This window comes from Pseudomonadales bacterium, assembly GCA_024234615.1.
In the GTDB taxonomy this organism is placed as follows: domain Bacteria; phylum Pseudomonadota; class Gammaproteobacteria; order Pseudomonadales; family IMCC2047; genus JAJFKB01.
The window spans coordinates 288,358-519,043 of sequence record JACKNY010000002.1 but is presented as its reverse complement, the minus strand read 5'-3'; the positions used below and the strand labels follow the sequence as shown (position 1 = coordinate 519,043).

215 protein-coding genes, 2 tRNA genes, 1 other RNA gene and 3 pseudogenes (2 of these 221 running past the window's edge) are annotated in these 230,686 nt (G+C 46.7%); 126 read left to right on the top strand and 95 right to left on the bottom strand.

The features are described 5' to 3' along the window. The 5 genes and pseudogenes from H6995_11610 to H6995_11590 all read left to right on the top strand — a co-directional run. Window positions 1-217: the 3' portion of a hypothetical protein gene (locus H6995_11610; GenBank protein MCP5215642.1), read on the top strand. Its footprint begins 206 nt before the window's first position; only the last 217 of its 423 coding nucleotides appear in the window; its start codon lies beyond the left edge, outside the window; the stop codon is at window positions 215-217. After that, on the top strand, window positions 211-960 hold the full coding sequence (locus tag H6995_11605; GenBank protein MCP5215641.1) for a hypothetical protein: 750 nt from the start codon (window positions 211-213) through the stop codon (window positions 958-960). Before H6995_11610 ends, H6995_11605 begins: the two co-directional genes overlap by 7 nt. Next, window positions 960-1,118 carry a hypothetical protein gene (locus H6995_11600; protein MCP5215640.1) on the top strand — a complete coding sequence of 53 codons (159 nt, stop codon included), beginning with the start codon at window positions 960-962 and terminating at the stop codon, window positions 1,116-1,118. Before H6995_11605 ends, H6995_11600 begins: the two co-directional genes overlap by 1 nt. 149 nt (window positions 1,119-1,267) lie before the next feature. Continuing rightward, the gene (gene sbcB, locus H6995_11595) at window positions 1,268-2,698 is read left to right on the top strand and encodes an exodeoxyribonuclease I (GenBank protein ID MCP5215639.1); all 1,431 of its coding nucleotides are present in this window, start codon (window positions 1,268-1,270) and stop codon (window positions 2,696-2,698) included. A gap of 172 nt (window positions 2,699-2,870) precedes the next feature. Beyond that, window positions 2,871-3,106, top strand: a pseudogene (locus tag H6995_11590) (ferritin). 44 nt (window positions 3,107-3,150) lie between these two features. On the opposite strand, the gene H6995_11585 reads toward H6995_11590, so the two are convergent. After that, window positions 3,151-6,027: an insulinase family protein gene (locus H6995_11585; GenBank protein ID MCP5215638.1), complete on the bottom strand. Its 2,877-nt coding sequence runs from the start codon at window positions 6,025-6,027 to the stop codon at window positions 3,151-3,153. 336 nt (window positions 6,028-6,363) lie between these two features. Here H6995_11585 and H6995_11580 point away from each other — a divergent pair, with 336 nt between their 5' ends. The 3 genes from H6995_11580 to H6995_11570 all read left to right on the top strand — a co-directional run bounded on the left by H6995_11580 (window position 6,364) and on the right by H6995_11570 (window position 8,440). Next, complete coding sequence (locus H6995_11580) at window positions 6,364-6,783, top strand: VOC family protein (GenBank protein ID MCP5215637.1); 420 nt, start codon at window positions 6,364-6,366, stop codon at window positions 6,781-6,783. 164 nt (window positions 6,784-6,947) lie between these two features. Continuing rightward, window positions 6,948-7,793: a lysophospholipid acyltransferase family protein gene (locus tag H6995_11575; protein MCP5215636.1), complete on the top strand. Its 846-nt coding sequence runs from the start codon at window positions 6,948-6,950 to the stop codon at window positions 7,791-7,793. Between the two features lie 182 nt (window positions 7,794-7,975). Then, window positions 7,976-8,440 carry an Hsp20 family protein gene (locus H6995_11570; GenBank protein MCP5215635.1) on the top strand — a complete coding sequence of 155 codons (465 nt, stop codon included), beginning with the start codon at window positions 7,976-7,978 and terminating at the stop codon, window positions 8,438-8,440. A 73-nt stretch (window positions 8,441-8,513) separates the two neighbouring features. Here the strand turns inward: H6995_11570 and can are convergent, their stop codons facing one another. The 3 genes from can to H6995_11555 all read right to left on the bottom strand — a co-directional run bounded on the left by can (window position 8,514) and on the right by H6995_11555 (window position 9,652). Then, window positions 8,514-9,110: a carbonate dehydratase gene (can, locus tag H6995_11565; GenBank protein MCP5215634.1), complete on the bottom strand. Its 597-nt coding sequence runs from the start codon at window positions 9,108-9,110 to the stop codon at window positions 8,514-8,516. A 57-nt stretch (window positions 9,111-9,167) separates the two neighbouring features. Then, window positions 9,168-9,329, bottom strand: coding sequence for a YqaE/Pmp3 family membrane protein (locus H6995_11560; protein MCP5215633.1), 162 nt, complete (start codon window positions 9,327-9,329; stop codon window positions 9,168-9,170). A 134-nt stretch (window positions 9,330-9,463) separates the two neighbouring features. Then, complete coding sequence (locus H6995_11555; GenBank protein ID MCP5215632.1) at window positions 9,464-9,652, bottom strand: CPXCG motif-containing cysteine-rich protein; 189 nt, start codon at window positions 9,650-9,652, stop codon at window positions 9,464-9,466. 219 nt (window positions 9,653-9,871) lie between these two features. On the opposite strand from H6995_11555, the gene H6995_11550 reads away from it, so the two are divergent. After that, a complete protein-coding gene (locus tag H6995_11550) occupies window positions 9,872-10,195 on the top strand; it encodes a hypothetical protein (GenBank protein ID MCP5215631.1) in 324 nt (107 codons plus the stop codon). 98 nt (window positions 10,196-10,293) lie between these two features. Here H6995_11550 and H6995_11545 read toward each other — a convergent pair whose 3' ends face one another. After that, window positions 10,294-11,445: a pyridoxal phosphate-dependent aminotransferase gene (locus H6995_11545; protein ID MCP5215630.1), complete on the bottom strand. Its 1,152-nt coding sequence runs from the start codon at window positions 11,443-11,445 to the stop codon at window positions 10,294-10,296. A gap of 206 nt (window positions 11,446-11,651) precedes the next feature. Between H6995_11545 and H6995_11540 the strand changes: the two genes are divergently transcribed. The 3 genes from H6995_11540 (at window position 11,652) to H6995_11530 (ending at window position 15,492) form a co-directional block, all read left to right on the top strand. Beyond that, the gene (locus tag H6995_11540) at window positions 11,652-12,821 is read left to right on the top strand and encodes a phosphoglycerate dehydrogenase (protein MCP5215629.1); all 1,170 of its coding nucleotides are present in this window, start codon (window positions 11,652-11,654) and stop codon (window positions 12,819-12,821) included. 60 nt (window positions 12,822-12,881) lie between these two features. Further along, window positions 12,882-13,973: a 3-phosphoserine/phosphohydroxythreonine transaminase gene (gene serC, locus H6995_11535; GenBank protein MCP5215628.1), complete on the top strand. Its 1,092-nt coding sequence runs from the start codon at window positions 12,882-12,884 to the stop codon at window positions 13,971-13,973. Between the two features lie 220 nt (window positions 13,974-14,193). Then, the gene (locus H6995_11530) at window positions 14,194-15,492 is read left to right on the top strand and encodes an MFS transporter (protein ID MCP5215627.1); all 1,299 of its coding nucleotides are present in this window, start codon (window positions 14,194-14,196) and stop codon (window positions 15,490-15,492) included. On the opposite strand, the gene H6995_11525 is transcribed toward H6995_11530, so the two are convergent. Continuing rightward, window positions 15,463-15,678, bottom strand: coding sequence for a hypothetical protein (locus tag H6995_11525; GenBank protein ID MCP5215626.1), 216 nt, complete (start codon window positions 15,676-15,678; stop codon window positions 15,463-15,465). The two genes, H6995_11530 and H6995_11525, sit on opposite strands and share 30 nt — an antisense overlap. Before the next feature lie 237 nt (window positions 15,679-15,915). Between H6995_11525 and H6995_11520 the strand changes: the two genes are divergently transcribed. From H6995_11520 to H6995_11500, 5 genes are all read left to right on the top strand, one after another. Continuing rightward, window positions 15,916-16,512 carry a LemA family protein gene (locus H6995_11520; GenBank protein ID MCP5215625.1) on the top strand — a complete coding sequence of 199 codons (597 nt, stop codon included), beginning with the start codon at window positions 15,916-15,918 and terminating at the stop codon, window positions 16,510-16,512. 18 nt (window positions 16,513-16,530) lie between these two features. Next, entirely contained in the window at window positions 16,531-18,474 is a 1,944-nt protein-coding gene (locus H6995_11515) for a M48 family metallopeptidase (GenBank protein MCP5215624.1), read from the top strand. Between the two features lie 103 nt (window positions 18,475-18,577). After that, a complete protein-coding gene (locus H6995_11510) occupies window positions 18,578-19,825 on the top strand; it encodes a TonB family protein (GenBank protein MCP5215623.1) in 1,248 nt (415 codons plus the stop codon). A 190-nt stretch (window positions 19,826-20,015) separates the two neighbouring features. Further along, window positions 20,016-20,405, top strand: coding sequence for an energy transducer TonB (locus H6995_11505; protein ID MCP5215622.1), 390 nt, complete (start codon window positions 20,016-20,018; stop codon window positions 20,403-20,405). Between the two features lie 275 nt (window positions 20,406-20,680). Then, complete coding sequence (locus tag H6995_11500) at window positions 20,681-21,067, top strand: energy transducer TonB (protein MCP5215621.1); 387 nt, start codon at window positions 20,681-20,683, stop codon at window positions 21,065-21,067. A 95-nt stretch (window positions 21,068-21,162) separates the two neighbouring features. Here the strand turns inward: H6995_11500 and yaaA are convergent, their stop codons facing one another. Continuing rightward, window positions 21,163-21,936, bottom strand: coding sequence for a peroxide stress protein YaaA (gene yaaA / locus H6995_11495; protein ID MCP5215620.1), 774 nt, complete (start codon window positions 21,934-21,936; stop codon window positions 21,163-21,165). A 118-nt stretch (window positions 21,937-22,054) separates the two neighbouring features. On the opposite strand from yaaA, the gene H6995_11490 reads away from it, so the two are divergent. Next, window positions 22,055-23,953, top strand: coding sequence for an MFS transporter (locus H6995_11490; protein ID MCP5215619.1), 1,899 nt, complete (start codon window positions 22,055-22,057; stop codon window positions 23,951-23,953). Next, on the top strand, window positions 23,953-24,279 hold the full coding sequence (locus H6995_11485) for an NGG1p interacting factor NIF3 (protein MCP5215618.1): 327 nt from the start codon (window positions 23,953-23,955) through the stop codon (window positions 24,277-24,279). The genes H6995_11490 and H6995_11485 overlap by 1 nt, the downstream gene beginning before the upstream one ends. Window positions 24,280-24,363: 84 nt before the next feature. On the opposite strand, the gene H6995_11480 is transcribed toward H6995_11485, so the two are convergent. Continuing rightward, window positions 24,364-24,906, bottom strand: coding sequence for an NUDIX hydrolase (locus H6995_11480; GenBank protein ID MCP5215617.1), 543 nt, complete (start codon window positions 24,904-24,906; stop codon window positions 24,364-24,366). Window positions 24,907-25,002: 96 nt separating this feature from the next. On the opposite strand from H6995_11480, the gene H6995_11475 reads away from it, so the two are divergent. Continuing rightward, window positions 25,003-25,209 (top strand): DUF1289 domain-containing protein, encoded by a 207-nt coding sequence (locus H6995_11475; protein MCP5215616.1) that lies wholly within the window; start codon window positions 25,003-25,005, stop codon window positions 25,207-25,209. Between the two features lie 88 nt (window positions 25,210-25,297). On the opposite strand, the gene H6995_11470 is transcribed toward H6995_11475, so the two are convergent. The 3 genes from H6995_11470 to ccsA all read right to left on the bottom strand — a co-directional run bounded on the left by H6995_11470 (window position 25,298) and on the right by ccsA (window position 28,180). After that, the gene (locus tag H6995_11470; GenBank protein MCP5215615.1) at window positions 25,298-25,903 is read right to left on the bottom strand and encodes a DUF1282 family protein; all 606 of its coding nucleotides are present in this window, start codon (window positions 25,901-25,903) and stop codon (window positions 25,298-25,300) included. Window positions 25,904-26,002: 99 nt separating this feature from the next. Beyond that, the gene (locus H6995_11465) at window positions 26,003-27,298 is read right to left on the bottom strand and encodes an HlyC/CorC family transporter (protein ID MCP5215614.1); all 1,296 of its coding nucleotides are present in this window, start codon (window positions 27,296-27,298) and stop codon (window positions 26,003-26,005) included. Window positions 27,299-27,379: 81 nt separating this feature from the next. Continuing rightward, entirely contained in the window at window positions 27,380-28,180 is an 801-nt protein-coding gene (ccsA, locus tag H6995_11460) for a cytochrome c biogenesis protein CcsA (protein ID MCP5215613.1), read from the bottom strand. A gap of 118 nt (window positions 28,181-28,298) precedes the next feature. Here ccsA and ffh point away from each other — a divergent pair, with 118 nt between their 5' ends. The 10 genes from ffh to recJ all read left to right on the top strand — a co-directional run bounded on the left by ffh (window position 28,299) and on the right by recJ (window position 38,729). Next, a complete protein-coding gene (gene ffh / locus H6995_11455; GenBank protein MCP5215612.1) occupies window positions 28,299-29,666 on the top strand; it encodes a signal recognition particle protein in 1,368 nt (455 codons plus the stop codon). A gap of 140 nt (window positions 29,667-29,806) precedes the next feature. Beyond that, window positions 29,807-30,052 carry a 30S ribosomal protein S16 gene (rpsP, locus tag H6995_11450; protein ID MCP5215611.1) on the top strand — a complete coding sequence of 82 codons (246 nt, stop codon included), beginning with the start codon at window positions 29,807-29,809 and terminating at the stop codon, window positions 30,050-30,052. Window positions 30,053-30,070: 18 nt separating this feature from the next. Next, window positions 30,071-30,619 carry a ribosome maturation factor RimM gene (gene rimM / locus H6995_11445; protein ID MCP5215610.1) on the top strand — a complete coding sequence of 183 codons (549 nt, stop codon included), beginning with the start codon at window positions 30,071-30,073 and terminating at the stop codon, window positions 30,617-30,619. Window positions 30,620-30,621: 2 nt separating this feature from the next. Continuing rightward, window positions 30,622-31,374, top strand: a complete 753-nt coding sequence (gene trmD, locus H6995_11440) for a tRNA (guanosine(37)-N1)-methyltransferase TrmD (protein ID MCP5215609.1) — start codon at window positions 30,622-30,624, stop codon at window positions 31,372-31,374. 33 nt (window positions 31,375-31,407) lie between these two features. Next, the gene (gene rplS, locus H6995_11435; protein MCP5215608.1) at window positions 31,408-31,764 is read left to right on the top strand and encodes a 50S ribosomal protein L19; all 357 of its coding nucleotides are present in this window, start codon (window positions 31,408-31,410) and stop codon (window positions 31,762-31,764) included. A 226-nt stretch (window positions 31,765-31,990) separates the two neighbouring features. Then, entirely contained in the window at window positions 31,991-32,725 is a 735-nt protein-coding gene (locus H6995_11430; protein ID MCP5215607.1) for a DsbC family protein, read from the top strand. A 216-nt stretch (window positions 32,726-32,941) separates the two neighbouring features. After that, window positions 32,942-34,138 (top strand): alanine transaminase, encoded by a 1,197-nt coding sequence (gene alaC / locus H6995_11425; protein MCP5215606.1) that lies wholly within the window; start codon window positions 32,942-32,944, stop codon window positions 34,136-34,138. Window positions 34,139-34,208: 70 nt separating this feature from the next. Then, window positions 34,209-35,516, top strand: coding sequence for a homoserine dehydrogenase (locus H6995_11420; GenBank protein ID MCP5215605.1), 1,308 nt, complete (start codon window positions 34,209-34,211; stop codon window positions 35,514-35,516). 61 nt (window positions 35,517-35,577) lie between these two features. Further along, window positions 35,578-36,963: a threonine synthase gene (locus H6995_11415; GenBank protein MCP5215604.1), complete on the top strand. Its 1,386-nt coding sequence runs from the start codon at window positions 35,578-35,580 to the stop codon at window positions 36,961-36,963. 35 nt (window positions 36,964-36,998) lie between these two features. Further along, on the top strand, window positions 36,999-38,729 hold the full coding sequence (gene recJ, locus H6995_11410; protein ID MCP5215603.1) for a single-stranded-DNA-specific exonuclease RecJ: 1,731 nt from the start codon (window positions 36,999-37,001) through the stop codon (window positions 38,727-38,729). Between the two features lie 17 nt (window positions 38,730-38,746). On the opposite strand, the gene H6995_11405 is transcribed toward recJ, so the two are convergent. Next, complete coding sequence (locus H6995_11405) at window positions 38,747-39,733, bottom strand: GGDEF domain-containing protein (protein MCP5215602.1); 987 nt, start codon at window positions 39,731-39,733, stop codon at window positions 38,747-38,749. 310 nt (window positions 39,734-40,043) lie between these two features. On the opposite strand from H6995_11405, the gene prfB reads away from it, so the two are divergent. The 5 genes from prfB (at window position 40,044) to H6995_11380 (ending at window position 45,549) form a co-directional block, all read left to right on the top strand. Beyond that, a protein-coding gene (gene prfB / locus H6995_11400; GenBank protein MCP5215601.1) for a peptide chain release factor 2 occupies window positions 40,044-41,142 on the top strand; the annotation gives its coding sequence in 2 pieces (ribosomal slippage) (window positions 40,044-40,118 and window positions 40,120-41,142; 1,098 coding nt in all). Between the two features lie 31 nt (window positions 41,143-41,173). Further along, the gene (gene lysS, locus H6995_11395) at window positions 41,174-42,676 is read left to right on the top strand and encodes a lysine--tRNA ligase (GenBank protein MCP5215600.1); all 1,503 of its coding nucleotides are present in this window, start codon (window positions 41,174-41,176) and stop codon (window positions 42,674-42,676) included. A 45-nt stretch (window positions 42,677-42,721) separates the two neighbouring features. Then, a complete protein-coding gene (ung, locus tag H6995_11390) occupies window positions 42,722-43,411 on the top strand; it encodes a uracil-DNA glycosylase (protein ID MCP5215599.1) in 690 nt (229 codons plus the stop codon). A gap of 194 nt (window positions 43,412-43,605) precedes the next feature. Continuing rightward, window positions 43,606-45,189 carry a diguanylate cyclase gene (locus H6995_11385; protein ID MCP5215598.1) on the top strand — a complete coding sequence of 528 codons (1,584 nt, stop codon included), beginning with the start codon at window positions 43,606-43,608 and terminating at the stop codon, window positions 45,187-45,189. Next, window positions 45,190-45,549, top strand: a complete 360-nt coding sequence (locus H6995_11380; GenBank protein MCP5215597.1) for a Rieske (2Fe-2S) protein — start codon at window positions 45,190-45,192, stop codon at window positions 45,547-45,549. A gap of 7 nt (window positions 45,550-45,556) precedes the next feature. On the opposite strand, the gene H6995_11375 is transcribed toward H6995_11380, so the two are convergent. Beyond that, window positions 45,557-46,183 carry an NTP transferase domain-containing protein gene (locus H6995_11375; GenBank protein MCP5215596.1) on the bottom strand — a complete coding sequence of 209 codons (627 nt, stop codon included), beginning with the start codon at window positions 46,181-46,183 and terminating at the stop codon, window positions 45,557-45,559. 372 nt (window positions 46,184-46,555) lie between these two features. Between H6995_11375 and H6995_11370 the strand changes: the two genes are divergently transcribed. Further along, entirely contained in the window at window positions 46,556-47,587 is a 1,032-nt protein-coding gene (locus H6995_11370) for a cobalamin-binding protein (GenBank protein MCP5215595.1), read from the top strand. On the opposite strand, the gene H6995_11365 is transcribed toward H6995_11370, so the two are convergent. Together H6995_11365 and H6995_11360 are read right to left on the bottom strand one after the other, a co-directional pair. Beyond that, window positions 47,550-48,317: an ABC transporter ATP-binding protein gene (locus H6995_11365; protein ID MCP5215594.1), complete on the bottom strand. Its 768-nt coding sequence runs from the start codon at window positions 48,315-48,317 to the stop codon at window positions 47,550-47,552. The two genes, H6995_11370 and H6995_11365, sit on opposite strands and share 38 nt — an antisense overlap. A 4-nt stretch (window positions 48,318-48,321) precedes the next feature. After that, on the bottom strand, window positions 48,322-49,299 hold the full coding sequence (locus tag H6995_11360) for an iron ABC transporter permease (GenBank protein MCP5215593.1): 978 nt from the start codon (window positions 49,297-49,299) through the stop codon (window positions 48,322-48,324). Between the two features lie 199 nt (window positions 49,300-49,498). On the opposite strand from H6995_11360, the gene H6995_11355 reads away from it, so the two are divergent. Together H6995_11355 and folD are read left to right on the top strand one after the other, a co-directional pair. Continuing rightward, a complete protein-coding gene (locus H6995_11355; GenBank protein MCP5215592.1) occupies window positions 49,499-50,275 on the top strand; it encodes an enoyl-CoA hydratase in 777 nt (258 codons plus the stop codon). A 9-nt stretch (window positions 50,276-50,284) separates the two neighbouring features. After that, on the top strand, window positions 50,285-51,163 hold the full coding sequence (gene folD, locus H6995_11350; GenBank protein ID MCP5215591.1) for a bifunctional methylenetetrahydrofolate dehydrogenase/methenyltetrahydrofolate cyclohydrolase FolD: 879 nt from the start codon (window positions 50,285-50,287) through the stop codon (window positions 51,161-51,163). A gap of 83 nt (window positions 51,164-51,246) precedes the next feature. Here the strand turns inward: folD and H6995_11345 are convergent, their stop codons facing one another. After that, window positions 51,247-52,083 carry an HDOD domain-containing protein gene (locus tag H6995_11345; protein ID MCP5215590.1) on the bottom strand — a complete coding sequence of 279 codons (837 nt, stop codon included), beginning with the start codon at window positions 52,081-52,083 and terminating at the stop codon, window positions 51,247-51,249. A gap of 94 nt (window positions 52,084-52,177) precedes the next feature. Beyond that, on the bottom strand, window positions 52,178-53,239 hold the full coding sequence (locus H6995_11340; protein MCP5215589.1) for a folate-binding protein YgfZ: 1,062 nt from the start codon (window positions 53,237-53,239) through the stop codon (window positions 52,178-52,180). A gap of 168 nt (window positions 53,240-53,407) precedes the next feature. On the opposite strand from H6995_11340, the gene H6995_11335 reads away from it, so the two are divergent. Then, window positions 53,408-53,668: a succinate dehydrogenase assembly factor 2 gene (locus H6995_11335; GenBank protein ID MCP5215588.1), complete on the top strand. Its 261-nt coding sequence runs from the start codon at window positions 53,408-53,410 to the stop codon at window positions 53,666-53,668. A 445-nt stretch (window positions 53,669-54,113) separates the two neighbouring features. On the opposite strand, the pseudogene H6995_11330 reads toward H6995_11335, so the two are convergent. Together H6995_11330 and nadB are read right to left on the bottom strand one after the other, a co-directional pair. Beyond that, window positions 54,114-54,464: pseudogene (locus H6995_11330) on the bottom strand (L-aspartate oxidase). 208 nt (window positions 54,465-54,672) lie between these two features. Further along, complete coding sequence (gene nadB, locus H6995_11325; GenBank protein ID MCP5215587.1) at window positions 54,673-56,274, bottom strand: L-aspartate oxidase; 1,602 nt, start codon at window positions 56,272-56,274, stop codon at window positions 54,673-54,675. A 372-nt stretch (window positions 56,275-56,646) separates the two neighbouring features. Here nadB and rpoE point away from each other — a divergent pair, with 372 nt between their 5' ends. The 4 genes from rpoE to H6995_11305 are packed head-to-tail and all read left to right on the top strand — an operon-like array spanning window position 56,647 to window position 59,371. Next, complete coding sequence (gene rpoE / locus H6995_11320; GenBank protein MCP5215586.1) at window positions 56,647-57,225, top strand: RNA polymerase sigma factor RpoE; 579 nt, start codon at window positions 56,647-56,649, stop codon at window positions 57,223-57,225. Window positions 57,226-57,285: 60 nt separating this feature from the next. Then, a complete protein-coding gene (locus tag H6995_11315; protein MCP5215585.1) occupies window positions 57,286-57,870 on the top strand; it encodes a sigma-E factor negative regulatory protein in 585 nt (194 codons plus the stop codon). A gap of 2 nt (window positions 57,871-57,872) precedes the next feature. Then, on the top strand, window positions 57,873-58,895 hold the full coding sequence (locus H6995_11310) for a MucB/RseB C-terminal domain-containing protein (GenBank protein MCP5215584.1): 1,023 nt from the start codon (window positions 57,873-57,875) through the stop codon (window positions 58,893-58,895). Beyond that, window positions 58,892-59,371 (top strand): SoxR reducing system RseC family protein, encoded by a 480-nt coding sequence (locus H6995_11305; protein ID MCP5215583.1) that lies wholly within the window; start codon window positions 58,892-58,894, stop codon window positions 59,369-59,371. Before H6995_11310 ends, H6995_11305 begins: the two co-directional genes overlap by 4 nt. On the opposite strand, the gene H6995_11300 is transcribed toward H6995_11305, so the two are convergent. Further along, window positions 59,368-59,835: a peroxiredoxin gene (locus H6995_11300; protein MCP5215582.1), complete on the bottom strand. Its 468-nt coding sequence runs from the start codon at window positions 59,833-59,835 to the stop codon at window positions 59,368-59,370. The genes H6995_11305 and H6995_11300 overlap by 4 nt on opposite strands. Window positions 59,836-59,954: 119 nt before the next feature. On the opposite strand from H6995_11300, the gene H6995_11295 reads away from it, so the two are divergent. The 5 genes and pseudogenes from H6995_11295 (at window position 59,955) to H6995_11275 (ending at window position 65,079) form a co-directional block, all read left to right on the top strand. Beyond that, on the top strand, window positions 59,955-60,830 hold the full coding sequence (locus tag H6995_11295) for a 4-hydroxy-tetrahydrodipicolinate synthase (protein MCP5215581.1): 876 nt from the start codon (window positions 59,955-59,957) through the stop codon (window positions 60,828-60,830). 65 nt (window positions 60,831-60,895) lie between these two features. After that, entirely contained in the window at window positions 60,896-61,975 is a 1,080-nt protein-coding gene (gene bamC / locus H6995_11290; protein ID MCP5215580.1) for an outer membrane protein assembly factor BamC, read from the top strand. A gap of 35 nt (window positions 61,976-62,010) precedes the next feature. Further along, window positions 62,011-62,778: pseudogene (locus H6995_11285) on the top strand (MBL fold metallo-hydrolase). A gap of 12 nt (window positions 62,779-62,790) precedes the next feature. Then, a complete protein-coding gene (gene purC, locus H6995_11280) occupies window positions 62,791-63,504 on the top strand; it encodes a phosphoribosylaminoimidazolesuccinocarboxamide synthase (GenBank protein ID MCP5215579.1) in 714 nt (237 codons plus the stop codon). A gap of 144 nt (window positions 63,505-63,648) precedes the next feature. After that, complete coding sequence (locus tag H6995_11275) at window positions 63,649-65,079, top strand: hypothetical protein (GenBank protein ID MCP5215578.1); 1,431 nt, start codon at window positions 63,649-63,651, stop codon at window positions 65,077-65,079. Here H6995_11275 and H6995_11270 read toward each other — a convergent pair. Both H6995_11270 and H6995_11265 read right to left on the bottom strand, forming a co-directional pair. Next, on the bottom strand, window positions 65,066-66,241 hold the full coding sequence (locus H6995_11270; protein MCP5215577.1) for an FAD-dependent oxidoreductase: 1,176 nt from the start codon (window positions 66,239-66,241) through the stop codon (window positions 65,066-65,068). The two genes, H6995_11275 and H6995_11270, sit on opposite strands and share 14 nt — an antisense overlap. Window positions 66,242-66,243: 2 nt before the next feature. After that, window positions 66,244-66,987, bottom strand: a complete 744-nt coding sequence (locus H6995_11265; protein MCP5215576.1) for a glycerophosphodiester phosphodiesterase — start codon at window positions 66,985-66,987, stop codon at window positions 66,244-66,246. 167 nt (window positions 66,988-67,154) lie between these two features. On the opposite strand from H6995_11265, the gene H6995_11260 reads away from it, so the two are divergent. Further along, window positions 67,155-68,042 carry a B12-binding domain-containing radical SAM protein gene (locus tag H6995_11260; protein MCP5215575.1) on the top strand — a complete coding sequence of 296 codons (888 nt, stop codon included), beginning with the start codon at window positions 67,155-67,157 and terminating at the stop codon, window positions 68,040-68,042. Between the two features lie 50 nt (window positions 68,043-68,092). Here the strand turns inward: H6995_11260 and H6995_11255 are convergent, their stop codons facing one another. Then, window positions 68,093-68,749 (bottom strand): hypothetical protein, encoded by a 657-nt coding sequence (locus H6995_11255; GenBank protein MCP5215574.1) that lies wholly within the window; start codon window positions 68,747-68,749, stop codon window positions 68,093-68,095. An 86-nt stretch (window positions 68,750-68,835) separates the two neighbouring features. After that, entirely contained in the window at window positions 68,836-69,267 is a 432-nt protein-coding gene (locus tag H6995_11250; protein MCP5215573.1) for a hypothetical protein, read from the bottom strand. Window positions 69,268-69,579: 312 nt separating this feature from the next. On the opposite strand from H6995_11250, the gene H6995_11245 reads away from it, so the two are divergent. After that, entirely contained in the window at window positions 69,580-70,734 is a 1,155-nt protein-coding gene (locus H6995_11245; protein ID MCP5215572.1) for a glycerate kinase, read from the top strand. Between the two features lie 196 nt (window positions 70,735-70,930). On the opposite strand, the gene H6995_11240 is transcribed toward H6995_11245, so the two are convergent. Then, a complete protein-coding gene (locus tag H6995_11240) occupies window positions 70,931-72,091 on the bottom strand; it encodes a permease (GenBank protein MCP5215571.1) in 1,161 nt (386 codons plus the stop codon). A gap of 1 nt (window position 72,092) precedes the next feature. Continuing rightward, window positions 72,093-72,485 (bottom strand): Cu(I)-responsive transcriptional regulator, encoded by a 393-nt coding sequence (cueR, locus tag H6995_11235; GenBank protein ID MCP5215570.1) that lies wholly within the window; start codon window positions 72,483-72,485, stop codon window positions 72,093-72,095. Between the two features lie 188 nt (window positions 72,486-72,673). Between cueR and H6995_11230 the strand changes: the two genes are divergently transcribed. Then, window positions 72,674-73,057, top strand: coding sequence for a DUF3775 domain-containing protein (locus H6995_11230; GenBank protein MCP5215569.1), 384 nt, complete (start codon window positions 72,674-72,676; stop codon window positions 73,055-73,057). 18 nt (window positions 73,058-73,075) lie between these two features. Here H6995_11230 and H6995_11225 read toward each other — a convergent pair whose 3' ends face one another. Both H6995_11225 and H6995_11220 read right to left on the bottom strand, forming a co-directional pair. Then, window positions 73,076-74,002 (bottom strand): rhomboid family intramembrane serine protease, encoded by a 927-nt coding sequence (locus H6995_11225; protein ID MCP5215568.1) that lies wholly within the window; start codon window positions 74,000-74,002, stop codon window positions 73,076-73,078. 28 nt (window positions 74,003-74,030) lie between these two features. After that, a complete protein-coding gene (locus tag H6995_11220) occupies window positions 74,031-74,801 on the bottom strand; it encodes a DUF364 domain-containing protein (protein MCP5215567.1) in 771 nt (256 codons plus the stop codon). Between the two features lie 96 nt (window positions 74,802-74,897). On the opposite strand from H6995_11220, the gene H6995_11215 reads away from it, so the two are divergent. The 3 genes from H6995_11215 to H6995_11205 all read left to right on the top strand — a co-directional run bounded on the left by H6995_11215 (window position 74,898) and on the right by H6995_11205 (window position 79,646). Beyond that, window positions 74,898-75,287: a hypothetical protein gene (locus H6995_11215; protein MCP5215566.1), complete on the top strand. Its 390-nt coding sequence runs from the start codon at window positions 74,898-74,900 to the stop codon at window positions 75,285-75,287. Window positions 75,288-75,424: 137 nt separating this feature from the next. Next, window positions 75,425-76,453: an efflux RND transporter periplasmic adaptor subunit gene (locus tag H6995_11210; protein ID MCP5215565.1), complete on the top strand. Its 1,029-nt coding sequence runs from the start codon at window positions 75,425-75,427 to the stop codon at window positions 76,451-76,453. A gap of 49 nt (window positions 76,454-76,502) precedes the next feature. After that, window positions 76,503-79,646 (top strand): efflux RND transporter permease subunit, encoded by a 3,144-nt coding sequence (locus H6995_11205; protein MCP5215564.1) that lies wholly within the window; start codon window positions 76,503-76,505, stop codon window positions 79,644-79,646. Window positions 79,647-79,650: 4 nt separating this feature from the next. Here the strand turns inward: H6995_11205 and H6995_11200 are convergent, their stop codons facing one another. Both H6995_11200 and H6995_11195 read right to left on the bottom strand, forming a co-directional pair. Continuing rightward, window positions 79,651-79,869 carry a hypothetical protein gene (locus H6995_11200; protein MCP5215563.1) on the bottom strand — a complete coding sequence of 73 codons (219 nt, stop codon included), beginning with the start codon at window positions 79,867-79,869 and terminating at the stop codon, window positions 79,651-79,653. Between the two features lie 150 nt (window positions 79,870-80,019). After that, window positions 80,020-80,301: a pyrimidine/purine nucleoside phosphorylase gene (locus H6995_11195; GenBank protein ID MCP5215562.1), complete on the bottom strand. Its 282-nt coding sequence runs from the start codon at window positions 80,299-80,301 to the stop codon at window positions 80,020-80,022. Window positions 80,302-80,419: 118 nt separating this feature from the next. Here H6995_11195 and H6995_11190 point away from each other — a divergent pair, with 118 nt between their 5' ends. After that, on the top strand, window positions 80,420-80,734 hold the full coding sequence (locus tag H6995_11190; GenBank protein MCP5215561.1) for a DUF2288 domain-containing protein: 315 nt from the start codon (window positions 80,420-80,422) through the stop codon (window positions 80,732-80,734). Between the two features lie 38 nt (window positions 80,735-80,772). Here H6995_11190 and H6995_11185 read toward each other — a convergent pair whose 3' ends face one another. Then, window positions 80,773-81,090 carry a DUF3301 domain-containing protein gene (locus H6995_11185; protein ID MCP5215560.1) on the bottom strand — a complete coding sequence of 106 codons (318 nt, stop codon included), beginning with the start codon at window positions 81,088-81,090 and terminating at the stop codon, window positions 80,773-80,775. 362 nt (window positions 81,091-81,452) lie between these two features. Here H6995_11185 and H6995_11180 point away from each other — a divergent pair, with 362 nt between their 5' ends. Continuing rightward, on the top strand, window positions 81,453-83,729 hold the full coding sequence (locus H6995_11180; GenBank protein ID MCP5215559.1) for a serine/threonine protein kinase: 2,277 nt from the start codon (window positions 81,453-81,455) through the stop codon (window positions 83,727-83,729). 147 nt (window positions 83,730-83,876) lie between these two features. Continuing rightward, window positions 83,877-84,050 (top strand): hypothetical protein, encoded by a 174-nt coding sequence (locus H6995_11175; GenBank protein MCP5215558.1) that lies wholly within the window; start codon window positions 83,877-83,879, stop codon window positions 84,048-84,050. Window positions 84,051-84,133: 83 nt separating this feature from the next. Here H6995_11175 and H6995_11170 read toward each other — a convergent pair whose 3' ends face one another. Continuing rightward, window positions 84,134-85,372 carry an MFS transporter gene (locus H6995_11170; protein MCP5215557.1) on the bottom strand — a complete coding sequence of 413 codons (1,239 nt, stop codon included), beginning with the start codon at window positions 85,370-85,372 and terminating at the stop codon, window positions 84,134-84,136. Between the two features lie 499 nt (window positions 85,373-85,871). On the opposite strand from H6995_11170, the gene H6995_11165 reads away from it, so the two are divergent. From H6995_11165 to H6995_11140, 6 genes are all read left to right on the top strand, one after another. Further along, on the top strand, window positions 85,872-86,066 hold the full coding sequence (locus H6995_11165) for a DUF1289 domain-containing protein (protein MCP5215556.1): 195 nt from the start codon (window positions 85,872-85,874) through the stop codon (window positions 86,064-86,066). 2 nt (window positions 86,067-86,068) lie between these two features. Next, window positions 86,069-87,043: a tRNA-dihydrouridine synthase gene (locus tag H6995_11160; GenBank protein MCP5215555.1), complete on the top strand. Its 975-nt coding sequence runs from the start codon at window positions 86,069-86,071 to the stop codon at window positions 87,041-87,043. Window position 87,044: 1 nt separating this feature from the next. Further along, window positions 87,045-87,884 (top strand): zinc-dependent peptidase, encoded by an 840-nt coding sequence (locus tag H6995_11155; protein MCP5215554.1) that lies wholly within the window; start codon window positions 87,045-87,047, stop codon window positions 87,882-87,884. A gap of 147 nt (window positions 87,885-88,031) precedes the next feature. Beyond that, on the top strand, window positions 88,032-88,463 hold the full coding sequence (locus tag H6995_11150; protein ID MCP5215553.1) for a helix-turn-helix transcriptional regulator: 432 nt from the start codon (window positions 88,032-88,034) through the stop codon (window positions 88,461-88,463). A 70-nt stretch (window positions 88,464-88,533) separates the two neighbouring features. Then, entirely contained in the window at window positions 88,534-89,169 is a 636-nt protein-coding gene (locus H6995_11145; protein ID MCP5215552.1) for a glutathione S-transferase family protein, read from the top strand. Between the two features lie 140 nt (window positions 89,170-89,309). Then, complete coding sequence (locus H6995_11140; GenBank protein ID MCP5215551.1) at window positions 89,310-89,771, top strand: cytochrome C; 462 nt, start codon at window positions 89,310-89,312, stop codon at window positions 89,769-89,771. Window positions 89,772-89,805: 34 nt separating this feature from the next. Here H6995_11140 and H6995_11135 read toward each other — a convergent pair whose 3' ends face one another. Further along, window positions 89,806-90,201, bottom strand: coding sequence for a ribonucleotide reductase subunit alpha (locus H6995_11135; protein MCP5215550.1), 396 nt, complete (start codon window positions 90,199-90,201; stop codon window positions 89,806-89,808). Between the two features lie 217 nt (window positions 90,202-90,418). On the opposite strand from H6995_11135, the gene H6995_11130 reads away from it, so the two are divergent. After that, window positions 90,419-91,039, top strand: a complete 621-nt coding sequence (locus tag H6995_11130; protein ID MCP5215549.1) for an FKBP-type peptidyl-prolyl cis-trans isomerase — start codon at window positions 90,419-90,421, stop codon at window positions 91,037-91,039. A 234-nt stretch (window positions 91,040-91,273) separates the two neighbouring features. Then, window positions 91,274-92,050: a DUF4197 domain-containing protein gene (locus H6995_11125; GenBank protein ID MCP5215548.1), complete on the top strand. Its 777-nt coding sequence runs from the start codon at window positions 91,274-91,276 to the stop codon at window positions 92,048-92,050. A gap of 35 nt (window positions 92,051-92,085) precedes the next feature. On the opposite strand, the gene H6995_11120 is transcribed toward H6995_11125, so the two are convergent. Next, window positions 92,086-92,619: a YaeQ family protein gene (locus H6995_11120; GenBank protein MCP5215547.1), complete on the bottom strand. Its 534-nt coding sequence runs from the start codon at window positions 92,617-92,619 to the stop codon at window positions 92,086-92,088. A gap of 109 nt (window positions 92,620-92,728) precedes the next feature. On the opposite strand from H6995_11120, the gene rapA reads away from it, so the two are divergent. From rapA to H6995_11105, 3 genes are all read left to right on the top strand, one after another. Then, entirely contained in the window at window positions 92,729-95,617 is a 2,889-nt protein-coding gene (gene rapA, locus H6995_11115; GenBank protein MCP5215546.1) for an RNA polymerase-associated protein RapA, read from the top strand. Window positions 95,618-95,703: 86 nt separating this feature from the next. Beyond that, entirely contained in the window at window positions 95,704-95,988 is a 285-nt protein-coding gene (locus H6995_11110; GenBank protein MCP5215545.1) for a hypothetical protein, read from the top strand. Between the two features lie 226 nt (window positions 95,989-96,214). After that, complete coding sequence (locus H6995_11105) at window positions 96,215-99,658, top strand: EAL domain-containing protein (GenBank protein MCP5215544.1); 3,444 nt, start codon at window positions 96,215-96,217, stop codon at window positions 99,656-99,658. Here H6995_11105 and H6995_11100 read toward each other — a convergent pair. The 7 genes from H6995_11100 to H6995_11070 all read right to left on the bottom strand — a co-directional run bounded on the left by H6995_11100 (window position 99,655) and on the right by H6995_11070 (window position 106,335). Beyond that, entirely contained in the window at window positions 99,655-101,829 is a 2,175-nt protein-coding gene (locus tag H6995_11100; GenBank protein MCP5215543.1) for a xanthine dehydrogenase family protein molybdopterin-binding subunit, read from the bottom strand. The two genes, H6995_11105 and H6995_11100, sit on opposite strands and share 4 nt — an antisense overlap. Before the next feature lie 12 nt (window positions 101,830-101,841). Then, window positions 101,842-102,285: a (2Fe-2S)-binding protein gene (locus tag H6995_11095; protein ID MCP5215542.1), complete on the bottom strand. Its 444-nt coding sequence runs from the start codon at window positions 102,283-102,285 to the stop codon at window positions 101,842-101,844. Between the two features lie 119 nt (window positions 102,286-102,404). Continuing rightward, the gene (locus tag H6995_11090; protein MCP5215541.1) at window positions 102,405-102,803 is read right to left on the bottom strand and encodes a Dabb family protein; all 399 of its coding nucleotides are present in this window, start codon (window positions 102,801-102,803) and stop codon (window positions 102,405-102,407) included. A gap of 9 nt (window positions 102,804-102,812) precedes the next feature. Then, window positions 102,813-103,277 (bottom strand): YaiI/YqxD family protein, encoded by a 465-nt coding sequence (locus tag H6995_11085; GenBank protein MCP5215540.1) that lies wholly within the window; start codon window positions 103,275-103,277, stop codon window positions 102,813-102,815. 32 nt (window positions 103,278-103,309) lie between these two features. Further along, complete coding sequence (locus H6995_11080) at window positions 103,310-103,723, bottom strand: hypothetical protein (protein MCP5215539.1); 414 nt, start codon at window positions 103,721-103,723, stop codon at window positions 103,310-103,312. Window positions 103,724-103,826: 103 nt separating this feature from the next. Continuing rightward, on the bottom strand, window positions 103,827-105,788 hold the full coding sequence (locus tag H6995_11075; protein ID MCP5215538.1) for a DEAD/DEAH box helicase: 1,962 nt from the start codon (window positions 105,786-105,788) through the stop codon (window positions 103,827-103,829). A 142-nt stretch (window positions 105,789-105,930) separates the two neighbouring features. Beyond that, entirely contained in the window at window positions 105,931-106,335 is a 405-nt protein-coding gene (locus H6995_11070; protein ID MCP5215537.1) for a hypothetical protein, read from the bottom strand. Between the two features lie 321 nt (window positions 106,336-106,656). Between H6995_11070 and H6995_11065 the strand changes: the two genes are divergently transcribed. Next, entirely contained in the window at window positions 106,657-108,390 is a 1,734-nt protein-coding gene (locus tag H6995_11065) for a dipeptidase (GenBank protein MCP5215536.1), read from the top strand. Between the two features lie 171 nt (window positions 108,391-108,561). On the opposite strand, the gene H6995_11060 is transcribed toward H6995_11065, so the two are convergent. The 12 genes from H6995_11060 to H6995_11005 form a co-directional block, all read right to left on the bottom strand. Continuing rightward, on the bottom strand, window positions 108,562-109,104 hold the full coding sequence (locus H6995_11060) for a hypothetical protein (GenBank protein MCP5215535.1): 543 nt from the start codon (window positions 109,102-109,104) through the stop codon (window positions 108,562-108,564). After that, window positions 109,091-109,348 carry a hypothetical protein gene (locus tag H6995_11055; GenBank protein MCP5215534.1) on the bottom strand — a complete coding sequence of 86 codons (258 nt, stop codon included), beginning with the start codon at window positions 109,346-109,348 and terminating at the stop codon, window positions 109,091-109,093. Before H6995_11055 ends, H6995_11060 begins: the two co-directional genes overlap by 14 nt. Before the next feature lie 246 nt (window positions 109,349-109,594). Further along, on the bottom strand, window positions 109,595-110,749 hold the full coding sequence (locus H6995_11050) for a hypothetical protein (GenBank protein ID MCP5215533.1): 1,155 nt from the start codon (window positions 110,747-110,749) through the stop codon (window positions 109,595-109,597). A 119-nt stretch (window positions 110,750-110,868) separates the two neighbouring features. After that, on the bottom strand, window positions 110,869-112,233 hold the full coding sequence (gene nhaA / locus H6995_11045) for a Na+/H+ antiporter NhaA (GenBank protein ID MCP5215532.1): 1,365 nt from the start codon (window positions 112,231-112,233) through the stop codon (window positions 110,869-110,871). A gap of 395 nt (window positions 112,234-112,628) precedes the next feature. Next, a complete protein-coding gene (locus tag H6995_11040) occupies window positions 112,629-113,348 on the bottom strand; it encodes an SIMPL domain-containing protein (GenBank protein MCP5215531.1) in 720 nt (239 codons plus the stop codon). A 189-nt stretch (window positions 113,349-113,537) separates the two neighbouring features. Continuing rightward, on the bottom strand, window positions 113,538-113,969 hold the full coding sequence (locus tag H6995_11035; GenBank protein ID MCP5215530.1) for an ester cyclase: 432 nt from the start codon (window positions 113,967-113,969) through the stop codon (window positions 113,538-113,540). A gap of 120 nt (window positions 113,970-114,089) precedes the next feature. Next, window positions 114,090-115,097, bottom strand: coding sequence for an LLM class flavin-dependent oxidoreductase (locus H6995_11030; protein MCP5215529.1), 1,008 nt, complete (start codon window positions 115,095-115,097; stop codon window positions 114,090-114,092). Window positions 115,098-115,143: 46 nt separating this feature from the next. After that, window positions 115,144-117,486 carry a TonB-dependent receptor gene (locus H6995_11025; GenBank protein MCP5215528.1) on the bottom strand — a complete coding sequence of 781 codons (2,343 nt, stop codon included), beginning with the start codon at window positions 117,484-117,486 and terminating at the stop codon, window positions 115,144-115,146. A 312-nt stretch (window positions 117,487-117,798) separates the two neighbouring features. Beyond that, complete coding sequence (locus tag H6995_11020) at window positions 117,799-118,845, bottom strand: helix-turn-helix domain-containing protein (protein ID MCP5215527.1); 1,047 nt, start codon at window positions 118,843-118,845, stop codon at window positions 117,799-117,801. A 414-nt stretch (window positions 118,846-119,259) separates the two neighbouring features. Beyond that, on the bottom strand, window positions 119,260-120,564 hold the full coding sequence (locus H6995_11015; protein MCP5215526.1) for an MFS transporter: 1,305 nt from the start codon (window positions 120,562-120,564) through the stop codon (window positions 119,260-119,262). Window positions 120,565-120,831: 267 nt separating this feature from the next. Beyond that, window positions 120,832-121,140, bottom strand: a complete 309-nt coding sequence (locus H6995_11010) for a hypothetical protein (GenBank protein MCP5215525.1) — start codon at window positions 121,138-121,140, stop codon at window positions 120,832-120,834. Window positions 121,141-121,211: 71 nt separating this feature from the next. Next, window positions 121,212-121,667 carry a hypothetical protein gene (locus H6995_11005; GenBank protein MCP5215524.1) on the bottom strand — a complete coding sequence of 152 codons (456 nt, stop codon included), beginning with the start codon at window positions 121,665-121,667 and terminating at the stop codon, window positions 121,212-121,214. A gap of 173 nt (window positions 121,668-121,840) precedes the next feature. Here H6995_11005 and H6995_11000 point away from each other — a divergent pair, with 173 nt between their 5' ends. Then, window positions 121,841-123,124 carry an NAD(P)/FAD-dependent oxidoreductase gene (locus tag H6995_11000; GenBank protein ID MCP5215523.1) on the top strand — a complete coding sequence of 428 codons (1,284 nt, stop codon included), beginning with the start codon at window positions 121,841-121,843 and terminating at the stop codon, window positions 123,122-123,124. Window positions 123,125-123,344: 220 nt separating this feature from the next. Here H6995_11000 and H6995_10995 read toward each other — a convergent pair whose 3' ends face one another. Continuing rightward, window positions 123,345-124,601 (bottom strand): serine hydrolase, encoded by a 1,257-nt coding sequence (locus H6995_10995; GenBank protein ID MCP5215522.1) that lies wholly within the window; start codon window positions 124,599-124,601, stop codon window positions 123,345-123,347. A gap of 70 nt (window positions 124,602-124,671) precedes the next feature. Next, window positions 124,672-127,041, bottom strand: a complete 2,370-nt coding sequence (locus tag H6995_10990; protein MCP5215521.1) for a TonB-dependent receptor — start codon at window positions 127,039-127,041, stop codon at window positions 124,672-124,674. 157 nt (window positions 127,042-127,198) lie between these two features. On the opposite strand from H6995_10990, the gene H6995_10985 reads away from it, so the two are divergent. The 4 genes from H6995_10985 to H6995_10970 all read left to right on the top strand — a co-directional run bounded on the left by H6995_10985 (window position 127,199) and on the right by H6995_10970 (window position 131,741). Continuing rightward, window positions 127,199-127,834 carry a TetR/AcrR family transcriptional regulator gene (locus tag H6995_10985; GenBank protein MCP5215520.1) on the top strand — a complete coding sequence of 212 codons (636 nt, stop codon included), beginning with the start codon at window positions 127,199-127,201 and terminating at the stop codon, window positions 127,832-127,834. A 515-nt stretch (window positions 127,835-128,349) separates the two neighbouring features. Then, window positions 128,350-128,640 (top strand): hypothetical protein, encoded by a 291-nt coding sequence (locus tag H6995_10980; protein MCP5215519.1) that lies wholly within the window; start codon window positions 128,350-128,352, stop codon window positions 128,638-128,640. A 77-nt stretch (window positions 128,641-128,717) separates the two neighbouring features. Then, complete coding sequence (locus H6995_10975; GenBank protein MCP5215518.1) at window positions 128,718-130,844, top strand: TonB-dependent receptor; 2,127 nt, start codon at window positions 128,718-128,720, stop codon at window positions 130,842-130,844. 144 nt (window positions 130,845-130,988) lie between these two features. Continuing rightward, the gene (locus H6995_10970) at window positions 130,989-131,741 is read left to right on the top strand and encodes a tyrosine-type recombinase/integrase (GenBank protein ID MCP5215517.1); all 753 of its coding nucleotides are present in this window, start codon (window positions 130,989-130,991) and stop codon (window positions 131,739-131,741) included. Window positions 131,742-132,000: 259 nt separating this feature from the next. Here H6995_10970 and H6995_10965 read toward each other — a convergent pair whose 3' ends face one another. Then, the gene (locus tag H6995_10965; GenBank protein MCP5215516.1) at window positions 132,001-132,660 is read right to left on the bottom strand and encodes an SOS response-associated peptidase family protein; all 660 of its coding nucleotides are present in this window, start codon (window positions 132,658-132,660) and stop codon (window positions 132,001-132,003) included. A 30-nt stretch (window positions 132,661-132,690) separates the two neighbouring features. Between H6995_10965 and umuD the strand changes: the two genes are divergently transcribed. Together umuD and H6995_10955 are read left to right on the top strand one after the other, a co-directional pair. Continuing rightward, on the top strand, window positions 132,691-133,122 hold the full coding sequence (umuD, locus tag H6995_10960; GenBank protein ID MCP5215515.1) for a translesion error-prone DNA polymerase V autoproteolytic subunit: 432 nt from the start codon (window positions 132,691-132,693) through the stop codon (window positions 133,120-133,122). Continuing rightward, entirely contained in the window at window positions 133,110-134,363 is a 1,254-nt protein-coding gene (locus tag H6995_10955; protein MCP5215514.1) for a Y-family DNA polymerase, read from the top strand. The genes umuD and H6995_10955 overlap by 13 nt, the downstream gene beginning before the upstream one ends. Before the next feature lie 306 nt (window positions 134,364-134,669). On the opposite strand, the gene H6995_10950 is transcribed toward H6995_10955, so the two are convergent. Then, entirely contained in the window at window positions 134,670-135,314 is a 645-nt protein-coding gene (locus H6995_10950) for an outer membrane beta-barrel protein (protein MCP5215513.1), read from the bottom strand. 601 nt (window positions 135,315-135,915) lie between these two features. On the opposite strand from H6995_10950, the gene H6995_10945 reads away from it, so the two are divergent. After that, on the top strand, window positions 135,916-136,746 hold the full coding sequence (locus tag H6995_10945) for a M48 family metalloprotease (protein MCP5215512.1): 831 nt from the start codon (window positions 135,916-135,918) through the stop codon (window positions 136,744-136,746). A gap of 295 nt (window positions 136,747-137,041) precedes the next feature. Here the strand turns inward: H6995_10945 and H6995_10940 are convergent. From H6995_10940 to H6995_10880, 13 genes are all read right to left on the bottom strand, one after another. After that, window positions 137,042-137,118, bottom strand: a tRNA-Met gene (locus tag H6995_10940). 71 nt (window positions 137,119-137,189) lie between these two features. After that, a complete protein-coding gene (gene ychF, locus H6995_10935; GenBank protein MCP5215511.1) occupies window positions 137,190-138,281 on the bottom strand; it encodes a redox-regulated ATPase YchF in 1,092 nt (363 codons plus the stop codon). 60 nt (window positions 138,282-138,341) lie between these two features. After that, window positions 138,342-138,929, bottom strand: coding sequence for an aminoacyl-tRNA hydrolase (gene pth, locus H6995_10930; protein MCP5215510.1), 588 nt, complete (start codon window positions 138,927-138,929; stop codon window positions 138,342-138,344). Window positions 138,930-138,989: 60 nt separating this feature from the next. Next, on the bottom strand, window positions 138,990-139,670 hold the full coding sequence (locus tag H6995_10925) for a 50S ribosomal protein L25/general stress protein Ctc (protein ID MCP5215509.1): 681 nt from the start codon (window positions 139,668-139,670) through the stop codon (window positions 138,990-138,992). A gap of 105 nt (window positions 139,671-139,775) precedes the next feature. Continuing rightward, window positions 139,776-140,723, bottom strand: coding sequence for a ribose-phosphate pyrophosphokinase (locus H6995_10920; protein ID MCP5215508.1), 948 nt, complete (start codon window positions 140,721-140,723; stop codon window positions 139,776-139,778). Window positions 140,724-140,781: 58 nt separating this feature from the next. Continuing rightward, a tRNA-Gln gene (locus tag H6995_10915) sits at window positions 140,782-140,856 on the bottom strand. Window positions 140,857-140,870: 14 nt separating this feature from the next. Beyond that, window positions 140,871-141,728, bottom strand: coding sequence for a 4-(cytidine 5'-diphospho)-2-C-methyl-D-erythritol kinase (ispE, locus tag H6995_10910; GenBank protein ID MCP5215507.1), 858 nt, complete (start codon window positions 141,726-141,728; stop codon window positions 140,871-140,873). Between the two features lie 6 nt (window positions 141,729-141,734). Then, window positions 141,735-142,379 carry an outer membrane lipoprotein LolB gene (gene lolB / locus H6995_10905; GenBank protein MCP5215506.1) on the bottom strand — a complete coding sequence of 215 codons (645 nt, stop codon included), beginning with the start codon at window positions 142,377-142,379 and terminating at the stop codon, window positions 141,735-141,737. Window position 142,380: 1 nt separating this feature from the next. Beyond that, a complete protein-coding gene (locus H6995_10900) occupies window positions 142,381-144,141 on the bottom strand; it encodes a tetratricopeptide repeat protein (GenBank protein MCP5215505.1) in 1,761 nt (586 codons plus the stop codon). 73 nt (window positions 144,142-144,214) lie between these two features. After that, complete coding sequence (locus tag H6995_10895) at window positions 144,215-145,495, bottom strand: TRAP transporter large permease subunit (GenBank protein ID MCP5215504.1); 1,281 nt, start codon at window positions 145,493-145,495, stop codon at window positions 144,215-144,217. After that, complete coding sequence (locus tag H6995_10890; GenBank protein MCP5215503.1) at window positions 145,492-145,998, bottom strand: TRAP transporter small permease subunit; 507 nt, start codon at window positions 145,996-145,998, stop codon at window positions 145,492-145,494. Before H6995_10890 ends, H6995_10895 begins: the two co-directional genes overlap by 4 nt. Continuing rightward, window positions 145,995-146,996: a TRAP transporter substrate-binding protein DctP gene (gene dctP / locus H6995_10885; protein MCP5215502.1), complete on the bottom strand. Its 1,002-nt coding sequence runs from the start codon at window positions 146,994-146,996 to the stop codon at window positions 145,995-145,997. The genes H6995_10890 and dctP overlap by 4 nt, the downstream gene beginning before the upstream one ends. Before the next feature lie 48 nt (window positions 146,997-147,044). Continuing rightward, window positions 147,045-147,872 (bottom strand): hypothetical protein, encoded by an 828-nt coding sequence (locus H6995_10880; protein ID MCP5215501.1) that lies wholly within the window; start codon window positions 147,870-147,872, stop codon window positions 147,045-147,047. Between the two features lie 238 nt (window positions 147,873-148,110). On the opposite strand from H6995_10880, the gene H6995_10875 reads away from it, so the two are divergent. The 4 genes from H6995_10875 (at window position 148,111) to H6995_10860 (ending at window position 152,132) form a co-directional block, all read left to right on the top strand. Beyond that, on the top strand, window positions 148,111-149,385 hold the full coding sequence (locus tag H6995_10875; protein ID MCP5215500.1) for a glutamyl-tRNA reductase: 1,275 nt from the start codon (window positions 148,111-148,113) through the stop codon (window positions 149,383-149,385). A gap of 67 nt (window positions 149,386-149,452) precedes the next feature. Next, entirely contained in the window at window positions 149,453-150,541 is a 1,089-nt protein-coding gene (gene prfA, locus H6995_10870) for a peptide chain release factor 1 (GenBank protein ID MCP5215499.1), read from the top strand. After that, entirely contained in the window at window positions 150,541-151,392 is an 852-nt protein-coding gene (gene prmC / locus H6995_10865; GenBank protein ID MCP5215498.1) for a peptide chain release factor N(5)-glutamine methyltransferase, read from the top strand. Before prfA ends, prmC begins: the two co-directional genes overlap by 1 nt. Beyond that, window positions 151,389-152,132, top strand: a complete 744-nt coding sequence (locus tag H6995_10860; protein MCP5215497.1) for a molybdopterin-synthase adenylyltransferase MoeB — start codon at window positions 151,389-151,391, stop codon at window positions 152,130-152,132. The genes prmC and H6995_10860 overlap by 4 nt, the downstream gene beginning before the upstream one ends. Before the next feature lie 44 nt (window positions 152,133-152,176). Here the strand turns inward: H6995_10860 and H6995_10855 are convergent, their stop codons facing one another. The 5 genes from H6995_10855 to H6995_10835 form a co-directional block, all read right to left on the bottom strand. Beyond that, window positions 152,177-152,593, bottom strand: a complete 417-nt coding sequence (locus H6995_10855; protein MCP5215496.1) for a hypothetical protein — start codon at window positions 152,591-152,593, stop codon at window positions 152,177-152,179. A gap of 53 nt (window positions 152,594-152,646) precedes the next feature. Then, window positions 152,647-154,029, bottom strand: coding sequence for a GHKL domain-containing protein (locus tag H6995_10850; GenBank protein MCP5215495.1), 1,383 nt, complete (start codon window positions 154,027-154,029; stop codon window positions 152,647-152,649). A gap of 14 nt (window positions 154,030-154,043) precedes the next feature. Next, on the bottom strand, window positions 154,044-154,724 hold the full coding sequence (locus tag H6995_10845; GenBank protein MCP5215494.1) for a response regulator transcription factor: 681 nt from the start codon (window positions 154,722-154,724) through the stop codon (window positions 154,044-154,046). Between the two features lie 16 nt (window positions 154,725-154,740). Then, window positions 154,741-154,965: a PepSY domain-containing protein gene (locus H6995_10840; GenBank protein MCP5215493.1), complete on the bottom strand. Its 225-nt coding sequence runs from the start codon at window positions 154,963-154,965 to the stop codon at window positions 154,741-154,743. A gap of 197 nt (window positions 154,966-155,162) precedes the next feature. Continuing rightward, on the bottom strand, window positions 155,163-155,720 hold the full coding sequence (locus H6995_10835) for a glycine zipper 2TM domain-containing protein (protein ID MCP5215492.1): 558 nt from the start codon (window positions 155,718-155,720) through the stop codon (window positions 155,163-155,165). Window positions 155,721-155,855: 135 nt separating this feature from the next. Between H6995_10835 and H6995_10830 the strand changes: the two genes are divergently transcribed. The 7 genes from H6995_10830 (at window position 155,856) to H6995_10800 (ending at window position 162,092) form a co-directional block, all read left to right on the top strand. Continuing rightward, a complete protein-coding gene (locus H6995_10830; GenBank protein ID MCP5215491.1) occupies window positions 155,856-156,965 on the top strand; it encodes a cell division protein ZapE in 1,110 nt (369 codons plus the stop codon). Window positions 156,966-157,187: 222 nt separating this feature from the next. Next, entirely contained in the window at window positions 157,188-157,616 is a 429-nt protein-coding gene (rplM, locus tag H6995_10825) for a 50S ribosomal protein L13 (GenBank protein ID MCP5215490.1), read from the top strand. Between the two features lie 22 nt (window positions 157,617-157,638). Next, window positions 157,639-158,031, top strand: a complete 393-nt coding sequence (gene rpsI, locus H6995_10820) for a 30S ribosomal protein S9 (GenBank protein ID MCP5215489.1) — start codon at window positions 157,639-157,641, stop codon at window positions 158,029-158,031. 230 nt (window positions 158,032-158,261) lie between these two features. Beyond that, window positions 158,262-158,861: a ubiquinol-cytochrome c reductase iron-sulfur subunit gene (gene petA / locus H6995_10815; protein MCP5215488.1), complete on the top strand. Its 600-nt coding sequence runs from the start codon at window positions 158,262-158,264 to the stop codon at window positions 158,859-158,861. Continuing rightward, entirely contained in the window at window positions 158,855-160,873 is a 2,019-nt protein-coding gene (locus H6995_10810) for a ubiquinol-cytochrome c reductase (protein ID MCP5215487.1), read from the top strand. The genes petA and H6995_10810 overlap by 7 nt, the downstream gene beginning before the upstream one ends. 154 nt (window positions 160,874-161,027) lie before the next feature. Beyond that, window positions 161,028-161,651 (top strand): glutathione S-transferase N-terminal domain-containing protein, encoded by a 624-nt coding sequence (locus tag H6995_10805; GenBank protein ID MCP5215486.1) that lies wholly within the window; start codon window positions 161,028-161,030, stop codon window positions 161,649-161,651. A 39-nt stretch (window positions 161,652-161,690) separates the two neighbouring features. Then, on the top strand, window positions 161,691-162,092 hold the full coding sequence (locus tag H6995_10800; protein MCP5215485.1) for a ClpXP protease specificity-enhancing factor: 402 nt from the start codon (window positions 161,691-161,693) through the stop codon (window positions 162,090-162,092). 22 nt (window positions 162,093-162,114) lie between these two features. Here H6995_10800 and H6995_10795 read toward each other — a convergent pair whose 3' ends face one another. From H6995_10795 to H6995_10780, 4 genes are all read right to left on the bottom strand, one after another. Then, window positions 162,115-162,693, bottom strand: a complete 579-nt coding sequence (locus H6995_10795; protein MCP5215484.1) for a BON domain-containing protein — start codon at window positions 162,691-162,693, stop codon at window positions 162,115-162,117. Beyond that, window positions 162,694-163,284: a phosphoheptose isomerase gene (locus tag H6995_10790; GenBank protein MCP5215483.1), complete on the bottom strand. Its 591-nt coding sequence runs from the start codon at window positions 163,282-163,284 to the stop codon at window positions 162,694-162,696. 33 nt (window positions 163,285-163,317) lie between these two features. Next, complete coding sequence (locus H6995_10785) at window positions 163,318-163,710, bottom strand: YraN family protein (GenBank protein ID MCP5215482.1); 393 nt, start codon at window positions 163,708-163,710, stop codon at window positions 163,318-163,320. Between the two features lie 83 nt (window positions 163,711-163,793). Beyond that, entirely contained in the window at window positions 163,794-165,614 is a 1,821-nt protein-coding gene (locus H6995_10780) for a penicillin-binding protein activator (protein MCP5215481.1), read from the bottom strand. A 114-nt stretch (window positions 165,615-165,728) separates the two neighbouring features. Here H6995_10780 and rsmI point away from each other — a divergent pair, with 114 nt between their 5' ends. The 18 genes from rsmI to H6995_10690 all read left to right on the top strand — a co-directional run bounded on the left by rsmI (window position 165,729) and on the right by H6995_10690 (window position 185,331). Next, window positions 165,729-166,565, top strand: coding sequence for a 16S rRNA (cytidine(1402)-2'-O)-methyltransferase (gene rsmI, locus H6995_10775; protein MCP5215480.1), 837 nt, complete (start codon window positions 165,729-165,731; stop codon window positions 166,563-166,565). 47 nt (window positions 166,566-166,612) lie between these two features. Beyond that, window positions 166,613-167,013, top strand: an RNA gene (gene rnpB / locus H6995_10770) — RNase P RNA component class A. A 292-nt stretch (window positions 167,014-167,305) separates the two neighbouring features. Beyond that, window positions 167,306-167,761 carry a division/cell wall cluster transcriptional repressor MraZ gene (mraZ, locus tag H6995_10765; protein MCP5215479.1) on the top strand — a complete coding sequence of 152 codons (456 nt, stop codon included), beginning with the start codon at window positions 167,306-167,308 and terminating at the stop codon, window positions 167,759-167,761. Window positions 167,762-167,791: 30 nt separating this feature from the next. Then, on the top strand, window positions 167,792-168,724 hold the full coding sequence (gene rsmH / locus H6995_10760) for a 16S rRNA (cytosine(1402)-N(4))-methyltransferase RsmH (protein MCP5215478.1): 933 nt from the start codon (window positions 167,792-167,794) through the stop codon (window positions 168,722-168,724). After that, a complete protein-coding gene (ftsL, locus tag H6995_10755; GenBank protein MCP5215477.1) occupies window positions 168,725-169,036 on the top strand; it encodes a cell division protein FtsL in 312 nt (103 codons plus the stop codon). A gap of 89 nt (window positions 169,037-169,125) precedes the next feature. Beyond that, a complete protein-coding gene (locus H6995_10750; GenBank protein MCP5215476.1) occupies window positions 169,126-170,805 on the top strand; it encodes a penicillin-binding protein 2 in 1,680 nt (559 codons plus the stop codon). A 5-nt stretch (window positions 170,806-170,810) separates the two neighbouring features. Beyond that, window positions 170,811-172,334 carry a UDP-N-acetylmuramoyl-L-alanyl-D-glutamate--2,6-diaminopimelate ligase gene (locus H6995_10745; GenBank protein ID MCP5215475.1) on the top strand — a complete coding sequence of 508 codons (1,524 nt, stop codon included), beginning with the start codon at window positions 170,811-170,813 and terminating at the stop codon, window positions 172,332-172,334. Beyond that, complete coding sequence (gene murF, locus H6995_10740) at window positions 172,331-173,701, top strand: UDP-N-acetylmuramoyl-tripeptide--D-alanyl-D-alanine ligase (GenBank protein MCP5215474.1); 1,371 nt, start codon at window positions 172,331-172,333, stop codon at window positions 173,699-173,701. The genes H6995_10745 and murF overlap by 4 nt, the downstream gene beginning before the upstream one ends. Continuing rightward, window positions 173,692-174,774 carry a phospho-N-acetylmuramoyl-pentapeptide-transferase gene (locus H6995_10735; GenBank protein MCP5215473.1) on the top strand — a complete coding sequence of 361 codons (1,083 nt, stop codon included), beginning with the start codon at window positions 173,692-173,694 and terminating at the stop codon, window positions 174,772-174,774. Before murF ends, H6995_10735 begins: the two co-directional genes overlap by 10 nt. Before the next feature lie 44 nt (window positions 174,775-174,818). Continuing rightward, entirely contained in the window at window positions 174,819-176,189 is a 1,371-nt protein-coding gene (locus H6995_10730) for a UDP-N-acetylmuramoyl-L-alanine--D-glutamate ligase (GenBank protein ID MCP5215472.1), read from the top strand. After that, complete coding sequence (gene ftsW / locus H6995_10725; GenBank protein MCP5215471.1) at window positions 176,186-177,367, top strand: putative lipid II flippase FtsW; 1,182 nt, start codon at window positions 176,186-176,188, stop codon at window positions 177,365-177,367. The genes H6995_10730 and ftsW overlap by 4 nt, the downstream gene beginning before the upstream one ends. Before the next feature lie 5 nt (window positions 177,368-177,372). Continuing rightward, window positions 177,373-178,479 (top strand): undecaprenyldiphospho-muramoylpentapeptide beta-N-acetylglucosaminyltransferase, encoded by a 1,107-nt coding sequence (gene murG, locus H6995_10720; GenBank protein MCP5215470.1) that lies wholly within the window; start codon window positions 177,373-177,375, stop codon window positions 178,477-178,479. Then, the gene (murC, locus tag H6995_10715) at window positions 178,472-179,935 is read left to right on the top strand and encodes a UDP-N-acetylmuramate--L-alanine ligase (GenBank protein ID MCP5215469.1); all 1,464 of its coding nucleotides are present in this window, start codon (window positions 178,472-178,474) and stop codon (window positions 179,933-179,935) included. Before murG ends, murC begins: the two co-directional genes overlap by 8 nt. Further along, a complete protein-coding gene (locus tag H6995_10710; GenBank protein ID MCP5215468.1) occupies window positions 179,932-180,918 on the top strand; it encodes a D-alanine--D-alanine ligase in 987 nt (328 codons plus the stop codon). Before murC ends, H6995_10710 begins: the two co-directional genes overlap by 4 nt. Continuing rightward, complete coding sequence (locus H6995_10705; protein MCP5215467.1) at window positions 180,915-181,790, top strand: FtsQ-type POTRA domain-containing protein; 876 nt, start codon at window positions 180,915-180,917, stop codon at window positions 181,788-181,790. Before H6995_10710 ends, H6995_10705 begins: the two co-directional genes overlap by 4 nt. 15 nt (window positions 181,791-181,805) lie before the next feature. After that, window positions 181,806-183,041, top strand: a complete 1,236-nt coding sequence (gene ftsA, locus H6995_10700; protein ID MCP5215466.1) for a cell division protein FtsA — start codon at window positions 181,806-181,808, stop codon at window positions 183,039-183,041. A gap of 61 nt (window positions 183,042-183,102) precedes the next feature. Continuing rightward, complete coding sequence (ftsZ, locus tag H6995_10695) at window positions 183,103-184,254, top strand: cell division protein FtsZ (GenBank protein MCP5215465.1); 1,152 nt, start codon at window positions 183,103-183,105, stop codon at window positions 184,252-184,254. Between the two features lie 165 nt (window positions 184,255-184,419). Further along, the gene (locus H6995_10690; GenBank protein ID MCP5215464.1) at window positions 184,420-185,331 is read left to right on the top strand and encodes a UDP-3-O-acyl-N-acetylglucosamine deacetylase; all 912 of its coding nucleotides are present in this window, start codon (window positions 184,420-184,422) and stop codon (window positions 185,329-185,331) included. A gap of 97 nt (window positions 185,332-185,428) precedes the next feature. Here H6995_10690 and H6995_10685 read toward each other — a convergent pair whose 3' ends face one another. Further along, window positions 185,429-185,878, bottom strand: a complete 450-nt coding sequence (locus H6995_10685; GenBank protein ID MCP5215463.1) for a DUF721 domain-containing protein — start codon at window positions 185,876-185,878, stop codon at window positions 185,429-185,431. A gap of 79 nt (window positions 185,879-185,957) precedes the next feature. Between H6995_10685 and H6995_10680 the strand changes: the two genes are divergently transcribed. From H6995_10680 to mutT, 4 genes are all read left to right on the top strand, one after another. Then, window positions 185,958-186,887: a M23 family metallopeptidase gene (locus H6995_10680; GenBank protein MCP5215462.1), complete on the top strand. Its 930-nt coding sequence runs from the start codon at window positions 185,958-185,960 to the stop codon at window positions 186,885-186,887. A 182-nt stretch (window positions 186,888-187,069) separates the two neighbouring features. Then, window positions 187,070-189,808 (top strand): preprotein translocase subunit SecA, encoded by a 2,739-nt coding sequence (gene secA, locus H6995_10675; GenBank protein MCP5215461.1) that lies wholly within the window; start codon window positions 187,070-187,072, stop codon window positions 189,806-189,808. Between the two features lie 91 nt (window positions 189,809-189,899). Further along, entirely contained in the window at window positions 189,900-191,120 is a 1,221-nt protein-coding gene (argJ, locus tag H6995_10670; GenBank protein ID MCP5215460.1) for a bifunctional glutamate N-acetyltransferase/amino-acid acetyltransferase ArgJ, read from the top strand. A gap of 8 nt (window positions 191,121-191,128) precedes the next feature. Further along, entirely contained in the window at window positions 191,129-191,533 is a 405-nt protein-coding gene (gene mutT / locus H6995_10665) for an 8-oxo-dGTP diphosphatase MutT (GenBank protein ID MCP5215459.1), read from the top strand. Window positions 191,534-191,549: 16 nt separating this feature from the next. Here mutT and menA read toward each other — a convergent pair whose 3' ends face one another. The 3 genes from menA to H6995_10650 are packed head-to-tail and all read right to left on the bottom strand — an operon-like array spanning window position 191,550 to window position 193,858. Then, window positions 191,550-192,440 (bottom strand): 1,4-dihydroxy-2-naphthoate octaprenyltransferase, encoded by an 891-nt coding sequence (gene menA, locus H6995_10660; GenBank protein MCP5215458.1) that lies wholly within the window; start codon window positions 192,438-192,440, stop codon window positions 191,550-191,552. Window positions 192,441-192,457: 17 nt separating this feature from the next. Further along, window positions 192,458-193,297, bottom strand: a complete 840-nt coding sequence (locus H6995_10655) for a carboxylating nicotinate-nucleotide diphosphorylase (protein MCP5215457.1) — start codon at window positions 193,295-193,297, stop codon at window positions 192,458-192,460. Window positions 193,298-193,324: 27 nt separating this feature from the next. Continuing rightward, window positions 193,325-193,858: a TIGR02281 family clan AA aspartic protease gene (locus H6995_10650; protein MCP5215456.1), complete on the bottom strand. Its 534-nt coding sequence runs from the start codon at window positions 193,856-193,858 to the stop codon at window positions 193,325-193,327. Between the two features lie 136 nt (window positions 193,859-193,994). On the opposite strand from H6995_10650, the gene H6995_10645 reads away from it, so the two are divergent. The 6 genes from H6995_10645 (at window position 193,995) to H6995_10620 (ending at window position 203,772) form a co-directional block, all read left to right on the top strand. Then, complete coding sequence (locus tag H6995_10645) at window positions 193,995-196,259, top strand: DUF1631 domain-containing protein (protein ID MCP5215455.1); 2,265 nt, start codon at window positions 193,995-193,997, stop codon at window positions 196,257-196,259. Window positions 196,260-196,392: 133 nt separating this feature from the next. Beyond that, the gene (gene ampD / locus H6995_10640; GenBank protein ID MCP5215454.1) at window positions 196,393-196,947 is read left to right on the top strand and encodes a 1,6-anhydro-N-acetylmuramyl-L-alanine amidase AmpD; all 555 of its coding nucleotides are present in this window, start codon (window positions 196,393-196,395) and stop codon (window positions 196,945-196,947) included. A gap of 38 nt (window positions 196,948-196,985) precedes the next feature. After that, window positions 196,986-197,873: a regulatory signaling modulator protein AmpE gene (ampE, locus tag H6995_10635; protein MCP5215453.1), complete on the top strand. Its 888-nt coding sequence runs from the start codon at window positions 196,986-196,988 to the stop codon at window positions 197,871-197,873. Window positions 197,874-197,914: 41 nt separating this feature from the next. Next, window positions 197,915-198,817, top strand: a complete 903-nt coding sequence (locus tag H6995_10630; GenBank protein ID MCP5215452.1) for an ROK family protein — start codon at window positions 197,915-197,917, stop codon at window positions 198,815-198,817. Window positions 198,818-199,134: 317 nt separating this feature from the next. After that, complete coding sequence (gene aceE / locus H6995_10625; GenBank protein ID MCP5215451.1) at window positions 199,135-201,798, top strand: pyruvate dehydrogenase (acetyl-transferring), homodimeric type; 2,664 nt, start codon at window positions 199,135-199,137, stop codon at window positions 201,796-201,798. Between the two features lie 33 nt (window positions 201,799-201,831). Beyond that, window positions 201,832-203,772 carry a 2-oxo acid dehydrogenase subunit E2 gene (locus tag H6995_10620; protein MCP5215450.1) on the top strand — a complete coding sequence of 647 codons (1,941 nt, stop codon included), beginning with the start codon at window positions 201,832-201,834 and terminating at the stop codon, window positions 203,770-203,772. Between the two features lie 30 nt (window positions 203,773-203,802). On the opposite strand, the gene H6995_10615 is transcribed toward H6995_10620, so the two are convergent. Further along, window positions 203,803-204,774 carry a 2-dehydropantoate 2-reductase gene (locus tag H6995_10615; GenBank protein ID MCP5215449.1) on the bottom strand — a complete coding sequence of 324 codons (972 nt, stop codon included), beginning with the start codon at window positions 204,772-204,774 and terminating at the stop codon, window positions 203,803-203,805. Window positions 204,775-204,853: 79 nt separating this feature from the next. On the opposite strand from H6995_10615, the gene H6995_10610 reads away from it, so the two are divergent. Next, window positions 204,854-205,336: a YajQ family cyclic di-GMP-binding protein gene (locus tag H6995_10610; protein MCP5215448.1), complete on the top strand. Its 483-nt coding sequence runs from the start codon at window positions 204,854-204,856 to the stop codon at window positions 205,334-205,336. A gap of 8 nt (window positions 205,337-205,344) precedes the next feature. After that, entirely contained in the window at window positions 205,345-206,595 is a 1,251-nt protein-coding gene (locus tag H6995_10605; protein ID MCP5215447.1) for an AmpG family muropeptide MFS transporter, read from the top strand. Window positions 206,596-206,652: 57 nt separating this feature from the next. Here H6995_10605 and H6995_10600 read toward each other — a convergent pair whose 3' ends face one another. Beyond that, window positions 206,653-207,417: an SDR family oxidoreductase gene (locus H6995_10600; GenBank protein ID MCP5215446.1), complete on the bottom strand. Its 765-nt coding sequence runs from the start codon at window positions 207,415-207,417 to the stop codon at window positions 206,653-206,655. A gap of 484 nt (window positions 207,418-207,901) precedes the next feature. On the opposite strand from H6995_10600, the gene H6995_10595 reads away from it, so the two are divergent. The 5 genes from H6995_10595 (at window position 207,902) to H6995_10575 (ending at window position 213,152) form a co-directional block, all read left to right on the top strand. Further along, entirely contained in the window at window positions 207,902-208,363 is a 462-nt protein-coding gene (locus H6995_10595; GenBank protein ID MCP5215445.1) for an FxsA family protein, read from the top strand. Between the two features lie 249 nt (window positions 208,364-208,612). Continuing rightward, window positions 208,613-208,906 carry a co-chaperone GroES gene (locus tag H6995_10590; GenBank protein ID MCP5215444.1) on the top strand — a complete coding sequence of 98 codons (294 nt, stop codon included), beginning with the start codon at window positions 208,613-208,615 and terminating at the stop codon, window positions 208,904-208,906. A 48-nt stretch (window positions 208,907-208,954) separates the two neighbouring features. Next, window positions 208,955-210,601: a chaperonin GroEL gene (gene groL / locus H6995_10585; protein ID MCP5215443.1), complete on the top strand. Its 1,647-nt coding sequence runs from the start codon at window positions 208,955-208,957 to the stop codon at window positions 210,599-210,601. A gap of 210 nt (window positions 210,602-210,811) precedes the next feature. Continuing rightward, complete coding sequence (locus tag H6995_10580) at window positions 210,812-211,456, top strand: urate hydroxylase PuuD (GenBank protein MCP5215442.1); 645 nt, start codon at window positions 210,812-210,814, stop codon at window positions 211,454-211,456. Window positions 211,457-211,571: 115 nt separating this feature from the next. Next, window positions 211,572-213,152 carry a peptide chain release factor 3 gene (locus H6995_10575; GenBank protein MCP5215441.1) on the top strand — a complete coding sequence of 527 codons (1,581 nt, stop codon included), beginning with the start codon at window positions 211,572-211,574 and terminating at the stop codon, window positions 213,150-213,152. Window positions 213,153-213,234: 82 nt separating this feature from the next. Here the strand turns inward: H6995_10575 and yacG are convergent, their stop codons facing one another. The 5 genes from yacG to pilB all read right to left on the bottom strand — a co-directional run bounded on the left by yacG (window position 213,235) and on the right by pilB (window position 218,046). Further along, on the bottom strand, window positions 213,235-213,441 hold the full coding sequence (yacG, locus tag H6995_10570) for a DNA gyrase inhibitor YacG (GenBank protein MCP5215440.1): 207 nt from the start codon (window positions 213,439-213,441) through the stop codon (window positions 213,235-213,237). Then, window positions 213,438-214,040, bottom strand: coding sequence for a dephospho-CoA kinase (locus H6995_10565; protein MCP5215439.1), 603 nt, complete (start codon window positions 214,038-214,040; stop codon window positions 213,438-213,440). The genes yacG and H6995_10565 overlap by 4 nt, the downstream gene beginning before the upstream one ends. Window positions 214,041-214,202: 162 nt before the next feature. Then, the gene (locus tag H6995_10560) at window positions 214,203-215,087 is read right to left on the bottom strand and encodes a prepilin peptidase (GenBank protein MCP5215438.1); all 885 of its coding nucleotides are present in this window, start codon (window positions 215,085-215,087) and stop codon (window positions 214,203-214,205) included. Window positions 215,088-215,104: 17 nt separating this feature from the next. Further along, window positions 215,105-216,328 carry a type II secretion system F family protein gene (locus tag H6995_10555; protein MCP5215437.1) on the bottom strand — a complete coding sequence of 408 codons (1,224 nt, stop codon included), beginning with the start codon at window positions 216,326-216,328 and terminating at the stop codon, window positions 215,105-215,107. A gap of 2 nt (window positions 216,329-216,330) precedes the next feature. Further along, the gene (gene pilB / locus H6995_10550; GenBank protein ID MCP5215436.1) at window positions 216,331-218,046 is read right to left on the bottom strand and encodes a type IV-A pilus assembly ATPase PilB; all 1,716 of its coding nucleotides are present in this window, start codon (window positions 218,044-218,046) and stop codon (window positions 216,331-216,333) included. A 495-nt stretch (window positions 218,047-218,541) separates the two neighbouring features. Here pilB and H6995_10545 point away from each other — a divergent pair, with 495 nt between their 5' ends. Further along, window positions 218,542-219,042 carry a pilin gene (locus tag H6995_10545; GenBank protein ID MCP5215435.1) on the top strand — a complete coding sequence of 167 codons (501 nt, stop codon included), beginning with the start codon at window positions 218,542-218,544 and terminating at the stop codon, window positions 219,040-219,042. A 270-nt stretch (window positions 219,043-219,312) separates the two neighbouring features. Here the strand turns inward: H6995_10545 and H6995_10540 are convergent, their stop codons facing one another. The 5 genes from H6995_10540 to H6995_10520 all read right to left on the bottom strand — a co-directional run bounded on the left by H6995_10540 (window position 219,313) and on the right by H6995_10520 (window position 227,708). Beyond that, a complete protein-coding gene (locus H6995_10540) occupies window positions 219,313-220,008 on the bottom strand; it encodes a hypothetical protein (protein MCP5215434.1) in 696 nt (231 codons plus the stop codon). A 226-nt stretch (window positions 220,009-220,234) separates the two neighbouring features. Continuing rightward, the gene (locus tag H6995_10535) at window positions 220,235-222,388 is read right to left on the bottom strand and encodes an EAL domain-containing protein (GenBank protein ID MCP5215433.1); all 2,154 of its coding nucleotides are present in this window, start codon (window positions 222,386-222,388) and stop codon (window positions 220,235-220,237) included. Continuing rightward, a complete protein-coding gene (locus H6995_10530; protein ID MCP5215432.1) occupies window positions 222,366-225,389 on the bottom strand; it encodes a response regulator in 3,024 nt (1,007 codons plus the stop codon). The genes H6995_10535 and H6995_10530 overlap by 23 nt, the downstream gene beginning before the upstream one ends. A gap of 106 nt (window positions 225,390-225,495) precedes the next feature. Beyond that, entirely contained in the window at window positions 225,496-226,335 is an 840-nt protein-coding gene (locus H6995_10525) for a peptidoglycan DD-metalloendopeptidase family protein (GenBank protein MCP5215431.1), read from the bottom strand. Window positions 226,336-226,355: 20 nt separating this feature from the next. Then, window positions 226,356-227,708: an exodeoxyribonuclease VII large subunit gene (locus H6995_10520; GenBank protein MCP5215430.1), complete on the bottom strand. Its 1,353-nt coding sequence runs from the start codon at window positions 227,706-227,708 to the stop codon at window positions 226,356-226,358. Window positions 227,709-227,853: 145 nt separating this feature from the next. Here H6995_10520 and guaB point away from each other — a divergent pair, with 145 nt between their 5' ends. Further along, a complete protein-coding gene (gene guaB / locus H6995_10515; protein MCP5215429.1) occupies window positions 227,854-229,329 on the top strand; it encodes an IMP dehydrogenase in 1,476 nt (491 codons plus the stop codon). A gap of 177 nt (window positions 229,330-229,506) precedes the next feature. Then, a protein-coding gene (gene guaA, locus H6995_10510) for a glutamine-hydrolyzing GMP synthase (GenBank protein MCP5215428.1) crosses the window boundary here: on the top strand, window positions 229,507-230,686 show its 5' portion. Its footprint extends 398 nt past the window's final position; only the first 1,180 of its 1,578 coding nucleotides appear in the window; the start codon lies at window positions 229,507-229,509; its stop codon lies beyond the right edge, outside the window.

The window sequence follows — 230,686 nt, the reverse complement described above, 5'->3', positions numbered from 1 at the left end:
CGTGACGGTAGAAGATGGCGGAGCGACGATACGGTTAGTGGGTAACCGTTGGCAGAAGATCAATTTCCCTTACACGGTGACCGCGAATACGGTGCTTGAATTTGATTTTCGCAGTTCGGTGCAGGGAGAAATTCGCAGTGATGGCTTGGATAATGATTTGTTCTGGTTCAGAAACAACGCTTTCGGGTATACGGTACCCAAAGTTGGGGTTTGCTGAATTATGCAAACTACACCGGTGGTGGTACTACCAAGCATTATGTGATTCCGGTGGGTCAGCATTACACGGGAGTGATGCAATATCTGTTCTTTGCGATGGATCATGACATAGGTGCTACTGGAGAGAGTGTATTTAGCAATGTGCGAGTGTACGAGAACGTGCCGCCGCCACCGACGCCAATTGCGCCTGCCATTACCTCGACGCCGAATACGACAGCCACGGTGAATACGGCCTATAGCTATGACGCCGACAGCCGGGTGGAAGCGAGCGGCACCGCCCCGATCAGCTATACCTTGACTGCCGCGCCCACGGGCATGACCATCAATAACGGCCTCATCAGTTGGACACCACAGGCGGGTCAGGAAGGGGTTCATGCGGTGACCATTCAGGCCACCAACAGTGTCGGCTCCGATACTCAGAGTTTTACGGTTACTGTCGCTGCGGCGCCGGTTAATCCAGGTATCAGCTTTAATAGTAACCCACCATCGGTCTATGTCAGTTCTGAGGATGGCACGGGTACCGTGACGGTAGAAGATGGCGGAGCGACGATACGGTTAGTGGGTAACCGTTGGCAGAAGATCAATTTCCCTTACACGGTGACCGCGAATACGGTGCTTGAATTTGATTTTCGCAGTTCGGTGCAGGGAGAAATTCACGGTATTGGCTTGGATAATGATTTGTTCCTGAGTTCAAACTTAACCTTTCAGGTATACGGTACCCAAAGTTGGGGTTTGCTGCGTTAATGGCGTTTTTCGGTACAGGTGGTACTACCAAGCATTATGTGATTCCGGTGGGGCAATTCTATAGGGGTGTGATGCAATATCTGTTCTTTGCGATGGACCATGATATAGGTGCTACTGGAGAAAGCGTATTTAGCAATGTGCGAGTGTATGAACAGTAATCTATGGCCAGAACGTTTAAAGACACATTAGTTGTTTAATGGAAGAATACCGACCATTGACTTCTTCGCCATAGGTAAAAGGCGAGTTACCATTAGACCGCATTGAGATAAATCCCCTACAATACCAATAAAAATTATCGAGGATACCCATGTCCTTTTATTGGTATGATTTTGAAACCTTTGGCGCGGATCCTTTCCGTGATCGCCCAGCCCAATTTGCCGGTATTCGTACCGATGATAATTTCAATCCCGTTGGTGATCCATTAGTTATATATTGTAAGCCCGCTAACGACATGTTGCCGCAACCGGAAGCCTGTCTGATTACCGGCATTACCCCGCAGTTAGCTGCCAGAGAAGGCGTCTGTGAAGCGGAATTCATTCGTCAAATACATATGGAATTTTCTCAGCCTAATACCTGCGTTGTGGGTTATAACTCGATTCGCTTTGACGATGAGATTACCCGCAATTGTCTCTATCGCAATTTTTATGACCCCTACGCGCGGGAATGGCAAAACGGCAACTCACGCTGGGATATTATTGATATGGTGCGCTTAACGCACGCATTGCGACCGGAGGGTATCAATTGGCCGAATCATGAGGATGGACGTCCCAGTTTTAAGCTTGAGCAGCTCACCAAGGCAAACAATATAACGCATGAGGCGGCGCATGATGCTTTGTCGGATGTTTGGGCAACTATCGCCCTGGCCAAGCTGATTCGTGAAAAACAGCCGAAGTTGTATGATTATGTCTATCGACATCGCGATAAACGCTTGGTTGATCAGCAATTGAATCTGCAAGATAAAAAGCCAGTTCTACATATTTCCTCAAAATATCCTGCCGATAGAGGGTGTGCAGCAATAGTTGCGCCATTGGCGAGGGATAAGGTCAATAAGAACGCGGTTTATGTCTATGATTTGAATATTGATCCACAGTCGTTGTTAACTTTGGGCGCTGAACAGATTCGGGAAAGGGTCTTTACTGCTAGCGATCAATTACCCGCGGGGGTTAACCGTATCCCACTGAAAGCGATCCATGTCAATAAATGCCCGGTTGTCGTACCAGCCAATTTAGTGACGCCAGAAGTAGCGGAGCGGTTAAATATCGACATAGCGGGATGTTTGGAAAATTTAGAGAAAATCAAGCAAGCGCCAGATTTAGGGGCCAAGATAGCTGATGTGTTTGATCAAAGTTATGATCAAGTAACCGATCCTGATTTGATGCTCTATAGCGGTGGTTTTTTTAGTAATCATGATAAAAATCTGATGGAGCAATTAAGACGCTTACCGCCGCAACAATTAGTGGATCTCCGGCTAACCTCGGATGATCAGAGAATCCCAGAAATGCTGTTTCGCTATCGTGCTCGAAACTATTTAGAAACGCTCTCAGAAGCTGAATTGGCGCATTGGGAAGAATATCGAAAGGACCGGTTAACCCAGCGTGATGGAGGTGGCAGTATTACCCTGAAGGATTTTTTTGAGAAAATTACAAACCTTCGGGCTGATACCAAATTGGATAGTAACAAGCTGTCAATCTTAGACGCGCTAGAAAACTATGCAAATGGTTTTGCTCTAAGGAATTAATCAGGAGCCCCTCAAAGAAAGGCCCGGTTCTGACAAGTTGGTTAACAGGCGTCAGGTTAAAAGATGTAATAATGAGCTCTCAATTCATTATCTAAGTTAAAAACCGGAAGTACAGTATGGCAAATGAAGCTACGAACCTATTACAGAACTTTCCGATGCGACGCGTATTGATATGCACCGGGCGATTAGCGCTTCTCTGATGGAAGGCTGGAGGCGGTGGATTGGTATAACCAACAGGTTGACGCCTGCAAAGATAAAAAAGAAGCTCAAGGCGATTTTGGCACAATAATCGAGATGAAGAAAAGAGCATGCGGCAATGGTGTTGAGTGGATTCGCCGTCAGGACGCAAGCTTTGACCATGAGCTAAGAGATTTTTTATTCACGGATAAACTGATAGCTCATGAATAACGGTGTAAGAGGCCCGTACAGCGGGCCTCTTAACTATTATTATCTTAAAAAAACCGCTGTGGCAGAGCGTCTCTTGTTTTAACCGATATATATGTCTTAATCGCCTTCAGATCGAGCGGAAAGCGTTCTCCATTTGCCATAACGGTGAGGCTGCGTTTCTTTTCGCCGAGGAAGTAATCGGAGTATTCCTGTTTAAAATTATCTAGCGAATAGGCGCTCACGGCGGCAGCCAGCCGCTCGCGCTGATCGAATTGATAATTTTCCCGATCAATTTCTTGCCATAGGCGGCCTGAACGCTCAGATAAACGTGTTTCTTGTTCTAATATTCGGGTAACCAGCGCATTTTGATGTTTGCTGAACTCGGCCTTGCTCATGGTCTGCACCTGAGCGTTAAAGTGCCTTAAGAATTCATCAATATGATGCGCAAGGTCAACCGCTGAAGTGTTGGGTGATTGAATGACGAGTGCGGTTGCTGGGACATCCATGAGATTCATCGAAGTGGCGAAAACGATATAACCACGCTGCTGCTCTGTGCGAAGCGCCTGATAGAAAGGCGCAGATAGGACTTGATTAAACAGCGCAAAACGCGCTGCGGTGGAAACGCTCTTGTCATCGCCTTGAATGTAAGCGGTGATGGCGGAATCGGGATGATCTACTTTGAGAGAGTGAAGCAGAGCTTTGTTTGTTGGCAACTTAATCATCGGTTGATGCGGAACCGGTTGTGCTGCCGCAGTACTGAGGAACTCATGCTGTAACAGTTGCGCCATCCGCTTGGCATCGTCAAGCGTTAGGTTACCATTTGCCAAAGCGACTATTTCAATCTTTTCCTGGTATTCGCGAATGAAAGCCTCAAGGTCAGCGAGCGTCAATGCGTTGAGTGTACGAATCAATTCTTGCTCGGGCCAAGCGGATAATAACATCAGCTCGGAAACCTGACTCAGGCTTTGGTTATAAGGCTGATCCTTTTGTGCATTTTCTAAGTCACGGGATATTTCATTCTTGAAAATTGCAAATTTTTCTTCACGTAATATGGGGGTTTTGAGTTTCTTGCTAATATCCTCGAGCAGCACCAGTTGCTTATCCTGATAACCAGAAATCCGTACGGATAGGCCCCGAACATGACGATAGAGCTGATAGTTTAATCCGGCTAAATAGGCCGGGTAGCTAAATTCGCTGAGTTGATCGTTAACGGCTTTAATATAAAGCTCGGTCAGTAATCGATGAGCAGGTGTATCGTTTGCCTTGGGTGAACGAATAGCGAAATAAAAATCTGCACGAGGTGTATTAAAACTGGTGTCCTGGAGATGCCAGAGCGTGAGGCCGTCTGCAATCTTAACACGTAGAGGTAGCGCTCCTTTGGCGAGGTTGGGTTTTACAGATAAATCCTGAGCGATAAAGGGGTTGGCTTCCGGTAGTGTTAGTTGAGTCTGCAGGTTCTCAGGTAGCGGAGTTAGCCAGCCAGCTATTTGTTCGGGGGAAATGGTGCTGATGCCATGGGGTGTTTTAAACCAGTCTGTCAGCTGATCTGTTTGTGCTTCTTTCGCCACCAGCATCACAATCATATTTTCGGGCCTCAGTTTTGCTATCAGTTTCTGAATTAGTTGAGGATCGAAATGTTCAAACAGATAAGGCGCGCGCAACAGGTCCTGCGTTGGGTAATGGTGCAGTTGGGTGGCAAGTGTAGTAACTTCATGGATACCTCTACCGTTTTCCTTAAAGTCGAAGTCCATTTGCGCCAACCGCTGTTGTTCTTTAAAACGCCAGGCGTTAATTCCTTGGTCTAGGATCAAGCGTATATAGGCAAAGGTCGTTTGTATAACTTGATCGGTTTGGGTCAATCCGGCTGCCGTTAAAGAGTAAGAAATTTGGAAAGTAGAGGCGTCACTGGCATTGTGACCGACGCCGGCATAAAGGCTTTCAACCCAGCCTAAATTTTTTAACAGCGACAGCAGGCTGCCGGGACCTTCATGGCCAAGGAGGTTGGCAATATAGTAGGTTGGCTTACTGCGATAATAGTTATACAGGCTCGGCATTGGAAAATGTAGCGTCAGCTGGCGAATATCCTTTTCAGGTGTTATTTCTACCTTGAGGGGAAGCTGGCTCTTCTCAAACAGCGGTTGGGTAATTTCAATCCTTGTTGACTGATGATTGGGGATGTGGGTGAACTGTGCTTTGACTAACGCTTCAAGTTCGTCAACAGACTGGTGCCCGAGTACTACCAGGCTCATCAGGTTGGCGGAATAATGGCGTTGATAAAAGTCCACCAGATCCTTCCGTACAGGCTGATTAGGTCTATCAGCCAGTGTTTCCAAGCTCCCGACAAAGAATGCCGAAAAGGGGTGTTCGGGGTTGGCAATGCTTTTGATCACTTCATACTGTCGTCGGTAATCATCCTTAAGCTTTGACTGATACTCTGAATCTACCGCATGTTTTTCCCGCTCAACATAGTCAGCGTTAAACAGCGGCGCGATAAAAAATTGCGCAAACCGATCCAGCGTCGGAGCTAAAAAATCTTTGTCTACATCAAAAAAATAGTTGGTATGTTCAAAGTCTGTATAGGCATTATGGGTGCCGCCATGCTCGCTAATGAACTTCTGATAACCCCCGGCTTCGGGATATTTTTCGGTGCCGAGGAAAAGCATGTGCTCAAGGAAATGTGCCAGCCCCTGACGACCTTCGGGGTTAGCGTTACTACCGACATGCACATCTAACGCGGCGGCTGCTTTATCAGTGTCTGGATCGGAGATTACTAATACCTTGAGTTGATTGGGTAGGGTAAAACTATGATATTGGCGATTATCGTTGGCGCTTTTAACAATTGAGTCTTCAGTGCCCGTTGGGTGTGAGCTACAGCTCTGAATACCAATATAGAGAAGAGCAAACAGGAAAATGGTAGTTAGTCGGCGTATTGTTTGGAGCACTAAAAAATCCTTATTGCAAATAACGATGGCTTTTGTCAGAGCGAGTTAAGACCCGAAGTGCTAGTTTAGGTTCAGTGAAGGTTCTGTCAATTCAATTACTGAAAAACTAAAAAGTCAGGTGGTTGGTTGGAGCATCATATTTTTGCTGATTTGTCAGGTTAGTGTTTTGATACCGCATTTTCAATGGATCAACGAGGGCGATAGGGTTGATTGTACTTAGGGAATCCAGCATGCTGCTTGTTGATTCTCTGAATCAGCTTTAGCGGGGAATCATCGGATTGCAGGAAGCTATGTCTGAAAGCAAGTGCTTAAAAGTAAGTATCTGAAGGTGAATGTATGAAGGTAAATAAACTGGATCACATCTGTATAGCGGTCCGAAATATTGAGGCGGCTAGGAAAAACTGGGAGCCGATATTGGGAAAAGAAAAGCCCGATGACTGCTATATTGATGAGCCAGAAAAAATTAAGGTAGCGCGCTACTGGGTTGGTGAGATCGGGTTCGAATTGATCGAGGCGACCTCAGCTGACAGTGAAGTCGCCAAATTTATAGAGAGTAAAGGCGAAGGCGTAATGTTGGTGAGCTTAAATGTTGATAATACGCGTGAAGCTATTTCTGAACTGGCGCAACAGGATTACCCCATTATTGGCGGTGCCCGCCCTTTTCGTGAAAGCGAGTTTACTTTTGTGCATCCCAAAAAAATGAATGGGGTGTTATTAGAGCTGATTGATTACCCTTGGGATGAATTCAAGGAATAGGGTATAGCGGAATTTGTACTATGCCTAATAACAACGAGCCTATGGTTGATTCCGGTGCCCGGAGTTTCCGTTCCGCTACATCCCCCTTATAATGACTCCTCGCTGTTGCAGGGGATACCTCTCGTCAGAATCATATGAAAATCAAATGAGAATACAAAAGTTTTATGTTGTTTAAGTTATTTGCAAAATTACCGTTGCCTCTGCTTTATACCCTGTCGGGACCAATCTATTTTGTTACCTATCATCTAGTTCGTTATCGGCGCGGTATTGTGCGAGAGCATTTAAGTACCGCTTTTCCCACCTCCAGTGAAAAAGAAATTTGCCGACTAGAAAAGCGTTATTATCGAAATCTGGCTGATGTGACGGTTGAAGTGGTGAAGGGAATGGCGATTTCAGAGGCTGAATTTGAAGCGCGGGTGACCCACAAAAACTATGATTTAGTCAAAGGGTTTATCGACCAGGGTAAATCGCTTCTTTTACTCTCCTCCCACTCTGGAAATTGGGAGTGGTTGCAATTAGCCATGGGCTTGCAACTACCGATTCTGGTAGAAAGTATATATAAGCCGCTGCACAGCAAGACCATGGATCGGGTTTTTTACGAGATGCGTACTCGCTTTGGGGCTAGCTTGGTTAATGCAGTGGACTTGATGGGCGAGGTGATTAAGAACCGCAAAAAACAGCGTGCTTATGCGATATTAGCCGATCAAAAACCACGCGGCAGCGGGCGATGTCATTACACTGATTTTCTAAATCGCGATACCCGGTTTTTCGTCGGTCCTGAGAAAATCGCACAGTTTGCCAAATTGCCCATTATTTATGTGCGCATGACGCGAGTTAAGCGTGGTTACTACGAAATTGAGTACCAGCTGTTAGCGGAACCACCCTACGAAAAAAATAAAGATAGCTATCCGGTTACCGAACTCTACGCCCGTGCCGTTGAAAGCCATATTTTGCAGCATCCCGATAGTTGGTTGTGGTCAAATCGCCGTTGGCGAGTACGCAACCCCTAAAGCGCTGTCGGCTCATTATTAGGCATTTACCCCTCTTGAAAAAATGTTGATTGCCCATAAATAGAAGTTACGGGTGCTCGAATGAGGCTCGTACTGGAAATCTTAACAGTGGGATTTCTTTAATTTAACCGCCCGGTCTTAGGATGGGCAATCACATATTGCTTAATTGAGAGGATATGACAATGGCAAGATTAGACTTATCACCTTTATTCCGTTCATCTGTTGGTTTCGATCATCTGGCTTCTATGCTGGATAGCGCAAGCCGTGTTGAACAACCTGCTTACCCGCCTTATAACATTGAGCGTGTAGGTGAAGACAAATACCGTATTACTATGGCAGTAGCTGGGTTTGATGCGTCCGAGCTGGATATTGAGTCTGAGCGTAATACCTTAAAAGTCAGCGCCATCAAAGCTAACGCTGAAGAAGGTCGCGAGTACCTTTACCGCGGTATCGCTGCGCGTAATTTCGAGCGTAATTTCCAATTGGCCGACCACGTGAAAGTAGTGGGCGCGAATCTTGAAAATGGGTTATTACACATTGATTTGGAACGCCAGATTCCTGAGGCAATGAAGCCAAGAAAAATTGAAATTTCAGCGGAAACGCCAAAAAAACTGATTGAGAACGAAAGAGCTTCATCAGCGGCTTAGTTCCATCTTAGGCGATTAACTCAATAAAAAGGGAGGCGATTTCGCCTCCCTTTTTTATATAAACTAGCAGCGATTAGCGACTATTTTCACCTCTGCTTACCTGCAAGTCCCGAATCAAGCCATCCGCGATGCTATAAATCCAGCCATGCACAAATAGCTTTTGTCCCCGTCCCCAGGCCTGCTGTACGATAGTGGTTTCGCTGACATTATTGGCCTGCTCGATAACATTCAGTTCGCATAACAGGTCGCTCTTTTCTTGATGCGATAGGTTTTCGAATCTACTAGCATGGCGCTGTTGGATATCCTTTATATTCTGCAACCAATTATCAATAATCCCTAATTGCAGATTATTGAGAGCTGCTTCAACGCCACCGCAACCATAGTGGCCGCAGACAATGATGTGTTCGACTTTAAGCACATCCACGGCATATTGCAGAACTGAGAGAAAATTAAAGTCGGTATGTATAACCAGGTTGGCGACATTTCTGTGGACGAAAATCTGCCCCGGCTGCATACCGACAATTTCGTTGGCTGGCACCCGGCTATCTGAACATCCGATCCAGAGATATTTGGGGCTTTGTTGTTTTGACAGGTTGGGAAAATACGCTGGGTCGATCTGTTTGATGTGATCGGCCCAACGCATGTTGTTGGCAAGCAGGTCTTTAATCATAATTTATGTGGAATCCAAAAGGCCATTGTTGCGCAAAAGGTGAAATATTTTTTTAAATTAACGTGTTACCAGCCAGAGCGCGTGTACGACACCCGGTAAAAACATCAGTAAGCATAAAACAATATTGATGATTAGGTCTTTCCCAACACCGCTTTTTAAAAAAACAGCAATGGGAGGGAGAAAAATCGCAAGAATAATGAGTACTATTTTGTTATCCATAGGAGAATCCTGACTGTTATTAATTAATAGTAATTTTTATTGCGTTACGGCGATACTCTATCCTTTACGTCCATAAATGGCAATCCAGTGATTGTGGAAAGAACACAAATGTTTAACCGGCTGATTAATAAGAGTTATTCGTCCTCTCGTCGAGTCAGGAAAGTATAGCTATCAGAGTGTTCCTGGTGTTGTATAGAGATTAATATAGGACGACAACAGACTTGGCAATCCTCGAAATATTGCTGATTGCCGCCTGAAACATCAGCTATTAACTGAATGGGTTCGCCACAATAAGGGCATTCCGTTGAAATTTCTTCCAGCATCTTGTTTTCCCAGAGTTAACTTTTAAAACACTTGGCCGATATGATTTATAAGACATAGATCATAAAATTTGATCCAAAAAATTAAGTAATTTGGTATTTGAGTAGGGTTAGTGGAGACGTATAGTAAATTGATTTCACGGTCGTTTACTTCTATACCTAGAGTTGTACCTTTTGAAGGTTATTGGAACAAACCAAGGCAACCTGGTGAGGTGAATAAGAATGGTAAATCTTATTCCAATCGGCACGGTTAATCGACCAGCCAACGAAAATAATGCCAGCAGACCAGCGGGAAACGTGCAGGAAACTTCCCGCTCAAAACGGTTGGCTGATCAGGAAACACCCGCGCCGGTCGAGCGACGACGCTCCGGCAATCGGCGGCATAGTCCGTCGGATAGACGTCGCTTAATCAAAGCGGCGCGCAAACCTGCTCAGGATAGAAGAAAGATGCCTGATCGCCGTGCAGTGCGAAGAGCTGAGTCAGAAAATCGACCAAAACCGGCGTCAATAATGCGTAAGGGTAGGATTATTGATGAACAGGTATAGAGCGTAATCTATATTAATATTTGGCAATACCGCTTTTAAAAAACTGCTGTTCAACCCCTTGGGCATTCAAACTAGTTAGAAACTCCTTTCCAAAGTCCTTAGATGTTACATAAAAGCTCTGCGGCTCGTTCTAGGGTTGCATCTTCTTTGCAAAAGCAAAAACGTATGAGCCTAGCATCGGGCGGCGATTGATAAAACACTGAAATAGGAATGGCAGCGACGCCCACCTGCTGTGTAAGATAGGTGACGAACTCGGTGTCAGGTTGGTTGCTGATGGCGCTATAATCAGCCAGTTGGAAGTAGGTTCCAGATGAGGGCGAAAACTCAAAGCGCGAGGCTGCTAGCGATTGGCAGAAAAAGTCACGTTTTGCTTGGTAAAAATCCGGTAGTTCCAGGTAGTGTTCTGGGCATTGTGTCATAAAATCAGCTAAGGCGTATTGAATCGGTGTGACACCAACGAAGGAGACGAATTGGTGTACTTTGCGAAATTCCAGCATTAGCTTTTCAGGAGCGACACAGTAACCGGTTTTCCAGCCCGTGACATGGTAGGTTTTGCCAAAGGAGGAGACGACAAAGGCGCGTGCGGCGAGCTCTGGGTAACGCAAAATTGATTCGTGTCTGTGTGCGTCGAATACCAAATGCTCATAAACCTCATCGGAAAGTAATAGGATATTGGTATCGCGCACCAGCTCCGCCAGCTGCTGCATATCACTTGTCGTCCATATCGTACCGGTTGGATTGTGTGGCGTATTAATAATGAGCATACGAGTTTTGGTGCTTATCGCATCCTTGACACGCTGCCAATCGATGGCGAAATGCGGCGCTAGCAGCGGCACATGTACGGTAACACCACCACTTAATTCGATAGCGGGCTGATAACTGTCGTAAGCGGGATCAAAGATGATGACCTCGTCGCCTGGGTGGATGGAAGTTTGGATGGCACAGAACAGTGCTTCAGTAGCCCCTGGCACAACGGTAATATTTTTTTCTGGGCAGGCGCTATGCTCATACAATAGTGATAGCTTTAGCGCGATTTGCTCTCGTAACGCCATAACCCCGGCAAGAGGGGAGTACTGATTATGTCCTGCTTGCACATAGTGACAGAGTGCTTGTTTGAGTGGTGCAGGGCCATCGAAGTCGGGAAAGCCTTGAGACAAATTAATCGCACCATATTCTGTTGCCATACGTGACATAACAGTAAAGATAGTGGTGCCAACCTGTGGTAACTTACTTTGCAAAGCGTAATCCATAATAAACTGCGGCTTAATGGAAATTGAATAATATTGGCGCAAGCTTAATGCTATCTGTGCGATCAAGCAATTAAGCCGATTGAGCGGCTAATAAAGTAGCGCGGAATTACCAGTGATCCGCCAAAATCTTACGCGTTGCCCTGTTAGTTTGCTCTGATCTCGGGTAAAATCTCCCTCCTTTTTTGCAGCGCAAAGGATTCAGGTTCATGTATAAAATTCAAACGCTTAACAATATTTCTATCAAGGGCTTAGAGCGCTTTACCCGTGACAAGTATGAAGTGGCGAGTGAAATAGGTCACCCCGATGCCATTCTGCTAAGAAGTCATAAGCTATCCGAGGCGGAAATTCCCGCATCGGTTAAGGCCATTGGTCGGGCTGGCGCAGGTGTTAATAATGTCCCTGTAGCGCGTATGACAGAACTGGGTATCCCGGTTTTCAATTCTCCTGGGGCTAATGCCAATGCGGTGAAAGAACTGGTTTTAGCGGCGCTGCTGTTAGGTTCGCGCGGTATCGTACAAGGTATCAATTATGTGAACAGCCTAACCGATTTGAGCGATGCGCAAGCCATGAGCAAATTGCTTGAGCAGGAAAAGAAGCGCTTTCGTGGACAGGAAATTGCAGGCAAGACCTTAGGTGTGATTGGTCTTGGCTCCATTGGCTCCAGGGTGGCGCGCATGGCCTTGGAAATGGGAATGGAAGTGCTGGGCTATGATCCAGCCCTCTCCGTTGACGCAGCCTGGCGTCTGCCCAGTGAAGTGCGCAAGATGGAAAATTTACAGTCTTTAATGGCGAAATCCGATTTTGTCACCTTGCATTTGCCAGCTATTGAATCCACTTATCACCTAGTCAATACTGAGTTGTTAGCGGCAATGAAACCGGATGCTTGTTTGGTCAATTTTGCCCGTGAAGAAATCGTTGATTCTGCCGCTGTGGCAGAAGCTTTAACGAATGATAAATTACGCCTCTTTGTGACAGATTTTCCAACCCCTGTGCTGATTCGAAATGATAAAGTTATTTTGATGCCGCACATTGGTGCCAGCACCCAGGAGGCCGAAGATAACTGTGCGGTTATGGCCGCTAATCAGCTGATCGATTTCTTGGAAAACGGTAATATTGTCAATGCCGTGAATTTCCCTCCCTTGAGTTTGGAACGCAGCACTCAGTATCGCTTGGCTGTGGTGAATAAGAACGTACCTAAGATGCTAGGCAGTGTTTTATCCGTGTTGGCGGACATGGAAATTAACGTAGTCGATATGCTCAACAAAAGCCGTGATGATATCGCCTATAATTTGATTGATATCGAATCACCGGTTTCAGAGGATATGCTTGCCAGTATCAAGGCAATTCAAGGCGTGATCAACGTCCGCGTGCTTTAACCGCGGAGCAAACGGCTTAACCAAAGCAATATTTTAACGAATAATCAGGGACCTCAAACTATGAGCTCACGAGTTTTTAATTTCAGCGCTGGACCGGCCATGTTGCCAACGGAAGTGATGGAAAAAGCGCAGCAGGAATTTTTGGACTATCGAGGTATGGGTGCCTCGGTTATCGAAATCAGTCATCGCTGTAAAGAGTTTGACCAAATTGTGGATCGTTGTGATGAACTGATTCGCGAGCTGAGTGGGTTGCCTAGTAATTACAAAATGCTTTATGTGCACGGCGGTGCACGTATGCAGTTTTCTGCGATTCCGATGAACCTGTTACCGCTCTCAGCTTCACGCAAGGCGGTGTATTTTGAAACGGGTAACTTTGCCAAGTTGGCGCGCAAAGAAGCGGAAAAATTTGGCAATATCAAAATCGCGGCCACCAGCGAAGCGACAAATTTTGACCGTATTCCTAAAGTGAGTGTTGCGGATGTTGATCAGGATGCGGCTTATGCCCACATGACCAGTAATAACACGATATACGGCACACGCTGGCAAGAATTCCCAGACACAGGAGTAGTGCCTCTAGTCGCTGATATGACTTCTGAGATATTTTCACGAGTTATTGATTACAGCCAGTTTGGAGCGGTGTACGCAGGCTTCCAAAAAAATCTGGGTCCTTCCGGCGTTGCTTTAGTAATGATGCGTGAAGACCTGATCGGCAAAGCGACGCCAGATACGCCGACGCTGTTGGATTACAAAGTCTATATGGATAACCACTCCATGGCGAATACCATCAATACTTTTGCGATGTACATGCTCATGCTCATGCTGGAGTGGAAAAAAGAGCAGGGTGGTATTGCGGCGCTGGAAAAAATCAACCAGCAAAAAGCCAAAACACTTTATGAGCTAATTGATGCTTCGGACTTTTACCTTGGATCAGCGCAACCGGAATCACGTTCAGTGATGACAGTCACTTTTAATTTAGCAAACAATGATCTGGCAGGACAATTTTTGGCGGAAGCACTGAAAAACGGACTTTATGCCTTGAAGGGTCATCGTGCGGTGGGTGGTATTCGAGCCTCTATCTATAACGCAATGCCGCTGGCTGGGGTACAAGCGCTGGCAGATTTTATGAAGGAATTTGAACGCGTCAACGGTTAATCGACAAACTTTAAAAAAAGGGCCAGAGTTCCTGGCCCTTACGTTTTCTTCCCTTCCCGCTCGGCGTTCCTGCTGTTTCTTAATTTAAAGTCCATCGTACTTACAGCGCTGGCTTTGCGTTGTTTTTTAATTCGTGGCAAGCTATGGCGGAATAATAACAAACGGTTTAAGCGATCAGTTCTTTCACTGATTCGTAACTGTACAATGGACTCCCTCTGAGATGCCTGAAAGCCCTGCCTCAGTTCAAAAAGTACAACTCTCGAATAAAATTTTTTATGGCTGGTGGAACGTGCTTGCCAGTTTTATCGGTCTGGCGCTTAGCTACGCCATGTTCACAGTTTTTGTGTTCGGTACTTTTATTACACCACTCGAAGCCGAATTTGGTTGGCAGCGGGGTCCGATGTCGTTGGCGCTGACCATTGCCAACATCACGGTGGTGTTCGCATCGCCGCTACTAGGGGTGTTGGTCGATAGAATGGGTGTGCGACGAGTGATGCTGGTCTCGGTGATATTGCTGGGGCTTTGTGTGGCTTCGATGAGCCAGCTCAATGGCAATATTTGGTACTACTATGCGATGCACTTGTTGATTCCCTTTCTAGGTGCCGGCACACTGCCTCTCAGTTATTCGCGGGTAATGATTGCTTGGTTTGCAAAGAAACGCGGCATTGCGCTGGGTATTTCTCTTGCTGGTTTCGGTGTTGGCGCAACCATTATGCCGGCTATTGCCCAGTTCATTATCGAAAATTGGGGCTGGCGGGAAGCTTATCTGACTTTTGCGGGTATGGTGCTTTTTATATCGTTTCCACTGACCTATTTTTTGCTACGTGAAACGCCTCAGGAGTTGGGTTTACAACCCGATGGAAATGCCAGCCCTGCCGACGAAAGTAGAGCGGTGCCCGCGACCGACGCCGATATTGGTTTGACCGCGAACGAGGCAATGAGAACGAGAAGTTATTGGCTGATTTTTGGCTCTTTCGCCTTAATAGGTATTGGTATTACCAGTATCTTGGCACACTTGGTGCCACTGTTGATTGGGCGTGGAATAGCCCCAGCCACAGCGGCGATGTGCATGAGTAGTCTCGGTTTTGGTTTGATTTTTGGGCGAATTTTTGCAGGATTTTTGATGGATCGCTATTTCGCGCCTTATGTAGCAGCAATATTTTTACTCGGGTTATTCGTGGGGGTGGTGATTTTAGCTACTGGAACCGCTGGGCCCATTGTATTTTTTGCCGCCGTGTTAGTGGGTTTGGCGACAGGCTCCGAAATCAGTGAAATTGCTTACATTGTTAGCCGTTACTTTGGTCCTAAAGCCTTTGGGCAAATCTATGGAGTCATGTTCGCAGCTTTCCAGCTGGGCTCTGCTATGGGTGCTTATGCGATGGGGCGTTACTTCGATAGTGCTGGGAATTACATCAATGCGCTTTGGTTGGTTGCAGTGTTGGTAGCAGTGGGTATTGTGCTGATTGTGTTGTTAAAAAGCTATCCGGATCTAACTGACCACCAGCTCAATGGTGAGTGAGTAGTAATAAAAGACGGATAAAAAGATACAGATAAAATCAATCAGATTTAACAAAAGATTAATCATTGCGTAGGTTAAACCATGATCTTGAATGTCATAGCGCAGGTCATAAATATCGATAATTAGATCATGGAAACCATAGCTTTTCCCGTTTGAAAAATTGTTGAGTGTGAAAAAAAAGATCATTTGCCAGCATAGAAAAATGAGAAAAACAACGTCTATGATTGGCAAAAAAAGATGATAGAAAGCGTTCGGGTGACTAAAATTCGTCTGGTGAAGCGCTAGCGCTCCAAGTACATAAATGACGGTTCTAATCATGTAAATCGGTAAGTTTAAGAGAATACATAAATCGAGATTATAGTGGTATCTGGCGAAATTGGCCTAATTTACTAAACTAATCTGTCACTATAGAAGGAAAATATCATGGCAATCAGTAATATTATTTTTTGGGTGGTTGTGGCGGTTTTGTTATTCTCGATCATCAGTATTTATAACAAGTTAGTCGCATTAAAAAATCGGTACCAAAATGCCTTTTCTCAAATTGAAGTACAGCTTAAACGACGCTACGACCTAATCCCTAACCTCGTCGAAACCGCTAAAGCCTATATCGCCCATGAACGGGAAACCTTAGAAGCGGTCATTGCTGCGCGTAATCAAGCAATGGCTGGGTTGAAAGCGGCAGCAGCGAATCCTTCCAGTGCGGCGGCGATAGGAGAGTTGAATGGGGCTGAGGGGATATTGTCAGGCGCTTTAGGGCGTTTGAATGTGGTGATGGAAGCCTACCCTGAGCTTAAAGCCAATGAAAATATGATGCAGCTTTCGGAAGAATTAACTAGCACGGAAAACCGTGTCGCATTTTCTCGTCAAGCCTTTAACGATGCCGTTACCAGCTACAATACCTATCGGCAAAGCTTCCCACCAGTCGTGCTGTCGCCAATCTTTGGTCATGGCCAGGATGCAACTCTGCTAGAATTTGAGGATCGTGAGGAAATACAAAAGGTACCGACAGTAAAATTCTAAGTAATACTCGCCAACTCAATGAATTTTTTTGAGCATCAAGACCAGGCGCGTAAACGCACTGGGTGGCTTGTATTCTTTTTTTTGCTTGCGGTAGTTTGCCTGATAGCACTAACTAATCTTCTGGTCGTTATCGCTATAGCTTTCCTCAAGGGCTTTGCTCTAAGTGGGGACAGTTCAGAAAGCTATTTGGTCATCTTTGATTATTTTAGCTGGAGTCTTCTGGCAACGATAAGCCTGACCATTCTCGGTATTGTGTCGCTTGCGAGCCTTTATAAAATGGCCCAATTGAGCAGCGGTGGGAGTGCAGTAGCCGAAGCGATGGGTGGTCAGCTCATTATTCCCAATACCGATAAGCCTAACGAGAGAAAAATTCTGAACGTGGTGGAAGAAATGGCGATTGCTTCCGGTACGCCGGTACCGCCAGTTTATTTGCTTGAAGAAACAAGCATCAATGCTTTTGCCGCTGGGAATTCAACTGCCGACGCGGTCATTGGTATTACCAGGGGGTGTATCGAGCTGCTGGACAGACATGAATTGCAAGGCGTGATTGCCCATGAGTTCAGTCATATCCTGAATGGGGATATGCGTCTTAATCTCCGGTTGATTGGGGTTTTGCACGGTATTTTGGTAATCGGCATTATCGGTTATTACCTCTTACGTAGCGTTTCTCGCACTGGTTATAGAGGGCGCTCAGGTAAGAATAATGGTGCGCTTCCCTTTCTAGCCTTGGGGGCGGGGCTGATGACGATCGGTTATACGGGTACTTTTTTTGGTAATCTCATCAAAGCGGCGGTGAGCCGGCAGCGAGAGTTTCTGGCGGATGCTTCGGCGGTACAGTTTACTCGCAACCCGGAAGGTATCAGTGGTGCGCTCAAAAAAATAGGGGCTGTTGTTCATGGTTCTCAAATAGAACACCCCAATGCAAGTGAGGTGAGCCACTTATTTTTTGGGCAGGCAGTAAAGCCCTTTTTAGGCTCTATATTGGCAACTCATCCGCCCTTATCTGAGCGTATTCGTAGAATTGAACCGCGCTGGGATGGGCAATTCCCGCGAGTGACGCCAGTAGTCCCTATGACTGGATCTGCACACATCGATAACAGACAAGAAAAGGTTATTGGTTTGTCCAATGCCGTCGATATGAAACAGGTAAACGCCAATTCTTTGGTTGATAGTATTGGTGAAATAGATTTAGCCCATTTGGCCTACGCTCAGGACTGGTTGCAGAACTTACCCGATGAGATAAAAAATGCCGCACGCGAGCCTTACGGAGCCCGGGCTCTGGTTTATTGCCTGCTTCTTGATAGCAGGCCGGACATAGAACAACAGCAATGGCGACAATTACAGCAGTCGGCAGATCCGTTGGTATATCAGTATGCAAAACAGATTAATTGTCTTGAGCTCAAACAATCGAACCTACGACTACCACTGCTGGATCTATGTTTGCCCACGTTAAAGCAACTCAGCAAAACACAGTATCAGGTGTTTAAATTGAACTTGGCTGCACTGATGAAGGCTGATAATCAGGTCGAGCTATTTGAGTGGGCCTTGTATCGAATTGTTCTGCACCACATGGAACCAAAATCAGATCAGTTGCTCGTTAACGGCAGTGTCAGGTCATTCAAGCCTGTTTCTAAAGCCACTGGGTTGGTGTTATCCGCATTAGCATCAGCTGGCGCTGAATCCGATGCCTTAGCGTTAGCAAGTTTTCACGCCGCTAAAGAAATGATCGGGTTAGCAAGGCTTCGATTTGTAAGCCCTGGTGACTATCAGTTACGAGATTTATCGCGTGCCATTAGCGCACTAAATCAGCTAAAACCCCTGCTTAAACCACGATTGCTTAAAGCCCTATGCCGATGTGTAACCCATGATACAGTTATTCAGCCCATCGAGGTGGAGCTTGTTCGTGCATTTGCTGATGCGATTAATTGCCCAATGCCACCTCTGATTCTCTCCTCCAAATAATCGGTTAAATATAGAATTTGACCAATTTGTAATCTTTACTAGTCTGTATGTTAGTGGTTTCACTGGAAACATTAGTCCATCAATGGAGTGGGTCGGGATTTTAATGAGCAGGATAAAGACAATACTGAGACAGCTTATAACAAGCGCTAGCCTAGTGTGTGCGCTATTGCTTCCTATTGAAACGCAGGGCGCCAACGCGAGAGCGTTGGATCTTATGCAGCAGGGTTACACCGAATGTAAAAACGCACATTTACTGCGACGCAAAGATCTGGAACAAGCAAAATCGGCCTATGCCGTTTATTTGGATTTAAAAGATCAAGCAGCTGTGTTGGATAAGAGAATTTTTGAAAAAAAAGATGAGGATGTTGACCGTATTGTCAGTTATTGCGATACGGTAGGTGCAGATATCTTGCGTACAGAGGCGTTACCGGTGTTTACATTGGGCGTGGCGGCCTGTGGTGAGGCAGCAGAGTATTTGCGCAACAGTGAATTAAGTCATGCTAAAAAATCCTATTCCCAGTATTTGAAATATAAGGAAGAAGCCGTTCAAATTACGGACGCGATACTTGAAGTATTTTCCGTAAGAACCGATATGCGCCGTTGTGACCGGGTTTCACAAGATATTGAAGTAGAGAGTTCACGACAAAATGAAATAGCTTCAGCTATACAAGAAAGCGTGGAGTACATACAGAAAACGTTGGATTCTTGCCAAGCCTTGTTAGGGCTGGAAAGTCAATTATCGAGTGCTGACGAAGTAGGGTTGGCTGAGACTAGAATAAAATGGCAGTCATTACAGAAAAGAATGACGCAAATACCGAATCAAGAATTATTCACGGTTGGCGAAATTACAAATGACAGCGAACAGTTCAATGAGATTGCCAAATTGCGTCAAGATACGGATGCTTGTCAAGTATCGTTACAAAAAGCAGTTGACGCTAGGGAGCAAGAGCTCATTGCACTTGCCGCGGAGGCACTAAAACAGCAGCAGGCGTTGGAGGCAGCACAGGAAGCAGAGCAGCGCGCAGTAGCAATACAAGAGGAAACTGAAGAGCAGCGCAATGCTCGGTTATCCAACAACTACGAATACTATACTTTGGTGAAGCGCGTAGCGCCGGAGTTTCCAAAAAGGGCGTTACGAGGTGGGTTTAAAGGTTATGTGGTAATTGAATACAGGATTAATCCCGAGGGTGTAGTAACCAACCCTGTAGTGATCGAGTCGCAACCAAATGATATTTTTGATAAGGCGGCGCTCACTGCGATCAAGCAGTGGCAATATGAGGCAAATTTTAAGGATATTGAACCAGCTGACGCATTAGCGCGCACTCGTATGCTTTTTTCCTATGCTGACTAGGGGTAATTAAGATTATGCCTTGGTGTTCTGACGCAAATAATATTGCATTCTTTTTCGGGATGTGGTTGATGAGTTGCAAATTTTTACTAAACTGAATTTATGAAGAAGGAATATCGCTTTATTTGTTTTGCAAAATGAAGAGGGATATTAAGAAAAATTCAGTCATACCGGTTTTTTAAAGAGGCGTAATATGAACAAAAGGCTTTCCTCGATATTATGCGCGGCCATTCTATCCTTCGGAGCCACATTTTATGGTGGCCTCTATGCTCAAGAAACTGATGATGAGCGCCTGACGCGGTTGTCCGACAACGCTGAATTCTATACGTTGGTGAAGCGTTCGGCACCGGAATATCCTCGTCGAGCCCAGCGCATCGGTAAGGAAGGTTATGTCGTAATTGAATACACGATTAATCCTGAGGGCCAGGTTGTTGATCCTAAGGTAATCGATGCGGACCCCGCTGAATATTTTGAAGAAGCGGCGCTCGCCGCGATTAAAAAGTGGAAGTATCGCGCTGAGTTCAATGGTGTCGAGCCCGATTTAGCGTTAGCACGTACGCGTATGCGATTTGCGCTACAGTAGTTTAGTCTGAATTATAAAGCGCTTCATTCTTAATCGAAGGGTGAAGCGCTTTTTTATGACCTGCAAGAAAATTGACTGCCATTGAGAATGGCCACCGTTCGATAGGGCTATTAAGTTATCGAATGTGGTGCATGATTTAATGATTTAAATCATTAGAATGGGAGTTCGTCTGGTGATTCTAAAAATGCTGACTAGTCTTAATTAAAGGGATATACGTGAGTTGATCCCAGCCAAGGCAAGTAATTTGTGGTAATCATTAGAGAGGTATGCCTCGTATGAAATTAAAGTCTTCAAGGCTGCTGAGTGGCGCCATATTGGTATTGAGTTCGGCGCTAATAAATCTATCGGTATTTGCGGAAACGGATGAGGAGCGTATTTCTCGTCTTTCTGATAATGCTGAGTTTTATAAGTTAGTTAAGCGAGTGATGCCGAGCTATCCTGAAAAGGCATTGCGTTATAGCCGAGTCGGTTATGTTGTTGTTGAGTATAATATTAATACTAATGGCGAAGTAGTTTCTCCTAAAGTCGTTGATGCAATGCCTGAGGGGATATTTAATGATGCAGCGGTTACTGCTGTTAAACAATGGAAATATGAGCCCAATTTCGGTAGTGTCGTGCCCGACATGGCTTTAGCACGTGCTCGTATCCGCTTCGCTCCCTAGATCTGATTATACTGACGAAACAAAAAGGGTGTTCAAATGTAATATACAGAACACTCTTCGATGAGTTCTCTGATATTATCTTTTCTAACTTCCAGCTATTGTTCTTCGCGGGTGAATACCCAATCTTTTTCGGATGAAAATTCTGGGTTAAAAGAATAGCCGCCAACATCAAACAGCTTAATACCCTCTGGCGTCTGAATTTTCTTTTTAATGATAAAGCGTGCCATCATGCCGCGCGCCTTTTTAGCAAAAAAACTAATGACTTTGTACTGACCATTTTTCTTGTCCTTAAAAATCGGAGTAACAATATCTGCATCCAGCTTTTTGGTCTGCAAAACTTTAAAGTACTCGTTGGAGGCTAGATTAATCAAAGTGCCATCTTGGTGGGTAGCAAGTTCAGCATTTAAATAATTGGTGATTTTATCGTCCCAGAACCGGTACAAATTATTACCGTGTCTGGTATTTAAAGAAGTTCCCATTTCAAGCCGATATGGTTGGATTAAGTCCAATGGCTTTAACACGCCATAAAGACCTGAGAGAATTCGTAAATGCAGTTGCGCAAACTCGTCATCTTTTTTAGTGAAACTATCAGCATCCAAGCCTAGGTAAACGTCTCCACGAAAAGCGAGCATGGCTTGTTTAGCATTTTTTGCGGTGAAAGGCAGTTTCCAGCTTTCGTAACGAGTGCTGTTAAGTACCGCTAATTTATCGCTTAGGTTCATTAACTCCGCAATTTCTGAGGGAGAAAATTTTCGCAATTGCCGAATCAGTTGTTCTGAATCCTTTAAGAACGTGGGCATAGAACTGGCAGTGGTTCGAGCGGGACTTTCAAAATTTAAAGTCTTGGCTGGCGAAATAACAACAAGCATGCGATCTCCAGGTGAAAATGATAAGAAGAAGCATTCTAATATGAAACAAAGTGTGAGATAACCCCAGCATTGGGCTAATTAGCTGGAAAGCATTAATTTTGCTAGGATTTAGCATATTATGACTGAGTATGACAATAAAAATCAGGGGCAGTTTGGCTTGCTTGGGCAAAGGCGTTTCGCGCCTTTTTTTTGTACCCAATTTTTAGGAGCCTTCAACGATAATGTGTTCAAAAATGCACTGTTACTCCTGATTGCCTACCAAGCAACTCGGTTTTCTAGCCTCGATACGGATTTATTAAACAACATCGCCGCCGGCCTGTTCATTCTTCCCTTTTTTATTTTCTCCGCACTGGCTGGGCAGTTGGCCGACAAATACGAAAAATCAGGATTGATACAACTCTTAAAAATAACGGAGTTGCTGGCAATGATGGGGGCAGCAGCAGCCTTTTATTTTCAGAGTTTATGGGGGTTGTTGCTCGTACTGTTTTTAATGGGCACCCAGTCAGCCTTTTTCGGGCCGGTAAAATACTCCATTATTCCCCAATATCTAAAGGAGGATGAACTGGTATCAGGCAATGCCTTTGTCGAAATGGGTACTTTTTTGGCGATACTCTTAGGTACGGCGAGCGCTGGTGTGCTAATGCAATCACAGCAAGAGACCGTCTGGATTTCGGTCTTGGTTTGTACATTAGCGCTGCTGGGCTGTTTCGCTAGCTTTTGGATTCCCCGCGTCAATGCGGTTGCCAGAGATATACGAATAAACCTGAACCCATTAACTGAAACTGGTGCTATTTTGCGCTATGCCTACAGCAACCGTACGGTGTTTTTGGCGATATTAGGAATCTCCTGGTTTTGGTTTCTTGGGGCCTCCTATTTAACTCAGCTGCCTAATTACAGTATCGAAGTATTGTCGGCGCAGGAAAGCGTGGTGACGCTGTTGCTTTGTATTTTTTCCGTGGGTATAGGAGTTGGTTCACTGTTATGCGATAAGCTCTCCGGACATAAAGTTGAAATCGGTATTGTGCCCTTAGGGTCGCTTGGATTGAGTTTGTTTGGCTTAGACTTGTATTTTGCCAGTGATTTTTCAGCGGTTGATTATCTGCGCAGTTTGCGTGAGTTTTTGGAAACGGACGGCTCGGTTCGAATATTGATTGATATGGGCATGATTGGAATTTTCGGTGGGTTTTTTATTGTACCTCTTTACGCAATGGTGCAACAACGCACCGCTGCTGAACATAGGGCACGGGTGATCGCGGCGAACAATGTGCTCAATGCATTACTTATGGTGTTGGCGGCTTTAGTTGCCATTTTGTTGCTGGGAGTGGCGGGTTTGTCGAAGGCGGAATATTTTGCCGTCCTCGCAGTGATGAACGTAGCAGTCGCTTGGTTTATTTATAATGAAGTACCCGAATTTGGTATGCGGTTTTTGGTATGGCTGTTGGGACACTCTCTCTATCGGGTAAAACATCAGGGGTTGGAGAATATTCCTGAGAAAGGCGCAGCGATACTGGTGTGTAATCATGTCAGCTACGTGGACGCATTATTGTTGGCAGGGGCCGTGCATCGGCCTATTCGTTTTGTGATGCATAAAAGTATTTTTGATATACCAGTGCTTAATTATATTTTTCGAGCTGGGCGGACGATTCCTATTTGTTCGAGAAAGGATAATCCAGAGGTATACGAACGTGCCTTTGAGTCGATAAAAAAGGGGTTGGATCGCGGCGAACTCTTTTGTATTTTTCCTGAGGGTAAGCTTACGCTGGATGGCAACATTAATGAGTTCAAACCAGGTATTGAAAAGATAGTAGAGACTAGTGCAGTACCCGTGGTGCCAATCGCCTTGCGTGGGCTTTGGGGAAGCTTTTTTAGCCACCAAGGTTTCGGTGCGTTTTTAACTTGGCCGAAAAAGCTTTGGGCAAAAATTGACGTGGTGGTCGGTGCAAGAGTAGAACCACAACAGGTGTCAGCTCAACTGCTGTATGAAAAGGTTTCTGCGTTGCGGGGAGATAAACGTTGATGTATCAAATTGTTGTGTATGTACCGGAATCACACCTGGAGGTTGTCAAACAGGCTTTATTTAAAGCAGGTGCGGGGCGCATTGGTGATTACGACAGCTGTGCTTGGCAGTCGAAAGGAGAAGGACAGTTCAGACCTTTGGTGGGGAGTAAGCCTTATTTGGGGCAACAGGACCAGCTTGAATCCGTGATCGAATATAAAGTAGAACTGGTTTGTCAGGATGAGCTGTTGCATAGGGCAATCGCAGCAATGTTGAAGGCTCATCCTTATGAAACACCGGCCTATTCGGTCTGGTCTTTGTGGAGCCCGCCAATATCCAAGAGCTAGCTTTAGCTGGTAGCAAGGTTCCATGCTGAATAGTTAAATTCCGACCCTTACCAATTTGGAATAACAGAGTCGCTTTAGGCAAAACTATTGTTTTAAAGGACGGACAATATCGTGCATGCGTACGTTAAAGCTGCCAGTGCGGCGGTCTGCAAAATAAAATTCCAATGTTTTACGCATAACCGGAAAGGCTAGCTCATTCCAGGGGATATCTTGCTCGGTAAATAAATCCACTTCGAGGCTTTCTTCGCCGGCACCAAAGTTTAACTCATCTAGCTCGGCGCGAAAAATCATATAGACCTGATTGATGTGCGGTAAATTAAATAGTGTGTAGATGCCGTGAATATGTACTCTAGCGAGCGCCTCTTCCCAGGTTTCTCTGAGGGCGGCTTCAATACTAGTTTCACCATTCTCCATAAATCCGGCAGGTAAAGTCCAAAGCCCATAACGTGGCTCGATAGCGCGTTTGCAGAGTAGCACTTTATCTTCGTAAATAGGTAAGCAGCCAGCGATAATACGAGGGTTTTGGTAGTGGATGGTTTCGCAATGATCGCAGACAAACCGAGGCCGGTTATCCCCCGCGGGGATTCTTTCGATAACCGATTTGCCGCAGCTACTACAATATTTCATAGTCTTGAGTCTAAACCAAATTCATAGCGATTATAAATCCAAATTTAGAACTTTGATCAAAAACTGTTAGACTTGCGCATCTTTTATGGAGTGGTTATGGCCCAAGAAACTAAAGTTCCTGTTGAATCCCCTTGTATGAGTGTCTGCGCTCTAGACGGCAATGATGTCTGCATCGGTTGTTTTCGTACGGCAGAAGAAATATCAAAATGGTCAGAGATGGGTGATGTTGAAAGACGTCAGGTGTTGAGAAATATTACTGAGCGTGGTGTGGCTAAGGGAGCTTATTTCGGTTCATTTCAGTAAATATGCTTGGTTGATAGTGAGGAGAGTCTTGATGCAACGACCAAAACTCTACCTGTAATTCGTTATAACCGGATTGGTCTTCACAACTTTAGTTCGTAAAAACTGGACTAAATCCAACTGCCCAAATAATAACTGTCGAGATGATTAATACAACCGCAATCACTAAGGCAAAAGTGAGGATTGCGCTGGCAAACATGACTCCCCGGTCTGGCGGAATTTGGAAGAGAATTGGCACCCCTTTGTAAAGTAAATAAGCCGAATAGCATGCGGCAACGACGAGAGTAATTAACCCCAGCCAGATTACCGGATAAACGCCGACTACGCTTAATACGAGCAAAGGTATGGAACTATAGATTGCCAGACCTAAGCCACTAAAATCCCCTTTGTCGAGGTCAGTGTAGGTCGCTCCCATCCAATTAATCGCAATCCCGGTGGCATAGATCCCGATGACAATGGCAAGATAGGCGGCAATGCAAAGGGGGATGGTGCTTTCAACGGTCAGTTTGGTGATGGCACCATCACCAATTTGCCAGCCGGTTTGAGTGGCACCAATGTAGCCGGCAAGGGGAGGTATGGCTGCCAGTAGTAGTAAATAGATAAGGTAAGGCCTGGAACGATTAGCTTGTTCCCGTTGGATAAGCTCCCACTCTTTGTTTGGATGGAGGAATAATCCCCAGATTCGACTAATTAACACTTCGCTATTCCTCATTTTTGGCGCTGGAAGGCGCTATTTCTTATCGTTGGGTCAATCAGAGTAAAGACTAGTAGGGGGTGGTGAAAACCAAGTGCTCAATTAAGTTTTATCTCGATGAATAATTTCACTCACTTGAGCTGTTTTAACGACATTACCCTTTGTCTTCAGGGTTTCAATATAATAGCCGCCAATCTTAAATGCAACATTTGCGTCAGGGATCCATTCCAGCGATTCAATGATTAATCCATTGAGGGTTTTAGGCCCAGCGGTGGGTAAATTCCAGCCCAGAGTTTTGTTGATATCCCGAATATTAGCACTACCGTCGATGATGAACGATCCGTCTTCCTGTGGGTGTATGTATTTGCTATTGGTTGCTGCATCCGTGGTAAATTCACCCACTATCTCTTCTAGAATATCCTCCAGAGTGGCAATACCCTGAATGTCCCCATACTCATCAACAACGAGGCCTATGCGACGTTTTTCGCGCTGAAAATTAAGGAGTTGGGTGTTAAGAGGGGTGCTTTCGGGGATGAAATATGGTTCTTGTGTGACTGCCAATATAGATGCTTTGGTAATTTTATTATCGGTCAAAAAGCGGATAGCATTACGCAGGTGTAAGAAACCGGAGATATGGCTAATGTCGCCTTCGTAGACTGGTAGCCAAGTATGTTGGCTGGCGCGTATTTGCTCAATAACACTGGCGATATCATCTTCCAGGTCGATACCGGCAATCTCATTGCGCGGCACCATAATATCCTCAACTGTGACCTTTTCCAGATCCAAAATGCCCAGCAACATATTTTGGTGAGGTTGTGGGATGAGAATGCTGGCCTCATTGACGACTGTGCGCAGTTCTTCCTGGGTAATTTGATCTTCAATGTGTTCATCAATTTTGATGCCGACAATTCGTAATAGCCGATGTGTGACTAGATTAATCAGCCAAACCAAAGGATACATAATAAAAAGTAGCGGACGTAATACGTAAGCAGCAGGAAAGGCAACCCGCTCAGGGTGCAGAGCGGCAATAGTTTTCGGGGTTATTTCAGAAAAAATCAAAATAATAAGTGTTAGTCCAACGGTGACTGACAGAGTAGTGATGCCGTCGAGCGTCCCGGTCACGGGGTCTCCCCAGAGGCGAATGGCAATTAACGTGGTAATGACTGGGGCGGCGATATTAACAAAATTATTGCCAATGAGAATGACGCTGATGAGCCGGTCTGGGCGCTTGAGTAACTTATTAGCTAAGCGGGCGCCGCGGTGTTTTTGCTTGACCAGATGACGCAAGCGATAGCGATTTAACGCCATCATGCCTGTTTCAGAACTAGAGAAAAAACCCGAAAGAATAATTAAGCAGACTAATGTTGAAATTAGCGCCGTTAAGGGTATGTCGTCCAAATAACCCGCGACCTTTATTATAAGTGGATGGTCTTTTTATTCCGTTAGCCAGTTAAAGTCAAGGCCTTCAATCAATAAGGTCTAAGGCTGCTTTAAAATTTCTATCACCAATTTGGTGCCGAAATAGGATAGCATTAGCAGTAGATATCCAAATATAGTCCAGCGAATAGCGATGCTGCCGCGCCAGCCTTTCCAATAGCGGCCGGTGAGAAGGAGCGAAAATATTGCCCAGGCGAAAATGGAAAGCAGCGTTTTATGGGCTAGGTGCTGAGCAAACATATCCTGAATAAAAAATACACCAGAGATAATTGCTGCTGTAAGCAGGATCACGCCAGCCCAGATCAGCTCAAACAGCAGCTGCTCCATTATCTGTAAGGGTGGCAGTTGCATGATAAAGCCATTGGCATGTTTGTTGCGAAGCTGTTGGTCCTGCCAGGCTAAGAGCACGGCCTGTATGGCAGCGATGGTAAGCACGCTATAGGAAAACAATGACAACAGTATGTGGCTAACACTATGCAGGCTGAAATGTATGGTTGGTTCGACCGTACCGTGCATTACAATGGCGGAGCCAAGCCCAAGTGCGGCAATCGGATAAACGCCTATCAGCAGGTTTTCCAAGGGTTTCCGTATGCTGCTGACGAGTACTAAGCCAGTAATTAGCCAGCCAATTAGTGAGGAAATTTTAAAAAACCCCAGGTGCAGGCCGGCTTCGGTGATAACTGTGCCATTAAAGCTGAGGGTGTGAAAGCAAAGTGCAACTGCCCCCAGAACTAATACCAGAGTACGACGAGAATTGTCGCGACGAACTAAATGATAATATTGTAAAATGGCGCCGCCTATATAACAGGCGATGGCAATGCTGCCCACAATGGTCGAAGTCATTTCGATAGAGTTTCGGCTTTGTTAGAGTTAATTCAGATTCCTCGGAGTGAGGAATGTATTGTATTTCCTGCTAAAATGCCACACTAAATATTGATCCCGAGAATGCGAGTAGATAGATATGTTTGATAGTTTGACCAATCGTTTGACCGATGCCCTAAAACAGGTCAGCGGGAAAGCAAAACTTAGCGAAGACAATATTAAAGATACGCTGCGTGAAGTGCGGATGGCGTTATTAGAAGCCGATGTAGCGTTGCCTGTGGTCAAAGTCTTTATAGAGAGTATTAAAGAACGGGCTATTGGTCAAGAAGTGGCGCAAAGCCTGACACCGGGACAAGCCTTTATCAAAATCGTGCAAAGCGAACTTGAAAGGGTGATGGGTGAATACTGTGAAGAATTAAACCTTGCCGCACAACCGCCGGCAGTTATTCTGGTAGCGGGGTTGCAAGGAGCGGGTAAAACCACCTCGATCGCAAAGCTCGCGCGCTGGCTAAAAGAACGCAAAAATAAAAAAGTAACGGTAGCCAGTGCTGACGTTTACCGCCCGGCGGCTATTAAACAGCTAGAAACGCTGGCTTCTGAAGTCGGTGTGGATTTCTTTCCTAGCCGCATTGAGCAAAACCCTATCGATATTGCACAAGATGCAATTACTCATGCCAAGCATCGGTTTTCCGATGTCGTCTTGATTGATACTGCCGGACGCTTGCATATCGATACGGATATGATGACGGAAATTAAAGCGCTGCATGCTGCGATCAACCCCATTGAAACACTCTTCGTAGTGGATGCGATGACTGGGCAAGATGCCGCTAATACCGCTAAAGCCTTTGGTGATGCGCTGCCGCTGACGGGTGTTATTTTGACCAAGGCCGATGGTGATTCCCGTGGTGGGGCGGCGTTATCAGTACGGCAAATCACCGGTAAACCCATCAAGTTTATTGGTGTCGGTGAAAAAACTGATGCCTTAGAGCCTTTTTATCCAGATCGTATGGCGTCGCGTATCTTGGATATGGGTGATGTGCTTAGCCTGATTGAAGAGGTTGAGCGCAAAATTGATCGCAAAAAAGCGGATAAGCTGGTTAAAAAGGTTTCCAAAGGTAAAAAGTTTGACCTTAATGACTTTCGCGATCAGCTGGAACAAATGCGCAATATGGGCGGCTTGTCTGGCTTAATGGACAAGTTGCCTGGTATGGGGCAGATGTCTGGTATGGTTGAAAAGCAAGTGAATGATAAATCCTTGGGGCAAATGGAGGCGCTAATCAATTCGATGACGCCCCATGAAAGGCGTTACCCCGATATCATTAATAACTCTCGCAAACGCCGTATTACACTGGGCTCTGGAACTCACATACAGGATTTAAATCGGTTGCTAAAACAGCACAAACAAATGCAGAAAATGATGAAAAAATTCTCTAAAAAGGGCGGCATGGCTAATATGATGCGCGGCCTGGGTGGAATGATGCCTCCTGGTGGAGGATTTCCACGCTAACAATGAGTGGAAATATTTAGATAAGTTCTTGGCAGATCAAGTATTTTTGGCGTAGAATACGCGCCTTTTTCGGGCATCTTGCCCTTTCATAAATCGTAGGTGATATCAAAGCCTGCCTGGATTAAAGGATACAATAGCGAATGGTAGTTATTAGATTGGCTCGTAGTGGCGCAAAAAAACGTCCGTTTTATCATCTGACAGTTGCTGATAGACGTCGTCCCCGAGATGGTCAGTATGTTGAACGTGTTGGTTATTTTAATCCAGGAGCGCGCGGTCAGGAAGTGCGTCTACACGTGGATCAAGAGCGTGTTGACTACTGGCTAAGCAAAGGTGCGCAGCCTTCTGAGCGGGTTGCTGCTTTACTTAAGGGTGCCGCCAAGGCATAAGGCCTGGTCAATCCCAGCATGTCATCAGTGGCGCGGGATGATTTAGTTGTGCTGGGTCGCGTGACTACGGTCTATGGTGTCAAAGGCTGGGTGAAGGTTCTATCTGAAACAGAACCAATGCAAAGCATTCTTGAGTATCGTCCCTGGTTCATAAAACGGAATCACCAAGACTGGCAATTGGTTACCTTGGTTGCTGGTAAGCAACATGGAAAGGGGTTGGTGGTTCAGTTCGAGGGGTCTGACGATCGCAATTTTGCGGCCCAATATCGTGGTGCACTGATCGCGGTGCCAAAAGATAGTTTGCCACCGCTTGATGAAGATGAGGTCTATTGGTATCAGTTGGAAGGACTCAAAGTGTTATGCAAGGATGCGAATGAGCAGGAAATTTTGTTAGGTAGGGTCGATCATTTGATGTCGACTGGATCCAACGATGTGCTGGTGGTAAAGAGTTGTCCCGCAAGTATTGATACAAGAGAACGCCTGTTGCCTTATTTGGTTGGTCAGGTGATACAGGATATTGATTTGCAGGCGGGCGAATTACGGGTCGATTGGGATCCGGAGTTTTAGCGGTGAAAATTGGTGTCGTCAGCCTTTTTCCAGAGATGTTTAAGGCTGTGACTGATTACGGAATTACGAGTAGGGCGGTAAAGCAGGGATTGCTGGAGCTGAATTGCTGGAATCCGCGGGATTACACCAAAGATAAACATCAGACGGTCGATGATCGGCCTTATGGTGGCGGGCCTGGCATGCTGATGAAGGTACAGCCTTTGCGAGAAGCGATCAGCGCCGCGAAACAGTTGATGGGTGATGACGCCATAGTTGCTTATTTATCACCTCAGGGTCGTACCCTGGATCAAGCTGCAGTACGTGAACTGGCTGGCAGAGATAAGTTGATTTTGGTGGCGGGTCGTTATGAAGGCATTGACGAGCGCGTGATAGAAGTTGACATCGACGAGGAATGGTCGATTGGTGATTACGTGTTGTCTGGTGGTGAGTTGGGCGCGATGGTGATGATCGACGCGATTACCCGCTGGTTGCCTGGAGCCTTGGGGCATGAGGATTCTGCAGCACAGGATTCATTTATCTCAGGGCTACTTGATTGTCCGCATTACACGAGGCCGGAGAATTTGTTAGATCAGGATGTTCCCGCCGTGTTGATGAGTGGGCATCATGAGGAAATCAGACGCTGGCGTCTGAAGCAGTCGTTAGGTAGAACTTGGTTGCGTCGCCCCGACTTGCTGGAAAAAATTGAATTGGACAGTGAACAACAGGTGTTGTTGGCTGAATTTAAACGAGAGCATCAGGCCGGTAACGGTCAGTAACAAGCCGATATTGGTAGTTTAGGAGCGAGAGTAATGAGCGGAAAAAATACAATTATCCAAGCGCTTGAAACAGAGCAAATGGGCAAAGAAATTCCTCAGTTTGCGCCAGGCGATACCGTCGTGGTTCAAGTGAGGGTAACGGAAGGTAACCGAGAGCGTCTACAGGCTTTTGAAGGTGTCGTTTTGGGTAAGCGTAATCGTGGTCTCAACTCAGCTTTTACCGTGCGTAAAATTTCTCATGGCGTCGGTGTTGAGCGTACTTTTCAGACCTACAGTAAGCTGATTGATAGTATCCAGGTTAAGCGTCGCGGTGATGTCCGTCAGGCCAAGCTGTATTATCTGAGAGAGCTGTCTGGTAAAGCGGCCCGTATCAAAGAAAAAATCCAGTAATAACGAGTAATTAGTTGATGCGGGCGGACTTTTCGCCCGTCCATCGCCCACCTGATACTGGCTTTTTAAAAGCCAGTATACTTGCTGCACATCCAAAGCAATCTGCGCTCTTAAGAGAATAATTTTTCAGCAGTCAGTATGGGCAGGCAATATGGATAGGATTTGCCGGAACCATTCGTGACTGCTAACCTCTAATAACAGTTATTAATTTTGCCCAGGGGGCGTCATGCTAACTCCTATCACTCGACTAATTGCCTTGTTAGCGTTATCGCTGTCCTATCAAGTGACTGTTGTTGCTGAGGATTTGTCAACAGAGGCAAGCATCGCTGCAAAAATTCAGGCGGCCATTCCACAATTGCCCATTACAACGGTGAGCGCGTCTCAGATAGAGGGTTTTTATGAGGTAGAGTTGGCTAACGGTGAGCGCCTGTTCGCTAACGCTAAAGCTGATCATTTTATTGCCGGAGATATGTTTCAAATTAATGATCTCGGTTTGGTAAATTTAAGTGAGGCCAAGCGTGATAAAAATCGCGCTGATAAAATAGCCGCCTTGAAAGATGAAGATAAAATTATTTTTTCCCCAAAAAACAAGAAAGCCACAGTCACGGTGTTTACCGATGTTGACTGTGGTTATTGTCGTAAATTGCACACTCACATGGCAGGCTATTTGGCGCGTGGTATTGAAATTCAATATTTGGCCTTTCCTCGTGCTGGAATCGGTTCAAACTCCTACAATAAAATTGTATCCGCCTGGTGTGCGAAAGATAAGCAAGACGCTCTGACGCGTTTAAAAAATGGCGAGGTTGTTGCGTCGGCAAGCTGTGAAAATCCGGTTGCCGATCAATACCGTTTAGGTAGTGAGCTAGGTGTTACCGGTACGCCAGCACTGGTGCTTGAGTCAGGTAAAATATATCCTGGCTACATAGAGCCTGATCAGTTGGCGAGAGTTTTGGGAATTTAGGGGCCCCAACTTTTCGATGTTGATGATAGCTCTTTTCTAGGCGCTTCTACACTCGCACTCTTCTCTTGAAAGCGAAGAATATGGGTATCTGCGGTTAACCGCAAAATTAACCAATATCCTACCCGTTTTCATCATAGAAAATGCTGTTGTGGCTTTGTGTTTGGGCACCAGCTCCACTACAATATGCGCCTTTTAACCTCTCTCGAAATTGGCTGTGTGAAAAAAGAATTTAGTCGTATTAATCGTCTACCACCCTATGTGTTTAATATCGTTGGTGAGTTAAGGCAACAGGCGCGCGCGCGCGGGGAAGATGTTATTGATTTCAGCATGGGTAATCCGGATCAACCGACGCCCAAGCATATCGTCGATAAGCTCTCCGAGACCGTCCAGCGCGGTAATACCCACCGATATTCGCAATCTAAAGGCATCCCCAGATTGCGGCGTGCTATTTGTAACTGGTACAAAACGCGTTATCAGGTTGATTTAAATCCTGAGAAGGAAGCTATTGTAACAATTGGCTCCAAAGAGGGTTTAGCACATTTGGCGCTGGCAACAATGTCTCCGGGTGATGCAGTCTTAGTGCCCAACCCTTCTTACCCGATTCATCCCTATGGGTTTGTTATTGCCGGTGCGGATATCCGCCACGTGCCGCTAACACCTGATGTAGATTTTTTCAGCGAGTTGGAAGCCGCCATTAAAACCTCCTGGCCCAAGCCGAAGATGCTGGTGTTGAATTTCCCAGGGAATCCTACGACACAGTGTGTGGATTTGGGGTTTTTTGAAAAGGTTGTGGCAATTGCCAGGGAACACAGCATTTGGGTGGTCCAAGATCTAGCTTATGCCGATTTAGTTTTTGATGGTTATCAAGCGCCATCCATACTTCAGGTGGAAGGTGCGAAAGAAGTGGCTGTGGAGTTCTTTTCCCTGTCAAAAAGCTACAATATGCCTGGCTGGCGCGTTGGTTTTTGTTGCGGAAACGAAACCTTGATTCACGCCTTGGGACGTATCAAGTCCTATATGGATTATGGTACTTTTACGCCGATTCAGGTTGCTGCTATTACAGCGCTTGAGGGAGATCAGTCCTGTGTAGAGCAAATCCGGCAGCAATACTTGAGGCGCCGCGATGTACTCTGTGATGGCTTAAATTCGATTGGGTGGGAAGTGGATAAGCCTCGAGCGACGATGTTCGTGTGGGCGCGAATTCCCGAACACTATCAGGCGATGGGGTCGTTAGAGTTCTCTAAAAAACTCATGGTTGAAGCGAAGGTGGCGGTATCACCAGGTATCGGTTTTGGTGAGTTTGGTGATGACCATGTACGGTTTGCTTTGATTGAAAACGAGCATCGGACGCGCCAAGCAATACGTGGAATACGTAAAATGTTTAAGAATGATGGCCTAAATCTAGGGGCTTGAAACCGCCAAAAAAAGAGAAGTGGTTAATCGTATCGGCATCCAACTCCTTTTTTAAGTAGAGGAAATACTTTTGAAACCAGTGAACATAGGAATTTGTGGTTTAGGCACAGTGGGTGGCGGCACCTATCAGGTGCTGACACGCAATGCGCAGGAAATTGCGCGCCGTGCGGGTCGTGAAATACGTATTTCGCACATAGGTATGCGTAAACCAAATGCGAACTTTGATTTCGCTGGTGTTGCGATAAGGGAGGATGTTTTTGATATCGCTAGAGACCCCGAAGTCGATATTCTGGTAGAGCTCATTGGTGGTTGCGACGTTGCTTTAGACTTGGTCATGACGGCTATCGAGCATGGTAAGCACGTTGTGACGGCCAACAAAGCGCTGATTGCCGAGCATGGCAATGAAATTTTTGAAGCGGCACAACAAAAAGGCGTTATGGTGGAATTCGAAGCCGCCGTTGCGGGTGGTATTCCAATCATAAAAGCGATCAGAGAAGGTCTGACTGCAAACCGAATCAATTGGCTGGCTGGTATTATTAATGGCACCGGCAACTTCATTCTGACGGAAATGCGTGATAAAGGTCGCCCGTTTATAGATGTTTTGGCGGAAGCGCAGGTAAAAGGTTATGCGGAAGCAGATCCCACCTTTGATGTCGAGGGAATTGATGCGGCGCATAAACTGACCATTCTCGCCTCGATAGCTTTTGGTATTCCACTCCAGTTTGAAAAGGTCTATACCGAGGGCATTAGTCATATCAGCGCACAGGATATAATCTTTGCTGAGGAGTTAGGCTATCGAATTAAGCATCTGGGTATTGCCAAGTGGACGGAGGCTGGCGTAGAGCTGCGTGTGCATCCGGCGCTGATTCCGGAAAGCCGCTTGTTAGCGAATGTAAACGGCGTGATGAATGCGGTTATGGTGCATGGTGATGCGATTGGCCCCACGCTTTATTACGGTTCTGGTGCCGGGGCCGAGCCTACCGCTTCGGCAGTGGTGGCGGATATTGTAGATTTAGTGCGAACTTTGACCATAGATCCAGACCATCGGGTGCCACATTTGGCGTTTCAACCGGACTGCTTATCGGATAAGCCCATTCTCTCTATGGACGAAATTATTACCAGCTACTATCTGCGCTTAGAAGTGTTGGATCAACCAGGAGTAATGGCCAATGTGGCCCGAATACTCAGCGAACTGGATATCAGCATGGAGGCAATCCTACAGAAAGAGCCGCAGGTAAAGGGCAGTGAGGTGGCGATCATTCTGCTAACCCGCCAGGTGCAAGAAAGTCAGATGAATAAGGCTATTGCTGCTATAGAGGCCTTGGATTCGACGTTGGGCGAGGTGGTGAGAATTAGAGTTGAGTCTTTAGAAGGTTAAAGGAAAGTTTATAGGGTTAATCGAAAGTGGCAGCAAAGGTAACGATCAGGGTGAAAATTCAGTGAAATATATTAGTACACGCGGCAAAGCGCCCGCACTCAATTTCGAACAGGTATTGTTGACTGGGTTGGCCGCTGATGGTGGGCTTTATGTGCCAGAAAAACTACCGGTGTATACGAAAGATCAGATTGCTACCTGGCAGGGTTTGCCTTACACCGAATTAGCCTTCATCCTGATTCAGCCCTTTGTCAAAGAATCCATTCCTGACAACGACCTCAAAGCCATTATTGATGATACCTATAAGGAATTTCGTCACCCAGCCACTGCGCCGCTCACCCAGTTAGACCATAACGAATGGATTCTCGAACTCTATCATGGGCCAACCTTAGCTTTTAAAGACTTCGCGTTACAGTTGCTGGGACGTTTATTAGACTATTTACTTCAGCGCCGTCATCAGCGTGTAGCCATTCTAGGAGCCACGTCGGGCGATACCGGTTCAGCTGCGATTGAGGGCTGTCGACGCTGCGAGAATGTTGATATCTACATCTTACATCCACACAAACGTGTCTCAGATGTGCAACGTAAGCAGATGACCACTGTGATTGGCGACAACATTCATAATCTTGCGGTCGAGGGAAATTTCGATGACTGCCAAAGTATTGTGAAAGCCTGCTTTAATGACCAGTCCTTTCTCAGTGGCGAGCGTTCTTTGGTTGCGGTGAACTCAATCAATTGGGCGCGGATTATGGCGCAAATTGTGTATTACTTTTATGGTGCGTTGGCGCTCGGGAGTCCATCGCGGGAAGTGTCTTTCAGCGTGCCGACCGGAAATTTTGGTGATATCTTTGCTGGCTATCTGGCCAAGCAGATGGGGTTGCCAATTAAGCAGCTCGTTGTAGCTACAAATAAAAATGATATTTTACATCGCTGTATCAGTCAGAACGATTACAGCAAGCATAAACTCAGCCATACGCTGTCACCAAGTATGGATATTATGGTGTCGAGTAATTTTGAGCGACTCCTGTTTGATCTCTATGATCGAAATGGCGCAGCAGTTGCCGGCCTGCTCGGTAGGTTTAATCGCGAAGCGATTACTTTGGATGATAAGGTCTGGCAAAAAGCGAAAACGCATTTCGATAGTTGCGCTGTAGATGACGACCAGACTTGCGCCACCATTGCCGACGTGTTCGATCGTACTGAGCTTTTAATCGACCCTCATACTGCCATTGGCGTCCATGCTGCTCGCGCCTGTAACAGAGATGCCAGGATTCCGATGATAACTTTGTCTACCGCGCATCCGGTGAAGTTCCCTGAAGCAGTACTTAAAGCGGGCTGCGAACAACCACGATTGCCGCATCATATGGCAGACTTGTTTGAGCGCGAAGAACGTTACCAAGTAGTGGCGAATGAAGTTGCGGCGGTTCAGAAGATCATCCTTGCAAGGTAATATTGCTAGCCAGTAACTGATTCAGGTTAAAAAGCATGGGGTTTAAGGATAAAAGGGTTGTACAACGCCCATTAAGCCCTGACTTGCTGACGCAGTTTCCTTCACAACACCCGCTGCTCTCGCGCTTGTATGTCTCCCGGGGCGTTAAGAGTGAGTCTGAGCTAGAATTAAGCCTGTCTGAACTTTTGCCTTTTCAGGATTTAAAAGGGATAGGAGCGGCAATTAATCTTCTCCAGCAGGCACTCCTTCTCCAGCAACGCATTCTGATTATTGGTGATTTCGATGCCGATGGTGCTACCAGCAGCGCATTGGCTATGAAAGCGCTCGCGGGGTTTGGAGCGCGCAATGTGGGCTATCTCGTTCCCAACCGCTTTCAATTTGGTTATGGGTTGACGCCAGAAATTGTGGAGGTAGCGAAGCAAAAGCAGCCTGACCTCATTGTTACGGTAGACAATGGTATCTCCAGCCTTGAGGGAGTTGCAGCGGCGAAAAGTGCAGGCATCAAAGTGCTCATTACCGATCATCACTTGGCTGGTTCCCAGTTGCCAGATGCGGACGCCATCGTCAATCCCAATCAGCCTGGTTGTGGTTTTGCCGGAAAAAATACTGCCGGGGTGGGTGTCATCTTCTACGTCATGATTGCATTACGGGCGCAGCTAAGAACGTTGAATTGGTTTGAGCAGCAGTTGCTTCCCGAGCCTAACCTAGCGGACTATTTGGACCTGGTGGCGCTGGGTACGGTCGCGGATGTTGTACCTTTGGATCGTAACAATCGGATACTGGTGAAGCAGGGTTTACAGCGTATTCGAGGGGGTAAGTCGGTCGCTGGGATACGTGCGTTGCTGGAAGTCTCTGGGCGTGAAGCACAGACTTTAGTAGCCAGTGATTTAGGCTTTGCACTGGGGCCTAGACTCAATGCGGCCGGTCGGCTAGAGGACATGTCGTTGGGTATAGAGTGCTTGCTTTGCGATGATGAAACCTTGGCCTTCGCGATGGCGCGTGAATTGGATGAGCTTAACCAGACACGTAAAGAAATTGAGTCAGAAATGAAACAGCAGGCGCTGGATAGCCTAAGCGAAGTGGATATCGAGACTGAGCTAGTTGGCGTATGTCTGTATAATCCAGATTGGCACCAGGGTGTTATTGGTATTTTGGCCTCAAGAATTAAAGATCGTTATCATCGGCCGACAGTGGTTTTTGCTGATGCAGGTGACGGTGAGATTAAAGGTTCGGCTCGTTCCATTGCAGGCTTCCATATTCGAGACGCCCTTGATTTACTGGCCAGTAGGTATCCGCAGCTCTTAGAAAAATTTGGTGGGCATGCAATGGCAGCGGGTTTGAGTATAAAAAAGACCGATTTTCAAGTCTTTGCAGCTGCCTTTGATCAAGTGGCGCGGGAACTGTTGAACGCGGAAGATTTAGCACAAACAGTGTTTAGCGACGGGGTTTTAGTCTCGGAACATCGTTCGTTGGAGATAGCGCAGTTAGTGCGCGACGCGGGCCCATGGGGTCAACATTTTCCTGAACCGCAATTTGAGGGCGAGTTCAATATTGTCCAGCAGCGCTTAGTTGGCGAACGACATTTGAAATTAAAGCTGAGGGTTGATGATGAGCAACAGGTCTTGGATGCAATTGCTTTTTTTGTTGATTTAGAAAAATGGCCTACGCTGGCGACTCGGTTACGCATGGTTTACCGGATGGATGTAAATGAGTTTCGAGGTCAGCGTTCATTACAATTTGTGGTCGAATATATGGAGCCTTGTTAGCCTGTGTATAGATGTTGCTAGCTCAATGTGGCGATAACACTCTGATTACGACCATTATCTTTGGCGCGATACAAGGCTTTATCCGCCTGATCAACTGTCTGCTCCCAGTGATCGTAGATTTTTCCTTTGTTAGAAACACAAGACACGCCGGCACTAACGGTCATGACTTTGAAAGGGCTTGGTTCGTGGGGAATGGCTTCTTTGACGAGACCGTCGACTATTTTTTTAACCAAGATACTTGCTTGAGAAGTGTCGGTTGAAGGCAATAAAAGTAACATTTCTTCGCCGCCGTAACGATACAAACGATCAGACTTTCTGATACATGTTTTGACATAATTGGCGACGGTTTTTAAAGCCTCGTCTCCAGCACTGTGCCCATAATGGTCGTTAAACAGCTTGAAATAGTCCAGGTCCATTAGCACAACAGAATAAATTTGCCGATAGCGCAACGCCGCTGCGTGCGTGTGTTGTAAATCCACTTCCATAGCGCGGCGATTGCCAATGGCCATTAAATGATCTTCAAGGGAAAGCGCCAGTAATTCCTGGTTCACTTGGGCCAGTTCTTTGGTTTTTAATTCAACGGACTTTTGGATCATTTCCGATTGCATTTCGACGACATGGAAATGTGCGTTAGCCAGTTCGGAAGTGGTGATGAGACCGACAAGTTTTTCATCATCATCCACCACAGGAAAGTGTCGAATAGAGTTCGCACGGCTAATAACAAGAGCATCAAACAGTGATTGGTTTTGATTCAGACTCATGATCGGAGAGGACATAACTTGTGCCGCATTAAGCGCCAGCAAATCTGCAGAACTATCAGTTTGTTGTAGCCTACGGACAATATCGCGTTCAGTCACTATTCCGATAGGGCTGCCGTTCTCACAGATGATAACGCAAGAATGATTTTGTTGCGTCATTTGTGCGAGCACCGAACGCAGACCACTTTCCTGAGCTACCTGAATAATGTGCTCTGACATGAGGGTTTTGACTAGGATGTCCTGCATTTTATGTGTACTCTATTTTGGTAGTGCCTGTTGGGGTCAGTTAATTAGCCGATAGTAAATTGCATCCTTGAACTGGGTGCATTCTTCTTCGTAATTCATCCCTTTTCTCTATTCTCTTTTAGTATAGGTGCTAGTTGAGGGCTTTTGTAGAAAGCGCGTAATCAAAGGCTACCATGGCGGATACCATAAAAATTGGTGGTGAGTAAATTTTGAAAGCGAAATACCTGAAGGTTATGTGCTAGCAAACGTTCAAACGAGCAGTCCAATCGGTTAGAATGGCTGGCTTTGTCGCTGATGAGAAACTGAATATATGTTCGAAGTGAGCCCTATTAATCAATCGCTTAAAGAATTACGTGAGCGCACGCAAGTGCTTCGGGGGTATCTTTGACTACGAGCAAAAGTGTGAGCGTCTCGCTGAAGTGGAGCGGGAGCTTGAAGAGTCTGATGTATGGAATGATCCTGAGCGAGCACAGGCGTTAGGAAAAGAGCGTTCTGCGTTGGAGAGTATTGTTAATACCATCGCCTCCCTTGATAAAGGAATCATTGACGCTAAAGAATTACTCGATTTAGCCGTCGAAGCAGAGGATGCAGAGACTATTGAAGATGTTATTAGCGAAGTAGATAAGTTGGAGCAGCTATTATCAGGGCTGGAGTTCCGTCGTATGTTTTCGGGTGAAATGGACCCTAATAATGCGTTCTTGGACATTCAGGCGGGTTCGGGTGGCACCGAGGCTCAGGATTGGGCTGAAATGCTGCTACGTATGTATTTACGGTGGGGCGAAAGCGAAGGGTTTAAAGCGGAACTCGTTGAAGTATCAGCCGGTGATGTTGCTGGTATTAAAGGCGCCACTATTCGCTTTGAGGGCGATTATGCCTATGGCTGGCTGAGAACGGAAACGGGTGTGCACCGATTGGTGAGAAAATCTCCGTTTGATTCAGGTAATCGCCGACATACTTCATTTGCGTCGGTGTTTGTTTCGCCGGAGATTGACGATAATGTAGAAATTGATATCAACCCGGCTGATTTGCGTATAGATACTTATCGCTCAAGCGGTGCTGGAGGACAGCATGTCAACACGACCGACTCTGCTGTCCGTATTACCCATGAACCGTCGGGTATCGTAGTACAATGTCAGAATCAGCGTTCGCAGCACCAAAATCGTGATTTCGCGATGAAACAGTTGCGCGCCAAGCTTTATGAAATGGAGATGCTTAAACGCACAGCAGCGGCACAGGTGCTAGAAAACAGTAAGGCGGATATTGGCTGGGGCAGTCAAATTCGCTCCTACGTGCTGGATGCATCGCGTATTAAAGATTTGCGTACAAACGTAGAAACTTCCAATACACAAGCAGTGTTGGATGGTGATATTAACAAATTTATTGAAGCGTCGTTAAAGGCTGGCCTTTAGTAAGTCTCAACTAGTGGAAGTGTGAAAATTCATGATAGAAGAAGCAGAAGCACCACAGGACGAAAATAAAATTATTGCGGAGCGTCGAGCTAAACTTGATAGTCTGCGAGAGCAGGGTGATGCGTTTCCTAATGATTTTCGCCGTGATGCCTATGCGGCCGATTTGCACGAAGCACATGGGGATAAGGATAAGGAGACACTGGAGCAAGAGGGTATACGTATTCGTGTTGCCGGACGTATTATGTTACGCCGCATAATGGGTAAAGCCAGCTTTCTAACTTTGCAGGATATGAGTGGCCGCATCCAGTGTTATGCCCGCAAAAATGATTTACCTGAAGGCGTCTATAACGAATTTAAAAAATGGGATTTGGGGGATTTAATCGGCGTAGCAGGAACTCTTTTTCGAACCAATACCGGCGAGCTATCCATCCACTTAGATGAACTGAGACTATTAACGAAATCCCTGCGCCCGTTACCGGATAAGCACAAGGGGTTGGCGGATCAGGAAATGCGCTATCGCCAGCGTTACCTGGACTTGATGATGAATGACGAGTCGCGTAAAACCTTCGTCATACGATCAAAAATTGTCGAAGCGATTCGCCGCTACCTAACCGATCATCGCTTTTTAGAAGTGGAAACGCCGATGATGCAGGTGATACCTGGTGGTGCTGCTGCCAAACCTTTTGTTACCCATCACAATGCTCTGGATATGGATCTTTATCTGCGGATTGCGCCAGAACTCTACTTGAAACGCCTAGTAGTGGGAGGTTTTGAACGGGTGTTTGAGATTAATCGTAATTTCCGTAATGAAGGTCTGTCGACGCGTCATAATCCGGAATTCACTATGTTGGAATTTTATCAAGCCTACGCTGATTACCGGGATTTGATGGATTTGACAGAGGATATGCTGCGTACAGTCACGCAGAATGTTCTGGGTGGCACCAAAATACACTATCAGGGCAAGGATTATGATTTTTCACAACCCTTTCAACGCATGACAGTGGTAGATGCCATCCTACATTACAACCCAGGTATCACTGTTGCTGATATTAATAATCTGGATTCAGCCAAAGGCCTCGCTAAAGCATTGGGTATTCCATTGAAAGACAGCTGGGGGCTGGGCAAAGTGCAAATCGAGATTTTTGAAAAGACCGCCGAGCATCGCTTGGATCAACCGACCTTTATTACTGAATACCCTACTGAAGTTTCGCCCCTAGCCCGGCGTAATAACCAAAATCCGGAAGTCACCGATCGCTTCGAATTTTTTGTCGGAGGTCGGGAGATTGCCAACGGATTTTCTGAGCTTAATGACGCGGAGGACCAAGCGGAGAGATTTCGACAGCAGGTTTCTGAAAAGGAGGCTGGTGACGATGAGGCGATGCACTATGATGAGGATTACGTCACCGCACTGGAATATGGTTTGCCGCCCACGGCTGGAGAAGGTATCGGCATAGATCGTTTGGTGATGCTGTTCACTAACTCGCCATCAATTCGTGACGTGCTACTATTTCCGCATATGCGGCCGACAAATTAGGGTTAACAGGTCGCGTTAACGGGCCCTAACAAAGAGGCGCGGTAAATGGTCGAAACTCAGGATCGTATAAAGCTTGAAGCATCCTGGAAGCTGCTCTTGATGGAGGAGTTTTCCAAGGAGTATATGAAGCAATTGCGACAATTTCTGGCCGAGAGTAAAAGCAAAGCTAAAATTGTTTACCCCCCCGGCGATCAAATTTTTAATGCCTTTAATCTCACCCCCTTTGACAAAGTTCGAGTCGTTATTATCGGTCAGGATCCTTATCACGGCCCAGGTCAAGCCCATGGCTTGTGTTTTTCTGTGCAGACAGGCGTTCGATTGCCGCCCTCGTTGCAAAATATCTATAAAGAAATTAATCAGGAACTAGGTCTAGAGTTTAGTTCAAATGGATGTCTGAGTAGCTGGGCGGAGCAGGGAGTATTGCTGCTAAATAGTGTGCTCACTGTTGAAAAGGGCCATGCAGGCTCGCACCAGGGCAAAGGCTGGGAGCAGTTCACTGATCGTGTTATCGAAATTATTAATGAAGAGCATGAATCCTGTGTGTTTTTGTTGTGGGGAAGTTATGCGCAAAATAAAGGACAGATCATCGACAGGAATAGGCATTTAGTCCTAGAGTCGCCACATCCATCGCCATTTTCGGCACATCGCGGTTTTTTCGGCAATGGTCATTTCAAACGTGTTAACGAGTATTTACAGTCGAAGGGAAAAACGCCGATTGATTGGAGGGTGCCCTGAAAGAAACGAAATATAAGGGGGGAGGTATACACATCCTTGTGTGAGCGCGATCCATCGCGCGCTCCGTTGCTATACAGGATCGCTCAATAACTGAGTTTTTTCCTGGATGAAAGAGCTTAAATATATGTAAGTATTATCTTACATAAGCGCGCTCTTATGAATGCCATTTTATTTGCGTCGATAGGTTAAAAATAATGAAAATATTTTATCGTCGTTATATCGCAGTTATTTGCCTGCTTGGGGCTACCCTTTCGGCGCTATTTTATCTGCGTCTGGATGGGCTTCAGAGAGTCGCCGTCAATAATCAGTTTCATCAAGAAATAGACCGCAAAGTGGATTTGTTAGAGCGTGAAATTCAATCACATCTGGCAATTGTGCGATTCACGAAAAATCTATTTGAGACCTTTCGTATTATCTCGGCTGACGAGTTTGAAAGAGTGAATAGAAGCACGCTGGATGATAATCCCGAATTAGTTGCTATAGAGTGGATACCGTTGGTGACTGCGGCGGATCGTTTGCCCTTGGAGCGGCAGCGGCAGCAGCAGATAGCCGGCTTTCATTTTAAGGAGTTCTCGGAGCACGGTGGCCTGATATTGGCGCAACAACGCTCAGAATATTTTCCAGTCTATTATTCCCAGCGTGATGGTCAAGGTGAGGCGATGCTGGGCCTTGATTTGGCCGCCGAGGAGGGGCAGCGAAGAATGTTAATGAATTCCAGGCTAACCGGACAATTAGCAGTGATGCTTGGATCAGCTAATAACAAGCGAGAAAAAACAGGAGTTGAATTACGGGCATTTGAGCCGGTTTACCGAGGCGAACCAAATTCTGATACTGAGCGTTTCCGCAGCTTGAAGGGGTTTGTACTAGTCCGGTTTATGCTGGCAGATATTGTCATGCAAGTATTCAAAGAAACCGATCTACGGCAGATTAGGGTGCAATTGATCAACAGTAACAGAGTGGGTTCAGAAGTGTTATTTGATGCAAGCCCACAAAAAGAGCAGGTGCTGTTTGCTAAGTTTCGCTATCAAAAACCTTTGCGTGATATTGGTGGGCAACGTTGGTTGATTGATGCAACGCCAACAAATGCCTATTTAACAGCACATAAGAGTGCTATGGCTGAGATGGTCTTTGGATTCGGAATGATTCTGACGTTGGTGGTTACGTTCTTTCTGCTTATCATTTCCAAACGTGAAGAGAAAATTCAAGAAATAGTGAGTCAGCGCACAAAGGAATTATCTGCAGCCAATCAAAAGTTAGAGTTGATGACACTTACAGATGCCTTAACTGGAGTGGTTAACCGGCGCGGATTTGATCAAGTTCTCGAAATCGAATGGAATCGCTCGATTCGCGAGGATATTCCAATAACGCTTCTGCTCATTGATGTGGATTGCTTTAAATATTACAACGATAATTACGGACATATCGCCGGGGATGATTGCCTCAAGCGCGTGGCTGAGGCAATTGCTGGTGTACCGCAACGGCTTGGGGATTTGGTAGCACGCTACGGAGGCGAAGAGTTTGCCGTCATGCTACCGAATACCGATGATAAGGACAGTGTTGTTGCCCATAAGTGTCGACTTGGTGTGGAAGCCTTAGCTATTGAGCATGGATATTCGCCGGTTGCCAGAGTGGTTACTGTGAGTATTGGTACGGCTACAGTCAGGCCGCAGCGAGGGACAAGCTTTGTATCTCTGATCCAAGCCGCAGATGAGGCAATGTATTTGGCCAAAACTGAGGGTAGGAATCGAGTGGTAAAAGCGCCGGTAGAGGGGGTTTAGTTGCACAAAGTACGGTTAGTAAAATGGGATGAGTTACCGTCTCGTACACCCGTGAAAGCACTGGTGGAAGCGGTAGATTTGATGGTCATACGTTATGGTGATGAGGTTTCTGTGCTCTATGGCCGCTGTTTGCACCGGGGTGTCTTGCTGGCAAATGGTGTCATTGTCGGTAAAAAGGTGATCTGTGGCTGGCACGGATGGGAGTTCCGCTACGATACTGGCGCGAGCGGTCAGCGCTGCCCAAATCTACAAAAATTTGATAGCTGGTTAGAGGGTGATTATCTCTGCGTGGATGCGGATCAAATACGCCTCTGGCGAGAACAAAATCCTCAGCCCTATCAGCCAAGCGAAGCGCCTTAAAATTTTATTATTGCGCTGCGTAATTTCGTTCGACGTCTACAATGCCTTCTATATTATTACTCAGTGTAAAGCGGTCGATTGGTTTGGCCGGGTATTCAACGGTGATCGCATTGTAGAGCTGCGTCCATTTATCAACGCGCTTTATATTTTCTTCAGTAAGCGCATAGCGTAAATCTTCAGCTAGCTCTACTGGCCACAATCCATATTCTGGATGTGGTTTGCCTCCGCAGCTGATATAGGCCATATCGGCTTGATGGCGCTCTATCTCCTCCAACATGTGCAACACCAAGTCATGCGGAATAAAGGGCGAATCAGTTGCAAAGGTGGCCAACCATTCCGCTTTTGGATCGTTGTCGCGAGCCCACTCCATACCGGTAAGAATACCGGCTAAGGGACCGCTGAGTTCCTCAATAGCATCTGGCACAACGGGGATCGAGATATCCTGAAAGCGGGTGGGGTCACCGTTTGCGTTTAAAATAAGACTCGTGACCTGAGGCAATGCGCGCTCGATTACATAAGAGAGCACCGGTTTTCCCATCAGTTTTTTCAAGCATTTCTCGCCACTATTGGTAGTACGGTGAGAATTACTTGCCAGTAGTATTCCTACAACCGGCGGTTTTGATTGAGTTGTCATTGGCAAACCTCTTTTCTATAAGCTAATGATAGCGGGGTCCTTCGATTCTGGCCCTATTAACTTGGCCTCTTTTTCTCAATCTAGAGATAATTCTATACCTATTAATTTAGCTGTGGAAATATATAAATGCGAGTGGAAAATTAATTTCTTCTCAGCTAATTAATATTAGCTCGCTTATACTTAACCGCTTTACCCATCATCGAGGGACGCCATTTACCACCAGGGGTGAGGAAGCGAACTAATATTAGCGCCCGGACGATGTTGTCGTCGGAATCAAACGTCAGCTTAATCGCCCCGCAATCTGTTTGCACACTAGTATAAGGGTTTTGAGCGCGCGCAAAATACGCCACTTGGAGAGTCTAATCAAGTACCATGAATCAAAGTTTTGAGAATCTAGACAATCAGTGGTCCATTTTATGGGCTAAATGTTTGCAAGCGCCGCTAACGCCGCTGTTGTTCATCTTGCTGTTCATAGTCAGCCAAGCTGTTCTTGCGGACACGCCAAGTTCAGAGGTTGGCGCTAATACAGGGGCGACAGAAACCAGTGCGGCGGCAATTAAGGTTGTTGATGATCAAGGAAATAGGCTGATCTTGACTCAGCCCGCTCGACGAATTGTCAGTTTGGCGCCACATATTACCGAAATGCTGTTCAGTGCCGGTGCTGCAGAGCAAATAGTAGGTACTGTTGCGTTCAGTGATTATCCGGCAGCTGCCGAGCAGATTCCTCGTGTGGGAGATGCTGCTAATCTGGACATAGAAGCTATTGTGTCGTTACAACCGGACTTGATTGTGGCCTGGCGTAGCGGCACACCTCAAAGGGCGATAACGGCTTTACAGCAATTGGGCTTTCAGTTGTATCTGTCCGACCCGAGCAGCTTCAATGATATCGTGAAAAATATTAGTGATCTCGGACGACTGAGCGGACATAGCGAATTTGCAAAGAGTCAAATTCACCAGTTTTTGGATCAATTGGCTAAGTTGGAGCAGCGCTACCGAATACCCCCTAAGGTGAGTGTGTTCTACCAAATTTGGCAGGAACCACTGATGACAGTGAATGGCAAGCATTTGATCAGCCAGGTAATTGATCTTTGTGGAGGGGTAAATCTTTTTGCGGATATGCCGAGGCTGACGCCCCAGATTAGCTTGGAGTCAGTAATGGCTAAAAATGTGCAGGCTATTCTGGTTAGCGCCTCGCCTGCCGGCGATGACCATTTGCTAGCCTATTGGCAACGTTGGCAAAGCCTGCCGGCGGTACGCCATCAAGCTATTTATAAGATACCCTGGGATATCATCTCTCGTCATAGCCTACGTATCTCTGAAGGCGCTAAATTAATATGTGAATCGATTGAGCAAGTACGTCAGAAACTTACTGAGGATGATAAAACACCTTCTCGTTCAGATTAATGCGCTCTACTGGCCAGCCGTAAGCCCGCTCCAAATGCTGAGTTTGTAATACGTCAGCTAGCGTGCCCTGCAAAGGTTCATCATTGGCATTTAACAACAGAGCGTGAGTACAAAAGCGAGCAGCGAGATTTAAATCGTGCAATACCATGATGATCAAACCCTGCCGTTCTTTAATTGAGTGGACAATCAAATTCAGCAATTTGATCTGGTGATTAAGATCCAGGTGGTTTGTCGGTTCATCTAAAAGCATGATTTGAGGAGTTTGTGTTAACAATGTTGCAATTTTTAATCGCTGTTTTTCGCCGCCCGATAGTGAATTGCTAAAACGATCTTGAAATCCTTCCAGTTCTACGGAGCGCAGTGCCTTGGTAGCGATATCGAAGTCCTTATAACTCTCGCCACGCCAGCTCTTAATGAAGGGGTGGCGTCCAATTAAGGCTGTCTCTATGACACTCGCCGGAAACGGCTCATCTTGCTGTTGAAATAAAATACCAAGTTTTTGAGCAACGGCACGTTTTTTCAGATGGCTTAGAGGTTGCCCCAAAAGTTCGATACTTCCGCTCAATGGCGCACGTAATCCAGCAAGTGTATGTAATAGCGTGGTTTTGCCTGCACCATTACGGCCTAAAATTGCCCAGATTTGATTGGCTTCAAAATTGAGCGTGATGTTCTGACAAATCACCAATTCACCTACGCTGAGGCTGAGATTTTTGGCGGCAAGTAGAGGCATGCTGCTAAAATTTCCTTTGGCCGCGATATAGGATAAACAAGAATAAAGGTACTCCTAACAGCGCAGTAATCACTCCGACAGGAAGTTGCTGCGGGCTAAATAGTGTTCTGGCGAGCAGATCAGCGATGACCATAAGAGTTCCGCCAAGCAGCAGGGAGGCAGGTAATAGCGTGCGATGATCGCTACCGATGCTAAGACGGACAAGGTGTGGAACGATTAGCCCCACAAAGCCGATATTTCCAGCCATACTGACCGAGACGGCAGTGAGAAACGAGGCGATAATAAATATGATGAGGTAAACTTTTTCCACGGATACCCCTAGAGAGGCCGCTTGAACACTGCCATGCAGTAATAGATTTAGTGGTCTGGCCAGATAATAGGATGAGGCAATACCAATCAATAGCGCCAAACTGGCCCAACCATAGGATGACGAATAGCCAAAGTCGCCCATTAACCAATAAAGCATACTACGTAGCCCCTGATCTGGGCTGATGGCAAGGATAAGGCTGATTAGCGCACCCCAGCCCGAAGCGAGGACAACGCCTGTAAGTAATACTTTCATGGGAGACCAGCTACCAGTCCCATGTGCAATGCCGAACACCAATAATGTCGACAATAACGCGCCGAAGAAGGCACTCAAGGAAACGCCAATGCTTGCAATACCCGCTAGCATCGCCAATAGTGCGGCAACTGAGGCGCCGCCAGATACGCCAAGGATATAGGGGTCAGCTAATGGATTTCTAAGAATTACCTGCATTAATGCCCCGGCAATTGATAGCATCGCGCCAACCATAAAGGCTGTTATTGCTCTTGGAATACGTAACTCCCAGATTAAAGTATGGGCGAGCGATTCGGACCCAGTGGTTAGCGCCTGCCAAAGTTGCCCAAAAGTGAGGGTCATACTGCCCGAGCTAACGCTAACAATCAGGCTCGTCAAGGCGGCGCAAAATAATAGAACCAATAGTCGGGTTGATTTTGTCATTGAATACCGTTTGCTTAGAGATAACCGCAGGCGCACTAGGCCTGCCGGTTCAGCGGTTAAGTATACCTGCCGGTTAGAGCGATCATAAATTAATTTAGTATATTTTGTTATAGCGATTGGCAGATAGTCCGCGCTGGTTTTGGGCGCAGATACAAGGTATGATTTCGCCTTTTTAATCCTTCAGAACGGAATTATTGAAATGTCCTATGAGAATGTGATTACCGAGCGTCACGGTAAAGTTGGTGTGATAAAGATGAACCGCCCACAGGCGTTAAATGCGCTTTCGTCGGGATTAATGAAGGATGTATCAGCCGCCTTGCTGGAGTTTGAAAAAGATAACGATGTTCATGCCATCATTTTAACGGGCAATGAAAGAGCATTTGCGGCGGGAGCGGATATCTCAGAAATAAAGGATCAGCATTTTATTGATCTATATACTACGGATTTCATTAATGCGGATTGGGAAGGGATTGCTAAATGCAAGAAGCCCATCATTGCTGCGGTAGCGGGTTTCGCACTTGGTGGTGGCTGTGAAATCGCAATGATGTGTGATTTTATTATTGCTGCGGATAATGCGAAGTTTGGCCAGCCTGAAGTGAAGTTGGGAGTGATTCCTGGCGCAGGCGGAACCCAGCGATTGGCGCGCTTTATTGGTAAATCCAAGGCAATGGATCTTTGTCTTACCGGACGTATGATGGATGCGGAAGAAGCCAAAATCTGTGGTTTGGCTTCGCGGGTTGTGCCTTTGGAAAATCTGATGGAGGAGTGTATTGCCATCGGAATGGAAATTGCTGAATACTCTCAGCCGGCAGTTAAATTGGCTAAAGAAGTAATTAATAAAGCTTACGAAACAACGTTGAGAGAAGGGGTGAAATACGAACGTCGTATATTCCAAGCACTATTCTCGACGGAAGACCAAAAAGAGGGAATGAATGCCTTTGTTGAGAAACGCAAACCCGTGTTCCAGAATAAGTAGAGATTTAAAATGGCGCAAATTATCGATGGCAAAGCCTTTGCCGCGCAGCTGAGAGAAAAAGTAAAGGGTATGACGGCGACATTGCTAGCGCAGCATGGAGTTCAGCCGGGCCTTGCAGTCATATTGGTGGGCGAGGACCCCGCCAGTCAGGTTTATGTTCGCAATAAAGGTAAGCAGGCGTTGGAGGTTGGCTTTAATTCCTATGAGCACAAACTGCCGGAAGATACATCAGAAGAGGATTTGCTGGCGGTATTGGATCGTTTGAATCGAGATAGCAACGTACATGGTATATTGGTGCAACTGCCATTACCCTCTCATATTTCTGAACAGAAAGTGATTGACCGAATCAACCCAGAAAAAGACGTTGACGGATTTCACATTAGTAATGTGGGGAAGCTGGCCACGGGCCTGGAGGGTTTTGTGCCCTGTACGCCGCTGGGATGTAGCATGCTACTGAAGGATCATTTGGGCGATTTGTCGGGTCTCAATGCCGTAGTGGTGGGGCGCTCGAATATTGTCGGCAAGCCTATGGCAGCCTTGCTGCTTAAAGAGAGCTGCACTGTCACCGTTGCTCATTCCCGTACTAAAAACCTTGCTGAAGTTTGTCGAGGCGCGGATATTTTAGTGGCTGCCGTAGGAAGGGCGCAGATGATTAAAGGTGATTGGGTGAAACCAGGCGCCACAGTCATTGATGTGGGTATCAACCGCATCGAAACCGAGGACGGAACAACTCGCTTAGTCGGCGATGTAGACTTCGCTTCAGTTCAACCTGTGGCAGGAGCGATTACACCAGTGCCTGGTGGCGTTGGCCCTATGACGATCGCCTGCCTATTGTACAATACGTTAGTTGCCGCATACCGTATCAATGGACTGGATTTTTCGGCATAGGGAGCGACTGGCCCGCGAAGACTACAGCAGAAATTGTGGCTGGGCCATAAAAGTAGACGGTGATTGGTCTACTTCTTGGCGTTTTAGGCAAGCATGGCCAGCGCTGCTTGCAGATTCGCTGAAAGATCTTCATCCTCCTCCTGATCCTTTGTGGGGTCGAGACCAAGCCGATTAAAGGCGGGAATGAGAGACCAGTCAAGCAGGGTGCAGGGATGATCCGTGCCGATGTAACTTTGCAAATTTGCAACGGTCACTATATCGACAAAATCCACCCGGTCACTTTCTCGAGAGAAATTCAAATACTCCAAAGGCACTTCACATAATTCTTCGCTGAAATCCCAGGCTCTAAGAATCATCCAGCCCAGTTTCGGATGAAGTTTTTCGATTACTTCATCGAGAGTAAAACCGTCAGAAAGCAGGTGGTCGTTATCTTCGGCAAACTTAAGAATCGGCAATACACCAATTTTATGGGTTAGCCCAGCTAAAGTTGCCTGTCCAGGCGATAGGCGCGTGTAGTTTTGAGCCAACACGTTGCAGATGCCAGCAACCTCAGTATTGCGCGACCAAAGTTCGCGCATGCGCGAATCGATAATATCGGAAGTTGCCTGAAACATTTGCTCCATAGCTAAGCCGGTTGCCAAATCAGCACTATAGCTCATGCCTAAGCGGTTAATCGCCATTTTGAGATTTTCAACTGGCTGACTGGCACGTAACAAAGGACTGTTGCATATTTTAATAATACGGGCAGATATCGCAGTATCACTGCTAATGATTGAGGTCAGATCACCAACATTCGCGTCTTCATCTTGTGCGACTTCGCGTATTCTTAAAGCCACCTCTGGCAGAGTGGGGAGCACTAACTTATCCGTTTCGATGGCGGTAATTATTTCGTTTTCTACAGTTGTAAATATATCGGACATAGTTTCTTTTACAGGTAATTGTGGTCTAAAAATAAGTATAGAAGCCTTTCCTGGAAATGCGCATTAATAAATTCTAAAAAAACGAAGCAAAAGTCTATTTTATATCATCGATTTGATAGGGAAGCTCAAGTCGCGAACCGGTAAAGTTTTGATTATCAACGGTGAATTGCCAATCGGATGTTTCCGCTAGCTCATCAAGCACCACTAATAATACTTCCTGCTGTTCGGTATTGACCCTCACAGCTTCAACCAGAGTGGCGACATTTTTTTGCGAATTAGTATCCAGAAGATCTGTTCCAGGAGTGAGAGTCGGCGCCTTTTCCAGCATAGCTCGTAGCATGAGGCGTTTGGACTTGCCACGGTATTGGGTACGGGCCACAATTTCTTGTCCGGTATAACAGCCTTTTGAAAAACTGACGGCATTAATTGCTTGGAAATTAAGCGCTTGGGGGATAAAGGTTTCTGCTGTGGCGAGGCTAACCTCCGCGATACCGGCGCGAATATCTTCCAGTATCCAAGCGTAAGTGCTTGCCGGTGAGACGACCACAGCGAGTGTTGACCAAAGTGCTTGGGCATGTGTTACCGGCAACCAGGCTTCATAGCGCGTATTGCGTCCAGGGTTTCGAATCAGTAGGCCGCGCTCGTTTTGTGTGGCTTGATTGATTTCTGTGGGAATCTCGCCAAAGAACTCCGTCAGCAAGTTGTCGCACGCCTCGCCATGAATGCCAATACCAACCCAGGTGTCTACAAAACTTGTCATTTTGGATTTAAAAAATACGATATATTTACCCAAAGTCGCGATGCTTGAATCGATAAGGTTTTGGCGCATGCGCAGCATAAAACTTGGCGGCTCGCAATTTTCTTGCTGTATTAATCTAAAACTCGTGTAAATACGCCCCTTCGGTGTACAGGCTGCTCCCAGACTGCTGATTCCGGTGGTAACGGCGTTGACATCACAGGTTAACTGTCCTTGCATAAACTTGGCGCTGTCTGGCCCTGCAATATTGAGCAGAGCTTGGTGCGTAAGAGGCGCAATAAAAGAGGAGCTGGTTATTGAGTCTAGGGATTTAAAGGTGGTAACAAGTTCGGTGCCTTGGTTATCTACAAATTTGGCTCCCTGATTTTGTAAATAGGTTTTCCAGTTATCGTTTACCATAAAAATCTCATATCGTTCTAATGTTTTGTTTGGTGTTGCCGTCCGGGTTAGTATGAGTATCCTTATCGGGGAACACAAGAGGGTCAATAATATCGCACAGGGGAAGCGTCTTAGATTGCTTTTATATATAATCAATCTCTCAGATTTCAATCCCTGCGAAGATATAAAATGACTGAAAATGTTAATCGTAAGCGTCTCTATTGGCATAGCCGACGCGGTATGCTGGAACTGGATCTAATTCTAGTTCCCTTTTTGGAAGCCCGATTTGATTATTTGGATGACGATGATCGAAAGCGCTACGAACAATTGCTTGCAGAGGAAGATCAGGATTTGTTCAAATGGTTTCTAGGCCGAGAGCTGCCAGAAGATAAGGAGATGGCGCGGATTGTCGGGCTTATTTTGGACTATGCAAGAACCCCTAAGGATTAATCTTATACCATCTAATCAGCTAACCTATTTTTTGTGGTTGCTACATTTGTTGGTCCTGCTGAGTCTCATGCAATTGCCGTTATCGATAATGGCGTTGTCGTTGGTTGTCCTCTTGGTTTTCTCAAGTGCTACATATTATCAGTATAACTATGTCGGATGCAGCAGATGTTGCCAACCTGAGGCACTTGTTTTAAGGGGGGATCATTGTCAGGTTATTATAAAAAATCAGGCAACCTATCTTGCCGAATTAAAGCAACGGCATTTTGTTGCTAACCGGTGGGTAATCCTAAATCTTAGTGTTCCTGGTAGACGTTGGTCTCAGTATGTTCTGATATGTCGCGATGCGACTGATGTCGACGCTTTCCGACAGTTAAAGGTGCGTCTGAGGTATCCTCTTTAAAAAGGATTAATGAGATTGCTGAACGGAGGAATCCGTCAAAGTACACTATTCCGCATAGTTTGCCGGTTTTAACAGGGTCGGTGCTGCCACCGCAGCAGTTTCCGGGTAATCGAGCGTATAATGCAAGCCTCGGCTTTCCTTTCTGCTCAGTGCAGAGCGAATAATGAGTTCTGCGACCGTTACCAGATTGCGTAATTCGATGAGGTCGCTACTGACTTTATAGTTGCTGTAGTATTCAGCAATTTCCCGCTTCAGCAAATTGGCACGGTGTTCAGCGCGCTGAAGTCGTTTATCCGTGCGCACGATACCCACGTAGTCCCACATAAAGCGGCGTAACTCATCCCAGTTATGCGAGATAACCACATCCTCATCGGAGTCAGTGACCTGACTTTCATCTCTTGCCGAATTAAAGCAACGGCATTTTGTTGCTAACCGGTGGGTAATCCTAAATCTTAGTGTTCCTGGTAGACGTTGGTCTCAGTATGTTCTGATATGTCGCGATGCGACTGATGTCGACGCTTTCCGACAGTTAAAGGTGCGTCTGAGGTATCCTCTTTAAAAAGGATTAATGAGATTGCTGAACGGAGGAATCCGTCAAAGTACACTATTCCGCATAGTTTGCCGGTTTTAACAGGGTCGGTGCTGCCACCGCAGCAGTTTCCGGGTAATCGAGCGTATAATGCAAGCCTCGGCTTTCCTTTCTGCTCAGTGCAGAGCGAATAATGAGTTCTGCGACCGTTACCAGATTGCGTAATTCGATGAGGTCGCTACTGACTTTATAGTTGCTGTAGTATTCAGCAATTTCCCGCTTCAGCAAATTGGCACGGTGTTCAGCGCGCTGAAGTCGTTTATCCGTGCGCACGATACCCACGTAGTCCCACATAAAGCGGCGTAACTCATCCCAGTTATGCGAGATAACCACATCCTCATCGGAGTCAGTGACCTGACTTTCATCCCATTCTGGTGCTATCGCAATGCTAGGGGCATGGTCGAGCTGAGCGATAATATCGTCGGCCGCCGCTTCTGCGAAAACAAAGCATTCCAACAGTGAATTACTGGCCAACCGGTTAGCGCCGTGAAACCCTGTGTAGCTGGTTTCGCCGATGGCGTAGAGTTGCTCAACATCGGTACGACCACGCAGGTCGGTGACTATACCGCCGCAGGTGTAATGGGCTGCCGGCACAATAGGAATGGGTTGCTTTGTTAGGTCATAACCAAAAGACAGGCACTTTTTATAAATCGAGGGGAAGTGATTTTGGATGAACTCATCGGACTTGTGGCTGATATCCAAATAGAGACAGTCACAACCCAGCCGTTTCATTTCGTGGTCTATAGCACGTGCGACTATATCACGCGGGGCTAACTCCCCCCGAGCGTCGAATTTATGCATAAAACGGCTTCCATCAGGCAACAGAAGCTTAGCGCCTTCGCCGCGTAATGCTTCACTAATGAGAAAAGACTTAGCCTGAGGGTGATAGAGGCAAGTGGGGTGGAACTGATTGAATTCCATATTGGCGACGCGGCAACCCGCTCGCCAGGCCATGGCGATACCGTCGCCACAGGCGCCATCGGGGTTGCTGGTGTATAGATAAACTTTGCTGGCTCCGCCGGAGGCAAGAACGACAAAGCGTGCTCTAAAAAGCTCGACATGTTCGGTATCACAATTAAGAACGTAGGCGCCGAAGCAACCTCTGTCTTCGAGACCTAGTTTTTCACGAGTGATTAAATCGATAGCTGTGCGGTGTTCAAAAAATTCAATATTAGGGTGCTCTTTGGCACGCTTTACCAGGGCGTTTGAAATTGCTCTTCCAGTAGTGTCGGCCTGATGAATAATCCGGCGATGACTGTGACCACCCTCTTTAGTGAGATGGTATTCCGTCTCAGTATCTTCGTTTTCTGTAAAAGGTACCCCTTGTTGAATAAGCCATTCAATACTGCGCTTGCTTCGCTCGACGGTAAAACGCACGGCATTTTCCACGCATAGCCCGGCTCCTGCGGTCAGGGTGTCTCTTACGTGCGCATCCACCGTGTCGGTTGAGTCCAAAACCGCAGCGACACCGCCTTGAGCATAATAGGTTGAGCCACCAAATACCTGGTCTTTACAGAGTACAGCAACATTTAAACTATCCCCCAATTTGAGCGCTACTGTCAGCCCAGCGGCACCACTGCCTATAACCAGTACATCATGTTGAAAAGTGGGGTTCATAAATAAGTAGAAGCTTGCTCTGAGATTAAGTAAGTTGTCGGCATTATATATTAACCAACAGTGTGGGCGGCAACCTGATAATTCATTATTCTGTGAAATTGATTAATTGTGGAGCATACAGAAAAAATTGCACTATTATTAATTCCCAATGTCATACCGCCAGCACAAAATAATTATGCCGGTATAACGGTGTGTTTTGGGTTAGAATAAGCCACATTTTTGGCAACCAATAAAAAGCATTACATTTTTTATGGTTTTTATGTTTTATTAAGAACTTCTGGGGAATCAAATGGTCTATCTGTCTAGCATTCGGCTGTCCGTCTACGCATATTTGAGTCCTGGTTTGTAGCCCTGACTGGAGTCGGAGAGAAAATGCTTAGGGAACAGGAGACCGATCAGCAATTAGTTGAGCGAGTCCAAAAAGGAGATAAGCGAGCTTTTGACCTGTTGGTATTAAAGTATCAGCATAAAATAGCAGGCTTGGTGAGCCGGTATATTCATGATAGCCATGAAGTACTTGATGTCTCCCAGGAAGCCTTTATTAAGGCGTATAGAGCAATTGGTAGATTCCGTGGTGATAGTGCTTTTTACACTTGGTTATACCGTATTGCGATTAATACAGCTAAAAATCATCTTGTCTCGCGGAGCCGTAGGCCACCAGATTCAGATGTTGAGATAGCCGATGCCGAATATTTTGAAGGCGCTAGCAAGTTAAAGGATAATGATTCGCCTGAAAATGAACTGTATAAGGCTGAGCTGGAAAAAACAGTGTTTAAGGCAATTCACCAGTTGCCAGAAGATTTGAGAACGGCAGTAACATTACGTGAATTTGACGGTATGAGTTACGAAGAAATTGCTGAAGTCATGCAGTGCCCTGTCGGCACAGTGCGTTCGAGAATATTTAGAGCTCGGGAAGCAATTGATAATCAAATTAGCAGTTTGGTTAACTAAAGAGTTATAGATAACATTAACAAAAGCATTAATAAAAGTGTGTATAAGAGGGAAACACAGATGACAGATAATCTGCGCGAATCTATCTCGGCGTTAATGGATAATGAAGCCAATGAGCTGGAACTTCGTCGACTGCTCACAAGTATGGAGAAAGATAATGAGGTGCGTGATACTTGGAAGCGTTATCAATTAGCAAGCTCAGCCATGAAGAGAAATTTGCCCAAGAATCTGCATGTCGACATTAGTTCTCGAGTAGCGCAGGCCATTGCCGATGAAGAGATTAAATTTGAGTCGGGCATTGTGGTGAAAAATGTTGGCTGGAATCGCTTTCTGAAGCCCGTGACGAGTGTGGCTGTTGCCGCTTCGGTTGCCGTTGTGGTTGTTTTTGGATCATTACAAATGAATCAGCCTTCCTCTGCTCCCGGTATTGCTGAGCAGGAAGCTTCTGATATTAATACACTTATTGCTGGTAGCAACCCAGCGTTGAAAGATGTCTTACCCGTCAGTGACGAAGCTTTAACGGTATCGCAAAAAAAGCTTAGGGAATTGATTGATACTCATGCTCAACAAGCGGATTTATCTCGTAGTCGTGCATTTATGCCATATGCACAATTAGTCAGCGATAGTGAATCGCAAAGGTATTAATGGTGCGAGTTGAGAAAACTGTGTCGCTTTCCAGCTTTGTTTGTAAACTCGGTTTACTCTGCTCATTGATAATCGGCACGGCATCTGCCGATGCCGTGTTAGCCGAATCTGAGGCTAGTAATTTATTCCAGCGTATTTCCGATGCCTTTCGTCAAAACAATTATGATGGTGTATTTGTTTATTCGCATGGTAGCAATATGGAAACATTACGCATCGTTCATCGGTTGGATGATGGTGCGGAGCGTGAGCGTATTGTGCGTATGGATGGCCCTAAACTTGAACTGATTCGCAATGGCGATCAGGTCACCTGTGTGCATACTGCCGATTGGAAAGGTGATGTTAATCACCGTATCCCAGCTGGTCCTTTTGCTAAAGCCTTTATTCGCGATGTCAGTCATTCCAGCAGTGGTTATCAGGTCGAGCTCATTGGCCAAAGCCGTATTGTGGGCCGAGAAGCCATGCGCTTTGCGATTACGCCAAAGGATGAATTTCGCTATGGGTATCAAATTTGGTTGGATAAGGAAACGGGATTGCTGCTGAAATCCGTTTTGTTGCATGCTAATCGCGTACTTGAACGATTCCAGTTTACTCAAATTGATCTTACCAATGAGATTACGGATGATGAACTAGATTTAGGTATTAAAGGTGAAGTGTTCAAGCATCAGCCTTTATTGCTCTCCGAGAATGAAACGATTGAACAAAAAAAGCCTAGCTGGAGGCTCACCTGGATGCCGGACGGCTTTATTATGCGCATGCAAGGAATACGACGAGCACATGGTGGTGACATGCAGGCCGATACGCTCACCTACAGTGACGGTATGACTGCATTTTCGATATTCGTTGAGAAAGCTCCCACTGAAGCACAGGAGCGGGTAGCTACTCAAAAAGGTGCAACGGTTGCCGTTGCTCGCGTTATAAAAAGTAATTCGGGTAACCATTTTGTAACGGTAGTCGGCGAAGTGCCCATGATGACCGCGCAGCGCTTGGCAGACTCGATAGTTCCGGTCGAGGAGACAGAAGAGTGATTGAAGAGCCGGGCCGAGTTGTTGCCGTTGAGGGTAAGCAAGTTTGGGTGGAAACGATACAGCAAAGCTCTTGTGGCGGTTGTGCAGCGAAATCTACTTGTGGTCAAGGGCTAGTTGCAAAATATACTAGCGGCAAGCGAAACCATATTCGTTTGGTAACTGATCAAAGTTTGAGGGTCGGTGATCAAGTCGTCTTGGGTATTCCAGAAAATACATTATTGAAATCGGCTTTTCTCGCCTATGGGTTGCCGTTGCTTTTGTTTATTGCGGCGGCTGGAGTAGCGGATAGTTTGTTTGGCGCACCTGAGCCTTGGGTGATAGGTATCGGCATTCTGGCTTTATGCTTAGGTTTTGTGCTGGTAAGGCTGATCTCTGGGGTTGGCGCTGGCAAGTCCTCATTTCAGCCACTCATATTAAAGGTATTGCCAGCGACAGAGATTACTGCGGGAGGTGACTGTATCGGATCGCTGCTCTAAAGCATTTTTACCTCACTTAACACTTCATCCGCATGACCTTTTACCTTCACTTTACGCCACTCTTTGCGCAGTACCCCTTCCGCATCAATTAAAAAAGTACTGCGTTCAATTCCCATGTATTTACGGCCATAGAGGTTTTTTTCCCGGATCACATCAAATTGCGAGCAGAGTTTTTCTTCTGGATCAGATAATAGTTCGAAAGGAAAGCACTGCTTGGCTTTAAAATTTTCATGTGCTTTGATGCTGTCTCTGGAAACCCCCAATATGACGGTGTTATTCGCAGTGAATTGATCGAAAAGATCTCGAAAATTCTGTCCTTCCGTAGTGCAGCCTGGAGTGCTGTCCTTAGGGTAAAAGTAGAGAACAATATTCTTCCCCCGCAATGTAGATAAGTTGATTTCCTGATCTCCAGTGGCTGGAAGTGTAAAATGTTTGACGGGTTTACCAATGGTTGGTGTTGACATAAGACTATTTTCCGTTAAATCAAGTGTAGGAATTCTAAGTAGAAATTATAGCGGGCTTCGCTTGTGATTGTGAGTCCTCGACATTACTATAACCCTTTATTTAGTCGGCGGAGTTTTGGATGATTGAAGGCAGTATAGTTGCGCTGGTAACCCCAATGGAAGAGGACGGCGCAATTGATTGGCAGGCGCTTGAACGCTTGATTGATTTCCATTTGGAGAATGGTACGAACGCAATTGTTGCCGTTGGTACGTCGGGAGAATCGCCCACGCTACCGGTAGATGAACATATTGCCGTTATCGCCGCTACTGTACAACGGGTCGCCGGCAGAATACCGGTAATTGCCGGGACTGGTTCCAATGCAACCTCGGAAGCGGTGGAATGGTCCCAATCTGCTAAGGAAGTGGGTGCTGATGCCTGCTTATTGGTAACGCCTTACTATAATCGCCCAACCCAGGAAGGTATGTATCAACACTTTAAGCTAATTGCTGATAGCGTTGATATCCCCCAAATTCTCTATAATGTTCCAGGGCGTACGACTTGCGATTTATTGCCGGATACTTTGGAGCGGCTTGCCTACCATCCTAATATTATCGGCATCAAGGAAGCGACGGGCGATTTGGAGCGAGGCCGCGAAGTGCTTGAGCGATGTTCTGATCGCTTAACCGTCTACTCCGGAGATGACGCGACCGCCATGGAGTTAATACTGATGGGTGCCAAAGGTGATATCTCAGTTACCGCAAATGTGGCACCAAAGAAAATGGCTGAAATGTGCAGAGCGGCAATTGCTGGTGATAGAGAAACTGCCGAACGCATCAACGCGAAATTGGAAGCACTACATCGGGATTTATTTGTAGAAGCGAACCCGATCCCAGTCAAGTGGGCGGTAGAACAGTTGGGGTTGATCAAGGGCGGCATCCGTTTACCTTTAACAAGATTAAGCCAGCAGTATCACGAAATGATTCATCGAGCAATGCAACAGGCTGAGGTCATATAATAAACATGTACAATCAACGAATGCTCAAAAATCCTATGCAGACTAAAGTGTTACAGAGACTCTTGATGAGCAAGCTGAAGCTAAGCCCACCTTTGATGGTTATCCCAATAATTGCTGCGAGTGCACTTTCTGGTTGCGGCTGGCTAATGGGAGATGAAGGTTATTTCCGCGATCGCAAACATGATTATCGCGAAGCAGAGGTATCTCAACCAATCAACGTGCCGGATAATCTGGATAAATCTGCAATTAAAGACTTATATCCGGTGCCTGGTTGGCAAGGTGCTCAAGCGTTTTCCAATGATTTTGAAGTACCTATGCCGGAAGCCTTTGTGACGAAAAGTCAGGGTGAAATTCGTGCATTTAAGTCAGGTAATCGATACTGGATTTCGGTTAATACTCAACCAGCGAGTGCCTGGGCGAAAGTGCGACGATTTTGGGAACTGAACAGCATCGAGTTGGCGCTTGAGGAACCTTTTAAAGGGGATATGGAAACAGTTTGGTTGTCACGGGAAAAGGAAAATATTGCCACACGCGATAAATTCCGAATTCGGGTCGAACACGGTATGCATGAAAACTCAGCGGAAGTGTATATCATGCACCTTGGCTTTCCGGCCACCGCCGTATTACCTGCTGCAGAGCAATTAGATTGGTCTGTCGTTAAGGAAGAGGATGAGTTAGCTGTCGCAATTATGCAGGAGCTTGCCAGTTTTCTGATTGATACCGAATATGAAGGTGCTCCTGCTTCCTTGTTGGCCCAGAGCTTTTCTGGCGCACCTAAGTCCTCGCTGAGTACTGATGCTTCAGGGAGAAAAATACTGGTCTTACAACTGAACTATGAGCGAGCTTGGGAAGCGGTCGGTAAAGCGATAGAAGATGCGGAAATAGAAGTAGCCGATAAAGATCGCAGCTCTGGGAATTACTACGTTAACTACTATCCCAACGCGGAAGAAAAGAAAGAAGGTGGGTTCTTCTCATTTTTACCTTTTGTCGGTAACGATGGGTCGAAAGGCAAAGCATTTAAATTTGTGGTGAACTTAAAAACGGAATCCGAAAAAATTGTGGTTGCGGTAGCGAGTGATGATGAAAAAATTGAAAAGGATCTGTCGGAAGCGGTGCTGGCTACTATTAGAGAAAATCTTATATAGTGACCTATCAGATGTCTGTTAGTTTAACATAAGGTATTTAGGTGCGTTTTTCGTCGCTCGGCAGCGGCAGTCGTGGCAATGCCACGCTGATTGAACATGCGAACACCTGCCTACTGCTTGACTGTGGTTTTACCCTCAAAGAAACCGAACGGCGGTTAGCGCGTCTGGACAAATCGCCGCAACAAATAAGCGCTATATTAGTTACCCACGAACACAGCGACCATGCTAATGGTGTGGGCCCCTTAGCGCGAAAATACGATCTGCCCGTCTACCTTACTGCTGGAACTTATCAGCAATCTCGGATAGGCCAGGTTAATCAGCTGCACAACATCAACTGCCATTCGACTTTTGCCATCATGGATATACAAATACAGCCGGTTCCCGTACCCCATGACGCGCGAGAGCCCTGTCAATTTATTTTCGATGACGGTGCAAAAAAGTTGGGTGTTTTAACAGATTTAGGTAGTATTACGCCCTTCGTCAAGCAAAGTTATCGTCAGCTGGACAGTTTGCTATTGGAGTGTAATCACGATCTCGAAATGTTAGAGCAGGGTCCTTATCCCCTTGCTTTAAAACGGCGTATAAGTGGCGAATATGGGCACCTGAGTAATAACCAGGCGGGGGGTTTACTCAGAGAAATAGAAATAAAGCACCTGCAACACCTAGTGATCTCTCATATCAGCGAACAAAATAATTCAACGCAGAGAGCTGTCAACGAGGTAGTTGGGGCGACTGGATGTAGTGAACATTGGTTAACCGTAGCTGATCAAACGTTGGGCTTTGATTGGCGAGTGATAAGTTAATTGGAGACAGAAATGGAAAAGCGTGAAGAGCTGTATGCAGGTAAAGCAAAATCGGTATATAAAACTGATGATCCTGATCGATTAATATTATTGTTTAGAAATGATACCTCAGCCTTTGATGGCGAAAGAATCGAGCAGCTGGATCGCAAAGGTATGGTGAACAATAAATTTAATGCGTTTATCATGCAGAAACTTGAAGCAGCGGGCATTCCCACACACTTTGATCGACTTTTATCGGATCAGGAAGCCTTGGTAAAGCGCTTAAAGATGATTCCGGTAGAGTGTGTGGTACGCAATATCAGCACTGGTAGCCTCTGCAAACGCCTCGGCGTGCCAGATGGAATGGAGCTGAACCCACCGACCTTTGAGTTCTTTCTTAAAAACGACGCGCTGCATGACCCGATGATCAATGAGTACCATATTCGTACCTTTGGTTGGGCTGAGGATGCCCATGTTGAACGTATGAAGGAGCTTACTTTTAAGGCCAATGATGTTCTCAAATCACTATTTTTATCTGGCGATATGCTGCTGGTGGATTACAAGCTTGAATTTGGCCTCTATAAAGGTGAGATTGTGTTAGGTGACGAAATGACACCTGATGGCTGCCGCATATGGGATAAAGCGACCAGAGAAAAATTGGATAAAGACCGGTTTCGTCAAAACTTGGGTAATGTGGTTGAGGCTTACGAGCAGGTGGGTAATCGACTGGGCTTAAAGTTCGATTAACCGGCTTGGTGATAGCGGTACTTTGAGGGCGCGGCTGCTAATGCCCGCCGCGCCCAGTATTTATCAGTTAAAATTATCCACCTCACTTCCATCTTCCCCCCGCTTTGCCCCAAACCCATTGACAGAAATAGGGTGGGCACATCATTGAAAAGTAACTCTTATCTTGTGCTGGACCAAGGTGGGCATAGCAGTCGGGCGCTAGTGTTTGATGCGAGTGGAAGGTTGCTAACACAAGCGGCAGTACCCGTGGCAACGGATAAACCCAAGTTAGATTGGGTCGAGCAAAACCCCGCAGAATTGGTTGAGTCATTAAGGCAGGCCGCTAATCTCGCTCTTCAGGGGCTGACGCAGGAGCAGCGCAACTGTCTGTTGGCTGCGGCGTTGGTTACCCAGCGCTCTAGCTTAGTGTGCTGGCATAAAATCACAGGAGAAGCGCTTTACCCAGTCATCAGTTGGCAGGATCGCCGTGGTGCTCAGTGGCTGAGTCAACAAAATATTGATACCAATTGGATACATCAACGCACGGGTTTAACCCTAAGTGCCCACTACGGTGCGAGTAAAATTCGTTGGTGCCTGGATCATCTCGCCCAGGTTAAACAGGCCTATGACAATGGCTGCCTAACATGTGGTCCTCTGGCCAGTTGGTTGATTGCGCAGCTCACGGACAGCAAGGCAGCAAGGGTTGATCCCGCTAACGCTTCGCGAACCCTATTGTGGAATATGGAGACTTTGGATTGGGACGAGGAGTTGCTCCTTTGTTTTGGTATTGAGCAATCCCTGTTGCCGAAGCTGACAGCAACGCAGTCTGATTACGGGCTGTTGGTGCTGGATGAAATTAGCCTACCGCTACGCTTGGTAAATGGAGACCAGTCTGCCGCAATTTTTGCAATGGGTGATTTATCCAGTGATACGGCTTACGTCAATCTAGGAACTGGTGCCTTTATCTCTGTCCCCTGGGCGCAAACCAAGGCTTGTCCGAAATTCTTGCTAAAAAGTCTGGTGCATCAAAGTGATACTGCGTGCTTTGTCGTCGAGGGCACGGTAAATGGTGCGGCTAGTGCATTGGATTGGGCGCAGCAGTACTGTGGTTTGGAGAATTTGGATCGGTTGGATGACTGGGCAATAAAGGAGAAAACAATCCCCTTGTTTATTAATGGTATCGCTGGCTTGGGTTCGCCCTATTGGTGTGAAATGTCTCCGGAGTTTGTTGGTGATGGAAGCAAGGAACAAAAACTCGTTGCGGTATTGGAAAGTATCGTATTTTTGTTACAGATCAATCTTGGCATCATGAGTAAAAATGGCTTTGACGGAAGTAAAATTCAGGTATCAGGAGGCTTATCCCAGTTAGATAGTCTCTGCCAAAAACTAGCGGATATCAGCGGCCTAATCGTTTTTCGTCCACAACAGGTGGAGGCAAGCGCGCGTGGTGCGGCGTTCTGGCTGGCGGGACGGCCAAGTGATTGGCAGGTGGTAGCGTCGGACAGATTTTTACCATCCAGGAAGGGAAGCATGACTATAAAGCGACGATTCTTAGCGTGGCAGCAAGTGCTGCAGGAGCGCCTTAAGCGCGCGTAAGCCTGATCTCCCGTGTGTTGACTAGCGCATCACGGACACTTAAATTTTTTCGGATCAGCTTTACTACTTTCTCTGCGGTAGCGCGGTAACTGGTTAATTTGCCACCATAAATACTAATGCAGCTGGGTTGTTTTGGTGAGTCACAAACTAACTGAGTTTCGCGTGAACGGTAAAAAAGGCCGCGCTCTGATTTCGGTAACACGCGTAAACCAGCGAAACGTTCTAGCACTTCCAGGCTTAAGTTTGGAAAATAGTGCTCAATGATTCTGAGTAGATACGCCTCCTCTTCAGGCAGCGGTGTGACTTTGTTCGGATCACCCTGAAATAAGGTTTCCGTAGTACCCACCAAGGTATTGCCGTACCAAGGCATGGCGAAAACTGCCCGGTGGTCAAGTGGCGATTCCAGGTAAAAACAGTAGTTAGCTAATTCTCCCTGAATGACAATGTGCGCACCCTGTACTAAGTCAAGCGATAGCGCAGGCGGTGCGGGCGTGATGCGCGCATTGACCTGATTTACCCAGGGGCCACCAGCATTGATTAGGACTCTGCATTTAATCTGGCGAGGTTCGTCACTATCTTTCTGTCGTATCCTAAGGGTATAGCCCTGACTGTTTTTTTCGGCGTCTATAAACTCCGTGCGGCAAAGTGCCTCGGCGCCGAGGTTTTGTGCTGAGCGAACCACCGCTTGTGTCAATAGACGATCATCGGTCTGAGCATCCTGATAGACATAAACCTGCCTTAAACCTACGGTATTTAATAGGTTGAGCTGACGCCATTGATCTTTAGGTAAACAGTGAAATCGGCAGGCATTGCTAGCGCCCGCTAGTAACGCATAGAGCGTTAACCCCAAGCGAATCTGCCAGCTCTTGTAAGTCGAGTTCTGATACACGGGAATATAAAAACCTTGGCGGTGTACCAACTCCGGCGCATTGCGTATGAGCAGCTCGCGTTCACGCAGACATTCCCAAACCAAGCTCAATTCGCCGCTTTGCAAATAGCGCAACCCGCCATGGATGAGTTTGCTGGATTTACTCGAGGTGCCTGCCGCCCAGTCGCTTTTTTCCAGAATTAGCGTACGGTAACCAGCCGCCGCAGAAGCTTGCGCGACCCCTGTGCCATGGATGCCACCACCAATAATAACAACTTCATAATCCTGGTTCATGTTTAAGAGTGAAATCTCTTATCTAATGCCTGTTGAAGTTCCACAAAAGCAAAGGTTTCGATCATGTTAGCGCCACGTTCAATCAGCTTAATGGCAGTTACCGCCTTATCAATTTCATAAATTACCAAGCGAGTATGGGGTAAACCGATCGTCCCAGTTCGCGGTAACTGTTTGTAATCACAAAAGATGTAATCGGGCTTGATGGTTTGGAGGGGGGGGGATTCTATGTCACGCCAGCGCTCCACCACCACCCCCAAACTTGGCCAGGCGGTTTGGTAGGCATATTCAATAAAAGGTATAGAAAAACTGATTAAAGTGCATTGCTCAACGATCGGCATTAATAAATCGGTTACCCGTCGATACAGCACTTCAATACCCTGTTGCTGAATAGCACAGCGCTTTATTTCGATAAAGGCGTGAACTTGCGGGTGAGCCACCAGAAGCCTTACTAAATCGGCTAAAGGAGTAATCTTCAGGTCGATAAATTTATCGCCAAAGCGTTTGGGTTCATATGCCGGAATAGTGATCAGCTCGGCAAAGCTGTAATCATGAATAGCGCCTTTAACGCCGCTGATACGACGCATGTGGTTATCATGGTAGAGCACCGGCACCTGATCCTGGCTTAGTTGAATATCCGTTTCCACATATCTTGCTCCTGCGTGGATGGCCTCTGCCAGACTAAGTAGAGTATTTTCCGGGTATTGCGTCTGATGGCCACGATGGGCGACGAGTTTGATTGGATTCATAGTCCCTGCCTGCTGCTAACAGTATGGAGCATAAATAAATGAATGCCAAATGAAGGCTCCAGTTGACCATCATCTGACAAATCAGTTTTAAAAAATAGTGTTTCTTATTGCCTGACGACAAAGCATTGCCGACAATGGCGATTAAATGATTGAAGAGAGGTTATCCCGTGTTTCCCGAATATATTGAGCCGTTGTTTCGACCACCTAGTGAGGCTCGATCTTTGATATTACAGGTCACCAATGGCTGTTCTTGGAATAAATGTACCTTTTGCGAAATGTACACCGCGCCACAGAAACGATTTCGCCCGAAGCCGCAGGATCAAATTGAGCAGGAGCTTAGTAGTATCGCTGCTTCTGGGCAGTCTATCCGGCGTATCTTTTTGGCTGATGGTGACGCTATGACATTATCGACCCGCCGACTGTCGGAAATTTTACAGGCGATTAATCATTACCTGCCCAATGTACAGCGCATCTCATCCTATAGTCTGCCGCGAAACCTGAAAAACAAGACGGTGGAGGAATTAACAGAATTGCGGTCGCTGGGCTTAAGCCTGATGTATGTAGGTTGCGAAACCGGTGATGATTTGCTGTTGGCAAAGATCAAAAAGGGTGAAACCTACGAGAGTTCGTTGCAGGCTTTGCTTAAGGCCCAGCAAGCGGGCATAAAACGTTCGGTAATGATCCTCAACGGCTTGGGTGGTAAAAAGTATAGCGAGCAGCATGCCGTTAACTCTGCACGTTTGATGAACGCCGCGCAGCCTGAATACCTGTCAACTCTGGTGGTTTCTTTTCCTCATGGCGTGGCGCGTTACCAGCAAGGTTTCGGTGGTGATTTTATCGCGCTGAATCAACTGGAGCTTGCGCAGGAAATGGAGCGTTTGTTGACCACGCTGGCGCTGGAGCAAACGATTTTTCGTAGCGATCATGCCTCCAACTATTTGGTGTTAAAAGGAACGCTCAATCAAGACCGTGACGAGTTACTTGAAATTGTGCGTATGGCGCTTGAGCAACCTGGCTCGATACCTTTGCGGCAGGAATGGCAACGGGGTATTTAAGGGGCCTCTGATGCCATCATGAATTGTTTGCCTGTGCTTAAAATGGCCGACTAAAGCCATTGAATGGCTAACTGATTGATTTTTTTCGCCAGAATAGCAAAGAATTGTGGCTCCTTTAAGCAGGCATTATTGATTTCAATGGTTGCCATGCCGTCTTCCACTGCCGTTTTGGGGCGAGTTTGCGATTTAGCGATCAGCGCATCCTCAGTACGGTAAACGGTAAAGAGAAGTGTAGGGTCAATATCCAGATATACGGAAGAACCAAAGCGGGCATCAACCAGAAATTCCGGGAGGAGTTTACCCTGTGAGTCGGCGAATAGGTCGAACCAGACTTTCGGTGCAATGTCGTACGCAACAATTGGCTTAGAATTTTGCTCATCGGTGCTACGGTAGCGCCCGGTTAAGCGGTCAAGGCGATACATTGATTCAAAGCCCAGGCTTACCGCAAGCCCTTTCCATCGTAAAAAACTGGCATCAAGCTGCCATTGATCGCCGTATATTTTAAAATTTTCCTTCTTACAAAAATCACCGGTACGTAACACCGCCAGATACTGTTGATCAGAAAGGTGCACAAACGCTAGTTTGGCGATGGGGTGTTCAGCGTTGAACCGGTCGTAGATATAAAAGGGTGCCACCAGGACGAGAACAACAAGCGTTATTGTTGGTAATAGCACAAGCCATTTAAAAATCTTTAAAGTCTTGCTCATCAAGTGCGTATTCCCATGATGATCGCTAATCTTTGGCGGGGGTTTTTCTAAGTATAGTGCAGCTTCGAATCAGAGGACAATTCGGGCTAATTAGAATCGCCCGGTTTTTTAAATCGCTCAAGGTCATCCTGTTCCGCATCGATATTCTTAATTTCGACAAAAACAATGCGCACGGTAGTATCGCCGACGTTTTCGCCATAATGCTTATCTACTTCACCAAACCAAGTTGCAGCACCTGCTTTTTCCTGCACAACAAATGATTCGCCTGCCGCTGTAGTAATCTTTAGAGCGCCGCCGGACAGAATGTAAGAAACCTTGGCAGGGTGTGTATGCCAGTTATCCCGCTCTCCCGGTAAAACCTGATATTCGACCACGCGCACATGCTCATTTTCCAGTAGAACTTTATATGAGTTAGGAGATACTTCGGTTGGATCGATGGCTTCGGCCTGTGGTGCTGCGAGTAAGTAGGGGTAGATTAATAAAAGCGTTAACGTTAATAGATTTTTTAGAGAATGCATTTTCACGACGCTCCGTTTGTGAGACTGGGGAGGCTAGGTATATCACTAACAAACTAGGTTTGGAATGATTTTACATAACGGGTTGATATAATTTCACTTTTTCAGAATGAATTTTAATTACTCCGCACGAAACAGGGGTTGTCATAAAACCGGAGTTAGAGGTACCGCATCAAAACGGTTACACTTAAAGCATTATGAGCGGTTTGATCATGATGGCCTCTCCGGTGCGAAGTATGACATTCGCAATCAGGAGTGGTAGAGACATGACAGCAACACTATGTCCAAATATTTTGTGGATCTTCTGGCGGAAAAATGAAAATCGTTATTGCGACGGACTCGTTTAAAGGCAATCTCACTTCATTACAGGCGGCGAACGCAATTGAACAGGGTGTTCGCCGTGTTCTACCGAAAGCAGCCTGTCGCAAAATACCGGTGGCCGACGGTGGCGAGGGAACAGTACGAGCACTATTGGATGCAGTAGGTGGTAAATCAATTCATAAAAGAGTGATGGGGCCTGCGGGGCAGGCCGTCAGAGCCCATTATGCAATACTGTCTGACCAGAAAACCGCTGTCATCGAAATGGCGGAAGCTGCCGGCTTGCACTTAGTGGATGACGCAACTAGAAATCCTTTAAATACAACCAGCTTCGGTGTTGGTCAGCTAATTATCGCTGCCATCCAAAATGGCGCAAAGAAAATAATTGTCGGGGTTGGTGGTTCGGCAACGCTGGATGCCGGGATGGGTATGGCGCAGGCGCTTGGTGTCCGTTTTTTCGATGATGTGGGAAATCTTATTGAACAACCGGGTTGTGGGGGGTTGTTGAGTACTGTAGCAGGTATTGATATTTCCACCATTCATCCTGCTATTCGTAAGATTAAAGTCACTATCGCTAGCGATGTTGAGAATCCGCTCTTTGGCGAGGAGGGCGCCGCCTACGTCTATGGTGCTCAAAAGGGTGCAACCTTAGCGATGCAAAAGACATTAGATTTTAATTTAAAGCAGTTTAGTAAGCTGGTGAATACGGAATTGGGACGCGACGCCGGAGATATCAGCGGAGCGGGTGCTGCCGGGGGGCTCGGTTTTGGTTTAAATGTATTTGCTAAGGCGAAAATGAAAAGTGGCATTGAACTAGTAGCCCAACTAACCGGGTTAAAAAGGCATATCTCAGGCGCGGATCTGGTGATTACCGGTGAGGGGCGTATTGATGCGCAAACGGCATTTGGTAAAACGCCGATCGGGGTGGCGAAAATCGCCCGCAAACTGAAGGTGCCAGTTGTAGCCATCGGTGGAACGCTGTCTGATGATAGCAATGAGCTGTTCCAAATTGGCATCGATGGATTAGAAGGAGCTGTGGTGCGGGAGATGTCATTGGCTGAAGCGCTGAAAAACTCAGAAGCTTATTTGGCTAATGCAGCGGAACGAGTTATACGCTTGTTGTTAATCGGACAAAAAATGCGCAACAGATGAAATAACGAGATATGAAAGAATTGAGATTCATCTCTGAGTAATGTTCGAAAGGAATCGATTAATTCCGCAGAGGGTATTGTGAAGGAGCTGTGACCAGAGTACGTACAAAAAGTACCTGGGAAGTAGCGCAATGCTGTTCTCCCCGCTCAGTTAGCTGGCCAACACTTAAGGCAGTTATTGATAACCTCGGTCAATACTAGCTTGAGATATTCAATAGCCAACCTACCATTACCACCTGAGGTACTGTGATTAAGGGAAGAAATAAAGCAATTCTCCAAGAGTGGGTGGTGTCTTTAATCGACATGATCTCAGTATAGTCTGTAGCGACGCCAGTCATTAGAAAGGCGAAACTATTACCGGGAGCATTAGCGCGAAGAATAAGATCGGCGGCGATAGGTGTGGAGCCTTCCGAGCAGACTTCAATAATTGTCGCTGCAACCAGTGTTAACCCCAGCCCCATCATGGTTGGGCCGAACAGGGTTTGGTATAACTCCAGGTCGATAAATGCACGAATCGTAGAAGCCAGCACCACACCGAAAAACAACCAGCGTAGTACCATCTGTGAGCCTTTCACCCCTTCCCAGAGTATTGTGCCGAGAAGGGCAGCGGATATGTCTGTCTGCTTCCATTCGTTGCGTGCCTGTTGCCAAAACTGAAAGTCCTTGGGTAAGTTTGGCTGCTGCCCATTGTGAGGCAAAGTGCCTTTGGCCACGAGTTTGTCAAAAATCCGCCCGGAAATTAATGCGATGGCGGCGGAGAGTAAAATAAAGGCCAGTGTCCAAGGGAGGCCAATAAGGGCAACCAAAATAATGGTGAGAGATAGCGAGTTCCAGGGGCTGGCGATCAAAAAGGCCATGACTTGGCCAAGGCTTGCACCGCGCCGATAGAGCTGCATGCCGACCATCAGAATGCCGTGGCTGCATAAATCCAGTAACAACCCAGCCAGCGTCGCCCGAAATAGCCCACGCCAGGTGTTGCCAATGCCGAGTGCTGAAATGACGAATGATTGTGGTATGCGTCCTAAAATACCGACAAATACGGCAGCCAGCACCATACTCCACCACATAGTGTTAATCAGTGAAAAGACGGAGTGGCTCATGCTGGCGAGCCAATCGATCTTTAATGAATGATCGAAGCCGAGATAGGTACCGTAAAACAGAATAATTAAACTTGCAGAAATCCAGAGTAACCAGTCTGTTTTTTTGGCTTCGCCACCACAGCAACTTTTTTGCTCTGTGGATTCGACGGTTTTCGAACCGGTTTCAGTGGTGCAACAGCTTGATTTTGGTTCAACTGGTACAGAGCCGCAGCAGGATTTGGGTTGATCCGTTGCTGGCGTTGAATGGCAATCTGACATACTAACTTTCCCCTGCTAGGGTTTCGATAATCGCGCAATCTGGGCCCTCATCGCCCGCACAGCGGTCGGCTAAATCGAGCAGTGTATTTTGCATGGCACGAAGGTTGGCCACTTTCGCTTCGATGTCCTTTACTTTTTCGACCACCAGGGATTTGACATGCACGCTTTGACGTTCAGGGTTGAGATAGAATTCTGACAGCTGTTTACATTCTTGAAGACTGAAGCCGACCTGCCGCGAATGGCAAAGGAATCGCATCAGGCTAACGTCCTTAGCGTGGTAATCGCGATAGCCATTGTTACCCCGTTTTGGTGGATGTATTAGTCCAATGCTTTCATAGTAGCGTATGGTTTTAGTCGTTAGCCCCGATTGTCGTGCAGCTTCACTGATATTCATCGTATAATACCTGGGTGTTAGGACAGGGTGGGTTAGTTATAGTCTAATCATTCCCGTAACTGGAATGTCAAATAATTCGAAAATAAGCGCAGTTTGGTTTTTGTGCATTTAATTTCGAGACACAGAAGCCATTTTCTTTATCGCACAAAGGGGCGTATGAGTGCCCCTTGTTAGAGGGAGATATGGGAATGTTCGATCTCAACCCGGAAACCGTTCGATTTATTATCAGTAAAGCTCACGAGTTCCAAACCGATAGTGATGTTAGTTTTGTGGAGGATACGCCCAGCCCATTTGACTCAGAGGTACTAGAATTTCGTGGAGTTAACAATAACAGTACGACGAGTCAGGAGTTTGGCTCGATAATCAATGACTTGGAACCCGACCAACAGCAAACCTTGGTGGCGTTGATGTGGGTTGGTCGTGGTGATTTTAGTATTGATGAGTGGGAAGATGCACTGTTACAGGCGCGCTCAAGTTGGACCTTGCATACAGCTGAATATTTGCTCGCAACCCCGCAATTAGCGGACTACCTGGAAGAGGGGCTGGATTTGCACGGCTATGAGGAAGAATAAGTTAGGTTCTTAGATTAATCAGGTATGGACATTAATCTGTCGAATATAGCTCGGTCGCATTAACCAATAAATTAAACCGATTAACACGCCGGACAGGGCGCCACTCACATGAGCAACAAAATTCACACCTGCACCGCCCACTGTTATCAGGCTGTAGATATCCCAACCCACATACCAAGTTGCCAGGATAAGCGCCGGTAAGCTAAAGAAGCGTACCAGCAACAAAAACCAGAAAAAGCAGCGTATTTTAATTTTCGGTGCTAGCACGGCCAACAATGCCATCATTCCCATAACGATGCCGGATAACCCTAGCGTGGGCAAGGCGGCTTCAGTCGTTCCAGCGACGCTGAAACTATAGGCAAGCCCGGTAGAGATGGACATACCTAAAATAATAAAAATAAAACTAAACGAACCAACAATTATTTCCACCGATGCGGCAAAGGCGTAAAAAAATACCAGGTTAAAGATCAAATGTCCCCAGTCTCCGTGGCTAAATACGGCGGTTACCATGCGTTTGATCTGTAACTCCATCGGATTAAACTGGAGTTCTTCTGTGAGGTTGGTGGGCACCATTTTATCAAACTCAGCATATCCTTTTTGCAAGTGATTGAGCATGTAATCCAGTTCGGCCTGGCGGGATTTAAAGAGATTTAGTGGTCTAGCCTGATCGACCAACGCTTGCATGGTGGCGCTGGCGTCCTTTGATTCTCGAATAGATAAATATACATCTTCGCAGGGCGAGCCGGAATGCTGACCGGTGATGTTCCGCAGCACCACGCGTGTTGGTCGGTCAATACTTTTACAAAAACTGGAGACTGAGCGTTGATAGTCGGCATAGGAGGTTAGCTGTTGCAAGAATACAGTAATACAGAGGATGCATACAGCTATGGTTAGCAGTGGTATGCGATGTAACTCCATATCGACCCGATAGGGGAAAAAGATCATAGTGGTTTATCGTCTCAAGCCAATGTGATTAATCGTAACGCTGTGTGTTAGGACCAATAACTAAATTCACTTTGTCCACTGCCTGCTTAAAGGCAGGGGTTCCTCCTCCCTCGCTCACAATCTGCAATAGCTTTTCGGCGTTTTTTGCAACCACACCGGAAAGCAATGTGACGGGTGTTTCCTCAAAAACATCCCGACACAGGGGAGTGGAAGTCCCCAGGATAATGACTGCGCGACAATTAGCGGTTAAAGAGAGCAGTCGATCAATGCTGCCATTAATAATAGCAGTTGCTGTAATAAGGGCCACTTGGCATTTGGGTAGAAGCTCCTCTGTCATCGCTAGCCCCAGAATACTTTCATCAAGACGAGCTTGTCGCTCAAAGATATAAAGCTGTTTGACACGTGGCCGGATATCTCGCACCAAGGGAGAGAAATTGCCAATCATGCCGACTTGGTCGTCGGGGTAAAATTGAATTTGTTCAACGGCTGGCCCAGGCACATAAGCATGATGCGAACTGTTGAGTAAGGCATTGGCAGTCGCCAACGCAACGGCGGAGGCTATCAGGTTGTCGGAGTCGAACAGAGAGAGTAATTCCTTAGCTGGGCGGCCAGCGATTGTTTGCGAGGTATCAAAAACAGAGCAACCACCCGTTAGACTATCGCAAAAGGTATAGGCGAGACCCAGTTGGCCGTTATCCAATTGTACAGCGGTGTAGCAAAGGCCAATTCGAATATCTTTCACCTTCAGGTCGCCCGCTAGTTGTTGTGCCGTATCCTTAAGTTTGGTTCTTAATGCCATAATTGCATTCCAGAGGTTAGAATTCGCAGTAGAAATATAAAGCCATAGCGTTAGAGCTTAACGTAAAGCGTTTATTAAACAAATGTAGGGTAGCCAATGAGCGATAAAATGTGTTGTTGGAAGTGTGGCGCGCTATTAATTGACCTTATTCTGCCTATGTCACGGCGTGAAGAGTGCGCATCCTGCGGAGCCGACCAGCATGTCTGTCGACTTTGTCGTAATTTCGACCCGCAGGTGTCTGATCAATGCCAGGAAGACAGGGCGCCGGCAGTAACCGACAAGGAAAGCGCCAATTTCTGCGATTATTTTGCACCTCGGCCTGGAGCATTTAAAGCGAAAGATTCAGATCCAGAGCGAGCTGCACGTGTACAATTGGCGGAATTGTTTGGGGATCAATTGCCTGAGCAAAAGGAAGAGAATCAATCTTCAAAAGCAAGAGCACAAGTCGAGTGGGAAAAACTGTTTGGGCCGGATAATCAGCAATAAAATGAAGTGTTTACTGAAAACTTATGCTCTGCCTATGATCAAGCTTGCAATATGAAAGTAAAAATTGGATCATGATCGACCTCTTCGTTGTGCGAATGTTTGCACGAATCACAAAATGACTTTGTGGCTTTAATGGCATGTGCGTAAAAAAAACCTCCTGTTATCTTATTTCTTCTTTAATATGTTGTTTGTTAGCGCAGCCAGGCTTGGCGCAGCAGGAAACGGCAGTTAAGACCCTACCTCTCTCAGAAGTTGCACTCTATCCTGAGCATTCTGCACCGGCGACAGTCATTAGTCTCAATGAGCCGGTTGTTAGCGCACAGATTAGAGCACGAGTAATCAATATCCCGGTGCGGGTGGGAGACCGGGTTGAAGCGGGCGCGCTGCTGGCAGAGCTTGATTGTGCAGATTATCAGCTTGCGACTAAATCATCCAATGCCAGGGTAGGAGCGTTGGATGCGAGGATAGCACTGGCTAAACGCCGCGTTGCACGGACCGAAAGCCTGCTGAAAAAGCAGTCTATTTCCGAGGAAGCGCTGGATGAGCGGCAGGCCGATTTAGCGGTATTGCAGGCCGATTTACGTGGGGCGCAAGCAGAGCTGGAAGTGGCCAAATTAAACGAATCTCGATGTCAAGTTGTGAGCCCGTTTCGGGCGTTGGTGATTGAGCGGCAAAGTTCCGTGGGAAACTATGCTGATAATGGCCATCCCTTGGTAAAGATTACTGATTTGGAAAAACTTGAGGTATCGGCGCAAGTTATTACTCAGGATGCTAGCTATCTTGGCTCAATAGATAAACTCTACTTTGAACAGGCTGGCCAACGTTATCTATTAAAACTTAGATCGATAGTATCGACGATTAATAGCGCGACTCGCAATCAAGAGGTGAGATTGGTGTTTGAGCGAGAAAGTGCCTTGCCTGGTGCTGCGGGTAAATTATATTGGCGGGATGTACGACCGCATGTGCCCGCTAACCTGTTAGTAAAACGTGATGGACAGCTTGGCGTATTTATCATTCGTGATGGCCGTGCTCAATTTATAGCCACTCCCGATGCTCAGGCGGGCCGTGCTAGCCCGGTCGATCTGCCGATCTTGACACCACTGGTGGTGGAGGGACATCTAGGACTGCGCGATGCAGAACAGATCGACCCAGTGGGTGATTCCTAAGCATGTTGATGATGCGTCAAATTAATAAACTGGAGCTGAGCGAGCAAAGATGAGTTGGTTGCAGCGCCTGCTCAGTAATCATGTGCTGACCAATCTTAGTTTCGGGTTGGTTTTGGTATTAGGCTATTTGGCTTATCAACAATTGCCTCCTGCGCGCGACCCTGAAATTAATTTTAACTGGGTAAATGTCATTACCATCCTGCCGGGTGCTTCGGCAGAAGATATCGAACGACGTATTACTGATCCTCTAGAGGACGCGATCGCTAGCGGGGTTTCAGATATTAAATTTGTCACCAGCACCAGCCGAGAAGCTATTTCCAATATTCTCATTCGTTTTAATCAAATCGATGAGCGTACTTTTGATAAACGCTTGAGTGATCTACGTCGAGAGGTGCAAAATACTTACAATGATGAGCTACCAAGCGAAGCGGAAGACCCAATTATTTATGAAATCACCAGTTCGAGCGGATTTCCGGCTGCTACTGTGGTGGTTACAGGCGTCGGAGCGGACGAGAATTTACGCGTACAGGCGCGCAATGTAAGAAAGGACCTGGAGCGCCTCAAAGGGATTGATAAAATCACCCCGATGGGGTTGGATGACCCTGAATTGCATGTCTCCTTTTTCCCTGAAAGATTAGTGGGTTTAGGTATTACACCGGCAGATCTGAGCGATACGGTACGTGCTTATTTTCGCGACGTATCAGGCGGTGATATTGATACCAGTGAGGGCCAGTGGTTGGTGCGATTAGCGGGTACCAGTGCTAACCCTGAGGTCATGGCGAATTACTCGGTAATCACTGCGCAAGGCGTCGTTGCGCTCGGGGCCTTGGCGGAGCTGTCGCGATCGACAGAGGAACCTTCCGAATTGGTATTCTATCAGGGCGAACCGGCGGTGATGCTACCAATTGTTAAAAAAGCCAATACCAACGTTATTGAATTAGTGGAACGGGTGCAGGCCTATATCGACCAGCGCAATGCGCTGAGCGAAAACACAGGTGTACGTCTAACGCTGGTAGACGATCAAACCATTAGCACCAAAGAAGCACTGGCGTTGATGCAAAACAATGCCCTGATCGGCCTTTTGTTAGTGCTATTGGTAACCTGGGTTTTTTTGGGGAATCGTATTTCGTTTCTGACCAGTATCGGTATTCCTTTTACGTTAGCGGGTACTTTTCTATTTCTCAATATCATCGGTATGTCGCTGAATAACATGGTGTTACTGGGTGTCGTCATTGCCCTTGGTATGTTAGTGGATGATGCGGTGGTTGTGGTTGAAACCATGTACCGCAAGCTGCAGAACGGTGTTGAGGGTATTGCTGCCGCAATTGAGGCATTAAGAGAAGTTTTTGCGCCCGTAACGACCTCTGTATTGACCACCATGGCGGCTTTCCTGCCATTGATGTTGTTGCCCGGCATCCTGGGTGAGTTTATGAAGGTCATTCCCCTCGTGGTAACTATTGCGCTTGCAATCAGCCTAATAGAAGCCTATTGGATGCTGCCTGCTCACGTTAGTGCGTCGGGGAAATACGCCAAAGCGGCCACTAAAACCTGGCGTGACCGTATGACCCACAAGGTGAAGTTACGCTATACGCGGTGGTTGCTCAAGGCCCTACGGCATCCGATTATTTCAATAACTTGTTCGGGTGCAATTTTTATTTTAGCGATCTTAATTTTGGCTTTTGGCCTGATTCGCTTCAACTTCTTTGAAACCGACCCGTTGCGCCTGTTCTACGTAAATGTGCAGACAGACAGTGGTACTTCGCTGGAGGAAAACGGGCGCATTATACGCGAGATTGAAACCCAAATGCTGGAGGTCATAGAGCCTGATGAGCTGAGGGCAACGCTGGCCTATGCCGGACAACAAATGACAGAAACGGAACCGTTATTTGGTAATAATGTCGGGCAGGTAATGGTTAGTCTCAATCCGGCACAACATGGATTCCGATCCGTGGATGAAGTGGCGGATGCGGTACAAGAAAGGTTGCAGAAAGTGGAGGGTATTAAATCACTCTCTCTGTTACGTATGAATAATGGCCCACCGACGACACGGGCCGTCAGCGTCAAGGTGCGTGGTGATGATTTTGCCACCATCAAAAAGGCCGCTGATCGTTTAAGTCAGTTCATGCAATCGCAGGGTAATTACAGCAACATTACTCTGGATTATCGAGCTGGCAATCCAGAACTAGTGCTGAGGCTCAATGCGGATGCCATTAAACGAGCGGGACTAAACCCGAACACGGTCAGTAGAGTGATGCAAGCCTATGTTGACGGAGAGATTGTCACGGACTTTCAAGACCGGGGCGAAGAGGTGAAGGTGCGTGTCGTAGCAAAACAAGATAAACGCGCTGGCATTGATGCACTCTTGCGCCAAACCTTGTCATTACCGCAGGGGGGTGCGGTGGCTCTTGGTGATCTCGTGATACCCAAGTATGGCTTAGGACAACACAATATTCGGCACTATAATTTTCGCCGAACTATTACGTTGGAAGCAGATATTGATAAGGAAGCAATCAATACTGTGCAAGCGAATCAACTGATTGAGGATGAGTGGCGCAGGATTAGCGGCGAATTTCCCAATATCAATTTGGATTTTACCGGTGAGCTTGATGATATTCAGGAATCTCTTGATGCCATTTGGATGCTAGCGTTACTGGGTGTTGGTTTAATATATATCATTCTTGGCACCCAATTTCGTAGTTATTGGCAACCATTGATGGTGCTGACCTCTTTGCCCTTGGCGATTACGGGGGTTATTTTGGGGTTATTTGTGACTAATAACCCTCTCAGTCTTTATACACTCTATGGTGTGGTGGCGTTGATGGGCATCTCGGTAAATTCAGCAATTGTCCTCATTTCAGCTGCCAATGAGCGGTTAACGTCTGGTATGAGTTTATTGCATGCGACAGTCTATGCGGCAAGAAGACGTGTTATTCCGATTCTGATTACTTCTCTGACCACTATTGCCGGACTTTTTTCTCTGGCGGCCGGGTTGGCGGGGAAATCACTGATTTGGGGGCCGGTAGCAACAGCTATTGTGAGCGGTCTTGCCGTTTCAACATTGCTGACACTTTTTGTGATCCCCCTTATTTTCCGAACTTTTATGGGGTTTTCAGTCGCGCACTTATGGCAAAGAGCGCTCCGTCTTTTCAGAAAACCTGCTTTACGGCCTAACAATAATAACTGGCCCGACTAGAAGACTAGGCGCTTTGCGCTAGTTCCTGCAATAATTCCATACCAATAGCGGCAATAACCTGCTTTTGTGTCTCGTTCGGAGCACTATTCAGGCTCTCTTGCATATGCTGAGCAAGAGCTTTCGTTTCGCAATCACAGACAAGAATAGTCACTTTTTGCGCTGTTTCGGCAGTTAAGCGATACCAGCCATCGTCATGTTGGTGTACGGAAAAGTGCATTGTCATGGTATATATCCCCCGTATTTATCAAAATATAAGGTTAGGTATAGCAAAGGATATGCCGGTTTTCATTTAAGATAGAAAATAATTGGGCTCAGGATGCGAGCCCAATGGCGAATCAGCCAGAAAAAAATGGTTGCCAAAAATTAGCTGGAACTATCCGTACGTACAGAGGTATGCGGTATCGACAGCGACTTGAAGTTGAAAATGCTGATTTGCTGCTACCTCAAATTGGTCGCCAGCGTTAAAAGTCTGCCAGTCATCGCTTTGTGGTAGTTTAACGGTTAATGCGCCACTTATGACTGTCATGGTTTCTTTTTTGCTGGTGCCAAATTCATAATCGCCTGGCGCCATCACACCAACGGTCGCGGGTAGCGAGTCAGTTTGGAAAGCGATAGATTTTACCTTGCCATCAAAGTATTCATTCACATTGAACATACTCTTTTAGTCTCCTGGAAATAGTGGGCGCGCGATTATAGCAGGCTAGTTCATAAAGGAGGAGATCGTTATAATCCCTCCCTCATCCATTTTCTCATTTATTGAAAAGTTATAACCAATGTCAGAGTCTAGCAGTCACGAAGAAGCCACCATGGCGGAGGTCAATGCCCAAACCGCCAGAATTAGCTGGCAGGAATTACAGCGTTTTTTCGCAACAGGTAATTGTGTTTATATTGCACCAGAATTGGATTTAGTGATGGTTGCTTTGCATTTTGCCAGGGACGATGTCGCGCAAATAAAAAGCTGGATGGAACGTGATTTGCTGATGAAAGTCTCAGATAAGCAAGCGAAAATCTGGTTGGCAGAAGAAGCTAAACTTTGGACAGTGGTGATTAAACCTTGGGTATTGGTGCAGCAAGATAAACTCATCTAATCAGGTTGAGATTCAATTTTCTCCCCTACAAACAAGCACTATATTTTGTGCGCATCTAAGTGGATATTCTGGCAATGACGACCATGCATAGTGGTGAGCTCCTGATAACGCTCGTCACCTGTTGAAGCGAACTCAAAGCGAAATACTCTAATGAAATTAATATGGCCATTACTGTCACGTTTAATGGTGACTCGATTCAAAGCAATACTTTCATCTAGCATTTGCAGATCCATTTTTTGGCAGTAGGCTTTTGTTTGCTGTAATGCAGTCTGCTTGATGCCATAGGCATGCCACCAATAGGAAAAGCCCGATAGAATGACGAAAGTCCATAATAAATGGCTTAGTTCAAGGTACACGAAAAATCACTTTTTTAGAGTTGGTGGGTCAGTAGTGGCGCTAATGTCTCACATTGCTGTTAGAAGTGAAAGGTGATTAAAATGAAACGTAATGGCGTCAGATAAATTTACAAATTGTATTTTTTACTGACTGAACACGCCCATAATTATTCAATAGTTAAGCCGAAGCCATTGTAAAATAGAGCTTTTTTTTCGTCCGGCATAGTTATTGCTGTCAATATATACTTAGTGTGTTGATAAATATCAGAACTCACTTTAAGGAATTTTTCAGAGGTTCCTGAGGTCGAGTATAAACCTGGGGTGCGCAAAGTATGTCCAGATGAGCTTTGCGAATACCGACAGGAACAGAACTAAAGGTTTAAATGGATATTTCAGGCTATAAAATAATCCAACCCATCGAGAATAGTGGTGCGGGATTCGTATATCTCGCGACCCAGTTATCTTCCGGGCGAGCGGTCGTAGTGAAGTATCTACCGAAATCGCTGTTAGATCATGCCGTGCTGAATAGATATCTCAGTCGGTTTGATAAGGAGGGAGAAACTGCTAAGCAGGTTTTTCATCCTAATATTGCTGAAGTTCATGAGGTCGGGCAAAACATTGAGGCGCTGTACAGTGTTGTTGACTACATTCCGGGGGAGAGTCTTGAAAAGCGCGCTTCAAGTATGTGCTTATTGGACAAAATATATGTGGTGAAGCAGTTGGCTGGCGCCTTAGATTATTTGGCACAGCGTAAAATTGGCCACTACAACATCAAACCTTCAAATATCATTCTCTCATCAGAAACCAGCCAAGCAATGCTGACGGACTTTGGCTTCGCTCGGGAAATGTATCAAAATGCTGAGTCGCTATTGCAGGATAAATTACTCGAAACAGCAGATTATGCGAGCCCAGAACAGCAGCGCAGGGAGTCGTTGGATGCGCGAGCAGACCTCTATAGTTTGGGCGCGGTCTTTTGTTTTTTACTAACAGGAAAAGCGCCCTTTAAGTACGGTTGTGAGGCGGTTGGTTCTGAGCAGTTAGGGGCTTCCTTCGTGCAATTGCCCAATGAGTTGTCGGTTTTTCAAGAGTTTGTTGATTATGCCTTAGCGAAAATGCCGGATGAGCGTTTCCAGAGTGGGCGCGAGATGATTGATGAACTGGAAAAAATAGACGATGAAATAATTATCGCTATTGATGGGCATTCAGTTGAGTCGGCAAAGGTCTCAAAGAAAACGCCCCCCGTACAGAGCAATGTGTTCTCGTTATCTCATGCGGCAAAGAAAAAACAGCGGGAGACCTTTGAAAAGCTGTTAATGCCCGACACTAAAACTGGCGCCACTACACCCACCCGGAAGTCTAAAAACGAATGGGACGATGTCCCACCAACAGAATTTACCAATAGTTACGAGTATATTGAAAGCCTTAAGTCAGGGAAGCATAAAGGCAAGAAACGAGCACACGAAGATAAAAATATTCATGAGACCATTGCTAAAATCACAGCGCCTTCTCAACCGGTAAAAAATGAAAGTCAGAAAAAAAGTGGCGCGGATAAGCCCCTGCGGGCTGTTGAAGTAGCGAATACAAATGTGAAAGTTAAGGGCGATTCAGGTGTTGATGGAATAAAAAACATTACTCCCGCTCTATCCGAAAAAACAAAAACAGCTAGCTCGGTGCCTCGGCAGACGAAACCTCCAGCAACCGATAAGCCTTTGCCGCACAGTGAGCTAACCAATAATAAAAATAAGGTGGTAGATAATCAGGAGATTCCGTCCAAAGATGCCTCAACATTGAATAAAAACCCCTCTGTTAGTCCTGATTCGGTAACAGCTGGGGTAGAGATAGAGCGCGATGATCTATTGAAGGAAAATGATTTTGTTGATATTCCACAGGAAATATATCAAACACTCGCAGAACAACCTTGTTCTTCCTATGACTATGCGCCGAAGGTGACAAAGAAATATTTATGGCGGTCAGTTTTACTTATCCTACTGCTGTTGGCTAGCGCGGTTATCTATTTTAATTATTCGCGTGAGGAAAAACCAAAGGAGTTGGGCGTTCAGCAAATTCAGGGTAATGAACAGGTTGGCCTGAGTTTTGATTATTTTATTTTTAAAACCCGTGACCGGTTGGAAATGCTTCAAAATAAGCTGCGAGAGGGTATTTATGACATCGTCAGCGGTAAAACAAATAGCTCTGTCGTGAAGGATAATACTGAGTCAAGCCTTTCTTTTGTCCCAATAAAAACAAAATCTCCATTGACGCTCATGACTATTGATCAGCATGATAGTCAAATTACGGATGAAGTGCTGGACCTTGTGATAGTGCAGGAGCAGCGAAGGACGCAAAAACAAGAAAGGATTGATTGGCTTCTTGGGCAAGCGCAAACCCTGAAGAAAGAAGGTAAGTTACTGTACCCGGCCGATCACAACGCAGTGTTGATTTATAAAGAAGTACTAGCGCTTAATCCAGAAAACTTTATTGCCATAACGGAAATGCAGAGCATCAGAAAGGAGATTATCGAGCAGATAAATTTAATGTTGGAGTTAGGCCATTTTGACGCGGCAGATGCTTTGTTGACGCGAATAAATATTTTCTTTAAGCCTGCTCCGCCTACTGGCGACCTCGCGCTGCGCATCAGAGAGCAGCGCCAATCAAGATAGCGCTAATATACGTTTGTTATTAGCCTCGCTAATTTGACTAGTGTACCTTCACGAGCTTCAGCACACAGTTTAGATTTCATTTATACCATTCAATAAGTAGTTTTATATTATGATAAGGCTTATCCAAATGAGCACGGTATAGATAGGATGGCCGATATACTCCCCTTCAAAAAGAAAAAAGCCAAACCGCTTGGCTTATGTCAACATGGGCATCACAAATGGAAAGTGGTGAAGGATAATCACTTTGACTCAAAACAGGGCAAGTTAGTGACGGTATTTAAATGTGAGCGTTGCGGGAAAGAGCGGGTTAAAGGACTTTGACCCTGGGGAGGGAAATGGAGCTACTCGGCGCAGCCCCATCTTTCGTTAAACAATGTCACCTCTGTTAAGATCGATTGTCGCTCTCAACTTATCGGTTGGTTTATTGAAGTCGCAGAGTGTTCCTCAATTTCAACTAAAGCTTTTTCCTCACGAATACTGCGAAATAACAAGAACAGTACAAAGCCGAAAGTGGGAGTGAAAACTGCTGCCAAAAGCAATAGGCTGGATTCCACTCCGTACCGATCAGTCAGGACGCCTAATAAGGGGCCGGTTAGAATAAAAATGGAGCGAAACCCCAAATTTACTAACGAATTAACTGTTGCCCGAAACTCAGAAGTGAGTCGTTTGTTTAACCCGTCATAGAGTATGACCGATCCTACGCCACGGGAGATAGGCAGGAGCAGTGCCAAATAAACACCAATTAAACCAGGCGTTAAGGCCATTCCAGCAAGCCCAACAATGTTGAGTATTGCCACCAGTAGCAGGGTTAAGCGTGAACCGAATAACGACTCAACCTCATTGGCAAAACGAGCGGCGATGCTGCGAACCAAGCAGTGCAGAGCCCATAAATAGCCGAAGTAAGTCAGTGGAATACCACGCACTTCCCAGTACTTTTGGTACAACCAAAAGCCATAAATCGCTGCCAGATTAAATACAATCAATGCCAGTGTGATACTTAAAACTAAGGGTTTTTCAATAATGGCTGCTTTCACGCGAGTGGCATTCTCTCTATGGCCTGAGACAGATATCTCTCTTGGTGATTCAACCAGGGTTAGCGCGATTAGTAATGGCGCAAATCCGACAATGGCCTGTATCAATACCACCCATTGTAAAGACCAGATCATGAGAATACTTGCCAGTACGGCGGCGACTGCGCCAGCCACCCCCTCCAAAGAAATTAATCTGGAGATATGCTGACCATTACTTACCGCAGACTCGTGGCGGCTTAGATAGCTTTGCGTATCATATAGTAGAGCTAAATCGGCACCGGAATTAAGGCTAATACCAACCCCCAGGATCAACTCGTAGAGCATGAATTCCCAATAACTATCGGCGAAGCACAGCAAGCTAAACCCGATTGCGCACAGTGCCGCTCCACATACAATGGTGTTTTTGCGACCCCATAGATCAGCAAGATAGCCGCTGGGTACCTCGCTAACCGCTACTGTCAGGGCGAAAAGCGCCTGAGTTTGCATGACTTGTGCCATTGTAAGCCCATACCCTTGAAGTAAGGGTACGTAGATAGCGGTAATTACCATCGCAGCCTGGAAAAACGCCATGAGGTAAATTTTTATAATATTGAGTTCTAGTTTTCTATCCATGGTCTTAAGCTTGCGGTTATCAAAGCGTCGTAATAACCCGGATTCTGGAGGTAATTCTTTCGAGGGAAAAATAGGATGAGAAAGAAAAAAGCCTCCGGGATCTGGGTCCTTGGAGGCTTTTTGATTAAATCTTTATCAATTTATCTCAAAGTCAAGAACCGTTGACCATCACGCCAATGCGATAGACGCTTAGGCTACTGCGCATTAAGCGTTTGCAGCCTTGTTTGGCTGCGAGGAGGTGTTTGACGATGGTCTGATTCATTGCTGTATTTGGAGGTGTTGGTTTCTATCAATTATTCCGCTTATCACGGCTCTTCAGCAATAGTCGTTCATGCTCTGGGGTAAGTCAAGGCAAATGATTATTGTTTTCAGTATGAGATTAAAATGAAGCTCCTTACAGTCTGTTTGCCCGGTTTGGGTTAAGGGAAAATTACTGGCCATTTAATTGGTTTTTGCACACAATGAGCACCTTAGTTGCCACTACATCGACTGCTTAAAAATGACCAAAAGTTACGTTAAATCCCCCTGTATCATGGTATGTCATCTCGACGAGAATAAAATTTGTGAAGGCTGCTTTCGTACAGAGCAGGAAATTGAGCAATGGAACTCCTTAGCTGATGATGCTAAAAGTGAGGTGTTGCGTAAAACCTATCGCCGTTACAATAGAATGCGTAAAGCCGGATTGACTGAGTAGCCATGCGACTTGTGCTTGCACCGATGCAAGGTGTTGTCGATATGGAAATGCGTGAAATACTCACCAGTCTGGGTGGGTTCGATCGTTGTGTTACTGAGTTTGTGCGGGTTACCGATCAAAAATTTCCTGATAAAGTATTTTTCCGAAACTGTCCTGAATTAGAGACTAACGGTAGGACTGCTGCCGGTACGCCTGTGTTTATCCAGCTATTGGGAGGACAGCCGAGCTGGATGGCTGCCAATGCAGCACAAGCGGTGTCGTTGGGAGCGCCGGGGATAGATATAAATTTCGGTTGCCCGGCTAAAATAGTTAATCGTAATGATGGTGGCTCAGTTCTGCTCAAAGAGCCAAAGCGGCTGGGACTAATCGTTGCAGCGGTGCGAGATGCGGTTGATCCAGCCATTCTGGTAACGGCAAAGATTCGCTTAGGCTTTAATGACACGAGCCTACTGGAAGACATCGTTGCCAGCATTGTTGAGGCGGGCGCGAGTGAACTTTGTATTCACGCGCGCACACGAGCGGATGGTTACCAGCCACCGGCACACTGGCATCATATTAAACCTCTGCTAGCTAGGGCGCGAATTGCCGTGATTGCGAATGGTGAAATTTGGTCACCGCAGGATGCGCTAGAGGCGCAGGCACAAAGTGGCTGTACGGACTTGATGTTGGGGCGGGGTGCCTTGGCATGCCCTGATTTGGCCAGGCAGATCAAAATGCAATATCAGGGTGAACAGGTTAGCTCCTTGCCTTGGCATAAAGTGCTTGAAGTGGTACTGCAGCATTTTGAACTGCGTGATCAATGGAGTCCCCGCTATGTGGGCAATCGCACCAAGCAATGGTTAGCATTTTTACGGCTTCAATATACAGAAGCGGAATTATTATTTCAGCAAATCAAAAGGCTTACCAAGGCCAGTGAAATTAATGCCTTAATTGAGCGCCACCTTGATATGGGTTTGTGCAAACTTTCTGTGATTTGACATGAAATATGGTGCTGAGCTGTTTCTGCTGTTTGCGGTTGCTGCCTTGGTGCTAACCCTATGGATTCCGAAACTCAGGTATAGACAGGCAATTAACCGGCCTTTTCCAGAGCATTTTGTTGAGATATTAACGGTAACACTACCAGTTTATATAAAAATGCCAGCGCCATTACGTGACCAATGGCATCGGTTAATTAATCAGTTCCTCTACCAAAAAAAGTTCTATGGTTGTGCGGGCCTGGAATTAACCGATGAAATGAGAGTCACCATTGCCGCACAAGCCTGCCTGCTCGTATTAAACCGCAAGACACGGGTTTACCCTGAAGTGAAATCTATTTTAGTCTACCCAGCGGCTTTTGTTGCGCCGCGAGTGGAAGTGCAGGAAGCGGGCGTGGTAACTCATCAAGATCAAGGATTGCTGGGTGAGTCCTGGAGTAATGGTCGGGTTATTTTAGCCTGGGATCATGTACGGCACGGAGCACAGGATTTTACCGATGGACAAAATCTTGTACTCCATGAATTTGCGCACCAGTTAGACGGTGAGTCGGGCAGCACTAACGGAGCGCCTTTATTGGCGTCTCGTGCCGGCTATACGAGCTGGACAACAGTGTTCAGCAAAGAATTCGAGCAATTACAAATGGCTGCCGAACATGGTCGTGTAAGTGTGATGGATCACTATGGTGCGACCAATCCCGCTGAATTTTTTGCCGTCGCCACCGAGTCTTTCTTTGAGAAGCCAGCACAAATGACGTCAGAACATCCTGAACTCTTTCGTCTATTAAAGGAGTTTTACCAGCTCGACCCTATGGCTTGGGTTGAATCAAGAACTGATTTTAAATAGTCCTCATTAAAATCCATCCGACGTATCTCAAATATGGGTGATGAATTTGAATCAGCCCGACCTGGACTGTGAGTAATACAATTACTTGCAAAACACAAGTGATTGTATTAATTTGCTTGCATAATGCAAGTGAAAGATAATAGGTACATGTCTGAGAAAGCAACAAGATCATCCTGTCCTATTAACTTTTCCCTGGAGCTGTTTGGCGACAAATGGACCTTGTTAATTGTGCGTGACATGATGTTTCGTCAGTTACAAGCCTACGGAGATTTTCTTAATTCACCGGAGGGTATTTCGACCAATATTTTAGCGGATCGGCTAAAGCAACTGGAATTTAACGGTTTGATTCAAAAGTTTCCTGATCCAGGCGACGGAAAAAAATACATTTACCTGTTGACTGAAAAAGGTGAAGACTTAATGCCAGTGTTGATCGAAACGATTCGCTGGGGTATGAAATATAGTGAAGAATCAGCAATACCTGTGGAGATTAGGAAACGTTTGGAAACGGATTTGGACGGATTCACCGAAGAAACCCGAATTGCCATCAGGAGAAAGCGTGAAGCATTGTTAAGGAATTAAGCAGAGGCTTCTTAAAATCGCTCAACCAGGTTATCTGGTTTTAGGGGCGTTAACCCGAAGGAGAATAGTAATGAAAATATACGGCTTTCCAACCTTTAACCTAACTAAAGTGCTGCTGACCGCAGAGGAATTAGGACTGGACTATAAATATGTTGCACTTGACGTCACTAAAGGTGAACACAAAACACCTGAGCATCTAAAGCGTCATCCCTTGGGCAAAGTGCCAGTGCTTGAAGATAATGGAACGTACCTTTACGAAAGTGCTGCAATCTGTCGGTATTTATCCCGCACCTGCGGTTCGCGTTTGTACAGCGGAGATGCTATGGCAAAAGCCAAAATCGATCAATGGATTGATTTTGGTTCATTGCATATTGGTCGATGGCTGACAACTTACTTTTATGAGGAAATAGTTAAGACGAAATTTTTTGGAGGCTCAGCGGACCAAGCACAGTTGGCGGAAGCCCAGGAATGCCTCACACTACATTTACCTTTGGCAGAAGTACAATTGGAGCAAACCAATTTCCTGGCTGGTAACGAGATAACATTGGCCGATACTATTATATTTGCCTACGTCCATACCCATGAAGTGACGAGTGTAAACCTGGACGCATATCCTAATATTCTGCGCTGGTATACTGCGCTGAAGCAACGGCCTTCGTTTGCGACTGCGATGCAACATTTTCCAGGTAATAATATCTTTCATTAAGAGCTGAGTGGCTAGTGGCTACTCCTTGATGTGGGTCAACAGCTGCGTCACCCGCAGGGGGATAATAAAAACGCAGGTTGACGGTGTTACTGATATCGGTAATTGTATGAAATTAATTCTGTTTGTTGGAAGGAGAATTCATGAAAACTTTATTTGTGCTTATTGCTATTGTCCTGACAGTGGTGCTTGCTGGCTGTGATAGTGGTGGCCCCAAATCTTCAAAAGGCTTTTCTTTACCTGAAGGCGACCCGGCTTTGGGTAAATCTGCCTTCATCCAACTTAAATGTCATAGTTGCCACCAAATTGCAGGCATTGAACAGCTCAAACCGGATGGGAAAGAGCCCAAAATTTCTGTGAAATTGGGCGGGAAGGTCAGCAAGATAAAGACTTATGGTGAGCTGGTGACCTCGGTGATTAATCCTTCCCATCGCTTAGCGGAAGGCTATCCAGATAGTGAAGTTGGAGATGGAGAAGTATCAAAAATGACCATCTACAATGACGTGATGACGGTAACACAACTGGTCAATTTAGTGTCGTTTTTACAATCCAACTATGAGTTGATTGTTTACGACCCGACGCGTTACAGAAGCTATCGATTGTAAGAAAGAAAGCCACGCCAGGTCGTAAAATCAATTGCTACCTGGCCTGCACCACAATAGGGTTTTCAGTACGGTCGAAGATAATGTATTGGGATAGATCTTGCCCGGACATTAGGTCGTTCGCCATTTTATTCAGATGAGGCTCAGCATCCTCCGTGCTTGGTGCGTTGCCTTTTGCGCCGCTTAGCCCGGCAACCAGCATGAAATCCCACTCGTTGGTGATATTATCCGCCTCCGCTACCAGCGCTTTAAATGAGGTTATTTCTTCAGGCAACTTATCGACGCACATAACCGGGCTGATCGTGCCGCTGTGTTGGCGTTTACTCTTTTTCTTTTTGTTTTGAGCCTCGGCTTTGGCAAACAGAAAGAGTAAACGCTGTGGCTCGGTTTGCTCTTGAGCAGCGGTAATTAAATCAGTGAGAGTAGCAATCATATAGTTATCGAACCCCTATCGTATTTGAACAAACGACCGCAATGATATCGGTTTGTGTGGCAAGCATCCACCAGCCCTGATAAAAACTGGCTAGTTATATGAGCAGTTATCTGGGTAAAGCTGGTAGATAAGGTGGTTGGACTTAGGGTTGTTTTATTAAAGCTTGAGGTATGTGTTAGACTGCCGAACTTTTATTTATTGGTTGAGAGAGAGTGGGATGACAGAAAAGTATCAGAGTGTTGAGCAGCGCGTGAGTTACGGCATTGGCCGACAGATGGGTGAGCAGCTCGTTCAAAACCCTTTCGAGGGAATGGATGTATCGGCGGTCAGTGAAGGTTTGGTGAGTGCTGTTAGTGGGCAGGAATCAGCGGTCGATCCGCGCTTGTTAGAGGAAGCTTTCAGCGCTATTAGAGCACGCATGGAAGCTGAGCAAGCGGAAAAGGGAGAGTTGGAGGCTGCTGCCGGAGAGGAATTTTTGGCGGCTAATGCTAAACGTGATGGCGTTACTGTCACAGCCTCTGGCATGCAATATGAAGTGGTTACAGAAGGTGATGGAGAATTGCCAATTGCGACTTCAACCGTACGAACTCACTATCATGGTACCTTGATTGATGGTACGGTTTTCGATAGTTCCTACCAGCGTGGTCAGCCTGCAGAATTTCCAGTCAATGGTGTTATTTCTGGCTGGACTGAAGCGTTGATGATGATGCCTGTCGGCTCAAAATGGCGTCTCTATCTGCCGCATAAACTGGCTTACGGTGAGCGCGGCGCGGGTGGTAAAATTAAACCTTATGCAGCATTGATTTTTGATGTTGAGTTAATTGCCATTCTTGGTTAGGCCGATCGATAAGATTTTGGGCCATTCTAGCATTTTATAAGTGATCGCCTTATAGGGCTTGTAGAGCATTTGTAGTTTTGCGTTGGCTTTGTTTACAAGGTCTGCAGATTGTTGCCGTCTTGATCTACAAATGCTTTGTGAGCTAGAAATATCAAGGTATTAATCAGAACCTCCCTAGCTGCATCGCTAAGGTTTACATGTCCTGGTATTGTTAATGTTCAGAGGGTTGTCGTTATGCTGAGTCGTGAAGATGAAAAACTGCTTCGTAAAAGTCTCTGTGTATTGATGATAGGTGTTGGCTTATCAGCTTTCCCCAGTATTTTGACTGCCGAAGAAACAAAATGGTGGGAGCGAGGTAAATCACTGCTGGGAGGGTTGTTCACCGAAAAGCAAGTGCAGTCCCTGAGCACAGGTGAAATAGCTGATGGACTTAAAGAAGCGTTGCGCGTGGGTACGGAAAATGTTGTGCGGCAATTGGGTAAAGCCGACGGCTTTAACGCAGACAAAGCTATTCATATTCCATTACCAGCACAATTGGCAGTTGTACAGTCAACCCTGGATAAAATAGGTATGGGGTCAGCGTTGCAGGATATCGAAGCGAAGTTGAATCATGCCGCAGAGGAAGCGACGCCACAGGCGAAAACGTTATTTTGGAACGCCATCAGGGAAATGAGCATTGATGACGTTAAGCGCATTTTTAATGGCGCGGATGACGCCGCGACGAGTTATTTTAAAGAAAAAATGAATGCTCCGCTGAAAGCGGCAATGCAACCGATTATTGACCAAAAGCTCTCTGAGATAGGGGTCTTGCAAGCCTATAAAAGTGTGATGGGACGATACCAGTCAATACCCTTTGTTCCGGACGTGCAGGCGGATATTTCAAACTATACTTTGGACAAATGTTTGGATGGCATCTTTCATTATTTAGCCATCGAAGAAGCGGCGATTCGAAAAGATCCGCTCAAGCGCAGCACGGAATTATTACGTCGCGTATTTGCCAGCCAACCATAGTTAATGGGTTGCCGATAGCAACATTAACGCGACTTTCACCAGACTTCAGGTTCATAAAGAACCATCGAGTTTTTATCGTTGATACTAATCTGGCCTTCGTCAATGCTATAGTTTAATTGCATTGTACGTGCTGCCATTTTGGCTAATGACTGGGAAATTTCCGGTGGCACATTGATAATAGTGAGATTCTCAAAACGAGTTAATTGTGATTTGAGCGTCGCCCACCAAATTTCAGCTGCACGGCCACCATAGCAATAGATAATTACACGTTGCGCTTGATGACAGGCTTTGCGAATACGTTTTTCATCCGGTTGTCCCAGCTCAATCCAGAGCAGAATTTCATTGCTCAGACTCTTTTGCCAAAGTTCTGGCTCCTTTTCGGTGCTCAGCCCCTTGCTGAAACTAAGATCCTGATTGGCATTCATGGCAAATGCCAGCAATCGCAGCATCATTCGCTCGTCGGTTTCTGAGGGATGACGTGCAATTGTGAGCTGATGCGTCGCATAATAATGGCGGTCCATATCAGCGATACTGACTTCCGCTTTAAAGATGGTCGCTTTTAACGCCATAGTTTGAACTCAATCCGCAAAAATAAGTGATTCGCTGTCTCGTATACCTTATCATCCGCGCCACTATAACCGATACGGGTTATTTCTAATATATAAAGGAAGTTCAGTAGTGCCAGTTTTTATTCCCGGTCAACGTTGGGTTAGTGAAACCGAAACCAATCTTGGTCTTGGTATAGTAGTCGAAGCCAATGACCGCCAGCTTGTGTTAAGTTTTCCTGCTGCCGGAGAACGGCGTACTTACGCGATTGATAATGCGCCGGTTGGTCGCGTGCAATATTCGGTGGGCGATGAAATCGTCAGTATGGATGATCTGCGCATTAAGGTTGATGAGGTAGCGACCATCGATGGTTGCTTAGTCTATCGCGGCGCCGACAGCGAGGGAAAAAGCTACGAGCTACATGAGCTTGAGCTAAACGCCTTTGTACAGATTAGTACGCCAAAAGCGCGTCTGTTTGCCGGTCAAATTGATCATAACAAACGCTTTGAATTGCGCTGCGAAACCATCGAACAAATTCGTCGGCATCAGCAGTCTTCAGTGAGTGGATTGCTCGGTGCGCGGGTACAGCTATTACCGCACCAACTCTATATCGCACATGAAACCGCCAAACGTTTTGCCCCCCGGGTATTGCTAGCGGACGAAGTGGGGCTGGGCAAAACGATTGAAGCAGGATTGATTACCCACCAACAACTTTTCAGTGGCAGAGCCAGTCGGGTGATGATTTTGGTGCCGGAAAATTTGGTACATCAGTGGCTGGTTGAAATGCTGCGGCGTTTTAACTTACATTTTACAATTTTAGATCATGAGCGCTTTGAAGCAGTAGCGTTGGACGATTCCAACCCCTTTGAGGCCGCGCAGCTAGTGCTCTGTCCGATTTCTTTGCTAGTTGAGAATCCATCGGCACAGCAACAGGCGTTAGCCAGCGCATGGGATTTGCTGTTGGTCGATGAAGCACACCACCTGGAGTGGTCAGAGCAGCAAACGAGTCCGGCTTACCGCTGCGTAGAAGCCCTGGCCAAAGTAGCGCAGGGTTTGCTGTTGCTAACGGCTACGCCGGAGCAATTAGGGCTGGATAGCCACTTTGCCCGGTTGCGATTACTCGATCCAGACCGTTATTACGATCTGGATAAGTTTCGCGAGGAGGAGGCTAATTATCAGCAAATCAACAGCTTAGTACAGGAGTTGCTGTGCTGGGTAGATGCGCAGGAACTGGCAAATACAGCGCTGCTGCCAGAACCTGAAGAACTGGGAAAACTCCTCGAACAACTGCAACAGTATTTAGATCAAACCAGTATTGAACCGCTGCGCAATTGGTTAGCGGGTTATCCGAGCGAATCCCCGCTCCAGCAAATTGTTGAGCCACTCATTGGTGCGCTGTTAGATCGCCATGGTATTGGTCGTGTGCTGTTCCGTAACACTCGCGATAACGTCAAAGGTTTTCCTGAACGACAACTTATCACGCACCCGTTGCAAGCGCCGCAAGCATTGGAATTGGCAACATCTGAGGCAGATAATATTGAGCTGCGCCTCTATCCAGAGCTAGTGTTGGGAGATAATTGGCCCGCTCAGGATCCGCGCGTGCAATGGCTGAGCCAGTGGCTTCGCAAAAATCGTGAGTCTAAAGCTTTAGTGATCTGTGCACGAGCAGAAACTGCTGTGGTGTTGGAGGAATACCTAAGACACAAAAGCGGGGTTCAGTCAGCGGTGTTTCACGAGGGTATGGAGTTGGTGGCGCGCGATAGAGCCGCTGCCTATTTTGCCGATATCGAGGAAGGGGCTCAGATACTGATTTGCTCTGAAATTGGTAGTGAGGGTCGTAACTTCCAATTTGCCCATCATCTGGTGTTGTTTGATCTACCCCTTAATCCCGACCTGCTGGAGCAACGAATTGGTCGTCTGGATCGAATCGGTCAGCGTGAAACCGTCAAAATACATGTGCCCTATATCGAACTCAGTGCACAGGCAACCTTGTTGCGCTGGCATCATGAAGGTATTAACGGTTTTGCACAAACCAGCGCGGTTGGTCAGGCTGTTTTTCAGCACTTCGCTGGGCAGTTACAACAATGTATGTTGACTGGAGAAAATATCGATCAGCTGATTATTGAAACCAGAACAGTGCGCGAACAGCTGCAACAGACATTGCAGCAAGGTAGGGATAAACTGCTGGAGCTTAGCTCCTGTAAACCGCAAGAGGCGCAGCGGATTGTCAGGCTGATAGAAGAGCAGGAGAAAGGGCAAGAATTATTTGGCTATATGTCGCGCGTATTCGAACAGTTCGGCGTTGATCAAGATACTCACGGCCCTAATAGTTTGGTGTTGCATCCTGGGGATCACATGTACAGTTCACACTTTCCTGGGTTACCGGAAGGTGGTGTAACAGTCACCCATTCGCGTCGACTTGCGCTAGTGCGAGAAGATATTCAATTCCTCACCTGGGAACATCCTATGGTGGTTGGTGCCATGGATATGGTATTGAATGAAGGGTTTGGGAATACTTCCGTCTGCACTCTAAAATTACCGCCGCTTAAACCCGGTTCATTGTTACTGGAAGCAGTATTTGTGCTGCATTGTCCGGCTCCGGCACAATTACAATTAGCTAGGTACTTGCCCTTAACCTCAGTGCGTATATTGCTGGATGTGAACCACAAGGACTTTACGGAAGTGTTGACGCACGAACGCCTCAATCAACGGGTTCAGCGCGTAAAAAAAGCGGTAGCACGCGAATTGGTACGGCATGCACAGACGCAAATTGCCGACATGCTGGAACAGGCTGAAACCAGGGTGCGGCCCCAGCAGGAAACACTGGTAAAACAGGCGATTTCAGACATGCAGCAAGCGCAAGCGCTAGAGCTGCAGCGCTTGCAAGCCTTGGCGAAGGTCAATCCGAATATTCGACTTCAGGAAATTGAGCTGTTAAAGCAAGAAACAGATAGCCTCGAATACTATTTACAAAATGCCAAGTTGAACCTAGATGCGTTGCGCGTAATCGTCATAGTCTGAACTAGGGTTCCTAAATATTAATCAGATCACTTATAGTAGCCGTTGGGCCGTTTTTTGTTGTGCAAAGCATGATTTTTGGAGAGTTTATGTATATTTTTTCAGTCAGTGCAAAAGCGCGCAAAGCGATGGATGGTATTGCTATCGGACAGATTGTCCCTTTTATTGTGTACATTAATTTTAAAGATGCATTAGGTGCAGAAAAACTATGTCAGCTCTATTTGCTCAGAGCGGGTTTTATCGACGTTGATATTGAAAAAAGAAAAGCTTTGAACGAAAAACTAATCAATAATGCAAAGGTCGTTAATGCTGATAAAGCACTTAAGGAAGCATTCGATAAAGGTTATTCAATCCAACTATTTGACATGCATTAAACGCCCAAGCCACGAGACACATTCATTTTTATTATTGCCTTGGTGGTTAAAGGTATCATAGATGTCGCCGGAATAATCATTCCCGAGTATGGCCGTTAGAAAACTGTACTATACTGAGTTCATGCACTTTTGCCGGATGAGACGGAAAAACTGTTCTCACGTTTTGTTCTAAGTTTAACGGTTTAGTCTCAAATACATAGGATGTACGAACAGGGTCGTATTTAGCATGATGGTTAAATCCAAAGCTGACAATAATTGGACCTGTGGTAAACAACGTTCTCTGAGCAGCTTAGTTCTACTCATCTACGTGATATTGATGACTCCCACGAGCGTTTTGGCAGCGGAAACTCCTCAGGTTCTAAAAGCCGGCTTTTATCATCGTTCTCCCGCTATATTTACTGATAAACAAGGCTATCCAACGGATTTCTGGGCAGGCCTAAGCATAGCGTCTCCCAAGGATGGCAGGCTCATGTCCTACTTAGAATCAAGAATTGATCAGCGGTTAAACCAACTTAAGAGCACACCAGATTTAAGTTATTTTCAATTGACCGAAAAATGGTTACTAGATAAGCCCTCGGAAAAACCGATGGTGCCGAACTGGATAAAATGGCTTTTTCTGGCGGGACTATTGATATTTCTTCTGTTATTGGCAGGTACTTTCGTACTGCGGAGCCGCGTCAAAGCTCGAACCAGGGAATTACGACAAGTAGCGTGTGAACGTAGAGACTCTCAGTTGCAATTGCTGGCAAGCGAACAACGACTGCTAGCTATTGTCGATAACGCGCCATCCATTATCTGCTTGAAAGACTTGGAGGGAAAATTTCTCTTAGTCAATAATCAGTTTGAACAATTATTCAATGTGAAACGCGATCAGCTTATCGGTAAAACCGATTTTGATATTTTCCCCAAGGAAATCGCCGAGGGGGTTCAAGCGCAGGATAAGGAGGTGATAAAGAATAATGGGCCATTGATTCAGGAGGATCAGGCGCCGGATCACAACAGTAATCAGTATTACATTACCAAAAAGTTTCCTTTACGCGATGAAAAAGGTAAACCTTACGCCGTTTGTGGTCTTTCGACCAATATTACTAAGTATAAGCACGCGGAAAATCTCATCACCGGACAAAATCAACTGCTGGAACTTATTTCCAGAGGAGATACGTCCTTGTATCAGGTGTTTGAAGCAATTATCAATTTTACTGAAACGCATTGCCCGAATACCAGAGCTTCAATTTTGAGGCTCGAAGAAACTAAGTTACGTCATGGGGCAGCTCCCAGCATGCCATCAGCATATAACGAAATTATCGATGGACTGGAAATAGGGTCAAATATGGGCTCCTGCGGTACAGCGGCTTACTTGAATGAACGGGTTATGGTTGCAGATGTTGCGACAGACCCGCGCTGGGTAGCGTTTAGCGAGCTTGGTGATAAATTTGGCTTCCGCGCCTGTTGGTCTGAGCCGATAGTGGATAGTAAAGGAGTTGTGCTTGGCACCTTTGCGCTATACCGTAAAGAAGCCGGTGTGCCCGATGAAGACGAAATAGCATTGATCGACGCAATGGGTCATATTGTCGGTATTGCCATGGAACGGAAAAAAATACAGGACGAGTTGGCCAGTGCTAATGAGGAATGGATGCAAGCCATGGATGAGTTTGGTGATGCTGTCTTCCTGACTGACATGGAGCGGCGCTTAGTTCGCGCCAATAAAGCATTTTATCACAGAATTGGGTCGACTCCGGCCAAGTCCGTGGGCAAATCGATTCTTGATTCTATGGACCCTCGTCATGACCGCGCTACCTGTAAGGCCTGCCAGTTACAAGATAGGGGGGAGGAAGGCGTGGTTGTTTTTGAACAAGGGGATACCAATAATCCAAGCAGTGATTGGCCAGCAGAGGTCACCATTAAACTGGTGCGGGGAGAATACGGTGCGCCCACCGGAATGTTGGTTACGTTGCGAGATTTGAGCCCCTCTAGAAGGGTAGAGGAGCAGTTAAGATTGGCGGCTAGTGTCTTCGAAAACACTAGCGAAGGAGTGGTCATTACCGACCACCAGGGCAATATTCTTGAGGTTAACGATGCCTGTATTGAGATATTGGGCTACCAGCGGAAGGATGTTGTAGGCCAAAATCCTCGTCTCTGGAAGTCAGAACGTCATGATAAATTATTTTATGAAATTCTGTGGAAGTCCCTCACTGAGGTGGGGCAATGGCGCGGTGAAATTTGGAACCGCCATAAAAATGGGACGGTATTTCCCGTATGGAGTTCTATTAACAAGGTAGAAAACGAACAGGGGCAACTGACCCACTATATTGCGATATTTTCTGATATTAGCCATATCAAAAAATCTCAAGAGCAATTGGATCACCTTGCCCACCATGATGCCCTGACGGGCCTGCCAAATAGGCTTCTCTTGAATGAACGGTTAACCCAATCCATCAAACATGCGGAACGACAAAATACGCAGTTGGCGGTAATCTTTATGGATTTGGATCGCTTCAAAAATATTAATGACAGCCTAGGGCATCCCGCAGGCGATTCCTTATTAAGCGCCATTGCGCAGACGTTGAAAAAAACGGTACGGTCGGGGGATACCGTGGCCCGTATTGGAGGAGATGAATTTGTCCTGCTGCTGGAAGATATTGGCTCATCATATCATGCCGCCAGCATCGCAGAAAAAGTGATGCGCGTATTTGCCAACTGTGTACAAATCGGCGGTAGGGAAATTCAAACCACCGCTAGTATGGGGATTAGTCTTTATCCTCAGGACGGTAAAGATGCTGCTGAATTGTTAAGAAATGCCGATGCCGCTATGTATCGAGCTAAAGATGAAGGGCGCAATACCTTTGAGTTTTATACGGAAGAATTGACGCGTAATGCATTTGAACGAGTGCTTTTGGAAAACAGTCTGCGTCAAGCGTTAATTCAAGAGCAATTTGTGTTGTTCTATCAGCCTCAGGTAGACATAGCGTCAGGCAAAATTATTGGGGCCGAGGCACTGATTCGTTGGCAACATCCCGAGCAAGGTTTGGTTTCCCCCGTTAAATTCATTCCTATCGCGGAGGAGTGTGGCCTCATTCATTCGATCGGTGAATGGGTTTTACGTACAGCTTGCACGCAGGGAAAAGTCTGGCATGACAAAGGTATCGAGTTCGGATCGATTGCCGTTAATATTGCGGGCACCCAAATCCAACGCAGTGGACTAGCGAAAGAGGTAAGGAAAATTCTTGAGGAGACGCAGTTACCCGCTGCTAAGCTTGAACTTGAGATTACGGAAGGCTTTATTATGCAGCAGGCCAATTTCGCCATCAGCCAACTGGAGGAAGTGAGAAGCCTGGGTGTCGGGCTGGCGATAGATGATTTTGGTACAGGCTATTCGTCATTGAGTTATTTGAAAAAATTGCCCATTCATAAATTGAAAATTGACGGTTCCTTTATTCGAGATATACCAGGTGACTCCAATGATATGGCAATCTCCAACGCTATCATCGGATTGGGTAAAAACCTTGACTTAAGGGTAGTTGCTGAGGGTATTGAAACCACTGAACAGGCTAACTTTCTCCGACAAGCGGGTTGCTCGGAGGGTCAGGGTTTTCTCTATAGTCGTCCTGTTACTGCGACTGAGTTTGAGGCGCTTGTCCGCAAAGGCCGGGATTTACGGCTGGTTAGCTAGCCAGGGGTTTCTTCAACGGCAATGGACAAATCGATATTAGCTATCGGTAATTGCCGAATTCGGTGTTTGGTAAGCTTAAATATCGCGTTGGTCACCGCTGCCGCTGTTGGCGGCGTACCGGGTTCGCCTATTCCGCCGGTCTCCGCACCGCTTTGAATAATTTTCACTGCTACATCCGGCATCATGTTAGGCGGTAATATCCGATAATTATGGAAGTTACTCTGCTCGGCTTTACCCTTTGCGAAAGTAACCTCTTCAAAAAATAATTGTGATAAGCCTGTGGAAATGCCGCTTTGCATTTGTGCCTCGATAGTGTCTGGATTAACGGCAGTGCCGCAGTCGACCGCGCACCAAATCTTATGGACATTGGCCTGACCTTCCTCAATGGAAACCTTGGCAACCTGAGCTACGATGGAATTAAAGGATTTGTGCATAGCGAAGCCATAGGCATATCGCACGCCGGACACCTCCTGAATGCCCGCCCGATAACCAGCCATCTCGGTGACGCTATTTAAAAGTCTGAGGAAGCGAGGGGCTTCGGAAAGCAGGCCGCGTCTGAACTCGACGGGCTCTTTATCGGTGGCATAGGCCATTTCGTCAACGAAGCTTTCGGTGATAAAACCGTTAAAAGAGTGCCCGACCGAACGCCAAAAGCCGATCGGAATAGGATGTTTGTGCTCTACCCAATCAACCCGCTTATTGGTGATCTGGTAGGGTTGATCTCTAGCACCCTCAACCACGGAATTATCCACCTCGTTGGGCTTGGGGCGAGATAAGCGCCCAGAGGGACCCTCGCCGGCCAGTGTTGAATGCCAGCCGCTAATACTACCTGTTTGGTCAATGGCTGCACGATGTTTTACCACCGTCATTGGCCGGAAAAAGTCCTGTTGTATATCTTCTTCCCGAGTCCATATCACTTTAATGGGCTTGCCCAGTTTTTTCGAGAGCAGTACGGCCTGTTCAGCGTAGTCTGAGTAAAAACGACGACCAAAACCGCCACCGAGAAAGGGCGTATGTACAGTGATTTTAGAAAGTGGTAGACCAGTAAGGTTGGCCGCCATTTCAGCAAAAAAATCGGCACCCTGATTTGGCGCCCAAAGTTCGCAGGATTTATTGGTGACTAACGCTGTACAGTTCATTGGCTCCATAGTTGTGTGCGCCAAAAAAGGCACTTCATAGACCGCACTTATTACATGCTTTGCCTGTTTGAATGCCAGCGTAACATCGCCTTTGGTTTCTGCGGTAATACCGGGCTCATCCAAGCGTGCAATCATTTGCTGGGCAAGATTAGCTGATGAAAAGGCCTCGTTTTCTGATGCTTCAAAAACAACAGGCAGTTGATCGAGTGCCTGCTTCGCATGCCAAAAAGTGTCGGCCACCACTGCTACGCCATGAGGGATAGGCTCGATGGCAATAATACCCGCTAATTTACTGACGGCTTCGGTATCAAAAGATTTTAGCGCAGCGCCATAGACTGGACTTTTCTTAACCGCAGCATAGAGCATGCCCGGTACTTTAACATCGATACCAAATTCAGCAGAGCCGTCTGTTTTGACTTTCGAATCGGTACGCTTGACGGGTTTGCCAATGTAACGAAATGCCGAAGGTGGTTTTAGAATGGGATTATCTGGTGGTGTTATTTTTGCCGCTTGTTGTACTAGGCTGCCATAGGTGAGCTTGCGCCCTGTCGAGCTGTGTAATACATAGCCTAATTCAGTTTGCAATTGCGTGACAGGGACTTGCCAGGTTTGAGCGGCGGCTTCCAATAGCATACTACGGGCTGCTGCTCCAGCACTGCGCATCGTGTCATAGCTCGAACGAATACTAAAACTCCCGCCGGTGAAACGTCGAGTGCCACCAAACATGATTTTATACTCATCTCCGTGCGGTGCCTGTACGACTTTTATAGCCTCTATATTGATATCCAATTCTTCGGCAACCAACATGGGTAGCGAAGTGTAAGTACCTTGGCCCATTTCGATAAAAGGGCTATAGAAGGTGACTTTACCGTTGTTGTCGAGCTTTAAGAATGCATTCAGACGGGTTGGGGTGGGTATTGATGTATCCGACAGTGCCAACCGAGGTCTTAAGGGGAGGGTAAAGGCCAAGAGAAGACTAGTGGCACCACCCTTTACTAACTGTCGACGAGAGATATTAATGATGTCGTCCATAAGCGCCTCCTACTAGGCTTTGGCGGCGTTTTTAACGGCTTGTTTAATGCGAAGGTAACTACCGCAACGACATAGATTAGTCATCGCAGCTTCAATTTGTGCGTCGCTGGGATTCGGGGTGTCCTGCAGCAGCGCCGCGGCTGTCATGATTTGCCCGGATTGACAATAACCGCACTGCGGCACATCTATTTCCTGCCACGCTTTTTGGACGGGGTGGTCAGCGTTTTTTGAGAGCCCTTCGATAGTCGTGATTTTTTTACCTACAGCAGCGCTGACCGGTAATACACAGGAACGCACTGCTTTGCCATCAAGATGAACCGTACAGGCCCCGCATTGGGCGATACCACAGCCGAACTTAGTGCCGGTTAATCCGAGGTTGTCACGAATAGCCCAAAGTAGTGGAGTGTCAGGCTCAAGCTCAATTTGATATTCAATCCCATTGATATGCAATTTCATAACGTTGACTACCTGATGCCGGGGAGAATGGAATTACCTATTTTTACATGTAATCGTTATGAGAAGCAATTGCGTTTAACCAAAGTGATACTAATCGACCTGCACTAATTACGGTATTACTAATCAACGTAGTTATAGACAATGTAACGCGCCACCAAAGGTTTTAGTATTTCGCTTTTTACCTTGTTGTGGACTGGGTGATTTTGGTAGGAGGCTAAAGCTGCTTGGTCTTTTAACACGATGGTTAGGGCGACATCAAAGGAATCATCGACAACTGCCCGTTCGCTGGCAAAGGTTCTACCGGCGCTGACTGCGATCACACCCGGGATGTCGCGCAGCGACTTAGTGCCGTCGATTAGAGCCTGTTGTGCCTCAGTGTCGCCGGGTTGTTTGAGCCAAGCGACCACGACGTGATAAATGTAATCTTGCTTTGCTGCTACGGGATTGTTCGAAGTACAACCGCTGAAAACACTAAGTAAAATTGCGACAGCTAAATAGCGGTTAGTCCGGGGTTTCATGGTGACGCCTCAGTCTGTGTTGGTTGAGTGCTTGTATTTGGCTAACAATCTATCCAAGGAATTAGCAAATGCTTGTCTGTCAGTTTGGCTTAGCGGTGGTGGTCCGCCGCTCGCCTGTCCGATACTACGCATTTCCTCCATGAAATTACGCATCGCTAAACGTTGGCGAATATTGGATTCAGTATAAAGTGTACCGCGCGGATTAATGGCCACCCCTTTTTTCTCGATCACCTCAGCCGCAAGGGGAATATCGGCAGTGATGACGAGGTCATCGGGCTGTAGTTGCTGCACGATAAAGTTATCAGCAACATCAAAGCCTGAGGTGACCTGGATAAAACGTAGTTGGGGTTGATTGGGAATACGCATGGCGTGATTGGCGACCAACGTCGTAGGAATCTGAGTGCGCTGGCTGGCGCGAAAAAGGATTTCTTTAATTACCGCCGGACAAGCATCAGCATCGACCCAGATATGCATTATTGTGGCTACAGACTGTCAGCAGGTGCAGTTCAAGGCATTTGTATTTTGCCACCGCCCATCATGCCGCCTGGGCCGCCCATACCGCCCATGCCACCCACATCTCCGGGTACCACAATAGAAGATGCCGCGTTACGCCGCATTTCTTCTAATTCTTTCATGGTTTGCTCGATACCAACGCGCGCTGCTTCGCCGAATTTGGCGGCAGCTTCACCGATATTGTTTGCATCAATATCAAAATTAATGGGCAGTGCGCCAGCAGGTGTCATAATCTGCGTTTGGCCAGAATAGATAATATCCCGCGACGCGTCAGCGCCACCGGTTTCGGTAACTGGTGTAAGGACGCGAATGGTGCCAATTTTAAGATCGGTAAACACTTCTTCACGGTAAAGCTCGTTCGGTGCCATGTTGATCTCAGGTAAACCTTGAGTTGTATCTGGAGTCATAACTACCTCTATATTAAATCAATCGGTTAGTGTGAACCCTACCGAAAAAACAAACCTGTGACAATGAGCGGTGGTGAAATCTCGAGGGATTCACATCCCTAGGTTATTTTTTTGGACGCACTGCTTTCTTGCTTCGAGGTTCAGACATCTTTTTGGTGGTTCCTGCTTTTCCGGCATCGGCCTTTTTAAAGTTAGGTTTTGCTGATTTCGGTTTGGCCGTTTCACCAATGCGCGAAATATTCAATTTTTGATTCCGTACCCAGACTTTTTTCAAATGTTTCAACACATCCTTGGGCATGCCCTCTGGCAACTCTACGGTACTGAAGTTTTCCTGAATATCAATACGGCCAAAATACTGGCTATCAACGCCTGCTTCATTGGCGATGGCGCCGACGATATCGCCCGGTGTCACGGCATGACTACTGCCTACCTCCAGGCGGTAAAGTTCCAACGGTACTGTTGGTATTTCGCGTCGACGAGGGCGGCGTTCTGCCCTGTCTTGCGCTACTTCCTCCGTTGGGCGACGATCTTTTGATCCCTCACTTATGCTCTTACCGTTGCGGTCGTGTCGATCAAGGCTACTTCTTACGGGCCTTTCGCGTGCGGACTTGTCTCGATTTGTCTGCGTTTTTTCAGGGCGGTCTTTACCACCGCGCTCTTTGTTAAAACGATCTTTTGTGGGCCGTTCTTTTCTTGAACCTTCCTTAGCGAATTTATCTTTTCTGGGCTTTTCCTTTGGCTCCGGTGGTGCTTGCAGCGGTCGACTTTCCTGTAATAAGAAAGCCAGGGTAGCTGCTAACGACTCTGGTGTTTCACCCATTTCATTGCACAGGTTGACAATGAGCGAGTCAAAAAATTGTTTCGGGGTATTAGGAATGGCCTCGTTAATTTTTTGTTTAAAACGCTGAATACGCTGGTTGGTAATGTCCTCCGGCGAAGGTAGTGCGATACGGCTGATACGTTGCCCGGTAGTTCTTTCAATCGACCGCAGTAAATGCTGCTCGCGTGGCGTGACAAACAGCACCGCGTGGCCGCTGCGCCCGGCGCGTCCGGTACGACCAATACGGTGGACATAGGCTTCGCTATCATAGGGAATATCGTAATTCACCACGTGGCTAATGCGCTCGACATCCAGACCACGAGCGGCAACGTCGGTGGCGACTAAAATATCAATGCGACCTTCCTTAAGTTGGCGTATGGTTTTCTCGCGTTGGCTTTGGCTCATATCGCCATTAATCGCTGCGCAACTATGGCCACGGGCAGAAATTTTCTCGGCGAGTTGAGTGGTGGTTTCGCGCGTGCGTACAAAAATAATGGCCGCCTCAATTTCTTCAAATTCGAGGAGACGGGTCAGCGCGTCTATCTTCTGCTGCTGGTTAACCATCCAAAAGCGTTGATCAATAGTATCGACAGTAACGTTTTGGCCTTTGATGTGAATATGTTCTGGATTCTCTAAAAAACGATTGGCTACCTTACGGATTGGGCCGGGCAAAGTAGCTGAAAACAGCGCGGTTTGTTTATTACCGGTGATATGCGACAAAATAGTTTCGACATCATCGATAAAACCCATGCGTAGCATTTCGTCAGCTTCGTCCAGCACTAGAAATTTAATATCCGAGAGGATCAGGCTTTTACGGCGCAAGTGATCTAGTACACGCCCAGGCGTACCAACAATAACTTGTACACCTCTTCGTAGTTGTTTGAGCTGAGTGCTCATGTCCTGACCACCGTAGATTGGCAGAACGTGAAAATCTTTCATGAAACGGGCGTAGGATTGAAATGCCTCAGCTACCTGAATCGCCAGTTCGCGTGTAGGGGTTAAAATCAGTGCTTGTGGGTGTTTTGCCGATTGATCAATGTTAGCGAGCATCGGTAATGCGAAGGCCGCAGTTTTCCCTGTGCCGGTTTGTGCTTGCCCAATAATGTCCCGCCCGGACATTAACGCGGGAATACTCGCTGCCTGAATGGGTGAAGGTGTTTCGTAACCCACACTGTGCAGTGCTTTTAGCAGGGGTGCAGGGAGTCCCAATTCAGCGAAGGAAAGGGTCGTTTTTTCGTCGGTCATGAAATGCGCCTGGTTGGCGCTACGAAGCTGGTATGTTCAGGGAGGTGGCCAGGCAAGTAGCGATGTTACAAAAGGGCGATTATTCTACCCTAATTTAAAGGAAAACGCAGGATTTATTTTGGTTGGCCAACAGAGCGATTCATTAAATCAGGTTTTTTAGTTTTGCCGCTATCCGTGGCGAAATAAGCGTTACGAAGATAACCAGGATAAAGAGATTGCCTTCACTTGGGTTAAATACTTTAGTGATATCCAGCCATTGCTTACCAAGGAAGTAATGTCCAAATAAAAACTCAAAAGACAGCGTCAAAGCTGCCCATAATAACCCAACCGTTAAATAGGTTGTTTGCTTAGAGGAAGCGATCAATGAGACAAGCAGATAGGTGATAATAAAAATGAATATCGATAGTAGAATGCCACTTAAGGGTAATGCTAATGCAGCCCCAAACCAAGGAGTTAGTAAGTCTTCGCGCAACACACCGTTGATAATGGCCGCCATGACAAATAATAACCAAATACCTGTTGCTTTGATGACTTGAAAATGTGACATGATAATCTCTTGGTCTAGTCAAGCGGAGAAAGATCACCGTTCGAGAACAAAGCCATGTTGCTGTATTAATTTGTCACGAAGAGCGAGGGTAATTTCCGCGCTACCAGCTTCAAATAAGTAAATTTTGCACCCGATTAGCTACTTAAGGGTTGAGATTGCAGAATTTTTTGGCCAAATTTGAATAAGACACTCAGCTGTCGTAATCTCACTTTTTAAAATGGCTTTAACGGATTTTGCCATATTATTTTATCGGCATTAATTAGTGGTTCCAAGCAATGCTTTGTTGATCGTTTTTTATTCTGACGGATTTAAAGGGTTTTAATGGTATTTAAAGTACGCAAGAGGTTGTTTAAATTATTCCTGGTGATGCTACTGGCTTCCACTACGGTGCCCTATGCTCAAGCACAGATTACGAAGGAGCAGTCACAGCGCATTCTTAAACAATACGAACAAAAAACTGTTACAGGCTTTCGCCCATTCTTAAGTTCAGTCGCTCAGCAGCACGCCACCTTGGCGAACACCATCCATCGATATCTTGCGGAACAAAGACTTAATCAAAAAGAGCAGAATGACATTTATCGGTTATTAGGTATTTACACAACCCAAAGATATGGCCGTGAGGCGATAGCAATGCTCAAGTACTTGGTGGCATTTGACACCTCTATTGTCGAGTCGGTACCGCAACACGAAAATCCACAGATGGTCGCGCTAGGTAAAGAGCTGGAAAAAATCGCTAACGAATTTGGCCTAGCCTACCTAAATGTGGATAACCATGTGTTTGAAATCACATTGGCGGGGGATACGCCAGATCTTATCGGCTTCCATGCCCATGCGGATGTTGTCCCGGTGAATAGAGATTTGTGGGTATTGGCGGACAATACCCGGCTCGATCCCTTCAAGGTCACGACCATTGGTAATCGTATGTATGGCCGAGGCACGCAGGACGATAAATGCGGCATAGTGGTTTCCCTGTTTGCGATGAGGGTTATTAAAGAGGAAAGCCTACCTCTGCGCCAAACTTTGCGGTTGATCATCGATACGACCGAGGAAACCAGCGGTACTGCGATTCCCTATTATATGGAACGTCGACCAATGCCGCTCTATAACCTTGCGCTAGATGGATCTTACCCCGTGGTGATCGCGGAAAAAGGCTACGGCACAGTAATGGCGAGTTTTCCTTTACGCGAGGTTAAGGGTGAGGCATTAAGAATTGTTGGGCTTAGCGGAGGGCTGGCTACTAATCAGATTCCACAAGCGGCGACAGCACATTTCGCCGGCAACGGGTTGAACAGGCTAAAGCGCAACATCGACCAGGCAAGTGAGGCCTATGTGCAACAGCGCGGCGCAAATTTTAGCATGCAGTCGGAGCTAAAGGATGACCTGTTAGTGCTCAAAGTGACTGGCGTTTCCGCCCATTCATCGCAGCCGGAATCAGGGGTTAACCCAGTGTCTCGGTTGTTGGAATTTATTGCGGATAATTATCAGGCTTTCGAAATCGTACCTAATCACTTTACCGACGCCGCCATTTATGGCACGCAAAACTGGGGCGTAGATTTTTATGGGAAGCAAGTTGGGATAGATTTCGTGAATGACTTCATGGGGCCATTGACTGCCGCGCAGACTTATATCGGGCTGGATAGAGACAGCCTAAAAACAGCCGTGAATATCCGTTTGCCCCGTGGCAAAACCAGTGATGAGTTAAAGCAAGAGTTGGCGCTTAAGCTCGAGTTATGGCAGCAAAGGTCTTTGATGGATATTAAAATTGAGCATAGCCAAGCCGAACCCATGTACCGTAATCCGGAAGGCGCATGGGTGAAAAATCTACTGGCGATTGCGGCGGAAAACCTAAATATCGAACCAGAGTTTGGCTCTTCCAATGGCGCGACCTCGGCACACAATCTGCCTAATGGTGTGCAATTCGGTCTTGCTTTGGCAACGGAAAAATACACCGGCCATAACGCCAATGAGTTTAAAACGATTGACCAGTTTTTTTTGGATTTGCAGATAGTGACAGAGGCCTTTATTCGGGTGGGCAATTTGGCTTCAATGCAGTAGTCTGCTGCTGTTGCCTTGCTTGATTCATGATTATTTTATTTAGTCCTCACGTGAGTTTTGAATTAAGAAAAGCGCATTGATTTATTTTCGCCGGGTTTGCGAGGAGGGGAGGAGGCGTCAACAAATCAAGCGCTGGCGGTTAGACTCCGCAAATCGAATATTTGGTTTTGTTTAATGACAAATTTTGGTTTTTCCAGCCCAGCAAATATCTGTCGTTAGTGTCACTAACTCCTCGGCTTTCGTCTGGTCTTTCATTCTTTCCAGAAAAGGGCGCAGACGCTCCAACGAGGGCTGCAAACAACTATATGCGAGGGCGCGATTATCCGCCGGTAATGCTTCGTCATTACAGATGACCATCAGCTCTCGATGCATGTGGATCAGTAGTTCACCCGCTTGTGGGTGGCGGTTTTGCTGTGCTAGCGTGACAGACAAATTATGGCTTGAGATGAGGAGCCGGTCGGCTGCATATAGCTGCCCCGGATAACTCGTTTTATTACGGATTAAAATCCTTGCAATTTCACATGCGGCACCGAAATACTGATTTGCCAACTCGAGGTTGTCGGTATTGAAAGCTCGATTACCGGAGATGATTATCCGTGCCCAGTTAATGCAAGCCTTACCTGGATTGAGTGCCGTATCAGCTAAATGTTTGTCGCACAGATAGCGTGGCAGTGCTTGCTTGAATGATGCGTCCTGACTTTTATTTGTCGCCATTACAGAGGCTCCTCCTGATCATGGATTGTTGTGAGCGGTAGCGGTTTTTGTAATAAACCTCCTGTGCACTCGCCAGTAAAATCAGCTTTTTGAAAAGTTGCTGCATTTCGCGTCGATAAACAGAAACGTCCAACTCTTCTAGAGAAGGGCAATCCCATGTCAGGGAGGTCGATCCATTGGCCGGATTGATAACACGTAGGCGGGGTGCGCCTTCCTCCAGCCATGCCTGAAAAATGTAACCCATCGTTTTATCTCCATTAAGTGAGAGTCGTTTACATTAACGCTAATGATAATCATTATCATTTAAAAGGCAAGCGGTTTCTTCACTTTTTTGGAAGGGTGTTGAGAGAGTGTCTCGCTCCACTATGCAGACAAAACGAATTTAAAGTCTTTCAGGTATGCCGTTAAGGTGTGGCCATAAACAATGAAGTGAGCAATAGCTTGAGTTTTATAAACGCTCCTTAGCTTCATGTTAATCGTAAAGGGGAGACTAATTGGTGCAAGCTTCCCCTATCTGCGCCATAGACTTAGCAATAATTGCAGAGTTTGCCTGTTTGGTATGACGATCGATCTCAATATCCTCGCAGGCTGAGAACGCCGTTTGTTTAACATCTTTTACCTCTTGTTCGTATGCCAGCATTGCGCACTGCCCCTGGATTTTTAACAGTTTCTTACCGGCTGGGTTTTCTGATATGACGACCCCCCCTACGCCTTTATAATCGATATATAAGCGGTAGTAAGTTGGCTTAACGCCAAACATCGCGATTGAAGCGATAAACCCTCCAGTGCACTCATTGCCAGAATAGGCCGATATGCCGTGCATGGGTGGTAAAAATCCCCAATTGCCAGATTCTGATGGATTAGTCGCGGCCATAGTAATAGCCCTGTGCAGTTCTTTGATTTGTTCGGCTTTGCTGGGTGCTGCCGTGACCATGGGGGCACGGTCAAAAGGTCTGTATTCGGTGTCGTGCGGTAGCCAGCTGTATACAAAATCGGGAACTTTATCTTGTTCGTGATTATCGACCATCTCCATGGCGTCATACAACAACGTTGCTTTGGCATTACCCAGGAGTTTATCCTCCTTTACGTCAGGCCCGGATTCGTAGGCGGTTGCTATGATATCGCGGATGGGCTTGTAACCATTTTCTATGCTGCTGTTCTTCCATTCCGCATAGAACTTGCTGGCGATGAATTGTGTTGCGCGCTGCCAGGCTGGGCTACCCAGGTAGGCCAGAATGATCAGCTCCTTCATTTCGGGCTCACCTTTGAGCCAGTAATCGTTCATGTTTTTTGGTGAAACAAGCGTCGTTAACACCTGCCTGGCTTCAGCATTAGGGGGGGTGATATCGATTTGTGCACCAGTTGGCCCGCTCAGCCGTAAGCCACTACTGTTTTGAGATAACAACTCTAGCAAAATCTCTTTATCGCTCTCATCGATTTGAGTGTTGGCGAGCATGGCGTAAGTAAGGGTGAAGGCGGCGGTACGGTCTAGTGGTACGTCTTTGATCTGTGTTGCAGCATAAAAAACCTGATTATCCGTGGTGCTGGCCTGGCCATCGATGACATTCGCCATAGCGGTTTGCGCGGAACTTAATAATATTACTGCGAGCCACCAGGTTGATCTCTGTAAAGCAGTAATCAGCATTTTTATTCCTTATTGGTAAGCGGGGCGGAGTAAAAAGAATTATAAATTAAATGGGGGCTCGTGAGAGACCCAATCTTTCTCAAATTATTAAGGTAGGAAATGACACCTCTAGTGTCTACTTAGCTTTTAGTGGCTTCTTTTTGTTCGGTTTTATTTTTAGCAACAACCCGGATATATAATATGCCAAGAATTGCAGAGATAACTGAAGCGAACAAAATTGAAGTTTTAGCGCTATGCAGATGCAATGGTTGCGTGTCAAATCCCAGTGTGGCTATAAATGTAGACATTGTGAAGCCAATGCCAGCTAGCAGTGAAACACCGATTACGTGGTGTAGATTAATGCCGTCCGGTAAACACCCGATTTTGTACTTTAGTCCAAGCCAGCATGCACCTGTAATACCTACAAATTTGCCCACTACCAGTCCCGTAATGATCCCCAATCCGGTCGGATGTTGAAGGCTTTCGATAAATGAGTTTAAGCTAAAGGCCACGCCTGCATTAGCCAGAGCAAACAGTGGCAAGACAAATAATGCGACGGGTAAGTCCAGCGCATCTTCCCAGCGACGCAAGGGTGTGCTGGCGCGTTCCGCATAATCACGTATCTCTAACACTTGCTCATGATCCTGGCGACTACCAAGAACATCGACCTGGTCTTCATTTTTTTGTATTGAGTTAATTTTAGTTTTCGCTTTATCGAGTAATTTATCAGGCGATAAAAATGGTCGTGCAGGTATTGTTAACGCAATCGCGACGCCAGCGAAAGTGGGATGAACGCCGGATTTAAGCATCGTCCACCAGGCAGCGACCCCTACGACTATATAGAAAATTGGTTGGTGGACACCTGCATAATTAGCTACTGCCAAAAATGCGATTAGAGCAAATGAGATGAGCAGAAAGGTTACAGATATTTCCTGTGTATAGAACAATGCAATGACTAGTATAGCGCCGACATCGTCAACAATGGCGAGACCAACAAGAAATGCTAACAGACTAGTAGGGATGTGTTTTCTAATGAGGGCGAGCACACCTAACGCAAATGCCGTATCTGTCGCCATCGGGATGCCCCATCCAATCTGTGAATCTAATGACCAGTTGAATAAGGAATAGATTACTGCTGGAAAAACCATTCCACCGCCAGCACAAAGAATCAACATGCGTCGATTTTCTGACAAAGCTAGATCTCCAGCGAGTACTTCACGTTTGATCTCAAGTCCGATGAGGAAGAAAAATATGACCATTAAGCCATCATTTATAACGTGTTTAACTGAAGCTTGCAGCTCTAGATCACCCAGAAAAATACCTATCGGTGTATGTGTTAGATTCTGATAGGTAGAAGAATAATCTGAATTTGCCCACCACAGGGCCACGATAGTGGCGACCAGAAGAAACAGGCTAGATGTTGTCTGCGCACGGATAAAGTTTGAAAAAGGAGGTTGAATATTCTCCAGACCACGCTGCAATATATTATTTGTGTCATCAGCCATTTTAGTAAGCCTAATGGTATTTTATTCAGCTAGACAAATTATATCTAGAAATGAGTGCCAATGGGCATAAGCGTCCACCCATTGACAGTTGGGGTATACCAACACTGGTGTGACGGCCCGAGTATAGCGACATCCGGGGTACAAGGCGCCCGAACGTTCATGGCCTGATAGCCGCTTCAGCCTTTCGGCGTTCAACCAACCAGACTTTGAGGGTAAATTGCTGGGTAACGCCGATAAGAGCAGTTCCACGATCTAGAGGCTCGACCACCCAAGAGAGGCCGTATTCGGGGTTTTTCTACAAACTCAACGTTAGTCCGGATTAATTTTTTAGAGGTCAGCCACAAACAGTCATAGAAAAAGTGAATCCGTTGTTTGTTCTTGTGTACGCCTTCTCCTCAGTCCGATAAATAGTACTCTACGGTAGAAACTACTCTTACTTTCTTGATATGTGGATTATTTTTGTCTCGGGCATTAATGCTGAACTGTCCTTGAGTAGCCTTTCTGATCTTACCCAGAGTACTTTTCGAGTCTGAGGCAAATTTTTCGGCAACTTCTCGCGCTTTACGAGTTGCTTCCTCAATCATTTCAGGCTTTATTTCGTTTAGACGAGTAAATAGATACTCCGTTTGAGATTGGTAGTTTCCACCCGTGAACACAATCCCTTTTTTACCCAGCTCTGATAACTGCCCCATTACTTTTCTAACGGAATCAATGTCTTTAGAATATACGGTTAATGTTTGAACAGCGGTGTATCGAAACTCGGCTTTAGCCTGGTTTCCATATTGTTGTGCAGACTTATCAGTGATTGACGGGGTAGCAAAAGAGATTTCCTCTTTATCGATTCCCTTACCCGATAAAAACTCACGTATATTTTTCGTGTTTACATCAATGGCTTCATACAACTCTTCCAGGTTATTGCCGGCTGCAGTAAATTGTATTGGCCAAATAACAATATCTGATCCCAACTCCCTTTCAGACAAGCCTTTCACTGTTACAGTTCTTTCGTATTCTTTAAATTTTATCGCTGAATTTCCCAGTAGGTAGCCAAGGCTACTCAACCCTAAAAATATGGATATACCAAGTATTAATGAGTTTTGTTTAGTTTCTAGTACCACCTAAATCTCCTTAAGGGTATACATAAAATTTTTCTATGGTCTTACCAAAAGGCTTGGACAAAATATACCTCAAAAAGAAAAGCAGTAATCCGCCTCAAGGGAAATACACGTATAGATGGTCAATCACTGTTAAGGTGGAGCCCACCTCTCTGAGTCAACTTGGTAACACTGCTTTGTCGCTTAGCGAACTCATTTAAGATTGCGGAGACTCTCACGTAACACACCGAATGTCTGCATCATTACTGAAAAATCCCAACAGTCTTGGGCATATGCTATCTTGCCATCACGAAATTCATAATAGGATAAACCAGTAAATTGAATTTTTTTACCTGTGCAGTCCATTCCTTCAAACTCGCCATTCCATGTGGCAGTTATAACCCATTGGCCCGCACCATGTGAATCGGTAGCAAACCGTTTAATGTAGGCGACATGAAAATCCGGCATAGTCTTGAATACTTCTTGGGCAAATCCACAAACTTCTTTAATCCCGTTAAAGTTTACTCCCATAGCCATGTCTTCGTAGACGCAGTTATCAGCAAAGCAATTAGCTATAGCCTCCAGGTCATGGTTACACCACGCGGTATAATTATCATCAAGGAGCTTTTCATTTTTTTCATTCATAACTAGGCCTCTTAGCTTTTTGTCAAAAATATCATCAATAAAGGTAATTCAGTAGCAACCTAAGTTACCCGTACTAAGATTTCTATCTTAAATAAAGAGCTTGGCTAGACTATAGTTTATCTAACGCAAGTCCTTAAAGTGTGGTAATACCTCTTGTGCAAGTAAATCAAGCGCTACATCAAAATCCGGTCCTAAAGGGGGGCCGAACGCAATATGTGTAGCGCCGGCATCTATCATTTCCTCAATTTGTGGAATAACATCTGCTGGCGTACCTGTTACTGAAAAAGCACGAATTGACTTGTCTGACACTAAGCTTTTAGCTTTATTAATATCACCGGCTTGAAAAGCGTCATAAGCGGCTTGTATTTCATCTGGAGGTATCCCTTCGTTAGCAGTCATTGGAGCTAGCGCAGGCTGTAATAGAGCAAGTAAGCCTTTGATATGATCCATCGCCGCTGCCCTGTCTCGGGAGAGGGAGCAAAGCGGACCAACAATCACATCAAGCGTAGAAATATCACGCCCAACACTTTCAGCACCTTCAAAAAATTGCTTCTTGAGGTGAGATAGATATGACGGGCTCCAGGTACAATCTGCTTTAAATCCACTGGCGATTTTCCCTGCCATTTTTGCCATCATTGGTCCCCACGTGCCGATAAAAATAGGCAAATCTGGTCTTAATGTCTCAAATTGAAAATAGAGGTCTTTCGTAACAGTGAAAAACTCACCGTCAAATTGTTCTCTGGTGCCAGAGAGTACATGCGACATTACCTGATGAGCTTCTTGGACCATTTTGATTGGCTTTGCTGGATTAACTATACCTAGTAGTGGGTTAAAACCGCCTCGACCGATACCGCAAACAGCTCGTCCATTAGTGAGTTCATCCAAAGCAGCAAGATTTGCTGCGTGGTAAACAGGGTGCGCCACTTGTGGTGTCACTATCGCCGGTCCTATTTTTAGTGTACTTGTGTTTGCGCCAATCAGGGCTAAGATCAACCACGCTGGACGGAAAATCAGATCGTCCGCGATATGCAGCTCATCAAACCCATAAGCTTCAATTTTTTTTGCCCAGGGCACAAAACAAGACATAGGGTACATGCCGGTAATCATGACACTAAACTTAACAGTCATTAATTTCTCCTGTTGCAGAAGATATGCGGTTTTCAACCAAGTTCTATTAGTACGTGTATTTTACGTTTAGGTACCACTCTCGGGGGCGGGAAACTACGGCTTGTGCATAGCCAATCCCGGCATTAGCAACACCACTTACGATGTATATTTCATCGGTCAGATTGGTTACACCCAGAGTTGTCTGCCAACGGTCACCGCGAAACCGGTAAGTGACTGCCGCATTCACAAGCGTATAATCGTCCTGCTCTAAAATGGCATCATTTGCTACTGTTTTAAATTGCGAACTCTTATAAGACACATCCGTACGGGCAAACAAATGTCCATTTTCATTATTAAAAAAGTCAGCCGTCACGCCAAATGTCGCTGTTCGTTCAGGGGCATTAGGGAGATCACTGTTCAGTGAGGTACCAGCAGCAATTGCTTCCGCAGAGAGCCCCTTATATTCGCTATCCAGATAACCCGCACTAATATCCAGACGTAACCAATCAGCCGCAAGAATAATACCCTCTATCTCCAGACCTTTTATTTCAGCATCCCCAGCGTTAATGAGAACGGGTACAAAAGCGTTCGGTCCAGTATTTGCGGTCAACTGTACATCGTCATAATTGGTAAAAAATGCCGCGATATTTAAACGTATACGACGGTCAAAAAATTCGGTTTTCAAACCAATTTCAAATACCTCCGCTGTTTCTGGAGCAAAGCTTGGAATCAATCTATTTATGTTGGTTTCTGTAGTTGTAACACCAGGAATAACGGGTGGAAAACCTCGCAAGGTAAACCCGCCGCTTTTGAAACCCTGTGAATAGCTCGCATAAGCCAAGTTTGATTCCCCAAAGTGATAATCCAGCGTCACCGACGGCGTGAATTCGGTGTCGGAACGTGAAACTTCAACTTCGGGGAATAAGGGCAGACCCTCTTGAACCAGGAAACCATTACCTGTTGCGCCCGCTAGAGATGCGAAAAACGGCTCAAAAATATCCGGAACATTGTCAATTCGTTGCTGTGGTAAAAAGTTTTTCTCTTCATCGCTGATGCGTGCGCCTAAAGTTAGCGTTAAGGCGTCGGTTATCTCGAAGCCAATTTGTCCAAAGATTGCAGTGCTTTCATTATCAATTTCACCGCCACTGGTAAATTGCACCGATTCCAGCAACACGGGAAATCTCTGTGAGCCCTTTTCCGTGGCGTAATAAATACCTAACAAATAATTTATCCTATCATTGAAGGCTTGCCCGGATAGCTGAAATTCTTGACTAAATAGCTTTAGTGTAATGTCCTGAGCAATATTATTTTGGTAAGCAGGTACGCCGGCTAACTCCTGAAAAACATCTACTTCTGCGCGACGGTATGCTGTGATAGATTTGACGGAGGCGGCATTAAGCTCCCAATCAAGGGTAAAACTTGCTCCCCAGATATCGGTGTCAGATTGATTTGGACCAGTGTTGGTGCTATTCAGATTGTCTATATCCGCTGCAAATTGTGAGTTCGAGCAGTTTGGATTGCTGAATCGTGCCGGATCGTTCAGGGCAGGGTCACAAGCAGGAAAAGCAATTGTGTTGTGCAAGCCACCAAAAAAAGCATTTTCATCGACCAGGATCGTCACTTGTCCAGGAGATTGTTCTCGTGCCCGCGTAGCATCGATCGCAAGTGACCCTGTCAGGTTTTCGGAAAAATCCCAGTCGGCTACAATACGGCCTGACAATGCGTCTTTATCGCCTTGTGTATCTCCGGTAAGAATTCGGTCAACGTGGCCATCACGGTTAAGGGAGGCAAGTGAAGCACGAACCCGGAAACTATCACTAATTGGTAAATTACCGGATACTTTCAAATCTCTGCGGTCAAATTCACCTGCGGTAACATCAAGAGTAAACTCCTTCTCATCGCTCGGCTTTTTTGACGTCAATAAAATTGCTCCGCCAATGGTATTTTTACCAAACAAAGTTCCTTGAGGTCCGCGCAGCACTTCGATGCCGCCGAGGTCAACCGCGTCCATCAAAGATCCTACCGACTTGCCGATATAGACGCCGTCAAGATAAAGCCCTACGCCCGGTTCGACCGTAATGGCATAATCTGTCTGGCCTATACCTCGTATGGATATCTGTGAAGAAGCTCCTCCACCAGACTCCGACGCAGCGCTATCAAACTGTACATTGGGCACAAAATTTGTAACGTCGGAGACAGACTGGATATTGCGCAGTTCAATCGCTTCACTATTGAAAGCCGACACCGCAACTGGCGTTTCCTGAAGACTTTCTTCTTTTCTCCGGGCTGTTACGACAACCTCTTCCAGAGTAGCTTCTGCTGCGAAAGTTAATGGAACGTAAGTAAATAACGTCGATGTTCCCAATAAAGCGAAAGATATAAGATTAATACGACCATAAACCCCTAACATATTACATTCCTCTATCTTGTGTTTTGAAATTATCTGGGCTTAGGGTCTCACAAGAAAATAAGGTCGCAAAAGCCAAAAACCGCAGGGGAAGGTCAGTTTCTGCAAAAGCGTTCACGCAAAGAGAGTCAAACACAATGTAGCTGTTCAACCAGGTTAGATATTTGCGGGATGATACAACGCTAAAAAATGTTAACTACAATATGACGTTAAATCTGATGCGGATGCATACACTACATCGCCGTCTTATAACGTATTGAGTGGTTACAACAGTGCTCAATGCTAAGGTCTCAGGTAAGGTAATGCTCTTACCCATCACTTTTTCCGTGTATCCGAGGGGTACTCTCCAAATTCTTGGAAATAGGCATGGGCAAACCGCCCAACATGGCATTGCTGGTAACGATGAGACACTTCTGTCACAGATATATCGAATTGCATTGGGTCAAGCAAGTCGAGCCTAGCTTGCCTTAAACGCAGAGTTCTTAGCCAGAGAATTGGGCTAACCCCATGGTACTTCTGGCAGGCATGATAAAGTGTTCGCTCTGACACTCCCGCAGCCTCAGCAATGTCTTGGACATCAATATCTTCAAGTAGATTTTTCTCCATAAAAAGCGCTGCTTTTCGAAGATAGGGCGGCACAGCTGGAGTCCTTTCGCGTGCCACATCTCTGGATAAATCTGTTTCCAGCAAAGAAGAAACTAGTAGCGTTAAAAATGTGTCTTCTATGGCGGCGGCGACGGAACCTCTCGTGGCAATCGAACCCTGCCTGTCAATTTCTTTGCAAATGTATGCGAGAAAATCAAGCAGACCGGAGTCCATATCTTTTACCAAGTAAGGTTTACGCTGAAACTCTATCCACTTTCTGCCTAACTGTTGGGTATATTTTGAGAAAAGAATGTTAAGTCTTTGCTTAGGAATCCCAATACCCAAATGACTATGATCACTTTGCATTTCGAATCTGAAGCGGCTTAACGGTTCGAGAACCACAATCTCGCCCCCATTCAGATCAGCATGCTCATCTTGATTTTTGACTGTCGCACGGCCACTTAGGGGTAGCACAAGAATATAGTGGTTCCGATTCGTATCGTTAACTGTAACCTCTACATCCGCACCATAACTAATAAGATTAAATGTCAGAGAGCAAAGACTCGCTCCCCTGTGAATAAAATTAATAGGATTTGCATTGTTACAGGTTCTTAGGGAGTGTTTACAAAAAACCTCTTCGACACTGGCCCGGGCATAACTCTGGTTTCGTGTGACAAGCAAATTATGATTTGCAAATAAAGTGTCAGGTCCCATACCTTTTAACACAGACGAACCAATCCATTGATGATTGCATTCTGATCGTTTTGGCTCAGACATTACGCACCTCATAAATTCCAGCGACAAAACAACGGGTTATCGGCTGTACTTTTAGACACATTTCAATCGATAAAACAATACAGGGAACCAGATTACCCCAAAGAAGGCGAATAAATTTATTAAACAACCATTATTCATGGCTATTTCTAGGATACACCAAAAATTATCACATAGGTATCAAAGCCCAGTTTAGAGCAATATCACGTTAACGAAAGCAAGTTGTAAAATACCCAGGCAGCGGATACCCACTCGATTAACAGTCACAGTTCAGCTGGGCCTATGTAATAAATGCTTGATCACTCAGCAGCCGATATTTCCTTACCGAGGACTCCCTGTAAAGATGAAGCAAGGTTTCATTAATTTAAATACCTCTTTAAAGTAATGAGCTTGCACAAAGGTGCTTAGTGATTAAACCTAATCTCCATTTTTTCTGCGCACGACAGTTAACCAATCCAGCACCAGACCTGAAATTGCGTTAAACCCTCGCACACGAAAAATAATTTTTAGCAGCTTCGGTCTCGGCCTGACGTGTGGCTCTATGAGGCGTGGAACAAACCATAAAGTGACTAGCGCTCGCAGTAGCGACGAACTGATAAAAACGACGAATACCGCCTCGCTGAGCCAGTGCCAATTCAGTGAACTGATATGCACGTCTGCCTGCGCAGCAATCATCCCCCCGGTGAGTGCTCCAACGAATACAAAGGCCGCACTGAGCGAGGATTGCAGTGCCGCATAGCTCGCAAAATCAGTACGAAATGGACGAATATCATAGAGGTAATTGGCAGTACTTAAACTAAATCCCGCCCAACAAAATCCGGAGATCGCCTGGATCGCCAAGATGTAAATAAAATCACTCGAAAACACCCACAACAACGGTAGAAACGGCAGTAAGCAGCTGGTGACCCTGATAACTAAGCGATTACCGTAGCGATCACTGAATCGCCCCCAATATCCTAAAGTAACAAACTGTGTGGCCACCGAAACCACATTGGTTAGAACATACTCGAAATAGGTAAACTGTAAATTCTGTAGCATATAAACGGCGAAAAATGGTGCAGAGATCGCCACCATGGCATTCATGCTCGCGATAAAAAGGCTGTACTGCCGAAAGGTTCGGTCTTTCATCGCCTCGCGATATTGCCGGACTGTTCGAGTAAATAAGCCTGGCACACGAGGATGATGCGGATCCGGGTCATGCATATGCCATAGTAATTTGGCGGACACCAGCCGCCCTATAGCCGCAGCGCCAAATAACAAACTGAATCCCAACCAAGTCATACCAATATGGGTCGTAACAGATAAAATACCGCCGCCCAACAGAAAGACAGCCAGTGAAGCCAGCATACTCAGCCGCGTACGCGCCGCAAAAAAAGTGCCACGCCGACGCGGTGGCACCAAACTGCCCATCCAGGCGCGCCAGTGTGGTTGAATCAGGTTAAGACCACACTGATAAAGCATGGCGAGCGTAATAAAAACCCAGACACTATCACTGCCTGATAAAGCCGCCAAAGCGGCTAAGCCAACTACCACTAGCGTCTGAGCCGAAGCCACCAACACGATAAAATGGCGACGTCGATAATAACTGGCGATCCATACCGATAATAGCTGACTGAAGGCACCAAACAATTGCGGCAATCCGCTCACCCAACCCATCTGTAGTAGACTGGCACCAAGAAAGAGAGCAAACGCATTGAAAAAGTTATCGCTGGTGGCGCTCATTGCCGAAGAGGCTACCGCTTCCTGTTGGGAGCGGCGCAGGGTTAACCGCAACCAGGCTTTACGCGAACTTCTTCGATGTGGATCAGATGACAAATTGGCTTGTTGAGTGGTCAAGTTCAATCGCTGAATATAAAATTAAAGCGGCATTATCCGCGTAGTTTGGTATTAAATAAAGCAATCCAACCAGCTAGGAGAAAGATAGAAAGAGTAAAACTTTTAGCAAAGAAAATGTTTTTGGTTAATTTGAAGGATCATTAATTTTTGCGGTTAAGACGCTTTGAATTGGCAAAACGCCTCATGACTGGAGATGATGAAATAAACAGGGTCACCTTCGTTCGCTAGCAATACCTGAAAAAAGCCTTCTTGCTTCCAGTCGATGAAAAACCCCTGGTCTTGAGAGTTTGACTTGCCGGTGTTCCCCAGTCTCATCCATTGACCGTTAGCCAGACACTCAAAATTGCACTTCTGATTCTGACAGTTGAGTATCTCGCCCTGTAATAAAGTTTGTTGAGTTTGTTCCGCACTCGCTACCATTGTTAAAAATAAGGTAACTACCAACATTATCCGTCTGCACATAACGTCAATCCTCTAGCAAAACAGCATGTCCGAATCTGAAAATTTACCTCTATATTTTTGGCAGGCGCTCGTCATTTCGGCTTCCCCCAGGCAATGCGAACTAATGACATCCCCGCTAACAAAGCAATCGGTGCGAAAAAAACTGGGCCAATCAGTAACTCCAGACCATGGGGGAATTCCGGACTGGATCGATCCGGTAGGAATGTTGGCCAAAACTCAAAATTCGCCCACAGCAGTACCAGAATAATGGGGATCGCACCACCTAGCATTAACCTTGAATTCAGCACCTGGCTACCCCCCAAACGACGATGAGCCCAGAGAATAATCAACATTAACGTGAAAGGGAAAAAACCCAATAGCGAAGAAATAATAGGGTTATGGCGGCGGGAAACCAATTGCTCGGATAATGCCGTCAAGGTATCAGAAATGGACATGCCCACTCCAAGCGCAACCAGCAAAAACACCAAAATCGGTAAGATGAGAATGATAACAGCCAGCACCAAGCTCGCAGTTCGCTGATTAAACATATGCATTCCTTCTTCTAAAATACGCGCAGATGCCATTATTACGCTCGCTGATTAAAGTAACAAGGGATGACCATTGATCAGTATCTATATCGAACTAATCATGTAATGAAGAAGTAAAGAAAACGGTGTTAATTCTTTGCTAAAACGCGCCTTAACACTAGAAAAAAGCTAAAATGCCCAGCCATTTCATTCGACAGAAAACTGTGAATCAACCATCCACCAATTACGATGTAATTATTCTGGGCGCTGGCGCCTCCGGATTGATCTGCGCCTTTACGGCAGCTCGGCGCGGCCGCCGGGTTTTACTGTTGGAGAAGTCGAATAAGGTGGGTAAAAAGATCCTAATGTCAGGTGGAGGACGTTGTAATTTCACTAACTATTTTGTCGGGCCGGATAACTTTGTTTCCCGCAACCCACATTTTTGCAAGTCCGCTTTATCGCGCTACACACAATGGGATTTTATCGCCCTGGTCGAACAGCACGGTATTACTTACGAGGAACGTAACCACGGCCAGTTATTTTGCAAAGACTCGGCCAAAGATATTTTAAACATGCTGTTGGCCGAATGTGATCTGGCCAGCGTCGAAATCAAAACCCATTGTGATATAACGGGAATAGAAGATTTGGCGCTAAAGGGATATTCAACAAAGCATCAGCATGAAGACCTGCGCAGCCGCTATCAACTTGAACTACAGCAGGGGCATCATCAACTAAGGTTACACTGCCACTCGCTGGTAGTGGCAACCGGCGCCTTATCGATTCCTACTTTAGGCGGCAGCGGAATGGGTTACGACATTGCCGCTCAATTTGGTTTAGCCATCACCCCGCGCCAAGCTGGCTTAGTGCCCTTTATGTTTAGTGATCAGATGAAGGCCATCTGTGAGCGCCTATCTGGTCTAGCCTTGAAAGTTGAAGTCAGTTGTAATGGCAAAACTTTTATAGAAAACCTCTTGTTTACTCATCGTGGCATTAGCGGCCCGGCGATCCTACAGATTTCCAATTACTGGCAGCCGGGCGACACCCTCAGCATTAATTTGCTGCCCGAGATCAATGCCTCTGAATGGCTAATTAACGCCAAACATCAATACGGCAAAAATCTACTAAAAACACTGTTGCATCAAAAATTAGCAAAACCTCTGATCAATGAGTTACAGGCGCTTTGGTGGGAACAATCTGCGCAAATACCGCTGGCTGAATATAACGACCACCACCTTAGACTGATTGGCGAAAAATTTAATGAATGGGCGTTAAAGCCTTCCGCCACCGAAGGCTATCGCACCGCCGAAGTAACCCTGGGCGGGGTCGATACCGATGCCATAAGTTCTAAAACTATGGAGGTCAAAGAGCAACCAGGCCTTTATTTTGTCGGCGAAGTGCTGGATGTAACCGGTCAACTCGGCGGGTTTAATTTTCAATGGGCCTGGTCGTCAGGTTATAGTGCCGGGTTGTTTGTTTAGTTGTGTTGATGGAACTAAAACGAAGACTATTTTTTGGTTCGATTATATCGAAAATAATATATCTTATTGATATTATAGATTTTTTATAAAAGTCTTCGTTTTTGCTATCAAGCTTTAAATCCGTAAGCGATTAATAAACGACACCCTCAACGGATATCGAACTCGGCCGCTTCCGGTTAAGTGTTAAGCCCTCGGCTTATAGTGGACTATGCAGTGATACTTAGCGCAAAGCCTTTTCAATCGCCGCAAACAAAGCGAAAGTTTCAGCTTCTTTCGCAAGATCCACCGCAATAGGCCAGGTGCTGGTTACCGCAATCACAATATTCTCAGCAGGGTTAACGTACACGTACTGGCCAAACACACCAACGGCTGAATAGGCATGATCCTGACCACCCGGAAACGTCCACCACTGATACTGATATCCTAGGGGATAACCTTCATATAAACGACCCGGTTGTACTTGGGGAGCGTCAGGTGTTGTTGCTTCTTTCACCCATCCTGTTGGCAGGATCTGTTTATCTTCATAGCTTCCATCATTCAGCATTAACAAACCAAAGCGTGCGTAGTCCCGCAAGGTTATGCTCAAGCTTCCTGCTCCAAAAGCCATATCATCCTTGTCTACCCACCAAAAAGAATCGCTTTCCATGCCTATCTTTGACCAGATTTTTTCTGACAAATAGTCGGCAGCATGTTTACCTGTTACTGCGTGCACGAGCTCGCTGAGTACCGTGCTCTCTCCACTAGAATAATTAAAGAGACTGCCGGGCGGGCGCCGGGATTTCAGAGAGGTCATGATCTCGCTGAAGCTTTCTGTTCTGTTAACTACACCATTTTCGAAGAGGCGTGCAAAATGATTTCCTTTCGAGTCGTAATTCTCTATAAAGTCAACGCCGGATGACATTTGTAACGCCTGTTTTATGGTTACATTTTCATAACCGGTATTTTTATAATGGGGTATGTAATCCACAAGTTTATCGTTGACGCTGGTAATAAGCCCATCGCCGAGTGCCAAGCCAACCAATGTGCTGACAATGGATTTGCCAACGGAAAAGGAAGTGAATAGCGAGCTTTCATCCGCACCCTGAAAATAGCCCTCATAGACGATGCTACCATTCTTAATAACTAGAAACCCGGTGGTATTGTTTCGCTCAAAATAATCTGCCATTGAATACGAATTCCCTTCAAACTGATAATTGATTTTCAGCTTAGTATCCGTATAAGGCAGCCTGTCGACATACTGTCCCTTGGCTATACGGCGAGAAGGAAATATCTCATGAGCGTGACGATAAGAACCTGGCTTTTCTCGTGGCGGCAGGAACAAAAAAGATGACCGATTAAAATTAACCGGGTATGCAACATCGATCTGCTCAACGGCATTTACCGGTTCAACGATTGATTGCTGTGACTCATTTTTACAGCCAAGCAACGCCGTGGTAACAATAAAAAAAAGGGCATGTAATGGTTTTGTCAGATTCATGGCATATCTCAAGATCAGGAATTAACCCCAGGCGTATTGCTACCCTGGGGAACTTTTCTGTTGGGAGTTTTTAGAAGTTGTAAGTCGCCTCTAACGCCCACCTGCGAGGGGTGCCTGATATAGAGACATAGCTACCCAGTGCATCACCCGAAGCACTGGTTAAATACTCTTCCCCAGCCAGGTTATATCCTGCCAACGAGATGCTCCAACGACCCTCTTCCTGTGACAGGCTCAAGCGCGCATTGACCAAATCGTAGCCGGGATAATCGAATATCCCTGCGTCTAATGCATTAGCGAAGGAATCTCTCGGAAAGATGTCGGAACGGTAGCTGTAGCTAACTTGGACTGCCGCCATCATACTATCGAAGGTAGGCCATTCGTATCTGGCTCGGACAGATACGCTCTCTTCCGCTCCCGGCCGTCTCTTAAGACCTTCAACCGGTATGAATTGTCCATCCTGAGTGATCACGAGATTATTGGAATCAGTTATCTCAATATCCACAAGCGATAACGCTAGATTTAGGCTTAGTCCTTCGATGGCTTCAGGCAGCCAGGTTACATCCAGCTCCAAACCCTTGACTTCAGCATCGCCTATGTTGTCGAGCTGGCCGATAGGGACACCCAGCTGCAACTGGTTGTTAAAGTCTTGCAGGTCCTGATAATCGTAATAGAAAAACGCACCATTAATCCGCAAACGATTTTCAAACCAGTCCGTTTTGAATCCTACCTCATAGGCCCAAACTATTTCTTCATCGTAGGGCGCAAGATTATCGGCGGATATTGGGAAACCACCAAAAAATCCACCTGACTTAAACCCGCGCGTTACCTTACCGTAAATAAGAGCGTTATCGGTAGGGGTCCAATCTAAGCCGATATGGCCCGACCAATGGGAATCCAACTCAAAATCAAAATCGGTGCCTTTATGCAGGTAAAAACCGCCTAAGGATCCTAGGTCAGCATAAAAAAACCCGTCACGCATGCGCTTTTCTTCATCGGTATAGCGCAATGATGCGTTCAATTTAAGCTGCTCGCTCAGCTCTAAATCGATATGACCATAGATCGCCCAGGACTCACCTTCCTGCTCAAACCCACGCGATGTAGTAAACGTAGAACTAGGAAAGCCGGGAGGACATGCAAAAGGTGGGTTAGGATCGCAAGCAAAAGCCGCTTGGAAAAAGATATGATTATCGAGACCAGCCAGGCGAAATTCTTTGTTCTCTTCCTCCGAGTACATCATCGCTGCGATCCACTGCAGAGCACCATCAGTGTTTGATGCCAAACGCAGCTCCTGCGACCAGGATTTGATCTCTGCGGAGCCATTCTCCCTTAAAAATTCCCGCTCCGTCGCATCATAGTCAAAGATAAATTTATTGTCGAAATCCATATAACCGGTTACTGAAGTCAGAGTGGCAAAACCAAGATCCCAGGTTATTCTTGCCGTAAAGGCTGTCCATTCATTATCTAGTTCGTTGATCGGTTCCGATAATACTGTAGAGCCGTCACTGGACTGCAAAGCAGGACTTAGGGCGCCGCTGCCACCAGTAACATTGTCCAACACCTGTGACGCCGTAAGGCAATTTGCGTTATCTCGTCCGCCCGCGACGACCGCCCCACAATAATCACGTGCGAATACGTTGGGAGAATTTGGACTGTGCACACCGATCGCCGACCCAAGTGTTGTTTCAGGATTATTTTCCCCGCCCTCAAGCTTTAACAACACTTCCAGATCACTGGTTGGTTGAAATAACAACTGGCCTTTTGCCGCCCAAAAATTTTTATCGCCGTACTCGTCATCACCGGGTGTTGCCAGCGTATCCTGCCAACCACCACCTAGATCGGTCTTTGCGGAAATTCTAAAGGCCGCAGTATCAGAGATGGGGCCGCCATAGGCTCCCTCAAGCGAGTACCTATCCCATCGGCCGTAGGAGCCCGAAACGTAACCACTGTGCTCTTTAAGGGAAGGTTCTGTGCTGAGTACGCGAACGGCTCCGCCCGTGGTATTACGTCCATATAACCCAGTTTGTGGGCCTTTCAGAACTTCGACGCGCGCCGTATCAAATAAGCCGATACCGCTCATAACATTAGAAACCAGGTAAACCTCGTCATAATAAACGGGCGCAGTGGGCGTGTTATTTGAGTTATAGTCCGTCAAACTCACACCACGAATTACCCAAGTTGGCTGACCTGCGCCTCGCTCATCATAAAGTTCAGCACCAGGAATATGCTCGGTCAGCTCCTGCAAATTACCGGCACCTAGATTTTTCAGATCCTCAGAACCAAATACGGAAATAGCGATGGGAACGTCCTGTATACTTTGGTCACGTTTTTGAGCAGTAACAACTACCTCTTCTATCTGAGCATGTGCAGACGACACGAGCGCTGCAAGCAAAGGTATCGTTGCTATTTCGCGCTTTTTGAATGGTAAAAAATGATTTGCCATTGACGTACCTCCAGCCTATTTGGAATAGTTATATTGTTTATAATTTGTAGAACCAAATAAATATGAATTTTTATTCACATATATTGTTGCGCTATTTTATTGCCCTGTCAACAAACATGAATTAATATTCATATACACAAAAGGGGTAGAATCATCAATGACAGATATCGAGAGCCAAGTTAAACCACGCAAACAACCAACCCAGGCGCGATCTCGTAAACGGGTACAAAAAGTCCTTACAGCTACCCGGCTGCTATTGCGAGATCAGGGTTTAAACTCTGTCACAACATCCAAAATTGCCAAGCAAGCAGGGATTCCCGTGGGCTCTGTCTACCAGTATTACCCTAATAAAAAAGCGATTCTTGTCGCCCTCTATTCAGATTATCTGGCAAAAATTCGTGAGGTCTTTGACCTTTATGAAGGGGAGCCACTTCTCAGCATGGAATGGCAGGAGTTTTTTGAGAACCTGCTCCAATCCCTAATTGCAGCGGAGGAGCAAGGCGATATTATTCCGGAACTCGTTCAATCCACCAAGATATATCCGGAACTTAAAGAAATTGAGAACAAACACACCAAAGTGGTCAACAGAAAGTTTCTGGCCTTTTTTCGCCACTTTGGCTTCACTGGATCAGACGCTAAACTAATACGGCTCAGCTCTTTCTTGTATTTACTTAATGAGGGATCGTGGATATACCGTTCGGAATACAAATCCGCTCAGCACCATAAGGAAGCCGCCAACTGGGAAACGGCGGCGGCGCTTGGATTACTAAATCATTACCGGGAAAACAGTTAAGGCCGATTAATCGGCCCTAACTTCTGATGTTATCCAGGTTTAAATCGCACTCAATGGTTAGTTAGGTAAAGCCGGACTGACACTAATTCTCTGTGCAAAGTAAACAGCTTCAGCGGCATAGGAAAAGGGGCGTAATTAATATAATTAACCCATGGTGCATCGTTAATCCAAGAAGAATCGATGATGACCTTGCAAGATGTTTTGGTGCATGAGCCAGCTTCAGGATAGTCGATACAGATGGTGGCCAGCATTTGACACTCCTTCAAAGGGGACGAATGCATCATTTTTAGCAACTCAAAAAAGTTAGGCTAATTGTTGTAAAAAACAAAGACCTACAAAAGCCTTTGTTTTAATTCCATCAAATCAAGTGTGGTGCGAAAGAAATTTTAAGCTACAATCGTGAAGACCTTGAGTCCGCCTACGCACTTGAATAATGAGTCCACACTTTGTTTTGGGAGAGCGAAGCTCAACGTTATATCTAGAAATGATAATTTTTATCATGTAGAGTGATCGCGATGAAGTTTGGCAATAACAACAGATTTTTAGGTGTCAGCTTAGCGCTATTAATTGCGTTAGTTTCTGCACTGTCCGCCGTTCACTTAAATGCTCACCAAACACCAGATACCGCTTCAATTGAAGATTGTTTGGCGCTGCATACAACGGGCTTGGACTTGGCAATTGTTGAGGTCGAGCGTCCCGATTTTGTCGAACCCCCGTTCAACCAGATCATCCAGATGCCGGTTTACTCTCCGGTTATCCGCAATCATTTCCGTCCCCAGCCAAGGGGCCCTCCAACATACTCCTAACGCAAAAATAACCAATCGATAATTTCTAATTTACGCTTGCTTATGTGAGCGTGAGCCTATGCGTTTTAGGAGAACAAATGAATTACTCACAGTTAGCGCCAATCGGCGTTGCAATATTTTTTGGAGCACCTGCGGTAGCCACAGAAACATCCAGAATAGAACCCCGGTTAGAGGAAATAGTAGTTTCCGCCTCCCCCCATGCAAAGTCAGAGGCGGAAGTAGCTGGATCTCTGAATATCATTGATGGTGAAGAACTGCGGCGAGAAGCCGCGTCAACCTTAGGAGAAACCCTCCAGAATCAAATTGGTGTACATTCCTCTTCCTTTGGTCCAGGTGTTGGTGTCCCAGTCATTCGTGGGCAGAGCGGCAAGCGTGTGGAAGTCCTGCAAAATAGCACCAGCGTGGGTGATGTTTCTGATACCAGCTCGGATCATGCGGTAGCGACTGAAGCTCTTTTAGCCGATAGAATTGAGATACTCCGTGGTCCGGCAACTTTACGTTATGGGCCCGGCGCCATTGGGGGTGTGGTGAATGTCATTGACAATCGTATTCATACCCGTTTGGTGGAAGGTTCTCAAGGTGCGGCTGAAATACGCCATAACAGTAATAACGATGAAACAGTTGCCATTGGTCGTTTTGATTTCTCAATAGGTAACGTCGGAGTGCATCTCGATGGTGTGACGCGCGATAGCAATAACATTGAGATTGATGGTCTTGCCAACGCGACAGTGGATGACCCCGATGAAACGACTAATGGCTTTATTGCTAACTCTGACCGTGAAGCAGATTCGTTTAGCCTGGGTCTATCTTGGGTTGGAGACCGGCTAGTGGCCGGTGCCAGCGTTAATCGGATAGATAACAGCTATGGTGTTCCACCGGGTGCTCACGAGCATAGCCATCATGAAGAAAGCCATGAGGAAGAGCATGAAGAGGAACATGGTGCAGAAGAGGGCAGTGAGGAATTGTTCACACGCATTAACATGGATCAAACCCAATACCAAGGTAAGTTGCTATTTCCAGACTTGGGTGGCTACTTTGATCGGTTAAATATTGATCTGAGTTATACCGATTACCGGCATCGAGAATTGGAGATTGAAGAGGGTGTTGCCCATGTCGGCACAATTTTTGATGCTGATTCCACGGAAATACGGGCGGAACTCGTTCACAATGAAATAAGTGGGTGGTTGGGCGCTTTTGGTGTGCAATACAGCCAGCGCGATTTTAGCGCAGTGGGTGAAGAAGCCTTCGCGCCGCCGTCAGATACAGAGCGCTTTGGTTTCTATGTCCTGGAGGAAACAGCACTTGGGAGCGCGAGCCTGGAACTCGGTGCACGCTTTGATCGCCAGGAGATTGCAACGGCGGGGATAAGCCCCATTGAGCATGATAGTTACAACTTAAGTGTTAGCCTGCTGCTACCTATTGCTGATAATCAGCGTTTCGGATTTTTGCTCTCGCGTAGTGAGCGTGCGCCGGTGGCGGAAGAACTATTCTCCGAAGGAGAGCATGTAGCAACCAATACCTACGAGATTGGAGATGCTAACCTTGACCCGGAGTCTGCCATTAATACCGAGCTAACCTGGATTTACGATGCTGAAATAACCGCTCGTGCGAGTATCTTCTATACCTGGTTCCAGGACTACATCTATGCGATGGATACTGAGTCACGATTCAGTCATGATTTGGAAAGTGAGGGATTTTCTGGCATTCAAGCCTGTTCAAATGACATTGCCGATTTTGAAAATAATTTGGAAGAGTTTGAGGAATCAATAGAGTGTTTCCATTACGGACAGGAAGATTCAACCTTTGCTGGCATTGAAGCGGAGATTAGTATTCCAGTGGCTGACAAGCACAATCTGCGTGTTTGGGGTGACTATGTTCGTGCGAAGTTGGATGAGAACGGCGACGTGCCTAGAATGCCTCCCGCACGCCTAGGTGCAAGTTGGGATATTCGCTCAGCAAATTGGTTTACACAGCTCAGCATAACCCATGCCTTCGCACAAGAAAAACCTGGTGAAGGTCAGGAAGAGACTAGAGGATATACACGCCTTGATGCTCACCTGTCTTATAACTTGGGAGACTTGGCTCTATTTATCAAAGGAAGCAACCTGACCCAAGAAAAAATCAGGAATTCGACCAGTTTATTACGTCAGTTAGCCCCCGAACCTGGAAGATCGATCACGTTTGGAGCGAGTTATCGTTTCTAGTACACACAGGGTCATCCATTAGATAAAAAGTCAATTAACGAACTGAATTTTAACCACAATAACTCTAGAGGCTGTCCTAGATAAAATCACTTATCTGGGACAGCCTCTTCTTTTTTGTCTCTGGACTTTGAGTAATTCGATGACATGCTGGTGATTGCCTTTCTTGTTGGTATTCTTCTCAAAGATGTCGGCATTGTATTGATGGTGGGTAATCTTGATGTGGTGTCAATTGGCACCGAAAAGTACCCATCTGGACAGTTTTACACGCCAAGCAACAATCGAGGCGATAATCCGCTTTCAAAAATAAGAACCTATAAATTGTTTCAATCGCAATTATCGTTTTTAACAGTGGATCAGATCAAAATTCTTTTGAAATCCTGCAAAGAATCAACCAATGACCATCTGTATCCAGTCGTATTATTATGCTTGGCAACCGGGGCTGGATTTAGTGAAGCAAACGGGATTAAAAGACAAAATTTATTAGCGGATAGGGTGGTATTCACTGATACAAAAAACGGTAGTAATAGAGTGGTTCCGGTTCCACCTTCATTGATACGTTACCTAAGAATGAAAGCTTATCCATCACCATTCAACAGGCTTTTCGCATCCTGTAAGAGTGTATTTAGAAAGGCCGTTCAAAGAGCAAAGCTTGACCTTCCTGATGGGCAATTAACACATATTTTACGACATACGTTTGCAAGCCACTTTATTATGAACGGTGGTAGCCTAAAGGTGCTTCAAGAAGTACTAGATCACGAGGATATCAAGACAACAATGATATATGCTCACCTGGCTCCAGACTACTTGGAATCTGTACTTGATTTAGGTGTTTATTCTGAGCTTCGTAGGCAATCGGTAGGCATTCAGGGGGATAAAAAAAGGCCTAGATTGCTCTAAGCCTTTGATAATACTGGTAGCTACGGGTGGACTTGAACCCCCGACCCCAGCATATGAATCAGACCAGCGAATTATAACCTGTTGTTTTATATAAACTTTAATTAGCGCACCCACAGCAAATTAGCACAACAATGCACTACTCTTCATAACCAATTACGCAAATTTCACGCACGTTTCTAATAATGCGCTTACATACTAATACCTATATGACTTTCCTTCGTCGATTTGTAAAACGAGCTTTAATATCATCCCTCTTATTCTAACCAGCATTAACTACGAAGCTATCGCCAACCGGTTGCTTGAGTGTTGCTTTATTGATTGGGGTTGCCTTTAAATCCGTTCTCAATGCGGGGCTCAGTAATGGTGCAAACTGGCCTATGTCTTGATGGTTAGGATTAAGCCATAAATCATACATTTCCTCAGGTAGCCAGAGCGGTGTCGATTTCTGATGTATGTTCTCAAGTGCAGGGTGGCCTGGGAGTGTGATGATGGAGGCAGAATAAACAATTTGACCTGTCACTTTATCAACCCATTCTTTCCACAAACCGCCAAAAGCAATGGCATCACCATTGGCCGGTTCCAGCAGATGAGGGTTTTTACCTCCTTGGCTTTCAACAAAAGCTGTGGCGGGGATGATGCAACGCGATTTACGATACTCCGTTTTGTTGCTCAGCTTGGCATGATTGGTATTTACACTGAAATAATCGGGATGCGGTTTTAAGCCGGTTTCGGTCTGCTGTAAATACAACCACCAGATAGCATCACTAATCAAGCGCTCACCATCACGCTCGATCACTATGCTGATCATGCTGCCTGGGCGGATGTCCTGGCTGTACCTGAGCTGGGTTTCATCCACACCAAGTTGCTTCGACAATTGCGCCGAACCATCCTTCTTGATTAATGCAAAATTAGTACACATAATACTGGTTATTTATACAGGTAATTGATTATGGGTATACAACTTGTCGCAACACACCAAACCAAGTCTACTCTCTACACGCCACTCTATGCCACCAAGGTGCAAGCCGGTTTTCCCAGTCCCGCCGATGACTATATGGATCGCTCTCTTGATCTGAATGAACATTTAATCAAACACCCGGCGTCGACGTTTTATTGTGAAGTATCGGGGGAATCCATGACAGAGGTTGGTATTTTTAACGGTGACTTACTGATCGTAGACCGTTCTTTGAAGCCTCAGCATGGCGATGTCGTCCTTGCCGTCCTGAATGGCGAACTGACCTGTAAAATACTGGACATGCACCACCAGCGTTTACTCGCGGCAAACAGTAAATATGCCCCTATTCCCATCCACGAAGGCACGGATTTTCTGATAGAGGGTGTTGTCACCAATTCGATCAGGAGACACCGTTGTTTGCCTTAGTCGATTGCAATAGCTTCTATGCCAGCTGTGAGCAGGTCTTCCGTCCGGACCTTCGAGGTTTGCCCGTTGTGGTGTTATCCAACAATGACGGCTTTGTGGTGGCGCGCTCTAAAGAGGCGAAAGCCTTAGGTATTCCCGATTTAGAACCTTTCTTCAAGGTCGAACGACTATTACGAAAACACAAGGTCGCCATTTTTTCCAGCAACTACCCGTTATATGGCGATCTTTCTCATCGGGTGATGACAACGCTTAAGGCGTATAGTCCACACATCGAAGTTTACAGCATTGATGAAATGTTTCTGCAGTTACAGGGCTTTCCTAAACCTTTGGCGCGTTACGCCAGTGATATTAAAGCCACCCTCTGGGAAAATATTCGAATGCCGGTGAGCGTTGGTATTGCCCCCAGCAAAACCTTAGCGAAACTGGCTAACCGTACCGCCAAGAAAATACCCCAGTGTGCTGGGGTGTGCGTCTTGGATGAACCGGCTAAATGGGAATGGGTGCTCAAGCGTGTTCCTGTGACGGCGGTGTGGGGCGTTGCTAAACGTACCGCTAAACGTCTTACACCTCTGAATATCCAGAGTGCCTGGGATTTGGCTTCGGCGAATCCCAAGATTATCAGGCGCCATAGTAGCGTCTGCTTAGAACGCACCATCGAAGAGCTGAACGGCCGTAGCTGTCTGGCGCTGGAAGAACTGCCGCCGGCCAAGAAACAAATCTACTGCACCCGTTCCTTCGGCAAAAAAGCCACCGAGATACAACCGGTTTTAGAAGCGTTGACCTTATACGCTAGCCGCGCCACCGAAAAACTCAGAAAACAGAACCACCTTGCCCTCTCGGTACATGTCTTTATTCACACCTCACCCTTTGAACCAAACTTTCACAGTGTCAGTGCCGTTTCTCAATTGCCATACCCAACCAATGATTCACGGTTAATTACCGCTGTAGTGAGAGAAACGGCAAAGCGGCTTTATAGCCCAGGCCATGCCTTCCTGAAAGCCGGTGTTGGACTCATTGAAATCGTGGATAGAAAATACCATCAATTTGATCTTCTGCATCCAGGACAAAACACCCGCTCAGATCAGTTAATGAAAGTGCTTGATCAGATCAATAATACCTTTGGCCGGAGTAGTGTTTTCCTGGCCTCCCAGGGAGTGAGTAAACCCTGGTATATGCGTCAACAATTCACTTCACCGCAGTACACAACACGGTGGTCAGAGATTCCGAAGGTTATGGTTTAATCCTAGAGTGGACTACCGAACAAGAAGTTTTAAAGGGAATGAGCGAATTGAGATGAACTGTTGCAGCTAGTTAAATACCCCAGTAATCAAAGTATATGGCCAACTTCGTTGGTGTTACGGATGGCAAAAAAACGCCCATTCAGAAAAAGGGTAATTTGGGTGCGTATATCGGCCCAAGTTGAACACCCATTCTCGCTCTGTGACAGGGTTCATCTTCACCGGAATACGCACTTATTGCTTGAAACTACGCTATTCTATATCTCATTTGAAAACCCACCGAAGCGGGTTTGTTCTATGGGATCATTATTAGAAAGAGTACGTCCAGACTAGAGAAAACATATCAACATCGAAGCTGTCGTATTCAATTCCCAAGTCATCCGTTATCTCATCAATAAAAAACCTTTGGGCTTTTATGCCAAGTCTTGAGCTGTCGCCGATTTTATAATCTAGCCCAATAAGGAAGTTAAAAACTGTTTCTTGATCTGCATTTTCAATATCGGCGATACCGCCGCCAGCACCGAAGTAGGGAACCCATGATCCAGATGTTGGGAATAAATAATGCAGTTCAACAGTATAAATATTAATGCTGTTATCAAAATCTAAACCTGCAGCTTTTAGTTCACCTGAACTAGCAGAGCCGTTAACCGCAGGAAGTTCTGTCCCGCCTGTCGAAACTAGATCCGCAGAATCAAAATCTGCATCAAGTCCCTGCCAGGATAACGCTAAACGCAATACGTTGTGCTGCTCAAAACCGGACATGCCAACAGCAATACCGTAAGAAAAAGTATCGTCATATTCTAGGGACGCATTAACCGTGCCCGTCTCTACTAGGGTGAAGGGTTTTATTTTAATATCATCAATCGTTGTAAAACCACCCGACAACTGAACATCCCAATCTAGCGCGCTTGCATTAAAAGAAGCTAAGCAAAATATCACAAATAAATACTTCATTGTTTCTCCTTGTCATATTATGACGGTTATTAAGAAAGCTAACTAAAATACGAACACGGCATAATTGTCGTTATCCGTTTGTTCAAACTCGCATTTATTACAGGACTATATTATAGCTGAATATCGAATAGCTATAGGTTAAATTAAAGTTAGAGTTTAGGTTTCGGAGGTAGAATTACCCAAAAAAGTTAAAAAATAGTTAACAGTTTGTGGTGTTTCGCGCAGTGGCGCCCTTCAGAAATAAATTCACCCTTTCTTCTGGAGGCTGCAATGAACGCAAAAGGATATAGTCGTATCCCAAGCGAATTGGGTCATTGGACAACATTTTTAGGTAAAGCGCTACCCCCCCAAGATCTATTGGAACTTTTATTGATTTATTGATCGGGGCGATGCTGAGTCCCTCTGACTTCGTTACCGATGCCTATTTGATGATCAACATGCGCAAATCACTGAACTAGTTATTACAAGTGGTTGCAGAAAAGAAGTGGTTGTGGTTGGCCTTGGCGAGACAAATTGTCCGTTGTGCTGGCAACGGTTAAGCAGGTGTTATATAAGGCATTGCATATTATTTACCTTTGCACAAGAAAGGGAGATGAGGGTGGTGAAACATATTCGATTCAATTTATTAACATTTATAACTGTATTTGTAGCTGCCTGTTCGGGTGTTCAATACAAGGCCCCTGCAATAGACAGCCTCGCAGAACAGAAAGCATTGACTGAAATCGAGGCATACCCTATGCCTGTTCCCAAAAAAATTATGAGCTCAGTCGAGGCAGAACGAATGCTTCATCGGGTCTATGAAAAACTGGTTTCAAAAGCACGGGAAGTTTGCTGGCACGTTAAGGAGCAAAAGACATGCTGGTGGGATGTAGAATATAGTGCAGAACGTGACTTTAATGCATACGCAACAGATAACAACCGTGTTGTTGTCTACCATGATGTCATGACTCAGGTTAGCACTGAAGACGAACTCGCTTTCGTTATCGCTCACGAAATTGGCCACCATATTGCCGATCATATAGATGAAACTGAAACGCGCACAGGTGTTGGAGGAGTTTTAGGCGCGATCGTAATGGGGGCAATAGCTGTCAACGCAGGGCCTTGCTACACATATAGCTGCCAAAAAAATGCTACAGATGCAGTAGAGAGTGCAGCTAAACTTGGTTCTGCAATCGGTTCTATTACTTATAGCGTACAGCAGGAGAAGGAAGCTGACTTATTAGCTGCATTCATAGTGGACCGTTCTGGTTATGATTTGGTCAGTACGCGTAATGTCTTGATAAAATTGGGCGCAATGGCGGGGAAGAAGAAAACGGGGTTCTTTGCTACTCATCCAGCAGGACCAGAGCGACTTGCGACCTTTGAAAATGTTATTGATCTTGTCTATTTGGACGATGACGGAATGCCTGATAATCAACACCAAAAAAGGTAGTGTTGTTCTCCACTTCGTGGCTGGGATGGACTAGTTGTTGCTCTGGTCGGAATCTGTTAGCTTTAAGCTATTCATTAATTGGACCGAGAAGCTATTCTCTGCACAACTTCTCATTGCTCTCGCCAGTTATTCGCATGGGACTCTTCGCTCTTATTAGGGGACAAAAAGGTGATTAGGCGCAAATTGTAATAAGAGCATAATAATTTATGGGGGTAGTTGTCTTATCTGTAGTAGCACCATGGTAGCACCAATAAAAAAGGCTTAGCGATAAAATACGCTAAGCCCTTGATTTTACTGGTAGCTACGGGTGGACTTGAACCACCGACCCCAGCATTATGAATGCTGTGCTCTAACCAGCTGAGCTACGTAGCCATTTTCATGAACATGAAAGGATGCGCATTCTGGCGATTTCAGGCGATTTTGTCAAGATTGTGGATGTTCATTTATACATTAAATCTAAAGTGAACGACGTCACCGTCGTGGACAATATATTCTTTCCCTTCCAAACGCCATTTGCCTGCTTCCTTAGCACCGTGTTCACCATTGTGGGCAATAAAGTCGTCGTAGGAAATAACTTCGGCGCGGATGAAGCCTTTTTCGAAATCGGTGTGGATTGCGGCGGCGGCTCGTGGTGCTTTATCACCGATTTTAATCGTCCAGGCGCGAACCTCTTTGACACCTGCGGTGAAGTAGGTTTGTAGGCCAAGTAATTGATAGCCGGCGCGAATGACCCGGTTTAGGCCGGGCTCTTCCATGCCGATGTCGGCGAGGAATTCGGTTTTTTCGTCGTCTTCCAATTCAACGATTTCGGACTCCAGCTTGCTGCAAACGGCTACCACGGGAGCGCCTTCTTTTTGAGCGATTTCCTGCACCACTTTGAGGTGGGGATTATCTTCAAAGCCATGCTCGTCGACATTGGCTATGTACATGGTGGGTTTGGTAGTGAGCAGATGAAACTTCCTCACCATTTTAAACTCGTCATCTGTCAGTTTCATCGAGCGTACTGGTTGCGCTTCGTTTAAGTGTGGCAGTAGCTTCTCAAGTAGTTCTTTTTCTTTGACCGCCTCTTTGTCGCCGCTTTTAGCGGTCCGGGTGATGCGCTGTAATTGCTTCTCGACGCTTTCTAAATCAGCAAGCGCTAGCTCAGTATTAATAACTTCGATATCCGCTGCCGGATCAATTTTATTAGCGACATGGATGATATTCTCGTCGTCAAAACAGCGTACGACATGGGCGATGGCGTCGGTTTCGCGGATATTCGCCAGAAATTGGTTGCCGAGGCCTTCGCCTTTGGATGCTCCAGCAACGAGGCCTGCGATGTCAACAAATTCCATCGTGGTGGGAACCACTCTTTCCGGTGAGACAATAGTGGCCAATTTGTCCAGCCTCGGGTCCGGCATGGGCACAATGCCAGAGTTTGGTTCGATGGTGCAGAAGGGGAAGTTTTCTGCGCCGATCTGTGCTTTGGTCAGTGCGTTGAAGAGTGTTGATTTGCCAACGTTGGGTAGGCCGACAATGCCACAGTTAAATCCCATGTTTTATGTCTCTTTGGTCAAGGAAGCAGAGGTTGTGCTTCGAGATAGTAGTTGTGAATTTTAGCCCGCTTTAAAGCCATTAATTAGTGTTTGCGCTTTGTGCCAATTGCTGTTCAGTAGCTCGGGTAGTGCACGAATGGTTTTTTCTATGACGTTTTCAAGTAATTCTTGCTCTAAGATAGGGGCTTTTTTGAGGACATAGTTGACGACTTCTTGGCTATTTCCCGGGTGGCCAATTCCTAACCGCAATCTTGCAAAATGATTACTGCCTAAGTGGCTGATAATATCGCGTAAACCATTATGTCCGCCATGGCCGCCACTGAATTTTAATTTGACGGATCCGGGCGGAATATCCAGCTCATCATGCGCAATTAAAATTGCTTCTGGTGGGATCTTATAAAAATGAGTGAGTGCGGCAACTGCTTGCCCACTGCGATTCATAAAGGTAGTGGGAATCAGACAATGAAGCGGTCTGTTCGCAAAGGTAATTTTGCTATATAGGCCGTGAAACTTTGTTTCGAGCTTGAATTGTTCGCCTGATTGTTTTACCAGTTCCGCAACGAAATCAGCCCCTGCATTGTGTCGAGTATGCTCATATTGCGCACCAGGATTTCCGAGGCCGACAATCAGCGTTATTTGCTCGTTCACAATACAGGGACTCAAAGGGCTTAGGAGCAGCGCAGCACCATTTGCCGCAGAGACGAAGAATTAATCTTCGTCTGACTCTTCAGCTTTATCTTCGTCTTTGTCTCCAACGGTAGGCACTTCAGCGGAAGTAGTCTCTTCCTCTTCTTCGACCACCTTCTTCGGAGTATGAACCGCGACAACCGGCAAGTCATGATCTTCACCCTGAGTAAGAGCGATGATTTCTACGCCTTTCGGAAGTGCTAGATCAGATAAATGGACGATCTGATCTATTTCAACTTTCAACATGTCAACTTCAATATACTCGGGTAGATCACCAGGCAAACAACTGACTTCCACTTCCGACATGGTGTGTGAAATGGCACCACCCTGTTTTTTCACGCCGACGCAGGTATCTTCATTAATGAAGTGCAGTGGCACGTGAATATGGATGGCGACGTCTTTACTTACGCGTTGAAAGTCCACATGTAAAATTTTTGGTTTTGCGGGATGGCGCTGCATATCTTTAACGATTACTTGTTCTTTTGCGCCATCTAAGTTTAAGCTCAGAATATGCGAGAAAAAGGCTTCATTCTCGGTCGCTTTCAGTAGGTCTTTATGCATCACGGTAATATTTTGTGGGTTTTTCTTTTTCCCACCATAGATAATTCCCGGCACTTTATCTTCCAGGCGGCGTAGGCGGCGGCTCGAACCTTTCCCTACAACCTCCCGTTTTTCTGCAATAATTTCAAATTCTTCAGACATTTCAACATCCTCTTAAATAAAAGAGACCTCCGAAAAAGGCCTCAACAAATAACCCCGCGGAATTTTCGACCAATACCGAGGGGTTAGGTTACGTCCCTGCTGCGCTTAGCGAAACAGGGCGCTAATGGATTCGGCGTTACATACCCGTCGAATCGATTCTGCTAACAAAGGCGCAATCGTTAGCTGATGTATGCGAGTACATTTTTTAGCTGCGGCACTCAACGGGATAGTGTCAGTCACCACCAGTTGATCCAATTGCGAATTTGTAATGTTGTCTATAGCGGCGCCGGATAATACTGCGTGGGTAGAGTAGGCGACTACTTTGGATGCACCATGCGCTTTCAGCGCTTCCGCTGCTTTACAGAGTGTCCCGGCGGTGTCGACCATGTCGTCCACCAGAATACAGGTTTTGTTGTTCACGTCGCCAATAATGTGCATGATTTGTGCTTCATTGGCTTTGGGGCGACGTTTATCGATAATGGCTAATTCCGAATCGTTAAGCTGTTTGGCTAGGGCTCTTGCTCGCACCACGCCGCCAACATCGGGAGAAACTACAATGAAATTCTTATAGTGCTGACGCTCGATATGATCGATCAGCACCGGAGAACCATAAATATTGTCCACCGGACAGCTAAAAAAACCTTGAATTTGATCGGCATGCAGGTCAACGGTCAGGACGCGATCCACCCCGACATTGCACATCATATCGGCGACGACCTTGGCGGTAATGGGAACTCGAACTGAGCGTACGCGACGATCCTGCCGAGCATAGCCAAAATAAGGAACGACTGCGGTGATGCGCAAGGCCGAAGCGCGGCGGATAGCATCCACCATCACCAGCAGCTCCATCAGGTTGTCGTTAGTGGGTGCACAGGTGGGTTGAATGATGAATACATCCTTACCACGCACATTGTCCAGAATTTCGGCAGACGTTTCACCGTCGCTGAATTTGCCTAATTCGGCATTGCCTAACGGGATAGCTAAATGCTTAACAACTTTCTTTGCCAGATCCGGATTTGCATTGCCGGTGAATACGGTTAGATTTGCAGCCACGCTGATTTACCTGATTGTTCGCGTCTTTTGATAATGCTCAGGCGATTATCATAGGAGATGGCTGGGGTGGCAGGATTCGAACCTGCGGATGCCGATACCAAAAACCGGTGCCTTACCACTTGGCGACACCCCAGCAAATTTTCTGCGCTAAAGCACAGTACGTATTTTCGCTTTCTGGTGCAGCGGCGACAAGTTTGAACCTTGGGCGATGAAGCCGGTTAAGGGTGTGGGTAACTGCTCAAATACTTGCTCGGCCTGTTGCCTTGTTTCAAAGCTGGCAAATAGGCTTGAACCTGTCCCCGTCAATCTTGCTTTTGCGAATTGATTTAACCAGTTTAAAGCCATTTTGACTTCTGGATAAAGCGCTGAAACCACTGATTCGCAATCGTTTTTTCCACCATGCCCCAGAGCGGTCGCTATTGTGATGGCTGGGGTGTTTCGTGTCAATTCTTTATGCGAAAAAATTTCCGTGGTAGACACTTGGCATGCAGGGGTGATAACGAGATACCAGGGTTCTGCTAATTGCACTTTTGTCAGTTGTTCACCCACCCCCTCAGCCCAGCTCGCACAGCCATGAATAAAGACCGGTACATCTGCTCCAAGTGTCAATCCCATTTCAGCCAATTGCTGCAAAGAAAGGCCGGTTCGCCAGAGCTGATTCAACCCGATTAGTGTCGTGGCGGCATCGGAACTACCACCGCCAAGTCCACCGCCGATGGGGATATTTTTAATCAGGCTAACGTTTGCCCCTTGTTTCGTAGCGGTGTGTGCCTGTAATAGTTTTGCCGCTCGATAAATTAGATTCTGTTCAACGCTAACATTATCTAACTCTGTGTTAAGCCTTATCTCGGGCGATTTTGTCAGGGTAAAGCTCAGTTGATCGCAATAATTAATGAATTGAAAAATGGTCTGCAAAAGATGATAACCGTCCGTACGACGACCAGTGATATGTAGCATTAGGTTTAATTTTGCCGGAGCGGGTAATGAAAGTGTTGATGTACTCATGCCGTATTAGCTGTTATCTGAAGAGTAGTGCCAGTCTTTGATGACTAAAGTGAGTTTAACTTGGCCGCGTACTAGTTGAATTTTTTTAGGCAGCCATAGGGACTCTAATTGCCGATAGCTGGGATATTCCAGCTGCCATTGCGCCTGGGTTAATCGGCTTAACCTACCTTGGGCGTCTAATTGAAAAGAGGCGTCTTGGTCTGGTGATGGAATACCTTTAATCCAATGTAAGAGCGTATTGATAGGGATGTCCCAGCCTGTTTGCTCAAGTAATACGGCTTCTGGGTTTGTGGTCTGTAGATCTTCCTGGCCGGCGATTTTAAGCAATACTGACTCAAAAGTACCTGAAAGTTCAGCGGCTCCCTGACCGAAAGGGCCGGAGAGATTGATCCTAAACTGCTGTTGTTGCTGCTGCCAGTTAATATGCGCGCTGCTGGATTCATGGTCGGTACGAATCCCGATTTTGCCAACTAGGCGCCATTGTGTGAAAGCTTCCATTTGCGCTTGGTGGCTTTGCCATTGCAGATTTGATTGAGCATTTTTTGTAGTAGGTACTTGTAATGGTTTATGTGACGTTAAGGTACAGCCGCCGAGCAGGAGTAGAGTAATAATGAGAGTAACGAGTAGTGCGGATAAACCGGGACGAGGCATTTTATTTTAATTGCTCGGGGTTCAAGCGTTCTAATACCCGTTTAATAATAAGGCTGTCCGGTTTGCTTTCCAGAGCTTTATCCCAAATTTGCTGGGCGCGCTCGTACTGACCAGTTGCCCAAAGTACTTCTCCTAGATGCGCAGCAACTTCATGATCGGGAAATTCCGCCAGCGCTTTTTCGAGTAGTTTGATGGCCTCCTGATAATTGCCCAGGCGAAATAAGGCCCATCCCAGGCTGTCTGTTATTGCCGGGTCGTTCGGTTTTAGTTGGGCGGCACGAGAGATCAATTCAAGTGCTTCGTGATAGCGGTCAGTGCGGTCGGCTAGTGCATAGCCCAGCGCATTCAAAACATTAGCGTTATCGGGTTCTTTTCCTAGGATGATTCTAAGGTCGTGCTCCATTGCTGCCAGGTCATTGGTTTTTTCAGCAGCCATTGCCCGCGCATAGAGCAAATTGATGTCTGCGGGGAATTGGTTGAGCGCCTCAGTCAACAACTGGATGCCATCTTGCGCGTAACCGTACTTAGCTAGTAAATCTGCCTCAAGCATATAAAAATTCTCAGAATTGTCTGGGTTTTTAATACGCGATTGCCGAAAGATTTGTTGCATCTCAGATTTTTGCTGGCGCATTAACAGTAGTTTTCCCATCTGTGCATGAGCACTAATGGCCTTGTCGCCGCTAATGACCTGTTGGTAATGAGTTATTGCTTCCTCTGGTTGTTGTTGCTCAGCAAGCTGGGCTAAGTAATAGTGCGCATCCTGAGCAAATCTGTCATCTCGCAGCAGCAGAGTTAGGTTCAGCTTGGCCTCATCGGGTTGATTATTTTCCATCGCCAGTAGCGCGAGCGTTAGTCTAAGTTGGCTGTCCCAAGGGTTTTGTTCAACCAATATTGAGAATTGTTTGTAGGCTGCCGGCAAGGCTTTGGTATCGATCAGCAGCTGTGCGTAAAGCAGGCGAACCTGTTTGTCGGCAGGATCTTCCTGCAACGACTGAGTTAACAGTTTTAACGCCTCTTTGGTTTTGCCCAATTGGTGGAGCAAACGGATTCTAAGTAGTTGGTTCCGGGTATCTGGCTTGAGTTCGTAGAGAGCATTGGCTGTTTTTAGCGCATCGTCGCCTCTGCCGTTGATTTGCAGGAGGATCGTTTTACCAAAAAGTAACTTGGTGTTATTCGGATAGCTACCCAGCAAGCGATCAAAATGTGTGAGAATTTTATTTCTCTCACTCTGGTTGAGGTCTTTAGTGCTGGCGGCTAAATATTCGAAATTTGCTTCGCCTGTCTCTATCTGAATGGCTTCTAACAAAGTCATTGCCTGCTCAAATTGCCCTGCTTTAATGAGTTGTATGGCCAATAATTGTTGAGCGTTGGTGTCTTCGGGTGCGGCTTCAGCCCAGAGCATAGCGGCGGCAAGCGCTGCTTTATCGGCTTTAAGGTAAATAGCAATGCGGGTTGCGCGTTCAGCGATACCCGGGTCGCGGGTTTTTCTTGCTTGATGCAGGTAATTGCTGAGCAGCATGTCATAGCGTTTGCGCTGTCCTGCCAGTTCAGCAACCAATAACGCATAGAGTGTGTCTGGTTCGAACGAACCCTCTGCAGGCTTAGCTTTTTTTTCTGGTGAGGGAGTTTCCACTTGTGCGGTCGGTACTTTTTGAGTGACAGCACCTTCACCTACGGAGGCAGGTATTGTGCTTTGGGTAGCGCAGCCATTTAGCAATAAAAGGATCGCGCAGGTACTGATTAATAAGTTCGTAAAAGCCATGGGGATTATTCTATACAACCTTTGAGTAATTGGGCAGCGCTATGCAAGTTGAATATTAGACCATTTTTTTCGATCAGAGATTCCATAAACTGAGCGCGGGCCAGTAAGTAATGATGATTAACGCCACCAGCAGTACCAGCATAAAGGGCAGTGATGCTTGGTAGAGCTCGGTGATTGGCTTCTTAAAGCGGTAGCTGGCGATAAAAAGGTTCATGCCAACCGGCGGAGTAAAATAACCGATTTGCATGTTAGCAAGAAAAATGATGCCTAAGTGAACAGGGTGAATGCCGTATTGCATCGCTACTGGCACGATAAGTGGCACCATAATGACCAGCGCCGAAAAAATATCCAAAATGGCGCCGAGCAACAGAAGAATAATATTAAGCAAAATTAAAAAGCTATATTTATCGCCCACGACTGACTGAATAAGCGCGAATATTTGCATTGGGACTTCAGCATCGATAAGGAAGTTAGTAAAGGCCAGTGAAACGCCTAAAATCAATAAAATGCCGCCGACCATCACCATCGATTCACTCATGATTTTAGGAAGTTTGCGTATGGGGATTTCACGATAAATCAAGACCTCGATGACGAGGAGGTAGGTGGCGGTAACGGCCGCCGCTTCGGATACGGCGAAGAAACCGGTGTAGATGCCACCGAGCACCACAAAGGGTAACGGTACCTCCCAAATGACTTCGCGCAGCGCTGCAATCGCTTCATCTTTGGAAAAAGCCTGTAAGGGAATGGGGTGTTTGCGGTTGTGCCAGAGCGTCCAGGTTGACAACAGCACAATCATCAGCAGCGCTGGAGCGATACCGGCGATAAAGAGATCCTTAATTTCCACAGTTTGTTCAAGGTTCATCTGCTGGACGATAATGCCATAGAGAATCAAGGGCAGTGATGGTGCCAGCAGCAGCCCCAAGCTGCCGGAGGTGGTGACCAAGCCAAGGCTGAATTTTTCTTGATATCCGGCTTCGGTTAAGGCCGGCAGCAACAGCGCACCGATGGCGACGATAGTGATGCCTGAAGCACCGGTAAAAGCGGTAAAAAAGGCGCAAGTGCAGTAGGCCACCACTGCCAAGCCGCCAGGGAGCCAGCCGATTAATGCCTGAGTTGCACGAACCAGCCGGTGTGATGTATTACTTTCTGCTAATAAATAGCCGGCAAAGGTAAAGAGCGGCAAAGCCAGTAATAAAGGAGTGTCAACGATACGGTAAAGTTCGATAATGACAACGATTAAATCGATATCGGCAAAATAAAAGCCAAGCATTGCCGCTGCGACAATGATAGCGAATAGGGGTGTCCCGAGAAACGCCAATACTAGCAATAGCGCCGAGCAAATCACTAATGTCATGGGCTCGATTCGCTTTTGGTGAAGGGTTGAGTTAATGCAATATAGCTTAACCCTAAATAGCGTAACGCAATGATACTGAAGGCGATGGGTAAAATAACTTCACAGGCCCAGTTTGGTATTCCAGCGAAGGCGATTAAGCCATCTTCATACTCAAGCAGGACAAAACGATAGCTGTGGTAAGCGAGCAGGGCGGCAATAATAGTTGTTGCTAATGAGCTGATAAAACTGATTACCGCATTCAAGCGGGGTTGGACAAAGCGAGTGATGAGGTCAATATTGATGTGGTCGCCCTGACGGCTGGCGACCATCGCGCCGATTAGCCCAACCCAAAGCACCAGCACGCGCAGTAACGCATCACCCCAAATAATGCCGCTGTCATAAAAATTGCGTAGTCCAATCTGGGTGATGGCTAGCAGCAGCATCGACATGAGTAGGGTGACCAGGATGGTATCCTCTAGCGCCCGCAGCCAACGAATCATCGATGTGGCGCTGACTTTTATCATTTGTGCGCAATTTCCGTTCGGTACTCTTTGAGCAGTTGATTAAGCTGATTGAGTATTTCCGGAGAGATAATTTTTTGCTCGACCATCTGACGGACTGACGCTTCTGCACGCTCATGCCATTCGTTCAGGGTGTCTGGATCGGGCTGCACAAGCTTAATCCCCTGCTGTTGAAGGGCTGTAAATGCGGCAATGTTATCTTTTCTATTTTGTTGATCAATACCCAGAAAAGTACGGGTCATGACTTCCTTTACGATAGTCTGATCGGCGGGGGCGATTTTACGGTAGGTTTTCTCATTGAGTGCGAACACAGCATAGACGTAGAGCAGTGGTAGGTCGGTCAGGTAGCTCACTTGGTTATGCCACTGCAAAGCTATTGCTGCGATAGGGGAAGCGGCAACGGTATTGACGAGCCCAGTTTGCAAACTGGTGAGCACATCACCGATGGAAAGAGGAATAGGGTTGATACCATAGGTTTGCATCGCGCTAATACCCATGGCGTCGGTGTCAGGCACCCAAACCTTTAGTTTTTGCAAATCCGCGACCGAGCTGACGGGCGATTTGGACAGGGTGTAAGCCAAGCCACCCTCGCTTAGACCGAAGGTGATGAAACCACTCTGTTTGAAACCCTCTATTAAAACGGCATCCATCTTCGAACGCACATAATCGATCTCATCAAAGGATCTAAACCGTAGCGGCAGGCTATATACTTGGCTGTCAGGGTAATAGGGTGCAAGACTGCCGGAAGGCATCGCCGCACCATGTAATTGCCCCACTTTTATTTTCCGTAGTACGGCTTTGTCGTCACCCATAACACCGCCGGGATAAAACTTAAAACTGACGCGGTTATCGGTGCGTTCGGAGATCTCCTTAGCCCCTGCTTTCATGCGATTCATCCAATCGGAGCCGTCCGGGGCAAGGGTGGCTATTTTGAGTACTTGCGCGTTTGTCGCACTGGTGAACAGCAAAAAACTTAGGATGATGTATTGGATTAGTCTCACTATTTTTTCCCGGCTCTTTTGTCGTGTGATTCTATTTTGATCGGCGGGCTAAAAATACGCATCAGCGCTGCTCAACAATTCCTGCGCCTGTTTCTTGGCTAGTGTATTGATCAGGGTTAACCCGGTAACCTTGGCGTCGGCTGCGACCACTTCGTTTAACAGCCGATCATGCAGTTCACGCTCAAATAACAATCTTGCGTAGCGACGCGCATAGGTAACTTTAGCCATGAGGTTTTTGCCGTCCGATAATGTAATGGCGCGCTGAAAATGCTGTTGGCCAACATCGGGCTTTCCACCCAAAGCTGGTGGTAAAAGGGTTGCCATCACGCCAAGATAAATGTGTGCCGATCCGAGATCGTAGCTTTCATCGAGCAAGATCACCCGTTCCATAATGGTTTGTATTCTGGCGATATTGGCAATCGCATTCCAGTCATCACTGTTGGCTTCAATCCAACCTGCCCAGCTGGAGCCAAGCGCATAGAGTGTATCCAAATCATCGATTTGGAAGCTTTCAACCACTTGTTCGAAGCTATCAAAGGGCTGACTGGTTATCTGACAGGCTTGTTTTTTCTTTTGGCAGACGGCATTGGCGGCATAGTTTAAGGCTTTTAGTGATAACAGCTTTGCCTGCTTTGGATTGCTGGTAAAGACACCAGCATAAGCACTGTTAAGTTTTGCCGCCGCGAGTAATAAACCAGGATTGTTTGGGTCGCTTTCGATCAAGCCATCGAGCAGGAGGAGATAAGCGGGTAAGCCTTGTTCTACCGTATCAATATCGTCGCTGTTCAGAACAGCACTGGATAAGCTCTGCGCCAGATTTTCAGTGGCGGAGCTGACCATCAGGCTGCAACCACTAAGCACGGCGGTTAACGCCATTGCGGTGGTTAAACTTACGCTGCGTTTGAACCAATCGGTGAGAGTTTGAGGTATCGTTTTATACACTGTTTTTTAGTAAAAAGACTGAACAATCTGGATGTTATTACGGAACAATTGGTTAGTTAGTATAGGTTGTTGGTCATAAATTCCCTAAATATTTTTATAGTCATAGCCTGTAGCCGTTGCATTTCTATATAATTTGCCCCTCGTTTCATTTCTAAGGCTAAGTTTACGTTCAATGGGTTTGTTAGCGCTGGGCATTAATCACAAAACCGCTCCCGTTGAGGTGCGCGAGCGTGTTGCTTTCGCACCGGAGCATATGTGGCAGGCGTTACGCAAAGTCGTGCATGACTTGTCTTTAGATGAAGTGGTCATCGTTTCTACCTGTAATCGCACCGAACTTTATTGTGTTTCTGAACTGGAGGGTAGTCGCGCTCTCCTGGAATGGCTCGGCGATCATCAGGGGTTATCTCACGATGAATTGGAGCGTTGCAGCTATGCGCACTGGGATGAAGAGGCCATCAAACATGTGATGCGCGTAGCCAGTGGCTTGGATTCGATGGTGTTGGGTGAGCCGCAAATTCTGGGTCAGATTAAGTCTGCCTATGCAGTGGCTAATGAAGCGAATACGGTCGGAAGCTACCTGACCCGCTTATTTCAAGAAACCTTCGCTGTGGCCAAACAGGTAAGAACAGAAACCTCCATCGGACAAAATCCGGTTTCTGTTGCTTACGCCGCTGTTAGCTTGGCGCAGCATATTTTCGCCGATTTAAGTAAAACCCAGGCTTTACTCGTGGGTGCGGGTAAAACCATTGATCTGGTAGCGCGACACTTACAACGCAATGGCGTCAAAAATATGGTGGTGGCAAACCGTACTTTGGAGCGTGCCCTGGAAGTGGCGAACAATTTCGGTGCCAAAGCGGTGCTGTTGTCGGATATTCCCGAACAGTTGGTTTATGCGGATATTGTGATCACTTCAACCGCGAGCCAATTACCCATTTTGGGTAAAGGCGCGGTGGAGCGGGCATTGAAGAAACGTAAGCATCGTCCGATCTATATGGTGGATATTGCGGTGCCCCGTGATATTGAGCCCGAAGTAGGCAACCTATCGGATGTTTATCTCTACTCAGTGGATGATCTAGAACAGGTGATTGACGAGAATATGCGTTCGCGTCAGAGCGCCGCTGAGGAAGCTGAACAACTGGTGGAGCTAGGCGCAATCAATATGATGCGTAGTTTGCGTGCCCTGGATGCCGTGGGCACACTTAAAGCCTATCGCGAAAAGGCGGAGCGCATTAAGGATTTCGAATTGGAGCGTGCCCTTAAACAGTTGGCCAATGGGCAAACACCGGAACAAGTCATTCAATATTTTGCCAAGGCCTTGACCAATAAGTTGATTCACTCGCCCAGTATTCAGCTGAAAAAAGCCTCTGCTGAAGGTCGCACCGAAATGATGGCCTGGGCGCAGGAGTTGTTTGAGCTCTCCGATCAGGATATCAATAAAAATAATTAGTCCACACCCTCATGCTCGGCATACACTAGCAACACTTTATTTACCTATTTGAGACAAGTCACCAAGAATGAAAGCATCAATTATCAATAAATTGGAGCACCTGAAAGATCGTTACGAGGAACTGGCCGCGCTGTTAGGTGATCCAGAGACTATCGCGAAGCAGGATAAATTTCGCGCCTATTCGAAGGAATATGCGGAAATCGAGCCGGTAGTAGTCTGTTTCGGACAGTATCAGAAAGCGGTGAAAAATTTTGAGGAAGCGAATGAGCTGCTTAAGGATGGCGATGCGGAAATGCGTGAAATGGCGGAAGAGGAGGTCATGACGGCGAAGCAGCAAACTGATGATTTGACGATAGAGCTACAAAAACTGCTGCTACCCAAGGATCCGAATGACACCCGCAATACTTATCTTGAAATTCGCGCTGGAACCGGTGGCGATGAGGCCGCCATATTCGCTGGTGATTTGTTCCGTATGTATTCGCGTTATGCGGAAAATTGTGGCTGGAAGATAGAAATTATCAGTGAAAGTTTAGGCGAGCACGGCGGCTATAAGGAAATTATTAGCCGCGTTGTCGGTAAGGATGTCTACGCCAACCTTAAGTTTGAGTCGGGTGCGCACCGTGTGCAACGCGTGCCGGAAACTGAGTCGCAGGGGCGTATTCATACCTCTGCCTGCACCGTCGCGGTCATGCCGGAAGCGGATGCGGTAGATGAAATGGAGATCAACAAGAATGATATACGTGTCGATACTTTTCGGGCTTCCGGTGCAGGTGGCCAGCATGTCAACAAAACCGATTCTGCTATTCGTATAACCCACATCCCCACGGGGATAGTGGTGGAATGCCAGGACGAGCGCTCGCAACATAAGAACCGTGCCAAGGCAATGTCAGTGTTGCAGGCGAAACTGTTAAGCTCGGCGCAATCGCAACAACAGGCGGAGCAGGCGGATGAGCGCCGCAGTCTGGTAGGTTCCGGTGATCGTTCGGAACGCATTCGCACTTACAATTACCCGCAGGGACGAGTGACGGATCACCGGATTAACCTTACTCTTTATAAGTTGCCGGAAATTATGGAAGGCGATTTAGATACGGTGATTGAAGCGCTGATCAACGAACATCAGGCGGATCAGCTCTCGGCGCTTTCTTCCGAAGAATAATGGCAACGATAAAGCAGACACTGGCGCTGGCGGGTAGGCTCGATGGACTGAGTGATACCGCCCGGTTGGATGTCGCAGTTTTATTAGCACATGCGTTAGAGCGCGATAAAACCTATCTTTATACTTGGCCTGATCGGGAGTTAACGGCGGCACAACAGCAGGTTTTTGAGTCCCTTTTGGTGCAGCGGCAAAAAGGTGTTCCGATTGCCTACCTGGTAGGCGAGAAAGAATTTTGGTCGTTACCGATTAAGGTCAGTTCGGATACGTTGATTCCACGGCCGGATACGGAATTACTGGTGCAGCTTGGGTTAGAATTATTTGCCTCCGATTCTCCGCGAACTATTGCCGATCTGGGCACTGGAACGGGTGCTATTGCACTTGCGCTGGCACATGAAAGGTCTAGATGGCAAGTTTTGGGGGCTGACATAAGTCCGCAGATAGTGGCCTTGGCTGAGCAAAATCGCGTAGCATTTCAGTTAATGAACCTGCGTTTTGTGGTAAGTGATTGGTGTTCGGCATTGCCGAAGCAAGCCTTTGATTTGATTCTGGGTAATCCGCCCTATATCGCCGCCGATGATCCGCATTTGCTCTGCGGCGATGTACGGTTTGAGCCGAAAACGGCATTAGTATCCGAGGAAGATGGTTTGCACGATATTAAATGTATTGCGACACAGGCCAAAGACCATCTCAAGTTGCAAGGATTTTTATTGCTGGAGCACGGCTGTCAGCAAGCGCAAGCGGTGCGGGAAATATTGTCTGCTGTCGGTTATAGTAACATGAAGACTTTTCAGGATTTAGCCGGATTGGATCGCGCCACTCAATGTCAGTGGCGGGGAGAAGAAGCTTTATGATGAATGACGAACAATTATTGCAGTACAGTCGCCAAATAATGCTGCCGGAGGTTGATATCGAAGGGCAGGATAAACTATTAGCCGCCAAAGTGTTAGTCATCGGGTTGGGTGGCTTGGGCTGTCCTGTCGCCATGTATCTTGCGGCGGCAGGAGTTGGGCATCTGACTTTGGTGGATTACGACGAGGTTGACCTGACTAATTTGCAGCGGCAAATCGCTCATACCTTGAAGGATGTCGGAAGGGCAAAAGTTCATTCCGCCAAACAAACGCTACTGGCGATTAATCCGAGTATTAATGTGGTTAGCATTGCCAAGAAGCTTGAGGGCGAACAGCTCGAAGCACAAATCGCCGATTGTGATTTGGTTCTTGATTGTACTGATAATTTCAGTACCCGTTACGCTATCAATGCGGCCTGTGTGCGCCAGCAAAAGCCATTGGTGTCGGGCGCGGCGATTCGCTTGGAAGGACAGCTGGCGGTATTCGATGCACGTGATGTGCAAAGCCCTTGTTACCAATGTCTTTATCCTGAAGGTAGCGAACAGCAACTAAGTTGTTCCGAAAATGGCGTGATTGCGCCGCTAACCGGTATTATCGGAACCATGCAAGCGTTGCAGACGATCAAACTTATTATCGGTTTTGGCGAAACGCTGGTGGGGCATTTATTACTGTTTGATGCAAAAAGTATGAATTTTCAACGTTTGCGTTTAAATAAAAATCTGAACTGTCCGGTTTGTCAGTAGCATTTCCTTTGATGGACGTCTCCAACTAGGCAGGATTCCGTTAGCTAAAAATCTAATATATTCCCGTAAGGCAGAAATTTATTACTGGAATTCTGTTTGATCCATTGAATTAGTTCTTGATCCGGGAATGCGCCACGGCTTTTCAGGGCGCGACATAACCAGACTACTGGCGATAAGCTGCCTGCTTCCCAGCCCGGTAATTGTTCTTCGGCGAGGGTAAAAAAACGCGTTAGATGGATGAGTTCTTCATTGCTGAGGTTTTCGGCTGCCTGCGCCCAGACATCTTTATGCGTTTTCATAAGAGGGCGATGGCCATCGATTTCCTGTTGCGATAATTGCTGGTTCAGCTGCGCCAATTGGTCGGCTTCGCTAAGAGCAATAAAGCGTCTCAGTATCTGTTGATCGATTGTGGCGTTAGTATTTTTCTGATCCTGGTTGGGATCCCAGTTACCAATAGTCACCTTGTCTCCTCAAGCCTGTTTGGGTGAGTTGATAATGTATAGATGAATGGCTGTTATCTCAAGGGGCTTGAGGAAAAAGGCTGATTGGGAAATTCAATATGAAACAGCGCACCGCCTAAATCCGATTGGTCGATGCTCAATTTGCCTTGATAGCTGGTGATGATTTCCAGCGCAACCGTCAACCCGATGCCTTGGCCTGGCTGGCTGGTATCCGCACGTGCGCCTCGGTGCAATATGCGAGCTTGTTCGGTTGCCGGAATAGGCGCGCCATCGTTCTCGACACAGATCGATAACTGACTATTTTCTGTGGTTGAAACAACCTGGGTTGCCTTTAACCTCACTGTGCTTCTGCAGAACTTGAACGCGTTATCCAGTAAGTTTCCTAATACCTCCATAAGATCTCTTTCATCACCCACAAAGCGGCAAGGGGCACCAATTTCCAGTTGCGCAGTGACTTTTTTATCCAGGTAAACCTTTTCCAGCGAGCGTATTAACTTCAATGCCAGGGGCTCCAGGTCGATGGGTCTGGAGATCAATGAGGTTTCAGGCGATACCGCACGTTGTAATTGGTAGCTGACGAGCTGATCCATCCGATTAATCTGTTCGTTGATAGTGCTGAGTGATTCACTATCTATGGGGGTAGGTTTGGTGGCGGTAATGCCACGCAATACCGCCAAAGGGGTTTTTAAGCTGTGGGCAAGGTCCGCCAAAGTGTTACGATATCGCTGCCGTTGCCTGCGTTCATTTGCAATCAGTAGATTTAGGTTGGTCGCGACAGGTTCTAACTCAGTTGGGTAATTTCCGGATAGCTGATCCTGCTCACCCAGTTCTATACGGTGTAGGTCTTCGGCCAGTCGCGGCAAGGGGGCAAGTCCCCAGCGTAAAATCATTCCTTGAATAGCTAGCAATAGTAGGCCGAGCCCACCCAGCCAGCGCCAAAGGGTTTGTCGAAAACCGCTGATTTCAACATCAATGGGGGCGCTGTTTTGCAGTACGTGAAAGCTATAACGGCTTTCGGAGCCATTCTGATTTTCCCAAATAACGCCATAACTAATCCGGTAGAAGCTTGCGTCGTCTATTTTGATTTCTGTGAGACGGTAGTTGCCTGGTGAGGTGGGTGTTTGTGCGGGTAAGCGCAAACTAATCGCTGATGGTGAGCGCCAAACTTCATTGCCGTCTTGCCCGATAATCATACCGTAGCGCCCTGAGTCTATGCGGTTGAATTCTGGGTCTTGCAACAGTGCGGGCATAACCAGCTTGCCATTCTCATCTTCCGCAGCTGTCAGTAGTGCGTAGATATGAGACTTGAGTCTTTCCATTAAAGCGTTTTCAACGCTGTGTTGAAAGGCGCGATCCAATGTATAGCCTGTTAGGCCAAGAAAAAACAGCAGTACTAGGAGTGCGGTTAATGCCAGCCGGGTTCTAAGTGAGCGCATTGGTAGCGAGCCTGTTAAGCGCCGAGGTCGCTGTTAAATCGATAACCCCGACCGCGCAAGGTTTGGATGGGTTTGAGGTGGCCCTCAGGATCCAGCTTTTTACGCAAGCGCCCAACAAATACTTCAATCACATTGCTGTCGAGATCAAAGTCCTGGTCGTATATGTGTTCGGTCAGTTCGGTTTTGGAAACCACCTTGTCAGGGTGCAGCATCAGGTACTCCAAGACCTTGTATTCATAGGTGGTTAAACCTAACTCTGTTGATTCGCAATGCACCTTGTGGGTGGCCGTGTTAAGTTCAACGGGACCAATACGTAAGGTTGGAGAGGCCAGCCCCGCAGAGCGGCGCACCAGGGCGTTTAGCCTAGCCAATAGTTCCTCAGTGTGGAAGGGCTTGACGAGATAGTCATCCGCTCCTGCTTCCAGTCCTTCCACCTTATCTTGCCAATGCCCGCGCGCAGTAAGAATCAAGATAGGGTAGCTGCGCTGTTGCTTGCGCAGGGCCTGAATCAAGTCAATACCATTTAATTTTGGTAAGCCAATATCAATCACGGCGACATCATAGTTATATTCAACGCCGTTAAATAGGCCTTCTTCACCATCCTCCGCGCAGTCTACACTGTAACCGGCCTGTACGAGTGATTCAGCGAGTTGCCGCCGTAGTTGTGGTTCATCTTCAACTATAAGTGCGCGCATATTCAGGGGTTTCGACCTAGTTCTTGCCGCGTGATTTTTCGCGAGCATTAATACGCACAGTCTTCACACGGCCTTTGTCGGTGAGCAGTTTAATCCGATAAGCATGATTGCCGTTGTTTTGCTCTAAATCGGCAGACAGCACTTTACCTTTGTAACGACTTTTGGCTATAGCAATGGCCTGATCCCTGCTGATCAGATCCTGCTCCGCCAAAATTGTCCTGTTAGGCCAAAGTCTCTGCACCGGCTGTTGCGCCGCAAAACCCGTCGCGGCAAACGTTAGGCTCGTTATCAGCAGTAAGATGTTTAATTGCGCTATCACTGGAATTGACGCCCGTCCATATAGAAGAAACTTGTGTCATGCGAGGACAACTTTAGTCAAGTTCGTTTAAGGTTGACTAAGTAATGGTATCTCACAAAGATTCCCTGCGTCGACATTCGTTAATAACGATAGCGTTGTGACGAGCCGAACTCCTCTGCCGGAGTGACTGATACGCGAACTTTAATGCGGTCGCCCGGGTGGTTTTCAGTTTCTGTGCTGTAGGTATTTCCTCGGTATTTGTAGAGCACATGATAGCCAACGATACGCTCCTCGTCATGGTAATCCTGATAGGTTTTGCATACTTGTTCGGTGCTATAGTATTTACCACCCTGGCTATTAGCATGATGGCGACCGAGATCCCGACCAATCGAACCACCGAGCAGGGCTCCCACCAAAATACCGCCGCGCTTGGCATCTTTATTATGTCCCAGTTCGTTGCCTATGGCGCCGCCGATAACACTGCCTAGAAGTGTTGGGGTGGCTGATCGATAACCTGAATTATCATAGTGCGTCACCTCTTCCTCCCAGCATTCCCGACGCGGAGTGCTGACACGAACATGCTTGGTGATTGGTTCGGCTTCGATCACCTTGGCGTAATCATAGGCCTTATTATGCTCTGCCAAGGCACCAGTGCTCAGCAAAATGCCTACGGTCAAGGTCGCAATAGTGGTTTTCATTGTATTCCCCTTACTGTTTTTTCAGAATTCGCAGTAATAATAGGGAAGTTCAACTGAACTCAAACTGAACATAATTGAAAAATTTAAGGGATGGGGCTAAAGTGCCGCTGGTATTTTTTCGAAGCAAAAATAGTCATGACGCCGTTACAGCGCTACCAAAAGGATCTCGATAACAATTTATTGCTGCCCGATGAGGCGCAGCGAACGGCTGTACAGCATCTGCAGCGGCTGTACGATGATCTGTTGGCGGTACAGGCCAAGAAAACCAATCGTTCGTTGTTACAAATAGGTTTGTCGCTAGTAAAAAAAGAAGTTCCAATACCACAAAAAGGGCTGTATTTTTGGGGTGGCGTCGGACGCGGCAAAACTTACCTGATGGACGCTTTTTATGATAGCCTGCCCTTTGAAAATAAAATGCGTTCCCATTTTCACCGCTTTATGCAAATGGTGCATCAGAAGCTGAAGCGATTGAATGGTCAAAAAAACCCATTGCACCATATTGCTCAGGATCTCAGTCAACAGACCTGTGTAATTTGCTTCGATGAATTTTTTGTTTCCGATATCACCGACGCCATGATTTTAGGTGGTTTAATGGAGCAGCTTTTTGCTCGTGGCGTTAGCCTGGTTGCGACATCAAATATTATTCCCGATAACCTCTACAAGGACGGGCTACAAAGACAGCGTTTTCTTCCCGCCATTGAGTTAGTGAAACAGCATACGGAGGTGATTAACGTAGACGGTGGTGTGGATTACCGCTTGCGTGTACTGGAACGTGCGGAGATTTATCATTGCCCGCTGGACGAGTCCGCCTTTGATAGCCTCAAAAGTTGCTTCATACAATTGGCGCCTGACATGGAAACTATCACCCAAAACGAAGCGATTGAAATCGAAGGACGAAAAATCGATACTATTCGCTGCGATGATGATGTGGTTTGGTTTGATTTTGCAGCGCTCTGCAATGGGCCGCGGAGTCAGAACGACTATATAGAAATCGCCAGAATGTACCACGCCGTATTGGTGAGTAATGTCCCTGTGATGGGGGGGGATTCAGATGACCGAGCGCGGCGCTTTATCAATTTGGTCGATGAATTTTATGACCGTAATGTTAAACTGATTCTGTCCGCAGCTACGGAGATAGACAGACTTTATTCTGGTGGACGGCTTAGTTTTGAGTTTGAGCGCACGAAGAGTCGTTTGTTGGAAATGCAGTCGCAAGACTATTTGGCGCGTGCGCATCGGCCTTAGTGGGTTGTTGTAGCAGACGCTTATCGCCCATCCCATATTAATACGAGGCCGAGAGTGAGCAAAACATGGGGATTGGCTGGGATCTAAATGCTAGGCGCTTTATGTAAGCGCCATTTTTAGCGCGAAATAACACATAAAATTATCTGAATTCTTGCTTGTCAGCGCGAGGCCATTTGGGTAGAATGCGCGCCTCTTTTGTAGGATTGCCCAGAATAGAAACTAATGAAAACATTTAGCGCAAAACCTGAAACAGTAGTACAGGATTGGTATGTGGTTGATGCCGAAGGGAAAACCTTGGGACGTCTTTCCACTGAAATTGCACGACGCTTGCGTGGTAAGCACAAGCCAGAATATACCCCGCATGTTGATACCGGGGATTATATTGTGGTGGTAAACGCAGAGAAAGTTCGTGTTACCGGTAATAAAGCATCGGATAAAATGTATTATCGTCATAGCGGTTATCCTGGCGGCATTAAATCCATATCATTTAAGCAGTTAATTGATCGTGCGCCAGAGCGAGCGATTGAGACAGCTGTTAAAGGCATGCTGCCAAGGAATCCACTTGGTCGTGAAATGTACAGAAAACTAAAAGTGTATGCAGGTACGGAGCATCCTCATGCTGCGCAACAACCTATGCCACTCGAACTCTAATTAAAGGTAGGCTAACTAAACTATGTCAGCTACGCAGTATTATGGAACCGGTCGTCGTAAGACTTCAACCGCACGTGTGTTTTTAGTGCCAGGCACTGGGAATATTACGGTTAATAACCGAACGCTTGATGAGTACTTTGGGCGAGAGACAGCCCGTATGATTGTACGTCAACCTCTGGCTCTTACCGAAAATAGCGGCAAGTTCGATGTCCGAGTCACGGTCAAAGGTGGCGGTGGTTTTGGTCAAGCTGGCGCTATCCGTCATGGCATTACGCGAGCCTTGATGAAATATGATGAAGAGCTACGGCCTTCGCTGCGTCAAGCTGGTTTTGTGACGCGGGATGCGAGAGAAGTAGAGCGTAAGAAGGTTGGTTTGCGAAAAGCTCGAAAGAAAACGCAGTTTTCCAAGCGTTAATATTTACGCTGATAGTTTTAATGAAACGCCTGGATTCGTGAGATTCCGGGCGTTTTTTGTATGTGTTACCTTGTATCAGTAGGGTAATTTCATTATCATCGTGGGCTGTTTTTTGATGTGATTCGAGGTTGCTTCGTGGCTAAGTTATTAGCGAAGCATTTTGCGCAGATGTAGAACAATATTTTAATTTTAATACTACGATTTGATATCAGTTGGGGAGTGTTTTAATTATGACGACCGACAACCTTAATAACGGCCGCCGTCGATTTTTAATTGGCGCCACCTCTGCGGTGGGAGCAGCAGGTGCCGTTGGTGTTGCGGTGCCTTTTTTGGCAGCCTGGAAACCCAGTGCCAAAGCCAGGGCAGCGGGAGCGCCGGTTAAATACAATATTAAGAAGCTTGAACTGGGCGCTATGGTAACCGTTGAATGGCGACGTCAACCGATTTTTATCGTACGACGTACCGAAGAATCTTTAGCGTTACTAAAAAAAATACCTAAAGGTGATTTAAAGGATCCGGAATCAGAGAATTTAGCACAACAGCCAGAATACGCTAGGAATGAAACGCGAGCCAGTAACCCAGAGTTTCTCGTTATCAAAGGTGTTTGCACGCACTTGGGGTGCGCTCCTAAATATCGACCCGAATTAAAATCCGAAGGCTTAGGTGATGATTGGGTTGGCGGTTTCTTTTGCCCCTGCCATGGTTCGAAGTTCGATTTAGCTGGCCGCGTATACAGTGGGGCTCCTGCCGGAGCTAACCTTCCTGTGCCGCCACACCGTTTTGAAGGTGATGCCTTAATTATTGGCGAAGATCAGGAGGCCGCATCATGAACTGGATGATGTCAATGCTAGATTGGGTTAATACGCGTATACCGGTTGTTGCTACTTGGGAAAAACACCTGAGCAAGTATTATGCACCGAAAAACTTTAATACGTGGTATTTTTTTGGCTCCTTGGCCATGTTGGTGTTGGTGAATCAGTTGATGACTGGTGTTTGGCTTACGATGTTTTACGAGCCGACAGAAGCAGGGGCGTTTGCCTCAGTTGAATACATCATGCGCGATGTAGATTTCGGCTGGCTGATCCGCTACATGCACTCCACCGGTGCTTCCGCTTTTTTTGCGGTCGTCTACCTGCATATGCTGCGGGGTATGATGTATGGGTCTTACCGTAAACCGCGGGAGTTGCTTTGGCTGATTGGTATGGTGATCTATGTCGCCTTGATGGCAGAGGCCTTCATGGGCTATGTTCTGCCATGGGGGCAAATGTCATTGTGGGGTGCAAAGGTTATCGTATCCCTGTTTGGCACGATTCCTGTTATCGGCGAAGACTTGCAGGTCTGGATCCAAGGCGATTTCGTGATTGCTGGCGCGACCCTGACGCGTTTCTTCTCGTTGCACGTAATTGCCGTACCATTAGTGCTGGTAATGCTGGTGTTTATCCATATCGTGGCGCTACATGAAGTGGGCTCTAACAACCCAGACGGAATCGAAATTAAGAAAAATAAGGATGAAAATGGTATTCCGAAAGACGGTATCCCCTTCCACCCTTATTACTCAGTGCATGATATCGTTGGTATCTGCGGCTTCCTGTTTGTGTTCTGCGCGATTCTATTCTTTGCACCAGAAATGTGGGGTTATTTCCTCGAAGCGCCTAACTTTGAACATGCGAACTTCCTGAAAACACCGGATCATATTGCGCCGGTATGGTACTTCACACCGTTTTATTCAATGTTGCGCGCAGTGCCGGATCCTTTCTGGGGCTTCATAGTGATGGCGGCAGCCATAGTTATTCTGTTCTTCTTGCCATGGCTAGACCGTAGTCCGGTGAAGTCGATTCGTTACAAAGGTACTACCAGTAAAGTGATGCTAATACTCTTTATTGTGTCTTTCTTGATTTTGGGGGTATTGGGTACCTGGGCGCCTAGCGGACCGCGTACAGCTTTGGCTGTACTCTGCACCGTTATTTATTTCCTTTATTTCTTAGCAATGCCATTCTGGACTAAGGTGGAAGGGACTAAGCCTGTGCCCGAGCGAGTGGTTATGAAAGGTATTGGAACTGTGAAATTCCTGCTTTTAGTGGCGGCAGTATTTATCATGACGGCAGTGCCATTAAAAGTAGTTGCCGCCTCCACTGCAGTTAAGCTCGATCATATTGAGGTTAATCTGTCCGATAAAGCTTCATTGCAATCCGGTGCACAAACCTTTATCAACTATTGCATGGGTTGTCATTCCGCAAAATATTCACGTTATGAGAGAGTTGCTGATGATCTTGGTATTCCTCACGAACTGATGCTGAAATACATGATGTTCCGTGACGAAAAAGTGGAGAAGATTGGTGACCTGATGGATAACGCGATGAGCGAAAAACAGGGAGCTAATTGGTTCGGTGCTGCGCCACCCGATCTGACCTTGGTTTCCCGGGTGCGTTCTCCAGACTGGTTATATACGTATTTGCGCAGTTTCTATCGGGATGACACCCGTCCCTTCGGTGTTAATAATAAAACTTTCCCGAACGTCGGTATGCCGCATGCATTGCTTGAGTTGCAAGGTATGCAAGACTGCGCTTCCGGTCCTGCTCACGATGGTGCAAAGCATGATCCCCTGACGGGTCAAAATATTCATGAAGACCCCTGTGGTAGTTTTGAAATTACACAGCAGGGCAGCATGACGCCTGAACAGTATAATAAAACGACCTACGACCTAGTGAACTTTTTGGCCTATATGGGTGAGCCAGTGGCTGAACAGCGTAAGCGTATTGGTGTTTATGTATTGTTATTTATATTGCTGCTTTCTGTCTGTGCTTATTTTCTTAACAAGGAATATTGGAAAGATATACATTAAGAATTGGCAATATTTGATCTTTATAGTTTAAAAAACGCGGCCCTAGGCCGCGTTATTTTTGGTACAATACTCGACCTCAATTTTAGCCTGTAATTTAGTGGCGAGAGGCGAATTAAAAGTTATCTAATTTTAGTACTAATCCTGGGAGTTCTTCATGGGCGTTGTCGCTAAGCGATCTTCAATGACATTCTATTCCGATGCGATGGACCACTACAGTCATCGTGTGCGTATTGTGCTCTCTGAAAAAGGAGTTGCGGTTGAGGTTGTCGATGTAGAGCAGGGCGATCGACCAGCCGAACTTGCTGATTTGAATCCTTACAACAGTTTACCCACCTTGGTGGATCGTGAGCTGGTGCTGTATGAACCCAATGTCATGATGGAGTATCTGGATGAGCGTTTTCCGCATCCACCATTATTGCCTGTCTACCCGGTGGCTAGAGCACAAAGTCGACTGCTGATACATCGTATTGAAAAGGACTGGAGCGCCCTGGTTGATAAGATACTACACGGCCGAGGTAATCATGATAAGCCGCGTAAGGAATTACAGGAAAGCCTTATCAGCATTGCTCCAATTTTTGCCGAAAAGCCCTTTTTTATGAGTGATACTTTCTCTATCGTAGATTGTTGTGTGGCGCCCATTCTTTGGCGTTTACCGCAACTTGAAATTGAACTGCCAGAGAAGAAGGTTAAGCCAATGCTGGCCTATATGGATTCGCTATTTGAGCGTGATTCATTTCAGGAAAGCTTATCGGAATCAGAACGGGAAATGCGAAATTAGTTGAAAACTGATTTGATTTAATTGCGATTGATCCAGTATATGACACCGAGCCGAGCCTATTTGTTGCGTGCCCTGAATGAATGGATTCTTGACAATCAATGTACGCCCTATGTGGTTGTCAATACAACTATCGCTTCAGTGCAAGTGCCTGAAGCCTACGTGAAGGACGGTCAGATTGTTTTGAATATCAATCCGGCCGCAGTGCGTCATCTTGCGTTGACTAATGAATCGGTGAGCTTCGAGGCGAGATTTGGTGGCCAGCCACAGACTGTATTCGTGCCGATTGAAGCGGTAACCGCGATCTATGCCAAAGAGAATGGTGCAGGTATGGTGTTTGGGGAGATTGAGCCAAGCGACCCAGAAACGGCACCAGAGTCGCCAGTAGGTGCTAGTTCAACGCCTAAAAAATCCAACAAACCGCAATTGAAGGTTATCAAATAGTTGGTTTTGGCAGTTCTGTGTCTTATTCAGTATATTCAAATACCTTAACAATTTTTTGCACGCCATAGGTTTTGTGGGCGATTTCAACCGCGCTATCAGCTTCTGTTTTATGCACCATACCCATCAGATAAACAACCCCGTTTTCCACCACCACTTTAACCCTGAGTGGATTGGTGTCTTTGTCGGCCAGCATTCTGGATTTTATTTTTGTTTTGAGCCAGGAATCGTTAGTGCGGGCAGGAATTGAGATGGGGCCAGCGACGCTGATCTCGTTGTGAACCCGTCGCACATTACGTACGTTTTTTGCAGTCTGGCTGGCCAGTTGTTTGAGCTGTTCCGACTGTACCTGGCCGGTTAGCAAAACGATACCGTTATAGCTGGTGACGCTTACATTAGCATCTTTAAAGTCTTCGTTAGCTTTTAAAATGTTGGCCGAGACATAGGTTTCTATCAGTTGGTCATCGATCAGACGACCAAAACTACGTTCGCTAGCGTTGGTCCCGACAGGGTTTGTGCCAGTTGTTTTGCTTACAATCGTACCGCATCCCGTTACGAGTAGGCAGAGTGACAAAACAACAGGTGCGCTTAGACGAATTAACATTTATGCTTCTCCAAATAACTGATGATCTATTAGATCACATAGACAATGAATGATGAGCAGATGCACTTCCTGGATACGTGCGGTGACATCGGAAGGAACCCTAATTTCAATATCACCTGCTTGCTGGATGTGAACCATCTCGCCGCCGTCTCTTCCGGTTAGAGAGATGACGCGCATTTCGCGATCATGGGCAGCATGTATCGCCTCAACTACGTTGCCTGAGTTACCGCTGGTGGAAATTGCCAGCAGAATATCTTCTCTTTGTCCGAGCGCGCGAACCTGCTTTGAAAATACCTCGTTATAGCTGTAGTCGTTAGCAATAGATGTCAGTGTTGACGAGTCGGTAGTGAGTGCTATGGCCGGTAAGCTGGGACGTTCGCGTTCAAATCGGTTGAGTAATTCAGAGGAAAAATGTTGCGCGTCACCCGCCGAGCCGCCATTGCCGCAACTCAATATTTTGCCGTTATTTAAAAGACAGTGCACCAAGGCGTCGGCCGCAGAATTAATCACTGGTGGTAGTAATTCGGCTGCTTCAGTTTTTGTTTTTATACTGGCTTCGAAATGGTCGTAAACTCGTCGAGATAAATCCATGGTAAATAGTCAGCACCCACATTTTGAGATGGCTCATTGTAAATCAAATGCATTTTTGATCCAGTCAAATTGTAAAGAAGTTTCATTCTTCTTTGTTAGCGTTGCTGCCAGAACATCAAAGCGGCAGGCTGGCAATTGTGAATATCCTTGGTTTTGTAAAAAGTGCTGGGCGGCACGAATAATTTTTTGCTGTTTGCGGTAGTCGACTGTGTCTGCGCCGGAACCGAAATGGGTTTGGCGACGAAATCGAACCTCGATAAAAACCAGAGTGTCTTGATCGAGCATGATGAGGTCCAGCTCACCAGCACGACAATGGTGGTTGCGGCACACCAGTTTGAGCCCTTTCCGCTCTAAGAACAGTAGCGCTTTATCTTCGGCAATTTGACCGATAAGGCGGGTGTCTGCACGCGGTCTAAACAGGCGCATTAGATCTGCACCTGCGGCGAGAGCTGATGTTGAAAGTGTGACTTTTCCATTTGCGATCCTTCGCTTTGGATTAAATACGGTGTTTAGTTAAGTGGCTGGATTTCTCCGTTTTCAAACCGAGCCCATTTTAAGGTGCGCATAACACGGCCTTGTTGATCCAGGTTTAGTGATCCAGTCAGACCATCCAATTTACTATTTTGAATTCTTGCCAACTGCTTAATGCGTGGGAATAACCGATAGGCATCCACGCCTAGCGCATAAAGACGCCCTAAATGGTTTGCAGTTGCAGGCCAAGTTTGTTTGATTTGAATTTTAAGTGTGTTGTCCGGCTGCTCAAGCATCCACGGAGTTTCGCAAAAGATAATCTCATCGAGATCTCTGTCGAGTAACGGCGCTCTTAAGCCAGAGAAAATGTGAGAGGTAGAGTAAACTGGCACAGCACCGGCAAAGTGGAAAGCCAAAGTTGGTTTAATTTGCCGTGCTTGTTTGGGTGAGGCAGCGATAAAAATGAAGTCTATATCGGCTCTACGACGTGGTGTAAATTCGATTTTTGAACTAGTCAGCGACTGCAAGCGCTGGGCGCGGCGCTCACTCTCATCGATGTTAAGCAGTTCCTGGATAGCGGTCGAATAACTTTTATCCTCATTAAAATATTGTATCTCCAACACGGTGCCGGAAAGTGTTCGCCACTCAATCTCAAAAGCATCGACAATGCGTTTCCCCCACTCTGAATCCGGTGCCAAAATGAGGCTGCGCCTACGTCCATCCTGCCAAGCTTTGTGCGCTACCTGTCGCGCCTCATCCTCTGCAGAAAGCCCGAATTGATAGAGACCAGGTGTCCATTTCTGCAGCGTGCTGTAATTTAATGCGAGTGTTGGTACCATCAAATCCGGTTGTTGCTGCAGAGCTTGCACGTGATTTTTCTGTAGTGGTCCAATAATAAGTTCACTGCCTTGAGCAACAGCACTGTCGTAGAGTTCCAGGATATTGCCAGTATTAGAGGTGTCCATAACAGTGATAGTTGGGGTTTGGCTATTTTGCGTATGGGCGCTGTAGTAGGCAGTAAAGAAACCGTCACGGACGGCTTTTCCGGCTGCCGCATTAGGCCCTTCAAGAGGTAGCATCAAGGTGATGTGCTGTGGCCTTTCGGTAATGATAGTGCTGAGTATTTTAAGCTCATCCGGAAGGTTGGCTGCACCAGGGTGAGTTTGCCAACGATCCAGCCATTCATTTAGTGCACTCAGCTGGAGATCTAAGTCTTCTTGATTGGTTCTGGTGAGTAAAGCCAATTGAAGCCAGCCAATAATATGATTATCTTTAGTTTGTTCCAATCTATTTGTGAGCTCGCTGGGGGATGCTTTCATTAACATCTGCCAAAGCGTTTCTTTATTTTCGATCGCACCGGAGCCAGTCAAATGCGGTGCTATCTGAATTAACTGCATTGCACCCTCAATTGGCCAGCCTTCCAGGTCGTAAGCCTGTGCCTTGAAGCGTGCTGCTTGAATTTTTTTCTCAGTGCTGGTATTTGCAATAAGTGCTTCATGTTGAGAGAGAATATGAAGGGCTGCAGGCGCATTAAATTGACTCAGTGCTAACTTGGCGCCGACGATGGCATATTGGGCCAAGATTGAGTCCGGTAATTTTTTCTCAGGGATGGCAGAAAATATTTCACTTGCTTCCTGTTGTCGGTTTAGCTGGATCAATAATTCCACTGCGGCTAACCGATATGCCTCTGAACTAGGTGATCTGGCTTGTCTGGCAAGTTGATAAAGACGGTCTATTTCCTGCTCTGGGGTGGCGATATCAGGAATTGTTGGTTTTACGGGTTCGACGCTACAGCCGATGAGAGACAGTTGGTAGAATGCCAACAGAATAATCAGTAAAGTGTATTTGCAATGGCGCATAGGTAAGAGTTGTTTGTCGACCGTGAGAGCTTCTTGAAAGGCGGTAGTTTAACCTAGAGAAACCCGGTAACGCCAATAATAGAGCAGGCTAAAAATGAATGAGGGGTTTACTACATGAGCGAGCTGTATGTGGTGGCGACACCCATTGGTAATTTGGGTGATATGAGTGCGAGGGCGCTCGAAACGCTTAAAATGGTCGACATCATTGCTGCTGAAGATACTCGCCACAGTGGCAGGTTGTTGCAGCACTTTGGCATAAGCACAGCCTTACAGGCTTATCACGAACATAATGAGAATAGTCAGCTGCCGTGGTTATTGGATCAACTTAAGCAGGGTAAAAGGATAGCCCTTATATCAGATGCCGGAACACCGCTCATATCGGACCCTGGTTATCAATTAGTGAAAGCAGTTCGCGAGCAGGGCATAACTGTCATACCAATACCTGGGCCAAGCGCCTTAATCACAGCGTTATGCGCATCCGGACTTCCTTCTGACCGGTTTGTTTTTGAGGGGTTTTTGCCTGCTAAAAGTAAAGCCAGACAGAACCGCTTGTTACAACTGAAGAGCGAATATAGGACGGTCATTCTCTATGAGTCACCGCATCGGATATTAGCAAGCGTTACGGATATGATTGAGCAGTTGGGGGGTGAGCGGATTGTCGTACTGGCACGTGAACTTACCAAAACGTACGAAACTATTTATGAAAGTAGCTTGGATAAGCTGTTGCTTTGGTTGCGGGCAGATATGAACCAGCAAAAAGGGGAAATGGTCATCCTCATTAAAGCGGCGGATAACCAAATTACAGATCAGGATGAGGTGGAAATGGAACGCATCCTGAGATTGCTATTAGATGAGCTGCCCCTAAAACAAGCCGCCTTATTGACGGCAAAAATTACAGGACGCCATAAAAACGATATTTACTCCCGCGCCCTGGCGTTAAAGGAGGAATAGCGTTGCCGTTGTTGTAGAGCGAAACAATTGTGTATATTCTACACGGGAGAGTTGGCTGGACAGTCGCCTGGCTATTCATAGTCAGGAGGAAAGTCCGGGCTCCACAGGACAGAGTGCCAGGTAATCCCTGGGAGGCGTGAGCCTACGGAAAGTGCAGCAGAAAATATACCGCCTTTCAAAGGGGGCAGACTTGATTGATTAGCTGCAACCTCTAAATCAATCAAGTCTGCCCCCTTTGGTGGGTAAGGGTGAAATGGTGCGGTAAGAGCGCACCGCGCGGGTGGCAACATTCCGTGGCAAGGTAAACCCCACTCGGAGCAAGACCAAATAGGAATCCATTGGCGTGGTCCGCGCCGGATTCGGGTAGGTTGCTTGAGGTATGTGGTGACGCATACCCTAGATGAATGACTGTCCACGACAGAACCCGGCTTATAGGCTGACTCTTTTATAAGTTATCGAATAAAGAGATTATTTTTATTCAAAAAAAGTCTAATGAAGTAGAATTTACATTAAGTTCTATATTTACCATCCTGTTTTACTGATCCTTCCTCTCCTTGTGCTCTCACAGTTAGCCATAACTATCACGTAACCTATTGTGTTTTAAGGGCAAATCATTCTTTTTTGCGGTGCGATCCTGGTTGACAAAGGGGGGTGTCGATTTCTATAGTGTCATTTAGTGGGTAAAAGTGGAAAAAAGTGGAAATTTATGGAGTTTCCTATAACAATTTGGAGGGGTCTCTGTGTTGCGTGGCGTAACTAGCATCAACCTAGATAGCAAGGGCCGTATAGCGGTGCCGACGCGCTATCGTGGGCGTTTGGATGAGAGTTGTGGCGGGCGCATGGTGGTGACTATTGATACGGAAGAGCGTTGTTTGTTGATTTACCCGCTACCTGAATGGGAAGACATTCAAAGAAAAATAGAGGCTTTGCCAAGCTTTAATCCAGCAGCACGAAGAATTCAGCGTTTACTCATAGGGCACGCTACGGACATTGATCTTGATAGTAGCGGCCGTTTACTGCTCACACCGCCACTGCGCGAATATGCCAATCTTGAGAAAAAGGCAGTCTTGATTGGGCAGGGCAATAAGTTCGAGTTATGGAGTGAGGAGTGTTGGAACAAGTGTAACGAAATTTATCATGATAAAACGAACGGGTTAGGGCAGTTGCCAGCTGAATTTCAAGCGCTTTCTTTGTAGCGTTTCTAAGTTAAGGAAATACTGGATTTAATGGGTGTCGTTCAGCACGAGACAGTTTTATTGAATGAAGCGGTAGAGGCTTTGGTGACTGATCCCAAGGGTTGTTATGTGGATGGCACCTATGGGCGGGGAGGGCATGCGATGGCTATTTTGAAGCGCTTAGCTTCCTCTGGATGCTTACTGGTCATCGATAAAGATCCGAAGGCAATTGCACATGCTAAACAGCATATTGGGCAGGATAAGCGTGTCATGATAGAGCATGGTTCCTTTGCTGAGATGAGCGCGTTGGCAGAAAAGCGCCAGTTGGGAGGTGTTGTAACGGGCGTGTTGCTTGATTTAGGGGTGTCATCTCCACAATTGGATGATCCGGCGCGAGGCTTCAGTTTTACGCAGGATGGGCCACTAGATATGCGAATGGATTCAAGTGCGGGAATGAGTGCGGCAGATTGGATCGCTGTTGCTAGTGAACAAGAGATTGCCTGTATTCTAAAAGATTTTGGTGAAGAGCGTTTTGCAAAGAGAATGGCGCGGGCGATTGTGGAAGAGCGTCAGCGTAAGCCCATTGTAACAACTAAGCATTTAGCCGATATCGTTACGGCAGCCAATCCCGCTTGGGAAAAGCATAAACACCCGGCGACCAGAGCCTTTCAGGCAATTCGAATTTACATTAATCGTGAACTGGCAGATCTGACAGACGTATTAGAGCAGGCGCTGGAACTGTTAAGTGTTGGTGGCAGGCTGGTAGTTATTAGTTTTCATTCACTTGAGGATCGCTTGGTAAAACACTTTATTAGAGATCAAGAAAAGGGTCCTACTTTACCTAGGTATTTACCGATTCGGGCTGACCAGATTAAGCAAAGATTACGACACATTGGGAAAGCGGTGCGCGCCAGCGATGCTGAGGTGCAAGCCAATGTGAGAGCGCGTAGCGCTATTATGCGCATCGCAGAAAAGGTGGCCTAAATGGTGGCGATGGGTCGTCTGAAAACGGAGAATAAAACAAATGTCTGGCGACGCATATTATGGCAGTTTGTATTGCTGTTGCTGGTGTTGATATCAGCGATGGCGGTGATCTATGTTAGTCATATTAATCGCCGGACATTTGGTGATTATCAATTATTAATGAGCATGCGGGATGATCTTGAAACGGAGTGGGGTCAGCTTTTGCTAGAGGAAAGTGCCTTAGCATCCTATGCCAGAATTGAAAGTATTGCGACCAAAGGTTTGGGCATGCGAACGCCTAAAACTGCCGATATAATAATGGTGCAACAGTGAAGCCAATTAAACGACCAGAACAGGAACTTAAAGCATATCCTTGGCGCTTTAAGTTTGCGCTCGGATTGCTGTCCTCTGTATTCGGCTTGATGGTCTGGCGGGTAGTGGATTTGCAGGTGCTCAGCCATGTGTTTCTGAATACTCAGGGCGAAGCTCGGTCGGTACGCACCGAAAAAATTATTGCTTATCGCGGTATGATTTTGGATCGTAATGATCAACCGCTAGCGGTAAGTACGCCAGTGGTTTCAATTTGGGTTAACCCTAAAGAAATAGAAGATATTGATCAGACTGTCAAACGTTTGGCGAAACCGCTAGAGCTTACTGAACGACAATTAAAACAGCGCCTGGAAAGCAATGAGGAGCGAGGATTTGTTTATCTAAAAAGACATCTGCCACCAGCGGCGGCGGAAAAAATTTTAGCACTTGAAGTGGCTGGTGTTAAAGCGGAAAAGGAGTATCGACGTTACTACCCCGCCGGAGAAGTGGCAGCGCATTTGGTTGGTTTCACTGATATCGATGATATGGGTCAGGAAGGCATTGAGTTAGCCTATGATCATTGGTTAAAGGGCGTGGCCGGTAAAAAGTTAGTGATGAAAGATCGCTATGGTCGCGTGATTAAGGACTTACAACCCTTGCAAGAGGAAAAGCCCGGGCAAAATATTCATTTGAGCATAGATTTGCGCTTACAGTATTTGGCCTACCGGGAGCTCAAAGCCGCTGTTACCGAACATAATGCTAAATCCGGCTCCCTGGTGTTGTTAGACGCATTAACAGGTGAAGTGCTGGCCATGGTTAATCAGCCTTCCTATAACCCAAATAATCGCAGTACTATCAATCACACTAATTTGCGTAATCGTGCGCTGACCGATGTGTTTGAGCCGGGTTCTACCGTAAAACCGATGACCGTCGCGGCAGCAGTGGAATCGGGTAGCTATGACATCTTTTCCAAAATCGACACGTCACCGGGTTATTTGCGTGTTGGCAGAAATACCATTCGTGATCACCGCAACTACGGCGTGATTGATCTAAGTACACTACTGAGCAAGTCTAGTAATGTTGGTGCTAGCAAAATTGCGCTATCAATGGATTCCGATATTGTTTTATCCATGTTCAGCAAATTACGTTTTGGTCAGGATACCGGTAGCGGGTTCCCCGGCGAGCGTTCCGGGTTGCTGCCCTCCCACGACAAATGGCGCGATATCGAATTGGCGACTTTATCATACGGTTATGGGCTCTCGGTAACACCCTTGCAGTTGGCTCAGGCCTATACGGTGTTTGCGAATCAAGGGAAGTTAAAATCTATCTCGTTATTAAAGCGCACCGAAGCAGAGCCTGGCGAGCCCGTGATGAACCAAGGAACGGCAGCGACTGTCGTTGCCATGTTGGAGAAGGTGGTTGAGAAAGGTGGTACCGGAACGCGTGCTCAAGTGCCCTTTTATAGAGTGGCAGGAAAAACCGGAACAGTGCATAAACTTAGCGAGGGTGGTTATCAGCAGGATAAATATCTAGGGGTTTTTGCAGGTGTTGCGCCAGTCTCTGATCCCAGAATTGTGGTGGTAGTTCTCATTGACGAGCCTCGTGGCAGCGAATACTACGGCGGTGAAGTGGCCGCGCCCGTATTTGCACGGGTGGTTGCCGGAGCATTGCGTCTGCTTAATGTGTCGCCAGATCAAATGCCCTCCAATAATCAATCCTTTGTGCAATCGCACCGGCAATTGCAACCTAGGCTGGATGTGCCAGATTTTGAATCCGGGTGGCAAAAAAGTTGAATGTTATGAGCAACCTCTCACAGCAACCCGCACGTAGAGCCACTCTCGCAAATTTATTATCGGGAATTGATGCCGCACCAGTGCCTCGTGGAAGTCGTGTGTCTGACCTAAAGCTCGACAGCCGTAAGGTGGTTAAGGGAGACCTGTTTGTGGCGTTAAAAGGGTATCGGGATGACGGCGTGCAATACATAGAAAGCGCTGTCGAACGTGGTGCGTCCGCCGTACTGGTTGAGGCTGAAACGCTTGTTGATATTGGCGATTGCAAAGTTCCACTGGTTGGTGTGAAAGAATTAAAGGCAAATGTTAGCAAGATTGCCGGTCGGTTTTTTAGCGAGCCGTCAAAGCAGCTAGAAGTAATCGGCGTTACCGGTACCAATGGTAAAACCTCCTGCTGCCAATTTATTGCGAAAGCGCTGACCTATCTCGGCATTGACTGTGGCTTAATTGGCACCCTAGGGTACGGTTTAGTTGGGGCGCTCAATAAGACTGAAAACACGACGCCCGATGCTATAGCAATGCAGCGTATTTTAGCGGATATGGTTGATCAGAAATTAAAAGCGGTTGCTTTGGAAGTGTCGTCGCATGGGATGGAACAGGGTCGAGTAAATGGTATTCACTTTGATTCGGCTGTCTTTACTAACCTGAGTCGCGATCATTTGGATTACCACGGTAGCATGGCCGTCTACGCCGAGTGTAAACGGCAGTTCTTTTTGCTACCTGGCATCAAACACGCCATTGTGAATGTTGATGATGAATTTGGTCGCCAATTGGCCGACAAAATGCCGGATCGTATAGCGCTGTTTCGCTATGGCGTTGAAAGCCAGGATGCTGATATTACAGTATCCAACCTGGAGTTTTCCGCCCGAGGCATTTACGCGACCCTATACAGCCCTTGGGGAGAAGGCATATTAACCAGCTCGTTATTAGGCCGTTTTAACCTGTCGAATTTGCTGGCGGTAATCGGTGTGCTTTGTGCGCAAGGAATTTCGCTACCACGGGTATTGGAAGCGGTGAAGCACTTAAGCACCGTGCCTGGACGAATGGAGCGATTTGGTGGTGGCGGACTACCGACGGTGATCGTCGACTATGCACATACACCGGATGCCTTAGAAAGGGTGTTGGTGAGTTTGCGAGAACTTTGTAGCGGAGAGCTTTGGTGTGTTTTTGGTTGCGGCGGAGAGCGTGATCGGGGTAAGCGAGCAATGATGGGAGAAGTGGCTGAGCGCTTGGCGGATCAACTGGTACTGACGAACGATAATCCGCGCACCGAGGCTCCGCAGCAGATTATTGCGGATATCCAATCAGGCCTGCGTAAACCTGCACAAACCATACTTGAACTGGACCGTGCACTCGCCATTCAGATGGCCATTCATAGTGCGCATAGCCGTGATTTGATCTTGGTAGCCGGCAAAGGACATGAGCATTGGCAGGAAGTAAAGGGTGCGCGTATTGCTTTTAGCGATGCCGAACAGGTCAAGCAGGCGCTTAACATAAAACGCTCTATGGAAGAGGCTTCGCGCGGCAAATGATTCGTAACTTAACACTTAGGCAACTGAGTAGTCGATTGGGCGCAGTGCCAGGTCAAGCGGATGCCAGCTTTTCCAGTCTGAGTATCGATACCCGCACCTTAAATGCCGGTGATTTGTTCATTGCTATTAAGGGGCCTAATTTTAACGGCCATCAATTTGTAAGTCTGGCGGCGGAAAAAGGTGCGGTAGCCCTACTGGTGAGCGAGTCAGTGGAAAGTCAGCTCCCTCAGTTGCGGGTAGCGGATACGCGAGAGGCGCTTGGCCAAATCGCAGCCATGAATCGTGAGGTTTTTGCTGGCAAGATCTTTGCGGTCACTGGTAGCACGGGAAAAACAACGGTAAAAGAAATGACTGCTTCGATCTTACGCCAATGTGGGTCGGTGCTGGCGACTAAAGGAAATTTTAATAACGATATCGGTGTACCTTTAACCCTTCTGCAGCTATCAGCTGAGCATCAGTTTGCGGTAATGGAGCTCGGCGCCAGTTCGGTGGGTGAAATTGCCTATACGGTTGCGCTGGTCAAACCGGATGTTGCCGTCATCACCAATGCGGCAGAAGCGCATATTGAGGGGTTTGGCAGCCTTAGTAATATCGTCCAGGCTAAAGGTGAAATTATTGATGGCTTACCTGCTGAGGGCACAGCGATTATCAATAGCGATGATCTTAACGCCTACAAATGGATTCAGCGTGCAGGTAAACGCAAGCATCTCACTTTCAGTATTGATGACACTGCGGGTGCTGATTTTTATGCGCGTAACGTCATTGAGGACGACAAGGGTTGCTTCGCGTTTGATCTGGTTTCTCCTCAGGGGGAGGTCAGTATTCAACTGAATCACTTGGGTAAACACAGTATTGCGAACGCCTTGGCGGCCAGCGCAGCAGCAATGACGTTAGGTGCGGATTTACAACAGATCAAGGCTGGTTTGGAAGCTGCCTATCCGGTGGCCGGACGACTAACCCGTTTGGATGGATTGCATGGGGCAACGGTGATTGATGATACCTATAACGCAAACCCTGAATCGTTACGCGCGGCAGTGGACGTGCTGAGCCGCTGTACCGGTCGTAAGGTGCTCGTGTTGGGCGATATGGCTGAATTAGGCGAGCAGGCGCACAACGCACATATTGAGTCGGGTCGCTATGCTCTGGCGCAAGGGATAGATCAACTGTTATCAATAGGCAATTTGAGCGCGCAGGCTGCGTCTGTATTTGGTGATCGTGGCGCAGCATACAGCAGCAAGGAGCAGTTGGTGGCAGCCCTCAGCAGGATTATGACTAAAAATACAACCGTCTTGGTTAAAGGATCACGAAGTGCACAGATGGAAGATGTTGTGGCGGCCATTACTGAAGGAGAACAAGAATGCTCTTAAGTTTGGCAGAGTATCTGGCGCAATATGAACGTTTTTTTGCTGTATTCCAGTACCTTACGTTGCGAGGGATTCTGGGGGTTATGACAGCTCTTTTGATCTCGTTGATGGTTGGGCCGGTTATGATCAGACGATTGAGTCATTATCAAATCGGCCAAGCCGTGCGTGATGATGGGCCGCAAACGCATTTAAGCAAGGTAGGTACTCCCACCATGGGCGGGGCCTTGATTCTAGTGGCAATTCTGATTAGCACACTCCTTTGGAGTGACTTAAATAGTCGCTACGTATGGACAGTGCTTGGGGTTACTCTGATCTTTGGTGCTGTCGGTTGGATTGATGACTATCGTAAAGTAGTAGAGAAAAACTCTCGTGGGTTGCCTGCGCGCTGGAAATATTTTTGGCAATCGGTTGGTGGTCTGAGTGCAGCTTTTTATCTTTATTCCACGGCTGGCAGTCCACAGGAGACGGTGCTTATTGTTCCGTTCTTTAAGGATGTCGCGCTTCAGCTGGGGATGTTTTATATCGTGCTGAGCTATTTCGTTATCGTGGGCACTAGCAATGCAGTCAATCTTACCGACGGTCTTGATGGCTTAGCAATTATGCCAACCGTCATGGTTGGCGCAGCTCTGGGTATCTTTGCCTACCTAAGTGGTAACGCACAGTTTTCCGATTACCTCCATATTCCTTATTTACCGGGAGCGGGTGAGTTGGTTGTGTTCTGCGCTTCCATTGTTGGTGCAGGTTTGGGTTTTCTCTGGTTTAACACCTATCCGGCGCAGGTGTTCATGGGCGACGTTGGCGCGCTGGCTCTGGGTGCGGCGCTCGGAATTGTAGCGGTCATTGTGCGCCAGGAAATCGTACTTTTTATTATGGGTGGCATTTTTGTCATGGAAACTGTATCCGTTATTTTACAGGTGGCGTCTTTCAAGCTAACCGGAAAAAGAATTTTCCGAATGGCACCTATCCACCACCATTTTGAGCTAAAAGGTTGGCCGGAACCGAGAGTGATTGTCCGGTTCTGGATTATCACACTGTTCTTGGTGTTGGTGGGATTGTCCACTCTGAAATTACGTTAGTCGACAAGCAGATTGAATGGGTGAATGGGAACACAGTGCTAGCAATGAAGGCTAAATATCCGGCAACAATAGTCGTTGGTTTGGGTAAAACCGGATATTCCTGTGCGCGCTTTTTAGCGGCTCGGGGTGTCGATTTTATGCTTGTCGATACACGCGAACAGCCACCCTATTTACATCAGCTGCAAATGGAGCAGCCAGAGCGGGTTGTGTGTTTAGGGCCGCTTGATGAAACGTTGTTAAAACAGGCCGATCAACTGATCCTGAGTCCAGGTATTGCGCTAAATAATCCAGCCATTGCCGCAGCCATCGCTGTGGGCGTGCAAGTTCGTAGTGATATCGATTTGTTTTGTGGCGTCGTCAGCGCGCCAATAGTGGCAATTACCGGCTCCAATGCGAAAAGCACAGTGACCACACTGGTTGGCTTGATGGCAGAGCGTGCAGGGAAAACAGTGGGAGTTGGCGGCAACCTGGGCACCCCAGTACTGGAATTGGCGGAACAGGCCATGGAGTCTGGCGACAATCAACAAGATCTCTATGTGCTAGAACTGTCCAGTTTCCAGTTGGAGATTACTGAGAAATTACATGCCCAAGTGGCGACCATACTTAACCTCAGCCCAGACCACATGGATCGATACGCCAGCTACGAGGCCTATCGCCGTGCCAAACAGCGTATTTTCCGCGGTTGTTCGCAGATAGTGTTAAACCTAGATGACCCTCAAACCCATAGCTTGTTACCCACAACTGTGCGCGTTACTCGTTTTGGTTTGGGGGAGCCAAAAGCAGGGGAATTTGGCGTTATTCATGAGATATCGCAAGCTTACCTAGCCTACGGCGAGAAAAAACTGATGCCAGTTATGGCGTTGAAAATAAAAGGTGCGCATAACCTCAGTAATGCATTGGCGGCGCTTGCGTTAGGGCATGCGGCAGGATTGCCGATGGATGCCATGTTGACCGCGTTGCGTGAGTTTGCTGGCTTGCCGCACCGTTGCCAATGGGTGCGTCAACGGCAACAAGTCGATTATTACAACGACTCAAAAGGTACGAACGTTGGCGCTACCTTAGCAGCTATTAACGGGTTGGGCGCAGCGGAATCCGGCAAGATCGTGTTAATTGCCGGTGGTGAAGGCAAGGGAGCTGATTTTAGCGAATTGAATGAATCCGTGCGTCATTATTGCCGTGCATTGGTATTAATCGGACGCGATGCTGAAAAAATAGCACAGGCATTATCTCCTGTTTGTGCTGAGGAATTCCCTTTATTGCGCGCTGCCTCAATGTCGCAAGCCGTCGAAAAAGCGGCGGCGGCAGCTTTGCCGGGAGACATGGTGTTACTGTCGCCCGCTTGCGCTAGTTTTGACATGTTCAATAATTTTGAGGCGAGGGGTGATGCCTTTATCGATGCGGTGAGGGCGTTATGATGACTTCTTTAGTCAGCCAAATACTACCGCCACGTGGACATTTATTGCCCCGCTTGGATCGTCCCTTAGTCATGACGGCTGGCTTGCTGATGGCAATTGGCATTGTGGTGGTCGGTTCTGCCTCCACCGAAGTGGCGCAGGCAAATTATGGCAGTCCTTTTTATCACCTGATCCGCCACCTAGTGTATTTGGGTGTGGCACTGGGCTTGGCTGGATTGACTTTTTTAGTACCCATCAATCTATGGGAAAAGCTGGGGTGGGTATTATTAGTTCTCTCGTTAGTCCTGCTCGCGCTGGTGCTCGTGCCGGGCATTGGCCGTGAAGTAAATGGCAGTATGCGTTGGTTAAAAATTGGGCCTATTAGCATGCAGGCGTCGGAAGTCGCCAAATTATTTATGCTGATTTATCTCGCCGGGTATTTGGTGCGTCGTCTCCAGGAAGTGCGCAGTCAATGGTCAGGTTTTATCAAACCGATGTTGGTCATGTTACTTGCCATAGTGCTCTTGCTACTGGAGCCAGATTTTGGTGCTGTCGTGGTGCTGATGACGGCTTCACTGGGCATGATGTTCCTGGGCGGCGTAAGGCTGGTGCAGTTTGTCGTGTTGATCAGCGTAAGTGGCGTAGCGATGGCCTTGGTGGCGATCGCGCAACCTTATCGTATGCAACGTCTTATTACCTTTATGGATCCCTGGGCGGAAGAAAATGTGTTTGCAAGCGGCTACCAATTGACGCAAGCACTGATCGCCTTTGGTCGTGGTGAATGGTTTGGTGTCGGGCTAGGCAACAGTGTGCAAAAGCTTTTCTATTTACCGGAAGCGCATACTGATTTTGTATTTGCCATTTGGGCAGAAGAAATGGGATTGCTGGGTTCGATATTGGTGATCGGGTTATTCCTGATGCTGGTCTATCGCTGCTTATCGATCGGACATAGAGCAGAGCATACCGGTCGGTTTTTTGCGGCTTATCTTTGTTACGGCATTGGTTTTTTACTGGCCGCACAAACGATGATTAATATCGGAGTTAATACGGGGTTGTTGCCTACCAAGGGCTTAACCTTACCCTTGCTAAGCTATGGCGGCAGCAGCTTGATTGTTTGTGCAGTTTCCATTGCGATGGTGTTGCGGGTTGATTATGAAAGCCAACAGGTGCCAGCGACTCAGGAGAAGTATCGGGCATGACAGGCATGACAGAACAAATTAAACCCGCCGGTAAAACCATTTTAGTGATGGCGGGAGGTACGGGTGGCCATGTTTTTCCGGCCTTGGCGGTTGCGCATCGATTACGGCAGCTAGGCTGGAATATTGAATGGCTGGGTACTGAGCAGGGTATTGAGGCGCAAGTGGTGAAGCAGGCCAATATTTCACTTAACTACATCCGTGTCGCTGGTTTGAGAGGTAAAGGGCTGATACGTCGATTTATTGCGCCCTTCCAATTGGTTCGCGCGTTGCTGCAATCACTGTCTGTGGTCAGCAAAATAAAGCCCGCTTGCGTGTTAGGTATGGGTGGTTTTGCCTCTGGCCCCGGCGGGCTTGCGGCTTGGTGCTTGGGTAAACCTTTGGTGATACATGAGCAAAATGCCATTGCGGGTATGACGAACCGGATTTTATCCCGATTCGCCCGGCGCGTATTGACGGCCTTTCCTGGCGCATTTGGTACGAAAAGTTCAGTACAGGAATACTGTGTTGGTAATCCACTGCGCCAGGCAATTACTGAGTTGCCGCCGCCGGCCGAGCGAATGCAAGGTCGTGAAGGTCAATTGCGTATGCTAATTCTGGGTGGCAGCCTGGGTGCGCAGGTGCTTAATCAAAGGTTGCCGCAAGCCATGGCGCTTATGGAGCCGCAACAACGCTTGGAAATTTGGCATCAGACCGGCAAGAATAATAGCGGAGTGGTTTTGGCGGAATACCAGCAGCTGAATGTGGCCGCAAGAGTAGATGATTTTATCCAAAATATGGATGAGGCATACGCCTGGGCTGATTTGATTGTTTGTCGTGCGGGAGCTTTGACGGTATCAGAAATTGCTTGCGTTGGGCTGGCATCTATCTTGGTGCCTTACCCGCACGCAGTGGATGATCATCAGACAGCCAACGCAGGTTTTCTAGAGAGTGCTGGTGCGGCTCTGATTATTCCAGAGCCGCAATTAACCGCGCAGCATTTAGCAGAAGTGTTAATAGAACAATTTAGCGTGCGCAGCCAGCTCTTGCAAATGGCGGAAAACGCACGACAGCTAGCAAGGCTGGATGCAACGGATCGAGTTGCCAACTACTGCCTGGAGTTATGCCATGCCTAAGCCGACAAAGTCAGTTGCCGCTCAGTTTGTTGCCCCAGAAATGCGCCGTATTCGCCAGATTCATTTTATTGGTATCGGTGGTGCCGGTATGAGTGGCATCGCTGAGGTATTACATAACCAAGGTTACCAAATTAGTGGTTCGGATTTGCGTAGCAGCGCGGTTGTGGAGCGTTTGCGCGCGTTGGGAATGACTGTTTATATCGGTCATGCAGAAGCCAATGTGAAGGTCGCTGATGTAATCGTTGTTTCCAGTGCGATTGATCAAAGCAATCCAGAAATTCTCTACGCCAAGGAAAATCGTATCCCAATTGTGCCCCGTGCTGAAATGCTGGCCGAGTTGATGCGTTATCGCCATAGTATTGCCGTTGCCGGAACCCATGGTAAGACTACGACGACCAGTCTCATCGCCTCGCTGTTGGCGGAGGAGGGACTGGATCCAACCTTTGTTATCGGTGGGCTGCTTAACAGTGCCGGTACCAACGCCAAGCTAGGCGGCAGTCGTTATTTGGTAGCTGAGGCCGACGAGAGTGATGCTTCCTTCTTGCATTTGCAGCCCATGCTGTCAGTAGTCACCAATATTGATATGGATCACATGAGCACCTACGGAGGTGACTTTGGCAAACTCAAAGATACTTTCATACAGTTCTTGCATAACCTGCCCTTCTACGGTCTGGCGGTAGTCTGTAGCGATGATCCAAATGTGCGGGAAATTATGCCTGCGATTGGTCGCCCCATCGTCACTTATGGCGTCAACGAAACAGCGGATTATCGCGCGGTTGATATCCGCCACAACAACCTTTCTATGAGTTTTACCGCCAAGCGCCCCGGAGAATTGGCCGACCTTCAGGTAATTCTCAATATTCCCGGCCAACACAATGTGCTAAATGCACTTGCGGCGATTGCGGTTGCCACGGATGAGGGAGTATCGGATCAAGCGATTTGCACTGCGTTGCTTAAGTTTGGTGGTGTTGGTCGGCGCTTTCAGGTTGCCGGGGAATTTGATGTGGGTGACGGTAAGGTATTAATGGTCGATGACTATGGTCATCATCCGCGAGAAGTAAAAGCAACCATCGATACCGCCAGAGCCAGCTGGCCAGAGCGCCGCTTAGTGATGATTTATCAGCCGCATCGTTATACCCGTACGCGCGACCTCTATGATGATTTCGTGCAGGTACTTTCGGAAGTGGACTTGTTGCTGTTAATGGAAGTGTATCCGGCGGATGAAGAGCTGATTGCCGGTGCGGATGGACGCAGCCTGTGCCGTAGTTTGCGGCAACGGGGTTTAGTCGATCCTATCTTTGTTGAGCACGCTGAAGATGTGGCCTCAATACTTGCGGATGTTTTGAAAGATGGCGATGTGCTGCTAACGCAAGGGGCGGGCAATATTGGTGCCCTGTCAGCGAATTTAGCAGAAACGAAATTACGGCTACAGCCAGAAAAAGAGAAAAGCGCATGAGTTTCAATGATAAAAATTCAGACTTTGCGCGGGTAGACCCAAAAGATTACGGGCGTGTTGCCGTATTAATGGGTGGCCGTAGTTCGGAGCGAGAAGTCTCTTTGAACGGTGGTCAGGCAGTATTGGAGGGTTTGCTCAAAGCAGGAGTAGATGCTTTTGCGCTGGAAGCTAGTGCCGACGAAGAGAGCATGATCGAGCTAATGCAGCGACAACCCATCGATACGCTATTTAATATGCTGCACGGCGGTGTGGGTGAAAATGGCAGCCTTCCCTGTCTGCTGGAATTTTTAGGGGTGCCCTATACCGGTAGCTCGATGCTGGCATCGGCGCTGGCCATGGATAAGATGCGTTGCAAATTAATTTGGCAAGGCATGGGCTTGCCGACGGCGGACTTTATCATGTTGCGCGCAGATACCAATTGGCAAGAGGTGGCTGCACAACTGGGTTTGCCGCTGATGGTGAAACCGGCGAACGAAGGCTCAAGCGTAGGAGTAACCAAGGTTGAGCAACCTTCTCAGTTACCAGCTGCCTATGCTTTGGCGGCCAAATATGATGACTTGGTGATGGCAGAAAAATGGCTGAGTAACGGCGAGTATACCGTTGCTATTTTGAAAGGACAGGCACTCCCCGTGATTCGCTTGGTCACACAACGCGAGTTTTATGATTATCAGGCGAAATATATTGATGACGATACACAGTACCTAATTCCTTGCGGCCTATCCCCAGCACGGGAAAAAGAAATGCAGATGATTGCTTTGCAGGCTTTTGAAAGCCTGGATTGTGAAGGCTGGGGGCGTGTCGACTTGATGGTGGATGCACAGGATGCTTTTCATCTTTTGGAAGTGAACACCGTGCCTGGGATGACTAGTCACAGTTTGGTGCCGATGGCGGCAAGAGCGTTGGGAATGGATTTTAGTCAGCTGGTTTTGCAGATTCTGAGTACGGCAAAGCGTGAACAACGCAGGGTAAATTATAAAGGATGAAAAAGTTAGCGAACAAGAAAGAGGAGTTGCGTGGGGCTAGCGTAAAAGCTACCAAAAGTGCCTACCAAGATAACCTTGATTGGCTCGCTCATAGAGTCCGCAGGCTTTGCGTTCTGACCTTGGGCTTAGGTAGTGTCTTCGGACTTTATTGGGGGGGGATACAGTTGTTAAGTTTGGTAGATCAACCCCTTAAAAAAGTCGAGATCCGCGGGCAGTTTGAACATTTGGATGCGCAAGCCATAGCGGTGCTAGTACAGGAACGGGTTGATGCGGGAATAGTAGCGCTGGATCTTACTGAAATTCAAAAGTTGCTAATAAAACAGCCTTGGGTTGAACGGGTGTCGGTGCGTCGTAAATGGCCGAATTTATTACTGATCGATATGGTGGAAAGGTCACCTGTGGTGCGCTGGAACGAAGATGCATTAATGACGGCTAAGGCCGAAGTGTTTAAGCCAAAGGCAGATTTAGAACGCTATCAATTACCTCGATTGACTGGTACCTACGATAGTCGCAAGGAAATATTGCAACAGCTTGGCTGGTTGATGACGCAGTTTAAGGATGAGGGGTTAGTTATTAGTGAATTGCGCAAGGAGCAGCGAGGCGCCTGGCAAATATTAACGACCCAGGGTATTCATATTGAATTGGGTAACGGTGATTTTGAGGAAAAGGTAAAGCGATTTAGAGGGCTCTATAAAAATGCTTTAAGTGAACGAATTGACGAGATAGAAAAAATTGATTTGCGTTATACCCATGGGGCTGCGGTGCATTGGAAGGCTAGTGCTAAGGGCGAGGGAATAAAGCAAACAGCAAGCATAAAAGTATCGGTAATTGGCGAAATAGCTAGGACATTTAATGGTAGTTCAACGGCATAACAAGAGAATAACGCTATGACCGGAGCGACGGTTAACAACATGATTGTGGGGTTAGATATCGGCACCTCCAAGGTAGTGGCTATCGTCGGTGAAATTACGCCTGATGGTTTCCTCGAAGTGGTCGGTATTGGTAGTCATCCGATGCGCGGTATGAAAAAAGGCGTCGTGATTAATATTGAGTCCACGGTGCAATCAATACAGCGTGCGGTGGAAGAAGCTGAGTTAATGGCGGGCTGCCAAATTCATTCGGTTTATGCGGGAATTGCCGGCAGTCACATCAAGAGTATGAATTCACATGGCATCGTTGCGATACGTGATCGTGAGGTGACGCGTGGGGATATGGATAGAGTGATTGATGCCGCCCAGGCGGTAGCGATTCCGGCAGACCAAAAGGTGCTTCATATTCTGCCGCAGGAATACATCATTGATGACCAGGAAGGTGTAAAGGAGCCGCTGGGGATGTCCGGCGTGAGGTTGGAAGCGAAGGTGCATCTGGTCACCTGCGCCGCCAATGCTGCGCAAAATATCGAAAAATGTGTGCGTCGCTGCGGCTTGAATGTGGACGATATTATTTTGGAGCAATTGGCGTCTAGTTATGCAGTCTTGACTGATGACGAAAAAGAACTGGGCGTGTGTATGGTGGATATTGGTGGCGGCACCACGGATATCGCGGTATTTGTCGATGGCTCTATTAGGCATACCGCGGTGATACCGATAGCTGGCGATCAGGTGACTAATGATATCGCTATGGCATTGCGAACGCCGACCCAGAATGCTGAAGAAATTAAAATTAAGTACGCCTGTGCCTTGACTCAGCTTGCCGGCCCAGATGAGACCATTAAAGTGCCCAGTGTAGGCGATAGAGCGCCACGGGATTTGTCGCGTCAGTCCTTGGCGGAAGTGGTGGAGCCACGTTATGAAGAACTCTTTACGCTGATCCAGTCGGAATTGCGACGAAGTGGATTTGAAGATTTAGTGGCAGCTGGCATTGTTCTCACTGGTGGGACATCGAAAATGGAAGGCGTTGTTGAGTTAGCAGAGGAGATATTTCATATGCCAGTACGCCTAGCCATGCCTCAGGGTGTGGAAGGGTTAGCGGACATAGTAAGAAATCCTATCTATGCGACGGGCGTGGGTTTGTTGATCTACGGTATGCGTCAGCAACTGGAAGGGCTTTCGGAAAGTCGACAAAAAAGCACTATTAGCGGTTTTTTTGACAAGATTAAAAGTTGGTTTAAGGACAACTTTTAGATCGGCTCATGATGAGCATTAAAATTATGAATTATTTGTAAAATCCTAAGAGGAGATGGCCATGTTTGAATTGATTGATAGCGTTCCACAAAGTGCAGAAATAAAAGTTGTAGGAGTTGGCGGCGGCGGCGGTAACGCGCTGAATCATATGCTGGCAAATAATGTTGAAGGCGTTGAGTTCATTTGTGCCAACACTGATGCGCAGGCGCTTAAGGCGATATCGGCTAAGACGGTATTGCAACTTGGCGGACAGGTAACAAAGGGGCTTGGCGCAGGCGCTAACCCGGAAATTGGTCGCCAGGCGGCAATGGAAGACCGTGAGCGCATCATTGAAGTGCTGCAAGGCGCTGACATGGTTTTTATTACGGCTGGCATGGGTGGTGGCACCGGCACTGGCGCTGCCCCAGTATTTGCGCAAATTGCTAGAGAATTAGGTATTTTGACCGTTGCTGTTGTCACCAAACCCTTTGCTTTTGAAGGTCGCAAGCGCGCGCAAATCGCAGAAGCGGGTATTGCGGCTTTAGCCGAACATGTCGATTCGTTGATAACTATTCCCAATGAGAAATTGCTCTCGGTACTGGGTGAAAGCACCAGTCTTCTAAAAGCCTTCGGTGCAGCGAATGATGTGTTACTTGGTGCCGTACAGGGTATTGCTGATCTGATTATCCGCCCCGGTATGATAAACGTGGACTTTGCCGATGTGCGTACCGTTATGTCTGAAATGGGTATGGCAATGATGGGGAGCGGCAGTGCCTCTGGAGAAAATCGTGCCAAAGAAGCTGCAGAAGCAGCAGTGCGAAGTCCTTTGTTGGAGGATGTTAATTTACAAGGTGCGCGTGGTATTTTGGTGAATATTACAGCAGGTCCGAACCTGTCGTTGGGTGAATTCTCTGAAGTTGGTGAAACGGTTGAGGATTTTGCCTCAGACAACGCGACAGTTGTGGTGGGAACCGTGATTGATCCAGAAATGGGCGATGAATTGCGTGTTACAGTGGTGGCGACCGGGTTGGGTGGTGCTCAGCCGAAACCAAAGATGGAAATCGTAGAACAAAAACCTAGCGTTGATGGACGCGTGGATTATGGAAAACTTGACCGTCCAACGGTCATGCGCAAACAAGCTCTGGGTAACGTGGCGATTGACCATTCCTCGGCGGCGGCCAGAGACATGGATTACCTGGATATTCCTGCATTTTTACGCCGTCAGGCCGATTAATCGTTAGATATGTCGGCACTGTGGCTCGATGGCCATCACCGCAGTGCCGAAAGTTTTCCGATTAATATTGAAGTGTTTGTTAACAGGGGTCAGTAAATTTGTTAGTATTCGCGGCTAACCTTTGGAATTTGCTTATAATTTTTACGCCATTTGAGTCCCTGATTTATGATTGGACAACGTACCCTAAAGAATACCATTAGAGCCACAGGAGTTGGATTGCATTCAGGAGAGAAGGTTTATCTGACTCTCAAGCCTGCGCCTGCGGATACCGGTATTGTATTTTGCCGTACCGATTTAGACCCTGTAGTTGAAATTCCGGCTTTAGCGGAAAATGTTGGTGAGACCACTTTATCCACGACCTTAATGAAAGGTGGTGCTCGTGTCGATACCGTTGAGCATTTACTTTCCGCTATGGCGGGGTTGGGTATTGATAATGCTTATGTTGAGCTGAGTGCGGCTGAAGTGCCAATTATGGATGGCAGTGCTGGGCCATTTGTGTTTTTGATTCAATCGGCCGGTATTCAAGAGCAACCTGTTGCGAAAAAATTTATCCGCATCAAGCGCAAAGTAAAGGTCACCGACGGAGATAAATGGGCTAGTTTTGAGCCCTTTGACGGCTTCAAAGTTACTTTTACCATCGATTTTGATCATCCTGTTTTCAAGGGGCGCTTGCAACAAGCGTCAGTTGATTTTTCTTCGACTTCCTTTGTGAAGGAGGTTAGCCGTGCGCGCACCTTTGGTTTTATGCGCGATATCGAATATTTGAGATCACATAATTTGGCGCTGGGTGGTAGCATGGATAATGCCATCGTGGTGGACGATTACCGTATTCTTAATGAAGATGGGTTACGCTACGACGATGAGTTCGTCAAACATAAAGTACTGGACGCGATTGGCGATCTCTATCTGTTAGGCAACACCCTAATTGGTGAATTTAAAGGTTTTAAGTCCGGTCACGGACTAAACAATATTTTATTACGCAAGCTTATCGCCCAGGAAGATGCTTGGGAAGTGGCAACATTCGACGCTATTGAAAATGCGCCGATCTCCTATTCGCGACCGGTGCTATCGATTTAATAGTAATTAGGCTAAGAGCTCAAAGAGCATTGGTTAATAGTGAGCAAAATACCCCGGCATGTCGGGGTATTTTTTTGCTACTTTATGACAGGCTTAATTATTTTGGTTCGATGATATGGCGTAAAGCGGCGCTTAGCTCAGGTTGATCAAGGGTGTCGGCTATTGTTCTGAGATGATCAGCCGCGGCTGGAGAAATAGGTTTTGCTGTGATCTTCGGGTTTGGTTTGACATATTGCGGTCGCACGAGAATCCTTATTTGTTCGATGTCATGAAACTCTGCGAGTTGTTTTAGCTGTGCCATAATCTGCGGCTGCTGGAACCTTAAACGAGTTGCCCAGGTCGCTGAGTCAGCCTGGAGCTTCAAGAGGCCATCGCGATAGCTGAGAAAATGGCAAAACGCTTGACAATCTTTTGGTATCCGGGCACTAACCTTACTTTGCAGAGACAGTATTTTTTGCGCTCGATCAATTAATCGAGCAAGTGCTGAATCGCGAGCATTTATAAGTCGGCTTATTTCTGTCTCTGCGCTATAATTATCTCTGCTCATAAGTTAAGTGACCTCTGCTTAAGCATGGTATGTCTCAAGTAACCGAATGGTCAACTGACTCTAACTCGAAAAAATCAGTATGAATATAATTTTCGTTAGCCGAAAACATGGAAGAGCGCGAACCTTAGCCTTGGGAAATATTTGGCTTTGTTGTATTGGCCTATTCTTTGCTGTGCTCCTGGTAGGTGTTTTTAGTGTTGGTTATCGGTCGGCAATCGATGCTCAGGATGTATTGCGTAGCGAGAATTATATAAGTACCTGGATTCAGGATCTAAAAAACAAAGACAGAAAAGTAGAGCAACTTAAGCAAGAATCTGAAGAGCAGCTGGAATCCTTGACGATAAGAATGGCGGAGCTTCACGCCAGATTAATTCGACTCGATGCACTGGGCGAGCATTTAACTAAAACGGCGAAACTGGAAGAGGGTGAATTCGATTTTTCACGGACGCCGGCACTTGGTGGGCCAAGCTCCGAAGAAGATGGTGTTTCCTATACGCCGCCGAACTTTATTGACGCGATTAACCAATTGTCTCTCGACATAGAGTTACGCGAGCAGGAGTTGGAAGTGCTTAATAAATTACTAGGAAATCAGGAGTTTGAGAGTGACCGTTACATCGCCGGACGGCCTGTGAAGTGGGGCTGGATGTCATCTGGTTTTGGTCGTCGCAATGACCCATTCTCGGGTCGAATTGCCTGGCATGAGGGAGTTGACTTTGCAGGCAAAGAGAATTCAGAAATCATTGCCGTTGCCGCCGGAGTTGTTACTTGGTCTGGGCTCCGTAATGGTTATGGAAAACTGTTGGAAGTCAATCACGGTGGGGGTTTGATTACTCGCTATGCGCATGCCAACAAGTTACTAGTCAAGGTTGGAGATGTTGTGGAAAAGGGGCAAACCATCGCTTTGATGGGGAGTAGTGGGCGATCTACTGGACCTCATGTGCATTATGAAATTCTAAAAAATGGGACCCCTGTTAATCCAATCAACTATATCAAACGCAAAAACCTTTGATACCAGCGCTTTTTCCCGCCGCCTACTTGTTTAATTCCCATCGCGACTCAATATTTAGAAGTTTAATGGCCAGATAGGCTGAAACATTGGTTTAGGCTTTGGCCTAATCAGTTTACAATACCGCGTCCGGCACGGGGCTGAAAATGGTCGGGCGAACTAACCTTTAAAGATGCGATAAAAAAATGATTGGAAACGTAACTAGAAAAATATTTGGCAGTAAGAACGACCGCGAATTAAAGCGCATGGGTAAGCTGGTGAAGCAGATCAATGCCCTGGAAGAATCGATAAAGGCGCTATCCGATCAGGAGTTACAAGGCAAAACGCTAGAGTTCCGTCAACGCTTTAACGACGGTGAAACGTTGAATCAATTATTACCTGAAGCTTTTGCGGTGGTTCGCGAAGCCAGCCAAAGAGTTTTGGGAATGCGTCATTTTGACGTACAGATGATCGGTGGTATCACCCTGCATGAGGGAAGAATTTCCGAAATGCGCACGGGTGAAGGTAAAACTCTGATGGCGACCCTGCCATCCTATCTCAACGCGATTCCCGCCAAGGGCGTTCACATCGTCACTGTCAATGATTATCTCGCCAGCCGGGATGCCCGTTGGATGGGGCCCGTGCATGAATTTCTTGGCCTGACGGTCGGTGTTATTGGTTCTGGTCAGGATTATGAAACTAAGCGTCAGGCTTATGCGGCGGATATAACCTATGGAACGAATAATGAATTCGGCTTTGATTATCTGCGCGACAACATGGCCTTTAGTATCGAGCAAAAAGTGCAGCGGCCACTCTTCTATGCCATCGTGGATGAAGTGGACTCCATTCTTATTGATGAAGCGAGAACACCGCTCATTATTTCCGGTGCTGTAGGAGATAGCTCAAAACTCTATACTGAGATTAATAAAATTATTCCTAAGCTCAAACGTGGCTATGAAGCGACCGAAGAAGTGGCAGAGATTGATGGGGATTTTACCATTAATGAAAAAAGCCGATCAGTAGAGCTAACTGAGGAAGGGCACCAGCAGGTTGAGGAACTATTGTCGGAAGCTGGCTTACTACCCGAAGGAGAAAGCCTCTATGCTCCGCAGAATTTAGGGCTGTTACATCATGTGCATGCTGGCCTAAAGGCTCATGCCATCTTTCAACGTGATGTTGACTATATCGTACAGGATGATGAGATAGTTATCGTTGACGAACACACTGGTCGAACCATGGCTGGTCGACGTTGGTCTGAGGGAACTCACCAGGCGATTGAAGCAAAAGAAGGCGTTGCTATTCAAAATGAAAGCCAAACGCTAGCCTCCACGACCTTCCAAAATTATTTCCGACTCTACGAAAAGCTGTCAGGAATGACGGGTACTGCGGATACCGAAGCCTTTGAGTTCAGGCAAATTTATGGGTTGGATGTGGTGGTCATTCCTACCAATCAACCGATGATTCGAAAGGACGCCAATGATTTGGTTTACCTTAGCATGGCAGAAAAATTCGATGCGATTATTGAAGAGATAAAGGCCTGCATCGAGAAGCAGCAACCGGTTTTGGTGGGTACTGCCTCAATTGAGTCCTCTGAAGATGTGGCGAAGTTATTAGACAAAGCAAAAATAAAGCATGCGGTCTTGAATGCGAAGCAGCACGCTAAAGAAGCTGAAGTTATCGCCCAGGCTGGACAGCCTGGCGCTGTTACTATCGCTACTAATATGGCGGGTCGTGGTACCGATATAATGCTGGGTGGTAATTGGGAGGCGGAAGTTGCCAAGCTCGATAATCCATCACAAGCGGAAATTGATGCGATAAAAGCTAAATGGCAAGAGCAGCACAAAATAGTTATTGAGGCGGGTGGCTTACATATTATCGGTACTGAGCGACATGAGTCACGTCGTATTGATAATCAGTTGCGCGGCCGTTCCGGTCGGCAAGGCGACCCCGGTTCATCGCGCTTCTTTTTATCATTAGAAGACAACCTTATGCGTATTTTTGCATCTGAGCGTGTGAAGAATTTGATGCAAGCCTTAGGTATGGAGAAGGGCGAGGCGATAGAGCATCGGATGGTGAGCAACGCCATTGAAAAAGCGCAGCGCAAGGTGGAAGGGCATAACTTTGATATTCGTAAGCAATTGCTGGAATACGATGATGTTGCCAATGATCAGCGTAGTGTGATCTACCAGCAGCGTGATGAGATCATGGAGTCTGAAGATATTTCACAGACCATTGTGGCGGTGCGCGCTGCAGTACTCGATGAGGTGGTCAGAGCCTATATACCGCCGCAAAGTCTGGAGGAACAATGGGATATCCCCGGTCTGGAACAACAGCTTAGTTCGGAAATGAATTTGGACGTGCCGGTGCAGGAGTGGTTGGATCAAGATCATGCCTTGAACGAGCAGGGCTTGCGGGAAAAAATTCTAGAGCAAATGGCTGCAGCTTATAGTGAAAAAGAAGCGGCTGTGGGTTCTGAAATCATGCGCAGGGTGGAAAAGCAAGTCATGCTGGAAACCCTGGATACGCGATGGAAAGAACATTTAGCAACGATGGATCATTTACGAATGGGTATCCATTTGCGTGGCTACGCGGCGAAAAATCCGAAGCAGGAATACAAGCGGGAAGCCTTCAATTTATTCCAGGAACTATTAAATAGCATCAAGCATGATGTGGTGCGCATACTCAGCCATTTACAGTTCTATCAAGAGTCTGATCTGGAGGCACTGGAGCGTAAACGGCAGGAAGAGCTGCAGCAAAAAATGGAATACCAGCACGCGGAAGCATCGGCCATGTCAGGCTCTGCTGAAGCCGATGGTTCTGAAGGAGAAGAGCCCGCGCAACCCTTTGTGCGCGAAGGTGAGAAAATAGGGCGCAATGACCCTTGTCCCTGTGGCTCAGGGAAAAAATATAAGCGTTGTCATGGCGCTTTGTCGAATGCCAACTAGGGAAGTTTCCGTCAATAGCCAGAGCTGATTCTAAAAGAGCCAGCAAATAGCGTTTTACAGGAAATTTGAGTCAGTAGTAGAGGATTGAACCATGGCTGTAGGCCCTGATAGTTTTCCCGATATGTATCCCGTAGTGGGCGTTAGATTAAGTACAGTCAGTGCAGGTATTAAAAAGCCAGGGCGTAAGGATTTGGTGCTTATCGAGTGCGCAGAGGGAAGCCAGATTGCGGCAGTTTTCACGAAGAATAGTTTCTGCGCTGCCCCCGTCGTGCTTGCCAAACAGCATCTGCAAGTGGCAGCACCAAAATACCTTCTCATTAATACAGGAAATGCTAATGCAGGCACTGGAGAGCAGGGCCTGCAAGCGGCCAAAAACTGTTGCGAGCAGTTGGCTCAGCTAGCGCAATGCGACGCGCAAAGTATTCTACCTTTCTCTACCGGCGTTATTGGCGAGCCACTGCCGGTGCAACGCTTAGTCAATGCATTGCCGATGGCGCTGCAGCAATTTAGTGCTGATGGCTGGGCCGAGGCCGCGCAGGGTATTTTAACGACGGATACCCGTCCTAAGGGAGCCAGTGTGCGTTTTGAGCATGAAGGCAAGGCCTTCCATGTGACGGGCATTGCTAAAGGTTCGGGCATGATTCGGCCTGATATGGCGACCATGCTTGCCTTTATCGCGACCGATGTGCCAGCTCTGCAACCGGTTTTACAAAGGCTTCTTGAAAGTGCTAATAAAGAATCTTTTAATCGCATCACCGTGGATGGTGATACCTCAACCAACGATGCCTGCGTTTTGATTGCAACAGGCACCAGCGGTGACGAGGTATTGGCGCGTACCGAGAGTGCGTTATATGAAAAATTATTGAGTGCAGTGACTCAGGTTTGTGTTGAGTTAGCGCAAGCCATTATCAAAGATGGAGAAGGCGCGACTAAGTTTATTCGTATTGAGGTTGATGACGGCAAAACAGAAGAAGAGTGTCTGCTAGTGGCCTATGCGATTGCCCATTCCCCTCTTGTGAAAACCGCATTATTTGCGAGCGACCCTAACTGGGGGCGTATTCTGGCTGTAGTAGGTAGGGCTGGGTTGGAAAACTTGGATGTCTCGAAAGTGGATATTTATCTGGACGATATTTGCATTGCTGAGCAGGGTGGTCGTGCTGTCAGTTATACGGAAGCGCAAGGTCAGGCGGTGATGAACCAGCAGGAAATTACGATTCGAGTCAAACTTGGTCGCGGCCAGGCCAGAGAGAAAGTCTGGACCTGTGATCTGTCGCATGACTACGTCTCCATTAACGCGGATTACCGTTCTTAATTTTCTTCATGTCAGGTTCAGCGAACCAGAGAACACAGGTTGTTGCCGCCGTTATTCATAACGAACAGGGCCAAATATGTATCGCTAAACGTCCGGCACACAAGCATCAGGGTGGTTTATGGGAGTTCCCCGGGGGCAAGCAAGAAGCCGGGGAAACACCACAGGCTGCTCTGAAGCGGGAGCTGAATGAAGAACTCGGTATAAGTGTGATTGTCTGCGAACCGTTACTAAGGGTTAATTATGATTATCAGGACAAGCACATCCATTTAAATGTCTGGCAAGTGACTGAGTTTGCCGGTAGTGCCTATGGTCGAGAAGGTCAGGAGGTGACTTGGGTAAGCCTGAAAGATATCCGCCACTTTCAATTCCCTGCCGCTAATCAAGCAATCTTGGCGAAGCTCTTGGCGAAATAAGCCTGTTGCTCGTATCTTAGCTTAAAACTGATCCGGTAAAAAAAAGCAGCTCATAGGTGAAAGTCAGTTTTACCATGTCCACTAAACATTGATTGTAATTTGTAAATTCGCTAGTGAGCCTAAGCCGTCGATCCAATTTCAGAAAAAAGGGAATAAGGATAAGGCAAATCAGCACCCAACAGTAGGGTGTTAGTAACGCAAAGCTGGCAGTCAGGGCCATAGCGATTACCCAGCTTGAACTAAAGTAAGTTAACGCGACTGTTTTCCCTAAATAAAGAGCAACGGTCCTTTTGCCAGCTGCCAGATCGAGTTGCATATCACGGATGTTGTTGATGTTCAGGACACCGACGCTCAGTAACCCTACCGCTGCTGCGGGTAGCCATATCCAGAAAGGTAGTTGTTGTGATTGCAGGTAATAGGAGCCGGCTACGGCGGCGAGTCCGAAAAAAAGAAACACGGAAATATCTCCCAGACCTCTATAACCATAGGGTCTGGAACCCAAGGTGTAGCAAGTTGCGGCAATAACGGAAATGCTGCCCAGAATAAAAAATAGCAATTTAGAGTGCCAGAACAGACTGCTCAGCAGTATCAGCAGTGAACCGCTGACCAAGCAAAGAGCTATTAACAGATAGAGCGCACGGCGCGCCTGCTGTAAAGAGATTGCGCCGGATTGCAGTTGCCTGGGAGCGCCCGGGCGATTAGCATCAACGCCACTTTTGGTGTCACCATAATCATTGGCAATATTGGTTAATAATTGAAGTAGCACGGCGGTGGTGAGGCTTAGGGTTAGAACAGTCAGGCTAAATTGCTGTTGCGTGGCAAGTCCGTTACCCACTAGAACCGGGCCTATAGAGAGTAGTAAGGTCTTAGGGCGGGCGGCGTTCCACCAAAGCTTGAGCAGTCTCATAAGGCTCTGGCAAGGCGCTAATCAAAACGCATGGATAAATCGATAGCACGACAGTCTTTGGTCAGCGCTCCAATGGAAATATAATCGACACCGGTTTCTGCTATGGGTCGTATGGTGAGCTCAGTTACATTGCCTGAAGCTTCAAGTTTTGCTTTACCCGAAGTGATTGCTACGGCAATGCGCATATCCGCAAGGCTGAAGTTGTCTAGCATGATGGTGTCCGCACCTGAGTTCAGCGCTTGATTGAGTTCTGACAAACTCTCCACTTCTACTTCGACGGGTTTACCCGGAGCGAGATAACGCGCTTCGCTGATGGCTTTTTCAATAGAGCCACAGGCAGCAATATGGTTTTCCTTGATCAGAAAAGCATCGTACAAACCGATCCGATGGTTAAAACAGCCGCCGCAGGTGACGGCGTACTTTTGCGCAATGCGCAAACCCGGAATAGTCTTGCGGGTATCTAACAGTTTCACCTGAGTGTCCGCGACTAGGTTGGCGTACTGACGACAAATGGTGGCTGTACCGGAAAGAGTTTGTAAGAAATTCAGCGCGCAGCGTTCGCCCGTGAGTAATGAGCGGGCCGCGCCAGATAGCTTAAACAACGGTTGGTTCGACTCAACCTGTTGGCCGTCCTGGACGAGCCATTCAATGTCAACATCGGGGTCCACCTGGTGAAAGACCTGATTAACCCAATCCGCGCCGCAGATGGTCGCCGACTCCCGCGTAATGACAGTGGCCTTGGCAAAATTCTCTGCGGGAATGAGCTGGGCAGTTAGGTCACCGCTGCCGATGTCTTCGTCTAGGGCAGTTGTAACATTGGCTTGAATGATCTGAGCGAGCGTTTTAGTGTAGTTCATGGTGATATTTAGATTAATGCTAACAAGCTAGGAGTTGGGGTAATTTCGTAATGTTAAAAGGTTATCGCGTTGAGTAAACTCGACTTGACGCAATGCGCTCATACCCAACAAGATAAACTCGCCCATGCTGGGGTTAATACTGGCGGGCACATCATACAGGATAATACTACCTATTTGTAAGCGCTGGATGCGGGTTGCGTAGACAGTAACATTGCCATTTGCGGTAGATGCCGTGCCGCGCAAACCCTTTTGTAATCCCAAATGCTGCGCCATATTTTCAGAAATTGCGACGTCGGTGGCGCCTGTATCTAGTAGGAAATCAACAGCTATATCGTTAATGCTTCCAGAAACTAGATAATGCCCTTGTCGATTGGCCTTGAGAGTAACCTCTTGTACCCCCTTGGTAGTGACTGCGGACACTGGCTGCTGGTTAGGGTTGAGCCAGCTTCGCTCTAAATTGCCAAACAGGAGGGTGAGCATAGCCAGCCCCAATAGCCAGGCGGCGATAGCCATAAGTTTACCTAATCTTCTACCGGGAGGCGGTGCTTCACGATAATTCATTTTTTTTGTACCGACAACGGGCAAATAATGGAATCTGAACTATACTATTTTGGTAGATGTACGCCTAGGGATGAAAGGCGAATGGCAACCCGGAGTGTTTTAGAACGTGGTCAATGAATCTAGCGCAGTTCCCCCTGTGAATGTAACCTCAATCGACATTCTACCAGAGCCCTTAAAACGGGTGCGAGAGTTGGCGAAAAGTCAGCTCGCAGCCATCTTTGCCAATATGTTTGACAGCGCCGATGATGCGTTGTTTGAACTTGCCGACAAAGCCACCAGTAACATTGATCAGACCATGTATTTTGACTCGATGCGCCAAGTGCGTATTCAACGGCAAGGCATGGAATCTGTTTTTATGCAAAAAGTTCAAGATGGTTTTCGTCAGTTATTTCTCTCTGTCGATAATGAAACCGCTGATCCAGAGAAGTATGCAGATGGCATGGAAACTTTGGCTCTGGTGTGTGACGACGATCTTGAAGAGTCGGTGGCGATCAGAGGTATGGTTTCCAAGGTGGTCAGTCAATGTGATGTTTCCTTAAGTGAGTTGACCCAGCGCATTAATTATTTAGTCCGAGCGAAAACAATCACTGATCTGAGTAACCCCCTTGGCCCACACCGATTATGTGAAGCATTTCGCGAAGCGGCTGGGTTACTTGAGCTGGATATTCGAGCCAAGTTGGTGGTCTACAAGCTTTTTGAAAAGTATGTGCTGGGTGTTATCGGTAAACTTTATAATGAAGCCAACGGTTTATTAATAGAGCGGGGTGTACTGCCCAGCATCAGTTCAAACGCAAAGCAAAGAAGCGCGACTAAAAGAGTTAGCGGGGCGCGGCAGCCGACCCCTCCCTCTACTGCAAATAGCCAGGAAGATAGTGAGATATTTGATTTTTTACGGGGCCTGTTGACTGACAGCCAGTTTCAATCAAAAAATACCGGTCCTACGCTACCTGTGGCTGACCAAGGGCCAGCGTTGGCGCATGGTGATTTGGTAGAGCTTTTGTCATCGATTCAGCAACAAAAATATGAGACAGGAAACCTTGTTAATTTCCGCGCGGAGCAAATTGATGTCCGGCAGGCATTATATAACTTGTTGGAGCAGTCCGGTTCGGCATTGCAGAATAGAGCGATTGGCAAAGTTGATAATGATGTTATTAACCTAGTTTCCATGCTGTTCGAGTTTATTCTCGACGATCATAATTTATCGTCACCGATGAAAGCCTTGTTAGCGCGTCTGCAAATACCCTTACTTAAAGTCGCCGTGCTGGATAAAACTTTCTTTAGCCGGGGAGGCCACCCGGCCAGAAAGCTGCTCAATGAGTTGGCTACGGCGGCAATGGGCTGGAGTGAGACAGTTGATCTCAAACGCGATACGCTCTATGTCAAGGTTAAAGCTATCGTTGATTCAGTGCTCGACGATTTTGTCGATGATGTTTCGATTTTTCAAAATTTGTTGGAGGATTTTACCGACTTTATTGGTATTGAACGACGTCGTGCAGAGTTAATTGAACAGCGTACGAGGGATGCAGAGGAAGGTTTAGGCAAAACCCAGTATGCGCGGTCGGTGGTTGGCGATGTGCTTAACCAAAAGGCGCAGGGTACTAATTTGCCTCCGGTTGTGATCGAGTTGTTGCGCGACGGTTGGAGCAGCTATCTGTTTTTGGTTCATGTGAAAGAAGGTGTTGAGAGCCAAGCTTGGGAAGACGCGCTGGCGACAGTTGATGACCTGATATGGAGCGTACAACCAGCGGCGGATAAGTCCTATACCAGTCAGTTACTAAAATTGATTCCTTCATTGTTGCAGCGTTTGCGCAAAGGCTTGACCAGCATTTCCTTTAGCAAAGTGAAAATGCGCAACCTCTTCAAAGAGTTAGAGTCCATTCATTTAAATTGCTTGAAAAGCTCGTCACTTAAACCTGCAGTAAAGCCGGAAACTGATGATGCTGCTGTGGCGCAGGAGTTTACAACCCTTACAAGGACAGAACCGGAGCCAAAAAGTTTAGCTAACGCTCCGGGTGATACCCAAAAATCGGCACAGGTAATCAGCAAAAGCACCATTGAATCTCCGGTTATTATTACTAACGCTGAATTGCCAGTTATTGAGCAAGCTATCTCGGCAACTGAGGGTGATGAGTATCTTAACCGTGTTGACGGACTGACCTCTGGGACCTGGGTCGAATTGATCAAGGAGGACAAAAAGCAACGAGCTAAGCTGGTTGCAGTCATCCGATCGACCGGAAAATATATTTTTGTCAACCGTGTCGGTATGAAAGTAGCGGAGAAAACCCGCACCGTGCTTGCTCAGGAGTTGCGCGAAGGCCTACTTAATATTCTCGATGATACCCTTCTATTTGATCGTGCCCTGGAGTCTGTGATCGGCCATTTGCGTGAAATGAAGGATTAGGAATTAATCGGATGGTTCTCTAGGCATCCTTCGGCGCGAAAAGTTTTTCTCATCCAAGGCCTAATCCGAGTTGAAGCCCTCTGGCGCATGAGCTAATGTATGGGCATCGCTTACTTGATGCTCAGGAATTAGCTTGCTTAGCGCTATACATAATCATTGGTTGGTCGAGGCTGAGCGTATAATATCGCCTAACTTCGACGACAGGCCGGAGGCGCGTATTGATCTTCTGGTTGTACATAATATTAGCCTACCGCCTGGGCAGTTTGGTGGTCCCTATATAAGCCAGCTTTTTACTAATCAGTTGGTAGCGCGAGAGCATCCTTATTTCCAGGAAATAGCGACACTTCAGGTTTCCTCCCATCTTTTGATTCGCCGCAACGGTGCTGTAATTCAGTTTGTACCTTTTGATAAACGGGCGTGGCATGCTGGTAGCTCTTGTTATCAGCAAGAAACCAACTGTAATGATTTTTCCATTGGCATTGAGCTTGAAGGAACGGACGATCAGGCTTACGAGGAAAGCCAATATCTGCGTTTAGCTGATGTCACCCGTGCGTTGATGCGATCTTATCCTGGTATCCAGGAGGGCCGAATAACGGGCCATTCGGAAATTGCACCTGGGCGTAAAACCGATCCAGGTCCTGCTTTCGATTGGCGTCGCTATAGGCAATTGTTGAAATCTGGGGATTAATTTAATCCGTTATTCATAAAGAATCTACCGAGGCCACAATGGCGTTTTTAGTGTTACTCATCACCTTAGGTTGTTATAAGTTTCTTGGCTGGCGCGTAGATCGACGTTTCGATGAATGGTTTTTCCTGCTATCAGATAGCCTAGGGTCTACGTTTCAGAAACATCCGCAGGTCGCGACACTGTCAACACTATTACTGCCTGTCTTGTTGGCGGGATTATTGCTCAACCTGTTAGAAAATTCTCTATTTGGGTTTATCGGGGTCGCTTTGCAGGTCTTATTACTGTTTTATTCGATGGGCCGCGATAATCTCTTGCAATGTACCGAGGGATATTTAAGACGCTGGCGGGCTGGTGATACCCAAGCGGCCTATCATTTTGCTTCAGAGTATCTGAAAACCCAGGAAGATATTGATGTCAATGACTTGGCGTCATTACAGCGTGAAGTTCGCACCGGGCTGCTTTATCAATGGTTTGAGCAGGTATTCCTGGTGTTGTTTTGGTATTTATTAGCTGGGCCACTAGCTGCGCTCTTTATCCGCTTCATCTGTCTTTACGATCAGTGGTTAAAAGTATCGGATGATACTGCAGCTGCGGCCATGCCCCTGCAAATTCTGCACGCACTCGAGTGGCTACCGGCACGCTGTGTGGGCCTAACCTTCACTCTTGCTGGAAATTTTGTACTTTGTTTTCGGTCGTGGATAGATGCAGTCTTGAGCTGGCATACACCTACCGAAAAAGTGTTATACAACACGGGAATGGCGGCCTTGGGTGCGTGTGTGGAAACATCGGAAGACATGACTCGACCGGTCGAAAGAATTGCCGATGTGTCGGATGAATATACCCAGGAAATCCAAGCTATCCAAGATTTGCTTGTTAGGAGTTTGATTGTTTGGGTGGTGATAGTCGCCCTTATTGTTATTTTCTAACCCCAGTCAAGAAGGGCTAACGGCATCGTAAGCAGGTACTCATGCGGATTGGTATAGATTTAGGCGGTACTAAAATAGAAGCGGTATTAATGGCTGATGATGGTGGTATCGTTAACCGTCGGCGGGTCAAAACATCCGCAGGAAATTATGCCGCCATTTTAGATCAAATAGCTCAGTTAGTTGAAGAATTAGAACACTCCTGCTCAACTCGCGCAAGCGTTGGCGTGGCCACTCCGGGCAGCCTTTCTCGGGTCAGCGGGAGAATGAAAAACTGCAATTCCACCTGTCTAAATGGCCGCCCTCTTTTAACAGATATGGAGCAGCGCCTGGGGCGGGAAGTGTGCTTGGCCAACGATGCGGATTGCTTCGCATTATCTGAGGCGACTGATGGCGCTGGCCAGGGTTTTGCAACGGTATTTGGTGTCATACTTGGTACTGGGGTGGGTGCTGGCATTTGTCGAAATGGGCAGCTAGTGACGGGGCCCAATGGTATTACCGGAGAGTGGGGACACAATGCGCTGCCGCCACTACAAGGAGCGTTTGAAGGATCGCAACTGGCGGCTAGAAACTGCTATTGCGGCCGCCGCGGTTGTGTAGAGACGTATTTGTCTGGCCCTGGATTTGAAGACGGTTATGCCGCCGCAACGGGCAAAACGCTCAGCGTCGATCAAATTGTCACGAAAGCGGAGGTGGGGGAAGAGCGCGCGTGTGCGTATTTAGATCTTTACCAGGAGTGTTTAGCCAGTGCGTTGGGCAGCGTTATCAATCTGCTTGATCCTCATGTAATTGTACTCGGTGGTGGTTTGTCAAATATTGCTAGCCTGTATGTTGAAATACCCAAACGCTGGTGTAAGTATGTATTCTCCGACTCCTGTGAAACTCTTTTGAGTCCACCGAAGTATGGTGATAGTAGTGGTGTCAGAGGAGCGGCGTGGTTATGGTGAGTAAAATAGACAAAATAGGTAGGGTTAAGAGGAAGAGCGTAAGTCGTCAGCTATTACATAGAAATTACTGGGAATTTGGCCCTATTCATGGTAAAAATGCGGGCCATTCACAGCCGTGATGGAAGGGTTTGTGCTGTTAATTCGCCCATCTACCTATGGGCAAAATACTTCATTCCAATAGTTAATATTACAGTTATAGTGGTCGATCAGAATCGTTAGGTTTTACGTACAAATCACTTTTCCGCTATCGACGTTATCCAATTTGCCAAGCAAAGTATTTACTTAATAAAGAGTCATAGAGGGTTTTTTGAATGTTAATGCATAAGCACAGTACCAATGATCCTGATCCAACGGAAACCGAGGAATGGGTTGATGCTCTAGAAGTTATTATTCAAAAGGAAGGAATGGAGCGCGCGCATTATATACTTAAGCAGCTTTCCGACCATGCTACACGTACTGGCACCCAAATCCCTTACGCGTTAACGACACCTTACCGCAATACAATTCCAGTGACTGAAGAAGCGCCAATGCCCGGTGACTTGTTTATGGAGCGGCGGATACGATCGCTGGTTCGCTGGAATGCGCTGATTACCGTTATGCGCGCAAACATGAACGATGACGAGTTGGGTGGCCATATCTCCACCTTTCAGTCCAGCGCCACACTTTATGATGTTGGCTTTAATTATTTCTGGCATGCGCCCAGTGAAGATCATATGGGTGATTTGATTTATTTTCAGGGGCATTCCTCGCCGGGGATTTACGCCCGCTCCTACATCGAGGGGCGATTTGATGAAGCACAGATGGACCGTTTTCGAAGGGAAGTGGATGGTGGTGGTCTTTCCTCCTACCCCCACCCTTGGTTAATGCCGGATTATTGGCAGTTCCCCACTGTGTCGATGGGGTTAGGGCCGCTACAGGCAATTTATCAGGCGCATATCATGAGGTATATGTCCGCCCGCGGATTGGCACCGCGGGAGGAGCGCAAGGTCTGGGCTTTCCTTGGTGATGGTGAGATCGATGAGCCGGAATCGCTAGGTGCAATCTCGTTGGCCGGGCGTGAGCAACTCGAAAACCTTATTTTTGTCGTGAACTGTAATCTGCAGCGTTTGGACGGACCGGTGCGCGGCAATAGTAAAATTATTCAAGAATTGGAGGGCGTTTTTCGGGGTGCTGGTTGGAATGTCATCAAGGTCGTCTGGGGGCGGCTCTGGGATCCTCTGTTAGCGAAAGATAAAGAAGGTGTTTTACAGCGATGCATGGATGAAACGGTCGATGGTGAGTATCAGAACTGCAAAGCCAATGGTGGCGCTTACACACGCGAACATTTTTTTGGTAAGTATCCCGAGACCTTGGCTATGGTCGAAGACTTAACGGATGCTCAGATTTATAAGTTGAATCGTGGCGGGCATGATCCTTATAAGGTTTATGCTGCTTATCACGAAGCGGTTAACCATAAAGGGCAACCGACGGTTATTCTGGCGCATACCGTGAAAGGTTATGGCGTTGGCGATAAAGGTGAAGCTCAGATGGGGACTCACTCGCTGAAAAAGCTGGATAAGAAGATGCTGATGCAATTTAGAGATCGCTATGAAATTCCGCTCAGCGACGATGAGCTGGATGCTATTCCTTACTACCGCCCGCCAGCAGATAGACCAGAAATGCAGTACATGAAGAAGCGCCGGGACAGTTTGGGTGGTTACCTACCACAACGCCGTAATGATTTCGACGCACTGGAAGTGCCAGGTTTGGAAGCGTTTGAAAACCAGCTCAAGGGTACTGGAGAGCGGGAAATATCGACCACGATGGCGTTTGTTAGATTGTTATCCGTATTGGTGAAAGATAAAAAAATTGGCCCTAAAGTTGTACCTATCGTACCAGACGAAGCACGTACCTTTGGTATGGAAGGCATGTTCAGACAGTTGGGTATTTACTCTTCCTCCGGGCAGCTCTATGAACCGGTCGATTCCGCACAGGTTATGTATTATAAGGAAGACAAGAAGGGGCAGATGCTGGAAGAGGGAATCAATGAGGCCGGTGCTCTCTCCGCTTGGTTAACCTTGGCGACCGCCTACAGCAATTATAATTGCGCAATGATCCCTTTCTATGTGTTTTATTCGATGTTTGGTTTCCAGCGGGTTGGTGATCTGTGCTGGGCAGCTGGTGATATGCAGGCGCGTGGTTTTCTAATCGGCGGCACTTCAGGACGCACCACCCTCAATGGCGAAGGATTACAGCATCAGGACGGTCACAGCCATATCCTGGCAAGCACGGTGCCCAATTGTATCTCCTATGATGCAACCTTCTCTTATGAGGTGGCGGTTATTGTTCAAGATGGCATGCGGCGCATGTATCAAGAAAAAGAAGCGGTCTATTATTATCTGACGTTACTCAATGAAAACTATTCGCATCCGGATATGCCGAAGGGAGCGGAAGCAGGTATTGTTAAGGGGTTGTATCTGTTTCAGGAGACACCTGGAAAGAGCCGACTCAGAGTGCAGTTAATAGGCAGCGGTTCGATTATGCGAGAAGTTATCGCGGCGGCGGAATTGCTAAGGGAAGAGTTTAAGGTTGATGCAGATATCTGGGCAGCGACCAGTTTTAATGAATTGGCACGCGAAGGCCAAAGCGTTGAACGCTGGAATATGCTGCACCCACAGGAAACAGCGAGGATTAGCTATGTCACGCAGTGTTTTGCCGATCGAGAAGGGCCGGTCATTGCCGCCACGGATTACATGAAAAACTATGCGGATCAAATACGCGCTTATGTACCGAAAACTTATCGAGTGTTAGGCACTGACGGCTTCGGACGCAGCGATTCTCGCCAGAAGCTGCGTCACTTCTTTGAAGTGGATCGGTATTTTATTACTATTGCAGCGCTGCAATCGCTGTTGAAGGAAGGCAAAGTCGACGCCGAGGTGGTGAGTTCAGCGCTGACAAAGTTTGGAATTGATCCGAATAAATCTAATCCGGTTACGGTGTGATTGTTAAAGAAATCAGTCAGAAAGGATTTTATTGTGAGTGAAGAGATTGTAAAAGTACCGGATATTGGCGATGCGACTGGGGTAGAAGTTATAGAATTGTGTGTCGCTCCGGGGCAGCATGTCGAAAAAGACACCACCCTGATTGTTTTGGAGTCTGACAAGGCGTCTATGGAAATTCCGAGCCCAGTGTCTGGTTCAGTGGCTTCTATTTTTGTCCAAGTAGGAAGTAAAGTGTCGCAGGGCGACGATATTCTCGTATTAAATACCGCCACCGATCAAGCATCAGTCGTGGAAGAAAAACCAACTACACAAGCAGCTGAGGCAGTTCAGCAAGACGAGTCGTCTACCGAAGCGGTCCAGGAAGAAGCCAGCTCAGCTTTAGGCGCAAATATTGAGGTACTTGTGCCGGATATCGGGGATGTAAAAGATGTGGAGGTCATTGAAGTAGCGGTCAAGGAAGGAGATAACGTCGAAAAAGATGCCACGCTGATTGTTTTGGAATCGGATAAGGCATCAATGGAAATCCCTGCTCCGCAAGCAGGCGTAGTGAAAGCCATTAATGTGGGTGCTGGGGATAAGGTCTCTGAAGGAAGTTTAATTTTGGTGTTGGAGGCGGCTAGTCAGGCTGCTTCCGTAGCGACGAAAAAACAGGAAACAGCGAAAACACCTAAGGCGGCTCCGGTCGCCAATCCATCGAAAATGGAAGAGTCGCTTACCATAAAAGTGCCGGATATAGGTGATGCCAGTGAAGTGGAAGTAATCGAAATTGCCGTCGCCGTCGGGGATTCGGTTGCCGTCGACGATACACTTATTGTGTTGGAGTCCGATAAGGCCTCCATGGAAATTCCAGCCACCCATGCAGGTATTGTCGAGGCGGTTTTATTGGAAGTGGGGCAGAAAGTTAAGCAGGGGGCGCCGATAGTGGTGTTAGCTCAATCGTTAAGTTCAGCTGCCCCTGCAGAAAGTCCGGCCAAGAACGAGTCGCTAAGTCGATTAAATTCCCAGGCAAAGCTAAATTCTGGCACAGAACCTGTTGCGGTATCGCAACAAGTGCTACCAGCCAAGTCAGGGAAGCTAGTATACGCGGGGCCAGCAGTGCGAATGTTGGCGCGCGAATTAGGTGTTGATTTAACCCAGGTTAAAGCCAGCGGACCGCGGGGACGAATTGTTAAGGAAGATGTGCAGAATTTCGTTAAGCAAGCGTTGAGTGAGAAGTCTAAAGCGGCACCTGCTGGCTCAGGTATTCCCGCAGTGCCAGCGATCGATTTTAGCCAGTTTGGCGAAATCAAAATAGTTCCTATGTCGCGGGTAAAAAAATTGACTGCAGCAGCCATGCATCGAAGTTGGCTTAATGTCCCCCACGTCACTCATTTTGATGAAGCCGATATTTCGGATCTCGAAGAGTTTAGGGCTAGCAAAAAAAGCCAGGCAGCGGAGAGAGGGTTGAAGTTAACACCGCTGCCATTTTTGATTAAGGCCTGTGCCGCAGCGTTAAAAAAATACCCGCAATTTAATGTTTCGCTCGCACCCTCGGGGGAGGAAATCATCCAAAAGTTCTATTTCAATATTGGTATCGCAATGGATACGCCTGCAGGGCTGATGGTGCCAGTGATTCGAAATGCCGATAAAAAGGGCGTTTGGGAACTGGCGGAAGAAACGACGGAATTGGGGGCCAAAGGGCAGGCCGGTAAGCTCAGCAAAGAAGATTTGCAAGGAGGGTGTTTTACCATTTCCAGTCTCGGTTCCATTGGTGGTACTGGTTTTACGCCAATTGTTAATACGCCAGAAGTAGCGATATTAGGGGTGTCCAAAACACAAGTAAAGCCGGTTTTTATTAATTCGGAGTTCCTGCCACGTCAAATGTTGCCGTTGACCTTATCCTATGATCACCGGGCCATCAACGGCGTGGATGCGGGCCAGTTTATGACGTTTTTGACACAGGTTTTGGCGGATATTCGTAAATTGGTTTTGTAGTAAGGTTTGTTGCTGTATTCGCTGTACGGGTCAAGGCAACAGTAAGCTAGTACTGCTATTCATTTGCTGAATCGTTTTAATCTGTTGATAGAGCATTTCGTTGGTTGGTACGGGAACGTCAAGTTGCTTTGCTAGCTGACAAATAAAGCCATTAATCTGATCAATCTCTGTCGGCCTATTATTGATCACATCCTGATACATGGATGAATAATTTTGGGCGGTACATTCAGCTACTTGGATCGCCAGCCTGTGTAGAGATGGCTCTGCATAGGGTAGCTTTAATGCGCTTAGAATGGTTTCTATTTCATCGCAGACAGCTCGCATGTGGGATGCTGAGCTAGGGTCTTTTAGCAGATCGCCGTTACGGCAGCGATGGATGGCAGTTAAAGGGTTTATTGCACAATTGACGGCTAGTTTGCGCCATAGGCACTCTAATATGTCGTTTGACCAGCTAACGCTTAATTTGACTGCTTTTATAGCGGTCATAAAGTTTGCGCTAATGTTATCCAGCTTTGCGTTGCTGGTTGGGTTCATGAGGCCGAAAAAGGTTTGCCCTTTCCCCGCCTGTACTACATGGAATCTAGCGCGGCGGTACGCGCCATCGCTGCTGGAACCACAAATAATCGGTGTGTCTGGATATCGTTTGGCGCACTCTTGCTGGACACCCATACCATTAAATAATAGAACTATCAACGAGTCTGAGGTTAACCGATGTTGAATAGTGCGAATGGCTAAAAGCGCGTCGAAACTTTTTGTACAAACGATGAGGTTGCCAATAGGACTTTTATTCTCTGCACCGCTTTCTGCAAATACGTCAATAGAAGAAATTACGCCATCTTCTTCAAGCTTCAGCGGCAGTACTTTTTTTAATCGAGACTGGGAACGCAATAAAAGTGTTACTTTCTGCCCAACGCGAGACAAATGGCTTGCCCACAAGCAACCGATCGCGCCTGCGCCCAGTATATGCCAACCTTTCGCATTGATGGTGTTAGAAGAAATCATTGATAGGCATTTATAAGAGGGGTTAAATTGGTAGAATGTCCCGTTATTGTATTCTGAGTTGCTAGAGGAGAAAACCTATATGCCGTCTTTTGATGTGGTATCGGAAGTAGACCAGCATGAAGTTACCAACGCCGTTGATCAGGCGAACCGGGAAATAGGCACCCGCTTTGATTTTAAGGGCGTCAACGCTAAGTGTGAGCAGAATGGATTGCAGGTAACATTGATTGCCGAGGTCGATTTCCAGGTACAACAGATGTTGGACATGTTGCGCGGGAAATTGGTAAAGCGTGGGATTGATATTGCCTGCATGGAATGTGGCGAGGTAGTACAGACCGGTATGCAAGCGCGGATGGAAATTACACTGCGCCAAGGGGTCGATGCACCGCTAGCGAAGAAAATCGTAAAATTGATTAAGGATAAAAAAATGAAAGTGCAGGCCGCGATCCAGGGCGATCAAGTTCGGGTAACCGGCAAGAAACGTGATGATCTGCAAGAAGTTATCGCTATGCTAAGAGAAGCCAATTTGGATTTGCCGCTGCAGTTTAGTAATTTTCGCGACTAGCGCGCGGAATGGTTGCTTCGAGTTTGCGTGAGGAAATCTTTAATCGACGCATGTTGATCTGCGTCTTTACTGGCTTTACTTCAGGGTTACCGCTTTACGTACTGATACAGTTGGTGCCTGCCTGGTTACGTGTCGAAGGGGTAGGCTTGGCCGAGATTGGCTTTTTTGCCTTGGTAGGCTTTCCTTATACTTGGAAGTTTCTTTGGTCTCCCGTCATTGACCGGTATACCTTGCCTTTTCTGGGTAGAAGACGTGGTTGGATGCTTGTAACCCAGCTAGCGTTAGTTGTTTCAATTGCAGTGCTTGGTTTTTTGAAGCCTACGCTTTCTATTTGGGTCGTTGCCTATATTGCGATAGTTGTTGCTTTTTTTAGCGCCAGCCAAGACATCGTTCTAGATGCTTACCGCCGTGAATTACTGCCTGATCAAGAGTTAGGCTTGGGCAACGCTATTCATGTACAAGCTTATCGCTTGGCAGGCTTAGTACCCGGTTCGCTAGCATTAATTTTAGCGGATTTTTTGGCTTGGCAAATGGTGTTTGTTGTAGTTGCTGGTTTTATGGCCGTAGGCGTGGGATTGACGCTCTGCATTGATGAGGCGATTGCTAATCCAAAGCCACCAAAGACCATGAAAGAAGCGATCATAGAACCATTTCGAGAGTTTATGCTACGCAAGGGGCTATCCTCCGCTCTGCTTATTTTGGCCTTTATGTTTTTATATAAGCTTGGCGATAATATGGCAACGGCCCTCGCCACACCCTTTTATATTGATATGGGCTTTAGTCTGACGCAAATCGGCTCAATTGCGAAGCTGTCATCTTTGACGGCTGTCTTTATTGGTGGGTTAGCGGGCGGTGTTGCGATGATTCGATTAGGGATTAACCGCTCGTTATGGCTATTCGGGCTAGTACAGATTTCTAGCATTTTGGGCTTTGTATTGCTCTCCGTCGTAGGGGCGAATCCCTATGTTCTGGCGCTGGTGGTTAGTTTTGAATATTTGGGGGTTGGATTAGGCACTGCGGCGTTTACGGCTTTTATTGCACGGGAAACTAACCCCGTATTTGCCGCCACGCAATTTGCCCTGTTTACGGCGCTGGCATCTTTGCCCAGAACGGTGGCTAACGCGATTACCGGTGTGATTATTGAGCAGGTTGGATACACCAGTTTTTTTATTCTTTGTACAATCCTGGCTTTCCCCGGAATGTTAATACTGCTTAAAGTAGCGCCTTGGAAAGACGAACGAATTCAGACCGAGCAATAAAAAACGCGGTAAATAACCGCGTTCTTTATTGGTAAGCTTTTATCTTGCGTGCGTCTACTACAAACGCATGCCGCCATCAATTTCCATTACTCTGCCGGTGTAGAAATCATTTTCAAACAGATAAATTGCTGAGTGCGCGATTTCATCTGGGTCACCCATACGGCGTAGCGGAATCATAGCAACCAGTTTTTCAAGTGCTTCTGGCTTCATGGATTCTGTCATCTCGGTTTTGGTGAATCCCGGCGCGATGCCAGCCACTCGGATACCATAACGCGCTAATTCTTTAGCCCAGGTTACTGTCATCGAGGCGACACCTGATTTGGCCGCTGAGTAGTTGCTTTGGCCCATATTGCCTGCTCGGGAAATACTGCAAATATTGATGATCAGCCCTTTGGTGCCTTTTTCAATCATGCGAATGGCTGCTTCTTGGCCGCACAGAAAGACGCCCGTCAGATTGACATCGATAACGCTTTGCCATTGATTGACATCCATACCGCGCCTGACATTGCCTTCTTTATCGACTTTTACCAGCAATGCGTCTCTGGTAATGCCCGCGTTGTTGATTAAACCGTGTATTTCACCGAAGTCGGTTATAATTTGGTCAAAAGCCGCTACTACTTCATTTTGGTCGGCGACGTTAGCTGTGTAGCCCTTGGCTTCGCTTCCCGCTTCGCGGCACAGTCGTGCTGACTCATTGAGATTTTCCTGGCTGAGATCGATTAGTGCGAGCTTAGCGCCCTTTTGAGCTAATGAGACCGCCATTCCGCGACCTAGGCCTTGCCCACCTCCGGTGATAACGATAACCTTGTCATTCAAATTCATAATTTCTCCCCAAATTCGGTTTTTGACGATGTTTAACCACTAGCGGCTACCGATGTTGCACCCGCATAATATTATTGTTGCATCGCGGAAAAACGATTTTGATTATGTAGTAACTTGAGCTAATTTCCTATATTTTTTTTAAAAAATCGCAGACTATTGTCTTAATCTCAGATACCAAAACCTAAGTTTTGGGTAATTTTAAAATTATTTTTTTATTAATTTAGTTTAATAAACAATAGGTTAAACGTATTTAGATGGGCGTCCATAAATTGTTTGAGCAGGCATCACTCTCAGTACAATTTTGTGCTCCTATGACGAAATTTAGTCCAATATTAAAAGTATTTTCTTTGCGCAGTACAGAAAAATTTAGCTACAAAGATGGGGCGACTGTGACAGCGGGATTATCAGAATCTGAAAAATACTGAAATATAGACTGGTTGAGTATTACTTTTATAATGGGTGTCAGACCCTTAGTGGGAGACCAATGAAATTATTATTTCTACTCTTTGTTGTTTTGCCTATCGCCGAAATTATGTTACTGATTGAGGTAGGGAGCAACATTGGAACGCTAAACACGGCTGCGTTAGTAGTTCTAACGGCTTTGGTGGGAAGTGTTATGCTTCGGCAACAAGGCTTATCGACTCTATTTCGGGCGCGAGAACAAATAGATCGCGGTGCCCTGCCGTTGCAAGAAATGATAGAAGGAATCTGTTTAGCCGTGGGCGGTACGCTCTTGATAACGCCAGGATTTATTACTGATTTCATCGGTTTTGCTTGTTTAATTCCAATTACTCGCCAATGGTTAGTGAAAGCTGTCGTTAGCCGTGTGAGTATGAGCTCTGCATTTACGGTGCACGCAGGTATGAGGCGAGGAGATTACCAGGCGGATGATATTATTGAAGGTGAATTTGAGTCTGATGATGATGACCGTAAGAAGCTGAAATAGTCAGAGCCGTAACTGGCCATACCTTTGATTATTGTGAAGGTTAAAAAAATATAAAAATCTTTATCGCTAGACGTTGAAATCCTATCAACTACCCCCATTTATGCTGCACAGCCTTGAGACTCAGATGGTTTTAGAATCTGTCAATTCGGGTTGTTTACTATTTGAGCTCAATAATTGGTCTGTGTCTTAAAGAAATGGCTATCAGGCCTTATAGAACTGTTTTCAATTCATGTCAGGAGAGTGTGCACAATGAAAATTCGTCCTTTATACGACCGAATCGTTGTTCGTCGGGAGGAAGAAGAGACCACCACAGCTGGTGGTATCGTATTGCCCGGTTCTGCCACAGAAAAACCCAATCAGGGTGTCGTGGTAGCGATAGGTGAAGGCAAGGTCCTCGATAATGGTGACGTCCGTGCCTTAGCGGTTAAGGTAGGCGATAAAGTGATTTTCGGTAAATATGCCGGCAGTAATACTATCAAGGTGGACGGTGAAGAACTGCTGATTTTAAGCGAAAGCGAAATATACGGCGTTATCGAAGGTTAATCCTTTCAAAGTTTATGTTGATGAAAAATTTATTTAAAGGAAAGAAAAATGGCTGCTAAAGACGTATTGTTTGGCGATTCAGCCCGTAAAAAGCTGGTTGCTGGCGTGAACATCCTAGCGGATGCAGTAAAAGTAACCTTGGGTCCAAAAGGTCGTAACGTAGTGCTGGATAAATCTTTCGGCGCACCGACTGTGACCAAAGACGGTGTATCGGTTGCCAAGGAAATTGAATTAAAGGATAAGTTTGAAAATATGGGTGCCCAGATGGTGAAGGAAGTCGCTTCCCAAACCTCGGATATCGCTGGTGACGGCACTACGACAGCTACAGTATTGGCGCAAGCGATTATGGCCGAAGGCTTGAAAGCGGTAGCTGCGGGCATGAACCCGATGGATCTTAAGCGTGGTATCGATAAAGCGGTTATCGCTGCAGTAGGTCACTTGCAGGAAATGTCCAAGCCCTGTGCGGATAGCAAAGCAATTGCGCAGGTTGGTACTATTTCGGCGAATAGCGATTCAGCTGTCGGCGACATCATTGCTGAAGCGATGGAAAAAGTAGGTAAAGAAGGTGTGATCACTGTCGAAGAAGGCAGTGGTTTAGAGAATGAACTGGATGTCGTTGAAGGTATGCAGTTTGATCGTGGATATCTGTCTCCTTACTTTATCAATAGCCAGGAAACCATGGGTGTTGAGCTGGAAGCGCCTTATATTCTGTTAGTTGATAAAAAAATCTCCAACATTCGTGAAATGCTGCCGCTGTTAGAGTCTGTCGCCAAGTCCGGCAAACCTCTGTTAGTGATTGCCGAAGATGTTGAAGGCGAAGCATTAGCAACCTTGGTGGTTAATAATATGCGCGGTATCATGAAAGTTGCTGCTGTGAAAGCGCCAGGGTTTGGTGATCGACGCAAAGCAATGCTGCAAGATATTGCTGTATTAACCGGTGGTACCGTAATTTCTGAAGAAGTAGGCCTGAGTTTAGAAGGCGCTACCTTGGAAGATCTGGGTTCTGCAAAGCGTATCAGCATCAATAAAGAAAACACTACAATTATTGATGGTGCTGGGCAAGCTGCCGATATCGAAGCGCGCGTTGGCCAGATTCGTAATCAAATAGAAGAGACTTCTTCTGATTATGATCGTGAGAAGTTGCAAGAGCGTGTGGCCAAGCTGGCTGGTGGGGTTGCGGTTATTAAAGTTGGCGCTACGACTGAAATCGAAATGAAAGAGAAGAAAGCACGGGTGGAAGACGCCCTGCATTCAACTCGTGCTGCGGTGGAAGAGGGCGTGGTTGCTGGTGGTGGTGTTGCGCTGGTGCGTGTACTACAGGCAATTGAAGGGCTGAAAGGTGATAATGACGATCAAACCGTCGGTATTCATCTGGCTCGCCGTGCGATGGAAGCGCCGCTACGTCAAATCGTCGCTAACGCAGGTGATGAAGCCTCTGTGGTATTGGATAAAGTTAAGGCCGGTACTGACGACTATGGCTACAATGCTGGAACTGGAGAATATGGTAGCATGCTGGAAATGGGTATTCTTGATCCGGCTAAAGTAACACGGACTGCATTACAAAATGCGGCTTCTGTTGCTGGCCTCATGATTACCACTGAATGCATGGTAACTGATGCCCCAGATGATAATAAACCCGCTATGCCTGACATGAGTGGTATGGGCGGTATGGGCGGTATGGGCGGTATGATGTAGCACTGCCTTTAGTCCAAAGGAAGTATTAAAACCCCGCATTTTGCGGGGTTTTTTCTTTTAAATCAGGATGGTTATCTCTTCATTGGCTAGGTACATTGAATGAGAATTTTACTTTTTATTTTCGATATGAATGATTAGAATGATAAGCAAAATTTAACAGACAGGCTGTTTTCACTAAAATAAACCCACTAACTCGTAGGGGAAATAACGATGGAATTTTTAAACTTTCTTTTTCGTTGGGCGCACGTCCTATTTGGTATTACTTGGATCGGGCTGTTGTATTACTTTAATTTCATCCAGGGCGGCTACTTTAAACAAGCTAGCGCCGAGGGGTTGGCTGACGCCAAAGCTAAACTAGCGCCAAGCGCGCTCTGGTGGTTTCGTTGGGGAGCAATGTTCACTTTTATTACTGGAGCAATATTGCTTGAAGGCGTCATCCGAGTCGGTTACACCAATCCTTACATCATCGTCGGGGCATTAATGGGGACGCTGATGTTTATCAATGTTTGGTTGATTATTTGGCCTAAGCAGAAAATTGCTTTAGGTATGATTGAAGGTGATGCCGCTGCTGCTGGCGCAAAAGCATTGCTGGCGTCGCGCACCAACACGTTGTTTTCCGCCGGTATGCTATTCGGTATGTTAGGGTCTCAGCACGGGCAGAGCTTAGGTCAAGTTAGCCATGCCATCGCGAATACTGGATACTCTACGGGCCTATGGATAGCAATGGCTATCATTGCGGCGTTAGAGATCAATGCCATTGTTGGTAAAATGGGCCCGATGACAAGTGTTATGGGCGTAATCCACAGCAGCCTGGCGCTGACAGTTGTACTCTTTGGTGTGCTGACCTTTCTTTAGTAGTCTTTAAAGCGCGAAAAGCCCCTTTGCAAAAAGGGGCTTTTTTATGCCCGCTATTTTTACCAATCCTATATAATACGCCGCCTTTGTTAATTACGGTTAATGCCAGATTACTATGAACATACTTGATCAGGAAGTCGCTAAGCGGCGCACCTTTGCGATAATCTCGCACCCCGATGCGGGTAAAACAACTATTACAGAGAAACTGCTATTATTCGGCAATGCCATTCAAACGGCTGGCACCGTAAAAGGGAAAAAGTCTGGACGGCATGCGACCTCGGACTGGATGGAGATGGAAAAACAACGCGGTATTTCCGTGACCTCCTCTGTTATGCAGTTCCCTTATAAAGATCGTATCGTTAATTTACTGGATACGCCTGGGCACGAGGATTTTTCCGAGGATACTTATCGTACGTTGACGGCGGTTGACTCGGTGCTTATGGTGATTGATGGTGCCAAGGGCGTAGAGGATAGAACAATTAAACTTATGGATGTTTGTCGCTTACGCGACACTCCCATACTGACTTTTATCAACAAAATGGATCGTGATATCCGTAATCCTGTTGACTTGTTAGATGAAGTCGAAGACGTACTCAAGATACATTGTGCGCCGATCACCTGGCCGATTGGTATGGGCAAACAGTTTAAGGGCGTATATAACCTCTATACTGATACCATCCATCTCTATGCGCAGGGACAAGGACATACCATTCAGGCTGACAGGCAAGTTAATGGTCTGGCCAGTAAAGAAGCGGAAATAGTCCTGAAAGACCATATCGAGGAGCTGCGGGAAGAGGTGGAGCTGGTGCGTGGCGCTAGCCATGAATTTAATTTGCAAGACTATCTCGATGGAAAACTAACACCAGTTTACTTTGGCACCGCGCTGGGGAATTTTGGTGTACGGGAAATGTTGGATGGTTTTGTTGAGTATGCGCCCAGTCCTTTACCGCGAGCAACGAATCAGCGATTAGTTGATGCCAAAGAAGAAAGTTTTAGCGGGTTTATTTTTAAGATTCAGGCCAACATGGATCCTAACCATCGTGATCGTATTGCCTTCCTGAGAATCTGTTCAGGGCAATACACCAAGGGGATGAAAATGCGTCATACCCGCACGGGGAAAGACGTTAGGATTTCCGATGCCCTGACCTTTTTTGCTGGCGAAAGATCCCATGTCGATGAAGCCTGGTCCGGTGACATTCTGGGATTACACAACCATGGTACGATACAGATTGGCGATACGTTTACCAGCGGAGAAGATTTACAGTTCACTGGTATTCCTCATTTCGCGCCGGAGCTGTTCCGCCGGGTGCGACTGAAAGATCCATTAAAAATGAAGCAGCTCCAAAAAGGGCTGAAGCAATTATCGGAAGAAGGCTCAACACAGGTATTTTTGCCTCTGCGTAATAATGACATCATTGTGGGTGCCGTCGGAGTCTTGCAATTTGACGTGGTAGCCTACCGACTTTTGGATGAGTATAAAGTTGAGTGTAGCTATGAGCCGGTAAATGTATTTACCGCGCGTTGGATCGAATGTAGCGATAGCAAAAAACTAGAAGAATTTAAGCGTAAAGCGCATGATAATCTGGCCTGGGATGGCGGTGATTATTTGACTTATTTAGCCCCGAGCAGAGCCAATCTTTCCCTCTCAGAGGAACGTTGGCCCGAGGTTGAATTTAATCCTACGCGAGAGCACTAATACTTTCTGGGTTTATATTTTAGTGCCCTCATCCTAACCTGCTCCCGGAGGGAGAAGGGTGCGTACAAGCCCGAAAACTCGTTTAGTCTTGATCCAGACCCTCATAGCCTTGGAGGTGATCCGTTGGCATGACTGGGTCTCCCGGAATACTATGTCCACCACTGGCCCATTCGCCGAGATCAATCAGCTTGCAACGTTCAGAGCAAAATGGGCGAAAGGGTTCTTTCTCGCTCCAGATAACAGACTTTTTACAGGTGGGGCAGGGTATGATGGTGGCGGTTTTGGTCATGGTTTGTCTTTTGCAAAATTTAAGTATTGTTGGTGTAGTGCCTGTACAAAGGGTGTCAGGGTTTCCAATTTTTGATCGTTAACAATGATATCATCCGCCATTGCTAAGCGCGATTCTCGACTGCACTGGGCTGACATGATTTTTCTGATTTCCTTTTCATTACTATTATCCCGACGCAGGGCCCTTGCTATTTGCACGTCTTCTGGAACATCAATAACCAGAATTCTATCGGTCATTTCATGCTGGTTAGTTTCCAATAATAGAGGTGACTCTAGAATGGTATAGGCAGACGAACTATTTTGTAACTGTTGCTCGATATGCAATCGAATGAGAGGGTGGAGCAACGCCTCCAACCACTTGAGTGCCTGTTCATCGCTAAACACTTTGGCACGTAGCGCTTTACGGTCTAGATGGCCGTTAGTCAAGATGACATTTGCACCAAATTGCTCGGCTATTTTCTTTAATGCCGGACTGCTAGGTGTTACAACAGCCCGTGCAGATAAGTCGGCATCCACTATTTGAATACCAAGCTCGGAGAAGATGTTGGCGACGGTACTTTTACCGCTGCCGATACCACCTGTAAGGCCTACTACATACATGGCAATGGACGTTTGAAGTTTAAATTAGCGGAAAGATCGAGAGGCAGAGAATAAATGGTTTTAGCGCATATTGCGAGTGGTACCCTAGGGATCAAAAATTCCAGCTTGGTGTGAAACCCCCTCTCTATTTGGGGCTGGTGTGAGGGAAAGGAAGCCCCCTTACTAATTCAGCCCAGCAAACTTCAAATAGGCTTGAGTTAATTGCTCGCCCCAAAGAGCGGCTATCCAACCCGCAGCGGCGAGGTATGGGCCAAAAGGAATCGGGACGCTTTTACCTTTATGTTTTAATATCATGATGAAAATACCGACGACTGCTCCAACCAAGGAGGACAACAGAATAATCATCGGCAACAGCTGCCAACCGAACCAGGCACCCAACATTGCCAATAGCTTAAAGTCACCGTAACCCATGCCTTCCTTGCCGGTAAGTAACTTAAAGCCCCAATAAATCGACCACAAGCTTAAATATCCGAATATCGCACCCCAGAGTGCATCGGGTAGGGTACAAAATAGCCCAAAGCTATTTGCGACCAGACCCAACCAAAGTAACGGAAGTGTTATGTTGTCTGGGAGCAACTGGTGATCGAAATCAATCATGGTTAAAGCAATCAATGCCCAGCTGAGAAGCAACATGGCAGCGGCTTGCCAGGTGGCGCCAAAGTACCAAACTGCTACGCAGGAAAGAATTCCAGTAATAGCTTCGATAATAGGGTAGCGTATGGAAATCGAAGTTTTACACTGCGCGCATCGACCGCCCAAAAAAAGGTAACTAATGATAGGTATATTCTGCCAGGCACGAATTGGTGCTTCGCAGTGGGGGCAATGTGAGTTGGGATGCAGCAGGTTAAAAGGCGCTGGGTTGGTCGCGACTGCCGCGGAGTTATTTTCGCTGATGAACTCCTGACATTGCGATTCCCATTCGCGTTGCAGCATAAGCGGCACGCGATAGATAACAACATTTAAAAAACTGCCAACTAAGAGACCAAGGAGCCCGGTTACCGCAACCAATGCAAACAGGTTGGTGGCTAAGAAATTAACTACATGCATTGTTTGGATGGTTACGTTTAAACCACAGAGCCCATTTTGAAGATGGGGAGATACATAGCCACAATGAGGCCTCCAATGACCACCCCCAATACCGCCATAATCATCGGCTCCATCAAGGCCGTTAGGTTATCGACGGCGTTATCGACTTCTTCTTCATAGAATTCAGCGGCTTTATCTAGCATCTCATCCAATGCTCCCGATTCTTCGCCGATAGCCGTCATTTGGATCAGCATATTGGGAAAAACACGGGTATTGCGCATTGAAAAATTTAATTGCTGGCCTGTAGCAACGTCTTCTCGAATACGTTTAATGGCGGTGCCATAGACTACGTTTCCGGCTGCGCCTGCTGTTGACGTCAGGGCTTCAACCAGTGGCACACCAGCTGCAAAAGTGGTGGAGAGCGTTCTCGCGAAACGCGCATAAATTGATTTTTCCAGAATTTCTCCGGTGACAGGAATTTTCAAAACGAATCGATCCACTGCATTTGCCACTTTCTTTGATCTCAGTTTCGCTTCCCTAAATGCAATGATAAAAATAATGAGCCCCAGCACAAAAATGAACCACCATTCTTGTAGGACGTTGGAAATTCCGATAACAAACTGAGTGAACGCGGGTAACTCAGCACCAAAACCCTGGAACAGCTCTTCGAAGGTGGGCACAACCTTTACCAGCAGTATTCCGGTAACAATAATGGCGACAACCACCACCGCAATGGGATAGGTCATCGCTTTTTTGATCTTTTTCTTGAGCGTTTCGCTTTTTTCTTTATAGGTTGCTAAGCGGTCCAGCATAGTCTCCAACGCACCGGAATGCTCACCTGATTCTACAAGGTTGCAAAACAAATCATCAAAATGGCGGGGATGTTTGCGTAATGCGGTAGCGAAGTTAGTGCCGGAGGATACATCGCCTTTGATTTCCATGATAAGTGCTTTCAGGGAAATATTATCCAGCCCATCCGCAACAATATCGAAAGACTGAACCAACGGGACGCCAGCCCTCATCATGGTCGCCATCTGGCGGGTAAAAAGGGTAATGTCGCCAGCGGTAATTTTTTTCTTTTTCGGCCCACTAAAGATGGAAGTTTGCTTTTTTCTCACTTTGGTAGGGTTAATACCCTGTTTACGCAACTGCGCTTTAACTAAGGCAAGATTGGCACCATTAATTTCACCATCGGTTCTCTGCCCTTTTTTATCGGTGCCTTGCCATGAAAAAGTATAATTTTTCGCTGTATTCGTCGCCATTGCTAATCCTTCGTCACTCGATTGACTTCTTCCAAGCTGGTTATACCCTGAGCGGCTTTCATTAAGCCCGATACACGTAAATTTCTAAAGCCTTCTTCTTTAGCTTTTAAAGCAATGTCCAGAGAATTGCCTTCTTCCATAATAATGCGGCCAATTTCCGGCGTTACTTTCACAACCTCGTAGATGCCGACCCGGCCTTTATAGCCATTTAAACATTGGCTACAGCCGTCGCCGGGTGAGAATATTTCTTTTCCTTGCAGCATTTCATCCGTAAAACCCTCTTCAATTAAGGTTTCATGCGGTATGTCAGCTGGTTTTTTACAACTTTCACAAAGTCTACGTGCCAAACGTTGCGCGATAATCAAACTTACGGAGGTTGCTATATTAAATGCAGGTACGCCCATATTGCGCAAACGTGTTAGCGTCTCCGGTGCACTATTAGTATGTAGTGTAGAAAGTACCAAATGTCCAGTTTGCGCCGCTTTTATTGCAATTTCAGCAGTTTCAAGATCTCGAATTTCGCCCACCATGACAATATCAGGGTCTTGACGTAAAAATGAGCGTAGCGCTTCCGGAAAACCAAGTCCGACCTTGTGGTTGACGTGAACCTGGTTGATACCTTCTAAGTTTATTTCTACTGGGTCTTCGGCGGTTGAGATGTTGCGCTCAGGGGTGTTAAGGATATTTAAGCCGGTATATAGGGAAACCGTTTTACCGCTACCGGTAGGTCCGGTAACTAGAATCATACCTTGCGGTTGAGATAGCGCCTTCATGTAAAGCTCTTTTTGATCCTCATCATAACCCAGCGCATCGATTCCCATTTTAGCGCTGCTCGGGTCAAGAATCCGCAACACTACCTTTTCTCCCCACAGCGTAGGCAGGGTGTTTACACGAAAATCAATGGCTCGTTGCTTGGAAAGCTTCATCTTGATACGGCCATCTTGGGGGATTCGTCGCTCAGAAATATCCATACGCGACATTACTTTCAATCTGGCAGCCAGCCTTGGTGCAAGATTCGATGGAGGATTGGCAACCTCATGCAAAATACCGTCGGTGCGACAACGAATACGGTAGCGTTTTTCGTAGGGCTCAAAGTGAATATCCGAAGCCCCGGTTTTGATGGCATCTAATAAAATTTTGTTAATAAACTTAACAATAGGTGCTTCATCTGCCCCTCTGGCGCCATCATCCTCATCTTCCTCAGAACCATCCGAAATATCCAGATTCTCTAAGTCGGTGTCTTCGAGGTCGCCGAGCGTGGCGTCCGCATCATCCAGATATTTTTCAATGGCAGACGTAAGCTTGGACTCCTCAACCAAAATGGCATCGGTCGATATGCCAGTGTTGAACTTAAACTCATCCAGGGCTTGTAGGTTAGTGGGGTCTGATACAGCGACGTGCAAACGGTTGCCGCGCTTAAATAATGGCAGGGCATGCAGGTTGCGAATTAATTTCGCATCAACCAGTTCCTTCGGGAAAAATTCTGTATCAAAAACAGATAAGTCCAGCAGAGGCGTACCAAATTCATCGGCGGCAACGATAGCGATGGATTTGCTATTGGCTAAACCACTTTGCACCAGGTGAGTAACGAAGGGGATTTTGTTCTTTTTCGAATATTGGTACGCTTCGACAGCTTGTTTTTCATTGAGGATTTGGTCGCTCACCAAGCGCTTCGCCAAACCGCTTAATTGCACTGCCGCTATATCTTGTGGAGCCATAATCTCTGTCTTTCAAATAGTTAGCAAATCAGAATAGCACTGAATTCATATATTATAGGTGCAAAACCTGGAAATAATAATAAAAATAGATAACCGCAAAATTATGCAGCCTTATTTTGCATTGATCCAGAAGTGTCCTCGCTGCACCAAGCAGACTTTCGACAGGTTGTGTGCCTTAATCGATAGCAGGTTATCTTATCGGATACCCTTAAAACCGCAAATAGGGTTCGCCTGATTTTATTGTTCAAGTCAGAATTGCGATAGAGCAAAGTGACACAATTTGTCAGTCAACGCCATTTTAGATCATGGCTTATCAAGTCTGGGGCATCGAAGTGATTTCTTTTCTAACCTTAAATGCGCTTATAAAATTTTTAAATACAATGACTTAACAAATAATTGATTATTTTTTTGATTTTGGCACAACCCTTGCCATACTTATTTTCGACAGCAGTTTATTCAAGCAATTTTGAGTGTTCTAAAACGGAGAGTATGATTATGAAAAAGGTACAACAGGGTTTTACATTAATTGAGTTAATGATCGTGATCGCGATCATTGGTATTTTGGCGGCGGTGGCTTTGCCTGCTTATCAGGATTACACTACCCGCGGCCGGGTAACGGAAGGTATGGTAGCGGCATCAGCGGCTAAACTTAATGTGGCAGATGTACTTGCTTCTGGTAACCCCCGAGGTGCTGCTACGGGGTACAACACGGGCTATACCAGCCCAACAGCAACGTCTAACGTCACAGGCGTTGCTATTACGCCAGCTACGGGTGTCATTACGGTAACTATGACAGCTGCAGCTGGTGGTGGTACATTGGTTTATACTCCTAACTCTCCTGTGGGCACTATTTTGCCAGTAGGAACAGCCGCGTTTACTCCGCCCAATGATTCACTTGCTTGGCGTTGCGCTGCGACAGGTGCAGCAGCAGCTGGGTTTGCTGGATTTGCCGCTGGAACATTACCTGCACGTTTTGCTCCTTCGGAATGCAAGTAATCTAGGATGAGAGATGCGGCTACAGTGCTTCTCTTCTCTTAGCATCTGATTCAAAGCCCCATTTTTTAATGGGGCTTTTTTTGTGGTGTGTCCAGCATGGGTGCGCGCTAGCAGGCAAGTCCTTCCATAAGTTGATCACAGCGAACGAAGTGAAACGCAACAACATGATGTGACAGGTTGTGAAGAGGCGAAGCTGCGAGCCGATTGATTCTAATCGAATCTTGGCTCTATGAGACAAGAGGATGGTCTTTAATTAAGCAGATTATTCCATCAAAAGGAGCGCTGGGCTATGGCCCCTAATTCAAGGTTAAAACATAGTTCACCTTTATAGTAAGATGATTCAGCAGGCAACCAATAGCAGTTTCTCTCCCTATCAAAGTCTAAGCGGTTTAAGCGCCACATTAGTTTATCCTGATAGGTGTGGTTATCAACTGCGTTAGTAATCGGGATGTATTTTTGAGTTTGTAGATGTACTGGGTTTTCCACATAAAAGCCATTAACGACCTCCATCGCAATTATACTATGGTTATCCGGCAAATTTAGCATAACTATTTTAGGACTAGGGCCCGGAATTCTATCCAGGAAGTCTAACTTTATATTTACTGCCCTGTACTGAGCTTTGGGAATGACATATAACCTGTCATCCAGCAAAGCCTGTACTAAAGGTCGCTGTTGCTCTATTGTCCATACTCCATAGGCTAAACAGCTTATTTGTATAGCAGCAATTATTGTTAGATCAATTTTTAATTTCTTTTTTGCTGGATTGAAGATTATTAGCGTTAATAGTGGCCCAAGTACCATATCAACAGCTGCCACAATTTTGATCCCAAGCCAACCGCCCAGATAAATAAAAACTCCTGGATACCAAAAAGCTACAATAATGAATAATAAGGTTACAAAAATTACACTACTAATGCACAAGTGTATTGAGAATGCTTGCCATCGATTCATGCTATTTATTTTCATTTTAAAAAAATTAGAACCTATTAATCTGAAGAAGTAGATTTAAGGTTATCCAATTTAGTTTTATGTATCTACAGACAGAAAAATTTTATCAGACGATATGATTTTGATATTTTACTGTGGCCATCTCGTGCGACTAATTGGAATAATTAATTTGGAAGGTGATATTAAGGGTGCTTATTTTTGTATTCAGAATATGTGTTTAAATTCTATTAGTCGCAAACCTTGACTAAGCCACTTCACTCCTGCCTAAACAAGCCAAAAAATTATACCGTCCCAGCAATTGTTCAAACTCTTCCGCAGGCAACGGCTTACTAAACAAAAACCCTTGTACGGTAATCACGCCAGCGTCACGAATATACTTGAGTTGGTTATCTGTTTCTACGCCTTCGGCAACTAAAGTTAGGCCGAGGCTTTTTGCCATGGCGATGATGGCGGTGACGATGCCGGCATTGTGCGCATCGGTGTCGATATCGACAATAAAACTCTTATCGATTTTAAGCTCATCGAGTGGGAAGCGTTTTAGATAATTGAGTGAAGAATAGCCGGTGCCGAAATCGTCAACGGATATGGATATTCCCATGTCTTTGAGTTCTTCTAATACCTTGATAGTAGCTTCCAGGTTTTTCATGATAATACTTTCTGTCAACTCAAGTTCTAAGTGCTTGGCGGGCAGTCCCGTATCGGATAAGGTTCTCTGGATGGCCCCGATAAGGTTCGGTTGACTGAATTGTAGACTGGATAAATTGACTGCGATTTTATCGAGCGTTAAGCCTTTGTCATGCCATTGTTTAACCTGTTGACAAGCTTCATGCAAAATTCTGTCGCCGAGTTCGACAACCACACCCATTTCCTCAGCGAGAGGTATAAAATAATCCGGTGCGACCAGCCCGTGTTTAGGGTGTTTCCATCGCACCAGCGCTTCTGCACCGGTAATCTTGCCATTATGAATGTCAATCTGTGGTTGGTAGTACACCACTAGCTCGTCGCTCTTTAGTGCTTTGCGTAACTCGCTTTCTAAGGTCAAGCGTTCCAGTCCCATGGCGTTCATGGTGCTGGAGTAATATTGGTAATTATTTTTGCCATTATTTTTAGCGTGGTACATAGCGGTATCAGCATGTTTGAGCAGGTTTTCAACACTATCGATATCTAAGGGCGCCAGTGCAATGCCAATGCTGGGCGTGACCACTATTTCGTGTCCGTCCAGCATCATTGGTCGGCTGAGGGTGTTGAGTAGGCGTTTGGCCACAATAGCCGCTACGTCGGTATCTTCAATTTTATTGAGTACGATGGTGAACTCATCGCCACCGAGCCGAGAGACGCTAATTTCGGTGTCTGCGTCCACATACCGTGATATTAGATCACTCTGCCGAATACAGGTTAGTAGCCGCTGGCTGATTTCTTTTAGGAGAGAGTCACCAACAGTGTGCCCCAAGGAGTCGTTAATCCGTTTAAAGTTATCCAGGTCGATAAAAAGAATAGCGAGTTTATGCTGGTGACGGTTGGCGGTCTCAAGCATCTGCTCCAGTTGCTCTGTGAAAAGCGCTCGGTTGGGCAGCCCCGTCAAGCTGTCAAAATAGGCAAGTTGACGCATCCTGTCTTCATTTTGCTTGCGCTCGGTAATGTCCTGAACGATAGCAACTACCAAGTCACCGCCTTCGCCGGGTGAACGTTGTAATCGGATTTCAGAGGGGTAAAAAGAACCGTCTTTGCGTTGAATATCACTTTTGAGAAAGGCTTCGGGGCGACTACTGCCTTCAAGCCGGTTAAGCAGCTCAGAGATAAAGCTCTGTCCGTAAGCCATCATAATGTCTGTTAATCTGATGTCCAAAAATTCGGTAGCGGAATATCCTGTGTTGTCACGTGCGCTGGCGTTTAATTGTTTGAGTAGGAGTGTTTCTGCATCAGCAATATAAATCTCATTGGAGGAGCTTTCGATAACTTTACCGAGGCGTAATGCCAACTGTTCGGCCTGTCTAAAGTCAGCGATAGCTTGTGCCGCACGTAAAATATAGCGAACGCGATGACCAAACACCGGCCAGGTAATGGGTTTGACGATAAAGTCTGTAGCGCCAGCCTCATAGGCGTTGTTAATGGATGCTTCGTCATCCATGCCTGTGGACATAATGATAGGTATATGCTTTCCGGCAGCCTTTTTACGAATTTCTGTGCAGGTCGAAAGCCCATCTAGTATGGGCATTTCGATATCTAAGACGATGATATCCGGTGTTTCTTCTTCAAAGCGAATTAACGCTTCTTCGCCATCCCCAGCCTCAGTGACACTAAAGTTAAGGCCCTCCAACACGGAGCGCATGGCGATGCGAATAGTAATGTCATCATCGACAACCAAGGCTTTGTTGTTAGGCAGAGGCTTGCTTTCCATAGTCATTATCTAGCTCATGTTTTAATTGGGAGGTTGCGTTGTGGTACTCGTTTTTAATCGACTCGACTAATTCTGCCGTCCCTTCCATGGAGCCCCCGCGACCAATCGCTTCCAATGATTTACAGAAATCGGCAAGTGTCAAAGCACCGACATTGGCGCTGCTGGATTTAAGGGCATGTGCGAGCTTGTATAGATTGGCGGGGTCATTATCATTTTTCGCTTGCTGTAATTTTTTCAACAGATTGGAAGACTCGGACAGATAAGCGTTAATCACTTTGCTGACAATATCAGCACCGCCCGGTGTCTGAATAGCCCTGAGATTATCCAGTGATTTACGGTTAATGCTGGTGACCTTCTTGTTTGCTGAGTCATTGCTCGGAGACTCCGTAACCAGGCGTGAATTGTCCTTCTGGGTGGGCGCAGGCTCTGGAATATCTCTTACTGATGCAATGGTTTCCTGCTTGTTGATGGCTTTAACAGGTAACCATTTTTTGAGCATAGCCTCAATGTCTTGATGTCGGAATGGCTTAGTCAAAAAATCATCCATGCCTGCTGCTAAACATTTTTCCCGTTCACCTTCAACGGCGTTAGCTGTCAGTGCAATGATAGGTGTGTGGGTCGTGTGTTCAGCATTTCTAGTGACATTACTAAAGCCTTCTTTGTTTCGAATCGCTGAGGTTGCCGCGTAGCCGTCCATCACGGGCATTTGACAGTCCATAAAAACTAAATCGAAATTGCCGGACACGAAAAGATCGGCTGCTTCCTGACCATTTTTGGCAAGTGTAGCCTCACAGCCAAGCCATTCCAGCATGGTTATCGCGACTTCTTGGTTGACCACGGTGTCTTCCGCCAACAGCACTTTGGCGGAGAACTTGGCGTTGGGTCGTATGGTGCTGGTTTGGTCTACACTGGCTACCGCGGGTGCTTTGGTAAACTCATCTTTGACCATTGCTAAGCTCACAAGGGAGTCATAGAGATCGGATTGGTGTAATGGTTGGCTGAGCGTAACCAGCCTTTCCGCCACGGCTTCAAATGGTTCTGTGTTGATTGGTTGCAGAGGCGAGTTAATCCAAAGTATTTGGAACCTGTGCGCCATTTGTTCGGATTTTATCAATGTCAGCAGGTCAGCCTGATGGTCACCTATGAGACCAGCTTGAAAGATCAATGTATTATATTGGTCTTGCTCCGATGAATTTTCTCTCAGGCGTTCTGTCAGGCGGTCGACCGCGTCGACGGAATCGCATTTTATTTTCCACTCTTCAACGACTTGTCTCACTCGTTGATCTGCTGGCTCAAGCACGAGGATTTTAAGATGCTGAAGTAAATCGGCTTGCGACTTGGGTGGGTGACTTTGGTCAATTTCTGTTTGCATTTCCACTTCGAACCAGAACTGAGTGCCCTTGCCCGGTTGGCTTGTCACCTTGATTTCTCCGCCCATCAGTGCGATGAGTTGTTTAGAGATAGCCAACCCCAACCCGGTGCCACCAAATTTTCTGGTAGTTGAACCATCTTCTTGAGTGAATGCCAGGAAAATTTGATCTAGTTTGCTCTTATTAATACCGATGCCGGTGTCATTCACTTCAAAGCGGATACGGCTTCTACCAGACTGAGTGCTGACTAACTTGAGTGATAAATGAATTTCACCTTTGTGTGTGAATTTGATGGCATTGCTAATTAGATTGGAAAGAATCTGACGTAGCCTGACGCTATCGGCTTCTACCGTTAGGTTCAAATTTTGGGGAATACTGTAATTAAGCGACAGTCCTTTATTGTGGGCGAGGCTAGCGAACATATTAATGATATCTTCGACGAGTCTGCGCAAATTAAAGCGAGTAGCGTTTAGTTCGAGTTTGCCAGCTTCAATTTTTGAAAAATCCAGGATGTCATTGATTACATCCAGCAGAGCCCGCCCGGATTCTTGAATGACGCTGGTGAATTTTTGTTGCTCGCGGGAAAGTGCTGTTTTTGTCAGCATATCCGTCATGCCGAGAACTCCATTCAGCGGAGTTCTGATTTCATGGCTCATAGTGGCTAGAAATTCACTCTTGGCGCGGCTTGCGTGCTCAGCGATATCTTTTGCTGAGACAGCCTCGGAAATAGCCTTTTGCAATTGTTTGTTACTATCTGAAAGTTGCGCGGTACGCTCTTTTACTTTTAGGGCGAGTAGTTCATGGCTGGTTTTCAACTTGGTTTGATAAGCCTCCACGCTCTTGATCATGTAATTCATGCTAGAGGCGACTTCTTTTATTTCATAAGAGTTGTTGCTTGGCATTCTGACGTCAAAATCGCCTTCAGAAATGCGTTTAGAAATTTTTACCAACTCTTTTAATGGCGCAGTAATACGGCGAGTAATGACCATCGATACCAAGGTGCTTAACAGCACTAGGCATAATGCTACGATGGAGAGAACCATAAAGTAATCAATAGTTTGTTTGATGATGGTCGCTTGATTCAGACCCAAGCGAACATAGCCCATAACGTATTGGCTGCGACCGGGGCCGAAATCCGCCAGGTTTTTTACAAAATCCTCTTTTTCAAGCATTTTAAAACTGGGGTTGATTGGTGAAAAAATCGGGATCACCAAATCATAATATTTGTCGCCACTGATATTACCCTCATAAGTATAAGTTGATTGTTCCAAAGCGTCAGTTTGTTGTCTGGCTTGGCTAATGCTGGGGATGGCATCGAGCGTTCTCTTGTTTTTCTGCGTAATCAATTTGTTTTTGTAATCGTAGATTGCGGCATAGTCTAACGATGGGTTTTTTAGCAAGGAACTCATGACATGCTCTAGCAGCTCTGGCTCGGCGTAATAGATGGCCAATTCTTGGACGTGACCGGGGAGAGCGGTAGAAGAAACTGCCTCAAAAAGGAGGCGCTCTTGGGCGTAGGAATATTCTCGAAAAGTTAAATACGCAACCACACCAGTCGTGATGATTAAACTAAAAATAACCACTACGCTATTGAATTTTGCAGCAACGGTAAAGCGTTTCATTTGGCTCATGAGAGTGACTTCATTGATTGATTTTTGGTGAATGAAAACGTCCGAATTCTTTAAGAATAGACGTTTTTAGAGAAATGGCTAATGTAGAGAAAAGGATGAATGATTATTATTTGTGGTCTAGCAGCAGGACCGGGTCAACACGCGTATTATTCAGACTGACGGACCAGTGAAGATGAGCCCCTGTGGCACGGCCCGTCTTACCGACGAAGCCAAGTAGCGCCCCTTTTTCAAGTGAGTCGCCGGGGGCAACGTTAATGTCGTGCATGTGGCAATACATGGTAACTAAGCCATTGTTATGGTTTATCAACACCGTATTCCCGTTGAAAAAGTAATTGCCGGTTGTCATGACTTGTCCGCTGGCAGGGGCGTAAATGGGTGTCCCTTCTGGGGCGGCAATATCCAAGCCACTATGCGGGTTTCTGGGCTGATCATTAAAAAAGCGACGGAGTCCAAAAGGGCTGCTGATTTCACCTTTGGTGGGAAGTTCAAAACGAGAAAATTCTAGCGAGGTGGAGTGCCAGCTTTTAAAGGCGCTGACCATTTCCGACTGCTCGCGCTGAATACGCTCAAGGTCCTGTTTTAACGGGTTGACCTGTCGCTTGTTGTTCAGCTGAATACGTTGTTCTTCATAGGTTTTTGGCTTGACCTCAAAGACGAGGGTGTTTTCCTTTGCGTCTGCATCCATGAACTGCAACTGCTGCGGCCCCGGTTTGGCGGAAAGAGGAATCCCTATCACGGCTATCCATTGCGCCTCCGGCTCATTTGTAGGTAAAACCATTACTCGATTTTTTTCAAAGTAGACTTTCGGTACGCTGGCGTCAGACGTTAGCGAGCGGGGTATGCTGACCAGTGCGACACCACCCGGAACCGGACTGTGTTGAGGGAAGTCAGTTTTGGCTTCGACGCCACTGCTTGCTAGCAAGAATAACCAGCTGGTAAAAAGCATCTGTAGCGACAAATGTTTCGTCATTCCTCAACTCCATCAACCAGACAATGCAGACGACCTGATGCCAATCTGGCCGTCACCCGGTCACCCACTTCGACCTGAACAGCATTCCGAACGATTTGCTCGTTTTGATCCATGATAATGGCGTAACCCCGATGCAGGGTTTCCAAAGGGTTAAAAGCGTTGAGCTGCTGCGCTTTGGATTGTAATTGGCGCTGCTGATTAAAAAGTATTTGTTTGATCGATGCGCATAACCTTTGCTCCATTTGCTTGTTTTGTAAAGCCAGGCGCTTGATTTGGTGCGATGGTAAGTGCTGCCTTAATTCCGCAAAAATGTGTGCAAGCCTAGCTCGGCGTAGTTTTAGCCCGCTGCTAGCCGCATGTGAAAGACGAGTTTCGATATAATCCAAACGCTGTGCATAATCCTGTAGTCGCCGGCCCGGATGGCGTAGTCTTTTTTGTATGGCGTTAAGGGCGATGTTTCGTTGTGATAATTGACGTTTTATCGCGTCGCCCAAATATTGCCGGTAAGCAATCAGATTACGCTGCCATTCGTCCTGGTCTGGCGCAACGATTTCCGCGGCGGCGGAAGGGGTGGGAGCGCGTAAATCGGCAACGAAATCAGCAATGGTGAAATCTGTTTCATGTCCGACTGCTGAGATGATCGGAATTTTACTAGCGAAGATGGCACGGGCGACCTCTTCTTCATTGAAACACCACAAATCTTCCAGCGAGCCGCCACCGCGTCCAACAATCAGTACATCGAAGGGCGCTATTTCCAGTGCATTATTAGCCAGCGCTATCGCGTTAATAATCTGTTTAGCTGCCTCGGCACCTTGCACTGCTGTAGGAATGAGGGTGACAGGTAGTGCTGGAAACCGCCGTTGTAAGACGGTCAAAATATCGTGAATTGCTGCTCCTGTCGGAGAGGTGATTACGCCAATATGGCGTGGTAGCATAGGTATGGGTTGCTTGTAATCGTTAGAGAATAAGCCTTCGACAGCAAGTTTTTGCTTCAGCGCCTCAAACCGTTGTTGAAGCAAGCCTTCCCCTGCAGGCATCAAATTTTCAGCAATGAGCTGAAATTCACCACGGCCCTCATAAATGCTGGCTTTGCCCCGCAGTATGACATGAGCGCCATCTTTGGGCAGAAATCCGAGGGTCCGGTTACGGCTACTGAACATAGCGCAGCGAACCTGAGCCTGCTCGTCCTTGAGACTAAAATACCAATGACCGGAAGCTGCGCGGACAAAATTGGAAACTTCGCCCTCGACCCAGAGCTGGCTGAATTCGCTTTCGATAAGATTGCGAGCATGGCGGTTTAATTCGCCGACTGAATATATTTTTTTAGCTGTAATCTGAGTATCGCGCATAGTGGTGCAGTATATCAGGGTTGAACCGAGCTTTTCATTGCCGTGTCAAAGTGATTGAGGATAAATAATCTTATAATAAATTTGGTTTATATGGATCGCCAAGTTCACTATAATAGCCGGTTATTTTTACACTTTTGGAGTAGTTGTGCCTATGTTGCGTATTGCTGAAGATGCCCTCACCTTTGACGACGTACTCCTGCTGCCAGCCTATTCCCAAGTGCTGCCTAAGGACGTCTCTTTAAAAACGCGGCTTACGCGTACTATAAACCTGAATATCCCTCTGGTTTCGGCGGCAATGGATACCGTCACCGAATCGCGACTTGCGATTGCTATGGCGCAGGAAGGGGGTATCGGTATTATTCATAAAAATTATTCCGTCGAACAACAGGCCCGCGAAGTCAGAGCGGTCAAAAAATATGAGAGTGGGGTTGTGAAAGATCCCATTACCGTTACGCCCGATAAAACGGTGCGGGAATTAATCGACATTACGCGTCATTACAATATTTCCGGCGTACCGGTGGTGGACGCGAGCGGTTTGGTGGGAATAGTCACTTCACGGGATTTTCGCTTTGAGGACAACTTAAGCCGCAAAGTGTCAGAAATCATGACACCGAAAGAGCGACTGATTACGGTAAAAGAAGGCGCGACTGCCGCAGCGGTAAAATCCTTACTGCACAAATATCGTATCGAAAAAGTACTGGTCGTAAACGACGAGTTTCAGCTACGAGGCCTGATGACCGTCAAAGATATCTTCAAGTCGGAAGCATTCCCGAACGCCTGTAAAGATGGGCAAGGTCAATTAAGAGTGGGCGCGGCTGTTGGAACTGGTGTGGAAACCCCGGATCGGGTAGCGGCATTAGTGGAAGCGGGTGTTGACGTCATAGTTGTTGATACTGCACACGGCCATTCAGAGGGTGTGATTAGTCGCGTAAAATGGGTGAAGCAGCATTATCCGCATATTCAGGTGATTGGCGGTAATATTGCCACTGGTGAGGCAGCGAAAGCCTTGGCGGATGTGGGTGTGGATGCGGTCAAAGTGGGTATTGGCCCTGGCTCGATTTGTACTACCCGTATAGTCACGGGCATTGGTGTGCCCCAGATTACAGCAGTGGCGAATGTGGCGAAGGCACTTAAAGAGTATGATATTCCGCTGATTGCTGATGGCGGCGTACGTTTTTCCGGCGACTTGGCCAAGGCATTGGTAGCCGGTGCACATGCGATTATGGTCGGTAGTTTGTTGGCTGGTTCCGATGAGGCGCCCGGCGAGGTGGAGCTATATCAGGGACGAACTTTCAAAGCCTATCGTGGTATGGGGTCGCTTGGTGCGATGGGACAGTCAAATGGCTCCAGTGATCGCTATTTTCAAGATAAAGATGCTGGTGTAGAAAAGCTTGTGCCGGAAGGTATTGAGGGACGAGTGCCTTGTAAAGGCCCCTTATCTTCTATTGTCCTGCAAATGATAGGTGGTTTGCGCGCCAGCATGGGTTACACAGGCTGCGCTGACATTGAAGAGCTGCGCACCAAGCCAACGTTTGTCAGGGTAACCAATGCTGGTATGAATGAAAGCCATGTCCATGATGTTGCCATCACCAAGGAAGCACCGAATTATCGGGTGAGCTAACACTTATTATTTGAAACCGCATTAGTCTGATTTGTGATCAGGCAATGTTAAAGATACATAGGTAGTTTGTGGGCTCGGCTTCAACCGGACACAGTAAAAGTAAAAAGTAACAAAACAAGCTAGGGGCATTAAGCCCCGTTTTTTATCCTCCAGAACCATGAAGTGGAACTCTAAATAATGCATCAAGACATACATGCCGAACGTATTCTTATTTTGGACTTCGGTTCTCAATATACTCAGTTGATTGCACGGCGTGTACGCGAAATTGGCGTCTATAGTGAAATCCACGCTTTTGACATGGCTGCCGATGCGATCAAGACATTTAACCCACGAGCTATTATTTTGGCTGGTGGTCCCGAATCGGTTACCGAGGAGCTCACGCCACGGGCCCCGCAAATGGTTTTTGAAATGGGGGTGCCGGTATTAGGTATTTGTTACGGCATGCAAACGATGGCGACACAACTGGGCGGGGAAGTGCAGGCTTCTGATGAACGTGAGTTCGGTTATGCGCGGGTTGCGGTTGAGGGACAAAGCCAATTACTGGAGGGTATTGCCGATCACTTGGATGAGTCCGGAAAAGCACTACTTGATGTCTGGATGAGTCATGGCGATAAAGTAACGCAGATGCCGCAGGGCTTTACTCTGTTAGCGTCGACGGAGTCCGCGCCGATAGCGGGGATGTATGATGAGACAAGACATTTTTATGGTGTTCAATTCCATCCGGAAGTTACACACACCCTGCAAGGTCTGCGAATTCTGGAACATTTCATTAAAAATATTGCCGGTTGCGAAGGACTGTGGACGCCCGCGCATATTATTGAGGATGCCATTACCAAAGTGCGTGATCAGGTAGGCAAGGATAAAGTGCTGTTAGGCTTGTCGGGTGGTGTTGATTCCTCCGTTGTTGCGGCACTGTTGAAACGTGCAATTGGCGAACAACTGACCTGTGTGTTTGTCGATAACGGTTTGTTGCGCAAGCATGAAGGTGATCAGGTTATGGACATGTTCGCTAAAAATATGGGCGTACGGGTTATCCGCGTCGATGCCGAAGATGAGTTTTTGGCGCGCTTGAAAGGCGTTGATGATCCAGAGAAAAAACGTAAAATCATCGGCAACGCATTTATCGAGATATTTGACCGTGAAGCCGAAACGCTCAAGGATGTACGTTGGTTGGCGCAGGGGACTATCTACCCGGATGTGATTGAATCCGCCGCCGCGAAAACCGGCAAGGCGCATGTGATCAAATCGCACCATAATGTTGGCGGTTTGCCGGATGACATGAAGCTGGAATTGGTAGAACCGCTACGAGAATTGTTTAAAGATGAAGTACGTAAAGTCGGTCTGGAATTGGGTCTGC

Bases quoted from the DNA above. Each gene is read 5' to 3' on its own strand.
- rimM (MCP5215610.1), top strand. From the start codon at position 30,071: ATGTCATCAGTGGCGCGGGATGATTTAGTTGTGCTGGGTCGCGTGACT.
- H6995_11020 (MCP5215527.1), bottom strand. From the start codon at position 118,845: ATGTCTGAGCCAAAACGATCAGAATGCAATCATCAATGGATTGGTTCG.
- H6995_10560 (MCP5215438.1), bottom strand. From the start codon at position 215,087: ATGCATGTAGTTAATTTCTTAGCCACCAACCTGTTTGCATTGGTTGCG.
- recJ (MCP5215603.1), top strand. From the start codon at position 36,999: ATGGGGTTTAAGGATAAAAGGGTTGTACAACGCCCATTAAGCCCTGAC.
- ftsL (MCP5215477.1), top strand. From the start codon at position 168,725: ATGGTGGCGATGGGTCGTCTGAAAACGGAGAATAAAACAAATGTCTGG.
- aceE (MCP5215451.1), top strand. From the start codon at position 199,135: ATGCATAAGCACAGTACCAATGATCCTGATCCAACGGAAACCGAGGAA.
- H6995_11500 (MCP5215621.1), top strand. From the start codon at position 20,681: ATGAAATTAAAGTCTTCAAGGCTGCTGAGTGGCGCCATATTGGTATTG.
- murF (MCP5215474.1), top strand. From the start codon at position 172,331: ATGATTCGTAACTTAACACTTAGGCAACTGAGTAGTCGATTGGGCGCA.
- H6995_11210 (MCP5215565.1), top strand. From the start codon at position 75,425: ATGTGCGTAAAAAAAACCTCCTGTTATCTTATTTCTTCTTTAATATGT.
- H6995_10580 (MCP5215442.1), top strand. From the start codon at position 210,812: ATGGAATTTTTAAACTTTCTTTTTCGTTGGGCGCACGTCCTATTTGGT.
- H6995_10690 (MCP5215464.1), top strand. From the start codon at position 184,420: ATGATTGGACAACGTACCCTAAAGAATACCATTAGAGCCACAGGAGTT.
- H6995_10795 (MCP5215484.1), bottom strand. From the start codon at position 162,693: ATGTTAATTCGTCTAAGCGCACCTGTTGTTTTGTCACTCTGCCTACTC.
- H6995_10650 (MCP5215456.1), bottom strand. From the start codon at position 193,858: ATGAATTATCGTGAAGCACCGCCTCCCGGTAGAAGATTAGGTAAACTT.
- H6995_11385 (MCP5215598.1), top strand. From the start codon at position 43,606: ATGAAAATATTTTATCGTCGTTATATCGCAGTTATTTGCCTGCTTGGG.
- mutT (MCP5215459.1), top strand. From the start codon at position 191,129: ATGTCAGGTTCAGCGAACCAGAGAACACAGGTTGTTGCCGCCGTTATT.
- H6995_10565 (MCP5215439.1), bottom strand. From the start codon at position 214,040: ATGTATGTAGTAGGCCTTACAGGTGGTATCGGCAGCGGTAAAAGTACC.
- H6995_10975 (MCP5215518.1), top strand. From the start codon at position 128,718: ATGAATTACTCACAGTTAGCGCCAATCGGCGTTGCAATATTTTTTGGA.
- ftsA (MCP5215466.1), top strand. From the start codon at position 181,806: ATGACCGGAGCGACGGTTAACAACATGATTGTGGGGTTAGATATCGGC.
- H6995_11220 (MCP5215567.1), bottom strand. From the start codon at position 74,801: ATGGCATTAAGAACCAAACTTAAGGATACGGCACAACAACTAGCGGGC.
- H6995_10995 (MCP5215522.1), bottom strand. From the start codon at position 124,601: ATGAATCTGACAAAACCATTACATGCCCTTTTTTTTATTGTTACCACG.
- H6995_10780 (MCP5215481.1), bottom strand. From the start codon at position 165,614: ATGCGCCATTGCAAATACACTTTACTGATTATTCTGTTGGCATTCTAC.
- H6995_11145 (MCP5215552.1), top strand. From the start codon at position 88,534: ATGAAAATATACGGCTTTCCAACCTTTAACCTAACTAAAGTGCTGCTG.
- yacG (MCP5215440.1), bottom strand. From the start codon at position 213,441: ATGACCAAAACCGCCACCATCATACCCTGCCCCACCTGTAAAAAGTCT.
- H6995_11095 (MCP5215542.1), bottom strand. From the start codon at position 102,285: ATGAAATTGCATATCAATGGGATTGAATATCAAATTGAGCTTGAGCCT.
- H6995_11360 (MCP5215593.1), bottom strand. From the start codon at position 49,299: ATGACAAAATCAACCCGACTATTGGTTCTATTATTTTGCGCCGCCTTG.
- H6995_10895 (MCP5215504.1), bottom strand. From the start codon at position 145,495: ATGACATTAGTGATTTGCTCGGCGCTATTGCTAGTATTGGCGTTTCTC.
- H6995_11110 (MCP5215545.1), top strand. From the start codon at position 95,704: ATGTATATTTTTTCAGTCAGTGCAAAAGCGCGCAAAGCGATGGATGGT.
- H6995_10555 (MCP5215437.1), bottom strand. From the start codon at position 216,328: ATGGCGACGAATACAGCGAAAAATTATACTTTTTCATGGCAAGGCACC.
- H6995_10680 (MCP5215462.1), top strand. From the start codon at position 185,958: ATGAATATAATTTTCGTTAGCCGAAAACATGGAAGAGCGCGAACCTTA.
- H6995_10540 (MCP5215434.1), bottom strand. From the start codon at position 220,008: ATGAAAATAAATAGCATGAATCGATGGCAAGCATTCTCAATACACTTG.
- H6995_11070 (MCP5215537.1), bottom strand. From the start codon at position 106,335: ATGTCACATTTTCAAGTCATCAAAGCAACAGGTATTTGGTTATTATTT.
- ampE (MCP5215453.1), top strand. From the start codon at position 196,986: ATGGCGTTTTTAGTGTTACTCATCACCTTAGGTTGTTATAAGTTTCTT.
- H6995_10705 (MCP5215467.1), top strand. From the start codon at position 180,915: ATGAAAAAGTTAGCGAACAAGAAAGAGGAGTTGCGTGGGGCTAGCGTA.
- sbcB (MCP5215639.1), top strand. From the start codon at position 1,268: ATGTCCTTTTATTGGTATGATTTTGAAACCTTTGGCGCGGATCCTTTC.
- H6995_11015 (MCP5215526.1), bottom strand. From the start codon at position 120,564: ATGAGCGCCACCAGCGATAACTTTTTCAATGCGTTTGCTCTCTTTCTT.
- serC (MCP5215628.1), top strand. From the start codon at position 12,882: ATGAGCTCACGAGTTTTTAATTTCAGCGCTGGACCGGCCATGTTGCCA.
- H6995_11075 (MCP5215538.1), bottom strand. From the start codon at position 105,788: ATGACCGACGAAAAAACGACCCTTTCCTTCGCTGAATTGGGACTCCCT.
- H6995_11080 (MCP5215539.1), bottom strand. From the start codon at position 103,723: ATGACTCCAGATACAACTCAAGGTTTACCTGAGATCAACATGGCACCG.
- H6995_11090 (MCP5215541.1), bottom strand. From the start codon at position 102,803: ATGAAACCCCGGACTAACCGCTATTTAGCTGTCGCAATTTTACTTAGT.
- H6995_11485 (MCP5215618.1), top strand. From the start codon at position 23,953: ATGTATCAAATTGTTGTGTATGTACCGGAATCACACCTGGAGGTTGTC.
- H6995_11540 (MCP5215629.1), top strand. From the start codon at position 11,652: ATGTATAAAATTCAAACGCTTAACAATATTTCTATCAAGGGCTTAGAG.
- H6995_11550 (MCP5215631.1), top strand. From the start codon at position 9,872: ATGGTAAATCTTATTCCAATCGGCACGGTTAATCGACCAGCCAACGAA.
- H6995_11245 (MCP5215572.1), top strand. From the start codon at position 69,580: ATGAAAATCGTTATTGCGACGGACTCGTTTAAAGGCAATCTCACTTCA.
- H6995_11370 (MCP5215595.1), top strand. From the start codon at position 46,556: ATGAATCAAAGTTTTGAGAATCTAGACAATCAGTGGTCCATTTTATGG.
- H6995_10630 (MCP5215452.1), top strand. From the start codon at position 197,915: ATGCGGATTGGTATAGATTTAGGCGGTACTAAAATAGAAGCGGTATTA.
- menA (MCP5215458.1), bottom strand. From the start codon at position 192,440: ATGAGACTGCTCAAGCTTTGGTGGAACGCCGCCCGCCCTAAGACCTTA.
- H6995_10590 (MCP5215444.1), top strand. From the start codon at position 208,613: ATGAAAATTCGTCCTTTATACGACCGAATCGTTGTTCGTCGGGAGGAA.
- H6995_10710 (MCP5215468.1), top strand. From the start codon at position 179,932: ATGAGTTTCAATGATAAAAATTCAGACTTTGCGCGGGTAGACCCAAAA.
- H6995_10730 (MCP5215472.1), top strand. From the start codon at position 174,819: ATGAAGGCTAAATATCCGGCAACAATAGTCGTTGGTTTGGGTAAAACC.
- H6995_11250 (MCP5215573.1), bottom strand. From the start codon at position 69,267: ATGCATTCTCTAAAAAATCTATTAACGTTAACGCTTTTATTAATCTAC.
- nadB (MCP5215587.1), bottom strand. From the start codon at position 56,274: ATGAACCCCACTTTTCAACATGATGTACTGGTTATAGGCAGTGGTGCC.
- H6995_10790 (MCP5215483.1), bottom strand. From the start codon at position 163,284: ATGGATTTATCTCGACGAGTTTACGACCATTTCGAAGCCAGTATAAAA.
- H6995_11170 (MCP5215557.1), bottom strand. From the start codon at position 85,372: ATGGATAGAAAACTAGAACTCAATATTATAAAAATTTACCTCATGGCG.
- H6995_11580 (MCP5215637.1), top strand. From the start codon at position 6,364: ATGAAGGTAAATAAACTGGATCACATCTGTATAGCGGTCCGAAATATT.
- H6995_10850 (MCP5215495.1), bottom strand. From the start codon at position 154,029: ATGCGCTCACTTAGAACCCGGCTGGCATTAACCGCACTCCTAGTACTG.
- H6995_10530 (MCP5215432.1), bottom strand. From the start codon at position 225,389: ATGAGCCAAATGAAACGCTTTACCGTTGCTGCAAAATTCAATAGCGTA.
- H6995_10615 (MCP5215449.1), bottom strand. From the start codon at position 204,774: ATGATTTCTTCTAACACCATCAATGCGAAAGGTTGGCATATACTGGGC.
- H6995_10985 (MCP5215520.1), top strand. From the start codon at position 127,199: ATGACAGATATCGAGAGCCAAGTTAAACCACGCAAACAACCAACCCAG.
- H6995_11025 (MCP5215528.1), bottom strand. From the start codon at position 117,486: ATGTTAGGGGTTTATGGTCGTATTAATCTTATATCTTTCGCTTTATTG.
- H6995_11545 (MCP5215630.1), bottom strand. From the start codon at position 11,445: ATGGATTACGCTTTGCAAAGTAAGTTACCACAGGTTGGCACCACTATC.
- H6995_10545 (MCP5215435.1), top strand. From the start codon at position 218,542: ATGAAAAAGGTACAACAGGGTTTTACATTAATTGAGTTAATGATCGTG.
- H6995_11515 (MCP5215624.1), top strand. From the start codon at position 16,531: ATGAATTTTTTTGAGCATCAAGACCAGGCGCGTAAACGCACTGGGTGG.
- H6995_11315 (MCP5215585.1), top strand. From the start codon at position 57,286: ATGACAGATAATCTGCGCGAATCTATCTCGGCGTTAATGGATAATGAA.
- H6995_11150 (MCP5215553.1), top strand. From the start codon at position 88,032: ATGTCTGAGAAAGCAACAAGATCATCCTGTCCTATTAACTTTTCCCTG.
- H6995_10605 (MCP5215447.1), top strand. From the start codon at position 205,345: ATGGTTGCTTCGAGTTTGCGTGAGGAAATCTTTAATCGACGCATGTTG.
- petA (MCP5215488.1), top strand. From the start codon at position 158,262: ATGACGACCGACAACCTTAATAACGGCCGCCGTCGATTTTTAATTGGC.
- rpsP (MCP5215611.1), top strand. From the start codon at position 29,807: ATGGTAGTTATTAGATTGGCTCGTAGTGGCGCAAAAAAACGTCCGTTT.
- H6995_11225 (MCP5215568.1), bottom strand. From the start codon at position 74,002: ATGATCTTTTTCCCCTATCGGGTCGATATGGAGTTACATCGCATACCA.
- H6995_10785 (MCP5215482.1), bottom strand. From the start codon at position 163,710: ATGCGCCTGTTTAGACCGCGTGCAGACACCCGCCTTATCGGTCAAATT.
- H6995_11300 (MCP5215582.1), bottom strand. From the start codon at position 59,835: ATGTCAACACCAACCATTGGTAAACCCGTCAAACATTTTACACTTCCA.
- H6995_11340 (MCP5215589.1), bottom strand. From the start codon at position 53,239: ATGGTAAACGATAACTGGAAAACCTATTTACAAAATCAGGGAGCCAAA.
- H6995_10970 (MCP5215517.1), top strand. From the start codon at position 130,989: ATGCTGGTGATTGCCTTTCTTGTTGGTATTCTTCTCAAAGATGTCGGC.
- lolB (MCP5215506.1), bottom strand. From the start codon at position 142,379: ATGCCTCGTCCCGGTTTATCCGCACTACTCGTTACTCTCATTATTACT.
- umuD (MCP5215515.1), top strand. From the start codon at position 132,691: ATGGGTATACAACTTGTCGCAACACACCAAACCAAGTCTACTCTCTAC.
- H6995_10875 (MCP5215500.1), top strand. From the start codon at position 148,111: ATGGGTTTGTTAGCGCTGGGCATTAATCACAAAACCGCTCCCGTTGAG.
- H6995_11365 (MCP5215594.1), bottom strand. From the start codon at position 48,317: ATGCCTCTACTTGCCGCCAAAAATCTCAGCCTCAGCGTAGGTGAATTG.
- H6995_10750 (MCP5215476.1), top strand. From the start codon at position 169,126: ATGGTCTGGCGGGTAGTGGATTTGCAGGTGCTCAGCCATGTGTTTCTG.
- H6995_11065 (MCP5215536.1), top strand. From the start codon at position 106,657: ATGGTATTTAAAGTACGCAAGAGGTTGTTTAAATTATTCCTGGTGATG.
- H6995_11195 (MCP5215562.1), bottom strand. From the start codon at position 80,301: ATGTTCAATGTGAATGAATACTTTGATGGCAAGGTAAAATCTATCGCT.
- H6995_11530 (MCP5215627.1), top strand. From the start codon at position 14,194: ATGCCTGAAAGCCCTGCCTCAGTTCAAAAAGTACAACTCTCGAATAAA.
- H6995_10990 (MCP5215521.1), bottom strand. From the start codon at position 127,041: ATGGCAAATCATTTTTTACCATTCAAAAAGCGCGAAATAGCAACGATA.
- argJ (MCP5215460.1), top strand. From the start codon at position 189,900: ATGGCTGTAGGCCCTGATAGTTTTCCCGATATGTATCCCGTAGTGGGC.
- H6995_10860 (MCP5215497.1), top strand. From the start codon at position 151,389: ATGATGAATGACGAACAATTATTGCAGTACAGTCGCCAAATAATGCTG.
- H6995_10805 (MCP5215486.1), top strand. From the start codon at position 161,028: ATGGGCGTTGTCGCTAAGCGATCTTCAATGACATTCTATTCCGATGCG.
- cueR (MCP5215570.1), bottom strand. From the start codon at position 72,485: ATGAATATCAGTGAAGCTGCACGACAATCGGGGCTAACGACTAAAACC.
- can (MCP5215634.1), bottom strand. From the start codon at position 9,110: ATGATTAAAGACCTGCTTGCCAACAACATGCGTTGGGCCGATCACATC.
- H6995_11295 (MCP5215581.1), top strand. From the start codon at position 59,955: ATGATTGAAGGCAGTATAGTTGCGCTGGTAACCCCAATGGAAGAGGAC.
- rplS (MCP5215608.1), top strand. From the start codon at position 31,408: ATGAGCGGAAAAAATACAATTATCCAAGCGCTTGAAACAGAGCAAATG.
- H6995_11010 (MCP5215525.1), bottom strand. From the start codon at position 121,140: ATGTGCAGACGGATAATGTTGGTAGTTACCTTATTTTTAACAATGGTA.
- H6995_11005 (MCP5215524.1), bottom strand. From the start codon at position 121,667: ATGTTTAATCAGCGAACTGCGAGCTTGGTGCTGGCTGTTATCATTCTC.
- H6995_10525 (MCP5215431.1), bottom strand. From the start codon at position 226,335: ATGCTTTTTACCAGCTGGTTATTCTTGCTAGCAAGCAGTGGCGTCGAA.
- groL (MCP5215443.1), top strand. From the start codon at position 208,955: ATGGCTGCTAAAGACGTATTGTTTGGCGATTCAGCCCGTAAAAAGCTG.
- lysS (MCP5215600.1), top strand. From the start codon at position 41,174: ATGATAGAAGAAGCAGAAGCACCACAGGACGAAAATAAAATTATTGCG.
- H6995_11125 (MCP5215548.1), top strand. From the start codon at position 91,274: ATGCTGAGTCGTGAAGATGAAAAACTGCTTCGTAAAAGTCTCTGTGTA.
- H6995_11510 (MCP5215623.1), top strand. From the start codon at position 18,578: ATGAGCAGGATAAAGACAATACTGAGACAGCTTATAACAAGCGCTAGC.
- nhaA (MCP5215532.1), bottom strand. From the start codon at position 112,233: ATGGCTGATGACACAAATAATATATTGCAGCGTGGTCTGGAGAATATT.
- yaaA (MCP5215620.1), bottom strand. From the start codon at position 21,936: ATGCTTGTTGTTATTTCGCCAGCCAAGACTTTAAATTTTGAAAGTCCC.
- H6995_10595 (MCP5215445.1), top strand. From the start codon at position 207,902: ATGAAATTATTATTTCTACTCTTTGTTGTTTTGCCTATCGCCGAAATT.
- H6995_11555 (MCP5215632.1), bottom strand. From the start codon at position 9,652: ATGCTGGAAGAAATTTCAACGGAATGCCCTTATTGTGGCGAACCCATT.
- H6995_10655 (MCP5215457.1), bottom strand. From the start codon at position 193,297: ATGAACTACACTAAAACGCTCGCTCAGATCATTCAAGCCAATGTTACA.
- rpsI (MCP5215489.1), top strand. From the start codon at position 157,639: ATGTCAGCTACGCAGTATTATGGAACCGGTCGTCGTAAGACTTCAACC.
- H6995_11190 (MCP5215561.1), top strand. From the start codon at position 80,420: ATGTCAGAGTCTAGCAGTCACGAAGAAGCCACCATGGCGGAGGTCAAT.
- H6995_11105 (MCP5215544.1), top strand. From the start codon at position 96,215: ATGATGGTTAAATCCAAAGCTGACAATAATTGGACCTGTGGTAAACAA.
- H6995_11205 (MCP5215564.1), top strand. From the start codon at position 76,503: ATGAGTTGGTTGCAGCGCCTGCTCAGTAATCATGTGCTGACCAATCTT.
- H6995_10800 (MCP5215485.1), top strand. From the start codon at position 161,691: ATGACACCGAGCCGAGCCTATTTGTTGCGTGCCCTGAATGAATGGATT.
- ffh (MCP5215612.1), top strand. From the start codon at position 28,299: ATGTTTGATAGTTTGACCAATCGTTTGACCGATGCCCTAAAACAGGTC.
- murG (MCP5215470.1), top strand. From the start codon at position 177,373: ATGACAGAACAAATTAAACCCGCCGGTAAAACCATTTTAGTGATGGCG.
- H6995_11265 (MCP5215576.1), bottom strand. From the start codon at position 66,987: ATGAATCCAATCAAACTCGTCGCCCATCGTGGCCATCAGACGCAATAC.
- pilB (MCP5215436.1), bottom strand. From the start codon at position 218,046: ATGGCTCCACAAGATATAGCGGCAGTGCAATTAAGCGGTTTGGCGAAG.
- H6995_11085 (MCP5215540.1), bottom strand. From the start codon at position 103,277: ATGCATATCTGGGTCGATGCTGATGCTTGTCCGGCGGTAATTAAAGAA.
- H6995_11165 (MCP5215556.1), top strand. From the start codon at position 85,872: ATGACCAAAAGTTACGTTAAATCCCCCTGTATCATGGTATGTCATCTC.
- H6995_10980 (MCP5215519.1), top strand. From the start codon at position 128,350: ATGAAGTTTGGCAATAACAACAGATTTTTAGGTGTCAGCTTAGCGCTA.
- H6995_10600 (MCP5215446.1), bottom strand. From the start codon at position 207,417: ATGAATTTGAATGACAAGGTTATCGTTATCACCGGAGGTGGGCAAGGC.
- H6995_11490 (MCP5215619.1), top strand. From the start codon at position 22,055: ATGACTGAGTATGACAATAAAAATCAGGGGCAGTTTGGCTTGCTTGGG.
- folD (MCP5215591.1), top strand. From the start codon at position 50,285: ATGGCGCAAATTATCGATGGCAAAGCCTTTGCCGCGCAGCTGAGAGAA.
- H6995_11475 (MCP5215616.1), top strand. From the start codon at position 25,003: ATGGCCCAAGAAACTAAAGTTCCTGTTGAATCCCCTTGTATGAGTGTC.
- ispE (MCP5215507.1), bottom strand. From the start codon at position 141,728: ATGAGTACATCAACACTTTCATTACCCGCTCCGGCAAAATTAAACCTA.
- H6995_11130 (MCP5215549.1), top strand. From the start codon at position 90,419: ATGACAGAAAAGTATCAGAGTGTTGAGCAGCGCGTGAGTTACGGCATT.
- secA (MCP5215461.1), top strand. From the start codon at position 187,070: ATGATTGGAAACGTAACTAGAAAAATATTTGGCAGTAAGAACGACCGC.
- H6995_10845 (MCP5215494.1), bottom strand. From the start codon at position 154,724: ATGCGCGCACTTATAGTTGAAGATGAACCACAACTACGGCGGCAACTC.
- purC (MCP5215579.1), top strand. From the start codon at position 62,791: ATGGAAAAGCGTGAAGAGCTGTATGCAGGTAAAGCAAAATCGGTATAT.
- H6995_11120 (MCP5215547.1), bottom strand. From the start codon at position 92,619: ATGGCGTTAAAAGCGACCATCTTTAAAGCGGAAGTCAGTATCGCTGAT.
- H6995_11230 (MCP5215569.1), top strand. From the start codon at position 72,674: ATGTTCGATCTCAACCCGGAAACCGTTCGATTTATTATCAGTAAAGCT.
- H6995_11060 (MCP5215535.1), bottom strand. From the start codon at position 109,104: ATGGCGACAAATAAAAGTCAGGACGCATCATTCAAGCAAGCACTGCCA.
- H6995_10745 (MCP5215475.1), top strand. From the start codon at position 170,811: ATGAGCAACCTCTCACAGCAACCCGCACGTAGAGCCACTCTCGCAAAT.
- H6995_11035 (MCP5215530.1), bottom strand. From the start codon at position 113,969: ATGAATGAAAAAAATGAAAAGCTCCTTGATGATAATTATACCGCGTGG.
- rsmH (MCP5215478.1), top strand. From the start codon at position 167,792: ATGGGTGTCGTTCAGCACGAGACAGTTTTATTGAATGAAGCGGTAGAG.
- H6995_10520 (MCP5215430.1), bottom strand. From the start codon at position 227,708: ATGCGCGATACTCAGATTACAGCTAAAAAAATATATTCAGTCGGCGAA.
- H6995_11030 (MCP5215529.1), bottom strand. From the start codon at position 115,097: ATGACTGTTAAGTTTAGTGTCATGATTACCGGCATGTACCCTATGTCT.
- ftsZ (MCP5215465.1), top strand. From the start codon at position 183,103: ATGTTTGAATTGATTGATAGCGTTCCACAAAGTGCAGAAATAAAAGTT.
- H6995_11155 (MCP5215554.1), top strand. From the start codon at position 87,045: ATGAAATATGGTGCTGAGCTGTTTCTGCTGTTTGCGGTTGCTGCCTTG.
- bamC (MCP5215580.1), top strand. From the start codon at position 60,896: ATGAGCAAGCTGAAGCTAAGCCCACCTTTGATGGTTATCCCAATAATT.
- H6995_11375 (MCP5215596.1), bottom strand. From the start codon at position 46,183: ATGACAACTCAATCAAAACCGCCGGTTGTAGGAATACTACTGGCAAGT.
- rsmI (MCP5215480.1), top strand. From the start codon at position 165,729: ATGAGCGAGCTGTATGTGGTGGCGACACCCATTGGTAATTTGGGTGAT.
- H6995_10890 (MCP5215503.1), bottom strand. From the start codon at position 145,998: ATGATAAAAGTCAGCGCCACATCGATGATTCGTTGGCTGCGGGCGCTA.
- H6995_11175 (MCP5215558.1), top strand. From the start codon at position 83,877: ATGGCCGATATACTCCCCTTCAAAAAGAAAAAAGCCAAACCGCTTGGC.
- rpoE (MCP5215586.1), top strand. From the start codon at position 56,647: ATGCTTAGGGAACAGGAGACCGATCAGCAATTAGTTGAGCGAGTCCAA.
- H6995_10735 (MCP5215473.1), top strand. From the start codon at position 173,692: ATGCTCTTAAGTTTGGCAGAGTATCTGGCGCAATATGAACGTTTTTTT.
- H6995_11055 (MCP5215534.1), bottom strand. From the start codon at position 109,348: ATGGGTTACATTTTTCAGGCATGGCTGGAGGAAGGCGCACCCCGCCTA.
- H6995_10610 (MCP5215448.1), top strand. From the start codon at position 204,854: ATGCCGTCTTTTGATGTGGTATCGGAAGTAGACCAGCATGAAGTTACC.
- H6995_11575 (MCP5215636.1), top strand. From the start codon at position 6,948: ATGTTGTTTAAGTTATTTGCAAAATTACCGTTGCCTCTGCTTTATACC.
- H6995_11000 (MCP5215523.1), top strand. From the start codon at position 121,841: ATGCCCAGCCATTTCATTCGACAGAAAACTGTGAATCAACCATCCACC.
- ychF (MCP5215511.1), bottom strand. From the start codon at position 138,281: ATGGGATTTAACTGTGGCATTGTCGGCCTACCCAACGTTGGCAAATCA.
- rplM (MCP5215490.1), top strand. From the start codon at position 157,188: ATGAAAACATTTAGCGCAAAACCTGAAACAGTAGTACAGGATTGGTAT.
- H6995_10950 (MCP5215513.1), bottom strand. From the start codon at position 135,314: ATGAAGTATTTATTTGTGATATTTTGCTTAGCTTCTTTTAATGCAAGC.
- H6995_11570 (MCP5215635.1), top strand. From the start codon at position 7,976: ATGGCAAGATTAGACTTATCACCTTTATTCCGTTCATCTGTTGGTTTC.
- H6995_11255 (MCP5215574.1), bottom strand. From the start codon at position 68,749: ATGAGCAAGACTTTAAAGATTTTTAAATGGCTTGTGCTATTACCAACA.
- H6995_11345 (MCP5215590.1), bottom strand. From the start codon at position 52,083: ATGTCCGATATATTTACAACTGTAGAAAACGAAATAATTACCGCCATC.
- H6995_11200 (MCP5215563.1), bottom strand. From the start codon at position 79,869: ATGACAATGCACTTTTCCGTACACCAACATGACGATGGCTGGTATCGC.
- H6995_11525 (MCP5215626.1), bottom strand. From the start codon at position 15,678: ATGATCTTTTTTTTCACACTCAACAATTTTTCAAACGGGAAAAGCTAT.
- H6995_11505 (MCP5215622.1), top strand. From the start codon at position 20,016: ATGAACAAAAGGCTTTCCTCGATATTATGCGCGGCCATTCTATCCTTC.
- H6995_11560 (MCP5215633.1), bottom strand. From the start codon at position 9,329: ATGGATAACAAAATAGTACTCATTATTCTTGCGATTTTTCTCCCTCCC.
- H6995_10900 (MCP5215505.1), bottom strand. From the start codon at position 144,141: ATGGCTTTTACGAACTTATTAATCAGTACCTGCGCGATCCTTTTATTG.
- H6995_10535 (MCP5215433.1), bottom strand. From the start codon at position 222,388: ATGGAAAGCAAGCCTCTGCCTAACAACAAAGCCTTGGTTGTCGATGAT.
- H6995_11135 (MCP5215550.1), bottom strand. From the start codon at position 90,201: ATGATTGCTACTCTCACTGATTTAATTACCGCTGCTCAAGAGCAAACC.
- H6995_10925 (MCP5215509.1), bottom strand. From the start codon at position 139,670: ATGTCTGAAGAATTTGAAATTATTGCAGAAAAACGGGAGGTTGTAGGG.
- H6995_11100 (MCP5215543.1), bottom strand. From the start codon at position 101,829: ATGGACGACATCATTAATATCTCTCGTCGACAGTTAGTAAAGGGTGGT.
- murC (MCP5215469.1), top strand. From the start codon at position 178,472: ATGCCTAAGCCGACAAAGTCAGTTGCCGCTCAGTTTGTTGCCCCAGAA.
- H6995_10575 (MCP5215441.1), top strand. From the start codon at position 211,572: ATGAACATACTTGATCAGGAAGTCGCTAAGCGGCGCACCTTTGCGATA.
- H6995_10835 (MCP5215492.1), bottom strand. From the start codon at position 155,720: ATGAAAACCACTATTGCGACCTTGACCGTAGGCATTTTGCTGAGCACT.
- H6995_11600 (MCP5215640.1), top strand. From the start codon at position 960: ATGGCGTTTTTCGGTACAGGTGGTACTACCAAGCATTATGTGATTCCG.
- H6995_10880 (MCP5215501.1), bottom strand. From the start codon at position 147,872: ATGGCGTTAACCGCCGTGCTTAGTGGTTGCAGCCTGATGGTCAGCTCC.
- H6995_11335 (MCP5215588.1), top strand. From the start codon at position 53,408: ATGACTGAAAATGTTAATCGTAAGCGTCTCTATTGGCATAGCCGACGC.
- H6995_11270 (MCP5215577.1), bottom strand. From the start codon at position 66,241: ATGAACCAGGATTATGAAGTTGTTATTATTGGTGGTGGCATCCATGGC.
- H6995_11160 (MCP5215555.1), top strand. From the start codon at position 86,069: ATGCGACTTGTGCTTGCACCGATGCAAGGTGTTGTCGATATGGAAATG.
- prfA (MCP5215499.1), top strand. From the start codon at position 149,453: ATGAAAGCATCAATTATCAATAAATTGGAGCACCTGAAAGATCGTTAC.
- H6995_11050 (MCP5215533.1), bottom strand. From the start codon at position 110,749: ATGCTGATTACTGCTTTACAGAGATCAACCTGGTGGCTCGCAGTAATA.
- H6995_11180 (MCP5215559.1), top strand. From the start codon at position 81,453: ATGGATATTTCAGGCTATAAAATAATCCAACCCATCGAGAATAGTGGT.
- H6995_10685 (MCP5215463.1), bottom strand. From the start codon at position 185,878: ATGAGCAGAGATAATTATAGCGCAGAGACAGAAATAAGCCGACTTATA.
- ccsA (MCP5215613.1), bottom strand. From the start codon at position 28,180: ATGACTTCGACCATTGTGGGCAGCATTGCCATCGCCTGTTATATAGGC.
- H6995_11140 (MCP5215551.1), top strand. From the start codon at position 89,310: ATGAAAACTTTATTTGTGCTTATTGCTATTGTCCTGACAGTGGTGCTT.
- ung (MCP5215599.1), top strand. From the start codon at position 42,722: ATGGTCGAAACTCAGGATCGTATAAAGCTTGAAGCATCCTGGAAGCTG.
- H6995_11520 (MCP5215625.1), top strand. From the start codon at position 15,916: ATGGCAATCAGTAATATTATTTTTTGGGTGGTTGTGGCGGTTTTGTTA.
- H6995_11405 (MCP5215602.1), bottom strand. From the start codon at position 39,733: ATGCAGGACATCCTAGTCAAAACCCTCATGTCAGAGCACATTATTCAG.
- H6995_10965 (MCP5215516.1), bottom strand. From the start codon at position 132,660: ATGTGTACTAATTTTGCATTAATCAAGAAGGATGGTTCGGCGCAATTG.
- H6995_11215 (MCP5215566.1), top strand. From the start codon at position 74,898: ATGAGCGATAAAATGTGTTGTTGGAAGTGTGGCGCGCTATTAATTGAC.
- H6995_11240 (MCP5215571.1), bottom strand. From the start codon at position 72,091: ATGTCAGATTGCCATTCAACGCCAGCAACGGATCAACCCAAATCCTGC.
- H6995_11430 (MCP5215607.1), top strand. From the start codon at position 31,991: ATGCTAACTCCTATCACTCGACTAATTGCCTTGTTAGCGTTATCGCTG.
- ftsW (MCP5215471.1), top strand. From the start codon at position 176,186: ATGATGACTTCTTTAGTCAGCCAAATACTACCGCCACGTGGACATTTA.
- prmC (MCP5215498.1), top strand. From the start codon at position 150,541: ATGGCAACGATAAAGCAGACACTGGCGCTGGCGGGTAGGCTCGATGGA.
- H6995_11480 (MCP5215617.1), bottom strand. From the start codon at position 24,906: ATGAAATATTGTAGTAGCTGCGGCAAATCGGTTATCGAAAGAATCCCC.
- H6995_10830 (MCP5215491.1), top strand. From the start codon at position 155,856: ATGACGCCGTTACAGCGCTACCAAAAGGATCTCGATAACAATTTATTG.
- H6995_11355 (MCP5215592.1), top strand. From the start codon at position 49,499: ATGTCCTATGAGAATGTGATTACCGAGCGTCACGGTAAAGTTGGTGTG.